The sequence below is a fragment of the Kitasatospora sp. NPDC003701 genome (assembly GCF_053587085.1).
The window spans coordinates 1-230,686 of record NZ_JBSFNM010000008.1 but is presented as its reverse complement, the minus strand read 5'-3'; the positions used below and the strand labels follow the sequence as shown (position 1 = coordinate 230,686).

The following is a 230,686-nucleotide window of genomic DNA, read 5'->3' as shown; positions in this document are numbered from 1 at the left end:
GATCTCCTGGACCAGGCCCTCGTGGCGGGGCCGGTCGAGGATGACCACGGTGACGTCCTCGACGGCGCTGCCCTTGGCCTTGGCGACCCGGCGGATGTTGACGGCCGCCGGCGCGGTGATGTCGACGAACTCGGCGGCCTCCGGGCCGGCCACGAGCTTGTCCATGTAGAACACGGCGCTCGGGTCGAACATGGTGCCCCGGTCGGCCACCGCCAGCACGGCCACGGCGTTGTTCATGCCCTTGGCGGTGAGGGTGGTCCCGTCGACCGGGTCCACCGCGACGTCGCACTCGGCGCCGGTGCCGTCGCCGACCCGCTCGCCGTTGTAGAGCATCGGCGCTTCGTCCTTCTCGCCCTCGCCGATGACGACGACACCGTTCATGGAGACGGTGGAGACGAGGGTGCGCATGGCCTTGACCGCGGCGCCGTCGGCGCCGTTCTTGTCGCCACGGCCGACCCAACGGCCGGCGGCCATCGCGGCCGCCTCGGTGACCCGGACGAGCTCGAGCGCGAGGTTCCGGTCGGGAGCCTCGGGAGCGACCTCAAGGGCGCTGGGGAGATTGTGCGGGTACTGCGTGGTCATCGTCGTTACCTCTCTGTACGCGACGGCCAGTAAGCGCCCGACTACTGCCAGGTCGAACGCCGTGGTGAGGGTCCTGCGATCGTATCTGCCCATGAGATGACTGTCTGTGGCGCGGGTCGCCACCCCCGGTCGGAATCAGCCTGTTCGCCCCGGATCACCCGGACGTGGGCACCCCCGGGTGCCGGTGTCCCGGGGTGGATGAGTCACCATGTGGGGGTGGCTGGAGAGAGCAAGGGCATGAGGAGCCGGCAGTCGGTACGGGACATGGTCCTGTCGATGCTGGCCGTCGGTTTGGTGGTCTGGGTCGGGTACCTGTTCCTGCCGCACGACGCCGGCGGCGACGGCGTGCGCACGGTCGAGTACAAGGTCGCCGCGGCCTCGGCGAAGCGCGCCGCGCCGTACCCGCTGCTCTCCCCCGAGGGCCTCTCCGACAAGTGGCGGGCCACCTCGGTCAAGTACGACCCGGCGGTGCTGGGCGGCGGCCGGGGCAACTCCTGGCACCTGGGCTTCGTCACCCCCTCCGGCCAGTACGCGGCGGTCGAGCAGAGCGACATCGCCCGGGACGCGCTGGTCGGCTCGCTGGTGGCCGGCGGCAAGCCGGACGGCAGCGCCGAGGTGGCCGGGCAGGCCTGGGAGCGGGTCCAGGGCGGCAAGTCCCGCGCGCTCACCCTGCAGAGCGGCGGCGGCACCACCGTGCTCACCGGCACCGCCTCGTACGAGGAGCTGGCCGAGCTGGCGCAGGCGCTCAAGTAGCGCCCGCCCCCCCGCAGCGGCGGGACACGCGGAAGGGCCCGCACCGTTCGAACGGTGCGGGCCCTTCCTGTGCCGCCGATCAGACGGTGGTGACGACCTCGTCGTAGGCCAGGCGCGGCGAACGCGGGAACCAGGCGTCCTCGCCCGGCTTGCCGATGTTCACCACGGCCAGCACCGAGTGCTCGCCGTCGGCGAAGAACTCCTTGTTGATGCCCTCGGCGTTGAAGCCGGTCATCGGGCCGGCCGCCAGGCCGGCGGCGCGCACGCCGATGATGAAGTAGCCGGCCTGCAGGGCGCCGTTCAGCACCGCGGAGGACTCGCGGACCGGACGCTCGGTGAAGAAGAGGTCCTTGGCCTGCGGGAAGTGCGGCAGCTGGGTCGGCAGCTCCTCGTGGAACTCGTTGTCCACGGCCAGGATGGCGACCAGCGGGGCGGCGGCGGTCTTCGCCTTGTTGCCGTCCGCCAGGTGCTGGACGAGGCGCTCGCGACCCTCGGCGGAGCGGACCAGGACAACGCGCAGCGGCTGCTGGTTGAAGGCGGTCGGGCCGAACTTGACCAGCTCGTAGATGGCCTGGATCTGCTCCTCGGAGACCGGCTCGTCGGTGAAGGTGTTCGCGGTGCGGGCGTCGCGGAACAGCAGGTCCTGAGCGGCGGCGTCGAGTACCAGGGCGTCGGTGGTCATGCTTGTCTGCACCTCATGCGGGACGGGGTTCGTCTGGTCGACCGGCGGCGCCGATCACTTGATCCCAACATAAGTGAAGATTCAACTGTTCCCCGGGGCGCTGTGACGCGCATCACTCCCGCCCGGGGTCGCCCTCCTCGGCGGCCAGCGCCGCGTCCAGCCGGGCCCGGGCGCCGTCCAGCCAGCGCTGGCAGACCTTCGCCAGCTGCTCGCCGCGCTCCCAGAGCGCCAGCGACTCCTCCAGCGACGTACCGCCGTTCTCCAGCTGCCGGACGACCTCCAGCAGCGCGTCCCGGGCGTGCTCGTACCCCAGCGCGTCGTCCGGCGTCCGGGGCGCCGCCTCCTCCACCTGCTCCTGCTCAGCCATGGGAGCCAGCGTAGGGGCTGGCGCCGACAGAACGGCCGCAGCCGTGCGAAACCGGATGCACCCGACCGGTCGCCGCGGCCGGCCTCCGCCGCATGACCGACGGACGTCCCGCCGTCCCGGGCCGGACCGACCTGCGCGCCGGCAGCGGCGGCGAGGCGCTCCACCGCGGCCTCGGCTTCGGCGAGCACTCCGTCCCGCTCTCCCGGCAGCGCTCCTACGGCTGAGGGCCGGCCGTCACGTCGAAGCCGCCGCCCGCCACCCGGGCGTGCAGGGCGTCGCCCGCCGAGACCTGCGCCGGATCGGTCACCACCGTGCCGTCCGCGCGCTGCAGCACCGCGTAGCCCCGCTCCAGGGTCGCGGCGGGGGAGAGCGCGACCACCCGGGCCAGGGTGTGCCCGAGGTCGCTCTGCGCGTGGTCCAGGCGGTGGCCGAGGGTGCGCCGGGCCCGCTCCAGCAGGGCCCCCACCTCCTGGCCGCGCCCGTCCAGCATCCGGTGCGGCGCGGCCAGCGCCGGGCGGCTGCGCACACCGTCCAGCCCGTGCTGCTCGCGGTCGACCCGGCCGAGCACCTGCCGCCGGGCCCGGTCGCGCAGGGTCAGGACCTTCGTCAGCTCCTCGCCGACGTCCGGCACCACCCGTTTGGCGGCATCGGTCGGGGTGGAGGCGCGCAGGTCGGCGACGAAGTCCAGCAGCGGCTGGTCCGGCTCGTGCCCGATCGCGCTGACCACCGGCGTCCGGGCGGCCGCGACCAGCCGCACCAGGGCCTCGTCCGAGAACGGCAGCAGGTCCTCCACGCTGCCGCCGCCCCGGGCCACGATGATCACGTCCACCTCGGGGTGCTCGTCCAGCTCGCGCACCGCCGCGCCGACCCGCTCCACCGCGTTGACGCCCTGCACCGGGACGTTGCGCACCTCGAAGCGCACGGCCGGCCAGCGTCGCCGGGCGTTCTCCAGGACGTCCCGCTCGGCGGCCGAACCGCGCCCGGTGACCAGGCCGATGCACTGCGGCAGGAACGGCAGCGGCCGCTTCCGCTCGGCCGCGAACAGGCCCTCCCCGGCGAGACGCCGCTTCAGCTGCTCCAGCCGGGCGAGCAGCTCGCCGAGCCCCACCAGCCGGATCTCGGCCGCCCGCAGCGAGAGCTGGCCGCGGGCCGCGTACCACTCCGGCTTGGCGTGCACGACGACCCGCGAGCCCTCCTGCACCACGTCGGCGACCTCGTCGAAGACCGAGCGGAAGCACGTCACCGTCAGCGACACGTCGGCCTGCGGGTCGCGCAGGGTCAGGAACACCACGCCCGCGCCCGGCCGCCGGCTGAGCTGGGTGATCTGGCCCTCCACCCAGACCGCGCCGAGCCGGTCGACCCAGCCGCCGATCAGCGCGGAGACCTTGCCGACCGGGAGCGGCGCTTCGGGGGAGCTGGTGTTGGCCATGCGTACGAGGCTAGCGGCGGATGCCGACAGCGGAGGGCCGGCGGCCGGCGCGACGGCCGGGCGTCAGCGGCGGATGCCGACGGCCGAGGCCCCCTGGACGAGCAGGACGACGAGCCCGACCCCCAGCCAGACCGCCCCCGTGAGCTGCGCGGTGCGCGAGGCCTCGTAGACCACCGCGCCGATCACCGCGATGCCCAGCAGCGGCACCACCAGGTGCCGCAGCCAGTCCCGCGAGCCGTGCTTCACCACGTACCAGCCGATCACGGAGGCGTGCAGCAGCGCGAAGGCCGTCAGCGCGCCGATGTTCACCACCGAGGTCAGCTGGTCCAGCCCGTCGTCCCGGTCCGCCGCCCAGACGGCCGCGCCCATCGTGATCACCGCCGCCACCAGCAGCGCCCGGCGCGGCACCGCCGAGCCCGGGTCCACCGCGGCCAGGAAGCGCGGCAGCCGCCCCTCCCGGCCCATCGCGTAGACCAGCCGCCCGGCCGCCGCCTGACCGGCCAGCGCCGCGAAGGCCGCGCCGATCGCCTTGCTCGCCGCCACCAGCACGTGCAGCCAGTGCCCGATCCCGCTCTCCACCGTGTCGTAGAAGGCCGAGCCCTGTGCGGCCGGATCCGCCGCCAGCTCCCGCGGGGTCAGCGGCTCCAGCAGCGCCGCCAGGTACGTCTGCACCACGAAGAGCACCCCGGCCAGCACCAGGCACCGGAGCACCGCCCGGGCCACCGCCGCCGAGGCGCCGACCGCCTCCTCCACGAAGGTGGCGATCGCGTCGAAGCCCAGGTACGACAGGACGGCCACCGAGACCGCCGAGATCACGGCCGTCAGCGAGAAGCCGCCGACGGCCGTGAACGGCGTGTCCCAGCCGCGCTGCGCCCCGTCGCGCACCAGCACCACCACGGCCGCCACCACGAAGACCGCCAGCACCGCGATCTCCAGCGCCAGCACCCCGAGGCCGACCACCGCCGCCGTCCGCACCCCGGCCAGGTTGAGCACGGTGGTGACCACCACCGCCAGCGCCGTCCACACCCAGCGCGACACGTCCGGCACCAGCGAGTTCAGGGCGATGCCCGAGAAGAGGTACGCCACCGCCGGGATCAGCAGGTAGTCCAGCATCGCCATCCAGCCGGCGATGAACCCGGGCCCCTCGCCCAGGCCGGCCCGCGCGTAGGCGAACACCGAGCCGGTCTGCGGCACCGCCCGCACCATTTGGGCGTACGAGAAGGCGGTGAAGCCCATCGCGACCGTCGCCGCCAGATAGACCGACGCGACGGCGCCGTGGCTCTTGGCGTCCAGCACGCCGAACACGCCGACGGGCGCCATCGGCGCGATGAACAGGAGCCCGTACACCATCAGATCGCGGACACTCAGGCTGCGCCGCAGGCCGCCGGCGTCGACTCGCTCGCTCATCACGTCCACATTTGAGCACCGGCGACCGGATACCGCCCGAAAGCGCCTTCCGTCGGCGCGGCCCGCCGCCACCCGTACGATGGAGCCATGTCCAACACCGCGCAGCGCCGTGTCCTGCTCGCCGCCCCCCGGGGCTACTGCGCGGGCGTCGACCGCGCCGTGATCGCCGTGGAGAAGGCCCTGGAGCAGTACGGGGCGCCGATCTACGTCCGCAAGCAGATCGTCCACAACAAGTACGTGGTGCAGACCCTGGAGAAGCAGGGCGCGATCTTCGTCGACGAGACGGAGGAGGTGCCCGAGGGTTCGATCGTGGTGTTCTCCGCGCACGGCGTCGCGCCGTCCGTCCACGACGAGGCCGAGGCCGGCCGGCTCGCCACCATCGACGCCACCTGCCCGCTGGTCACCAAGGTGCACAAGGAGGCCGTCCGGTTCGCCGACGAGGGCTTCGACATCCTGCTGGTGGGCCACGAGGGCCACGAGGAGGTCGTCGGCACGATGGGTGAGGCCCCGGACCGGATCCACCTGGTGGACGGTGCCGAGGACGTCGCCAACGTCGAGGTCCGCGACGAGTCCAAGGTCGTCTGGCTCTCCCAGACCACGCTCTCGGTGGACGAGACCATGGCCACCGTCGGCGAGCTGAAGAAGCGCTTCCCGCTGCTGGTCAGCCCGCCCAGCGACGACATCTGCTACGCCACCCAGAACCGCCAGGTCGCCGTCAAGCAGATGGCGCCCGAGACGGACCTGCTGATCGTGGTCGGCTCCAAGAACTCCTCCAACTCCGTCCGTCTGGTCGAGGTCGGCCTGGAGTACGGCGCCAAGGCCGCCCACCTGGTGGACTTCGCCGACGAGATCCAGGAGTCCTGGCTGGACGGCGTCACCACGGTCGGTCTGACCAGCGGCGCCTCGGTGCCGGAGATCCTGGTCGACGGCGTCCTGGAGTGGCTGGCCGCGCGCGGCTACGCCGACGTGTCGACCGTCAAGACCGCCGAGGAGCACCTGACCTTCTCGCTGCCCAAGGAACTCCGCCGCGACCTGCGCGCCGAGGCCGCGGGCAAGCTGTAGCAACCCCCGGAGAACCCGGCGTCCCCTCGGGGGTGCCGGGTTTTCCGCTGTGCGCGGCCGGGTGGGCTCTCGTAGTTTTGTGCACAGGTATGCACAGCCTGTGGACAACGGTTTCGGCGGAGGGCGGTCGTCATGACGGCGGTATTCGGTGTGGACATCGGCGGTTCGGGCATCAAGGGTGCCCCCGTCGACCTGGCCCGGGGCGTGCTCGCCCAGGAGCGGCACAAGGTCCTCACCCCGCAGCCCTCGGCACCGGAGGCCGTGGTCGACGCCGTCCGCGAGGTGGTCCGGCACTTCGACCACCGGGGACCGGTCGGGCTGACCTTCCCCGGTGTGGTGGTGAACGGACAGACCAGAACGGCCGCCAACGTCGACAAGGGCTGGATCGGCCTGGACGCCGCGGGCCTGTTCCGCGAGGCGCTCGACCTGCCGTCCGTGGTGCTCAACGACGCCGACGCGGCCGGGCTCGCCGAGACCGTCCACGGGGCCGGCCGGGAGCAGCGGGGCGTCGTCCTCGTCCTGACCTTCGGCACCGGCATCGGCAGCGCGCTCTTCGTGGACGGCACGCTGGTGCCCAACACCGAGCTGGGCCACCTGGAGCTGCGCGGCAAGGACGCCGAGCGGCGGGCCTCCTCGGCCGCCAAGGAGCGGCGCGGGCTGAGCTGGGAGCAGTGGTCGGTGCGGGTCGACGAGTACCTCGACCTGGTGGAGATGCTGTTCTCGCCGCAGCTGATCGTGATCGGCGGCGGGGTGAGCCGCAAGCACGAGAAGTTCCTGCCGCTGCTGCGCGCCCGCGAGGCGCGGATCGTCCCGGCCGAGCTGCGCAACGACGCCGGGATCGTCGGCGCCGCCATGGCGGCCGCCCGGGCCTCCTCCGGCTGAGCCGGCGGGCCTTCGCGCCGAGCAGCGGCTGCCGGGGCGGGGCTGCCGGGGCGCGGGACGTGATGCGTCGAGGAGTGGGAAGTCGGCCGGTCCGACGTCCCACTCCTCAGCGGACGCGGTGGATCCGCCGCTGGGCCACGAACCGGGCGGTCACGATGACCGCGGCCAGGCCGGTGCCCGAGAAGAGCCAGCCGGCCCGCATCGCCAGGCCGGTCGCCAGCGCCACCACCTGGGCCGTCACGCCGGAGGAGGTGACCGGGCCGAGCAGCAGCAGGGCGACGGCGAAGGCGATCGGCCCGCTGATCGGGGCCGCCAGCAGGTCGGCGAAGCGGACCCGGACGGCGAGCTGGAAGCAGATCACCAGGTAGCCGATGCCGAACAGCACCCCCAGGCCGCCGAAGAGCATCCGGTCCACGCCCGCCAGTGCGACGGTCGCGACCGTCGCGGCCACACCGGTGCCGACCGCGGTCAACCGGGTCGGCCGGCCGGTGCGCCGGCGCCCGTAGAGGCGGCCGTTCGGGCGGCCACCACCGCGTTCGCCGGTGCGTTCGCCACCGCGGTCGCCGCTGCGGGCGTCCTCGTGGGTGTCGTCGCGCTCACCGGGGCGCGGTCCGAACGGCAGACGCAGCCGGGGGCGGGCGGCGCCGGGGCGGCCGCGCTCGGGTACGCCGGCCACGGGGCGTAGCCGGGAGGCGGGCGCGGCGGAGGCCTCGGCGGTCTCGGGGGCCCGCCCGGGCCCGGGGACGGCGGCCCCGGCCGCGCCGTTCGGCGGTCGGCGTCTGGGCCCTGGCGGCTGGGTTCGGATGCGCTGCTCCACCCACCCAACGTACGGTCCGATCATCGCCACACTGTGTAATGGGCCTCGGGACCTTGCTCCGTGTCTCCGGACGGAGTACTGGTGTGATCGTCGCTCAAGTCCACCAGGGGGATACATGACCAGCGGGTTCGCCTTCGAACGGCTCCACCACGTCCAGCTCGACATCCCGGCCGGTGCGGAGGACGAGTGCCGCGCCTTCTGGCGCGACGTGCTCGGCATGACGGAGCTGGCCAAGCCCCCGGTGCTGGCGGCGCGCGGCGGCTGCTGGTTCCGGGGCGGCGGGGTCGAGGTGCACCTGGGCGTCGTGCCGGAGTTCCGGCCGGCCCGCAAGGGGCACCCGGGCATCCAGGTGAGGGCGCTGGACGCGCTCGCCGAGCGGCTCGCCGCACACGGTCATGAGGTCGTCCGGGACGACAATCTGCCCGGTCACCGCCGCTTCCACACCGCCGACAACCTCGGCAACCGCCTGGAGTTCCTGGAGCCGCTGCCGACAGCGGGGGCCTGACCCGCTGCCCGTAGACTGGGGGATCGGCCCGCACGGTGCCGAACCAACTCCTCCAAGCCCACGGGACTGCGCTTCATGTCGCTCACGATCGGAATCGTCGGCCTGCCGAACGTCGGCAAGTCGACCCTGTTCAACGCCCTGACCAAGAACGACGTGCTGGCGGCCAACTACCCGTTCGCCACCATCGAGCCGAACGTCGGCGTCGTCGGCGTCCCGGACGCCCGGCTGGCCAAGCTCGCCGAGATCTTCGGCTCGCAGCGCATCCTCCCGGCCACCGTCGACTTCGTCGACATCGCGGGCATCGTGCGCGGCGCCTCGGTCGGTGAGGGTCTGGGCAACAAGTTCCTGGCGAACATCCGTGAGTCGGACGCGATCTGCCAGGTCATCCGGGCCTTCGTCGACCCGGACGTGGTGCACGTCGACGGCAAGGTCTCGCCGAAGGACGACATCGAGACCATCAACACCGAGCTGATCCTCGCCGACCTCCAGTCGATCGAGAAGGTGCTGCCCCGGCTCCAGAAGGAGGCCCGCCTGAAGAAGGAGTCGGCCGCCACGCTGGCCGCCGCCGAGGCCGCCCAGAAGATCCTGGAGACCGGCAAGACCCTCTTCGAGGCGGGCTTCGACGCCTCCTCGGTGCGCGAGCTGCACCTGCTCACCACCAAGCCCTTCCTCTACGTCTTCAACGTCGACGAGGACGAGCTGGTCGACGAGGAGTTCAAGGAGGCCCAGCGCGCCCTGGTCGCCCCGGCCGAGGCGATCTTCCTGAACGCCAAGATCGAGTCCGAGCTGATCGGCATGGACGAGGACGAGGCGCTGGAGCTCCTCCAGTCCATGGGCCAGGAGGAGACCGGCATGGCCACCCTCGGCCGGGTCGGCTACGAGACCCTCGGCCTGCAGAGCTACCTCACCGCGGGCCCCAAGGAGACCAGGGCCTGGACCATCAAGAAGGGCGCCACCGCCCCCGAGGCCGCCGGTGTGATCCACACCGACTTCCAGAAGGGCTTCATCAAGGCGGAGATCATCTCCTTCGACGACCTGGTCGCCTGCGGCTCCATCGCCGAGGCCCGCAGCAAGGGCAAGGCCCGCATCGAGGGCAAGGAATACATCATGCAGGACGGCGACGTCGTGGAGTTCCGCTTCAACGTCTAGTCGATCTGCGGAAAGGCCGCCTGACCTGCGACGGAGCGGGTTGGGCGGCCTTTCGGTCCGCAGGGCGTCCGCAACCCTGCCGCCTCTGGCCAACGCAACCGGATTCGGCTACGCCACTTCGGCGTCCGGGAGGTTGCCGTGGTCCGCGCTGCCGGCGTCGGCGTACGCGCGGTCGACGGCGGCCCTGGTCCGCTCCTCGGAGTCGGGCCAGAGGTGGGTGTAGATGTTCAGCGTCATCGCGGCGTTGGTGTGCCCGAGCCGCTCGGAGACGGTCTTCACCGACTCGCCGTGCTTGATCAGCAGGCTCGCCTAGCGGTGCCGGAGTGCGTGCGGGCCGGTGCCCTTCGGTATGCCGGCCCGCTGGCAGGCAGACTGCCACGAGCCGTGCATGAAGTAGGTGTAGACGACCGGGCCGCTTGTGGGAGCGGTGAAGAGCCAGCCCTCAGGGGCGGCGACCGGGAAGTCCCGCAGGTGCGCCGTTATGACGCCGTGCTCGGCCGTCTGCTGGATCTGCTGCTCCACGGTGACGGTGGCGTGCAGCAGATCGACGTGCCGGAGCTGGAGCCCGAAGAGCCCGCTGGGCCGGAGCCCGTGGCGGCACCCAACAGGACGAGACCCCGGTAGCGGGCAGGCCCTGGCGGACCAGCGACTCGCGAACGGCCTCGCCGGAGATCAGCGAGGGGTCGCGTTCGCCGGACCGACTGCCGGTGACGAGGGCGATACGACGTTCAACAGCTGACCTGCTCATCTTCCTTTTGTCACAGTCTGGTTCGGAATGCGCGTGATGGCGGGCGCGATGTCGGGGAGCCGCTAGCGTCGAGGGCAGGCTGCCCTGAGGACGGGCGGGTGCGTCGATGGATCGGAGCCACCGTGGTCCCCATGACCCTGCAAGAGATCGCCGAGGCTGTCGGGGGCGCTCTGCACGACGTCTCTGATCCGGGCGCCGTGGTCGACCGGCCGGGGGTCATCGACTCGCGCCTGGTAGAGCCCGGGGCGCTGTTCATCGCGTTGCCGGGCGAGCACACCGATGGTCACCGGTTCGCCGAGGCCGCCGTGGCCGCGGGTGCGGCGGCGGTGCTGGCCGCGCGGCCGGTCGGGGTGCCGGCGATCGTGGTGGCGGATGTTCAGGACGCGATGGGCGCCCTGGCCCGCGCGGTGCTCGACCGCCTGAAGGCGCCGACCGTGATCGGGCTGACCGGCTCGGCGGGGAAGACCAGCACCAAGGACCTGCTGGCCCAGGTGCTGGAGACCATGGACACCACGGTGGCCACGCCGCTGTCGTTCAACGGCGAGATCGGTCTGCCGCTGACCGTCTTCCGGGCGGACGAGAGCACCCGCCTGCTGGTGCTGGAGATGGGCGCGCGTGGCGCCGGGCACATCAAGTACCTGACGGGGATCGTCCCGCCGAAGGTCGGCCTGGTGCTGAACGTCGGCACCGCGCACGTGGGCGAGTTCGGCGGTGGGAAGGAGTCGATCGCGGTCGCGAAGGGCGAACTCGTCGAGGCCCTTCCCGTCGACGGACTGGCGGTGTTGAATGCCGACGACCCGTACGTCATGTCGATGGCGCCGCGTACGGTCGCGCCGGTCCTGACCTTCGGGGTGCAGGCCGGGGACGTGCGGGCCGTCGATGTCGAGCTCGACACTGCGGGTCGGCCGTCGTTCACCCTCACGTACCGGGGCGAGAACGCCCCGGTGAAGCTGGGGCTGCACGGCGCCCACCACGTGTCCAACGCGACGGCCGCCGCTGCTGTGGCGATCGGCCTGGGCGCGAGCGTGCGGCAGGCGGCGGATGCGCTGACCGGTGCCAGGCAGCTGACGCCGGGCAGGATGGACGTCACCGAGCGGACGGACGGCGTGACGGTGATCAACGACGCGTTCAACGCGAACCCCGATTCGATGGCCGTGGCCTTGTCCGCGCTCACTGCCATGGCCGGCGGCGGACGTAGGACGGTGGCGGTGCTGGGCGAGATGCGGGAGCTGGGCGAGGAGTCCGAGGCCCACCACGCGGAGCTGGGCCGCATGGTGGCCCGGAACGGTGTCACGGACCTGATCGCGGTCGGCGGCGCGGAGGCCGCTCTGGTGCACGCGAGCGCGGTCGACGGCGGAGTGACGGCGACGCTGGTCCCGGACCGCGACGCCGCCCTCGACCTGCTGCTGACCTACCTCGAGCGCGGAGACGTGGTGCTGGTGAAGGGCTCCCACAGCGTCGGGCTGGAGGACACCGCGATGCGGCTCGCCAAGCCCGACGCCATGGGTCTCACCGGCTGACTACGCGACCCGGACCGTCGCCGGGGCCTCGGCCAGCCGCAGCAGGACCGCACTGCCGACGCGACTGGCGGTTCCGGTGCCCATCGTCATCACCAGGTCGCCGGGCTCGACCAGCTCAGCGACCACGTCCGCCACGTCGCGCCCGTCGCCCGCGGTGTGGGCCCGGCCGCCGCGGGCGACGACCTGCGCGGCCATCGGTGCGGTGCTGATCCCGGTGAGCGGGGACTCGACCGAGGCGTGCACGTCCAGGAGGACGACCTCGTCGGCCGCGGCGAGCCGACGGCCCATCTCCTCGCCGAGGGCGGCGGTGCGGGTCCAGCCGGTGGGCTCGAACACCGCGATCACCCGGCCCTCGGTGAGCATCCGGGCGGTGGCCAGGTCAGCCGTGATCTCGCTCGGGTGGTGGGCGTAGGAATCCAGCACCGTCACCCCGGCGTAGGTGCCGGTGGTGGTGAGCCTGCGCTTGATTCCCTGGAAGGCGTTGATGCCGGCCACCAGGTCGGCGGGCTCGGCCCCGAGCACCCGGCCGGCGGCGAACGCGGCGGCGGCGTTCAGCGCGTTGTGCCGCCCGGGCACGGCCAGGGTGAACTCGTGCCACGACCCGTCCGTGTCCTGGACGGTGACGTGGCTGGCAGCTCCGTTCCACAGCACGCGCAGCACCCGCACGTCGGCGTCCTTGGTCTCGCCGACCGTGACGACCCGCGGGCCGGGCGCCGTCTGGAGGCGCTCGATCAGCAGTCGGGCGCCCGGGTCGTCGGAGGAGACGACGAGCACTGAGCTGTTGCGGGCCAGGCGCTCGAAGACGTCCAGGACGTCGTTCAGGTCGACGTACTGCTCGGGGTGGTCGTCGTCCACGTTCAGGACGACGGCGACCTGCGGGTGGTAGCGGCCGGCGGTGCGGTCGCTCTCGTCCGCCTCGGCGACCAGGAGGCCGCCGAGGCCCTGGTGGACGTTGGGGCGGCCGACGGGGGTGCCGCCGATGGCGTACGAGGGGTCGAGGTGGGCGAGAGCGGCGCTGAGGGTGCCGGTGGTCATGGTCTTGCCGTGCGTGCCCGCCACGGCGACCGACTGCTCGGCGGTGGCGATCAAGTGCGCGAGCACGTCCGAGCGGTGCACTACCGGGATGCCGGCGCGGCGGGCGGCGGCGACCTCGGGGTTGCTCGGGGTCACCGCACTGGACCACACGAGGACCGTCGTGTCGGCGGGCACGTTGCTGGCGGTGTGGCCGATGGCGACCGAGGCGCCGGCGTCCTCCAGCTCACGCAGGGCGGCGGTGTCGCTGGTGTCGGAGCCGGAGACCCGGCTGCCGCTCTCCAGCAGGAGGCGGGCGACGGCCGACATGCCGGCGCCGCCGATGCCCACGAAGTGCGGGCGGGTGAGAATGATGGGGCCGTCGTGGACGGGGACGATCACGTTCCTGGTTTCCATGCTGTGCGCTCCAGTTCGGAGTCCAGCCCGTGATGGGCGATGGGTGGAAGGGCGCTACACGTAGGTGCCGTCCGGCGCCGAGCCGGCCGCCGGATGAGCACCGATTCGGGCCGAGTCGAAGTCGTCGTGCACGATGACGCCGAGCAGAGCGATCACCACGGCGTTGCCGACCGTCCACAGGGCACCGAAGAAGGCACCGACCGGATCGCGGTGCTGGCCTGGGCGGCTGGACGGGGAATCGTGCACGGCTAACTCCTCACGGCAGGAGGGGAGATGGGTTCTGGTGCTGACCGGGCGCTTGAAGTGCGTGCCCGATGGGGTAATGAGAGCCGGAGGCGGGACCGTGACGGGATGGTGAGCTAAGGTCACTCACGGTTCATTCATCACTCACTGGGGGCGGAGCGGATGGAGACAAGGGCCGACCACGACGCGGTCGACCAGGCCATGGAGGCGTTCGCCGCCGAAGTCGCCCACTGGCGGGAGGTGCGCGGACTCTCCAAGCGAGCGCTGGCCGGAAAGATGGGGTTCGACCCTTCGTACGTCAGCCACATGGAGTCCGGCCGCCACAAGCCGACCGAGGAGTTCGCCCGCCTCGCCGATGAGACCCTCAATGCCGGGAAGGCCATCTGGCGGCGGTGGCTCGACTACGACGCCGCCCGCTCCCGAAGCCGCACCCCGACCTCGCCGCCGGTGCCTCGCCGCGCCGAGCAGCCGTACGCCTCCGGGGCCGCGATCATCGTCGAACACGACGAAGCCGCGCTCCAATTCGACGGATCCACCTACCGGTTGGCCATGCGCCGCCGCCTACGCAACACCGGTGCCGAGCCCATCACGCGCTACCTCATCCGCATCGCCGTCGACCGCTACCCCGGCGAACCCGAGCGCTCCAACGCCCACTACCGTGAGCACCCACTGACCTGGGACGAGCTGGCACTCACCGCCTCGTGTCAGGGCGAGGACATGCGATGGCAGGCCAAGCACGACCGCGACGCGTTCAAGGAGGTCTGGCTCCTGTTCGACAACGAGCACGGCCGCTTCCCGCTCTACCCGGGCGACGCGACCTGGATCGAGTACGCCTACAGCGTCGGCGCCGACAAGTGGGGCCACTGGTTCCAGCGCGCCGTCCGCCTGCCCACCGAACACCTCGCCGTCCGACTCGACTTCCCCGCCGCCCTCGACCCGGTGGTGTGGGGCACCGAGACCTCGATGACGGCCGAGGCCATGCCCCTGCGCACCGCCGTCAGCCGCCGCGACGAGGGCGAGCGCCGGCACTTCGCCTGGGCCACCGACGATCCGCCGCTGCACGCCCGCTTCCGCCTCGAATGGCGCTTCCGCGCCGCCGCCAACAACCCGCAACGGACCAAGGAGACCAGGTGATCGAGGTGCGGCCCAGCCAGCAGATGCAGTCCCTCGGCGTGATCCAACAGGGCACCCCCATCCTCAACCGCCCAGCCGAGCCCTTCGACCTCCCGGCCGAACGCGCCGCCGCCCAGGCCGTGATCGACGAACTCTTCACCGCCGTCGACCGGATCGGCCGCGTCCACTCCTTCGCCAAGGGCATGGGCCTCGCCGCCCCACAGGTCGGCATCCCCCGCGCTGCCGCCCTCGTCCTGCCCCCGACCGCCGGCGCCGACCCGATCATCCTGCTCAACCCGAAGATCACCGCAGTCTCCGACGAGACCGACGAACACTACGAGGGCTGCCTCAGCTTCTTCGACGTCCGCGGCATGGTCCCCCGCCCCCTCCGCATGGACGTCACCGCCACCACCCTCGACGGCACCATCACCACCGTCACCTACGAGTTCGGCCTCGCCCGCCTCATCGCCCACGAGATCGACCACCTCGACGGCCTCCTCTACACCGACCGCATGCGCCCCGACGTCCACCCGATCCCGGTTGAGGAGTACCGCGGCACGGGCTCGACCTGGATGTATTGAGGAAGCCCGCTGCCCAATCGGCTGTCCAAACAAGCGATAATTTGGAGAACAACGCTGGCAGTCGCTGACGTCGCCGATGCGCTGGGGAATCTAGAGGATTTGGCGCTGACCCTGAACGAGCCGTAAGCCAGACTCTAACCGTTGCAGGACAGGTTTGCTGATACTCGCCGGTTCGGTGACTGCCAGACAGCAGTAGGCTTTGTTCCCTCTGACCAAGACCCGACAGGAGCTGGTAGGAATGTCTGAAACCCCGCCAGGGCTCACCACCCAGCCCACTGCCACAACCTACGAGCTCGGCGAGATTGTGCCGTGGGCATGGCAGGGGCGGATCAGGGTGCCGCACTTCCAGCGCGACTTTCGCTGGCAGTCCAAGGACGTGCTGAGGCTCTTCGACAGTATTGTTCGCGGTTACCCCATCGGGAACCTGCTGCTGTGGGTTCGGAGGTCACCTGCAGAGATGATCAAGCTGGGCAAGCTGATTATCGACGCTCCTGCACATGACGAGGCACTGTGGGTAGTCGACGGCCAGCAACGATTGACAAGCCTCGCCAACGCGCTGAGTCCGGAGGGAAACAAGCACGAGCCGTTCAACGTTGTCTATGACCTGGCGCTTGGGGAGTTCATCGAGTCGCCGAAGTTTAGTCTTGAACCACATCACATTGACGTTCCCACTCTCTTTGACGGTCGGCGTCTGCTCACTTGGTTTCGAACTCAAGGGCCGGATGTGGAGGACTACTACGACAAGGCCGAGGAGGTTTCGACCAAGCTCCGTCAGTACAAGGTTCCTGCCTATCTCGTTCGGCAAGACGACCTTGACATTCTGACCGACATTTTCGACCGCATGAACAACTATGGGCGTAGATTGAATCGAGCTGAAATCTTTACTGCCCTGAATGCTGGGGCCGAAGAAGGTAGCGAGACTCGCCTAAACTTTGCGCGCATTTCGGACAATGTGGCAGCTCGCACTCTATTTGGAACGATCGATGTAAATACGGTTCTCGCATCATTTCTCGCACGTCGAGGCCCGGACCCCACTAGGGATATTCGAACCGAGTTTTCCTCGGAGATGCGCCGTTCGGGGCTTGAGTTCCCAATGGAAGATGAGCAGACGGCCTATCGTGAGGCAGAGGAGGCGCTGGTACGTGCCGTCATTTTCCTCATCGAGGTGGCAGGCGTGCCGCATATCGCCCTCCTCCCCTATCGAGCCCAACTTGTTGTCCTCACGCGATTTTTTGCCCATTTTCCAGAGCCCGGCTCTAATACCTTGCGGCTGCTGCGTCGGCTCTTTTGGCGCCTGTCGATCGCTGGACCTTCGGTCTTTCGAGGTAGCTTCACTCAGTTCAGTCGAATTCTGAGCAATAAGATTCGCCGAGGTGATGAAGAGGGTTCTGTTCAAGCACTGCTGGAAACCATGAAAGATGCAGTGCATTCGCCTCCAAGTCCGGATAGGTTTCGCACGAATGAGGCCACTGCGAAAATCGTGCTCAGCGCGTGGTGGTCGCTCCGGCCTCGCTCTATTGCCTCCGGTCTTCCTGCGGACGTCCAGAGTCTGTCCAGTGTCCTTGGCGACGAGCAGACTCCCGTTAGTGCCACTCCCTATCTCTTCCCTCGCCTCAACGAGCCGGGAGAGAAGGATAAGCGGCTGTGGGCGGCGAACCGGATCTTCCTGCCGTTTGGTGAAGATCTTCCGTCTGAGGTCATTAGGATGCTTACTGAGCCTCGCATCGACCTGGATCAGACAATTCAGCAGGCCGTCCTGGAATCCCATCTCATTGATGACCGGGCACTCGAAGCCCTATCGCGAGGGGATCGAATTGGCTTCCTCCAGGCTCGCCAGCAGCGTATCCGGACCCAGCTTGAAGACTTCCTTGCTCGTATGACTGAGTGGAAGTACGAGGACACCCCATCGCTGGATGCTCTTGACCTCGATGAAGAAGAGCAGAGCGACTCGGAGATTGATTTCAGCAACGATCGGCTCCAATAGTTGTATCGTCAGAGTCGCACAGGTGGCATTGCGCGTTTCGAAGCGAGAGGGATGGTCATGGCGGACCGGTTGCCGGAGGTATTTCACGCCGTGCTGCTTCATGGGGTACGCGTGGGAACATTGTGTCAGCGGGGCGACCATACGCGTTTCGTGCTAAGCCGATCCTACGTGGATAGCCCGACCAGACCTGTTCTCGGTCTGCGGTTCGAGGAGAACTTGCAGAATTCCTATGCTTCAGCCCTGCGATTGCCCTGCTGGTTCTCCAATCTGCTCCCGGAAGGGCCACTGCGGGAGTGGATTGCCCAAGATCGTGGCGTTTCCCTGGATCGGGAAATGGAGCTCCTGGCCCAGGTGGGCCATGACCTCCCGGGCGCTGTGCAGGTGGTTCCAGCGGATGGACCTGATGACGATTGGGAATGGACGGATTCGGCCATGGCTGGTGGGCGAAGGGCTGCGGTCCGCCCCGAAACGTCATCGCCGTGGCGTTTTTCCCTGGCCGGCGTTGCACTAAAGTTCTCGATGTTGGCGAGAGGAGACCGACTAACGGTTCCGATCGGCGGGGAGTTGGGGGACTGGCTAGTTAAGTTTCCGGACTACCGGCATCCGCACGTCCCTCGCAATGAGTTTGCCATGATGTCGTTGGCTGCTTCGGTCGGCCTGGACGTTCCCGAAGTGAGGCTTGTGCATCGAGATGAGTTCGACGGGTTGCCTGATCGTATGTGGCCGAATAGCGAGGAGTGGGCGTACGCGGTAAGGCGTTTTGATCGATCGCCGGATCCAGGTCGGGGTCGGATTCACGTCGAGGACTTCGCGCAGCTGAAGGACACCTATCCGATTGATAAATATCAGTCCTCTTTCGAGACTGTGGCTTCTTATGCATATCGAGGACGTGACCTCGATTCGCTGCGAGAAGTGGCCAGAAGGATAGCTTTCTCGGTTGTCGTAGGGAACGGGGATGCGCATCTTAAGAATTGGTCGCTAATCTATCGCGACCGCATCACTCCGAGTCTCTCTCCCGCCTATGACTTGGTTTCCACTATTCCGTACACACCTACTGGGGAGACTGAGGATCTTGGCCTAAAGTTTGGGGGAAGCAGGCGGTTTGAGGTGGTGTCGCCGCGCACCTTCAGGGCTATGGAGAGTCGTCTTGACAACAGGTTTGGCAAGACGAATGTCGACCTCTCCGGCGTTGCTGCAGAGACGGCCCGCCGGGTGCGGGAGCAGTGGCCTGCCTGTGAGGAGGTGTTGGAGTCAACGCCTGATCTGAGCGGCTCCATCGGCGCTTGGATCGGTTCAATGACGGCCCGTCTTCTCGGAAGTTGAGGAGACCCGGCAGTCGGTCGCCAGCGGATCTGCGGCAGAGGATGTGAGCCGTGTGCGCAGGTTGGGCAGTCTGCGGACAGTTCGCAGGACCTCGATCGCGACCGTCGCGGGCCGTCGTTGGCCAACCGGGAAATGCCTCGGCATGGGCATGTGCGTTACTCCGTCGCAGGGCCAGATTCGGTCGGCATTGGTTCCGCTTCAACGTCTGGCGGACGGACCGGCACCGGACCGCCTGCCGTGAAAGGGGCCGACTCCTCCGGGAGTCGGCCCCTTTCGTTTGTGCGTGTCGGATCTTCCGGCGTGGGATCAGGTGTCGTGGACCGTGGAGCGATGGCCGACGTGCACGACCCACACCACCAGCTCTCCGTTGTCGATCGTGTAGACGACGCGGTAATCACCCACGCGCAGGCGACGGCGTTCGGGCTGGGAGACGAGGGCTGTTGTGTTGCAGCCCAAGGGGTCGCGTTCCAGCTCGGTCAGCTTGGCCAGTATGCGCAGCGCCATGTCACGGGGGATCTTCCGCAGCTCGGCCTGGGCCTCCGGTCGGAAGACGGTGCGGTACTCACTCACTGCGCGCCAGCGTCTCCCTCATGACGTCCTCGATCGGGATGCCGGCGGAGGGGTTCGCCATGCGCTCGTCGATGATCCGGTTGATCTCGCGCTCTTCCCACTGCTGGTACTTGCGGAGGACCTCGATGGAGACCACGGCGGCGACCTCCTTGCCCCGGCGCGTGATGACCGTGGGCACGTCGTCGCGGTCCGCACGCTCCACTACCTCTGCCAGGTGTGCGCGCACGTCGCGGATGGACTCTACGGGCAGCGGCTGTGTCATGCGCCCAAAGGTACCTGGCGTCCCATGTGTACACAAGGCTGCGCGGAAGGGGTCGACTCCTCCGGGGGATCGACCGCTTCGTCGTGGTCAAGTCGACCGAGGGCGAGTCCCCGGCCGGGTGCCGTCAGGCGATGTGGACGGTGAGGGTGCCGTCGCCGGCGGCGGTGACGGTGACCTGCTCCAGGGTGGGGGCGTGCGCGGCGGTGCGGTGGGCGGCGGCGCGGTGGCCGATGCCGAGGACGGGGATGCCGGCGGCCACGGCGGCGGCGATTCCGGCCGAGGAGTCCTCCAGGGCGAGGCAGTCGGCGGGCGCGAAGCCGAGCGCGGCGGCGCCCTTGAGGAAGCCCTCGGGGTCGGGCTTGCCGGCGTCGACGGACTCGGCGGTGACGAGGGCGGGCGGCAGCGGGAGGCCCGCGGCGGCCATCCGGACGCGGGCGAGCGGTTCGTCGGCGGAGGTGACCAGGGCGTGCGGCAGGCCGGCCAGCGAGGCGAGGAAGGCGGCGGCGCCGGGTACCGGCACGACGCCCTCGACGTCGGTCTTCTCCTCGGCGAGCATCCGCGCGTTGTCGGCGTGGTTGAGCTCGGCCGGGCGTCCGGGCAGCAGCGCGGCCATGGTGGCGTGACCCTGGCGGCCGTGGGCGAGCCGGAGCACCTCGGCGGGGTCGAGGTCGTGCGCCTCGGCCCAGCGGTGCCAGCAGCGCTCGACCACGGCGTCGGAGTTGACCAGGGTGCCGTCCATGTCCAGCAGGAGGGCGCGGGCGGTCAGGGTGACGGGGGTGGTCGCGGTGGTGGGGGCGGCGGGCATGGGGCGGCTCCTCGCGGGGCGGCGTGCGGGCGTATGAGTCAATTGTTCAATTAGGATACAAAAGATCAGCCCAAGAGGTGGACATTGACCGCGCGGGCCTCCTCGGCCAGCCCCGGCAGCTCCACCACCTCGACGCCGGCCGCCTCCAGCAGCGCCGTCCCCTGGCAGTCGGTGACGAACAGGTCCGGCTCGCGCCAGGCGACCACCACCCGGGGGACGCCCGCCGCGATCAGCAGCCGGGCGCACGGCAGCGGCCGGGAGGCCCGCTGGCCGCAGGGCTCCAGCGAGCTGTAGACGGTCGCGCCGCGCAGTCGCGGATCGCCCGCCGGGAGCTTGGCCAGGGCCGCCTCCTCGGCGTGGTCGTGTGGGTCCGTCTCCCGGCTCCAGCCCTCGGCGAGCACCTCGCCGTCCGCGCCGACGATCACCGCGCCGACCGAGAAGGCCGTCGTGGAGGGCGGGCAGCGGCGCGAGAGCTCGACGGCCCGCCGCAGGTGTGCGAGGTCGGACGGTGCGCTGGTCACGGGGCGGGCTCCTTCGGGGCGTACCTGAGCAGGACGACATCGCCCACGGTACGTGCCTCCAGCAGCCGCATCCGGCGGGCCGGCCCGCCGGGGAAGGCCGCCGGGTGGACGAAGCGCGGCGCGCCCGCCTGCCCGACCAGCAGCGGGGCGACGGCCAGCTGGAGCTCGTCGGCCAGGCCCTGGGCCAGGAACTGGGTGTGCACGCTGCCGCCGCCCTCGACCATCAGCCGCCGTACGCCGCGGGCCCCGAGGTCGTCCAGGACGGCGCCCAGCTCCACCGTCCCGCCGAGTGCCACTACCTCGGCCAGCCCGTCCAGTGCCGGGCGGAGCGTCGCCGCGCCGGCGTCCGAGGTGTAGGCGAGCCGGTCGCCGCCGGTGTGCCAGAACCGGAGCGCCCGGTCGAGCGCCCCGCTCGCGGTGAGGGTGACCTTCAGCGGGTACTCGGGGCGGCCGGCCGCGAGCCGGGCGGCCCGCCGGCCGGGGTCGTTGACCAGCAGCCGGGGGTTGTCCGCGCGCAGCGTGTTGCCGCCCACCAGAATCGCGTCGCTGGCCGCGCGCTCCTCGTCCACCCGGTCGAAGTCCGCCGGGTTGGAGAGCAGCAGGCGGTCGGGGGAGGCGTCGTCGAGGTGCCCGTCGAGGGACATCGCGGCGCTCAGCAGGACGAAGGGGCGGCGGCCGGGCATGGTGGAACCGTTCTGTCGGGAGCCCGTCCACGGTACGGGCCCGGCCGTGCGGGGCGCGCCGCACGGGGGCAGGTGTTCGTCCGGTGGCCCGCTGCCGGTGGGGCGGCGTTCGCCGTGGGGCCCCACCCTGGTCCGGACCTCGCACCGCCCCCCACCTCGAAGGGCTGTCACCGTGTCCCGTCTCTCCCGCGGCCTGCTGCCGCTGGCCGTCGCCGTCGCCGCACTGCCGGTGCTCGCGCTGCCCGCCGGGTCCGCCGCCGCCGTGACGTACGGAACTCCCACGATCACGCTCTCGGCCGGCTACCTCTCCGGCGCGGTCGGCGCCACCGGTGACCCGACGGTCGCCGTGACGGTCGCGCAGAGCGGTGCCGCCGTCTCCGCGCTGACGGTCGCCGCCTCGGCCACCAGCCGCAGCTCGGTGGCCCGCACCGGCGACGTCACCGTCACGGGCACCACCGGCAGCCGCACCCTCGCGGTCGCCGCGCAGGGCGTCGGCTACACCGACCTGACCATCAAGGTCACCGGCCTCGGTGGCAAGAGCGCCACGAAGACGCTGCACTACGCGGCCTCGCCGGCCGTCCAGCGCCCGGCCGACAGCCGGTACCTGACCGGCTCCAGCGACGCCTCGGCGGCCGTCGACGCGGGCGGCGGGTACGTCGTGGTGGCGGACGACGAGTCCAACGTGCTGCGGCTGTACGACCGCAACGCCTCGGGTGCACCGGTGCGCACCTGGGACTTCAGCAGCGCGCTCGGCGTCTCCAAGGAGATCGACATCGAGGGCGCCACCCGGATCGGCAACACCGTCTACTGGACCGGCTCGCTGGGCAACAACAAGGACGGCGAGATCAAGACCCCGCGGCACACGGTGTTCACCACCACCGTGACCGGCTCGGGCGCGGCGACGCAGCTGGCCCTCGGCGGCAAGTACACCGGTCTGCGCGACGATCTGATCGCCTGGGACAAGGCCAACGGCAACCGGTACGGCTTCGCGGCCGGCGCGGCCTCCGGTGAGGCGCCCAAGCAGATCGACGGCTTCAACGTGGAGGGCCTGGAGTTCGCGCCGGGCAGCTCCACGACCGCGTACGTGGGCTTCCGCGCGCCGCTCGCCCCGGCGGTCACCGGTGGCCGGGCGCTGATCGTGCCGGTCACCAACTTCTCCTCGCTGCCCGGCGGTTCGGCGCACGCGACGTTCGGCGCCCCGATCGAGCTGGACCTCGGCGGGCTCTCGGTCCGCGACCTGCGGCGCAACGCGCTCGGCCAGTACCTGATCGTGGCCGGCTCCTGGGCGGCGGACGACAACTCCGACCCGTACGCGCTCTACCGCTGGGACGGTCAGCCCGGTTCGCAGCCGGTCAAGGTGCTGGACCTGCCGACCAGTGACGCGGGCGGCTGGGAGGCCGTGCCGGACGTCCCGGACCTCACCGCCCCGGGTGCCCGGGTGCAGCTGATCACCGACGACGGTTCCGCCGACCTGTACGGCGACGGCACCGAGGCCAAGGACCTCACCCACCCGGAGTGGAAGAAGTCCCGCACCACCTGGTTCACCCTCAACTAGCCGTACCCACAAGGCAGAGGCCCCCGTCCGATCCTCGGCGGGGGCCTCTGCGCGAGCTGGGGTGATCGAAATATGAGACGAATCTTCTCGTCATGCGGGACGAGGAGTAGCGTCGGAGGCGTCGGGAGAGCCGACCGCAGGGAACGACCGAACCCCAGGGGGACCGCCATGACCGGACCGCAGCCCGCCTACACGCACGGCCACCGGGAGCCCGTGCTGCGCTCGCACCGCTCCCGCACGGTGGCCAACTCGGCCGCCTACCTGCGTCCCGAACTGCGGCCCGGGCAGGCCGTGCTGGACGTCGGCTGCGGCCCCGGCACGATCACCGCCGAGCTGGCCGAACTGGTCGGCCCCACCGGGCGGGTGGTGGCCGTGGACACTTCGGCCGAGGTGCTGGAGTCGGCCGCCCGGTACGCGGCGGAGCGCGGCGTGTCCAACGTGGTCTTCGAGGTCGCCGACGTGCACGGACTGCCCTACGCGGACGGGGAGTTCGACGTGGTGCACGCCCATCAGGTGCTGCAGCACGTGAGCGACCCGGTGGGGGCGCTGCGCGAGATGCGCCGGGTCACGGCGGCGGGCGGCGTGGTCGCGGCCCGGGACGTCGACTACGCGACCATGACCTGGTGGCCGCAGGCCCCCGAGCTGGACCGCTGGCTGGCGCTGTACCGGCGGATCGCCCGCGCCAACGGCGGCGAGCCGGACGCCGGCCGGCGGCTGCTGTCCTGGGCCCGGGAGGCCGGCTTCACCGACGTCACCGCCGGCTCCAGCACCTGGACGTACGCGACGCCCGAGCAGCGGGAGTGGTGGGGCGGGCTGTGGGCCGACCGGATCGTGGCGTCCGACATCGCCGACGCGGCGGTGGCCGACGGGTACGCGGACCGGGCGGAGCTGGAGCGGATCTCGGCCGGGTGGCGGGACTGGGCGGCCGCCGGGGACGGGTGGTTCGCGATGCTGCACGGCGAGGTGCTGGCACGCCGGTCGTGAGCGTCGGGCGGCCGGAAAAGGCGAGAGGGTGTTCTCCAAGATCGGGTAAAGTCGCGCGTCCGTTCCCATGGTCCGCCCGCTGGTCCGCCCGCCGGTCCGTCCACGGAACGTTCGAGTCGAAACTGCCGAGCTGACGCCCGTGACCGGGCCGGGGGAGTCCACGTGTCCAAGCCCGAGTCCGACGCGCCCGTTCCCGCGTCGGATGCCGCCCCGCCGGCCGACGCCGCGTCGACCGGCGAGGTGTCGGACGCCGTCGCGCCGCCGGCCGCCGCGCCGGACGGCCCGGCCGTGGACGCCCCGCCGGCCGACGCCGTGGCGGCGGGTGCCCCGGAGCCCGCGGACCGGGTGGAGCTGACCAAGCCGGCCACGGGCGCCTTCGGGCCCGCGGCCCCGGAGGCCCCCGCCGCGGACTCCTCCGCAGCGCCCACCCCCGCGGCGCCCGCCGACCCGTGGGCCGCCCCCGCAGCGCCCGGCACCCCCGCCCCCGCCGCCCCCGGCACCGCCGACCCGTGGGCCACGTCCGGCGGCCCGGTGCCGCCCGGACCGCCGCCCGCCTCCGGCTGGGCCGCCGTCCCGCCCGGCGCGCTCTCCGGCTTCCAGCCCGGCCACGCCTACCCGGCGGCCCCCGGGGCGACCAACGGCTTCTCGGTCGCCGCGCTGGTCACCGGCCTGTTCTGCATGTGGCCGCTCTCGCTCGCCTTCGGCATCGTCGCGCTGGTCCAGATCCCCAAGCGCAACGAGCGCGGCCGCGGCATGGCGGTGACCGGCGTGGTGCTGGGCATCCTCGGGGTGCTGGCCACCCTGCTGGCCTTCCTCGGCCTCGTCGCCGCCGGAGTCGACGCGACCAGCCGCGCCGACCGTCCCGCCCGGGCCCCGAAGGCGCCCCCGGGCTCCGTGCTCTGGTCCTCGCTCAAGTCCGGCGACTGCTACAACCCGCCCGGCGGCTCCGCCGACGCCGAGGACGGGGACGCGACGGTCCTCTGGGTGCTCAAGGCGTCCTGCTCGTCGCCGCACCACGGTGAGGTGGCCGGCACCGCCCGGATCCCGGAGGGCGACGGGCTCGCCTACCCGGGCGAGAGCCGGGTCCGCGAGAGCGCGGCGACCCTCTGCACCCCGGTGCTCACCGACTACGCGCTCGACTACTGGGCCGTGCCGGACGGCATGGACGAGGTCTACCTCTACCCGAGCCGCGCCAACTGGAAGTCCGGCGAGCGCTACGCCACCTGCGCCTACGAGGACCGCGACGCCGAGCACCTGGGCAGCGTCCGCACCGACCGGGGCAAGCTGTCCTCGGCCCAGCTGACCTACCTGGAGGCCGCCCGGGCCTACAACACCGTGAACTGGAGCGAGCCGGACGCCGAGATCGCCGACGCCCGGTCCGAGTACGCGTCCTGGGCGAGCCGGATGGCCGACGCCTCCCGCAAGGAGGCCGAGCAGCTGTCCAAGGCCACGGCGCTCTGGCCGGAGAGTGCCAAGCCGAAGGTGGCCGAGCTGGTGACCGCCCAGCGCGACGCCGCCACGGCCTGGGACACCGCCGCCAAGGCGGTCGACGCGGCCGTGCTCGAACGCGAGATCCGGCGGGCGAAGTCCGTGGTGGCCAAGTCGGCCAAGGTGACCGTGGAGATCCGCCGCGAGCTCGGCCTCTCGACGGGCGAGCAGGTCGGCGAGATCCGGGCCTGACGGCGGGCGGCGGCCCGGCCGCGCGTCTTACCGGGCGTTAACCGGGCCCGTACCTGCCGGTAGCGCGCCGGGCGTAGCGTCCCCGTGGGCGCGGTCCCGGCCCGACCCCCACGCGGGCCGGGACCGTACGCCCGGGGCGGCCGCGTGCGGCGCGGCCGCCCCGCCCCGGCCCGCCGGGGGAGCTCCCCTATGCTCACCGGTATGGACACCTGTCGGGTGATGCGCCAGGACGACAACGGCAACCGCTTCGTGGTCGCCAAGGGTCTGGACCGGGCCGAGGCCGAGCGGTTGGCGGCCGAGTTCGAGGCCCGTGGCCACAAGCAGCTGTACTGGGTGGAGGCCGAGGCCGCATAGGGTCGGGCCATGGAGAACCGGATCGTCGTCGGGGGCGCGCTCGTCCACCGGGGGCGGGTGCTGGCCGCCCGCCGCAGTGCCCCGGCCGAGGTGGCCGGGCGCTGGGAGTTCCCGGGCGGCAAGGTCGAGCCCGGCGAGACGCAGACCCAGGCGCTGGAGCGGGAGCTGCTGGAGGAGCTCGGGGTCCGGGCGAAGGCGCTGGAGCGGCTGCCCGGCGCGTGGCTGGTCCGCCCCGGCCTGGAGCTCCGGCTCTGGGTGGCCGAACTGCTCTCCGGCGATCCGCTGCCGCTCCAGGACCACGACGAGCTCCGCTGGCTGGGACCCGCCGAGCTCGACGGGCTGGACTGGCTCGATCACGACCGCGAGGTCCTCCCGCACCTCGCCCGCCTGCTGACCGAGGCCCGCCCCGAGCACCCCGCGCCCTGAGCACCCCGCCCCTGAGTACCCCGGGCCCCTGCCCACCCACCCCTGGCCACCCACCCCTGCCCTCTGAGCGCGCCGTACGCCGCCCCCGGCGGCCCGGCGGGCGCTCCCCGCGCGCCCCTCCCACGCGCCCCACGCCCCCCGGACACACCCCGCGCGCGGGAGCAGCTGCCCGCGCCACGCGCAATACGCCAGGTAGGTCAATCGGAAAAGACGACCCTTAAGCCGGGATAGCCTGGGTTCTGCTGGGTATGTCACTTTTCGGCACTATTCGTCACCATCGGTGAGCCGTCCCCAGCCGGCGAAGCCGATCCCGACCAGAGCCGGAGGCCCCGTCGGTGTCGAGTACCGGTCACGGTGGCGGGGGAGCGAGACGCACGGGCACCGGGGGGAGTGCCTCGGCCCGCGCCCGCCTGCGCCGTGGTGCGCGCCCGCAGCCGCCGCAGCCGCCGCCGTCCGGCCGCCGCCGGGGTGACGGCGGCGCCCCCGAGGCCCAGCCGTCGGACCGGCCCGCGCCGTCCCCGGTGGTGCCCGACGCGACCCCGTCGGCGGGCCCCCGCAGCCGTCCCGCCCGGCCCTTCCCGGGCGGCCCCGGGGCCGAACCGGGCGGTCCGGGCGGTCACCGCGAGGGCAAACTGCTCGACGTGGTGAAGGTGGCCATCGCGATCCTGGACACCGCCGGCCGGGTGGTGCTCTGGAGCCCGGCCGCCGAGGAACTGCTCGGCTGGCCGAACGAGCTGCTGGTCGGCCGCCGGATCGACGAGCTGATCCCGGACGCGGACCAGGTCGTCCGGATCCGCGCCGCGATCCAGGACACCCTGCGCCACGGCCGCTGGGCCGGCCTCGCCGAGCTGCGCGACCGCGACGGCGAGGCGGTCACCGTCGAGGCCCGGATCTCGCTGCTGGTGGACGGCGACGGCACGCCGTTCCTCCAGGTCAACCTGGCCGAGGCGGCGGCCGTCCGGGCGGTCGAGCGGGACCTCGCCGTCCGCGACGCGCTGTTCGAGCAGTCCCCGCTGGGCATCGCGATCCTCGACACCGACCTGCGCTACACCGCCGTCAACCAGACCCTGGCCGAGATGAACGGCATGGTCACCGAGGACCACGTCGGCCGGACCACCGGTGAGACCCTGCCTGAGCGGGCCGCCGACGAGATCACCGCCATCCAGCGCCAGGTGCTGGCCACCGGCGAGCCCGTCATCGACGTCACCCTCGCCTCGCCGGTCACCGCCCGCTCCGGCTACCGCTCGATCTCCTACAGCCGGATGACCGACCGGTCCGGCCGGGTGCTCGGCATCTCCGGCACCGTGATGGACGTGACCGAGCGCTACCGGGCGGTCGCCAAGGTCGAGCACGCCCGGCGCCGGCTCTCGCTGCTCAACGAGTTCGGCTCCCGGGTCGGTGACCTGCTGGACGCCTCGCGGATCGCCCAGGAGCTGGCCAGCGCCGTGGTGCCCCGGCTCACCGACCACTCCGCGGTGATCCTGCTCCAGGCCGTCGCGCACGGCGACGACCTGCCCCGGCACGGCCACGACCGCCGCACCTCGCTGCTGCAACTGGGCACCGCCTCCGTCCAGGACGGCCCCGAGGTGGAGGTCATGCTCCGGCGCGGGGCCCGGATCACCTTCGCCGAGGACTCCGCCTGCGGGCGGGTGCTGCGCACCGGCGTCCCCGAGCTGCTCTCCGGCGCCGACCAGCTGGGCGACGTCACCTACCCCGGCGACCCGAAGATGCAGGCCGCCCAGGACCTCGGCGTGCACTCGATGCTGGTGGTGCCGCTGCGCGCCCGGGGCATCGTGATCGGCCTGCTGCTGGTCAGCCGGGCCGGCTACCGCGAGGGGTTCGACCGCGACGACCTCGCCTTCACGGTCGAGCTGGCCGACCGGGCCGGCAGCTCCCTCGACAACGCCCGGCTCTACGCCCGCGAGCGCACCGCCGCGCTCACCCTGCAGCGCACCCTGCTGCCGCAGCAGGTCCCGCAGCCCACCGGTGTCGAGGTCGCCTACCGCTACGTTCCGGGCAGCATCGGCACCGAGGTCGGCGGCGACTGGTTCGACGTCATCCCGCTGCCCGGCGACCGCACCGCGCTGGTGGTCGGCGACGTGATGGGCCACGGGCTGCGGGCCGCCGCCACGATGGGCCGGCTGCGGACCGCCGTCCGCGTCCTGGCCGCCCTCGACCTGCCGCCGGACGTGCTGCTGCGACACGTCCACGAGCTGGCCGACGACCTCGCCCAGGGGCCCGACGAGGCCCTGCTGGCCACCTGCATCTACGCCGTGTTCGACCCGGCCACGGCCCGGCTGACGGTCTCCAAGGCCGGCCACATCCCGCCGGTGCTGGTCGTGCCGGGCGAGGACTCCGAGGAGGCGACCCGGAGCGGCGGCCCGCTGCTCGGTGGTGTCGGGCGGATCCTCGACCTGCCCTCCGGTGCGCCGCTCGGCGTCGGCGGCGTCCCGTTCGAGTCGGTCGAGCTCAAGATTCCCGAGGGCAGCCTGCTCGCCCTGTGCACCGACGGCCTGGTGGAGTCCCGGGACAAGGACCTCGACGTCGGCCTCGGCCGGCTGGTCACCGTGCTCCAGCAGCCGCACGCCTCCATCCAGGCGGCCTGCGAGGCGGTGCTGGACACCATGGAGCAGGGCCGCGAGCCGGACGACGTGGCGCTGCTGCTGGCCCGGCTCGGCCACGGCCAGGCCGGGACCCCGACGGCGGGCTGGACGCTGCCGGCCGAGCCCACCGCCGTCTCCCGGGCCCGCAGGCTGGTCCGCGCGGCCCTGGTCGAATGGGGGGTCGAGGAGCTCACCGACACCACCGAGCTGCTGGTCAGCGAGCTGGTCACCAACTCGGTCCGCTATGCGAGCGCTCCCATCGGAGTACGGTTGACGCTGGGCGAGACGCTGCTGGTCGAGATCTCCGACCCGCTGCCCGATCCGCCCCGCGAGCGCCACGCGGCCGAGGCCGACGAGGGTGGCCGGGGCCTGGAGCTCGTCCGCCGGCTCGCGCTGCGCTGGGGCGCCCGGGCGGAGGGCATGGGCAAGGTCGTCTGGTTCGAGCAGGCGCTGCCGGGTAATGAGCCCGACGAGCCGGGAGTCGAGTAGGACGCGAGTAGAACGGGACTGCATATGCCATCGGTCGGCCGGGGGGAGCGCGCACTCCGGAAGGGGGCGCGAGCGTGGCATTGTGGTTGCGCGGGCGGTAGGACAAAAACCTTCGCCCGATCTGATGTTGTGATGTTGAGGGCGTGTGAACGTACCCCTCGATGATGAATACTCGGTCTTCTCGGCATCCGGACGGTCGCGGGTTTGGAGGGGTCGGTCCGTTGAACAGCACCCCGGCGCGTAACGCGCCGAGCAGCAGCGGTCATGCCGCTGTGCCCGGGCAGGCCGGTTCACCACACCTGCCCGCCCCGTCCGCGGGGCAGAGCCGGGCCGCCCGCCCGGTGGTCGGCGCCCACCAGTGGGGCGCGGGGGACCCGGGGTCGATCTACGACTACATCCGGGTCGCCACCTTCGCGATCGGCCCCGACGGCCGGATCAGCCAGTGGAGCGAGCGCGCCGCCGAGTTCTTCGGCCTGCCCGCCGCCGAGGCGGTCGGCGCGGACCCGATCAGCACCTTCGTCCCGCGTGAGCTCTGGCAGCGCGGCCGCACCCGGCTGGAGCGCACGCTGGCCGGCGAGGAGTGGGTCGGCACCACGCCCTACCGCGACGCCACCGGCGGCGAGGGCCTCGCCGAGCTCTACCTGATGCCCGACAGCGCGCTGCCCACCGCCGGCGCCACCTGTCTCGCGGTCGACCTCGGCCGGCTGCGCCGGATCGAGACCGACCTCGCCGCCTCCGAGGCCGTCTTCGGCCAGACCCCGACCGGCTTCGTCCTCTTCGACGACCGGCTCCGGCTCCAGCGGGTCAACGACGCCTTCGCCTCCGGGATGGGCCTCGCCCCCAGCGACCTCGAAGGCCTGACCGCGCACGACCTCTTCCCGGCCTCCGAGGCCGACCGGCTGACCGCCGCGCTGCGCAAGGTCCTCGCCACCGGCGAGCCCGTCTTCGACCTGCGCTTCCACTCCGCCGTACCGACCCGCGAGGGCAACCGGCTCTGGGCCGTCTCGCTCTACCGCCTCAACGGTTCGGCCGGCCAGCCGATGGGCGTGGCCGGCCAGGTCTCCGACGTCACCAGCCGGCACGTCGCCGAGCGCGAGGCCGACGGCGTCCGCCGCAACCTCGCCCTGCTCAACGAGGCCAGCGCGCACATCGGCTCCACCCTGGACCTGGAGACCACCGCCAAGGAACTGCTGGACGTCGTCGTCCCGCCGTTCTGCGACCTCGCCACCGTGGACCTCTACACCGCCCTGCTCTCCGGCGAGACCGTCCCCAGCGCCGGCCGGTACGGCGACGGCGTCCTCACCGACGGCAGCGGCGAGCTGCGCCGGGTCGCCGTCTCCAGCGTGGTCGGCGGTGCCTCCTCGGTGCTCGGCTCGGTCACCGGCCTGCCGATCGCCGAGGCCGGCGGCACGCTCTGCTACCCGCGCCGCTCGCCGCACGCCCGGGCGCTGCGCACCGGCCGCAGCGTCGTCCCCGAGCCGGGGCCGGACCCCCTGCTGCGCTCCACGCTGATCGTGCCGCTGGTCGCCCGCGACCAGGTGCTCGGCCTGGTCCAGCTCTCCCGCGCGATCGGCAGCGAGCCGTTCGACGCCCGTGACGTCGCCATCGCCGAGGAGCTGGTGGCCCGCGCCGCCGTCTGCATCGACAACGCCCGGCTCTACCGCCGCGAGCACGAGCGCGCGCTGATCCTGCAGCGCAGCCTGCTGCCCCCGGGCAACCCGGCCGCCAGCGGCCTGGAGATCGCCTGCCGCTACCTGCCCAGCAACAACAACACCGAGGTCGGCGGCGACTGGTTCGACGTCATCCCGCTGCCGGGCAACCGCACCGCCCTGGTCATCGGCGACGTGATGGGCCGCGGCCTGCGCGCCGCCGTCGCGATGGGCCAGCTGCGCACCGCCGTCCGCACCCTGGCCATGCTCGACCTCGACCCCGCCGAGGTGCTCACCGCCCTCGACGAGATCGCCCGGGGCCTCGGCGACGACTCCGCGCCCGCCGGCTCACCCACCCCGTACGGCCGGCTCACCTCGACCGCCGACGAGGAGGCCCGCGAGGTCTACCTGGCCACCTGTGTCTACGCGGTCTACGACGCCGTCACCCGGCGCTGCGTCTTCGCCAACGCCGGCCACCTGCCGCCCGTCCTGCTCAGCCCCGACGAGCCCGCCCGGATGCTCGACGTACCGCCCGGCCTGCCGCTCGGCGTCGGCGGCGAGCCCTTCGAGGAGGTCGAGCTGACCCTGCCGGACGGCGCCGTGCTCGGCCTCTACACCGACGGGCTGGTGGAGAGCCGCAAGCACCAGCTGGACGAGGGCCTGCGCGCCTTCCGCACCGCGCTGTCGGCCGAGGGCAAGGGCCTGGAGGACCTCTGCGACCACGTCCTCGGCGAGCTCAACCCGCACCACGGCGAGGACGACATCGCCCTGCTGATGGCCAAGGTGCACGCCTTCCCCGACGACGCCGTCGGCAACTGGTTCCTGCCGCCCGAGCCGACCTCCGTCGCCAAGGCCCGCGAGCTGGCCTGCAGCTGGTTGCTGGCGCGCGGCCTGGACGAGCTGGTCGACACCACCGAGCTGCTGGTCAGCGAGCTGGTCACCAACGCGCTCCGGCACGGCCGGGGCGAGATCCGGCTCCGGCTGCTGCGCGACCGCAGCATGGTCTGCGAGGTCTGGGACGACGGCTACGCCCAGCCGCGCCAGCGGCGCGCGCAGGAGACCGACGAGGGCGGGCGCGGGCTCCAGCTGGTCAGCCTGCTGGCCGAGCGCTGGGGCAGCCGGCGGACGCCCAAGGGCAAGATCGTCTGGTTCGAGCTGTCGCTGTAGGCGGCGGCCCGACGCCGGGGGCCCAAGGGGCGCGCCGGAACCGCAAGGGAGACGGGCGGGCCGCCGGCACCGGGTCGGAGCGGACCGGGGGCGAGCGCGCGAGTCACCGTTCGGCTGTCCGGGTGCAGTCCCCGGGGGCCCGCCGTGTCGGTGCGGCCGCCCGCGCCCGGGCGGCGTTCGATGGCCGCCATGCGCGTCCGCCAGCTCACCGCCGCAGCCGCCGCGCTGCTGCTCGCCACCGGCTGCTCCGGCGGCCCGGCCCCGGCCCGCACCCCGGCGCCCGCCCCCGTGTCGGCCGCCCCCACCGCCGTCACGGGGGACGTCGGCCCGCCCGACCGGGACGCCGTCCGGGACGGCGGCACGCTGCGCTGGGCGGTGGACGCCGTCCCGGCCACGCTGAACGTCTACCAGCCGGCCGCGACCGCGGACAGCACCCTGCTCGCCCACGCGCTCTACCCCTCGCTGTTCCGGCCGGACGAGCACGGCCGGCCGGTCGCCGACCCGGACTACCTGGAGTCCGCCGAGTGCACCCCGCCCGGGCAGCGGCCGCAGGTGGTCACCTACCGGCTCAACCCGAACGCCGTCTGGAGCGACGGCACCCCGCTCTCGGCCGCCGACTTCACCGCCCAGCGGGCCGCCCTCTCCGGGCTCGACCCGGCCTACACCCCCAGCCGCCCGGCCGGGTACGACGCGATCGACTCGATCACGCCGGGCGCCGGCCCGCAGGAGGTGAAGGTGACCTTCCGGCAGCCGTACGCCGAGTGGCGCTCCCTGTTCGGGCCGCTCTACCCCGCGGCGGTGACCGGTTCCCCGGCGGCGTTCAACCGGCCGCTGACCGCGGGGCCGGAGCCGACGGCGGGCCCGTTCCTGCTCGCCGGGTACGACCCGGCGGGCGGGCGGGTGGGCCTGGTGCGCAGCCCGTCCTGGTGGGGCGAGCGGCCGAAGGCGGACCGGATCGACTTCCTGGCCACGCCGGCCGAGCGCCGGCTGGACGCGCTCGACCAGGACCGGCTGGACATCGCGCCGCTCACGGCCGCGGTCGACCGGGCCCAGGCGGCCCCCGGCAGCTCGGCCGATCTCGCCCGGGCCGCCGCCCAGGCGCTGCGGCGGGCGGAGGCACTGCCCGGCGTCACCGTGCACCGGGCCGCGGCCGCCGTGCTCACCCAGCTCACCCTGAACGCCGCCCGCGGCCCGCTCACCGACCCGGCCGTCCGGAACGCCCTCGCCCGGGCGGTCGACCGGCAGCGGATCGCCGACGCCGCGCTCACCCCGCTCGGCCTCGCCGCCGCCCCGCTCGGCAACCACCTGCTCGCCGGCGACCAGGACGGCTACCGGGACAACAGTTCCGCGCTCGGCCGGGCGGACCCGGGCCGGCTGCTGGACGCGGCCGGCTGGAAGCGCCCGGCGGGCGGCGGCATCCGCGCCCGGGGCGGGCACGAGCTGGCGCTCGCCCTGCTGGTCCCGGCCGGCTCCGCCACCGCCCGGCGCACCGCCGACGCGCTGACCGCCGACCTCGCCGCGGCCGGCATCGCGCTCCGGACGGTGGCGGTGCCCGCCGAGGCCTTCGTCCGGGACCACCTGGCCACCGGTGACTACGACCTCGCCCTGTTCTCCTGGCCGGCCGGGCCCCACCCGGCGGTCGAACAGCGCGCCGTCTACGCCAAGCCCCGGCCCGGCGCGGACGGCGCCCTGGAGGCCGGCAGCAACTACGGCCGCTCGGGGACGGAGGAGATCGACCGCCTCTTCGACCGGGCGGCCGCCGAGCTCGACCCGGCCGCCCACCTGGCCCTGCTCCAGGAGGCCGACACCCGGATCTGGCAGCTGGGCCACTCGGTGCCGCTCTACCAGCGGCCGGACCTGGTGGCCGTCCGGGAGGACGTGGCGGGTGCGGGCGCCTGGGGCTTCGGGGAGCCGCGCTTCCAGGACATCGGCTTCCGCGCCCCCTGACCGGGCCGGCCGTGCGGCAGGGCCGGGCGGAGCAGGGGCGGCAGGGCCGGGTGGAGTACCAGGACGGCACGCGGGCCCCGGACGGGGGCCGCTCCGGACCGGGCGGTGGCGGTCCGGCGGCGCGGTGTCCGCGGGCCCCGGGCACGGCGTCCGCCGGGTGAACAGTGGGTGATCCATCTGTGATCTTGATCCCGCCCGACCTGCCCGTTTCGGCCGACCTGGACGGTTCCCCGTACGATAGGAGGAAGCCGTGGCATGTCCTGCCCGGCGGGTGGACCGGTAGTAGCAGGCGGTACGGGCGGCGGCGATCAACAGGGATCGCCGGTCGGCGTCACGCAGCCGGGCGCCGTAACCCACGATTCCGGGAGAATCCGCTCCGCATGCCCACGCGCAATGACATCCGCAACGTTGCCATCGTCGCCCACGTCGACCACGGCAAGACCACGCTGGTCGACGCCATGCTGAAGCAGGCCGGCGCCTTCGCCGCCCACCAGCACCTCGACGACCGCATGATGGACTCCAACGACCTGGAGCGCGAGAAGGGCATCACCATTCTCGCGAAGAACACCGCCGTCAAGTACCACCCCAAGGAGGGTGGCGCGCCGATCACGATCAACATCATCGACACCCCCGGCCACGCCGACTTCGGTGGCGAGGTCGAGCGCGGCCTGTCGATGGTCGACGCGGTCGTGCTGCTGGTCGACGCCTCCGAGGGCCCGCTGCCGCAGACCCGCTTCGTGCTCCGCAAGGCGCTGACGGCCAAGCTGCCGGTCATCCTCTGCATCAACAAGACCGACCGCCCGGACTCCCGGATCGACGAGGTCATCAACGAGACCTACGACCTCTTCCTGGACCTCGACGCCACCGAGGACCAGATCGAGTTCCCGATCGTCTACGCCTGTGCGCGTGACGGCGTCGCCTCGATGACCAAGCCGGAGAACGGCACCGTGCCGGCCGACAGCGACTCGCTGGAGCCGTTCTTCTCCACCATCCTGGAGCACGTCCCGGCCCCGATCTACGACGAGGACGCCCCGCTCCAGGCGCACGTCACCAACCTGGACGCCGACAACTTCCTCGGCCGCATCGCGCTCTGCCGCGTCGAGCAGGGCGAGCTGCGCAAGGGCCAGCAGGTCGCGTGGATGAAGCGCGACGGCTCGGTCCAGCAGGTCAAGATCACCGAGCTGCTGATGACCGAGGCGCTCACCCGCAAGCCGGCCGAGGTGGCCGGCCCCGGCGACATCTGCGCCGTCGCGGGCATCCCGGACATCATGATCGGCGAGACCCTGGCCGACCTGGAGAACCCGGTCGCGCTGCCGCTCATCACGGTGGACGAGCCGGCCATCTCGATGGTCATCGGCACCAACACCTCGCCGCTGGTCGGCAAGGGCGGCAAGGGCCACAAGGTCACCGCCCGCATGGTGAAGGACCGCCTGGACCGCGAGCTGATCGGTAACGTCTCGCTCCGCGTGCTGCCGACCGAGCGTCCGGACGCCTGGGAGGTCCAGGGCCGTGGCGAGCTGGCGCTGGCCATCCTGGTCGAGACCATGCGCCGGGAGCTGTTCGAGCTGACCGTCGGCAAGCCGCAGGTCGTCACCAAGGTCATCAACGGCAAGACCCACGAGCCGGTCGAGCGGATGACCATCGACAGCCCCGAGGAGTACCTCGGCGCCATCACCCAGCTGATGGCGACCCGCAAGGGCCGCATGGAGACCATGACGAACCACGGCTCCGGCTGGGTCCGCATGGAGTTCATCGTCCCGTCGCGCGGTCTGATCGGCTTCCGGACCCAGTTCCTGACCGACACCCGCGGCACCGGCATCGCGCACAGCATCTTCGAGGGCCACGAGCCGTGGTTCGGCGAGCTGCGGATGCGCAACAACGGTTCGCTGGTGGCGGACCGCGCGGGCGTCGTGACGCCGTTCGCGATGATGGGCATCCAGGAGCGCGGCACGCTCTTCGTCGAGCCCACCACCGAGGTGTACGAGGGCATGATCGTCGGCGAGAACTCGCGCCAGGACGACATGGACATCAACATCACCAAGGAGAAGAAGCTCACCAACATGCGTGCCGCTTCCTCCGACACCACCGAGAACCTGGTGCCGCCGCGCAAGCTCTCGCTGGAGCAGTCCCTGGAGTTCTGCCGCGAGGACGAGTGCATCGAGGTCACCCCGGAGACCGTGCGCATCCGCAAGGTGGTTCTGGACCAGAAGGAGCGCGGCCGTTCGGCTTCGCGCGCCAAGAAGGCCTGACGCCCCGCTTTAAACGGGCTTTGGCCTGAATCGATCGCCCCCCTTTCCGATGGAGAGGGGGGCGATCGTTTTTCACTACTCCACGCTGTCGACGCGCGTATAAACGGAATAGCGCTTAACACAGCAAGGTGTCCGCTGAGCGAACGTGACAGTCCGTCATTCATGACGACTGTCCGTTTAATGCCTGTCTGAGTATGTCTCTTATGTCCGATTTTCGAAACTTACCGACCGTTCATGTGACCTAATTGAGATCGGCAGTGGTCACTTTCGTGTCCGTACGTGACACATAGTGGGTGCAGTCAGGCTCGGGTCAAGGGTTAACGCGCAGGGGTGCGCGCCGAAACCACGAGCGCGGACGGCACAACGGAAGCGGCATCAGTCGCCCGTAGTGCTCTCCTCGTTGGAAAGTCGATTTCAGGAGGCATCCCCCATGCGCGGTGCAACCCAGACCAAGTGGATCGTTGCGGCGACCGCTATCGCCCTTGCGGCGACCGCTTGCAGCACCAGCTCGAAGAGCAGTGACAAGGCCTCTTCCGGCGGCGGCAGCATCGCCGTCCAGCTCGGCGAGCCGCAGCACGGTCTGGTTCCCCAGAACACCGCGGAGTCCGAGGGCGCCGAGGTCCTCGGTGCGATCTTCGCCGGCCTGGTCGAGTACGACAACAAGACCAACGAGCCGAAGCTGCGCGTCGCCGAGTCGATCGAGAGCGCCGACAGCAAGCTCTGGACGATCAAGCTGAAGGACGGCTACACCTTCCACAACGGTGAGAAGGTGACCGCACAGTCCTTCGTCGACGCCTGGAACTGGGGCGCCAACCAGGACAACGCCGCCGAGGGCCTGCCGTTCTTCGCGAAGATCGAGGGCTCCGAGGACCTGGCCCCGGGCAAGGACAAGAAGCCGACCACCGACAAGCTCAAGGGCCTGACGGTCGTCGACGACAAGACCTTCACCGTCTCCCTGACGCAGCCGTTCTCCCAGTTCAAGACCATGCTGGGCTACAACGCGTTCTACCCGCTGCCCAAGGCGTTCTTCAGCGACCCGAAGACCTTCGCCGACAAGCCGATCGGCAACGGCCCGTTCGAGATGGACGGCGCCTGGGAGCACAACAAGCAGATCAAGGTCAAGCGCTACGAGAACTTCCCGGCCTCGGACGGCAAGGCGAAGCTCCAGGGCGTGACCTTCAAGATCTACGACAACCTGGACACCGCGTACAACGACCTGCGCGCCGACAACATCCAGGCCACCGACAAGCTGCCGATCTCGGCCCTGTCGAGCGTCAAGGGCGAGTTCGGCGACCGCTACATCTACAAGCCGGAGTCCGGCGTCGGCTACATCGGCTTCCCGATCGCCACCAACCCGGCCACCTACGGCAAGCCGGAGATCCGCAAGGCGATCTCGATGGCGATCGACCGCGAGGCGATCACCAAGACGATCTTCTCGGGCACCCGCGTCCCGGCCGACGACTTCATCAACCCGCTCATCCCGGGTTACCGCAAGGGCGCCATGGGCGACGCGGCGAAGTACGACCCGGCCAAGGCCAAGGCGCTCTACGACTCGGTCGGCGGCGTCCCCGGCAACACCATCGAGCTCGGCTACAACGCCGATGGTGGCCACAAGGAGTGGATCGAGGCCGTCGCCAACCAGCTGAAGAAGAACCTGGGCGTCGAGGTCACCACCAAGCCGTTCGAGAAGTTCGGCAAGATCCTGGACGCGCTGGGCGAGAAGCAGTACTCGGGCGCCTTCCGCATGGCGTGGTCGATGGACTACCCGTCGATCGAGAACTACCTGCGTCCGATCTTCTCCAAGGTCGCGATCGAGAACGGCTCGAACTACGGCGGTTACGTCAACGACAAGTTCGAGGACCTGCTGAACCAGGCCGACCAGGCGAAGACCCAGGACGAGGGCCAGAAGCTGTACCAGCAGGCCGACGACATCCTGGTGCAGGACCTGCCGTACATCCCGGTGTACACCTACATGTCCTCCGCCGCGTACAGCAAGAAGATCAAGAACTTCGACACCGACGCCCAGGGCCGTATGAACCTGGACGAGGTCGAGCTCGCCGGCTGATCCGGTTAATCAGACGAACGGGGGCGGGCGGATCGGACTACAGTCCGAGTCCTCCCGCCTCCCTTCCTTGTCCGAAAGTGTGGAGGTCTGATGGGCCGCTATGTCATCCGCCGACTGATACAGGCGATCCCTGTCCTGCTCGGTGCGACTCTGCTGATCTATGCGCTGGTTCACTACCTGCCCGGTGACCCGGTGCAGGCGCTGGCCGGCGAGAAGCGGGCCGACCCGCTCGTGGCGGAGATGATCCGCCAGAAGTACCACCTGAACGACCCCTTCCTGCTGCAGTACTGGAACTACATCTCAGGGGTCTTCCAGGGGAACCTCGGCGAGAGCCTGACCGGTCGCTCCGTGACCGACATGATCAGCGAGGCGTTCCCGTACACCGTCAACCTCGCCCTGGTCGCCTTCATCATCGAAGCGGTCATGGGTGTGCTGGCGGGTGTCATGGCGGCCCTGCGCAAGGGCAAGTTCATCGACCAGCTGGTCCTGATCAGCACCCTGTTCGTGATCTCGATCCCGGTCTTCGTCACCGGCTTCGTGCTCCAGCTGGTGCTGGGCGTGAAGCTCAAGACCGACTACGGCATCGACTTCTTCCCGGTCTCCTTCAACGAGGAGGACGGACTGCGGGCCTACCTGCTGCCGGCCTTCGTGCTGGCGTCGACCTCGCTCGCGTACGTCGCCCGACTGACCCGCACCAGCCTGATGGAGACCATGCGCGCGGACTACGTCCGCACCGCGGTCGCCAAGGGTCTGAAGCGTCGTCGGGTGATCGGCCGTCACGCCCTGCGCAACGCGCTGATCCCGATCGTCACCTTCCTCGGTGCCGACCTCGGCGGTCTGATGGGTGGCGCGGTCATCACCGAGAAGATCTTCAACATGCACGGCATCGGCGGCCTGCTGGCCCAGTCCGTGTACCAGAAGCAGGGCACGGTGATCGTCGGCATGGTCACCCTGCTGGTGATGATCTACCTGATCACCACCCTGCTCGTGGACCTGCTGTACGCCGTGCTCGACCCGAGGATCCGCTATGAGTGACACCATCACCGTGGGCAGCGAGGCGCCCGAGGACAAGACCCCGAAGGCCGCGCCGGAGAAGAAGCAGAAGCCCGAGCGGGTGGCCAGCCTCTGGTCCGACGCGCTGCGCGACCTGCGCCGCAACCCGGTCTTCATCATCGGTGCGGTGCTGGTCTCCGCGCTGCTGGTGATCGCCGCCGTGCCGCAGCTGTTCACCGACGGCAGCCCGCTCGCGGGCGGTGCGTGCGACCTGGCCAACTCCCTGAAGCGCCCGAGCGCCGAGCACTGGTTCGGCTTCGACGTGCAGGGCTGTGACGTCTACACCCGCACCATCTGGGGTGCCCGCAACTCGATCATCGTCGGTGTGCTCACCACCACCGTGGTGACCGTGATCGGCGCCCTGCTCGGTCTGCTGGCCGGCTGGGTCGGTGGCATCACCGACAGCATCCTGTCGCGCTTCACCGAGATCTTCTTCTCGATCCCGCTGCTGCTCGGCGGCATGCTGATCATGTCGATGCTCGGCAAGGGCAACGCCTACACCGTCTCCGTCGTGATGGCCGTGCTCGGCTGGCCGCAGATCTTCCGCATCATGCGCGCCTCCGTGCTGGCCAACAAGCACAACGACTACGTGATGGCGGCCCGCGCGCTCGGCGCCGGCAGCTTCCGGATCACCTTCCGGCACATCCTGCCGAACGCCATCGCGCCGGTGATCGTGGTCTCCGCGATCAGCCTGGGCGTGTACATCGGCGCCGAGGCGGCCCTGTCCTACCTGGGCATCGGTGTCCAGTCCCCGGAGATCTCCTGGGGCCTGATGATCAGCGACGCCCAGCCCCGCTTCCTGACCGCCCCGCACGTGCTGCTCTTCCCGTCCGCGGTGCTGAGCGTCACGGTGCTGGCGTTCATCATGCTCGGCGACGCGGTGCGCGACGCCCTCGACCCGAAGCTCCGCTGAGAGAAGAGGTGACGACCCGATGACCACCGTGATCGAGAAGAACCAGAAGAGCGGACGCCTCGAAATCGGCACCCCGCTGCTGGAGGTCCGTGACCTCCACGTGGAGTTCCACACCCGCGACGGCGTCGCCAAGGCCGTGAACGGCGTCAACTACTCCGTCTCCGCCGGTGAGACCCTGGCGGTGCTCGGCGAGTCCGGCTCCGGCAAGTCGGTGACCGCCCAGACCATCATGGGCATCCTGGACATGCCGCCCGGCAAGATCAGCCAGGGGCAGATCCTCTTCCGCGGCGAGGACATGCTCGCCATGAAGGAGGAGCAGCGCCGGCTGATCCGCGGCCAGAAGATCGCGATGATCTTCCAGGACGCGCTCTCCTCGCTGAACCCGGTGATGACCGTCGGCGACCAGCTCGGCGAGATGTTCCGGGTGCACCGGGGGATGTCCAAGAAGGACGCCCGGGCCAAGGCCGTCGAGCTGATGGAGCGCGTGCGCATCCCCGCCGCCAAGCAGCGCGTGGGCGACTACCCGCACCAGTTCTCCGGCGGCATGCGCCAGCGCATCATGATCGCGATGGCGCTCTCCATGGAGCCCGACCTGATCATCGCCGACGAGCCCACCACCGCCCTGGACGTCACCGTCCAGGCCCAGGTGATGGACCTGCTGGCGGAGCTGCAGGCCGAGTACAACATGGGCCTGATCCTGATCACCCACGACCTCGGCGTGGTCGCCGACGTCGCGGACAAGATCGCCGTGATGTACGCGGGCCGGATCGTCGAGACCGCCCCGGTGCACGAGCTGTACGCCAACCCCGCGCACCCGTACACCAAGGGCCTGCTCCGCTCCATCCCGCGCCTGGACCAGAAGGGCCAGGAGCTGTACGCGATCAAGGGCCTGCCCCCGAACCTGCTGAAGGTCCCGGCCGGCTGCGCGTTCAACCCCCGCTGTGACGTCGCCACCGACCAGTGCCGCTCGGAGGTCCCGAAGCTGCACCAGGTGACCGACAAGGACGGCACGGAGCTCACCGGCCGCCGCAGCGCGTGCCACCTCTGGAAGGAGACCCTCCATGGCTGAGCCCATCCTGGAGGTCAAGGACCTGGTCAAGCACTACCCGCTGACCCAGGGCATCCTCTTCAAGAAGCAGGTCGGCGCGGTCAAGGCGGTCGACGGCATCTCGTTCGACCTGATGAAGGGCGAGACGCTCGGCATCGTCGGCGAGTCCGGCTGTGGCAAGTCCACGCTGGCCAAGGTCCTGATGAACCTGGAGCGGGCGACCTCCGGCCAGGTGCTGTTCAAGGGCGAGGACATCTCCAAGCTGTCCGGCGCCGGCCTGAAGGCCGTCCGCCGCAACATCCAGATGGTGTTCCAGGACCCGTACACCTCGCTCAACCCGCGCATGACGGTCGGCGACATCATCGGCGAGCCCTTCGAGATCCACCCCGAGGTGGCTCCCAAGGGCGACCGCCGCAAGGCCGTCCAGGACCTCCTGGACGTCGTCGGGCTGAACCCGGAGTACATCAACCGGTACCCGCACCAGTTCTCCGGCGGCCAGCGCCAGCGCATCGGCATCGCCCGCGGCCTCGCGCTCAAGCCCGAGATCATCATCTGCGACGAGCCGGTCTCCGCGCTGGACGTCTCCGTCCAGGCGCAGGTGATCAACCTGCTGGACCAGCTGCAGAGCGAGTTCGAGCTCTCGTACATGTTCATCGCGCACGACCTCTCGATCGTCCGGCACATCTCCGACCGCGTCGGCGTGATGTACCTCGGCAAGATGGTCGAGATCGGCACCGACGAGGCGATCTACGAGAACGCCACGCACCCGTACACCCAGGCGCTGCTCTCCGCGGTGCCGGTGCCGGACCCGACCGCGCGCGAGTCCCGCGACCGGATCATCCTGACCGGCGACATCCCCTCGCCGGCCAACCCGCCGTCGGGCTGCCGCTTCCGCACCCGCTGCTGGAAGGCGGAGGAGCGCTGCTCCACCGAGGTCCCGCTGCTGGCGATCCCGACCACGCTGAGCGGCGCGGCCGCCCACGAGTCGGCCTGCCACTTCGCCGAGGTCCGGGAGACGGTCGCCGCCGTCTGATCCCCAGGCGTTTCCCGGAAGGGCCCGCGGCTCCGAGCCGCGGGCCCTTCCGGCGTTCCGTCAACTTCCGACCGGGCCCCCGCACCCGTCCGGGTGTACCCGACTCGCGCCGCCGGGCGGCCGCGCTTCTCATGGGGTGTGATGCGACACACACCTTGAGGAGGGACCTCCATGCCCGCAGCCACTCGCGCTCGATGGGTCCTCGCCGCTGCGACATCTGTGGCCCTGGTGGCCAGCGGGTGCAGCAGTAGCGGCGGAGGCAGTAGCTCGTCGGACAGCAGCAAGACCTTCAGCTACCAGAGCAGTGAGCCGCAGAACCCGCTCCAGCCCGCGAACGCGAACGAGACCGGTGGCGGTCGCATCCTGCAGAACCTCTTCAAGGGGCTGGTCGACTACGACCCCAGCAACGCCAAGATCCGGATGCAGGTCGCGGACTCGATCGACACCAGCGACTCGCAGACCTTCAACGTCACCCTGAAGAGCGGCTGGACGTTCCACGACGGCACCCCGGTCACCTCGAAGAACTTCGTCGACGCCTGGAACTGGGGCGCGACCACCAGCAACAACCAGATCAACAGCTCCTGGTTCTCCGACATCGAGGGCTACCAGGACGTCCACCCGGCGAGCGGCCAGCCGACCGCCACCGCGATGTCCGGCCTGACCGTCGTCGACGACACGCACTTCACCATCAAGCTGCGGAACAAGGTCTCGTACTTCGAGTACAAGCTGGGCTACATCGCCTTCTCCCCGCTGCCGACCGCCTTCTTCAACGACCCGGCCGGGTACGGGCAGAAGCCGGTGGGCAACGGCGCCTACCAGTTCGTCAGCTGGGACCACAACCAGCAGGTGGTGACCAAGGCCTACCCGAACTACCAGGGCGTGGACAAGCCGAAGAACGGCGGCATCGTCTTCAAGATGTACAACACCGCCGAGGCCGCCTACGCGGACCTGCAGTCCAACAACCTCGACGTGATGGACCAGGTGCCGCCGTCCGCGCTGGCCACGTACAAGGCCGACCTCGGGGACCGCGCGATCGACTCGCCGCAGGGCGCGATCCAGAACATCGGCTTCACGCTCTACCAGCCGGAGTGGGCCGGCCCCGAGAAGGCCAAGGTCCGCCAGGGCCTGTCGATGGCGATCGACCGCCCGACCATCACCAAGACGGTCCTCCAGGGCTCGCGCGCGCCCGCCTCCGCCTGGGTCGCCGAGGGCGTCGAGGGCTACAAGGCCGGCCAGTGCGGCGACTTCTGCAACTTCAACCCGACCCAGGCGAAGCAGCTGATCACCGAGGGCGGCGGTGTCCCCGGCAACAGGCTGACGATCACCTACAACGCGGACGGCGGCCACAAGGAGTGGGTCGACGCGGTCTGCAACTCGATCCGGCAGAGCACCGGCGTGGACTGTGTGGGTGACCCGAAGCCCGACTTCAAGACCGCCCGCGCGGCGATCACCGGGCACCAGATCAACGGCGCCTTCCGGACCGGCTGGGTGCAGGACTACCCGCTGAACGCCAACTTCATGGCCGACGTCTACCGCACCGGCGCGGCGTCCAACGACTTCGGCTACAGCAGCCCGCAGTTCGACCAGCTGGCCGACCAGGCCGACCGGGCCGCCAGCGTGAGCGACACGGTGACCGGCTACCAGGAGGCGGAGAAGGTGCTGGCGACCGACATGCCGGCCATCCCGCTCTGGTACTACCGCACCAACTCGGGCTACTCCAACAACGTCCAGAACGTGACGTTCGACTCCTTCGGCAACCCGGCCTGGACCCAGGTCGAGGTCAAGGGCTGATCCAGCCCCTCGCGCCGGCCCCGCCCTCCCCGCACGGAGGGCGGGGCCCGGGCGCTCGACCCCAACCGGCCCTCCGCACCCGGTCACGGGCCGACCAGTCACCTAGGAAGGAGGCTCGGATGGGAAGTTATGTGCTGCGGCGGGTGCTGCAGATGATCCCGGTGTTCTTCGGCTCCACATTCCTGATCTTCCTGATGGTCTACACGCTGCCGGGCGACCCGGTCGCGGCGCTGTTCGGGGACAAGGCCGCCGACCCGGCGGTGGTGGCCAACCTGAAGCACAAGTACTACCTCGACCAGCCGCTCTGGAAGCAGTACCTGCACTACATGGGGAACCTCTTCCAGGGCGACTTCGGGATGAGCTTCACCGGCCGCTCGGTCACCGACATCATGGCGGACGCCTTCCCGGTCACCATCCGGCTGGCGCTGATGGCCTTCGCCTTCGAGCTGATCGTCGGACTGACGCTCGGCCTGGTCTCCGGCCTCAAGCGCGGCAGCATCCAGGACACCCTGGTGCTGGTCCTGACCCTGGTGGTGATCTCGATCCCGGTCTTCGTGCTGGCCTACATCGCCCAGACGATCTTCGCGACCAATCTGGGCTGGGTCACCCCGACCGTGCAGGACTCCACGGACCTCTCCCAGCTGATCCTGCCCGCGATCGTGCTGGGTTCGCTCTCCCTCGCGTACGTCGCCCGGCTCACCCGGACGTCGATCGGGGAGAACCTGCGGGCGGACTACATGCGGACCGCGGTCGCCAAGGGCCTGCCCCGGCGCACCGTCATCACCCGCCACCTGCTGCGCAATTCGCTGATCCCGGTGGTCACCTTCCTCGGGACCGACCTCGGCGCGCTGATGGGCGGCGCGATCGTCACCGAGGGCATCTTCAACGTCCAGGGCATCGGCAACGTGCTGTACCGGGCGATCAACCAGAAGGAGGGCCCCACCGTGGTCGGCATCGTGACCGTCCTGGTGATCGTCTATCTGGTCGCCTCCCTGATCGTCGACCTGCTCTACGCGGTCCTGGACCCGAGGATCCGCTATGCCTGATCTGCATGACGAGGGCGAGTTCAAGCCGCATCCGGCCCCGGGCGTCGACCACCTCGACTACGCCGGCGAGCAGGGCATGGCGGTCGAGCAGGAGACCCTGGTCGAGGGCGACCCGACCAAGCGGGAAGAGGCCCGCAGCCTCTGGGGCGATGCCTGGCGGGACCTCCGGCGCCGGCCGATCTTCCTGATCTCGGCGCTGCTGATCGTGCTGCTGATCGTGATGTCGATCTTCCCCTGGGCTTTCACGGACGCCAATCCGCGCAAGGCCGACCTGGTCAACGACTTCCTCAAGCGCCCGGACTGGACGGACTTCTTCGGTGCCGGCTGGTTCGGCTACGACGGCCAGGGCCGGTCCATCTACGCCCGGGTGATCTACGGGGCGCGGGCGTCGATCACCGTCGGCATCTTCGTGACCCTGGGGGTCACCCTGCTCGGCGGGCTGACCGGCATGGTCGCCGGGTACTTCGGCGGCGCCGTGGACGCCGTGATCTCCCGCGTCGTCGACATCTTCTTCGGCATCCCGCTGCTGCTCGGCGCGCTGGTCCTGCTGGGCGCCTTCTCCGCCCGCACGGTGTGGAGCGTGGTCATCGCCCTCGCGGTGCTCGGCTGGACGCAGATCGCGCGCGTCATGCGCGGCGCCGTGCTGACCGTCAAACAGTCCGACTACGTGGTGGCCGGCCGCGCGCTCGGCGCGGGCACCGGGCGGTTGATGTTCCGGCACATCCTGCCGAACGCGCTGGCCCCGGTGATCGTCGTCGCCACCATCGCGCTGGGCGGCTACATCGCGACCGAGGCCACGCTGAGCTTCCTCGGCATCGGTCTGCAGGACCCGACCATCTCCTGGGGCATCGACATCGCCTCCGCCCAGAAGGTCATCCGGACGGCCCCGTACGTGCTGTTCTTCCCGGCCGCGGCACTGTCGATCACCGTGCTGGCCTTCATCATGCTGGGTGACGCGGTGCGCGACGCCCTCGACCCGAAGCTTCGCTGAGCGAGGGGACTCATCGTGACCACAGCTGTCGACACCGGCAAGCCCCAGCGGGAGGCGCCCTACGAGGGGCCGCTGCTGGACGTCCGGGACCTGCACGTCGAGTTCGTCACCCGGGACGGCGTGGCGAAGGCGGTCAACGGGGTCAACTACAGCGTCCGGGCGGGGGAGACCCTGGCGGTGCTGGGGGAGTCCGGTTCGGGCAAGTCGGTGACCGCGCAGGCGATCATGGGCATCCTGGACATGCCCCCGGCCCGCATCCCCCAGGGGGAGATCCGCTTCCGGGGCCAGGACATGCTGAAGATGGGCAAGGAGGAGCGGCGCAGGATCCGGGGCCAGAAGATCGCGATGATCTTCCAGGACGCGCTCTCCTCGCTCAACCCGGTGCTGAGCGTGGGGTTCCAGCTCGGGGAGATGTTCCGGGCCCACCACGGGACGTCGCGCAAGGAGGCCAAGGCCAAGGCCGTCGAGCTGATGGACCGGGTGCGCATCCCGGCGGCGAAGGACCGGGTCAACGACTACCCGCACCAGTTCTCCGGCGGTATGCGCCAGCGCATCATGATCGCCATGGCGCTGGCGCTGGAGCCGGACCTGATCATCGCGGACGAGCCGACCACCGCGCTGGACGTGACCGTCCAGGCCCAGGTGATGGACCTGCTGGCGGAGTTGCAGGCCGAGTTCCACATGGGTCTGATCCTGATCACCCACGACCTCGGCGTGGTCGCCGACGTCGCGGACAAGATCGCCGTGATGTACGCGGGCCGGATCGTCGAGACCGCCCCGGTGCACGAGCTGTACGCGCGGCCGGCGCACCCGTACACCCGGGGCCTGCTGGACTCGATCCCGCGGCTGGACCAGAAGGGCCAGGAGCTCTACGCGATCAAGGGGCTGCCGCCCAACCTGCTGCGGATCCCGCCGGGTTGCGCGTTCAACCCGCGCTGCCCGCGGGCCCAGGACATCTGCCGGGCCGAGGTGCCGAAGCTGTTCCAGGTCACCGCGGACGACGGCAGCGAGCTGGCCGGGCGGGGCAGCGCCTGCTTCTTCTGGAAGGAGACCCTCCATGGCTGACGGGGCCAGCCCGCTCGGGCCGCCGGTGCCGGAGGAGGTGGCGTTCGCGCAGCCGGTGCCGCGCGGCGAGCCGATCCTCGAAGTCCGGGATCTGATCAAGCACTTCCCGCTGACGAGGGGCGTCGTCTTCAAGAAGCAGGTCGGCGCGGTGAAGGCGGTCGACGGGGTCAGCTTCGACCTGATGCAGGGCGAGACGCTCGGCATCGTGGGGGAGTCCGGCTGCGGCAAGTCCACGCTGGCCAAGGTGCTGATGAACCTGGAGCCGGCCACCGGCGGATCGGTGCGCTACAAGGGGGAGGAGATCTCCCGGCTCTCCGGCGCGGGCCTGAAGGCGGTGCGCCGCAACATCCAGATGGTGTTCCAGGACCCGTACACCTCGCTCAACCCGCGCATGACGGTCGGTGACATCATCGGCGAGCCGTACGAGATCCACTCCGACGTGGCGCCGAAGGGGGACCGCCGCAGGGCCGTCCAGGACCTGCTGGACGTGGTCGGCCTGAACCCGGAGTACATCAACCGGTACCCGCACCAGTTCTCCGGCGGCCAGCGCCAGCGCATCGGCATCGCCCGGGGGCTGGCGCTCAAGCCGGAGGTGATCATCTGCGACGAGCCGGTCTCCGCGCTGGACGTGTCCGTCCAGGCGCAGGTGATCAACCTGCTGGAGCAGCTCCAGGGCGAGTTCAACCTCTCCTACATGTTCATCGCGCACGACCTCTCGATCGTGCGGCACATCTCCGACCGGGTCGGTGTGATGTACCTGGGCAGGATGGTCGAGATCGGCTCCGACCTGGAGATCTACGACCACGCGACCCACCCGTACACCCAGGCGCTGCTCTCGGCGGTGCCGGTGCCGGACCCGACGGCGCGCGAGTCGCGGGACCGGATCGTGCTCACCGGGGACGTGCCCTCACCGGCCAACCCGCCGTCCGGCTGCCGGTTCCGCACCCGCTGCTGGAAGGCGCAGGAGCGGTGCAGCGTGGAGGTCCCGCTGCTGGCCGCTCCCGCCTGGCTGGACGGGCTCGCCCGGCACGACTCGGCCTGCCACTTCGCGGCCGAGCGCGGGGGCCCGGGGGGCGAGCAGGCCGGCCCCGGCGTACCGGCGCCGCCACCGGAATCCAGTTGACACAGTAGTCCCGACCCCGCGGCAAGGGCGCGTCCTCCATCCGGAGGGCGCGCCCTTGCGTTGTCCTGCGGAAACGCCGGAATTCCCGGCCCGGGATTGATCATTACGCTCCGTAAAGCATCGAATACCGGAACTTATTGTTCGTTATCCGGAAACCGGAACGCGACATTCCAGGTGCGATATGCAGGAATTTGGCGAGCATTGTCACGACTTGGTCTGAGCATGTAATTGAAAAGAGATGTGACGCGGATTCCGCCGGAGGGGTCAAGTGATCGATAGTTGCTCTGCGCGTATCAGTGGTCACCTCGCCAACTGTGCGGATCGGCCCTGAGATGTCGACCCTCGCCATGCCCGGCACACCGACTGGCGGGGCGCCGTTCGTTCGTAAGCCCCTAAATCGAGAGGCAGTTGAATGAGGCTCACCAAGACCATGCGTTGGACCGCGCTCGCGGCGTGCACCGCGCTCGCGATCTCCGCCTGCAGCACCGGTGACAAGAAGTCCTCCAGCGAGGCGAGCGGCGCCGGGTCGGGCAAGACGGGTGGCTCGATCAGCGTCGAGCTGGGTGAGCCGCAGCACGGGCTGGTGCCCCAGAACACCTCCGAGTCCGAGGGCGCCGAGGTGCTCAACGCGATCTTCGCCGGCCTGGTCGACTACGACATCAAGGACAACTCGCCCAAGCTCCGGGTCGCCGAGTCGATCGAGAGCCAGGACGCCACCACCTGGACGATCAAGCTGAAGGACGGCTACACCTTCCACAACGGCGAGAAGGTCACCGCCCAGTCCTTCGTCGACGCCTGGAACTACGGCGCCAACCAGGACAACGCGCAGGAGGCGCTGCCGTTCTTCGACAAGATCCTCGGCTCCGACGAGCTGGCCCCGGGCAAGGACAAGAAGCCCACCGCCGACAAGCTCAAGGGCCTCGCGGTCGTCGACGACAAGACCTTCACCGTCACCCTCAAGGCGCCGTTCTCCCAGTTCAAGACCATGCTGGGCTACAACGCGTTCTTCCCGCTCCCGAAGGCGTTCTTCGCCGACCCGAAGGCGTTCGAGGACGCGCCGATCGGCAACGGCGCGTTCCAGATCGACGGGAAGTGGGAGCACAACAAGCAGATCAAGGTGAAGCGGTTCGAGAACTTCCCGGCGTCGGACGGAAAGGCCAAGCTGGATTCCGTCACCTTCAAGATTTACGACAAGCTGGACACCGCCTACAACGACCTGCGGGCAAACAACATCCAGATCACCGACAAGCTGCCTATCTCGGCGATGTCGACCGTCGCCCAGGAGTTCGGCGACCGCTACATCTACAAGCCCGATTCCGGTGTCGGGTACATCGGATTCCCGATCTCGACGAACCCGGCATTCGCCAAGCCGGACCTCCGTAAGGCGATCTCGATGGCGATCGACCGGGAATCGATCACCAAGACCATCTTCTCGGGCACCCGCAAGCCGGCCGACGACTTCATCAACCCGATCATTCCCGGGTACCGCCAGGGCGCGCTGGGCGACGTCGCCAAGTACAACCCGGCGAAGGCCAAGGAGCTCTTCACCCAGGCCGGGGGCCTGCCCGGCAACACGCTGGAGATCGGCTACAACGCCGACGGCGGCCACAAGGAGTGGATCGAGGCGGTCGGCAACCAGCTCAAGGCGAACCTCGGGATCGACGTCACCTTCAAGCCGTTCGAGAAGTTCGGCGCGATCCTCACCGCGCTGGGCGACCACAAGTACGCCGGGGCCTTCCGCATGGCCTGGTCGATGGACTACCCGTCGATCGAGAACTACCTGCGGCCGATCTTCTCCAAGGTCGCCATCGACAACGGCTCCAACTACGGCGGCTACGTCAACGAGGAGTTCGAGTCGCTGCTGGCCCGGGCGGACGCGGCCAAGACCGACGCCGAGGGCATCAAGCTCTACCAGCAGGCCGACGACGTCCTGATCAAGGACCTGCCGTACATCCCGGTCTACACCTACATGTCGTCCGCGGCCTACACCAAGGCCGTCAAGAACGTGAACGTCAACGCCCAGGGACAGATGGACCTGGCCAACGTCGAACTGGCCTGACCGACATCCATCTGACCGGCACGCCGGGACGGGCGGCGCGGGAAACCCCCGTGCCGCCCGGCACAGGCGTGCCCCGAACCACGAGGAGGCCGCATGGGCCGCTATGTGGTCCGCCGGATCATCCAGGCCATACCTGTGATCCTCGGCGCGACGTTCCTGATCTACGCACTGGTCTTCCTGCTGCCTGGCGACCCCATCACGGCACTGGCCGGTGAGAAGCGGCAGGACCCTGCCGTCGTCGCGGTCCTGCGCGACCGCTACCACCTGGACGACCCGTTCTTCGTCCAGTACTGGGACTACCTGGTCGGCCTGTTCAAGGGCGACTTCGGGGAGGACTACCGCGGCAACCAGGTCGTGGACGTCATGAAGACGGCCTTCCCGTACACCATCAACCTGGCGGTGACCGCACTGGTCATCGAGATGGTCGTCGGTGTCACCGCCGGTGTGATCGCCGCCCTGCGGCGCGGCAGGTTCATCGACAACGTGGTGCTGATCTCGACCCTGATGGTCATCTCGATCCCGGTCTTCGTGATCGGTTTCGTGCTGCAGCTGCTCCTCGGGGTGAAGCTCAACACCGACTACGGCATCGACTTCTTCCCGGTGTCGTTCAACGAGGACGCCGGCTTCCGGTCCTATCTGCTGCCGGCCTACGTCCTCGCCTCCACCTCGCTGGCGTACATCGCCCGGCTCACCCGGACCAGCCTGATCGAGGTGATGCGGGCGGACTACGTCCGGACGGCGGTCGCCAAGGGCCTGAGCCCGCTGCGGGTGGTCGTCCGGCACGGGCTGCGCAACGCGCTGATCCCGATCGTCACCTTCCTGGGCATGGACCTCGGCGGGCTGATGGGCGGCGCGGTCATCACCGAGGGCATCTTCAACATCCCCGGGGTCGGACACCAGCTCTTCCAGTCCGTCTACCTGCGGGAACGCACCATCGTGGTGGGCATCGTGAGCGCCCTGGTGCTCGTCTACCTGTTCGCCAACCTGGTGGTCGACCTGCTGTACGCCGTCCTGGACCCGAGGATCCGCTATGAGTGAGCCGACGAAGAGCGAGAACGCGAAGGTGGCGATCCCCGGGCAGCCCGGCGCCGGACCGGCCGCCGAGACCGGGGCGCTCACCAAGGGCGCCGCGGGCGGCAAGGCCGGCGGCGAGCGGGTGGCGAGCCTCTGGACCGACGCCTGGTACGACCTGCGGCGCAACCCGCTGTTCCTGATCGGCGGGTTCCTGGCGCTGTTCATGGTGGCGCTCGCCGTCGCCCCGCACCTGTTCACCGAGGGGGACCCGACCTCGGCGGGCTTCTGCAACCTGTCCGACTCGTTGAAGCGGCCCAGCGCCGACCACTGGTTCGGCTTCGACGTCCAGGGCTGCGACATCTACACCCGCACCGTCTGGGGCGCCCGCAACTCGATCATCGTCGGCATCCTGACCACCTCGCTGGTGGTCGCCGTCGGCGGTGTGCTGGGGCTCTGGGCCGGCTGGACCGGCGGGCTCTGGGACAGCCTGCTCTCCCGGGTGACCGAGATCTTCTTCGCCATCCCGCTGCTGCTCGGCGGCATGCTGATCATGTCCACCTGGGGCAAGGGCAACGCCTGGACGGTCTCCGCGGTGATGGCCGTCCTCGGCTGGCCGCAGATCTACCGGCTGATGCGCTCGGCGGTGCTCTCCAACAAGCACAACGACTACGTGGTCGCGGCCAAGGCGCTCGGCGCCGGCACCGGACGGATCGTCTCCCGGCACATCCTGCCGAACGCCGTCGCCCCGGTGATCGTGGTCTCGACCATCAACCTGGGCGTCTACATCGGCGCCGAGGCCGCGCTCTCGTACCTCGGCATCGGCATCCAGTCCCCGGCGATCTCCTGGGGCCTGATGATCAGCGACGCGCAGTCCCGCTTCCTGACCGCGCCCCACGTGCTGCTCTTCCCGGCCGTCGTGCTGAGCATCACCGTGCTGGCGTTCATCATGCTCGGCGACGCGGTGCGCGACGCCCTCGACCCCAAGCTGCGCTGAGGAGGGCTGCGGACGATGAGTGACGCGACGAGGCTGTCGAAGCAGTCGAAGAACGGCGCCCCGCGCGGGGGCGCGGTGGAGTTGATCGGCGGTGGCCGGGAGAGCCTGGTGCCCGGGACGCCGCTGCTGGAGGTCGACGACCTGCACATCGAGTTCCACACCCGGGACGGCGTGGCCAAGGCCGTCAACGGCGTGAGCTACTCGGTGTCGGCCGGGGAGACCCTGGCGGTGCTGGGGGAGTCCGGTTCGGGCAAGTCGGTGACCGCGCAGGCGATCATGGGCATCCTGGACATGCCGCCGGGGAAGATCACCGCCGGCTCGATCCGGTTCCGGGGCCAGGACCTGCTCACCATGAGCCCCAAGGCACGGCGGGCGGTACGCGGCCGGAAGATCGCGATGATCTTCCAGGACGCGCTCTCCTCGCTCAACCCGGTGCTGAGCGTGGGCTACCAGCTCGGCGAGATGTTCCGGGTGCACCAGGGAGCCTCCCGCAAGGAGGCCAAGGAGAAGGCCGTCGAGCTGATGGAGCGGGTCCGCATCCCCGCCGCCAGGCAGCGCGTGGGCGACTACCCGCACCAGTTCTCCGGCGGCATGCGCCAGCGCATCATGATCGCCATGGCGCTGGCGCTGGAGCCCGACCTGATCATCGCGGACGAGCCCACCACCGCGCTGGACGTCACCGTCCAGGCCCAGGTGATGGACCTGCTGGCGGAGCTGCAGGCCGAGTTCAACATGGGTCTGATCCTGATCACCCACGACCTCGGCGTGGTCGCCGACGTCGCGGACAAGATCGCCGTGATGTACGCGGGCCGGATCGTCGAAACCGCCCCGGTGCACGAGCTGTACGCGCGGCCGGCCCACCCCTACACCCAAGGGCTGCTCCGCTCGATCCCCCGGCTGGACCAGAAGGGCCAGAACCTCTACGCCATCCAGGGCCTGCCGCCGAGCCTGCTGCGGATCCCCGAGGGCTGCGCGTTCAACCCGCGCTGCGACCGGGCGACGGACCGCTGCCGCAGCGAACTCCCGCAGCTGGTGCCGGTGCTGGCCGCCGACGGGGCCGACCTGCCGGGCCGCCGCAGCGCCTGCCACTTCTGGAAGGAGACCCTCCATGGCTGAGCCCATCCTGGAGGTCAAGGACCTGGTCAAGTACTACCCGCTGACCCAGGGCATCGTCCTCAAGAAGCAGGTCGGCGCGGTGAAGGCGGTCGACGGCATCTCCTTCGAGCTGCGCAAGGGCGAGACGCTCGGGATCGTCGGCGAGTCCGGCTGCGGCAAGTCCACGCTGGCCAAGGTGCTGATGAACCTGGAGCGGGCCACCTCCGGCCAGGTGCTGTTCAAGGGCGAGGAGATCACCCGGCTGTCCGGCGCCGGCCTGAAGGCGGTGCGCCGCAACATCCAGATGGTGTTCCAGGACCCGTACACCTCGCTCAACCCGCGGATGACGGTCGGCGACATCATCGGCGAGCCCTTCGAGATCCACCCCGAGGTGGCTCCCAAGGGCGACCGCCGCAAGGCCGTCCAGGACCTGCTGGACGTCGTCGGGCTGAACCCGGAGTACATCAACCGGTACCCGCACCAGTTCTCGGGCGGCCAGCGCCAGCGCATCGGCATCGCCCGGGGGCTGGCGCTCAAGCCGGAGGTGATCATCTGCGACGAGCCGGTCTCCGCGCTGGACGTGTCCGTCCAGGCGCAGGTGATCAACCTGCTGGAGCAGCTGCAGAGCGAGTTCGAGCTCTCGTACATGTTCATCGCGCATGACCTCTCGATCGTGCGGCACATCTCCGACCGGGTCGGCGTGATGTACCTCGGCAAGATGGTCGAGATCGGTACGGAGGACGAGATCTACTCCCACCCGACCCACCCGTACACCCAGGCGCTGCTCTCCGCGGTGCCGGTGCCGGACCCGACCGGCCGGGAGCAGCGCGAACGCATCCTGCTCAGCGGCGACCTGCCCTCGCCGGCCAACCCGCCGTCCGGCTGCCGCTTCCGCACCCGCTGCTGGAAGGCGGAGGAGCGCTGCTCCACCGAGGTCCCGCTGCTGGCGATCCCGACCGCGCTGAGCGGTCCGGCCGCCCACGAGTCGGCCTGCCACTTCGCCGAGGTCCGGGACGTGATCGGCGCGGGCTGACCGCCCGGCGGGCCGGGCCCCGGGGTCGACACGACTCCGGGGCCCGGCGCGTCACCACCGCCGGGCCGGGCCCGGTCACTTCGGTCACCGCTGGAAGGCGACGTTCTCCCAGACGATGTCGGACAGACCCTGCGCGCCGATGTTGGCCAGGTCGGCGCGGGCGCCGTACAGCTGCGGGCGCTGGTAGAGCGGCAGCACCCCGGCCACCTTCCACAGCTCGCCGTCGGCCTGGTTGATGGCCTCGAAGGCGGTGGCCGCGTCGGTCGCGGCGGCGGCCCGGTCGAGGGCGGCGTCGGCGGCCGCACTGCCCGCCTGGGAGTGGTTGGTGCCGCCGTTCTGGACGAAGTTGGCCCGGTTGCCGCTGGCCGGGAAGGGCGTACCGAGCAGCGAGTAGGCGGCGATGTCGAAGTCGTGCCGGTTGACGTACTTGTCGAAGAACTCGTTGGCGGCGGCGGTCACGGTGGTGACCTTGACCCCGACGTCCTTGAGCATCCGGGTGGTGACGGCGGCCTCGGTCTGGGCCTGGGTGACGCCGGCCGGGATGACCATCCGCAGGTTCAGCTCCCGGCCGTCCTTGCGGCGGACGTCGCCGTCGAGCTTCCAGCCGGCCGCGTCCAGCTTGCGCACGGCGTCGGCGGGGTCGTAGCGGCTGAGGCCGAGGGAGTTGTCCCGGTAGGCGTTCTGGTTGGCCACCAGCAGGTGGTTGTTGAGGGTGACGGTGGGCCAGTCCAGGCCGCTGAGGTCGGCGCGGGTGATGGCGTCCCGGTTGATCGCCTGGAACAGGGCCTGCCGGACGGCCGGGTCGGTCAGGACGGGGCTCCTGCTGTTCAGCGTGAACTGGCGGAAGTCGGGCCCGCCGGCGCGGCGCACGGCGGCGCCCTTGGTGCCCCTGACGAGCTGGTAGCCGGCCACGTCGGGGCCGTTGTTGAAGAGGTCGACCTCGCCCTTGGCGAAGGCGGCGGCCATCGTGTTGGGCATCATGGCGCGGAAGACGATCCGGTCCAGCAGCGGCTTCTCGCCCCACCAGGCGGGGTCGGCGACCAGGGTGACGGTCTGCGCGGCCCGGTCCAGCTTCTCCACCTTGAACGGGCCCGCGGTGACCGGTATCGCGTCCAGGTAGGCGGTGTTGAACAGCTCCGGCGTGGCGATCCGGCTCGCGGGCAGCAGCGGGGCGTTGGCGGCGCCGTTGAACATCGACTGCCACTCGGAGAACGGCCGGTCGAAGGTCATCACGGCCTGGAACTCGTCCTTGCCCTTCTCGACCGAGGAGACCAGCTCGAAGCCGGTGCTGCTGGAGGCCTTGAAGGCCGGGTCCTTCCCGTTCAGCGCACGCCAGTTGGCCTCGATGTCGCGCCAGGTGACCGGGGTGCCGTCGGACCACTTGGCCTTCGGGTTGAGCGTCCAGGTGACGACCTGGTGGCCGTCCCTGACCTCGGCGCGGGCGTCCTGGAGGTAGGCCGGGTTGACGGTCTGCGTGCCGGCGGCGTCGGAGCGGAAGAAGGTCGGCAGCAGCGGCTTGGTGACGGTGATCGTGGAGGACTCGCTGCCGTCGGTGTGGATCGGCGACCACTGGGTGGAGTACTGGGCGACCGCGACCCGCAGGGTGCCGCCCTGGCGCAGCTCGGCGCGGTCGTGCGGGTTGATGTCGATCGCGGTGAGCTTGGGTGTTTCGAGCGGGGTCGGGAGCGCCCGGGCGCCGCCGGTGCCGGAGCCGCACGCGCAGAGGGTCAGCGAGAGCGAGACGGCGGTGAGGCCGGCGAGCAGGGCCGTACGGCGTGAGGTGAGGCGGCCCATGATGGTGCTCCCGGTGCGGATGTGAGGGATGTGACGGGTGGTACGGCGTCACATCTTGCTGACCGGGGTGGTGAATTGTCGAGGGGCGGGCCCGGATCCGGGCCCGCCCCTCGGTCGTTCGGTCACCCGCCGTCGCGCCCGGTGCCGCGGGGCGGCGCCGGGTGACGGGTGAACCTGCTCAGGCGACGGTGAACTTGAAGGTGCGGTCCTTGTCGCCGGTCTTGTCCAGCACCGAGGTGATGGCGTCGGCGACGTCCTGCGGGGTGATCGCGGCGGTCTGGCCGTTCTTCTTGGCCTTCACCTTGTCGAACACGCCGGCCAGCTGGGTGTTCAGCGCCTCCAGGTCCCACTTGGGCACGATCTTGCCGGCGGCGTCGGGCACCAGGGTGAGCGTCTTGGGGGCGGTCTTCGGGCCGAAGTCCCAGGTCTTGGCGCCGACCACGATGTGGATCTTGCCGTTGACCGCGGACTTGCCGAGGCTGTCCGCGGCGGCCTGCAGCGCCTGCGGGGAGACCTTGGGCTGGGCGGCCGTCACGGTGAGGGCGACGGGCTGCTCGGCCTTGCCCGCGGCGCGGTCGCGGTAGGCCTGCTCGACCTGGTCGACGGCGGACGCGGCGTCGACGGCCTGGCCGGCCTTGCCGGGCACCACGACCGGCTCGCCGGAGTCGCCGAACTTGACGTAGCCCTCCTGGAGGCCCTGCCCCGAACCGGTGGCCAGCGCCTCCAGGGCGGCCTTGAGCTTGGCCCGGTCCACCTTGACCTCCGGCGGCACGGCCTTCTCGTCGCCCTTCAGCGAGGTGATCACGTCGACCGGGCTGTACGAGTGCCGGGTGAGCCGGTCCACGGTGGCCGTGGTGTCGAAGCTCAGCCCGGCGACGGCCGGGTCGAGGTCCAGCGCCTGGTCGCCGATCTTCAGCTTGACCGGCTGCTGGCCGGCCTTGCCGACCGACTCGTCGAGCTGGTGGATCGCCTGGTCGCGGTTGCTGCCGCCGATGTCCGTACCGAGCACCACGGTGCCCTTGGGGATGTCGGACTGGTTCAGCATCAGGCCGGTGCCGTACGCGGCGGCACCGAGGAAGAGCACGGCGGCGACGCCGTAGACGCCGAGCTTGACGAGCTTCTTGCCGGCGCCGCCGCGCTTGGCCTTCCCACCGGCGGCCTTGGGGGCCTTCGGCTCGGCGGGCGCGGGCTGCTGCGGGGCGGGGGCCGGAGCCGGCACCGGGCCGGCCGGGGCCTCGGACTCCGGGCCGCCGGGGTACGGCCGGCCGGGGGCGGCGTTGCCGGGCCCCTCCTGCCAGCCGGCGTGCGGGTCGAGCGGGGCGGTCGGCTCGCCCTGGCGGCCGGGGGCGCCGGGGAAGAGGCCGCCCGGGGCGCCGGCGCCGTACGGCTCCGTGCCGGCCGGGGGGCGCTGGGCGGCGAACGAGTCGGCGCCGGCCGGGGCCGAGGCGAACAGGCCGGGCTGCGGCCGGCCGTTCTGCGGGGCGCCGTTCGGCGGGAGGCCGTGCTGGGCCGAGGCGCCGTTGGGCAGGCCGGATATGGCGGTGGGCGGCGGGCCGTCCTCGCGGATCGGCGCGAAGCCGTCGACCGAGGTGTCCTCCGGGTTCGCCGCGTCGGCCGGGTGGCCCATCGGGCGGCCCGGGCCCTGCTGCTGCGACCGGCCGGCGCCCGGGTTCGGGGCGAAGGGGTCGGCGCCGGGGCCGAACGGGTCCGCCGGGGCGTCCTCGTACACGCCGGCCTCGTCCGCCGGGGCGTCCGGTCCGGGGCCGGTGCCGAACGGGGAGGCGGGCGCGCCGGTCGGGCGCGGGGCGGGGGCCGGTGCGGCGGCCTGCGCCGGCACCGGGCGGCCGTTCGGACGGCTCGCACCCGGGCCGGCGGCCTGGGCGGGGCGGGCGGTCTTGGGCCGGGCGCCGTTGGGGCGGGCCTCGGTGCCGGAGCTCGGCGCGGGGCCCGGGGCGAACGGGTCGGCGGGCGCGCCCGGAGCGCCGGCCGGGACGGCGGCGGGGGCGGGCTCCGCGGCCGGGCCCTTCTTCTGGCGCGGCCGGAACCACGCACCGGTGGACTCGGACTCCGAGGTGGCGGGCGGGATCTCCCACTCCGGCGGCAGGTTCGGCGGGGTGGCCGTTCTCGCGCCGCCGTCCATCACCCCGAGGACGGGGGAGGCGGGTGCGGCGGAGCGGTGCCGGGGTCCGGCCGGCTCGGGGGCGGCCGGCGGGTTCTCCTCGCCCTGGCCGTCCTCGTTCTTGACGGTGCTGCGGACCACCACGGGCGGGATCGGGCGCGAGCCCGGGATGTTGATCCGGACCCGCGTGGTCAGCGTGGTCTCGGTCTTCGGGGCTTCGTCCTCGCCACCCGACGCGGAGCCCGGGGCGGCACCGGCACCCGCGCGGTCGCCGCCGGGGAAACCCGGTGTGCCGTAGGGCGGGGTGCCCGACGGGTAGGCGTCCGGACCCGTCCGCCGAGGCGTCGGGTGGGCGTTCTCAGATTCGCGGCTGCTCAATGCTGCTCTGCTCCGGGTTCGCGGGCGGGCCGTGCGGCGCGACCGCGGTTCGTGGTCGCCGGGCCTGGCGGGGCGGCGGTCGGGTACGGCGTTCTGCGGCACCACCATACTGGGAAGAACTGAGCGGTGAACCGGTTCGGATAGAACCTGATACGTCCGGTTCCTCCGGTATGAGAGTACGACCGTGTGGTCCTGACTGCGCGTCGTACGCGGTACCGTACGCGGCCCGCGGAGGCGGTCAGCGCGGCGGGCCGGGCACTCCGGGGAACCAGCTGGTCCGGGTCGGCAGGGTGGCGCAGATCACGCCCAGGATCGATCCGACGAACAGCCAGGAGAGCGACGTGGCATTGGTCCAGAGCACATTGTCGCCCTCGGGGCGGGGGACCATCACGAGCAGCAGTGCCAGGAACCAGCCGGCCGCGGGCAGTGCCGCGCCCAGCCGGGTGCCGGTCACCCGCAGACCCGCGTAGAAGGTGGCACCGGTGGCGGCGAGCGCCAGCAGGACTCCCACGGGCGGCCACAAGGCCTGCACAAATGCTCCGCAGACCGACACCGCGATGCCCAGCAGGAAGAACAGGACATAGGCCGCGATCCGCCCGATCCGCGGGGGTTGCGGCTCGGCCAGCCGCTCGGCGCGGGTGCCGAGGACGGTCGCCGGGATCGAGCGGCGACGGGCCTGCTGGGTGGCGGGCTCGGTCATCGGGCACTCTCCTCGAAGGTGCTGTCGAGGCCGGCGAAGAGGTCGTCCTCCGGCAGTCGCGGTCCGGCCTGGCCGCGTACCAGCTGGTAGTACTCGCTGGCGACCAGCGGCTGGCCGAGGTCGTTGGAGAGCGTGAACCAGTCGCCGTGCACGGTGATCTGGGTGGCGTGCGCGGCCATCGCGGCCGCCTTGCGGGCGGCGTACGCGGCGCCGTCCAGCACGGTGGTGATCGCGGCGTCGTCCACCACGCCGGGAACGTCCGAGGGCTCGGCGACGCCGGGCGACGGCGCCTTGCGGGCCGTCTCGGCCAGCCCCCGCTCGATCACCGAACGGGGCATCCGGTTCCAGTACACCTTGGCGATCCGCCAGGCCGGGCCCAGGTCGGGCCGGTACGCCGGGTCGGCGGCCAGCTCGTACGCGCGCATCGCCACCCGGTGCGCCTGGATGTGGTCCGGGTGCCCGTAGCCGCCGTCCTCGTCGTAGGTGACCAGGACCTGCGGCCGCACCTCGCGGACCACGGCGACCAGGTGGCCGGCCGCCTCGTCCACGTCCGCCTGCCAGAAGCAGCCGGGCACGTCGTTGTCGGGGACGCCCATCATCCCGGAGTCGCGGTAGCGGCCCGGGCCGCCGAGGAAGCGGAAATCGGCGACGCCGACCGCGCGCATGGCGTCGGTCAGCTCGCCGATCCGGTGGGGGCCGAGGGTGTCCTCCCGGTCCGCCGTCAGGTGGGCCAGCTCCGGCGGGATCACCTCGCCGCCCTCGCCGAGGGTGCAGGTCACCAGGGTGACCAGGGCGCCCTCGGCGGCGTACCTGGCCATCGTGGCGCCGTTGCCGATCGACTCGTCGTCGGGGTGGGCGTGCACCAGGAGCAGGCGGCGGCCGGTAGTCGCGGTCATGGGAGGAAGCCTAACGACCGCCCGCGAGGGGTCAGAGCTTCAGGCCATTGATCATTCCGGCGAGGTTGCTGGTGACCTGGCTGATCGACGGCGCGATGGAGCTGGACGCCAGGTAGAAGCCGAGCAGCGCGCAGATGATCGCGTGCGCGAGCTTCAGGCCGGAGCGGCGGATCAGCACCACCACGATGACCAGCATCAGCATGGCTGCGGAGATGGACAAAGCCATGTCGGCTCACACCCCTTCTCGGGTGCGCCACCCCCTCGGGGAGGGTGGCGGTCGGGACCGTGCGGGACTTGCGGTCGGGCGACCGGGGCCCGGGACGGGGCCTGACGATCACTCGTTGAACCAGTCATACCCGATGAGTGAGGGGCGCATTACGTTCAGTGAGTCTGCACACGCCGGGGCATGGTGGCACAAATGGGGCGCATGGGCCGGTCGGAAGGGGTGCGGACCCCCTCCGGGCGTCCTGGCGGACGATGCTCCGAACGAGTGATCACAAACCACCGGGTGGTGGCGCGGGAACGTCATAGGGTCTGGTGCCATGACCTCCCACACCCCTGCGGACACCTTCCCCCGGCAGTACGCGCGCACCCTGCGCTACACCGTCGGCGCCCCCCGGTCGTTCTCCGTCGCACCCGACGGCTCCCGGGTCGTCTTCCTGCGCTCCCTCCCCCGCCCCTCGGCCGGGCAGACCCCCGCGGGCGGGGACCGGGCCAACCGCCTCTGGACCCTCGACACCGCCACCGGCGAGGAGCGGATCGCCGCCGACCCGGTCGCCCTGCTCGGCGGCGGGGAGGAGGACCTCTCCCCGGCCGAGAAGGCCCGTCGCGAGCGCAGCCGCGAGGGCTCGGCCGGCATCGTCGGCTACTCCCTGGACGGCGCCGGCGCGCTGGCCGCCTTCGCCCTCTCCGGCCGGCTCTTCACGGCCGACCTGGTGACCGGCGGCACCGTCGAGCTGCCCGTCGAGGGCCCGGTGGTCGACCCGCGCCTCGCCCCGGACGGCTCCCACGTCGCGTACGCCAACACCGCCGGCGAGCTGCGGCTGACCCGCACCGACGGCAGCGGCGACCGGGCCCTCGCGCAGCCCGACGGGCCGGGGGTCACGTGGGGCCAGGCGGAGTTCATCGCCCAGGAGGAGATGAGCCGCGACCGCGGCTTCTGGTGGTCGCCGCAGAGCGACCGGCTGCTGGTCGAGCGGGCCGACGACACCCCGGTGCGCCGCTGGTGGATCGCCGACCCGGCCAACCCGGGCACCGAGCCCGCCGAGATCGCCTACCCCGCCGCCGGCACCGCCAACGCCGAGGTCGGGCTCTGGCTGTTCGGCCTGGACGGCGGCCGGACGCAGATCGTCTGGGACGACGCGGCCTTCCCGTACCTGGCCCGGGTGCACTGGTCGGGCGGCGGCGTGCCGCTGCTGCTCGTCCAGGCCCGGGACCAGCGCAGCCAGCAGATCCTCGGGGTGGACGTCGCCACCGGCGCCACCGAGGTGCTGGTCGAGGAGCGCGACGACGCCTGGCTGGAGCTCTTCCAGGGCGTCCCGGCCTGGACGCCGGACGGCAAGCTGGTCCGGATCTCCGACGAGGGGGAGCGCCGGGCACTGGTGATCGGCGACCGGACCGTCACCGGGGCCGACCTGCTGCTGCGCTCGGTGCTGGCGGTGACGGACGAGGAGGTCTTCTTCAGCGCCTCCGGCGGCGAGGACGAGACCGACCCCGAGCCGGGCTGGATCGCGGTCGGCCGGATCAGCCACGACGGCAAGCAGCTCTCCTGGGAGTCCTCCAACGACCGCCCGTTCACCTCGGTCACCACGGCGGTGCACGCGGCCGGCATCACCGTGCGGGCCACCGCGGAGCCCGACCTGCCCGGCACGCTGGTCCAGGTCGCCCGGGACCTCCCGGAGGGCGTGGTGGTCGACGTCGTCGCCACCGTCGCGTCCTACGCCGAGACCCCGGTCCTCACCGCCCGCCCGGTGTTCCGCTTCGCCGGCGAGCGCCGGATCCCCGCCGCCGTCTTCCTGCCCACCGGCTACGACCGCGAGCGGGACGGCCTGCTGCCCGTCCTGATGGACCCGTACGGCGGCCCGCACGGGCAGCGCGTCGTCCAGGCGCACAACCCGCACCTCAACTCGCAGTGGTTCGCCGACCAGGGCTTCGCGGTGGTCGTCGCCGACGGGCGCGGCACCCCCGGGCGCGGGCCGGGCTGGGAGAAGTCGATCGCCTTCGACTTCGCCGGCGCCACCCTGGACGACCAGGTGGACGCGGTGCGGGCGCTCGCCGAGGAGTTCCCGCTGGACCTCGGCCGGGTCGCCGTCCGCGGCTGGTCGTACGGCGGCTACCTCGCGGCGCTCGCCGTGCTGCGCCGCCCGGACGTCTTCCACGCGGCCGTGGCCGGCGCCCCGGTGACCGACTGGGAGCTGTACGACACCCACTACACCGAGCGCTACCTGGGCCACCCCGCCGAGCGGCCCGAGGTCTACGCGGCCAACTCGCTGACCGGCTACGCGGCCGGGCTGGAGCGCCCGCTGATGATCATTCACGGCCTGGCGGACGACAACGTGGTGGCCGCGCACACCCTGCGGCTCTCCTCGGCGCTGCTCGCGGCCGGCCGGCCGCACACCGTGCTGCCGCTCTCGGGCGTGACGCACATGACGCCGCAGGAGGAGGTCGCGGAGAACCTGCTGCTGCTCCAGGTCGACTTCCTGAAGAAGTCGCTCGGGATCTGAGGCACACCCGGGCCCGGGGGAGCCGGGGAGGGGGAGCGGGCCGTGGGCCGATGGGGCCGCTCCCCCCGGTGCCGCGCGTACCCGTACGGGTCGATCCGTCCGGCCGTCGCGGAGCGGCGTGGCACGCGCCGGTGACAGTCGCCCCGTGCTCCGGCGGCCGGTACCCGTGCTCCGGGTACCGGCCGCCGGCATGACATCCGTCATGCCGAAGGCACGACGGCGGGCACTGCCGCCCCACCCGCCCGGCGCGGGACTCTGAGCTGGTGCGAACGACACCAGCAGGGGAGAGGACCGGGACGATGGGTACGGAGGTGGCGGCCTTCCGGGGCGTCAGCAAGAGCTACGGACGGGTGCGGGCCGTGGACGGGCTCGACCTCGTGCTGCGGCCGGGCGAGACCGTCGCGCTGCTCGGCCCGAACGGCGCCGGCAAGTCCAGCAGCCTGGACCTGCTGCTCGGCCTGCGCGAGCCGGACCACGGCAGCGTCACGCTGTTCGGCGCGGCGCCCCGCGCGGCGATCGCGGCCGGCCGGGTCGGCGCGATGCTGCAGAGCGGCGGGCTGATGGCCGACGTCAAGGTCCGCGAGCTGGTCGGGCTGGTCTGCGACGTCCACCCGCGCGGCCGGGCCGTGCGGGAGGTGCTCGCCGACGCCGGGATCACCGACCTGGCCGAGCGCCGGGTCGACAAGCTGTCCGGCGGCCAGGAGCAGCGGGTGCGCTTCGCGCTGGCGATCGCGGGCGCCAACGACCTGATCGTGCTGGACGAGCCCACCACCGGCATGGACGTCTCCGTCCGCCGGTCCTTCTGGGCGAGCATGCGGGCGCAGGCCGACGCCGGGCGCACGGTGCTGTTCGCCACCCACTACCTGGAGGAGGCGGACTCGATCGCCGACCGCGTCCTGGTGCTGCACCGGGGCCGGCTGATCGCCGACGGCACCTCCGCCGAGATCAAGGCGAAGGCCGGGGCCCGCCGGATCACCTTCGAACTGCACGACGTGGACGGCCCGTTCGACGAGTCGGCGCTGCGCGGCCTGCCGGGGGTGCTGGCCCTGGACATCACCGCCCGGGTGCCGGGGGTGCGGACGGTCCGGATCCGGACGGCGGACGCCGACGCGGGGGTCGCCGGCCTCTACCGGGCGGGCCTGTACCCGCGCGGCCTGGAGGTCACCGGCCTGGGCCTGGAGCAGGCCTTCCTGACCATCACCGGCGAGCAGGACGCCGCCGGCAGCACCGAGTACGCGACGGAGGCCGCGCGATGACCACCCTGATCCGGCTGGAGATCATGCGCACCCTGCGCAACAAGCGGTACCTGCTCTTCACCGTGCTCTACCCGGCGCTGATGTACTTCTTCTTCATCAACGCCTACGGCACCGGCGAACTGGCCGGCGGCCTGCCGGTGAAGACCTACTTCATGGTCTCGATGGCCACCTTCGGCGCGGTCGGCGCGGTGCTCACCGGCAGCGCGCAGCGGATCTCCCTGGAGCGGGCGAGCGGCTGGGTGCGCCAGCTGCGGCTGACGGCGCTGCCCGGCCGGGCGTACACCCTCGCCAAGATCGCCGCCAGCGCGGTCACGACGCTGCCCGCGATCCTGGTGGTCTTCGCGGTCGGTGCCACCCAGGGCGTGCGGCTGGGTGCCGGGCAGTGGATCGGCCTGGCCGTCGCGCTCTGGCTGGGCAGCTTCGTCTTCGCGGCGCTCGGGGTGGCGCTCGGCTACGCGGCGGCGCCGGACTCGGTGCAGACCATCGTGATGATCACCTACATGGTGATGGCGCTGTTCGGCGGGACGTGGTTCCCGGTGACCGGCACGCTGCGGACGATCGCGCACGTCGACCCCGTCTACCTGTACAACAGCCTGGCCGGCTTCACCCGGCCCGGGCACTCGCTGGACCTGGTCGCGGTGGCCGGTCTGGCCGGCTTCCTGGTGGTCTTCGTCGCGGCCGCGGCCGCGCTGTACCGGCGGGACACCCGGCAGGCATGATGACCTCCATGTCCGACGCGCCCCGCACCCACCGAACCGACGAGCAGCGGGAGGAGGGGACGGGGCGCGTGTCGTTCATGAACGTCCCCGGCGCCCCGGTGGAGAACCGGCGACAGCTGCTGGTCAAGGTCAGCTGGATGCTGCTCTGGATGGTCTACCTGCTCTACCCGGTGGGCGACCTGCTGAAGGGCACCCACGCGTCGGCGGCGACGGTGGCCGGCTGGATCGCCCTGGTGGCCTTCGTCGGCTGCTACATCGGCCTGGTGGTGCTCCGCTCGACGGCGGGCATGCGGCCGCGGGCCTGCCGGGCGGTGGTCGCGGCGATGATCGTGACCGCGATCGTCACCTCCTTCGGCCTCGGTACCGCCTGGCTCACGCTGTTCACCTACGCCTCGGTCGCCGTCGGGATCATCGCGCCGGTGCGCTTCGCGATCGCCGGGGTCGGCGCGATGGCCGGGCTGACCGTCGTGGTCGGGCTGCTCAGCGGCGCCGACCGGGGCGACATCCCCACCATCGCGCTCACCGCCTTCCTCTCCGGCGTCGCCATGACCGGGCTGCAGCGGCTGGTCGCGACCATGAGGGAGCTGCGCGAGGCGCGGGCCGCCGTCGCCCACCTCGCCGCCTCGGAGGAGCGGTTGCGGATGGCCCGGGACCTGCACGACCTGCTCGGGCACTCGCTGTCGCTGATCACCCTGAAGAGCGAGCTGGCCGGGCGCTTCATGGACGGCGGCAAGGACGAGGCGGCGCGGGCGCAGGTCGCCGACATCGAGAAGGTGGCCCGGCAGTCGCTGATCGACGTCCGGGAGGCGGTGACCGGTTTCCGCCGGCCCACCCTGCCGGTCGAACTCGCCGCCGCCCGGACGGCGTTGGCCGCCGCGCAGGTCGCCCTGGAGGCCTCGCCGGAGCTGGTGGACGCCTGGCCGGGGCTGGCCAACGAGGAGGCGGGCGCGCTGGCCTGGGCGCTGCGCGAGGCGGTCACCAACATCGTCCGGCACGGCGAGGGGGCCACGGTCTGCACCGTGCGGGCGGACGAGGCGTGGGAGGGCGGCGGCGAGCGGTACGCCGTCCTGGAGATCGCCGACAACGGGGCCGGGCCCGGCAAGTCCGGGCCGGGCAACGGGCTCTCCGGTCTGGAGGAGCGGCTGGCGCTGGTCGGCGGCCGGCTGGAGACCGGGCCGGGCGACCGGGGCCGGGGCTTCCGGCTGCGCGCGCTGGTGCCGCTGCGGACGGTCTCGGTCGCCTAGGGCCGCTGCGGACGGTCTCGGTCGCCCAGGGCGGGTTCGCCAGGTACCGCGACCGGCCGGGGCCGTCCCCGTTCAGAGGCCGGGGAGCTCCAGGACGAAGCGGGCGCCGCGCGGGGAGTGGGCGACCCGCAGGGTGCCGCCGTGCCGGGTCGCGATGTCGGCCGCGATCGCCAGGCCGAGGCCGCTGCCGCCCGCGTCACGGCTGCGCGCCTCGTCGAGCCGGGTGAACGGTTCGAAGATCCGCTCGCGGTCCGCCACCGGTACGCCCGGGCCGTCGTCGCGGACCTCCACGACGCAGCCGTGCGCCGTCCCCCGGGCGACCAGCACGATCTCCGACGCCGCGTGCCGCCGGGCGTTGTCGAGCAGGTTCCGGACCAGCCGGTGCAGCCGGATCCGGCTGCCGCGCACCGGCACCGGGTCGGGCGCGTCCACCCGCAGCGCGAGCCGGCCGCCGACGGCCGGGCGGTACTGGTCGGCGAGCTCGCCCAGGACGGCGGCGAGGTCGACGACGGTGTCCTGCCCGGCCGCGGCCGGGTGGCCGCCGCGGGCCAGGAACAGCAGGTCCTCGGTGAGGTGCTGGAGCCGCTCGACCGAGGTCAGCGCCTCCTGGGTGGCCGCCGGCCAGTCGGTGCGCTCGGGGTGGGCCAGCGACACCTCCAGGTTGGTGCGCAGCGCCGCGATCGGGCTGCGCAGCTCGTGCGAGGCGTCCGCGACGAACCGCTGCTGCTGCACGGCTGAGCGCTCCAGCCGGTCCAGGGTGGCGTTGGTGGTGGTCGCCATCCGGGCGATCTCGTCGCCGGACCTCGGCACCGGCACCCGGCGGTCCAGCCGGTGCTCGCCGATCGCGGCCAGCTCGGCGCGGATCGCCTCGACCGGCCGCAGGGCGCGGCCGGTCGCCACCCAGGCGATCAGCGCGACCAGCAGCGCGGCGGCCGGCACGCCCGCCTGGAGCACCGGGTCGATGGTGCCGACGGCGGCCTCGGCGGCGAACGGTGTGACCGGCACGTACACGGTGACCGGGCCGAGCGGCGGGATGCTGGGGCCGGTGGTGTCGGACACCCGGAAGTACATGGTCCAGGCGCCCATGGCGGTGAAGGTGCGCCCCGAGAAGCGGTTGGCGGCGGCCGCGCTCGCCGGGCCGACGCTGAGCGGCCGCTCCGGGGGCACCCAGTCCTCGGCGGCGCGCCCCGGCGCCGGCGGCGGCAGCGGACCGGTCAGGTGCTGGGTGGTGAGCGGGCCGCCCAGGGCGAACACCTGGCCGTCCTTGTCGAGGGCGACGTACGGCACCAGGTCGCCGGCGGTCGGTGGCTGGCCGCGGACGATGCCGCGGCCGATCTCCCGCGCCTGGTACTGCGCCTCCGACCGGGCGACGGCGAACTGCGCCCGGTACATGTGGTCGCGCAGCCACCAGGCGCCGCTGCCGAGCAGCAGCGCCGCCGTGAGGCCGGCCGCGAGCGAGGTGCGGACCCGGACGGAGAGCCGGTCGAGCACGCTCACGGCTCCAGCCGGTAGCCCGCACCGCGCACGGTGGTGATGGAGCGCAGGCCGAACGGCGTGTCCACCTTGCGGCGCAGCATGCTGATGTACACCTCGACGATGGACTCCTCGCCGTCGAAGGCGATGTCCCAGACCTCGTCGACGATCCGGCGCTTGGACAGCACCTCGCCCGGGTGCTCGGCGAGGAACCGCAGGACGGCGAACTCGCGCTCGGTGAGGGTGATCTCGGCGTTGTCGCGGCCGCAGCGGCGGGCCGCCGGGTCCATCCAGAGCCCGCCGACCCGCAGCAGCGCGCCGGGGGTGGCGCTGCGGCGCAGCAGGGCGCGCAGCCGGGCGAGGAAGACCAGGTAGGAGAACGGCTTGGTGAGGTAGTCGTCCGCGCCGGTGTCCAGGCCCTCGGCCTCGTCGTACTCGCCGTCCTTGGCGGTGAGCATCAGGATCGGCGTGGTGCTGCCGCCCTCGCGCAGCGCCTCGCACACCTTGTAGCCGTTGAGGCCGGGCAACATGATGTCGAGCACGATCGCCCGGTACGCGTGCCGCCGCGCCAGCCGGAGGCCGGTGAGGCCGTCCGGGGCGAGGTCGACGGTGTAGCCCTCGGCCTCCAGCCCGCGCCGGACGGCCGCGGCCACCTGGGGGTCGTCCTCCACCACCAGAATCTCCATGCGGATCAGGATGCCACCGGGGCCCGAAAGGTTGCTTAAGCGGTCTTCAGCTTTCTCAGCCCCGCTTCAGGCGGGTGGGCGCATGCTCTCGCCGTTCGCCGGCGCTCCAGGCCGGCGCCCGACGCGAGAGGGGTTCGCCGATGACCGTCGTCGTCCCGGAGACCGAGGCCGCCGGCCGCGCGGACACCGGCCCGCTGCGGCTGGTGCCGATACCGGCGGCGGAGCACGCCGCCTGGGCCGCCGCCCACGGCGGCGTCAGCTTCCTGCAGTGCCCGTCCTGGGGCCGGGTGAAGGCGGGTTGGCGCTCCGAGAGCCTGGCCTGGACGGGCGCCGAGGGGCGGACGGTCGGGGCCGCGCTGGTGCTGTACCGGGAGCTCCCGGGGCTCGGGCGCAGCTTCGCGTACCTGCCCGAGGGGCCGGTGATCGACTGGGCCGCACCGGACCTCGGACGGTGGCTGGAGCCGTTGACCGCCGCGCTGCGCTCGCGCGGCGCCTTCACGGTCCGGATCGGGCCGCCGCCGGCCCTGCGGCACTGGGAGGCGGGGACGGTCCGGGCGGCGGTCCGCGGCGGCGCGGTCACGCACCTGCGGGACGTCCGGCCGGACGCCGTCGACCCGGTCGGCGTGCGGGCCGGGGAGCGGCTGCGGGCGCTCGGCTGGGAGCCGGCCGCGCGGGACACCCAGCCCCGGTTCACCTTCCGGCTGCCGCTCGCCGGGCGTGAACCCGACGCGCTCTGGGGCGGATTGAGCCCGCAGTGGCGGCGCAACATCCGCCGGGCGCGCGCCGCCGGGGTGGAGGTCGTCGAGGGCTCGGCCGAGGACCTGGAGCCCTTCTACGCGCTGGTGCAGGAGACCGAGCGGCGGGGCGGCTTCGACCTCGGGCGCGGACTCGCCTACTACCGGCGGCAGTTCGCCGAGCTGAATGCCGAACTGCCCGGCCGGATGCGGCTGTTCCTGGCCAGGCACCGGGGTGAGGTGCTGGCCGCGCACACCTTCGTCACGGTCGGCCGCGGCGCCTGGTACCTGACCGGCGGCTCGGCCTCGCAGGGGCGCGAGGTCCGCCCCGGCAACGCCCTGCAGTGGTCGATGATCCAGGCCGCGCACGGACTGGGCGCGCGCGAGTACGACCTGCGGGGCGTCCGGCCCTCGCTGGACCCGGCCGGCGCCGACTACGGGCTGCTGCGCTGGAAGCTCGGCACCGGCGGCCGGGTGGTGGAGGGCCTCGGGGAGTGGGAGCTGGCCCTGAACCGGCCGCTGCACCGGGCGTTCCGGCGCTATCTCGCGCGGCGGCAAGGGTGAGTCGTTTGAAGACAACTACCAGCGAGAACAAGGTTGTTGGTGCCTCGGTCCGGGGGAGGGCGCCGATGGAGCAGCCCAGTCACCGCCGGCCGCGCCGCCGGCCGCCCGCGAGCCTGGTGATGGCCGGCGGGACGATCGTGTCGCGCGCCACCGGCTTCGTCCGCGCCGCGCTCGTGGTCGCCGTCCTCGGTGCCGGGGTGTCGGCCGACGGCTACAACGTGGCCAACACCGTGCCCAACATCCTCTTCGTGCTGCTGATCGGCGGCGCGCTGAACACCGCCCTGGTGCCGCACCTGGTCCGGGCGGCCCGGGAGTCGGAGGACGGCGGGGCGGCGCACATCGACCGGCTGGTCACCCTGCTCGTGGTGGCGCTGGCCGTGATCGCCGCGGTGGTGGTGCCGGCGGCGCCGTTGATCGTCCGCGCCTACACCTCCTACGGCGGCGCGCAGTTGGACCGGACGGTGCTGCTGGCGTACCTCTGCCTGCCGCAGGTCTTCTTCTACGGCCTCTTCACCGTGCTCGGCCAGGTGCTCAACGCGCGGCAGCGGTTCGCGCCGATGGCGTGGGCGCCGGTGCTCAACAACCTGGTGGTGATCGCCGTCTTCGGGTCGATGGCGAGGAGCGGGTCGCCGACCGACGCGCAGCTGATGGTGCTGGGCGCCGGGACCACGCTCGGCGTGGTGGTGCAGAGCCTCGCCCTGTTGCCCTGCCTGCGGGCCGCCGGCGTCCGGCTGCGCCCCCGCTGGGACTGGCGCGAGGCCGGCCTCGGCGACCCGCTGCGCGCCGCCGGCTGGACGCTGCTGCTGGTGCTGACCGACCAGGCGGGCTACTGGGTGGTGACGCGGCTCTCCACGGCCGTCGGCGAGCAGGCCGCGGCGGCGGGCGTGCCGGGCGGCGCCGGCTACACCGCCTACAGCAGCGCCTACCTGCTCTGGATCGTGCCGCACGGGGTGATGACGGTGTCCCTGGTGACGGCCGTCCTGCCGGGCATGAGCGCGGCGGCGGCCGGGGGAGAGACGTCGGTGCTGCGCGGGACCGCCTCCCGGGCGGTGCGGACGGTGGCCGTGGTGACCGTGCCGGCCGCTTGCGGACTCGCCGTACTGGCGCCACAGTTGGCGGCGATCGCGTTCGGACACGGACGCGCCGGGGAGGCGGATGTGCGGGCCATCGGGTGGATGCTGACGGCCTTCGCGCCCGGGCTGGTGCTGTACTCGGCGGCGTACGCCCTCACCCGGGTCTTCTACGCGCTGCGGGACAGCCGGACGCCGTTCCTGCTGAACCTCCTGCCGGTCGCGGCGGCCGCCGCCGGCTCGCTGGCCTGCTACCACTGCCTGCCGCCGCGCTGGGCGGTGACCGGGATGGCCGCCTGCTACGGCGGGTCCTTCCTGCTGGCGGTGGCCGGGGCTGCGCTGCTCCTGCGCCGCCGGCTCGGCGGGCTGGACGGCCGGCGGGTCCTGGTGACGCACACCAAGCTGCTCGCCGCCGCCCTGCCGGCCGCGGCGGCCGCCTGGGCGGCGGCGCACGCGGTCGACCGGCCGTGGGCGGGGCTCGCACTGGGCGGCCTGGCGCTGGGCGTGGTGTTCCTGCTGCTCGGCCGGCTGCTGGGGGTGGCGGAGCTGTCCGTACTGACGGCCCGCCTGCGCCGTCGCTGAGCGCACGGGGTGGTCGTGACCGCCGGGCCGGGGCGCCGGTCGACTACCGCGCGTCGTGGTCCGGGCGGGACCGCCGCGGCGTCTCCCCGGGGGAGGCTCAGGGGTGACGCCCGCGGGCCCTAAGGTCGACGGCATGAGTGAGATGCGAAGCGACGGTGCCCCGTCCGTCCGCGTGCTGCTGGCGGAGGATCAGGGGATGGTCCGGGAGGCGCTGGCCGCGCTGCTCGGGCTGGAGGGGGACATCGACGTGGTGGCCCAGGTGGGGCGCGGCGACGAGGTGGTGGACGCGGCGGTCGCCCACGACGTGCAGGTCGCGGTGCTCGACATCGAGATGCCCGGCATGACCGGGATCGAGGCCGCGGCGGAGCTGCGCAGGCGCCGGCCGCAGACCAGGATCGTGATCGCGACCACCTTCGGCCGTCCCGGCTACCTGCGGCGGGCGATGGAGTCGGGCGCGGACGCCTTCCTGGTGAAGGACGCCCCGGCGGCCGAGCTGGCGGAGGCGATCCGCCGGGTGCTGCGCGGCGAGCGGGTGATCGACCCGGTGCTGGCCGCCGCCGCGCTCGCGGAGGGGGCGAACCCGCTGACGGCCCGCGAGCGCGACGTCCTGGCGGCCGCGGCGGACGGCGCGGTGAACGCCGACATCGCCCGCCGGCTGCACCTGTCCGAGGGGACGGTGCGCAACTACCTCTCGATGGCGATCCAGAAGACCGAGGCCCGCAACCGCACCGAGGCGGTCCGGATCGCCCGCGAGAAGGGCTGGCTGTAGGGCGCGGGGGCGGTGCCCGGCCCGGCGGCGCTCAGTTGAGCCGGTGCCGGGCCGCCCGTGCCTCCCGGCGGACCTTCGCCGCGGTGTCCGGGTCGAAGGTGTCCAGGATCTCCGCGTAGGCGTCCATCTCGGCCGAGCCGCCGAGGAAGTCGCCGGTCCGCACCAGCAGCTCCGCGCGCTCCAGCCGGAGCTGGGCCGGGTGCCGGGGCAGCAGCAGGGCGAGTTCGGTGGCCCAGAGCTGGGTGCGGGCGTGCTCGGGGCGCTCGGCGGCCCAGACGCGGATGTTGCCGAGGACCCGGTGCACGGTGTCCAGAGGCCCGGCCGGGGTGAGCAGTTCGGGCGAGAACGGGTGGCCGGCGGCCCGGACCAGGCCGGCCGCGTCCTCCAGGTCGAGCAGCCGCCCGCCGTGGAACGGGTCGGCCAGGACGTAGTCGTCACCGCCGCTCGGGCCGCCGACGGCGACGATGTAGTGGCCCGGCAGCGCGATCCCGTGCACCGGTACCCCGGCCCGCCGGCCGACCGCCGTCCAGACCAGCGAGAGCATGATCGGCAGCCCGCGCCGGCGCCGCAGCACGTCGGGCAGCAGCGAGGACTCCAGCCGCCGGTAGTCGGACTGCCGCCCGTGGAACCGCTCCCGCCCGCCGAGCACGGCGGCCAGCAGCGCGGCCGTCTCCTCCGGCCCGGCCGGGGCCCGCTCGGCGACGGCGAGCCGGACGGCGGCGGCGTGCCGCTCCAGCGCCGCCTCGCAGGCGGCCAGCAGGGCCTCCGGGGTGGGCGGGTCCCGGGGGTCGTCCGGGTCCGGGGCGGGGGTGTGTTCGGCGGCCGCGAGCAGGCAGAGCAGCACCGGATCGGGGTGCTCGGCCCGGGCCTCGGTCCGGAAGCGTGCTCTGCTCTGCTCGGTCACGGTGGCTGCGACGGCTTTCATGCGGGCGGACAGACAGGCGGGACTGACGGGTGGCACCGGCCGTCGCTGCCGACGGCCGGGACCGACGGGCGGAACCGGGGGCGGAGCCGACGGCCGGAGCCGGTGGATCGGACGGACGGACGGGCTGGCGGGCGTGGCGGTACGCGCGGGCTACCCCTGGGGCAGACGCGCGTAGTGGTAAGTGTGACTGGTCGTGAAGCCAAGTCCGTCATAGAGCGCGATCGCACCGTCGTTCTCGGCCTCGACCTGGAGGTAGGCGCCGGTCGCCCCCTCCTCGGCGGCCCGGGCGGCGAGCACCGCCATCAGCGTGGTGGCCAGCCCCGCGCGGCGGGCGTACGGGGCGACCTCGATCGCGCCGAAGCAGGCCCACGGCCCGTCGATGACGCAGCGTCCGATGGCCAGCGGCGGCTGCCCCGGGGCGCCCGGCACGGTGGCGAACCAGACCGACGGGCCGCCGTGGATCACCTGCCGTGCCGCCTCCTCGACCGCCGGGTCGTCGGTCACCCGCCGGTACAGCGACATCCACTCGGCGCCGGCCGTCCGGGCGAGCCGCACCCGCCGGTGGCCGGAGCCGAGCCGGGCGAGCGGCGCGAGCGCCGCGACCCGCACCAGCGTCGGCGAGTACGCCGCCCCCAGCCGGCTCAGCTCGTCGCGCAGGCCGTCCGGCGAGCCGGGCGTGCTGACCTCCACCCAGGCCGGCAGTCCGCGCGCCGCGTACCACCGACGCACCGCCGCGAGCGCCTCGGCCGGCGGCAGGCCGGGGTCGCCGAGCGCCTGGACCGAGTTGGCCCGCCGGGTGAAGCCGGCGGAGGCCCGCAGCGTCCACTCGCCGAGCGGCTCCTGCTCGACGGCGGGCCAGCCGAGCGCCGCGATCCGCTGGAGCTCCGGCGGCGAGGCGGCGGGCGGCGCCGCCCGCCGGGCCGGGAAGAGCGGCACCACCTTGCCCGCGACCAGCAGCTTCTCCGCGAAGGTGACCGGATCGCCGCTCCGGGGGACGACGGTCAGCTCAAGATCGTCCCAGGATGTGAGCACACCGATCACATCGCGGAACACCGGCCTGTCGTCCACGAACTCCGCGACACGCCGAACTGACACTCGTAGTCCCACGTCAGAGCGATCTATCCGGACCTCCGGACGGTTCTGGACCGGCCCGCCAGCCGCCATCTGGGCACCTCCTGTGCATTTGCGGTCTCCGACCCGCGATACTAGGGGCGGGCATCGACGACGCCGCGCTCACCCGCGCACGCGAGCAAACAGAATGGGCCGCCGAGCCCTTCCGAGGAGGAACGACAGCGTGACCTACGTCATCGCGCAGCCTTGTGTCGACGTCAAGGACAAGGCCTGCATCGAAGAGTGCCCGGTTGACTGCATCTACGAGGGCGAGCGATCGCTCTACATCCACCCGGATGAGTGTGTCGACTGCGGCGCTTGCGAGCCGGTCTGCCCGGTCGAGGCGATCTTCTACGAGGACGACACTCCGGAGGAGTGGAAGGACTACTACAAGGCGAACGTCGAGTTCTTCGACGACCTCGGTTCGCCCGGTGGTGCCTCGAAGCTCGGCCTGATCGAGCGGGACCACCCGTTCATCGCCGCCCTGCCGCCGCAGAACACCGACGAGCACTGAACGATCGGTGGCAACTGAGCTGTGAGTACCAAGAACAGCACGCTCGCGCCGTTCCCGGGGCACCCGGGGGCGGCGCGCCGCGTTTCCGATCTCCTGCCGGTCTTCCCCTGGGACAAGCTGGAGCCGTACAAGAAGACCGCGCTGGCCCACCCCGGCGGGCTCTGCGACTTCTCGGTGGGCACCCCGGTCGACCCGGTTCCCGAGGTGATCCAGAAGGCGCTGGCCGCGGCCACCGACACCCCCGGCTACCCGACCGTCTGGGGCCCGCTGGAGCTGCGCGAGGCGATCGCCGGGTGGCTGCGCCGCCGGGTCGGCGCCGAGGTCGGCCCGCAGGCCGTCCTGCCCACGGTCGGCTCCAAGGAGCTGGTGGCCTGGCTGCCGACCCAGCTCGGCCTCGGCCCCGGTGACCAGGTGGCCTACCCGCGGCTGGCCTACCCGACCTACGAGGTGGGCGCGCGGCTCTGCGGCGCGGAGCCGGTCGAGTACGACTCGGTGGACGAGCTGGACGGCTCGCGGGTGCGCCTGCTCTGGGTCAACTCGCCGTCCAACCCGACCGGGCGGGTGCTCGGCGCGGACGAGCTGCGCCGCGCGGTCGAGTGGGCCCGGGAGCACCGGGTGCTGCTGGTCAGCGACGAGTGCTACCTGGAGCTGGGCTGGGAGGCCGACCCGGTCTCCGTCCTGCACCCGGACGTCTGCGGGAGCGACCACGAGGGCCTGCTGGCCGTCCACTCGCTCTCCAAGCGCTCCAACCTGGCCGGCTACCGCGCCTCCTTCGTGGCGGGCGACCCGGTGGTGGTCAAGGAGCTGCTGGGGGTGCGCAAGCACAGCGGGATGATCGTCCCGGCCCCCGTCCAGGCGGCGGTCGTCGCCGCGCTCGCGGACGACGCGCACGTGGCCGAGCAGCGCGGGCGCTACGCCGCCCGGCGTGCGGCGCTGCGCGCGGCGCTGGAGGCGTACGGCCTCCGGGTGGAGCACTCGGAGGCGAGCCTGTACCTGTGGGCGACCCAGGACCGGCCGTGCTGGGAGACGGTGGCCGAGCTGGCCGCCCTGGGCATCCTGGTGGCGCCCGGCGACTTCTACGGGCCGGCCGGCGAGCGGTTCGTCCGGGTCGCGTTCACCGCGACCGACGAGCGGGTCGCGGCGGCCGTGGAGCGGCTGCGCGGCTGACCGGGCGGAGCCCGCGCACGGCGAAGGGGGCCGGTGTCCAGGACGGGACACCGGCCCCCTTCAGTGCTGTGCGGGTTCTTCGGCGCTGTGCGGGTTCGGTGCGGGGCGCACCGGGTGGAGCCGGATCAGAGCGGCAGGCCGCCGAGGCCGCCGCCGCCGATCCCGCCGAGCAGGCCGGTGATCGGGCTGAGGCCGGCCAGCGGGGAGTTCGGGCCGAGGTCGGCGCCGCCGAGGCGGTTGGCCGAGCCGTGCTCGGCCAGGCCGAGCACGTCCGTGCCGGGGACCTCGGCCGGCAGCGCGCGGCCCAGGGCGCCCAGCGGGAGCGCGTCGGTCACGGTGTTGGCACCGGGGACGGCGCCGGTGAGCGCGCCGGCGCCCGGCAGGCCCTGGGTCAGGCCGGCGGTCTGCGACAGCCCGCCGATCGGGTTGGCGCCGGCGCCCGCGCTGCGGCCGGTCGCGCCGCTGCCGCCGGTGACGGCATCGCCGAGCTTGCCGGCCAGGGCGGCGGCGACCTTCGGGGTGATGGCGGAGAGCTGGCCGGTGGTGGCGGCGGTCTTGTCGACCGGGGCGGTCAGCGAGCCGGCCTTCTCGTTCGCCTCGGGCAGCTGGTGGGCGACGATGTTGCCGGTGGCGTCGGCGGTGGCCGGCACGCCTGCGGCGACGGTGGCGGCGCCGGTGTCCCCGGCGGCCTGGCCCAGCTCGTGGGTGGTGTGCTGCAGGGTGGATCCCGCGTCGGTGTTGGTGAGCTGGCCCAACGGCGCGGCCAGGTCGGACTTGGGCAGCAGCGCGTCGGCGGCGGACGCGGAGCCGGCCGCGACAAGCGGGGTCGCGCCGGCCGCCACGAGCAGCGCGGCCTGGGCGATCCGGCGCGTGAGGGAGTGAGACATGGGGCTCCTCGAAAGGGTCTTGGGTCCGTCCTGTCCGCCGGGCGGACGACGTTCTTACCGCTTGAGAAGCCAGAAGGTTTCGGCCGGTGCAAGGAAACGGTCTTACCGATGATCGGATCGTAGGCCTGGTGCCGCGGGCCGGCGGCCGGTCCGGCCGGAGCCGCGAAGGCGGGGCGGGCCAAGGGGAGTGACGGTTCTGCGGCCGACCCCGGGGGCCGGTCGGACCGTCCACCGGGATTGACCGGAATCACTCCTTCGGCGGCAACCCGGACACCAGTGCGTCAGCCCGCCGGACGGGCCTCGCGGCCGCGCCCGCGTACGGCCGACCGGCGGGCGCCCCGCCGGGCTTCCGCGAGCCCCGGCGGCCCGTCCGGAGCCCGTCCGGAGCCCGTCCGGAGCCCGTCCGGACGCTTGCTCAGACCGTGCTCACGCCTTGCCGGGGGACGTGAGCGAGACCAGCACCAGCTTGGTCGAGGTGCCGGTCGGCTGGGGCTTCCAGCCGTCCTCCGACTTGGACTTGCGCCAGATCTTCCCGTCGTAGGCGATCGTCTCGATGCCCAGCTGCTGGGCCTGCGTCACCGCCCAGTGCGCCACCTCCCAGCCGTTCTGCCGCTCGGCGTCCGGGCCGGCGTCGGTGCTGGCCGCCGGGTCAGGGGTCAGCGAGACGGCGTTCTCGGCGCCCTTGACGGTCGAGGTGTAGCCGGCCGCCGGGGTCACCGTCCGGCCGAACTCGCGGCGCACCCGGTCGCTCAGCACCTGCACCCGGTCCGGCCGGGGGGCCGCGGCGGCCGAGGGCGCGGTGGAGCCGGTGGCGGCCGCGGTCTCGTCGTCGGTCTCCGCCTCCGGGGCGGCGAAGTCGTGCACCACGCAGTTCAGCGCCGCCGCCTCGCGGCCGGTCAGCGCCGAGGCGAGCAGCGTCGCCTTGGTCTCGTGCTTGGCGTACGCCTGCGGGTAGCCGCTCTTCTGCACCTGCTGCGCCGCGTCGGTCAGCGGCAGCCGGGTGTAGCCGGGGACCTTGACCAGGCCGTCGAGGAACTTGTTGGTCGCGTAGACCGGGTCCATGATCTGCTGCACGGTGCCCCAGCCCTGCGAGGGGCGCTGCTGGAACAGGCCGACCGAGTCCCGGTCGCCGCCCGCCAGGTTGCGGATCTTGGACTCCTGCATCGCCGTCGCCAGCGAGATGGTCACCGCCCGGTCCGGCAGCCCGCGCGAGTGCGCCACGGCGGCGATCGTCGCGGCGTTGGCCGCCTGCGGGATCTCCAGCGTGCCCTCGCCCGACGAGGTCTTCACCGCGCAGCCCTCGGGGGTCAGCTTCTGGTCGCGCAGCCAGTACAGGCCCACCGCGACCACCACGAGCGCCAGCAGGACGATCAGCACCGCACGCAGCGGCCCGCGCCGCCGCCGGGGCGCCTTGTCGCCGCCCTGCTCGCCGCTCTTCTTCCTGGCCACCGCCGCCCCTCTCCACCCAGCTCCTGATCGGACACCGTACCCACTCGGACGGATGTGCGGCGCCACCGGTTGCGATCGGCGGCGTGGGACGGCCGGCCGCGCGAGACTAGGCTGAAGGACCATGAGCAGCTCTGAGACGCCCCTGGACCTCACCCTCGACGGCGGTGCGCTGACCGCCCGGCTCGTCGACTTCCCGTCGGTCAGCGGCGACGAGCAGGCGCTCGCCGACGCCGTGGAGGCGGCCCTGCGGGCCTACCCGCACCTGACCGTGGACCGGTACGGCAACAACGTGGTCGCCCGCACCGGCCTGGGCCGCGCCGAGCGCGTGCTGCTCGCCGGCCACCTGGACACCGTGCCGATCGCCGACAACGTGCCGTCCTACGTCGAGGGCGACCTGCTCTACGGGTGCGGCACCTCCGACATGAAGTCCGGCGTGGCCGTCCAGCTCCGGCTGGCCGCCACCCTGGCCGAGCCCAACCGCGACCTCACCTACGTCTTCTACGACTGCGAGGAGGTGGAGGCCCACCGCAACGGCCTCGGCCACCTCGCCGCCGAGCACCCCGACTGGCTGGCCGCCGACTTCGCCGTGCTGATGGAGCCCAGCGGGGCCACCGTGGAGGGCGGCTGCCAGGGCACCATGCGGGTGCAGATCCGGCTGACCGGCGTGCGCGCCCACTCGGCCCGCGGCTGGCTCGGCGACAACGCCATCCACCACGCCGCCGAGGTGCTCGGCCGGCTCGCCGCGTACCGCCCGCGCCGGGTCGAGATCGACGGTCTGGAGTACCGCGAGGGCCTCAACGCCGTCCGGATCGACGGCGGGGTGGCCGGCAACGTCATCCCCGACGAGTGCGTGGTGACGGTCAACTTCCGCTTCGCGCCGGACCGCAGCGAGGCGGAGGCCGAGAAGCACCTGCGCGAGGTCTTCGACGGCTTCGAGGTGACCGTCACCGACTCCGCCCCCGGCGCCCTCCCCGGCCTCGACCAGCCGGCCGCCCGGGCCTTCCTGGCCGCCACCGGCGGCGCCCCCCGGGCCAAGTTCGGCTGGACGGACGTCGCCCGGTTCAGCGCGTTCGGCATTCCCGCGGTCAACTACGGCCCGGGCGACCCGAACATGGCGCACAAGCGGGACGAGCACTGCTCGCTCAGCGCCATCGCCGAGACCGAGGAGCGGCTGCGCGCCTGGCTGACCGACTGAGCCGCCCCGGCAGGTCCGGCCGGCCCCGCGGCCGGCCGGACCTGCCGGCCGGCGGTCGAACGCCATCTTCCGGTTGCCCAACCGACCTTTCACCGTTGCCTGAAAACCGGGATCGGCGGGCGTAGGGTTTCGTCATGACAGGCACTGGAGACGAAAAGCACTACGGACACGGACCCGAGCAGGTGGGCGAGCCGCGCCCGAAGAAGGCGTGGCCCGAGAAGCAGAAGGGCCCGGTGCTGGTGCGCCGGGACCAGGTCGGCACCAGCACGACGGACCAGCGCCTGCTGGACACCACCGGCCCCACGGACTGGCTGCACACCGACCCGTGGCGGGTGCTGCGGATCACCTCGGAGTTCGTCGAGGGCTTCGGTGCGCTGGCCGAACTCCCGGCCGCGATCAGCGTCTTCGGCTCCGCCCGGACGTCGGTCGACTCCCCCGAGTACGCGGCCGGCGTGGCCATCGGCCGGGCGCTGGCGGAGGCCGGCTACGCGGTGATCACCGGCGGCGGCCCGGGCGCGATGGAGGCCGCCAACCGCGGTGCCTCGGACGCCGGCGGCCTGAGCGTCGGCCTCGGCATCGAGCTGCCCTTCGAGCAGGGGCTCAACGAGTTCGTCGACCTCGGGCTGAACTTCCGCTACTTCTTCGTCCGCAAGACGATGTTCGTGAAGTACGCGCAGGGCTTCGTGGTGCTGCCCGGCGGCCTCGGCACGCTGGACGAGCTGTTCGAGGCGCTGACCCTGGTGCAGACGAAGAAGGTCACCCGGTTCCCGGTGATCCTGTTCGGCAGCGAGTACTGGGGCGGCCTCTACGAGTGGCTGAAGAACACCCTCGTCGCGCAGGGCAAGGCGGCCCCGCACGACCTGGAGCTGTTCCACATCACCGACGACATCGACGAGGTCATGAAGATCCTCGCCGACGCCCGCCGCCCGGCGAACGAGATCTAGCGCCGGCGAGCCCCGGGGGCCCGGCGCGAGCCGAGCGCCTCGAGCGGTGTCACGCCAGCCCTCGGCGGGCGACCGCCGGGGGCCGGGTGCCCCGGATCGAGGCGACCATGTCCAGCACCTGCCGGGTCTCGGCGACCTGGTGCACCCGGTAGACCCGGGCGCCCAGCCAGGCCGAGACCGCCGTGGTCGCCAGCGTCCCGAGCAGCCGCTCGTCCACCGGCTTGTCCAGCGTCTCGCCGACGAAGTCCTTGTTGGAGAGCGAGACCAGCACCGGGAACCCGGTCGCGGTCATCTCGGGCAGCCGGCGGGTCGCCTCCAGCGAGTGCCGGGTGTTCTTGCCGAAGTCGTGCCCCGGGTCGATGATCACCGCGTCCCGCCGCACGCCCAGCTCCACCGCCCGCTCGGCCAGCCCGACGGTCACCCGCAGGATGTCCGCCATCACGTCCGCGTAGCCGGCCCGGTGCGGCCGGGTCCGCGGCTCGGCGCCGCCGGCGTGGGTGCAGACCAGGCCGACGTCGTGCCGGGCGGCCACCTCGGCCAGCTTCGGGTCGACCCCGCCCCAGGCGTCGTTCAGCAGGTCCGCGCCCACCGCGCAGACCGCCTCGCCGACCTCGTGGCGCCAGGTGTCCACGCTGATCACGGCCTCCGGGTGGCGCTTGCGCAGCTCCGCCACGAAGGGCACGGTGCGCCGCAGCTCCTCCTCGACGGTGACCTCGTCGCCCGGTCCGGCCTTCACCCCGCCGATGTCCAGGATCGCGGCGCCCTCGGCCATCGCGCGGTCGGCGGCGGCGAACGCGGCCTCGTCCGCGAAGGTGGCGCCCTTGTCGAAGAACGAGTCCGGGGTGCGGTTGACGATGGCCATGATCACCAGCTCGTCGTCACCGAATTCCCGTGGTCCCAGGCGCAGTGCCACCGATGTCTCCTCCACAGCTGCTGCGGGTGCGATGATGGCCCCCGGCCTATCGGGAACCATGCTGTCATGATCGTGAGCCGGGCACTGTTGTCAGCGCCGGCAGGGAAGTCGGGAGGACCGCTCGTGTTCTGGGTGATCGTGGTGGCGATGGCCGTCGTGGTCGGAGGCGCCGCGCTGGTGGCGCTCGGCGGGGGCGGCTCACTGCCGGAGGCGGTGCAGGACCGGATCGCCGCACGGCTGCCGCAGGACCGTCCGCTGAGCCGGGACGACGTGGACGGCATCCGCCTGCCGATGGCCGTGCGCGGCTACCGGATGGACGAGGTGGACGACGTCCTGGACCGCCTCGGCGCGGAACTCGCCTACCGGGACTCGCGGATCGCCGAGCTGGAGGCCGCCACCACGCTGCGCGGCGCCGTCGAGGCCACCACCGGCCCGGACGCCGGTGCCGAACCGCTGCCCGGTCTGGAGGAGTTCGCCCAGGTCGTCGAGCCCGTCGTGACGCTGACCAAGGGCTCCGAGGGCGCGCAGCAGGCGGCCGAGCAGTGACCGACGCCGGTGCGGTGCTCGGCGCGGACGGCCTGCGCCGTTGCGGCTGGGGCGACTCGACCGACGACTACCGGGTCTACCACGACACCGAGTGGGGCCGCCCGGTCCACGGTGACGACGCGCTGTTCGAGCGGGTCTGCCTGGAGGCCTTCCAGTCCGGCCTCTCCTGGATCACCATCCTGCGTCGCCGCGAGGGCTTCCGGGCCGCGTTCGCGGGCTTCGCGATCGACAAGGTGGCGGAGTTCGGACCGGCCGACGTCGAGCGGCTGCTCGGCGACGCCGGCATCATCCGCAACCGGGCCAAGATCGAGGCGTCCATCGCCAACGCGAAGGTCGCCCGCGACCTCGACGGCGGCCTGGACGCGCTGATCTGGCAGTACGCCGGGGACCCGGACCGGCCGGCCCCGCGCACCCTGGCGGAGGTACCGGCCGTCACGCCCGAGTCGACGGCGCTGGCGAAGGCGCTCAAGAAGGCGGGCCTGCGCTTCGTCGGCCCGACCACCGCGTACGCGCTGATGCAGGCCTGCGGGCTGGTCGACGACCACCTGGCGGACTGCCACGTCCGGAGCGCCCTGCGGGCCGCCCAGGCCCCGTCGTAGCCCCTGCGGGTGCCACCCGGGCCCGGGAGGCCCGGGCGGCACCCGCGGCGGGCGTCAGCGGCCCAGGTACGCCGGCTTCTCCTTGGCGATGAACGCGCGGACCGCGATCCGGTGGTCCTCGCTGTCGCCGGCCAGCGTCTGCAGCTCGTCCTCCTTGTCGAGCAGCTCGTCCAGCGAGTGCGAGGCGCCGTACGCCAGCGACTCCTTGATGGCGCCGTAGGCCACCGTCGGGCCCTCGGCCAGCTCCTTGGCGAAGACCCGCGCGGTGGCGGCCAGCTCGGCGGCCGGGACGACCTTGGTGGCCAGGCCCAGCTCCATCGCCTCGGTGGCCTTCACCGTGCGTGGCAGCATCAGCAGTTCGGTGGCCTTGGCGTGCCCGACCAGTCGGGGCAGCGTCCAGGAGGCGCCCGAGTCGGCGGTCAGCGCGATACCGGCGAAGGCCGTGTTGAACCCGGCCGTGTCGGCGACGATCCGGAAGTCGCAGGCGAAGGCCAGCGAGGCGCCCGCGCCCGCGGCGACGCCGCCGACCGCCGCCACCGTCGGCTTGCGCATCCCGGCCAGCGCCCGGACCAGCGGGTTGTAGTGCTCGGCGACCGTCTTGAGCGCGCCCTCGCCGGTCTCCTCGGCCAGCTTGAGCAGGCCCAGGTGCTCCTTGAGGTCCTGCCCGACGCAGAACGCCCGCTCGCCGGCGCCGGTGAGCAGCACCGCCCGCACCGCCGGGTCCCCGGCCGCGGCGGTCACGGTGTCCCGCAGCGCCACCTTGGTGGCGGTGTCCAGCGCGTTCATCGCCTCGGGGCGGTTGATGGTGATGACGGCCAGGCCGCCGTCCAGCTCGTACAGCACGGAATCGGACATGGGCGAGGGGCTCCCTTGGATCGTCACAGCTCGGTCGTGTGTCAGGATGCCGGAGCACGCGGCCGGGTGGGGAGTGTGAGGTATCGCACCTTTCGGCGGCGCGCCGACCGCCGCCGCGCCGGGGCTTATGGCGGGAAATGTGGCGCTTGAAGCCGGTCCGGCCGTGGTTGCACCGAGAGTGATGTTGGTCATCAGGCCGTGGCATGCGGGATAATGGCTTCCGATCAATGCGTTCGATACCGGCGGTGGACGGACTGCCGGTGCGTAGCTGAGCGGTTGCAGGAAGGGGAACGAGCATGGCGGCCATGAAGCCGCGGACGGGTGACGGCCCGCTCGAAGTCACCAAAGAGGGGCGGGGCATCATCATGCGCGTTCCGCTCGAAGGCGGCGGACGCCTTGTGGTGGAGCTCACGCCTGACGAGGCCGACGCCCTGGGCGAGGCCCTGAAGAAGGCCTGCGGCTGACCGCAGCGGGCGCTCCCCATCTCCTGAGAGATGTGCCGCCGGGCCCGGGTACGACACCACGTCGGCCCGGGCTCTGTGGTTTCCGCGGGCCCGTGGGTGACCCCCGGCGCGTGACCCCCGGCCCGTGGTCCCCGGCCCCCGCGGGTGCCGGGCCGCGCCGCCGCCCCGGGTCAGCGCTTCACGGCGCAGAGCAGCCCGTCCGACACCGGCAGCAGCGCCGGCAGCAGGGACTCGCTCTCCCGGACGTCCCGGACCAGGTCGCGCACCGCGTGCGTCTGCGGGTCCTGCTGCTCGGGCTCGGCCAGCCGGCCCTCCTGGAAGACGCCCTCGAAGCAGACCATCCCGCCCGGCCGCAGCAGCCGCAGCGACTCCGCCAGGTACTCCCGGGACTCCGCCGGGTCCCCGTCGCAGAACACCAGGTCGTACTGCCCGTCCGCGAGCCGCGGCAGCACGTCCAGGGCCCGGCCCGGTATGAAGCGGGACCGGTTCGCCGCGAACCCGGCCGCGTGGTACGCCTCGCGGGCCAGCTGCTGGCGCACCGGTTCGGTGTCCACGGTGGTGAGCACGCCGTCCGGGCGCATCCCGCGCAGCAGGTAGACCCCGGAGACGCCCGTCCCGGTGCCGATCTCGGCCACCGCCTTGGCGTCCAGCGCGGCCGCCAGCAGCCGAAGACAGGCCCCGCCGCCCGGTCCGATCGCCCTGATCCCGGTACGCGCGGACTGTGCCCGGGCGTAGGTCAGCACCGCGTCCTCGCCGACGAAGGTGTCGGAGAGGGCCACGCGCGCGGGCCCGAACTCGCTGATGGCTGCCTCTTTCGGAGCCCCGGGCAGTGGCCCGGTGCCGAGCGGAAGTCGATATTTCCTGGCACAGATTACTGGCCGACCGGGAACCGCGTACGGCGGCGGGCCGTTGCTGAGGAAGGGACCGGGTAACGGATACCCCCGGGATACCCCCCGGGCACTTTTATCCGGGCTTGACGGGTGAGGTGGATATGGTGGTGGCCCTGCTGGGCAGAAGAGCCAACCGAGGAGGTGTGGCCGAGGGCGACGTCCCTGTGCGGCGGCACTCCCGCGGCACCGCGTCAGCCCGTACGCCGAAGCCCGTGATGAACCAGCCTGCGCACTCCACCCTGGACCAGCCGGCCGCCGCGACGCCGGCCGCCGGTACCACCGAGGCACCCGCCGCCCTCGCGAGCTTCGCCGAGGGGCCCGACGCGCAGACCTGGACTCCGCCCTCCTGGGAGGAGATCGTCGAGGCGCACAGCGCCCGCGTCTACCGCCTCGCCTACCGCCTGACGGGCAACCAGCACGACGCCGAGGACCTCACCCAGGAGGTCTTCGTCCGGGTGTTCCGTTCGTTGTCGACCTACACCCCCGGCACGTTCGAGGGCTGGCTGCACCGGATCACCACCAACCTGTTCCTGGACATGGTCCGCCGACGCCAGCGGATCCGCTTCGACGCGCTCGGCGACGACGCGGCCGAGCGCCTGGCCAGCCGCGAGCCCAGCCCGGCCCAGCACTTCAGCGACACCCACTTCGACGCCGACGTCCAGCAGGCGCTGGACACCCTCGCCCCGGAGTTCCGCGCCGCCGTGGTGCTCTGCGACATCGAGGGCCTCTCCTACGAGGAGATCGCGGCGACGCTCGGCGTCAAGCTCGGCACCGTCCGCAGCCGCATCCACCGCGGCCGCTCGCACCTGCGCGCCGCGCTGAAGCACCGCGCCCCCGGCGCGGCCCCCGGCCGCGAGCGCCGGGGCGGCTCCGAGGAGCCGGTGCCGGTACCGGTCGGCGCCGTCGCGGGTGAGGCCCCGGTCGCGCCGGGCGGGCGCGGACGGAGGCGATCGTGAGCGGAACCGGCCGGTCGGGGCCGGGCCGGCCGGACGCTCCCGGCAAGGGCGCCGCCTGGCGCGCCGGCTGGCCCCAGCTGGGCCGGCGCGGCCACGAGGACGGGGCCGACGAGCCGGTGCCGCCCGCCGCGGCCCTGCCGGGCGAGGCGTCGCTGCGCGCGGTCGCCGTCAAGCCCACCGAGCCCGCCGCCGAGGAGCACCACCTCGGGGAGCGGCTCTCCGCCTTCGTGGACGGCGAACTCGGCCACGACTCCCGCGACCGCGTCCAGGCCCACCTGGCGACCTGCCCGCAGTGCCTCGCCGAGGCCGACGAGGGCCGCGCCGTGAAGCACCTGCTGACCCGTACCGGCACCCCCGGCCCGTCCTCGGCGCTGATGTCCCGGCTGATGGCCGTCGGTGCCCTCCAGGACGAGGAGACCCCCGCCGCCGACCGGCCGCGCCGGGACGACGACGACCTGCCCGGCGGCGGCCTGCCCGCCGCCTGGGGAGCCGCCCGGCCGGAGGCCAGGGGCGGCACGCTCGGCGGCAGCCGGCTGAACGGCGGCTCCTTCGGCCGTGGCGCGGGCGCCTTCGGCGGGGGCGCGCTCGGCGCCGACACACCGGTACCGGGGATCGACCCCAGGGCGTTCGGGCGCGGAGGCTCGGTGCTTCGCCCCCTGATGGGCCGGCGCTCCGGCCGTCCCGAGGCCGCCGCGCCGCAGCCGGCCGCGGCCGCCGGGCCGGCGGTGGTCCGCCAGGCGCCGCCGCGCGGGCGCCGGTTCGTCTTCGCCGCCGCCGGGGCCTTCTCGGTCGCCGCGGTGACGCTCGGCGGGGTCGGCGGCTTCGCCGCGCAGAGCGACGACCAGCACGGCACCTCGGTGAGCCCGGCCGGCAACACCGACCGCAGCGGTGGGTACGCGCCGATGAAGGCGCAGGTCCCGGTGGACTTCCCGGTCCGCCCGGTGGCGGCCACCCGCAGCGCGACCCCGCCGCACATCGTGCCGGACCGCACCCCGAGCTCGGGTCTCGCCGGTCTGCACCAGGAGAACCGTTAGCGCACGCCGGTCACCACGGCCATGGCCATCGGCGGGTCTTCACCACGGCTTCATCACACTGTGGGGTCCGGACCCGACGGTGGCCATTACGCTGTAGGAACCGTTGTCCGACGAGCTGAGGGAGCTTAGGTGTTCAGCGACGTAGGCGGACTGGAGATCCTGACTCTGGTCATCATGGCCATCGTGATCTTCGGACCGGACAAGCTGCCGAAGCTGATCCAGGACACCATGGGCTTCATCAAGAAGGTCCGCTCCTTCGCCGACACGGCGAAGGAGGACATCCGCAGCGAGCTGGGCCCGGAGTTCAAGGACTTCGAGTTCGAGGACCTCCACCCCAAGACCTTCGTCCGCAAGCAGCTCATGGGCGGCCAGGAGGACCCGCTGGGCCTCAAGGAGATCCGGGACAGCCTGGACATCCGCTCGGTGCTGGACGACAAGCCCGCCGTCGCCGTGAACGGCCACGGCCGCACCGGCACGGTCAGCATGGACAAGTCCGGCGCCGCGGGCGCGACCGGCGCGGCCTCCTCCGGCCCCGCGCTCCAGCCCGGCGAGCGCCCCCCGTTCGACCCCGACGCGACGTAACTCGCCCGCTCGCCTCCGGGTGCTCGCGGCCGTACGACGACACCACCGCCCCGCCCGGCCGCACGGCTGAGCGGGGCGGTGGCGTGTGCGCCGCTATTGTGCTGATTGTTCCCGCTGTGCCGTCGGTCACTTCCGGTCGCTTCCGGACCGAAGGCACCCGGCGGAGACGCCGCGGTACGCCACGATGGGAGCGCGCCACGGCAGGCAATCTGCGTTGAGGAGGTCCGGGGATGGACGCGACGAGTCATGCGGCGGGGACGGCGACGGCCGACGGCCCGACGGTCGGCGGACAGGCCGGTCCGGCGGACCCACTGGTCCCCTACCTGTCGGCGGACTTCCCCTGGTACGGACTGGACGACGGCTGGACCGGCCGCCGCTACCTGATGCAGGCCGGTGCCGGCGGCCCGCGCGCCGGGGCGGCCGGCAGCGTCGACTACGGCACCCTCGGCCACGGCGAGGAGCCGGCCCGGCAGTACGAGCCGCGCGACATGCGCAAGTTCGCCGTCGTCGTCACGGTGGCCCGCCGGGGCAGCCGCCGCAGCGCCGACAACACCGGCACGCTGGAGGCGACGTCGGCCTCCTCCGCCGCCTGGCTGGCCGGCTCCGGCCTGCTCGCGTCCACCTGGCCGGGCCAGCTGGACCGCGCGCTGCGCCAGGACTGGCTGGACCAGCAGAGCACCCTCGCCTGGGACCTCGCCGACGACCTGGCCGGGCCCGGCTGGTCCACCCTCAGCCTCCCGGTGAACGGCCTGCCGCAGCCCTTCCGCTACCGCGAGTCCGAGTACGGCTGGGTGCTCGCCGGTGAGGCCCCCGGCGTCCTCCTCGGCGCCTACGGCCGCGGCGTCAGCGCCTACGGCACCGGCTTCTCCACCGTCCCCGACCTGACGGCCTACACCCGCCCCTAGGCCCGCCCGGCGGCCCGGAGGGCCCGGTCCGACCCGAAGCGCCGGGACAGCACGAAGGGCCGGGCAGCTGCCCGGCCCTTCGCGGCGATCAGAACGTGTGCCCCGATCAGAACTGTCGTGACGGTTGCCTGAGCGAAGAGCGCGGGAACTTTGCCGACCCGATGTAGCTACAAGAACCTGTCAGGAGCTGTGGGAAGAAGGCAGAAGCTGAAGCTATAGTTGGTGTTGCGTGGTTGCTAGCAAGCAACAACGTATTGCCGCAGGCAAATAGGTTACACATTTACTGTGGAAGAAAAGATTCGTGGCACTAGCTACTAAGTTCGAGATACTTAGTTCAGTGCCTGGAAGAGTTTCTCGAACAGGAGAGCCCGAGCTGGCGGCTACCAGACTCGGGCTCCTGTAGAGAGATCGAGTGAGTCCGGCCGACTATGAAGCGGCCGGGCTTACTTTTTGCCCAGCTGTCCGTCCGGCGCTCGTTCTCGATCAAGGGTGCGAACCTAGCGCACCAGCTGCTCTACGCATCCTGCTACTGCGGCCACCGCTGTCAGTGCAGCCAGAGTGATCTCTCGCCAGCTGGGGCGAAGAGGTTTCTGACTTCTGGCGCGAGGCCACTGCTTTCCCATCGCGTTATCCTCCTGTCGTTGAAGTTCCTGCACATGGCAGGTCCCCGATCTGTCTCGAGGCGTATCGGAACGACAAGACTTGAACGACCGTCAGCATACCCGCTCTAAGGGCTGGATCGCGCGTTCCCAGGTGTTCTCAAATGAGAACGGAGCGGACCTATTCGAGAAGATCGTCTTGCCCAAGAGGGCGCCCCGAGGGCTCGCTGCGGGCCTCGACGGACAGAATCGGCTCCCATTTAGGAAGGGGCTGCGTGGACGTGCATCCGTTGGGGCCGTCGCTGGGCCGTGCGAGGTCTAGCAAGGCCGACCAGCGTCGACAACTGGTGACAGCAAACAGGCTGGTCAGCGGGGTGGGCGAGGGCCCAACCGCTGACCAGCCCGGTGCTTGATCAGAACTTGTTCTTCGGGGTGAGCCCGAGGGAGAGGCCCGAGAGGCCGCGCTGGCGGCCGCCGAGCTTGCCCGCGACGGCGCGCAGGGCGGCGCCGGCCGGGGAGTCGGGGGCGGCGAGCACGACCGGGCGGCCGTCGTCGCCGCCCTCGCGCAGCCGGACGTCGATCGGGATCGAGCCGAGCACCGGCACGTTGGCGCCGACGGTCCGGGTGAGCGCGTCCGCGACGATCTGCCCGCCGCCGGTGCCGAACACGTCGATCATCTCGTCGCAGTGCGGGCAGGGCATGCCGGACATGTTCTCGATCACGCCGACGATCTTCTGGTGCGTCTGCACCGCGATGGTGCCGGCCCGCTCGGCCACCTCGGCGGCGGCCATCTGCGGGGTGGTGACGATCAGGATCTCCGCGTTCGGGACGAGCTGCGCGACCGAGATCGCGATGTCGCCGGTGCCGGGCGGCAGGTCCAGCAGCAGGACGTCGAGGTCGCCCCAGTACACGTCGGCCAGGAACTGCTGGAGCGCGCGGTGCAGCATCGGGCCGCGCCAGACCACCGGGGCGTTGCCGGGGGTGAACATGCCGATCGAGATGACCTTCACGCCGTTCGCCTGCGGCGGCATGATCATGTCCTGGACCTGCGTCGGCCGGCCCTCGACACCCAGCATGCGCGGCACGCTGTGGCCGTAGATGTCGGCGTCGACCACGGCGACCTTCAGGCCGTCCGCGGCCATCGCGGCCGCCAGGTTCACCGTCACGGAGGACTTGCCCACGCCGCCCTTGCCGGACGCGACCGCGTAGACGCGGGTCAGCGTGCCGGGCTTGGCGAACGGGATCTCCCGCTCGGGGGCGCCGCCGCGCAGCAGCTGGGAGAGCTCCTTGCGCTGCTCGTCGCTCATCACGTCGAGCTCGACCTCGACACCGGTCACGCCGGGGACCTTGCCGACCGCTTCGCGCACCCGGGTGACGATGGTGTCGCGCATCGGGCAGCCGGAGACGGTGAGGTAGACCGCGACGCGGACCTCGCCGCCCTCGGCGATCTCGACCGATTTCACCATGCCGATCTCGGTGATCGGGCGGTTGATCTCCGGGTCGTTCACGGTCGCCAGCGCCTGGCGTACGGACTCCTCCGTGACGCCGGCCGCGACCTCTGTCTCGTTGGCCATGCCTTGATGGTACGGCGCCGCGCGGACCGCTTAACCCGTCGGTAGCGTGCTGCCGGTCACAGGATCTCGGAGCCCTGCCGGCGCTCGTCGATCTCCTTGAGCAGGGACTGCAGTTCGGAGCGGACGCTGCCCAGCTCGGAGGCGATGAAGGCCCGGGTGGCGACCTCGCCGAGGCCCTGGCGCAGCGCCGCGACCTCCCGGGTCAGGTACTCGGTGTCGGCGATGTTCCGGTCGCTGCGGGCGCGGTCCTGCTCCATGTTGACGCGGTCCCGGTCGTCCTGGCGGTTCTGTGCCAGCAGGATCAGCGGCGCCGCGTACGAGGCCTGCAGCGAGAGCATCAGGGTGAGGAAGATGAACGGGTAGTCGTCGAAGTGGACCGCGTCCGGCAGCACGGTGTTCCAGCCGACCCAGACGACCACCACGACCGTCATCCAGACGATGAACCGCCCGGTGCCGAGGAAGCGCGCGATCCGCTCGGAGAGCTTGCCGAAGGCCTCCGGGTCGTACGTCGGCAGGGTGATCAGGCCGGGCCGGGTGGTCCGCGGCTGGTCGAGCCGGGAGCGGGCGGGGCCGCTGGCCGAGGGCTCGCTGCGCCGGTCGCGGGCGCCCTCGCGGGCCCGCAGTTCGCGCAGCTGCCGCAGTTGGCGCAGTTCGCCCTGCAGGCGCTGGCGGGGGCTGTCGTCCCGTCGGCCCTTGCGGTCAGCGTCCACCGGTCACCTCTCGCTCGTCGTCCAGTCCGTGCAGCGCGGCCTCGCGCCAGTCCTCCGGCAGCAGGTGGTCGAGCACGTCGTCGACGGTCACCGCGCCGACCAGGTGGTCCGCCTCGTCCACCACGGGTGCGGCGACCATGTTGTAGGTCGCCAGGTAGCTGGTGATCAGGGGCAGCGGGGTGTCCGGCGGCAGCGGGTCGAGGTCGTCGTCCACCAGCGAGCCGACCAGGGTGTACGGGGGTTCGCGCAGCAGCCGCTGGAAGTGCACGGTGCCCAGGTACTTGCCGGTCGGCGTCTCGTTCGGCGGGCGGCAGACGAAGACCTGCGCGGCCAGCGCCGGCTTGTTGTCGGAGACCCGGACGCGGGCCAGCGCCTCGGCCACGGTGGCGTCCGGCTCCAGGACGATCGGCTCGGTGGTCATCAGGCCGCCGGCGGTGTTCTCCTCGTACTTCAGCAGGCGGCGGACCGGCTCGGCCTCGTCCGGTTCCATCAGCTGGAGCAGCCGCTCGGCCTCGTCGCCGGGCAGTTCGGAGAGCAGGTCGGCGGCGTCGTCCGGGTCCATCGCCTCCAGGACGTCGGCGGCGCGCTCGTCCTTCAGCTTGCCGATGATCTCGACCTGGTCGTCCTCGGGCAGCTCCTCCAGGACGTCGGCGAGCCGCTCGTCGTCGAGCGCGGCGGCCACCTCGGCGCGGCGCTTGGCGGAGAGGTGGTGCATGACGTTGGCGAGGTCGGCGGGGCGCAGCTGGTCGAAGGTGGCGAGCAGGTTGGCGGCGCCCTGGCCCTCCTCGGGGAGGGTGAAGCCGGTGACGTCCTTCCAGTCCAGGGTGAGCGACTCGCCCTTGGCCTTGCGCAGCCGGCCGACCCGGCCGACCTGGACGAAGACCTTGCTGATCTCCCACTCGCGCAGCCGGGTCTGCACCATCGCGACGTCCAGGACGGTGACGTCCTGGTCGGTCTTGGTCCAGGTGACGGTGCGGTCCAGCAGTTCGCCGAGGACGAGGGTCTCGGACGGGCGCTGCTCGAAGCGCCGCATGTTGATCACGCCGGTGGTGAGCACCTGGCCGGACTCCAGGCTGGTCACCCGGGTCATCGGCAGGAAGATCCGGCGGCGGCCGATCACCTCGACCACCAGCCCGAGCACCCGGGGCGGCCGGCCGCCGAGGCGGAGCGTGACCACCACGTCGCGGACCCGGCCGGTCTGGTCGCCGTTCGGATCGAAGACGGCGACGCCGGAGAGGTGCGAGATGAAGACCCGGCTGCCTGCTCCTGCCATGGACTCCCTCGCCTCGCTCGACGCCCGGAGGGGCGCGCGGGCACGCCCCGCGGCCAAGGCTACCCGCGCCCCCCGCACCCGGCCCGACGAGCCACGACGCCGCTCCGCGCCCGGTTGCGAACCGGCGCCCGCCCGGGCGGGGCCCTGCGGGATCAGCCCTTGCGGCGCTTGAACAGCAGCTTCGGGAGGCCGGCCGGAATCGGCTTGCGGGTGGTGGCGGAGGTGGGCATCGGGGCGGTGGCGTGGGAGTCGTCGGGCATGGCGCCCGGGTGCTCGTCGAGCAGGCCCGCGCCGGTGCCGGCCGGCTCCAGCCGGAGCACCCGGCACTCGCGGGCCCAGCGGTCGGCGATGGTGTCGGTGTCGGGCGCGTTCAGCCGCTTGCCCTTGAGCTCCTCGACGGCGCCGAGCCAGGCCTCGCTCCCCGGCGCCGGTTCGGCGACGCGGGCCGTCCAGCCGGTCAGCCGGCCGCCCTTGTCCTTGCTGCGGACCGTCACCACCGCGCCCGATCCGGCGGTCAGGCCGTGCAGGGGCTGCTCGGCGCCGTCGCCGACCACGACCACCGCGCCGTCGTGCCAGGCGTGCCAGAGCGGCCGGCTCTGCTCCTGGCCGTCCGCGCGCACCCAGAGCAGGCCGGACTTCTTCGCGGCCTCCTCCAGCAGGGCCCGGTCGAGGAAGTCGTCGGCGGTGGTGGCGGCGGGCGTACGGTCCATGGCGGACAGCGTACGGCCTGCGGCGTCCACGGGGTGTCTCACCCGTCGGGCGACAGTTCCATGACGGCCGCACGGGCCTTACCTTAGGAGCCGCCCCACTCCCACCCCGAGCCCGAGGAGCGCCGTGCCCGCCCGGCCCGAGACCGCAGCCCCCTCCATCGCGTCCGGCTCCGCCGCAGCGGCGCCGACCCAGCCGCTCCCCAGGATCGACCTGCTGCTGCTCGCCGTCTCGGTCTCCGGCATCTCGCTCTCCGCGCCGCTGATCAGCGCCACCGCGGCCCCCGCCCTGGCGATCGCGTTCTGGCGCAACGTCATGTCGGTCGGCGTGCTGGGCCCGTACGCGCTGCTGCGCCACCGGGCCGAGCTGCGCGGGATCGGCCGCCGGGCGCTGCTGCTGGCGGTGGCGGCCGGCGCGCTGCTCGCCGTGCACTTCGCGCTCTGGATGCCGAGCCTGCGGATGACCTCGGTGGCCTCGGCGACCGCGCTGGTGACCACCACCCCGCTCTGGACCATCCTGCTGATGCGGTTGCGCGGGGTGCGGGCGCCCCGCGCGGTCTGGATCGGCATGACGGTGGCCTTCGCCGGCGTGCTGGTGCTCACCGGGGTCGACCTCACGCTCTCGCCGCGCGCCCTGCTGGGCGACGCGCTGGCGCTCGGCGCGGGCCTCGCCGCGGCCGGCTACATGCTGCTGGGGGCCGAGGTCCGCCGCACCGTCAGCACCACCGCCTACACCCTGGTCTGCTACGCCACCACGGCGGTGGTCCTGCTGGCGGTCTGCCTGGCGGCCGGGACGTCGATGTCCGGCTGGCCGGCCGGCGTCTGGTGGCAGATCGTGCTGCTGATGGTCACCGCGCAGCTGCTCGGCCACTCGCTCAGCAACCGGGTGGTGCGCACCCTCGGCCCGTCCCTCACCTCCACCGCGATCCTGCTGGAGACCCCGGGCGCCGCGCTGATCGCGGCGCTCTGGCTCGGCCAGTGGCCCCCGGTGGCCGCCTACCCGGCGGTGGTGCTGATCCTGCTGGGCCTGGTGCTGGTGGCCCGGGGCGGCCGGAGGTGACGGCCGGCTACAGCCAGCCGTTGCGGCGGAAGCCGCGGTACATCCCGACGCAGATCAGGATGACGCTGCCGAGCACCATCGGGTAGCCGTACTTGTGGTGCAGCTCCGGCATGTAGTCGAAGTTCATGCCGTAGACGCCGGTGATCATGGTGGGCACGGCGAAGATCGCCGCCCAGGCGGTGATCTTGCGCATGTCCTCGTTCTGCGCGACCGAGACCTGTGCCAGGTTGGCCTGGAGCAGCGAGTTCAGCAGTTCGTCGAAGCCGTGCACCTGCTCGGTGACCCGGGCGAGGTGGTCGGCGACGTCCCGGAAGTACTTCTGGATGTCCGGGTCGACCAGCCGCTGGAGCGGCTCGGAGAGCTGCTGCATGGGCCGCAGCAGCGGCGTCACCGCCCGCTTGAACTCCAGCACCTCGCGCTTGAGCTGGTAGACCCGGCCGACGTCGGTGCCCCGGCCGCCCTTGTTGGAGAAGACGTCGAACTCGATCTCGTCGACGTCCGTCTGCAGCCGGTCGGCGACCAGCAGGTAGTTGTCCACCACGTGGTCGGCGATGGCGTGCAGGACCGCCGAGGGGCCCTTGGCCAGCAGCCCGGAGCCGTCCGCGTCGGCCTCCAGCCGGTGCCGCAGCTCCTGCAGCGAACTGTGCCCGCCGTGCCGGACGGTGATGACGAAGTCCCGCCCGGCGAAGACCATCAGCTCGCCGGTCTCGACCACCTCGCTGGTCGGGGTGAGCTGGTCGTGCTCGACGTAGCGGATCGTCTTGAAGACGGCGAACAGCACGTCGTCGTAGCGCTCGACCTTGGGCCGCTGGTGCGCGTGGACGGCGTCCTCGACCGCCAGCGGGTGCAGGCCGAAGCGCTGCGCGATGCCCTCGAACTCGGCCTCGGTCGGCTCGTGCAGCCCGATCCAGCTGAACGATCCTGCACCGTCCGGCAGTTGCCGCGAGGCCTTCACCCGGCGGGCCGCCTCGCGCGGGCTGCAGCTCTCGCCGTGCCGCTTGCCGGACTGGTAGACCGCGCAGTCCACCACCGCGGAGGCGGACTGGCCCGGGTGGATCGAGTCGAACAGGCCGGCCGCGGAGCGACGGCGGTTGGTGCGGACGGCTGCGCGCAGGCTGTTGATCATCGACATGGCAGGCTCCCTGGGCAGGAACCGCCGCACGGCGGCGCGGTGACGGGTGGCCGTGGTGCGACGGCATGGAACACCGGTGGAATGACGCCTGCGGTCGGTCCTCGGCCTTGCTGGGGCTCGCGCTGGAACGACCGGACGCCGGTGAGGGTGCTCTCCCGGCCGGGCCGACACCGCCTCGATCGTCTCGGTGGACGCGGCTGCTGTTCCAGCTAGTGGTGCTGCTGTTTCAGCCTGCGAGGCGAGGGGTACGGGGAAGGCGTCCGGGCCGGGTAGAGCTGCCGGTACTGCATGGTCGGCTGGTATCCACCGCAACCACCTCCTTCACGCCGCTGCCCCGGAGAGAGGATCCCCGGTGGCCAGTCGCTCACACTAACATCTGACCGGGCATCGTCGCTGCGACGTTCTCCTGGTGGCCGTGCCGGCCCCGCGGACGCACCGGTTACGCTCACCGGCATGGCGCACGACTTTCCGCTCTTCGGTGACCCCTCCGGCGGCTCCCACGACCCCGCCGGCCTCTCCCGCGAGGCGGTGCTGGCCGCCGTCGAGGCCCGGCTGCTGACCACCTTCGGCGAGCCGAGCGGCCGGGCCGCGGTCACCTTCCTCGGCGCGGACCGGATCGAGGTGCTGCGCTTCGGCCCGGACGCCGAGGGCCTGGTCCGCTACGCCACGCTCGGGATGGCCGCCGCGCCGATGGCGGACCCGACCGCGCCGGTCGCCGACCAGCTCCGCGGCCCGCGCGCGGAACTGGTGCTGACGGTCCGTGGGGCCCGGGACAGCGTGCTCCGCACCCTGGCCACCTTCGCCGCGACGCCGCAGGTGGAGGGCCTGGTGCTGGCCCCCGGCGGCTCGCTGGACCTCGGCGCCCCGCTCTGGGACGGTGCCCCGTTCACCTCGGTGCTGGCCGCCGAGCCGGGCGGTCTGGTGGCCGATCTGGAGCTGGACGAGCCGGCCGACCCGGTGCGCTTCCTGCCGCTGCTGCCGATGACGCCCAACGAGGCGGGCTGGAAGCGGGTGCACGGCGCGGCCGCGCTGGAGGAGCGCTGGCTGAAGCACGGCACCGATCTGCGCGACGCCGACCGCCGCGGCGTGCCGCTGGACTGACGCCCGGTCACCCGGGGGTCTCCGGGCCGGCGTCCACCGCCGGCGCCACGGGGGCGCGCGCCGCGGCCGCACCCGGCCGCACGCTCCCGCACGCCCGCGTGCCCGGCCGGGAGGGCTCAGCCCCCGATCGGCTTCGCGCCGGTGGCCTGGGCCAGCAGCGCCTCGTAGACGCCGGGGTCGGTGGTGTGCTCGCCGAGCCGGACGGTCTTGCGGCTGCCGTGGTAGTCGCTGGAGCCGGTGGTCAGCAGGCCGAGGTCGGCCGCCAGGGCGCGCAGCCGGGCCCGGGTGGGCTCGTCGTGGTCGGTGTGGTCGACCTCCAGCGCCGCGAGCCCGGCCGCCGCGAGGTCCGCGATCACCTGGTCGGAGACGGTCCGCCCGCGCTTGACCGCGCCCGGGTGGGCGAAGACCGGCACCCCGCCCGCCGCCCGGACCAGCCGGACGGCCTCGGCCGGGTCGGTCTCGTGCTTGCGGACGTCCGCCCGCCCGCCGTTGGCCAGCCAGTCCGGGGTGAAGGCGTCGGAGACGGTGGCCACCACCCCCGCCTCGACCAGGGCGCTGGCGATGTGCGGCCGGCCGACCGAACCGGCCCCCGCGATCCGCTGCACCTGCTCCCAGCTGATGTCGGCGCCCAGCGCGCGGCAGCGTTCGACGACCGCCCGCCCGCGCCGGAACCGGTCGGTGCGCACCAGCTCGCGCTCGCGCGCGAACTCCGGCTCGGCCGGGTCGAAGAGGTAGGCCAGCAGGTGCAGGCTGATGCCGTCCACCGCGCAGGACAGCTCGGCGCCGGGGACGAGGGCCAGCCGGCTGCCGGCCGGCAGCGCGCGCACCGCCTCGGCGGCCTCGGCGTGGCCGGCGACGGTGTCGTGGTCGGTGAGCGCCACCACGTCCAGGCCCGCGGCGGCGGCCGCCGCGACCAGCTCGGCCGGGCTGTCGGTGCCGTCGGACGCGTTGCTGTGGGCGTGCAGGTCGATGCGCACGGAGTCGGCTCCTGGGCTGGGCGGCGGGTGTCGCCCAGGATAGTGCGGGCACCCGCGGGGCCGTCAGCCGAGCAGTTGGGGGGAGAGCGCGCCGCAGGGCAGCAGGTCCAGCTCGGCGCCGGCCTCGCGCAGGTCGGTGAGGACCAGCTCGTCGTACATCACCAGCGCCGACTGCTCCGGCCAGGCCACCGCCCAGAGCCAGAGGCCGCGGGCCTCGCCGACGAACACCGCGCGGTCGGCCGGTGCGTCCGGGACGTGGAACATCGGGGTGGGCCGCCCGGCCGCCATCAGCTTGGCGTCGGCGGGCTTGTAGAGGGAGACCGACTCGCCCGGGTCGGGACCGGACAGGCCCGCGTACCGGGCGCCGAGCCCGACCCCGAGCTCCTCCGCGACCAGTACCAGCTCGCCGAAGCCGCCCAGCGGAGCCGGGCCGGAGCAGGCGACGGCGGTGGCCCGGGCGCCCGAGACGTCGTCGCCGACGTGTGCGATGCCGGTGTAGAGCCAGCCGACCGGCAGCGGCCAGGGCAGCCAGACCGGGACCTGGGAACGGGCGACGGCCACGCCGAGCGCCTCCACACTCGGGGGCAGCACCGGCTGCATCGGGTGCACCGCTCCGTGCCGGTCACACTGCCAGGTGTCTGAGAACAGACCGGGGGCGCGGACCCGACCGGCGCACCTCGGGCAGCTTGGCTCGCCCCTCATAGCGGACAACGCTCCTCCCTCCGGACCGCCGCGTCAAGGACGATCACCCGTACGGAGGGCGCGGCGGCACCTGTCGGTGCGGACACCCGTTCGCGCCGGGTGGGCGCGCTGCGGGCGGTTCCCGCTAGGGGATGTCCAGCGGCGGGCGGCGGCAAACGTCGGTGCCACCGCGCGGGGAGCGGGTCCGGACGCACTGACGCCCCGTCATCGGCGATCGCGGTGACAGGGCGTCAGTCGGGTATCGGAACGTCGGGATCGGACGCTCCCGGCTCTTCGGCGGCGGGTGAGGGCTCCCGGTCGGAGGCGCCGCGCCGGATCAGACGGTCGGGCACGGACGGATGAGCAGGCGCTCGCCGGTGCGGGCGGCGGCCTGGACGAGTTCGCGGACGGTTTCGGCGTCGGCGATCACGCGGTCGGTGGCGGTGCCGTGGGTGTCGTCCAGGCGGAGGATCTCGAAGCGCATGGGCCTCTCCTTCTCTTGCCCCGTCGGGCGGGGCGGTCGTGGCTGAGTGGGTATCAGCCCTTTCGCGGTCTGTCGGCTCGAACGGTCGACGATCTGCTGAGGCAAAGGGGCTCCCCCTGTTTGCCAAGTGCGTCTGGTACCTCGTGAACCACTGTGTCGTGGCGCTGCTACCGGGCCGTTGCCCGTCCGTGAAGTCCAGGTTTCGGCGGATTCTCGCCAGCGTCGCCAGCGACGATGATTCCCGGACAGAATCAAATATTACCGCAACTAACGACTTTTGTCCTGTGGGATTCGCCACCGCGGGGCGCGACCGCCCGGTCGCGGTGCGGGCCCCGCGGTGGCGCGGGGTCGTGGCGGGACGGTCGCGGGCGCGGGTCGGACGGTGCGCGGGGCGGTCCGGGCTCAGCCCCAGAAGTCCCGCAGGGCCGCGGCGGTGGCGGCCGGCCGCTCGGCGTTGGGGGAGTGGCCGGCGTCCTCGATCACCACGCGCCGGGCGCCCAGGCGCTCGGCCATCCGCGACTGCTCCGGCACCGGCCAGGCGTAGTCCCGGACCCCGGAGAGCACCAGGGCGGGCAGCGCGCTCGCGGTCGCGGCCAGCTCGTCCACCCGGTCGGGAGCGGCGATCAGATGGGCGCCGGTGGTGGCGAGCGCCTGCGGCACGTTGGCCACCCAGCGGCGGTGCAGGAAGTCCGCGACCTCGGGGGACGGGCGGCGCGCCCGGTCACCGCCCTGCTCCTGCTCCTGCTGCTCCATCTGCTGGAGCACCTGCCAGATCTCCTCCAGGCTCATCGACGGCAGCACGTCGATCAGCAGCTTGGTCCGCTCCGCCTCGCCGGGCTCGATCGAGGCGGGCCCGGTGGACATCAGCGTCAGCGAACTCCACGGCAGCGGGCCGTCGGCGGTGGCGGCGAGGACGGCCTCCCGGACCACCTGGCCGCCGAAGGAGTGGCCGAGCAGGTGCAGCGGTGCGGCGCCCTCGGCGAGCACCTCGGAGAGCGCCCGGACGTCCGCCCCCAGGGCGTCGACGGCGTAGGCGGCCGGGTCGTCGGGGCCGCCGCTCTCGTACTGGCCGCGCTGGTCGATCGCGGTCACCCGGTAGCCGGCCTCGGCCAGCGGCTCCAGCAGCGCGATGAAGTCCTCCTTGCTGCCGGTGAACCCGGGGACGAGCAGGGCCGTCCCGCGGACCGCACCCGCCGGCTCGGCCCGCAGCGCGGCGAACTCCCCGCGCGCGGTGGCCACCCGCAGGGCGCGCGCACAGCGGGGGAGGGTGAGGAACGGCGGCGTGCTCATGGGCGATCTCCTGCGGTGCGGCGGGGCGACTGGCCGGTAACCCCCGAGCGTAGCCGGGCGGACACGCCGGAGGGGGCGGCCCCGTCCTGTGCTGGACGGGGCCGCCCCCTCCGGGTGGCGCTGCGGCGGGATCAGCCCTCCGGCGTCGCCTCGGGGGCCGCGGCGGCCGGGCGGCGGGTGCGGGCCCGGCGGCGCGGGGCCGGGGCCTCGGCCGGGGCGTCCGCGCCGGCCTCGGGCGCCGGGGCGGCCTCGGCGGCGGGCTCGGTCTTCGCCTTGGCCCGCGAGCGGGTCCGCTTGACGGCCGGCTTCTCCTCGGACTGCTCCGAGGCCTTCTCCGGGGTCTTCGCCGGAGCCTTCTCGGCGGCGGCCGGAGCAGCGGCCTCGGCGACCGCGGCGGGCGCCTCGGCCACCGCGGCGGCGGCGGTCTCGCCGGCGGCGGTGCTGCGCGGACGGCGGCGGCGACGGCGCGGGGCCTCGCCCTCGGCACCCTCGACGGCCGGAGCCGCCGGGGCGTCGACCGCGGCGACGGCCTCGGCGGGCGCGTCGAGCACCGCGTCGGCGGCGACGGTGGAACCACCGCGGGTGCGGCGGCGCTCACGGGTGCGGCGGGCCGGCTTCTCCTCGACCGCCTCGGCGGCGGGCGCGGCGGCGCGGCCGTTGCCGGCCCGGCCGCCCCGGGGGGCGCGACCGGGGGTGGAGCGCGCACCGCGACCGCCGGTCTCGCCGAGGTCCTCGACCTCCTCCGCGCCGAGCCCGGCCCGGGTCCGCTCAGAACGCGGCAGCACACCGGTGGTGCCCTTGGCGATCTTCAGCAGCTCGTACAGGTGCGGCGAGGTGGAGTAGGTCTCCTCCGGCTCGTTGAACTTGAGGTCCAGCGCCTTGTTGATCAGCTGCCAGCGCGGGATGTCGTCCCAGTCCACCAGGGTGACGGCGGTGCCGGAGGCCCCGGCGCGGCCGGTGCGGCCGATCCGGTGGAGGTACGTCTTCTCGTCCTCGGGGCACTGGTAGTTGATGACGTGGGTGACGCCCTCGACGTCGATGCCGCGGGCCGCGACGTCGGTGCAGACCAGCACGTCGACCTTGCCGCCGCGGAAGGCCCGCAGCGCCTGCTCGCGGGCGCCCTGGCCGAGGTCGCCGTGCACCGCGCCGGCCGCGAAGCCGCGCTGGGTGAGCTGGTCGGAGACGTCGGCGGCGGTGCGCTTGGTCCGGCAGAAGATCATCGCCAGGCCGCGGCCGTCGGCCTGCAGGATGCGCGAGACCATCTCCACCTTGTCGAGCGAGTGCGCCCGGAAGATGTGCTGGGTGGTGTTGGCCACGGTGTGGCCGGTGTCGTCCGGCGCGGCGGCCCGGATGTGGGTCGGCTGGCTCATGTACCGGCGGGCGAGGCTGATGACCTGGCCCGGCATGGTCGCCGAGAACAGCAGGGTCTGCCGCTTGGCGGGCAGCATGGTGATGATCTTCTCGACGTCGGGCAGGAAGCCCAGGTCGAGCATCTCGTCGGCCTCGTCGAGGACCAGCGCGCGGACCTTCGACAGGTCCAGCTTGCGCTGCCCCGCGAGGTCGAGCAGGCGGCCCGGGGTGCCGACGATGATGTCGACGCCCTTCTTGAGCGCCTCGACCTGCGGCTCGTACGCGCGGCCGCCGTAGATCGCGAGCACGCGGACGTCGCGGACCTTGCCGGCCGTCTGCAGGTCGTTGGTGACCTGGGTGCACAGCTCGCGGGTCGGGACGACGATCAGCGCCTGCGGGCCGTCGGAGAGCTGGTCCTCGGTGGCCCGGCCGGCGTCGATGTCGGCCCGGACGACGACGCGCTCGATCAGCGGGAGGCCGAAACCGAGGGTCTTGCCGGTGCCGGTCTTGGCCTGGCCGATGACGTCGTGGCCGGTCAGCGCGACCGGGAGGGTCATCTCCTGGATGGGGAAGGGGTGGATGATGCCGACGGCCTCAAGGGCCTCGGCGGTCTCCGGGAGGATCCCCAGGTCCCGGAAAGTGGTCTTGGTGGGTTCAGCGGTGGTGGACAGGGTGCTGCCTCTTCCGTGTGGAGGGGCCGAGAGCGAGAGAGCGGCGGGCAGCCGCGCGGCTGCGTACGGGCCGTTGGGCCCTGAATACAGCTGCGCGGACGCACAACCGCGCTGGTCCCTGCGGCCGGCCGGTGCGCGCGGCCCGGTCAAGGGGCGCGTCTCCGGCGGCGTGGGGGATGAATCCCGTGAGGGACCTGCGCGGGACCTTGCGCCGGGCGGCGCGGTCCGCGGCGGCCCTCGCTCGGCCACTGATGCGGTGCCAAGGCTTGAAGTCCAAGCCATGGTCGGAGCCGATCGGCTCTCCGACCGGGCATCCGCGTACGTGAGTACCCGGCTTCCAGTGCGGACACGTCCTGGTGGACGGTGCCGCTACGGAGCGGGCTTGCCCGGCGCACCGAGACGGCGGTGACACCGTGCGAGCACTACGGACCTCGCTACCACCATACAGTCACGCGACGACTCGAACACGTGACGCGTCTGACATCGTTCGCGCCGTCCCGGCGCGGGGGCGCCGGAGCGGCCTCCCCGTGGTCCGCCCGGGGAGCGGCGTCCGACCGGCACCAGGCGTGTGCGGGGGGCCGCGCCGGACTAAGGTGGCAGGTCATGGAGACCCATGGTGAGACGCAGGACGACGCGGCCGGCTCGATCGGCGACTGGGCGAGCTGCTCGGCCGATCCGGGCTACCGGGCGGCCGTGCTGGACCTGCTCGGCGCCCTCGCCTACGGCGAGCTGAGCGCCTTCGAGCGGCTCGCCGAGGACGCCAAGCTCGCGCCGGGCCTCGCCGACAAGGCCGCGCTGGCCCGGATGGCCTCCGCGGAGTTCCAGCACTACCAGCGGCTGCACGACCGGCTCGCCGAGGTGGGCGCGGACCCGCAGGAGGCGATGCAGCCCTTCGTCGAGCCGCTGGAGCTGTTCCACCGGATGACCGCGCCCTCGGACTGGCTGGAGGGCCTGGTCAAGGCCTACGTCGGCGACGCGATCGCGACCGACTTCTACCGCGAGGTGGCCGTCCGGCTGGACGACGACACCCGTGACCTGGTCCTCGGCGTGATGTCGGACACCGGGCACGCGCAGTTCGCCGTCGACAAGGTGCGGCAGGCCATCGAGGCCGACCCGCGCTCGGGCGGCCGGCTGGCGCTCTGGGGCCGGCGGCTGATGGGCGAGGCGCTGAGCCAGGCCCAGCGGGTGGTCGCCGAGCGGGACGCGCTCTCCAACCTGCTGGTCGGCGGCGTGCAGGTGCAGGGCTTCGACCTGGTCGAGGTCGGCAAGATGTTCAACCGGATCACCGAGGCGCACACCAAGCGGATGGCCGCGCTGGGGCTCGCCTCCTGACGGGCGTTCCCGGGCCGGCGCGGCTCAGGCGTGCCGCTGCCGGCGGTGTGCGCCCGCCCGGTGCGGGCGGTGCACGTGCGCGGGCTGGCGCCCGGCCGCGAGGTCCGGCCGGGCCAGGACCGAGGTGAGCAGCGCCGAGGCGACCGCCGCGACGCCGATGCTGACCGCCGGGAACCGGCCGTCCAGGGTGAAGTGCGTGATCACCCCGCTGAGCAGGGCCGACACCAGTGCCGTGCCGAGCGTCAGCCCCCGGCCGGCCGGGAAGTACGCCGGCAGGGCCAACAGCGCGGCCGCCCCGACGATCAGGCCGACGAGGGCGAAGGCGATCGACTCGACCAGCAAGGGTGCCTCCCCGGTACGCGGGTGCGCGGCCTTCGGACGGCCGCACACTTGCGCCGTACCCCGGTCCTCCCGGCCGTACACGCAGCGGTGCCCCGTTCCCTCGGGGAGGGAACGGGGCACCGCGAAGCAGCTCAGAGCGTGCCGAACCCGACCTTGCGGGCGGCCTGCTCGCCGATCTCCACGTACGCCAGGCGCTCGGCCGGGACGATGACGCGGCGGCCGTGCTCGTCGGTCAGCGAGAAGAGCTTCGTGGTGCCCTCCAGCGCCTTCGCGATCGCGCTCTCGACCTCATCGGCAGTCTGCGAGCTCTCGATCACGATCTCGCGCGGCGCGTTCTGCACGCCGATCTTGACCTCCACGACTTCCGTCCCTCCGGGGTTGCAGCCAGCCACGCGCGGACACCGGACCGCCTGGGACAAGCGTTCGCGGTGATCGCGCCGTACGGCTTCACCTTAGAGCACCGGATCAGTGCCGAGGCGAAGGTCGGCGGATCACTGGTCGGCGGCCTGCGCCTCGCCGGACTCGTTGGTGGGGTGCATCGGGAAGCCCTTCAGACCGCGCCAGGCCAGGCTGGCGACCAGCCGGACGGCCTCGTCGCGGGGGATCTCCAGGCCCTGGGACAGCCAGTAGCGGGCGGTGATCTGGGCCAGGCCGCAGACGCCGGCGGCGAGCAGCTTGGACTCCGCCTCGGGGAGGTCGGTGTCCTCCTGGATCACCTTGCTGACCAGGGTCGCGCTGGCGTCCGAGGCCCGCTCCACGCGCTCGCGCACGGCCGGCTCGTTGGTCAGGTCCGACTCGAAGACCAGCCGGAACGCACCGGACTCGCTGGAGACGTAGTTGAAGTACGCCTCCATCGTCGCCGCCACCCGCTGCTTGTTGTCGGTGGTCGCGGCGAGCGCCTCGCGGGTCGACTCGACCAGGGCGTCGCAGTGCTTGTCCAGCAGCGCCAGGTAGAGCTCCAGCTTCCCGGGGAAGTGCTGGTACAGCACCGGCTTGCTGACCCCGGCGCGATCGGCGATGTCGTCCATGGCGGCCGCGTGGTAGCCCTGCGCGACAAACACCTCCTGGGCGGCACCGAGCAGTTGTTCACGGCGGGCGCTTCGCGGCAGGCGGGCACCGCGCGGGCGCTCCTGCGCCTCCTGGATGGCCGTCACGGCGCTCCTCACTTCACGGGTTGTTCGGGGCTGGCAAGATGACCGATTCTACTTTTCGGTAACCGCGTTCGCGCCTGGCGAGCGTGAGAAAAGCACCGAGCCCCCTTGTCAGGAGCCCACAATACGGCGCTGACCACCGGCAACGGCAGTGGTGTGACAGCAGCCGAGACGGTCCCGGTGCACCGGTGGCTCACTACCATCGTCCACCATGAGCAGCGCTGAGCAGCAGATACGTCCGGAGGCGGGGGAACCCGAGGCGTTCCGCACGGTCGAGATCCCGGGTGCGGCACTGGCCGTGCACCGGCCCGCGACCGGGGCGGCAGGGGGCCGCGAACCGGCCCTGTTCGTCCACGGACTCGGTGGTTCGGCGGCCAACTGGACGGCGCTGATGGACCGGCTGGCCGGCCTGGTCGACGGCGAGGCCCTGGACCTGCCGGGCTTCGGGCACTCGGCCCCGCCCGCCGACGGCGACCTCTCCCTCTCCGGGCACGTGCGCGCGGTGATCGGCTACCTGGAGGCGACCGGCCGCGGCCCGGTGCACCTGTTCGGCAACTCGCTCGGCGGCGCCGTCTCCGTCCGGCTCGCCGCGCTCCGCCCCGACCTGGTGCGCAGCCTCACGCTGATCTCGCCCGCGCTGCCCGAGCTGCCGCCGCAGCGCACCGCCTGGTCGACCGGGCTGCTCGCGGTGCCCGGCCTGCCCGCGCTGCTGCGCCGGCTGCCGTCGAACGGCCGCAGCCCGGAGGACGCCACCGAGGGCCTGCTGCGGCTGGTCTACGGCGACCCGCGGAGCCTGTCGCCGGCCGCCCGGGCGGAGGCGGTGGCCGAGTACCGGCGGCGCAGCGAGGTGCCGCACGCGCTGGAGGCGCTGGCCGGTTCGGCGCGCGGGATCGTCTCGGCCTACACCGAGCGCGGCGACCAGGCGCTCTGGCGGCAGGCGGAGCAGGTGAAGGCGCCCACGCTGCTGGTGTACGGGCTTCGCGACAAGCTGGTCTCGTACCGCTCGGCGCGGCGGGCCTGCACGGCCTTCGGGGACGCCCGGCTGCTGGTGCTGCCGGAGTCCGGGCACGTGGCGATGATGGAGCACCCGGAGCAGGTGGCCCGGGCGGTGCGGGAGCTGCTGGCGCGGGCCTGAGCGGGCCCGAGCGGGGTGCGGGCGCGAGCCGGCGGTAACGCCCCGCTCCGGGGCGAGGTCACGCCGGTTCACTCGTTCAGGTGGCAACCAGGCATGTGACCGATGGATTGCCGGAGCCCGGTCCTACCTTTCTGCTGTCGGACCGAACAGGTGTGGGGGAGTGGCGGCCGCCGGAGAACCGGAGAAGCCGGCGGGCGGCCGCAAGCAGGGGGCCGGCGGTCGGTGCGACCGCCGGTCCGGGCCGCGGTGCTTCCGGCCGACCGGACTCCTCCGCCCCGGGCCCGTTCCCGCGCCTGCGGGGGCGCCCGGGTGCCGACCAAGCCGCTCCAGCCATCCGTCGATCCGCTCTGCTCTGGAGGTCTCCCGTGCGCGTTGCACTGCTCACCGAGGGTGCCCGTCCGCACCCGCGGCGTGGCGCCGGCGGCTGGTGCGCCCGGCTGGTCGACGGTCTGGCCGAGCACGACTTCGAGCTGTACGTGCTGGCCGGGGCGGCCGGTTCGGGCATCGCCGAGAGCCCGCGGGGCCGCTGGCTCGGGGTGCACGAGCTGGCCCTGTGGGGGCGTCGCCCGGCCGGCCGGCTGCCCGGGGCGCTGCGCGGACGGCAGTACGCCCGGGCGTACGAGGGACTGGTCCGGGCGCTGGTGATGCCGGGCGAACGGGCCTCGTTCGGGGCCGGGCTGTACCGGCTGGCGGCGCTCGCCCGGGAGGACGGCGCGCTGCCCGCGTTCCTGGCCTCCGCACATGCCCGGCGCTCGCTGGAGCGGGTCTGGCGCTCGCCCGGGGCGGACACCTCGGCCGGGCAGCCGCTGGTCCGCGACGTGCTGGTCGCGGCGGACCTGCTGGAGCAGTGCCTGCGCCCGCTCTCCGCACCCTGGTACGGCACCGGGCCGGGCGGACTCGGCTCGGCGGACCTCTGCCACGTGGTGGGCGGCGGCCCGGCGGCGCTGCCGGCGCTGGCGGCCAAGCAGCTGCACGGGGTGCCGTTCGTGGTCACCGAGCACGGCCTGCACCTGCGCGAGCAGTACCTCGGGTACCGCGAGGCACCGTACCGGTGGCCGGTCCGGGCGCTGCTGCTCTCCTTCTTCCGGGCGCTCACCGAGGAGACGTACCGGCAGGCCGCGATACTGACCCCCGGCAGCGCCCACGACCAGCAGTGGCAGCGCCGCTGCGGGGCCGATCCGGCGCGGACCAGGGTGGTGCACGAGGGCACCCCGGCGGTGGCCCGGGCGGCGGCCGGGCCGGAGCCGGCCGCGCCGACCCTGGCTTGGGCGGGCGCGTTGGAGCCGGGCCGGGACACCGAGCTGATGCTGCACGCCTTCGCGCGGGTCCGGTCCGGGCTGCCGGCGGCCCGGTTGGTGATCCACGGCGAGGAGGCCGTCCCGGGCTACCGGGCGCACTGCGAGGCGGTGGCCGACCGGTTGGGGGTGGCCGCGGCGGTGGAGTTCGCCGGCCGGCCCGGCTCGGTCGCGGCGGCCTGGGAGAGCGGCACCGTGGTCGTCTTCTCGGCGCTCGCGCAGCGCGGCCCCCGGCTGCTGGCCGACGCGATGCTGAGCGGCCGGGCGGTGGTCTCGACGGATGTCGGGGTGGCCCGGGAGGTGGTGGGGCCGACCGGGCTGCTCGTCCCGCCGCGCGACCCGCAGGCGCTGGCGGGCGCCTGCCTCGCACTGCTGCGCGACCCGGAGCGGCGGGCCCGGCTCGGGCTGGCGGGCCGGCTACGGGCGCAGGAACGCTTCGCCGTGGAGCCGGTGACCGGCGCGTTCCGGGAGATCTACCTGGAGCTGGTCTCCCAGTGGCCGGCCTACCCGGCCGCCGGGGCCGGCGGCGCGGCCGGCGAGCAGCCGCGCCCGTTCGCCCGGCCCGCCGAGTACTGGCTGGCCGACCGCCGGGGCGGCGGGAACGCGGAGCGGCCGGCCGGTGGGGGCGAGGACGAGGACGAAGTGTCCGAGCGGTCCGGCGCCCTCGCGGAGGCGGTCTGATGGCCGGCGGCGTACCGGCCACCGGCGGCGGGCCGGTCACCGGGGGCGCCCTGGTCACCGGCGGCGCCCCGGCCGGCGGGAGCGCTCCGGCGGCCGGTCCGGCCGGGGTCTGCGGTGATCCGGTCCGGGAGGTGATGGCGGAGCACCGGGAGCTCTGCGAGCGGGCCGTCGATCCGCTGGAGATCGCCGCCGGGCTGGAGGAGGCCGGGTGCGGGCCGGAGACGGCCGCGCGCTGCCGGCACGCCGACCTGTTCTCGCTCGCCGAGGAGCTGTACGCCCGGGTGCCGCGCCGGCCGCCGCCGGCCCCGGCGGACGGGCCGGACGGGCACCGGCCGCGGCGCGGCGGTGCGGCGCTGCGGACGGCGGCACTGGCGGTGCTGCCGGTCGCGGCGGCCGCCGGGTGGGCCGGCCGGTGGCCGGTGCTGCTGCCGGCCGCCGTCCCGCTCGCGCTGCTGCCGGCGCTGTCCGCCCCCGATCCGGCCGCCGGGACCGGGCGGCCGGTCCGGACACCCGGGGGCCGGGCCGGGGCCGGACCGGAGTCGGAGCTCGGGCCGCCCGCCGCGGAGCGGCCGGACGCCGCGCCCCGCGCCGGGTGGCGCCGACCGGCCGTGCTGGGCCACGGGTGCGGGGTGGCCGCCCTGCTGCTGCTCCCGCTGGCCGGGGTCGGCGCCGGGTTCGGCGCGTCCGAGGGCGCCGGTGACGGCCGGGTGACGGCCGCGCTGGTGCTGGCCGCGGCGCTGTCGGCCGGCTCGGCCGAGTGGGCGGCGCAGTGGTTCCGGCACATCGCCCGCGGCCATCTGAGGGTGGCGGGCACCCTCGCCGAGTTCCGGGCCCGGATGCGGCCGGTGCTGCCGGTGGCCGTCGCCCTGCACCTGGCCGTCCTGGCGGTGCTGACCTTCGCCGCCCTCGCGGTGCTGACCGCCGTGGCGCCCCGCCCCGGGCCGGACCGCGGCGGCGGCCTGCTGCACCTGGTGGCCGAGCGGGCCGAGCCCGCCCAGTGGGCGGCGCAGGGCGTGCTGGGGCTGCTGCTGGTGCTGCCCGCGCTGCTGGCCCGGTCGGGCCGCGGCGGCGCCGCGGCGCTGGGCGCGCTCGCCGGGCCGGCCGCCGTCGCGGCGCCGCTCGTGCTGGGCCGGTCCGCGCCGACGGCCTGGCTGCTCGGCGGCGGCGCCGTCGCGCTCGCCCTGCTGGCGTACGCCTGGCCGGTGCTCGGCCGGGCCGGCGCGCACCGCTGAGGCCGCCGGGCCCGGGCCGCCGGCCGCACGCGGGCCCGTGCCCCACCGAACCGTTCGACCTCCCCGTTGTTCACTCTGTCCGCCAGGTCGAATCCGACCTCGCTTCGTGGAAGGACACCCCCGATGAGGGTGCTGCTGCTGGGCGCCGACGGCTTTATCGGCCGTCGGGTCACCGATCGTCTGCTCGTGGACCAGGAGTTGCAGGTGACGGTGCTCGGCCGGCGTGACTCGGCCGACATCCGCTTCGACCTGACCACCGGCAGTCCGGGCGCGCTCGCCCGGTTCCTGGACGCCGTCGCGCCCCAGGTGGTGATCAACTGCGCGGGTGCCACCTACGGCAGCTCGCGGACGCTGATCCGGGCGAACACGCTGGCCGTCGCCACGGTCTGCGAGGCGATCCGGCGCAGCCGGGAGCCGGCCCGGCTGGTGCACGTCGGTTCGGCGGCCGAGTACGGGCCGGTGCCCGGCGGGGTGCCGGTGTCGGAGGGCGCCGAGCCGCGCCCGGTCGGCCCGTACGGGGTGTCCAAGCTCGCCGGGACGGAGCTGGTGCTGGCCTCCGGGCTGGACGCGGCGGTGCTGCGGGTGTTCGACGTGGTGGGGCCGGGGGCGCCGACGGCCTCGCTGTTCGGGCGGCTCGCCGAGGGGCTGCGCCGGGCGCTGGAGCGCGAGGAGTCGCAGGTGCGGATGCCGGACCTGTCCGGATACCGGGATTTCGTGGACGTCCGGGACGTCGCCCGGGCGATCCAGGCGGCGGCGGTGTCGGCGGCCACCGGCGTGATCAACATCGGCAGCGGGCACGCCGTCCGGGCCCGTGAGGCGGCCCAGCTGCTGGTCCGGGCCTCGGGCTTCGAGGGGGCGATCGTGGAGGAGAACCGGCCCGTGCTGCTGCCCGCGCAGGCCGGCGGGCCGGTCGAGCACCTCGACCGGCACGGGGATCGCCACGGCGACCGGCACGGGGCCCCGCACCACCCGGGCCACCGGCCGGAGTCGCGCCCCGCGGAGGGGCGGGGGCCGTCGGGCGAGCCGGTGCCGTGGCGGCAGGCGGACGTGCGGACCGCCCGGGACCGTCTCGGCTGGCGGACGCAGGTGCCGCTGGAGGAGTCGCTGGGCGACGTCTGGCTGGAGACGGCCTGCCGGGTCTGACCCCCGCGGGCCCGGCCGCCCGGGTGCGCGACGGGCCCGGTAGGGCGGGCCGCAGGGCCCTCGACCGCCCGCCGGACGGCCCCGGCGGGCGGTCCCAGCATCCGATGTCGGCTGTCTCGCCAGTCGGACGAGCTGTCTCGGAATACCGGGGCGGCATGACACTGTTGGCGTAGCAGAGCCACCTCGGTGGCAGAGCAGAAGCCACAAGAGGTTGGCCCTGGCCACCTGAACTGACGACCATCGGAGTCCCCGTGTCGCTGCCACCCCTGGTCGAGCCGGCCGCCGAGCTCACCGTCGACGAGGTCCGCAGGTACTCCCGCCACCTGATCATCCCCGACGTGGGCATGGCCGGGCAGAAGCGGCTGAAGAACGCCAAGGTGCTGTGCGTCGGCGCCGGCGGCCTGGGCTCGCCCGCGCTGATGTACCTCGCCGCGGCCGGCGTGGGCACGCTCGGCATCGTCGAGTTCGACGTGGTGGACGAGTCCAACCTGCAGCGGCAGATCATCCACGGCCAGTCGGACATCGGCCGTTCCAAGGGCGAGTCGGCACGGGAGTCGGTCAAGGAGATCAACCCCTACGTCGACGTGATCCTCCACGAGGAGCGCCTCGACAACGACAACGTGATGGAGATCTTCTCCGGCTACGACCTGATCGTCGACGGCACCGACAACTTCGCCACCCGCTACCTGGTGAACGACGCCGCGGTGCTGCTCGGCAAGCCCTACGTGTGGGGCTCGATCTACCGCTTCGACGGCCAGGCCAGCGTGTTCTGGGCCGAGCACGGCCCGTGCTACCGCTGCCTCTACCCCGAGGCCCCGCCGGCGGGCATGGTCCCGTCCTGCGCCGAGGGCGGCGTGCTGGGCGTGCTCTGCGCGTCCATCGGCTCGATCCAGGTCACCGAGGCGATCAAGCTGCTGGCCGGTGTCGGCGAGCCGCTGGTCGGCCGGCTGATGATCTACGACGCCCTGGAGATGAACTACCGCCAGGTGAAGGTCCGCAAGGACCCGAACTGCGCGCTCTGCGGCGAGAACCCGACGGTCACCGAGCTGATCGACTACGAGGCCTTCTGCGGCGTCGTGTCGGAGGAGGCGCAGGCCGCCGCCGCCGGTTCGACGATCACCTCGAAGCAGCTCAAGCAGTGGCAGGACGACAAGGAGGACATCTTCCTGATCGACGTCCGCGAGCCCGGTGAGTACGAGATCGTCAACATCCCCGGCGCGGTGCTGATCCCGAAGAACGAGTTCCTGATGGGCAACGCGCTGGAGTCGCTGCCGCAGGACAAGAAGATCGTGCTGCACTGCAAGTCGGGCGTCCGCTCGGCCGAGGTGCTGGCCGTGGTGAAGGCGGCGGGCTTCGCCAATGCCGTCCACCTCGGCGGCGGCGTGCTCGGCTGGGTGAACCAGGTCGAGCCGCACAAGCCGGTCTACTAGCAGACGCCGAAAGGGCCCGCCGGATCGCTCCGGCGGGCCCTTTCCGCGTCCGCGGGGCCCGGGGCGTGTCCGCGAAGTCGCGTCGGACCCGGCGGGACTTAGCGGACACGCCCTACAGCGCGCCCTTGCGCTGGAGCACGTTGTAGGAGATCCAGCCGGGCAGCACCGGCAGCCAGAAGGTGAGCGCCCGGTAGAGGAAGACCGCCGGGGTGGCGATCGTCGGGGGCACGTCGGCGACGGTGAGCGCACCGATCAGGGCGACCTCGACCGGGCCGATGCCGCCGGGGGTGGGGATGGCCGAGCCGGCCGCGTTGGCGGTCAGGAAGACCACCGCGACCGCCGAGAAGCTGATGCTGCCGCCGAAGGCCTGCACCGAGGCGTCCAGGCACGCGGTGAAGGAGAGCGTCAGCAGCAGGATCCCGCCGAAGCCGGTGACGAGCTTGCTGGGCGTCTGCATCAGGTCGAGCATCCGGGGCACCACGCCGAAGAACAGCGATCGCAGCCGGTTCAGCACGAACCGCCGCAGCGGGGAGACGGCCGCGACCACCAGGGCGAGCACGGCGGCGGTCAGCACGCCGATGATCACCGCGCGGGAGGCGGAGAGGTCCCCGTTGGTCTGGCTGCCGGTGATCAGGCCGAAGCTGAACAGCAGCAGCAGGTGCCCGGCCAGACCCGCCAGCTGGGAGGCGCCGACCGAGGCGACCGCCTGCCCGGACCGGATGCCGGCCTTCTGCAGGTAGCGGGTGTTGAGCGCGATGCCGCCGATCGCGGCCGGCGCGACCAGCTTGACGAAGGAGCCGGCCAGCTGGGCCGCCACCGTGCGCCGGAAGGGCAGCTTCTCCGGGACGAAGCCGGTCAGGCTCATCGAGGCGGCGACGTAGCTGAAGGCGGCGGCCGCGAGCGCCACGGCCGCCCAGGCCCAGTCCATCTGGGAGAGCTTGAGCTGGGCCGGCTTGATGGTGGTCAGCGCGAGGTAGGCGGCGAAGGTGAGCGCGATCACCATGATCAGGCTCTTCGGCTTCAGCCGCTCCAGCTTGGCCGTCTCGGTCGGCGCCTCGGGGGCGATCTGGAGGATCTGGCCGCGGATCCGGCTGAGCAGGTCCTCGCCGGCCACCGCGATGTCCTCCTCGGCCTGCTGCTGGGTGCGCTCGCCGGCGGCGACCTGTTCCAGTGCCTGGGCCCGGGCGGCGGTCTTCCGCTCCTTGGTGAGCTTCTTCAGGTCGACCCTGGTGGAGCGGCTCATCCCGACCGGCTGCAGCAGCGGCAGCGCCTGCGCGACCCGGTCGGCACCGAGGACGGCGTTGGCGGTGGCGACCGCCCGCTCCGGGCCGATCCGCAGGGCGAAGGTGGTCAGCAGTTGGGCGACGTCGATGCGCAGCGTCAGGTCGGTGGCGGCGATGTCACCGCCGGAGAGGTTGACCAGGCAGGCCGCCTTCTCGTCGACGACCAGCAGCGATTCGCCGGTGAGCCGGCGGTGGGCGATCCGGCGCTCGTGCAGGGCGCCGACGGACTCCCAGAGCGAGGCCATCACCCGGTCGGTGATCTCCGCGTCGGTGAGGTCGTCCAGGATCCGGCCCTCGACGTTCTCGTAGACCAGGATCGCGGCGTCGGGGCCCAGCTCGGAGGTGGCCACCAGCTGCGGGGAGTGGGCGCCCGAGGCGGCGGCCGCGTAGGCGATCAGCGCCTCCTGCTCCAGCGCCTGGCGCAGCGACTGCGGGCTGCGGCGGACGGCCACCGAGCGCAGCCGCAGCCGCCGCCAGGCGCGGTAGAAGAAGCCGGAGGCCTGCTGCTCGCGGTCGATGATGTGGACGTCCAGCGGCGGGCCGCTCTGCTGGGCGACGTAGTAGCGGCGGGTGCCGCCGGGGGCGTCGGGGGCGCGGTGGGCGCTGGCCGGGGTGAAGCCGACCTTGCGCAGGCCGATCATCAGGTGCTGGCCGGTGGGCCGGATGTTGGGCGAGCCGATCGCGTACAGCGTGCCGTACGCGACGGACCAGCCGATCAGCACGGTGAGCAGCAGCGACAGCGGGGTGGTGTAGCCGCCGAGCAGCTCGGTGAGCCCGCTGAAGACCACCACCACCCAGAGGGCGACCCGCCAGCGCGGCCGGCTCGACATGCCGACCGCGGTCATGTAGGCGATCACCGGTGCCAGATAGCCGTGCACCGGATCGGTGAGGGTGCCGTTGCTGTCCAGCGGCAGCCGGGTGAGGGCGTCCCGGATGTGCTCGGAGGCGCCCTCGGCGACCCACCAGTCGATGCCCAGCGAGACGCCGTAGGCGAGCACCGAGGCGAGGACGCCGTCGGCGACCCGCAGGCCGTCGCGTTTGATCAGCCGCTCGACCGCGAAGGCGAGCGGGACGGCGAGCACCGCGACGCTGGAGACCAGGCCGGTGATGGTGGCGAGCACCGGGGAGAAGCGCGGGGCGTTGGAGGCGATGTCCAGCTCGATGCCGGTGGTGGTCGAGGTCGCCACGCCGGCCAGGACGAACACGGAGACTATGCCGAGCACGCCGGCCAGGAAGCGGATCAGGTCCGACGGGCGGTGCGCGCGGGCGGCGAGCAGCGGCTCGTCGACGTCCAGGTGCGGGGTGTCGTCCAGCGACTCGTGGACCTCGTGGACCTCGTGGACCTCGTGTCCTTCGGGTACCAGGAACGGCTCGTCCACCGGCTCGGGTGCGGGGGCCGGCTCGGGCTGCTGCGCCGGGACGCCGGTCGGGGCCAGCCCGGTCGCGGGCCCGGGTGCCCCGGCCTCGGGGTCGGCCTCGGGTTCGGTCTCGGGGGCGGCGCCGGGGTCGGTCGGCTGCGGGGTCTTGATCGTCCGGTCCTTGATCAGGGAGACTTCCGGTGACGGCGTGGCGGCGGGCGCGCCGCCGGGGCCTGCGGGCATGGTGTCGGAGGACTCGTCGGAGTCCTCGTCCACGCCCACGTCAGCCGTCCCGGTCATCTGGTCTTGTCCTCGTATCACCACTCACCGCCCCGAAGATGGTGGCATGCCGCGGCGCCCCGTGCTGGACAGGGGCCGGATCGGGCGCGGCGGGTCGTTCGTACAGGGCCCCGGGTCGGGCCCCGTGAGGAAGGATGCCGCAGGTGACGGACGCTACCGACGACGTCGGCCCGGGCGGGTTGCCGCCCTTCGCCGAACTGGTGCTCGACCTGACCGAGCGGATTCCACCCGGCCGGGTGATGACCTACGGGGACGTTGCCGAGTACCTCGGCCAGGGCGGCCCCCGGCAGGTCGGCCGGGTGATGGCCCTCTACGGCGGCTCGGTGCCCTGGTGGCGGGTGATCCGCGCGGACGGCCGGTTCCTGCCCGGGCACGAGCAGCGCGCCCTCGCCCGGTACGGCGAGGAGGGCACCCCGCTGCGCGAGCTCGCCGACCCGCCCCGGGTCGACCTGAAGCGGGCCCGCTGGGACGGCCGGTAACGCCGAACCGGGTGCGAGGACGGGAATGACGGGGCAGGATCGTAGGCTCGATGTGGACGGGCCCCGCCGCGGGCCCGTCCGCCGTTGCCCGAAGCACGACCCCCAGGACGTCCGTGAGCTCCCCCTACCGTCTGGTGCGCAGCCCCCTCGCGCTCCCCGCCCCGCCCGTGCTGGACGAGTACCAGCGGGCCGTGGTGGAGCACGCGGGCGGCCCGCTGCTGGTGCTCGCCGGGCCCGGGACGGGCAAGACCACCACGCTGGTGGAGGCCGTCGCCCGGCGGATCGAGCGCGGCACCGACCCCGAGCGGATCCTGGTGCTGACCTTCAGCCGCAAGGCCGCGATGGAGCTGCGCGACCGGATGTCCGGCCGGCTCGGCGCCTCGGCCCCGGCCCCGCAGGCCACCACCTTCCACTCCTTCTGCTACGCCCTGCTCCGGGCCCACCAGGACCCGCAGGACTACGCCGAGCCGCTGCGGCTGCTGTCCGGCCCCGAGCAGGACGTCATGGTCCGCGAGCTGCTGGCCGGCGGCGCCGAGGACGCCCGCCGGGGCCGGGGCCGGATCGGCTGGCCGCTGGACCTGCGGGCCTGCCTAACCACCCGCGGCTTCGCCGACGAAGTCCGCGCCGTGCTCGCCCGCAGCCGGGAGCTGGGCCTCGGCGAGGCCGAGCTGCGGCGCTTCGCCGAGGGGGTGCAGCGCCCGGACTGGGCGGCCGCCGCCCACTTCCTGGCCGACTACCTGGACGTCCTGGACCTGCGCGGGGTGCTCGACTACGCCGAGCTGGTCCACCGCGCGGTGCTGCTCGCCGAGCGCCCCGAGGTGGGCGAGCGGCTGCGGCAGCGCTACGAGGTGGTCTTCGTCGACGAGTACCAGGACACCGACCCCTCGCAGGTGCGGCTGCTGCGCCAGCTGGCCGGCGGCGGGCGGGAGCTGGTCGCCGTCGGCGACCCGGACCAGTCGATCTACGCGTTCCGCGGCGCCGACATCAACGGCATCCTGGAGTTCCCGCAGACCTTCCGGCAGGCCGACGGCGCACCGGCCGAGGTCAAGGTGCTGCGGGTCTCCCGCCGCTCCGGCGCCCTGCTGCTCGCCGCCTCCCGCGAGCTGGCCCGGCGGATGCCGATGGGCCGGCTGCCGGCCGACAAGCTCGCCCAGCACCGTGCTCTGCTGCCCTCCCGCGAGGGCGGCCGGGTCGAGGTGTACACCTACCCGACCCCCGGCACCGAGCTGGACTCGATCGCCGACCTGCTGCGCCGCGCCCACCTGGAGGACGGCGTGCCGTGGGGCGAGATGGCCGTGCTCGTCCGGGCCGGCGGCCGGTCCATCCCCGGCGTGCGGCGGGCGCTCGGCGCGGCCGGCGTCCCGTTGGAGATCGACGGCGACGACCTGCCGCTGCGCGAGGAGCCCGCCGTCGCCCAGCTGCTGCTCGCCCTGCGGGTCTGCGCCGAGCAGGCCGCCCGGGACCGGCACGACCGCGAGTCGGCCCCCGACCCGCTCACCACCGAGCTCGCCCACACCCTGCTCACCGGCCCGCTCGGCGGCCTGGACGGCTCCGACCTGCGCCGCCTCGGCCGCGCCCTGCGCGAGGAGGAGCGCGCCGCGCTGCGCGCCGACGGGCGCGGCGGCGCGGTGCCCCGCCCGGCCGAGGAGCTGATCCGCGAGGCGCTCGCCGAGCCCGAGCGGCTGATCGCCCTCGACCCCTCCCACGCCCGGCGCGCCCGCGACCTCGGCACCCTGCTGCGCAAGGTCCGCGAGCGCCTCGCCGGCGGCTGCACCGCGGAGGACGCGCTCTGGGAGCTCTGGGACGGCAGCCGGCGCTGGCGCGAGCGGCTGGAGCGGGCCGCGCTGCGCGGCGGCGCCGCCGGCCGCAACGCCGACCGGGACCTCGACGCGCTCTGCGCCCTGTTCGAGACCGCCGCCCGCGCCGAGGAGCAGGTCACCGGCCACCGCAGCGCCCTGGACCTGCTCGCCGAGCTGGAGGCCCAGGACATCGCCGCGGACACCCTCACCGTGCGGGCCGTCCGCCCCGACGCCGTCCGGCTGATGACCGCGCACCGCTCCAAGGGCCTGGAATGGCGGGTGGTCGTGGTGGCCGGCGTCCAGGACGGCCTCTGGCCGGATCTGCGCCGCCGCGGCTCGCTGCTGGAGGCCGACCGGATCGGCCGCGACGGCCTGGCCGAGCCGCTCTCCCCGGGCGCCCTGCTCGGCGAGGAGCGCCGGCTCTTCTACGTCGCCGCCACCCGGGCCAAGGAGCGGCTGATCGTCACCGCCGTCAAGGCGCCCGCCGACGACGGCGACGAGCCGTCCCGCTTCCTGCGCGAGCTCTACCGCGAGGACGTCGACCCGCGGACCGGCAAGGTGGTGCGCCGCACCCCGCCGGTCACCGTCGAGGACGTCACCCACCGCCCGCGCCGCCCGCTGTCCGTGCCCGCGCTGGTCGCCGAGCTGCGCGCGGTCACCGTCGACCCGGCCCGCTCGCCCGAGCTGCGCCGCGCCGCCGCCGAGCGGCTGGCCACCCTGGCGCTGGCCGCCGACGAGGACGGCCTGCCGCTGGTGCCGGCCGCCCACCCCGACCGCTGGTGGGGCCTGGACGACGCCACCGCCGCCCCGGAGCCGCTGCGCAGCGCCGACCTGCCGGTCCGGCTCTCCGGCAGCGGCCTGGAGCAGCTGGAGAACTGCTCGTTGCAGTGGTTCCTGGACAAGGAGGTCAAGGCGCGCGGCGCCGGCTCGGCCGCCCAGGGCTTCGGCAACGTGGTGCACGCGCTGGCCGACGAGGTCGGCTCCGGCCGCACCCCCGCCGACCTCGCCGTGCTGATGGAGCGCCTGGACACGGTCTGGGACGCGCTGGCCTTCGACGCGCCCTGGAAGTCCCAGCAGGAGAAGACCGAGGCCCGGGCCGCCCTGGAGCGCTTCCTCAACTGGCACGTCCTGCAGCGCGGCCGCGACGTGGTCGCCACCGAGCACGGCTTCGACGTCACGCTGGACGTCGGCGGCGTCTCGGTGCGGATCCGCGGCTCGATGGACCGGGTGGAGAAGGACGCGGCCGGGCGGGCCTACGTGGTGGACTTCAAGACCGGCAAGGAGGCGCCGACCGACAAGTCGCTGCCCGAGCACAAGCAGCTCGCGGTCTACCAGCTCGCCGTCCGGGCCGGGGCGCTCAACGAGCTGCCCGGCTTCGACGGTCACGCCCCCGACCCGGGCGGCGCCGAGCTGGTGCAGCTGCGCAAGCCCGACAAGGCCGCCCCGGACGCGCCCAAGGTGCAGCGACAGGATCCGCCGGACGGCGAGCCGTGGATCGAGAACCTGCTGGCCGACGCCGCCGGGCGGGTGCTCGCCGAGCGCTTCGTGCCGCAGACCGGCGGCGGCTGCGACCGCTGCTCGTTCCGCCGCAGCTGCTCGGCCCAGCGCGACGGCGCGCAGGTGGTGGAGTGAGCGCGGGCGTGTGGGGGTTCCCACAGCGGGCCGGGCGAGGGGCCCGGACTGTCGGCGGTGCCCGTTAACGTTGCGGGGTGACCGCCGCGCTCAGCCACCCCGACCAGCTCAAGGAGCTGCTGGGCATCCCGTTCAACCGGGAGCAGATGGCGGCCGTCGGCGCCCCGCTGGAGCCGGCCGTGATCGTGGCCGGGGCGGGTTCCGGCAAGACCACGGTGATGGCGGCCCGGGTGGTCTGGCTGGTCGGGTCCGGCGCCGTCCGGCCGGAGGAGGTGCTCGGCCTCACCTTCACCAACAAGGCCGCCGGGGAGCTCGCCGAACGCGTCCGCGCGGCGCTGCGCCTCGCCGGCGTGGGAGTGCCCGCGGCCGACGGCCGGGGGAGCGCCGGCGAAGCGGCCGGGGAGCCGCTCGGCGAGCCGGAGATCTCCACCTACCACGCCTTCGCCGGCCGCCTGCTCAAGGAGCACGGTCTGCGGATCGGCATCGAGCCGGACGTCCGGCTGCTCGCCGACGCCACCCGCTTCCAGCTCGCCGCCAAGGTGCTGCGCACCGCGCGCGGCCCCTTCCCGGCCCTCACCGGCACCTTCGCCAACCTGGTCGCCGACCTGATCGCGCTGGACGGCGAGCTCGCCGAGCACCTGGTCGAGCCGGACGCGCTGCGCGCCTTCGACGAGGAGCTGCTCGACACCCTCGCCACCGTCAGGCTCGGCAACGACGACCTGCGGGCCGTCCCGGTCACCGCCCGGGCCCGGCTGGAGCTGCTGCGCCTGGTGGAGGAGTACCGCCGGCGCAAGGCGGCCGCCGGGCTGATGGACTTCGGCGACCAGATAGCCGCCGCCGCCCGGCTCGCGCAGCAGCGCCCCGAGGTCGGCGAACTGCTCCGCGGCCAGTTCCGGGTGGTGCTGCTCGACGAGTACCAGGACACCTCGGTCGCCCAGCGGCTGATGCTGGCCGGCCTGTACGGCGCGGGCCCCGGGCGGCCGGGCGCCGGCCACCCCGTCACCGCCGTCGGCGACCCCTGCCAGGCGATCTACGGCTGGCGCGGCGCCTCGGTCGCCAACCTGGACGACTTCCCCCGGCACTTCCCGAAGGCCGACGGCTCCGGGGCGGCCCGCTACTCGCTCAGCGAGAACCGCCGCAGCGGCGGCCGGCTGCTCGCCTTCGCCAACGAGCTGGCCCAGCCGCTGCGCGCGATGCACGAGGGCGTCGAGGCGCTGCGCCCCGCCCCCGGCGCCGAGCAGGAGGGCTACGTCCGGGCCGCGCTGCTGCCCACCCATGCCGAGGAGATCGACTGGCTGGCCGACTCGATCGCCCACCTGGTCCGCACCGGCACCGCCCCCGGCCGGATCGCCGTGCTCTGCCGGGGCGGCGCGGCCTTCCCAGACATCCACGCGGCACTGGTCGCCCGGGAGGTGCCGGTCGAGGTGGTCGGCCTCGGCGGCCTGCTGCAACTGCCCGAGGTGGCCGACCTGGTGGCGACCTGCGAGGTGCTCCAGGACCCGACCGCCAACGCGGCGCTGGTCCGGCTGCTGATCGGCCCGCGCTGGCGGATCGGCCCGCGCGACCTCGCCCTGCTCGGCCGGCGCGCCGCCGAACTGGTCCGCACCGCCCGGCCCGAGGGCGTCGAGGCGCTGGCCGCCGCCGTCGCCGAGGCCGATCCGACCGAGGTGGTCTCGCTGGCCGACGCGCTGGAGACCTTCCTGGACCCGGCGTTCGGCGGCGAGGGCGACCAGCCCGACGAACTGCCGTTCTCCGCGGCGGCCCGGCCGCGCTTCGCCCGGCTCGCCCGGGAACTGCGCGAGCTGCGCCGCTCGCTCGCCGAGCCGTTGATGGACGTGCTGCACCGGGTGCTCGCCGTCACCGGCCTGGAGGTCGAACTCGCCGCCTCCCCGCAGGCGCTGGCCGCCCGCCGCCGGGAGACCCTGCACGCCTTCCTGGACGTCGCGGCCGGCTTCGCCGACCTGGACGGCGACCCGGGCCTGTCGGCCTTCCTCGGCTTCCTGCGCGCCGCCCAGGAGTACGAGCGCGGTCTGGACAGCAGCCTGCCCGGCGGGGAGGACACCGTGAAGGTGCTCACCGCGCACAAGTCCAAGGGCCTGGAGTGGGACGTCGTCGCGGTGCCCGGCCTGGTCAAGGGCGCCTTCCCGTCCTCGTCCGCGCGCGAGCGCTGGACCAGCACCAAGCGGGTGCTCCCGCACGCCCTGCGCGGCGACGCGGCCACCCTGCCCGATGTGCGCGGGGGGTGGACCAGCAAGTCGATGGCCGCCTTCAAGGCGGCGCTCGCCGAGCACTCGGCCACCGAGGAGCTGCGCCTCGGCTATGTCGCCTTCACCCGGCCGCGTTCGCTGCTGCTGGCCTCCGGGCACTGGTGGGGCCCGAGCCAGAAGACCGTGCGCGGCCCGTCCGCCTTCCTGGAGGCGCTGCGCGAGCACGGCGAGCAGCCGGGCGCGGGCGAGATCGAGCACTGGGCCGAGCAGCCGCCGAAGGGCGCCGAGAACCCGGCGCTGGCCTCGCCCGTGGAGCGGCCCTGGCCGCTGCCGCTGGATCCGGCGGCCCAGCACGCCCGCCGCCGGGTCGCCGAGGTGGTGCACCGCCGCCTCGCCGGACAGCCGGCTCCCGAGCCGGAGCCGATGGCCGCCGAGGACCGTCGCCAGGTCGAGTCCTGGGACCGTGATCTCACCGCGCTGGTCGGCGAGTTGGAGCGGTCCCGGCGCAGCGTGCGGGAGGTGCCGCTGCCCGCCGCGCTCTCCGCCACCCAGCTGCAGCGGCTGGCCGCCGATCCGGACGGCTTCGCGCACGACCTGGCCCGCCCGATGCCGCGCCCCCCGCAGCCCGCCGCCCGCCGGGGCACCCGCTTCCACGCCTGGGTGCAGTCCCGGATCGAGCCGCTGCTGCTGATCGAGCCGGGCGCACTGCCGGGCGCGGACGACGACGGCATCGAGGACGAGCAGGATCTGGAGCGGCTCAAGGAGGCGTTCCTGCGCACGCCGTACGCGCACCGGACGCCGCTGCGGGTCGAGGCGCCGTTCCAGCTGGTGCTGGCGGGCCGGGTGGTGCGCGGCCGGATCGATGCGGTCTACCGTGAGGGTGACGACGGGTCGAAAACGGGCGGCGCGTCACGCTATGAAGTGGTGGACTGGAAGACGCACCGCGAGGAGACCGCGGATCCGCTCCAGCTCGCCGTCTACCGGGTCGCCTGGGCCGAACAGTTGGGCGTTCCACTGGAGCAGGTCACGGCGTCGTTCCTGTACGTCCGCAGCGGTCGGATCGAACAACCCGCAGGACTTCCCGACCGAAAAGAGTTGGAACGGCTCCTGATCGGGAACAGTGAAGAATGAGTCACGGAGAGCATTCAAGTCATCACGGCAGCGGGCGAAACCTGTGCGTAGTGCACGTTTCGTGCCTATTGTGGGGTCGGTAACCGGTCAACCCCCGTGCTCCGGCCGCCAGCGAGGCCCGCATTCCCCAACCCTCAGTCATCACCGCAGGTGCCCACGGGCATCGGCGTCTTCTGCTGGAGAGACCGAAGTTGAGCGCGACCGGATGGATCAGAGAGCGGTTCGCCGGGCCGACCCCGGGGGCCGCTCCGGGCACGACCGGCACCTGGCCGAGGACGGCGCTCGCGCTGCCGTTCATCGGCATGGCGCTGGTCGTCGCCCTCGACTACGTCAGCAACACCGAGGTGACGGTCGAGCCGGCCCTCACCGCCGTCCCCGCGCTGGCCGCCGTGGTCAGCCGCCGCACCTGGTACCCGCTCGCCATCGGCCTCTGCACCGAGGCCGTGGCCTTCCTGATGGCCGCCTACAGCGACTCGCTCGGCGAGTCCGTGCACAGTGCCACCGTCTTCGCCGTCGTGCTGGTCGCCGCGATCGGCTGGGTCAGTGCCACCCTTCGACTGCGCCAGGAGAAGGCGCTCGCCGACGCCCAGCTGGTCGCCTCGATCGCCCGCCGGGTGCTGCTGCGACCCGTCCCCGAGCGGGTCGGCACCGTCCGGGCCGCCGTCCACTACGAGGCCGCCGCCGCGCACGCCCGGATCGGCGGCGACCTCTACGAGGTGGTCAACACCCGGCACGGGGTCCGGGCCGTGGTCGGCGACGTCCGGGGCAAGGGGCTCGGCGCGGTGGAGACCGCCGCCGCCGTGCTCGGCGCCTTCCGCGAGGCCGCCCACCAGGAGCCCGCGCTGGACCGGGTGGCCGGCTGGCTCGCGGTCAGCCTCGACCGGGCCCTGCACGAGAACGACCACCCCGGTGTGGAGGAGGAGTTCGTCACCCTGGTGCTGATCGGGGTCCGGCCCGACGGCACCGCCGAGATCGTCAACTGCGGCCACCCCTCGCCGCTGCTGCTGCGGGGCACCGAGCCGGTCCGGCCGCTGGAGCTCGCCGAGACGGTGCCCCCGCTCGGGGTCCTCGACCCGGTCGACGTCCGGCCGCCCGTGCACAAGGTCCCGCTGCGGCAGGGGGACCGCGTGCTGCTCTTCACCGACGGCGTGATCGAGGCCCGCGACCGGGCCGGCGTCTTCTACCCGCTCGCCGAGCGGCTGCCGCACTGCGCGGACGGCCGCCCGGAGGACGTCCTGCGGCGCCTGCACGAGGACGTGGTCCGCCACGTCGGCCGCCAGCTCGGCGACGACGCGGCGATGCTGCTGCTCCAGTACGACCCGCTCGGGCCGGGGGCGCACGTACCGCACCAGAACGGGCTGCTGGCGCACCCCAGGAGCTGACCGCCCGGCCGCCGCCCCGCCGTCAGAGGCCGACCTCCACCACCAGCGGGCGGTGGTCGGAGACCCCGGTCCGCGGGGCGGCCGCCGGGCCGACGGCGCTGCGCGGCACGCCCACCGCCAGCACGTGGTCGAACTGCACGGCCGGCCGGTGCGAGGGGTAGGTGGGTGTGCGCGCCAGGTCGTACCAGCCCTGGAGCCGCGCCCGGGGCTCCCGCACCCGCCGCCGGCGCGGTTCGATCAGGGCCGGCCGGGCCCGCCGGGCCGCCCGCAGTTCGCGCACCCGCGCCCGGGGCGCGGTCCGGTCCAGTGCGGTGGCCCCGCCCAGCACCGTCCGGGGCACCGCGCCGATCAGGTTGAAGTCCCCCAGGACCAGGTACGGCTGCGGCAGGTCGGCGATCCAGCGCCGGATCCCCGCCAGCTGCGCCATGTTCCAGCCCGGCACGAAGGACAGGTGCGCCGCCACCACGGTGAACGGCCCGTGCTCGCCCTCCAGCACGGCCGCCAGCGCCGCCCGCGGCTCGTCCGGGACGGGCGTGAGCCCGCGCCGCCCGGCCACCCGCAGCGGCAGTCCGAACGGCGCCGGGGCGAACCGCCGGGCCCGCCAGTGCCGCACCGGCAGCCGGGTCAGCAGCGCGGTGCCGTACGAGGGCGGTGCGTCGTCGCCGACCTCGTTCGGCCCGTACACCCGGAGCCCGGCGGGCACCGAGGGCTCCGGCACCCAGCCGGCCACCGGCGCGGGGCGGCCGTGCAGCGCGGCGGCGAACCGCCAGTCCGCGGCGCCCATCGCCTTGGCGGCGACGGCGGCCTGGTCGGTGCCGCCGGAGCGGGCCTGGTAGCGGTCCACCTCCTGGATCGCGAGCACGTCGGCGTCCAGCGCGGCCACCGCCTCCGCCAACGGCCCGCCGGCATCGGCGGGGTAGGGCCGCGGCGCGCCGTCCGGGGCGAGCGGCTGACCGTGCAACAGATTAAAGGTGGCGATGCGCAACTGGCTCACACCGCACGACGGTACCCGCTCGCCGGCGGAGGGGGCGCCGCTTGAGCCTGCCGGGCATACCGGGTATACATACTCGGTATGTCCATCCGTCACGGTCTGCTCGCCCTGCTCGACCAGGGCCCGCGCTACGGCTACCAGCTGCGCACCGAGTTCGAGGCACGCACCGGCGCCACCTGGCCGCTCAACGTCGGCCAGGTCTACACCACCCTGTCCCGCCTGGAGCGTGACGGCCTGGTCGAGCCCGCGGGGGAGGACGACGAGGGGCACCAGTTCTACGCCGTCACCGAGGCCGGCCGGACGGAACTGCGGGCCTGGTTCGACACCCCGGTGCCCCGGACCAACCCGCCCCGCGACGAGCTGGCGATCAAGCTGGCCATGGCGGTCACCGTCCCCGGGGTGGACGTGCCCGCGGTCGTCCAGGGCCAGCGCCGCCACAGCGTCAAGGCGCTCCAGGACTACACCCGGCTCAAGGCCCGCGCCCTGACCGGCGAGGCCCGCCCCGGCGGCTCCGGCCAGTCGGCCGGCCCCGGCGCCGACCTCGCCTGGCTGCTCGTCCTCGAACAGCTGATCTTCCAGACCGAGGCCGAGATCCGCTGGCTCGACCACTGCGAGACCCGGCTCGCCAAGCACGCCGAGATCGAACAGGCCCGGGCCGCCGAGGCCGAACGGGCCGAGCCCGGGGCCAAGCGGCTCGGGCGGCGCCGCACCAAGGCCTGAACCCCGTACGGACCTCATGAACCACGGCCCGGCCGCCGACCGCGACCCCGGGCCCAGAACAGCAGGGGGAAGCGTGTCCCAATCCGATCCCAGCAGGCGCGGCACCGAACCGGTGCTGCACCTGGACAACGTCACCCGGGTGCACGGCCAGGGCGCGGCCGAGGTGCAGGCGCTGCGCGGGGTGGACCTCAAGGTGCACCCCGGCGAGTTCGTCGCCGTGATGGGCCCGTCCGGCTCCGGGAAGTCGACCCTGCTCACGCTCGCCGGCGGCCTGGACACCCCGAGCACCGGCCAGGTCCTGGTCGAGGGCGTCGCGCTCGGCGGCCTCAGCCGCAAGAAGCTCGCCGAGGTCCGCCGCCGTTCGGTCGGCTACGTGTTCCAGGACTACAACCTGATACCGGCCCTCACCGCCGCCGAGAACATCTCGCTGCCGCGCGAACTCGACGGCTGCTCCGGCCGCGCCGCCCGCCGCGAGGCGCTGACCGCGCTGGAGGAGCTCGGCATCCCCGAACTCGCCGACCGCTTCCCCGACGACATGTCCGGTGGCCAGCAGCAGCGCGTCGCCATCGCCCGCGCGCTGATCGGCAACCGCCGCCTCGTCCTCGCCGACGAGCCCACCGGCGCCCTCGACTCCACCACCGGGGAGTCCGTCCTCGCCGTCCTGCGCGCCCGCTGCGACGCCGGCGCCGCCGCGATGATGGTCACCCACGAACCCCGGCACGCCGCCTGGGCCGACCGCGTGGTCTTCCTCCGCGACGGCCGCATGGTCGACGAGAGCGTCAGCCAGGACGCCGGCAGCCTGCTCGTCTCCGCGGCCACCAACGCGAAGGGCCCGGTGGCGCAGTGAGGTTCAGCGCCTGGCGGGTCGCCCTGCGCATCGCCCGCCGAGACGCCCTGCGTGCCAAGGGCCGCAGCGCCCTCGTCGTCGCGATGGTCGCGCTGCCCGTCCTCGGTGTCACCGGCGCCGACGTGGTCTTCCGCAGCGCCGAACTCGACCCCGTCGAGCGGGTCGTCCGCACCATGGGCCAGGCCGACGCCGAGGTCCGGCTGCTCGAACGCGGCTCGGTCGTCCTGCAGGCACCGGACCCCGCCGAGTCCTTCGACATGACCGGCGCCGGTGAGGCCAAGCCGGAGAACGGTCAGCCGAAGTACACGCCCGAGCAGCGCCGCAGCCTCGACACCGCGCCCGCCGACCTCGTCGGGCAGCTGCTCCCGGCCGGCACCAGGCTCGTCCCGCTGCGCCAGGGCCCGTACACCCCCACCAGCACCGCCGAGGGCCTGCTCAGCGTGCAGACCGTCGAGGCCGACCTCAACGACCCGGTCTGGAAGGGCCGGATCAACGTGGTCGAGGGCCGCGCCCCGAGCGCCGGCCACGAGGTCGCCGTCACCCGGGACTTCCTCGACCGCTCCGGTCTCAAGCTCGGCGACCGCACCTCGCTGCGCGGTCTGGAGGCCACCCCCTTCACCCTCACCGCCGTCGCCGAGTACCCCGGTGAGCTGCGCACCACCGGGCTGATCGGCCGCCCCGGCACGCTGGTCGACCCGCTGATGAAGCTGCCCGGCGCCGACCACGGCATGGGCCGTTCCACGCTGGGGGAGGAGACCGACTGGCTGGTCAAGCTCCCCGCCGGGGCCGCGATCGACTGGCCCAAGGTGATGGAGTTCAACAAGCACGGCTTCACCGTCGCCGCCCGCGCCGTCCTGCTCGACCCGCCGGCCCGCTCCGAGGTGCCGCTCTACGCCAAGCAGAGCCAGGACAGCGGCGGCACCCGGTACTTGGACCGGACCTCGATCGTCATCCTCGCCACCGTCATGGGCATGGCGCTGCTGGAGATCGTGCTGCTCGCGGGCCCCGCCTTCGCCGTCGGAGCCCGGCGCTCACGGCGGCAGCTCGGCCTGCTCGCCGCCGGCGGTGGTAACCGGGCCGACGTCCGTGCGGTCGTCCTCGGTGGCGGCATCGTCCTCGGAGTGACCGGCGCGGCCCTCGGCCTGGCCCTCGGCGTCGGCCTGGTCGCGCTGCTGCGCACCCGGGCCGAGAACTACTCCGGAGAGCGCTTCGGCCACTTCGACCTCCAGCCGGTCGACCTGCTCGGCGTCCTCGGCATCGGCCTGGTCACCGGCCTGCTCGCGGCCGTCGTCCCGGCCGTCCAGGCCTCCCGGCAGGACGTCGTCGCCGCGCTCACCGGCCGCGACTCGCTCAAGCCGCCGAGCCGCAAGCTCGCCCTGCTCGGCCTGCTGATGCTGGCCGGAGGCGCCGCCCTCGCGCTGTTCGGCGCGACCAGCGGCTTCGGCAACCGCAGCACGGCCGTGCTCGGCGGCTCGATGATCGCCGAACTCGGCATGGTCGCCCTGACGCCCTACCTGGTCGGACTGTTCGGCCGGATCGGCCGCTGGCTGCCGCTCGGACCGCGCCTCGCGCTGCGCGACTCGGTCCGCCACCGCGGGCGCACCGCCCCCGCCGTCGCCGCGGTGATGGCCGCCGTCGCCGGCTCCGTCGCCGTCGGCATCTACACCGCCAGCAGCGACGAGCAGAGCCGGCGGGAGTACGTCGCCGCCGCCCCGGCCAACGCGGTCACGCTGAGCAGCGGCTGGGGAGCGGCCGCCGACGGCAAGCTGCTGCCCCAGCTGCGCAGCGCCGTCGAGACCAACGTCCCCGACCTCGGCCCCCGCGCCGACGTGCAGACGGTCCGCCTGAGCGGCGACTGCGACACCGGCCGAGGCAACTGCGGCTACGTGACCGCCAAGCTGCCGCCGGAACGGCGCTGCCCGCTGTTCGAGAAGGACAGCGACTCCATCCCCTACGAGGAGTCCGTCCGGCTCCGCAAGGACGACGCGCGCTGCAAGGGGGAGAGCTCCTACTGGGTCAACCCGTTCAGCGCCGTGACCGCGGGGGACGCCACCCTGCTGCACAACCTGTTCGGCGTGACCGACCCGGCGGCCGGCCAGGCGCTGGCCGCGGGCAAGGTCGTCGTGTTCGACCCCCGGTACATCAAGGACGGCAAGGTCATCGTGAGCGTGACCGAGCCGCAGGCCCCGGACAGCCCGCAGTCGGGGCCGGCCCACGAGGCGCCCAGCCGTGAGCTCGCGGTCGACGCCGTGCTGGCCACCACGGTGACCCCGACCGCCGGTCAGGTCGTGATGAGCCCGGACGCCGCCCGCCGGCTCGGGCTGGGCACGAGCGACGTCGGCTCGGTCTGGCTGCCGGCCAAGGCGCCGTCCGACGGCGCCGAGCAGAAGGCGGCGGGGGCGATCGAGAAGCTCGCCGACGGCACCCGGTTCGACGTCGAGCGCGGCTTCAAGGCCGACCACGACCTGATCAGCCTCGGCCTGACCGCCTTCGCCGCCCTGGTCGCGCTCGGCGCCGCCGGCATCGCCACCGGCCTCGCCGCCGCCGACTCGCAGCGCGACCTGACCACCCTGGCGGCGGTCGGCGCCGCACCGCGGATCCGCCGCAGCCTCTCCGGCTTCCAGTGCGGGGTGATCGCTGCGATGGGCACGCTGCTCGGCGTCGTCGCCGGGGTGGTGCCGGCGGTGGCCCTGCGCAAGGTGGAGGGCGTGGCGGTCTCCTACCCGGGGATGACCCCGGAGGAGGCGGTCGACCGCAGCGTCATCGTCTTCCCGTGGCTCAACGTCGGCGCCACCGTGGTCCTGCTGCCGCTGCTCGCGGTGGCGCTGGCCACGCTGCTCACCCGCTCGCGGATCTCGCTGCTGCGCCGCTCCGGCTGACAGCGCTCCCCGTGTCCCCGTCACCCCCGGCCGTCGCCCCCGTGCGGCCGGGGGTGACGGACGTTACAGGCCCTGCGGCGCCCGGTGGCCGGACGGCCGGGGCGGGCACCCGCACGGGCGAACTAAAGTCGTCCGTATGACGAGAACCCCGGACAGCGTCGTCCGCTCCTTCATCGACCGGCACCAGGCCGCGTTCCTGGCCGACCTCTCCGACTGGCTCGGCATCCCCTCGGTCTCCGCCGACCCCGAGCGGGCCGGCGACGTCCGCCGCTCCGCCGAGTGGCTGGCCGCGAACCTGCGGGAGACCGGGTTCCCGGTGGTGGAGGTCTGGGAGACGGACGGCCTGCCGGCGGTGTTCGCCGAGTGGCCGTCCGGGGACTCGTCCGCGCCGACCGTGCTGGTCTACGGCCACCACGACGTGCAGCCCGCCGCCAAGGAGGACGGCTGGGCGACGGAGCCGTTCGAGCCGACCGTGGTCGGCCGGCAGCTGTTCGCGCGCGGGGCCGCCGACGACAAGGGGCAGGTGTTCTTCCACACCCTCGGGGTCCGCGCCCACCTGGCCGCCACCGGGCGGACCGCGCCGGCCGTCAACCTCAAGCTGCTGATCGAGGGGGAGGAGGAGTCCGGCTCGCCGCACTTCCCCGCCCTGGTCCGCCGCGAGGCCGGGCGGCTGGCCGCCGATGTGGTGATCATCTCGGACACCGGGATGTGGTCCGAGACCACGCCGACGGTCTGCACCGGCATGCGGGGCCTGGCCGACGCCCAGATCGACCTCTACGGCCCGGACAGCGACATCCACTCCGGCTCCTTCGGCGGCGCCGTCCCCAACCCGGCGGCGGTCGCGGCCGAGCTGGCCGCCGCGCTGCACGACGAGGACCGCCGGGTGGCCGTCCCGGGCTTCTACGACGGCGTGATCGAGCTGACCGCGCGCGAGCGCGAACTCTTCGCCGAGCTGCCCTTCGACGAGGGGCAGTGGCTGAAGGTCGCCAAGTCGCACGGCACCCTCGGCGAGGCCGGCTACTCGACCCTGGAGCGGGTCTGGGCCCGGCCGACCGCCGAGGTGAACGGCATCTGGGGCGGCTACACCGGCCCCGGCGGCAAGACCATCGTGCCGTCCTCGGCGCACCTCAAGCTCTCCTTCCGGCTGGTGGCCGGCCAGGAGGTGGAGCAGGTCCAGGAGGCCGTGCGGTCCTGGGTGGCGGCGCGGGTGCCCGAGGGCATCCGGTACGAGCTGGAGTTCCCCGGCGCCACCCGGCCGTGCCTGACCCCGCTGGACCACCCGGCGCTGCAGTCCACCGTCCGGGCGATGGAACGGGCCTTCGGGCAGCGGATCCTCTTCACCCGGGAGGGCGGCTCGGGCCCGGCCGCCGAGCTCCAGGACGTGCTCGGCGCGCCGGTGCTCTTCCTCGGCATCTCGGTGCCCTCGGACGGCTGGCACTCGGTCGACGAGAAGGTCGAACTCGACCTGCTGGCCAAGGGCGTGGAGACGACCGCCTACCTCTGGGCCGACCTGGCCGAGAACTGGCGGTCCGGCGGCGAGGCAGTGTGAAGGCCGTGGGGCGCCTCCCGCGGCCCGTTCCGGCAGACAGACCACTCATCCGGATGATTCATCACATGGGGATGGAACGAAGTGAGCACCGTGCCTGAGACCGAACGCCCGCTGCACCTGGCACTGGCCCGGGCCGGGGTGGACCGGGCGGCCCAGCACCGGTTCGACGAGCCCTGGCTGGCGGCCGCCTGGAGCCACCCGACCACCAAGGTGCTGCCGATCGCCGGCGGCGAGGCGTTCGTGGTGGACACCGGGCAGGGCACCGAACTGGTCCTGATGCCCTCGTTCGAGGCGCCGCAGACCGGGGACCGCTACTTCCTCGGCACCGACGAGGACGGGGTGTCGTACTTCGCGCTGGCCGGCGAGAGCCTGCCCGGGCGCCTCGACGGCGACGCCCGCCCGGCCGGGCTGCGCGAGGTCGGGGCGATGCTCTCCGACCGGGACGCCGGGCTGCTGGTGCACGCCGTCGCGCTGGAGCACTGGCACCGGCTGCACAGCTTCTGCTCGCGCTGCGGGCACCCGACCGAGAAGGCCGGCGCCGGCCACGTCCGGCGCTGCACCTCCTGCGCGGCCGAGCACTACCCGCGCACCGACCCGGCGGTGATCATGATGATCACCGACGAGCAGGACCGCTGCCTGCTCGGCCGGCAGGCGCTCTGGCCGGAGGGCCGCTGGTCGACCCTGGCCGGTTTCGTCGAGCCGGGGGAGTCGATCGAGCAGGCGGTGGTCCGCGAGGTCTTCGAGGAGGCCGGGGTGCGGGTCGCCGAGGTCGGCTACGTGGCCAGCCAGCCGTGGCCGTTCCCGTCCAGCCTGATGCTGGGCTTCATGGGCAAGGCGGACCCGGAGGGGACGACCATCACCGTGGACGGCGAGGAGCTGGCCGAGGCGCGCTGGTTCTCCCGGGAGGAGCTGCGGGCCGGCATGGCGGCGGGCGAGATCCTGCCGCCGTCCGGGATTTCGATCGCCCGTCACCTGGTCGAACTCTGGTACGGAGAGCCGCTGCCCTCGGCGGCGCGCTGGTAATTCCGACAATCGGGGGCGTGCGGCTTATTGCCGTGCGCCCCCGATTTCGTTTCGTGCCCTCCGTCGCGCTGGCCATCCGCGGGCCCGGAGCGGCCGAACGGGTGAGCCGAGCCGATTTCGCGCCGGTCGGACGCGCTGATGTTCGTATCCGGAGGGGCCGCTTCCTGCCGCTCCCGGCCCGGGGCGGGCGCCCGTTCCCGGCCCGCCGTCGCCGATCCGGGTCGACATTGTCGGAATCGCCTGAAACCGGGTCACCGCTCTCGCTACATTCACTCGGGTGACAATCCCACGGGGCACCGCCCAATCCCCCAAATACCAACGGCTCGCCGCCGATCTGCGCCGCCGGATCGCCGAGGGCGAGTTCACCGCCCAGGCGGCCCTCCCGGTCGAGAGCGAACTGGAGCGCCAGTACGGGGTCGCGCGCAACACCGTCCGGCTGGCCGTCGACGTCCTGGTCAACGAGGGCCGGCTGGTCCGCCTCCAGGGCAAGGGCACCTACCTCCGGGAGCACCCCGTCCTGGACCACCGCGCCTACGGCCCGACCCCGGCGGCACCCGCGCCGCGCGACCCGCTGGTCGGGCCGCGGGACTGCCTGGCGGTGCCCACCGCCGTCTACCTCGGCGAGGCCGCCGACGCCGGCCGGGAGCTCACCGTCGACTTCGAGATGATGATCGTCCGGGCCCGGGTCGACATCGCCGAGCGGCTCGGACTGCGGCCCGGTGAGGCCATCGTGGTCCGCCGGCAGCTGCGGCTGCTGGACCGCGAGCCGTACTCGATCGAGGAGAGCCACTACCGGGCCGGCCTCGCGGCGGGCACCCCGCTGATGGAGCCCGACCAGATCGACGGCGGCGACGAGGCGGTGCTCGGACTGCTCGGCCGCACCGAGATCGGTGCCGTGGACCACCTGGTGGCCCGGATGCCCGGCCCCGAGGAGGCGCAGTGGTTCCAGGGCGGCCCCGGGGTGCCGCTGATGGTGCAGACCAGGGTGACGTACGACCGGCGCGGTCCCGTCCGGGTCATCGAGACCAGGTACTCGGCCGACCGCAGCCGGCTGGTCTACGGCGTCGGCGACCTCGCCGCCCGGGCCCTGCTGCCCGCACCCGCCGCCCCCGTCGACCCGGCCCGGGCCGACGCCCCCTGAGGCGCGCCGGCCCGGGCCCGCGGCGTACCGCCGGTCAGGCCGCCAGGGCCTTCTTGACCTGCATCAGGCTCGGGTTGGTCATCACGATCTGCTCGCCGCCGCGCTCCGGCGTCACCAGGACGGTCGGCACGATCTGGTTGCCGTCGTTGACGGACTCGACGAAGGACGCCGAGTTCGGGTCCTCCTCGATGTTGATCTCGGTGTAGCCGATGCCTTCACGGGTCAGCTGGCTCTTGAGTCGGTTGCAGTACCCACACCAGGTCGTGCTGTACATCGTCACGCTGCCGGACATCGAGGGGCTCCTTCGGGGAAGAGGGCGTGCGGTCTCAGAGAGGAACGTCCGTCACGCATCGGTCATTCCGCGTGCGCCCGGCGTGAGATCGACCTCGCACGCCCGAGCGCGCACCGTTCATCCTGCGATCGCACCGGGCCTGTGGACAAGCCCGCCCCGGTTGTCCCACCGGGCTGAGAGGATGGAACGCATGCAGGAAGACCTCTTGAGCGGCAGCCCGTTCGACGACTACCGCGCCGCGTCCGGCCCCGACGCGGTGCTCGCCGGGCTCGACCCCGAGCAGCGGGCCGTCGCCACCGCCCTGCAGGGGCCCGTCTGCGTGCTCGCCGGCGCCGGCACCGGCAAGACGCGCGCCATCACCCACCGGATCGCCTACGGCGTGCGCAGCGGCGTCTACCAGCCCGCGCAGGTCCTCGCCGTCACCTTCACCGCCCGCGCGGCCGGCGAGATGCGCGGCCGGCTGCGCCAGCTCGGCGCCGAGGGCGTCCAGGCCCGCACCTTCCACGCCGCCGCGCTGCGCCAGCTCCAGTACTTCTGGCCGCGCGCCGTGGGCGGCCCGGTGCCGCAGCTGGTGGAGCGCAAGGTCCAGCTGGTCGCCGAGTCCGCCGCGCGCTGCGGGCTGCGGGTCCAGCGCACCGAGCTGCGCGACCTCACCGCCGAGATCGAGTGGGCCAAGGTCTCCCAGATCGGCCCCGACGACTACCCGGCCGCGGTGCAGAAGTCGGCCCGCGAGGCCCCGCGCGACCCGGCCGAGACGGCCCAGGTCTACCGGGTGTACGAGGAGACCAAGAGCCGCCGCGGCGTCATCGACTTCGAGGACGTCCTGCTGCTGACCGCCGCGATCCTGGAGGACCGCCCGGACATCGCCGACCAGGTCCGCTCCCAGTACCGGCACTTCACCGTCGACGAGTACCAGGACGTCTCCCCGCTCCAGCAGCGGCTGCTCGACCAGTGGACCGGCCCCGCCGCCGGCAGCCTGTGCGTGGTCGGCGACGCCAGCCAGACCATCTACTCGTTCACCGGCGCCACCCCCGACTACCTGTTGAACTTCCGCACCCGCCACCCCGAGGCGACGGTGGTCAAGCTGGTCCGCGACTACCGCTCCACCCCGCAGGTCGTCCACCTCGCCAACGGGCTGCTCGCCCAGGCCCGCGGCCAGGCCGCCCGGCACCGGCTGGAGCTGATCTCGCAGCGCGAGGCCGGCCCCGAGCCCGTCTACACCGAGTACGAGGACGAGCCGACCGAGGCCGAGACCACCGCCCGCCGGATCAAGGAGCTGCTGGCGACCGGCGTGCGGGCCAGCGAGGTCGCGGTGCTGTTCCGCACCAACGGCCAGTCCGAGGTCTACGAGCAGGCGCTCGCCGACCTCGGGGTCTCCTACCAGCTCAAGGGCGCCGAGCGGTTCTTCGAGCGGCCCGAGGTCCGGGACGCCGGCGTGCTGCTGCGCGGCGCCGCCCGGGCCGCCTCCGACCCGCTCACCGACGGCACCCCCGGTCTCGCCGCGCAGGTGCGCGCGGTGCTCGCGACCCGGGGCTTCACCGCCGAGCCGCCGGCCGGCTCCGGCGCGGTGCGCGAGCGCTGGGAGTCGCTGGCCGCGCTGGTCCGGCTCGCCGAGGACTTCGAGCGCACCCGCACGGCGGCCGGGGAGCCGGCCGACCTGGCCGCGTACGTCGCCGAGCTGGACGGCCGGGCCGCGGCCCAGCACGCGCCCGCCGTCGAGGGCGTCACGCTGGCCTCGCTGCACGCCGCCAAGGGCCTGGAGTGGGACGCCGTCTTCCTGGTCGGCCTCACCGAGGGCACCATGCCGATCATCTACGCCAAGACGGACGAGCAGATCGAGGAGGAGCGCCGGCTGCTCTACGTCGGCGTCACCCGGGCCCGCAAGCACCTCTCGCTCTCCTGGTCGCTCTCCCGCTCCCCGGGGGGCCGGGCGAGCCGCAAGCCGACCCGGTTCCTGGACGGGCTGCGGCCGAACTCCGGCGCGCCGGGCGCGCGCGCCGGGGGCCGGGGCGGGCGCGGTGGCGTCGAGCCCGGCGAGCGCTCCGCCGGGCGCCGGGCCCGCGGACCGGTCCGTTGCCGGGTCTGCGAGCGGGTGCTCACCGAGGCGGTCGAGCGCAAGCTGCGCCGCTGCGAGAGCTGCCCCTCCACGATGGACGAGGCGCTGTACGAGCGGCTGCGCGAGTGGCGGGCCGGGCAGGCGAAGAAGCAGGGCGCCCCGGCCTACGTCGTGTTCACCGACGCGACGCTGATGGCGATCGCCGAGGACGTCCCGGCGACCACCCAGGAGCTGGCGGTGATCTCGGGGGTCGGTGCGATGAAGCTGGACAAGTACGGGGCCGCCGTGCTCTCGTTGTGTGCGGGGGAGGAGCTCACGGAGGATCCGGTCGACGTCGAGGACGGCGATCCGGACGAACCGGCCTGAGCCGGTCCGGGGCGTTCTCCGGGGCGGTCGGAGCCGATGCCCCGGAGCACTTCGGAACCCGTCGGGAAACTCGCCGGAAAAATAGTTTGCGCGCCGTACCGAGAGCGCAATAGCCTGCCGGAGCGGTCAAGGGGACGCGAACGCACGGGGTGACGCCTGTGCCATGTCCTCCTGTACCCGACAGCTTCTCCGCTCCACCAGCACCACGCTTCACCTGCACCACCGAGACAGACATCCGAACAGTTCGGAGCCCGGGAGACCAGGCCCCGCGAGACGCCGAGAGGAGGCGAAGACAGTGGAAACCATCATGATCACCAAACTGACTGGCCAGACCGTCGTCGCTGCCTCCCTGCGTGCCGCCCGCCTGCGGGCTCTCGCCGAGCTGGGTGGAACCGGTCTGGGTCTCGAAGCCACGGGTGCCTCCGTCGCTTCCGCCGTCTCCGTCGTCCCCGTTGTCAGTGGTCTTGGACACACTGGCCTCTGCGGCGCGGATATCGCGGGCGGTATTGACGGCACCTCTGTCGAGACCGGTCTGTCCCGTGGCTGGGCGTCCGTGAGCACGTCGCGCTCCCCGCGCGACGAGCGACCGACCCAGGCACCGAAGGCAGCCGTAGCCGCCATGCATGGCGGCTATGAGCAGGTCATCGGTGCCGGAAACGCCCAGAAGCAGAACGAGCAGCAGATCAACAAGCAGGCCATGGCCGCCTTTACCGGCGCCACGGCCATCCGGATGCGGGCCTTCCGCGGGCCTGAACCCTGGAGAGAACGAACCTGAGGAAGTCTCAGGTCGGCACCTCCAGGGCCGCGGAACCCGTCACACCGGGATCCGCGGCCCTTCTGTTTTGTCCGGTACGCAAGACCACCCAGGCCCTCCGGGGCCTCCGGCCCAGCCCCACCAGTCAGCTGAGCCGGACCCACTGAAAAGACGAGGAAGACGCCCACAGTGTCCACGGTCATCACACCGCCCATCCCGTCCGTACCGCAGACAAGCCAGATCACCCCGGCCGACCAGGCCGACCCTCCGGAGGTTTCCCTGATGCAGATCACCACCATCGACCAGGCCGAGGCGCTCGGTCTCCCCATCCCGTGCCGCGCCTTCGACCCGGAGGTCTTCTTCGCCGAGACGCCCGCCGACGTCGAGTACGCGAAGTCCCTCTGCGGCACCTGCCCGGTCAAGGACGCCTGTCTGACCGGTGCGCTGGAGCGGCGCGAGCCGTGGGGCGTCTGGGGTGGCGAGCTCTTCGTCCAGGGTGTCGTCGTGGCCCGCAAGCGGCCGCGTGGCCGCCCGCGCAAGACCGAGGTCGCAGCGTGAACCCCGCGCTCGGAGCCAAGGCCGTCCGCCGGGGAGAGCAGCCCCCGCTGGACAGCGCCCTTCGTCGCTCCGTGCGAATCGCCGCCGCCAAGGCCGACGCGGCCCGCACCGTCCACTTCCCTACGTCGCACCACGAGCAGGACCACGACATGACCGCCGCCGCCATTGATCCCACCGTCCGCGCCGAGCAGACCACCGAACTTCAGATCCAGAACAGGACCCTCGAAATGCAACTCCTCCACGAATCCCTGGCCCGTGCCCATATGCAAGACCGCTTGCAAGAGGCCGAGCACGAACGGCTCGTCACCCGGGTCGCCCGGGCCCGCCGGCTCAAGCTGAGGGCCGAACGGGCCTCGCTGCGGGCCCGCAAGGCCCTCGCCGTCGCGCTGATGTAGGCGCGCCGGTCCGGAAACACCCCCGTCGTGCCGCAGGCCGCCCCCCGTACCGGGGAGCGGCCTGCGGCCGTTGCTGCCGGGCCCGTCAGGGCTTCTTCGCGGCCGCGCGCTTCTTCGACCCGGTGGTGGGACGCTCCTCGAACTCCGGGAGCCACCGCTGCATCTCCGCCCGGAACGGGGCGTTGGCACCCAGCTGGCAGAGCACCCCGATGGTGCTCAGCGTGACCCGGTGGATCAGCAGGTACGCCGGGGGCAGGTTGAGCTGCTTGCCCAGGTTGTAGGCGGGCGAGCGCGGATCGGCGATCCGCGCGGCCTGGGCCCGCATCCAGGCCCGGGTGAAGTGGAAGGTGTCCACCGCGGCCGGCTCGATGATCGGCACCAGGTAGTCCAGCACCGCGTCCGGGTCCAGCTCGATCGAGGGCTTGACGAAGCCCTCCTCGCGCAGCATGTCCAGCACGCCCGCGGCGTCACCGGCCAGCGCCATCCGCAGCGAGGCGCCGATCGGTGCGGGCAGCCCGCCCGGCAGCCGGTCGACGGTGCCGAAGTCCAGCACCCCGAGCCGCCAGCCGGCCACCGGCCCGTCGTCCTTGAGCAGCCGGAAGTTGCCCGGGTGCGGGTCGGCGTGCAGCAGACCGGTCCGGGACGGGCCGGCGAACAGGAACCGGGCCAGCAGGTGCCCGGCCCGGTCGCGCTCCTCCTGGGTGCCGCCCGTGATCACCTCGGCCAGCGGGGTGCCGTCCATCCACTCGGTGATCAGCACCTGGTCGGCCTGCGCGACCACGCCGGGGACCCGGATGTCCGGATCGCCCGCGAACTCCTCGGCGTGCCGGCGCTGCGCCTGCGCCTCCAGCTCGTAGTCCAGCTCCTCCGCGACCCGCTCGCGCAGCTCGGTGATCAGCGGCTTGATGTCGAGACCGGGGATGAGCGGGCCGAGCAGCCAGGCCACCCGGCTCAGCTGCGAGAGGTCCGCCAGCAGCGCGTCGCCCGCGCCCGGGTACTGGACCTTGACGGCCACCTCGCGGCCGTCGTGCCAGACGGCCCGGTGCACCTGGCCGATCGAGGCGGCGGCGGCCGGCCGGTCGTCGAACTCCAGGAACAGCTTCCGCCAGCCGTCGCCGAGCCGCTGGGTGAGTGCGGTGTGGACGGTGGCGGCGGGCATCGGCGGAGCGGCGTCCTGCAGTTTGGTCAGTGCCGCCCGGTAGGGCCCGGCGACCTCCTCGGGCAGCGCGGCCTCGAAGACGGACAGCACCTGCCCGAACTTCATCGCCCCGCCCTTGAGCTCGCCCAGGACCTTGAAGAGCTGGTCGGCGGTGGCCTGTTGCAGCTCGGCCGTCACCACCTCGGCCGACCGCCCGCCGATCCGCTTCCCCAGCCCGAGGGTGGCCCGGCCGGCTATCCCCAACGGCAGGGCGGCGAGCCGTGCCGTGCGGGTCATTGCCTTGCGCGGAAGATCGCTCACCCGGGCCTCCAATCCACACGCCCCCGGCACCCCACGACCGGGGGCCGACCATCACTACGCCATTGTGCCCGCTCCCCGCCCCGGCCCCGGCACCCTTTTCCGACCTGTCGCGCGACGGCCCCCTCCGGCGTCGTCCGCCGTCCACCGGGCGGTCAGCCCGGCGGCTGCGGTTGCCAGAGGCAGCCGCAGTCGGGGTGGCCCTTCAGCCGCAGCCGCCGGGGCATGCCGTCGACGGCGGAGAGCTCGCACCAGCCGTCGAGGCTCGGCGGGCGGCCGCCGTCCAGGTAGACCTGGGCGTGGAGGGCGGCGAGGCCCGCCACCGCCGTGGCCAGACCGGTGTCGCAGGCGGGGGTGCGGGCCCGGCCGGGGCCGTCGTCGGCGAGCTGGGCCAGGATCCGCGGCCAGGCCGGGTCCTCGTCCTCGCGGGCCAGGACCAGGCAGTGGCCGCAGGCCGAGACCCCCGGGACGACGAGCGGCCCGACCACGCCGAACTCCTCCACCACCCCGACGTAGAGGTGCGGCACCCCGGCCCGGAGCAGCTCCCTGGCCTCGGCCGCGCCGCCGGCGAAGGCACCGCTGCCGTCCCGGGGCGCCAGCACCACGAGGTCGGGGTGCCGCTCGGACCGGCGGCGGGTGTCCGGGGTGGTGCGGCGGGCCGAGGCCCGCTGGACGGCCTCGCGGGCGGCGGTGGACCGCAGCCGCCCGACGTCGCCGGGGGGCAGGCCGGCGGGGGAGCAGTCCCCGGGCCGGACCCGGCCGGTGTCGGTCACCGTGACCGCCCCCGTGCCGCCGGCCGCCAGGACGGCGGCGAGCGCGGCGCCGACCCGGCCGGCGCCGCGCACCTCGACCCTGCGGTCGGCGCGGCGGGCGAGGACGGCGGGGGCGGCGCCGGGGCCGGAGTGGACCAGCGAGAGCGAGGCGAGATCCGGGCCGAGCAGCTCCCGGTGCGGCTGCGGGAAGCGGGCCAGTGCGCTGCCCGCCGCTTCGGCGTCGTCGAGCAGCCCGGCCTGCTCCAGCTCGTCCAGCAGGGCGCCGGTCGGTTCCCGCCCGAGGCCGGCCCGCTCGCCGGCGGCCAGCAGCGCGGGCCGGTCCCGCGTCCCGTCGAGGAGTCCGAGGAAGTCGCAGCGGGCCCGGTCCGCGCGTTCGAGCACCCCGGCGTACTGGCGGACGGTGCCGAACTGCAGGGTCTCGGAGTCCCGCCAGCTGCGGGAGAGGGCGGGCTTCAGCAGGAGGCGCACGGCGGTCTTCCTTCCGATCGTTTCCGGACGGCCGACGCCAGCCTGCCCGATCGGCACGACCGCGTGCTCACCGTTGTCCACAGGCACGAGCACATGATCGAATGATCCGTTCGCACACCCTGTGGATAACCTGTCGTCCGATCCGGGGTCGGATTCCGGACACCCTCCGGCGGCCTTTCGTTCCCGATCACTCCACGAAAGATTTCGGCCATGGCAGCGGACTTCTGTCAGCGGTACCGGGTAACGTCGTGTGCCATGGCAGCCGAACGGGACTCCCATCCCCCGGCGTCGCGTCGGCGTGCCCGTGCAGCGTCCGGGTCCCAGGTCGCGACGCCGAGCACGCGCGGGCGCCCGGACCAACAGCCGACCTCGGCCCCGCCGCAGCCCCCTCCTCCGCCGGAGAAACACGTCGAGCTGCCGTTCGACCGCTCCCGGGTGGAGGTCCGGCGCAGTGCCCGGCGCAGCCGCACCGTCTCGGCGTACCGCGAGGGCGACCGCACGATCGTGCTGATCCCGGCCCGGATGTCGCACGCCGAGGAGCAGCGCTGGGTCGCGCAGATGCTGGAGAAGCTGGCCGCCCAGGAGAGCCGGCGGGTGCTCGGCGACGACGCGCTGGCGGTCCGGGCGCGCGAGCTGTCCGCCGCCTACCTGGGCAACCGCGCCCAGCCCGTCCAGGTCCGCTGGGTCACCAACCAGAACTCGCGCTGGGGGTCCTGCACACCCAGCGAGCGGACCATCCGGCTGTCGCACCGGCTGCAGGGCATGCCGGAGTACGTCGTCGACTACGTGCTGCTGCACGAGCTCGCCCACCTGCTGGTGCCGGACCACGGGCCCTCGTTCTGGGCGCTGCTGGAGGCCTACCCGCGGACGGAGCGGGCGCGCGGCTATCTGGAGGGCGTCGTCTCGGCGGCCCGGCTGCCGCACATCCCGGGCGCCCGGCACGCGGGCCCGCCGGAGGCCGACCCGGCCGGATCCTGCGGCTGACCGCGGTCGCGTCCGGCCGACCGCGGCGGCGGCCGCGGGGCGGCAGTGATGCGGGGAACAGGCGGACGTGCGGAACGGGAGGGCGCGGGCCACAGCGGCCCGCGCCCTCCCGTTCCGTCGCGCCTCAGCCGGTCAGTACCCGGGCGCGCGCCACCAGGTCGCGCACCGAGTGGTCGGTCAGCTCGGGCAGCCGGTCGAAGTCGAACCAGCGCAGGTCCAGCGACTCCTCGCTGATCAGGGCCTGTGCGCCGGGCGGGGCCACCGCGATGTACTGGACGTCCAGGTGGGTGTTCTCCGGCCGGTCCTTGCCGGTGCAGCGCACCTGGTGCCGGTCGAGCTTGGCCGGCACCGGCACGCCGTCGGTGGCCAGCAGGACGAGGTCCGGGATGCCCGACTCCTCGGTGGCCTCGCGCAGCGCGGCGGCGGCCAGGTCGCGGTCGCCCGGCTCGCAGTGGCCGCCCATCTGCAGCCAGAGGCCGACCTTGGGGTGCAGGGTGAGCAGCACCCGCCCGGCGGCCGGGTCGACCACGGCCGCGCTGGCGGTGATGTGGGCGGGCAGGCAGGAGCGGAACAGGCCCTCGGGCTGCTCGGCCAGGTGGTCCAGGTAGTCGCGGCGCAACTGCTCCTGGTCCGGGTCGGCGGGACGCCAGCCGCCCAGGGCGCGGACGGCGTCCGCGTGCAGCGCGGACGCGCCCGTCTCGGTGAGCGTCATGCGGTGGGCTCGCCCTTCCCGTCCTCGTCCTTCTGCTCCGGGCCGGGCTGCTCCGGGCCGGGCTTCTCCAGGTCGGGCCCGGCGGGGTCGGCGGGCTTCGAGGCCGCCGACGGCCCGCCCGCGGCGGCCTCGCCGAGCAGCTTGTCGATCGCGTCGAAGTCCAGGCCGCCCTCCTGATCACCGGCGGTGTCCCGGTGCACGAAGGCGTCCGGGTCGTCCAGGTCGGCGGCGGTGGGGAGCATGTCGGGGTGCTGCCAGAGGTCGTCGCGGCCCTCGATGCCCCGGGCGTCGGCGAGCAGCGCCCAGAGCCGGGCGGCGTCGCGCAGCCGGCGCGGGCGCAGCTCCAGGCCGACCAGGGTGGCGAAGGTCTGCTCGGCGGGGCCGCCGGCCGCGCGGCGGCGGCGGACGGTCTCGCGCAGCGCGCCGGCCTGCGGCAGGTGCGGCTCGGCGGCGGCGTGCACGACGGCGTCGACCCAGCCCTCGACCAGCGCCAGCGCCGTCTCCAGACGGGCGAGCGCGGCCTTCTGCTCGGGGGTGTCCTCGGGTTGGAGCAGACCGCCGGCCAGCGCCTCCTGGAGCGCCTCGGGGTTGCTCGGGTCGAGCTGGCCGACGAGCTCCTCCATCCGGGAGGAGTCGACCTTGATGCCGCGCGCATAGGCCTCGACGGCGCCGAACAGGTGGGCGCGCAGCCACGGCACATGGGCGAAGAGGCGCTGGTGGGCGGCCTCGCGCAGGGCGAGGTAGAGCCGGACCTCGTCGGCGGGCACGTTCAGGCCCTCGCCGAACTCGGCGATGTTCTGCGGCAGCAGCGCGGCCTTGCCGGCCGGGGCGAGCGGCAGGCCGACGTCGGTGGAGCCGACCACCTCGGCGGCGAGCGCACCGAGCGCCTGGCCGATCTGGCTGCCGAACATGGCGCCGCCCATCGAGCGCATCATGCCCATCAGCGGGCCGGCCATGGCCTGCATCTCCTCGGGCAGGACGCCGCCCATGGCGGTGCCGACCCGCTCGGCGACCGGGTCGACGAGGTCCTTCCAGACCGGCAGGGTGGCTTCGATCCACTCGGCCCGGCTCCAGGCGACGGCGGTGCCGGCCCCGGAGGGGAACTCGGTGACGCCGTCCAGCCAGAGGTCGGCGAGCCGGACGGCCTCGGCGACGGCGGAGCGCTCGGAGGCGCCGACCGACCGGTCCTTGGACTTGCCCTCGACGGGCTCGGCGACGACGGTCTGGCGGGCGATGTCCTTGGCGAGGTCCCAGTTCACCGGGCCGCCCTCGAAGGACAGCATCTGGCCGAGCTGCTGGAAGGCGGCGCCGAGGTCGTTGGGGTTGAGGCCGCCGAACATCGCGGCGAACGGGTTGTCACCGCCGCCGGGTCCACCGGGGGTGCCGGGCGCACCGGGCGCACCGGGCATCCCCATGCCGAAGAGCGCGCCGAACGGGTTCCCGCCGAAGCCGAACGGCTGGGGGCTGCCCTCCTCGCCGCCCTGGTCCTTCTTCTTCTGCTCGTCGCCGGGCCGGCCCTTGCCGTCCTCGGGCTTGGCCTTGCCGTCCTCGGGCTCCTCTGGCGGAACGCCGAATCCGAAGGGAAGGTCGCTCACGGGGTCCTCGATCCGGTCGGCCGTCATGCGGGTGGTGGCGGGATTTCGACCCGCCCGGGACGGTCGGCGGAGTGGGGGAACTCGCCGCCGGTGGGCGGCTCCCGTGCGGCTGGCCCGCGCCGGGTGCACCGCCGGGCCTTCGCCTCGGGCAGGATGGACGTACGTGACACACGTACGTACGCACATAAGCTAACCGTGGAGGATGGCCGGTGAGTTCCCCGCCTTCGGACGTTCGCTCTGGGCTGACCGGAGGAGAGGACGCCCCGGACATCACGGCGTCGCCGCCTCCAGCCTACGGCGGAAGGCCACTGACCGTGGCCGTCACCGGCGCCGCCGGTGTACTCGGCGAGCGTGTCGCCGCCCGCCTCGTCGCCTCGCCGGGGGTGAAGAAGGTCCTCGCCGTGGACGACCGGCGGGGCGAGGTGCCGGGCGTGCAGTGGCGCGTCCTGGACGTGCGCGACCCGGCGGTGGCCGAGCGGCTGGCCGGCGTGGACGTGGTCGTCCACCTGGCGATGGACCTCGGCATGGAGTCCGACCCGCGGGCCCGCAGCGCCTACAACGTGCGCGGCGCGCAGACCGTGCTGACCGCCGCCGCGGCGGCCGGGGTGCACCGGGTGGTGCTCTGCACCTCCGCGATGGTCTACGGCGCGCTCGCCGACAACGAGGTGCCGCTGGCCGAGGACTCCGAGCTGCGGGCCACCGAGGAGGCCTCGCTGGTCGGGGACCTGCTGGAGATCGAACGGCTGGCCCGGCGGGCCCCGCGGGCCCACCCGGGGCTGCAGGTGACCGTGCTGCGTCCGGCCGTGGTGGTCGGGCCGGGCGTCGACACCGTGCTGACCCGGCACTTCGAGGCGCCCCGGCTGCTGGTGGTGGCCGGGTCCCGGCCGTGCTGGCAGTTCTGTCATGTGGATGACCTGGCGGCGGCGCTGGAGTACGCGGCGCTCGGGCTGGTCGAGGGCGAGGTCACGGTCGGCTGCGACGGCTGGCTGGAGCAGGAGGACGTGGAGCGGCTGTCGGGCATCCGGCGGATGGAGCTGCCGGCCTCGCTGGCGCTGGGCACCGCCGCCCGGCTGCACCGGCTCGGGCTGACCCCGGCCCCGGCGGGGGACCTCGCGTACACGATGTACCCGTGGGTGGTCTCCGGCAGCCGGCTGCACGAGGCGGGCTGGCGTCCGGCGTACACCAACGAGCAGGTGCTGGCGGAGCTGCTGGCGCAGGTCTCCGGCAAGCACGCGGTGGCCGGGCGGCGGCTCGGCGGCAAGGAGGCCGCCACCAGCCTGGGCGCGGCCGGGGCGACGGTGGCGCTGGTCGGTACGGCCGCGCTGGTCCGGCGCGCGCGCAAGCGGCGCCGCTTCTGACCCTTCGAGGGCCACGGACGGCGGGCCTCCCCTCGCCGCCCGCAGCGCCTGCCGGTCGCGGTCCGGGCCGCCGGTCGGCGACCCCTTTCTCACGATGCGAAATTCTCCAATCGTGATACGGAACCCCCTTGCCCGAAGGCGGCCGGGATGGGGAATCATGGAGTCATGTCCGAGAACCACGACCCCATCCGTCTGCTCGCCGTCCGCGACACCCCGCTCTCGCTCGACGAGGTGTACGAGGCGGTCGGCGACGACGCCGCCGGCGGTACGACCGTCTTCGTCGGGACGGTCCGGGACCACGACGGCGGCAAGTCGGTCGCCGCGCTGGAGTACAGCTGCCACCCCTCGGCCGAGCAGGAGATGCGCCGGATCGCCGAGAAGGTCGTCGCGGAGTTCCCGGTCCGGGCGCTCGCCGCGGTGCACCGGGTCGGCCGGCTGGAGATCACCGACAAGGCCGTGATCGTCGCCGTCTCCTGCGCCCACCGGGGCGAGGCGTTCGCCGCCGCCCGCCGGCTGATCGACGACCTCAAGCACGAGGTGCCGATCTGGAAGCACCAGGTGTTCTCCGACGGCGAGGAGGAGTGGGTCGGCGCCGGCGGCTGCTGACCCACCCGGACACCGTCACCGCGCAGGCGCGCCGGACCGTCACTCGAACGGGTCCGGGGCGCTGCGCCGAATACTCCCTGGCAGTGAGCCGATCGGCCGTGCCGTAACCCGGACGGCGCCACCCGCGTTGTCCGCCGGGGTGGTTAATCTGCTCATAGACACGACGAGCTGGGAGTACTGACATGGCTGCGCTCGCCTGGTTGATCATTCCGGTTGTCGCCGCACTGCTCGCCGCCGTGTGGGCGGGCTGGGCCCAGCGGGCCCCCAGAGCCACCGGTGACCCCGCCTCCCTCGCCGAGCACCGGCGCTTCATGGCCGCGATGGAACGCACCACCGCCACCGCCGCCCCGGGCGAGGACTCCGGGCGGTAGCCCGGCGGGCGTACCGTCAGCCGCGTCCCGTACTGTCGAGGCATGCCACGCCGCTCTGCGACGATGCTCGCCGCCACCCTGCTGCTCATAGCGCTGCTCTGCGCGTCGGTGCTGATGAAGGTGCCGTACACCGAGATGAGCCCGGGGCCGACGTACAACACGCTCGGGGTGCAGGAGAAGACGGGCACGCCGGTGATCACCATCACCGGCCACGAGTCGTACCCGGTGAGCGGGCACCTCAACATGACCACCGTCCAGGTCACCGGCGCCAAGTACGAGCCGAGCCTGGTCAACGCGGTGGTCGGCTGGCTCCGTGACGACGTGCTGGTGGTACCGCACGACAACGTCTACCCGAAGGGCCAGACGGACGCCGACGCCAAGCGGCAGAACGCCGAGGAGTTCGCGCTCTCCGAGGACCACGCGCGGACGGCGGCGCTGACCCAGCTGGGCATCCCGGTCGGTAACGAGCTGATCGTCCAGTCGGTCACGGCCGGCGCTCCGGCGGAGGGCAAGCTGCACGCCGGCGACCGGATCATCGCGGTCGACGGCACTCCGGTCGCGGACGCGGACGCGGTGGCCAAGGCCGTCACCAAGCACCAGCCCGGCGAGACGACCGTCTTCACCGTGGTGCCGATGGTCAAGGACGCCGGCAAGGCCGACCCGGCGGCGGCCCGCACCGACATCGCAGTGCCGACCGTGAAGTCCCCCGACACCGGCGCCGCGATGGTCGGCATCCGGCCCGGGGTCCGGCACACCTACCCGTTCCAGATCGACATCGGCCTCCAGGACGTCGGCGGTCCGAGCGCGGGCCTGATGTTCTCGCTGGGCATCATCGACAAGCTGACGCCCGAGGACCTCACCGGCGGCAAGTTCGTCGCGGGCACCGGCACCATCGACGACGGCGGCGCGGTCGGCCCGATCGGCGGGATATCGATGAAGCTGATCGCGGCCCGGGACGCGGGCGCCCAGTACTTCTTCACCCCGGCCGCCAACTGCGCGGAGGCCGGCAAGAACACCCCGTCCGGGCTGACCCTGATCAAGGCCGAGACGCTGGACGGCGCACTGAAGTCGCTGGAGCAGGTCCGCAGCGGGCAGACCGCCGCGCTGCCGTCCTGCGCGAACTAGCCGAGGACCGCGACCGAGGACCGCGACCGCCGACCGGCGGGCGGGCCCGGGCGACGGGCCCCGGACGGGACCGCCCGGAGCCCGCCGCGCGGACGGCTAGCTGAAGGTGGCGAGCAGCGCCTCGGTCAGGCCCGGGACGAGGTCGGGGCCGGTCAGGACCTCGCGCGCGACGTCCTTGGAGCGCAGCCGCAGGGCGATCTCCTTCTTGCCGTCGCGCAGCACGGCGGCGGTGATCCGCACCTCCTCGCGTGCGGGGTGGTTGGCCACCCAGTCGGCGAGCTGGGCGTCGGAGGCGTTGCGCGGGCGGGACTGCTCGGCGCCCGGCGGCAGCATCAGCCGCTCGACCACCAGGGCGCAGCCGGCCACCGCGTCGGGCCAGGCGATGGTGGCGAGGAACTTGTCGAGCTCCATGCCGGCCGGCAGTTCGTCCTGCTCGACCGGGGTGAGGCCGGCCTCCGGGTTGTCGGAGAGGCCGAGCTGCTCGGCGATCCGGGGGTCGGCCTTGCGCAGCATCGCGCTGTCCACCAGGGCGAACAGCCGGGCCGGGAGGTCCCAGCCGAGGGTGGCGGCGTACTCGTCGATCTCCAGTGCGGCCCGGGTCAGCGGGGTCGCGGCCGGGAGCTTGGAGACGTCGTCGGGGGAAGGGGAGACATCGGACATGCCTCAATCCTCACACGGCGGGCGGTCCGGGCGGTGCCACCCGCGGTCCGGCGGGGGCGGGCGCGGCGCGGGCGGCCGGGGCGGCCGGGGCGGCCGGTGCCGGGGCGGGTGCGCCCGCCCGGTGTCCCGACCGGCGTCGCGACGGGTGCCGCGTCCGGTGCCGCGTCCGCCGTGCGGACGGCCGGACGGCTGCGGCCGGGGAACGTCGGAGTAACCGTCTGCTAACGGTGGGAACTCGGCTAAAGCCTGGTTAAGTTGCACTGACGACCGATCGATTCCAGACGACACAGCTGAGGTGCCCCGTGGTATTCCAGATGCCGGAACGCTCAGGGCCGGGATTCCGGCGCCGGGTAGGCCCGCCCTCCCGGCGGGCGCGGGTGGCCCTGCTGACCCTGGGCGTACTCGCGGTGCTCTTCCTGCTGTTCGTCATGTTCGCCGGGTTCTGGACCGACTGGCTCTGGTTCAAGTCGGTCCACTACTCCTCGGTGTTCACCACCCAGCTCTGGACGAAGGTCGGCCTGTTCGCCGTCTTCGGCCTGCTGATGGCGCTGATCGTGGGCGCCAACATCTGGCTGGCGCACCGGCTCCGGCCGCCGCTGTCGGCGATGTCGGTGGAGCAGCAGAGCCTGGACCGCTACCGGGCCGGCCTGGCCCCGTTCAAGCGCTGGGCGCTGATCGGGATCTCGCTGGTGATCGGCCTGGTGGCCGGGGCCGCGGCCTCGGGCCAGTGGCGGACGTGGCTGCTGTGGACCAACGGGACGTCGTTCGGCGTCAAGGACCAGCAGTTCGGCATGGACGTCTCGTTCTACGCCTTCGAGCTGCCGTTCTACGAGTTCCTGCTCGGCTTCGCGTTCAGCGCGGTGATCGTCTCGCTGCTGACCTCGGCGCTGGTGCACTACCTCTACGGGGGCCTGCGGCTGCAGGGCCCCGGCCGTCGGGCCAGTGCCGGCGCGCAGGGCCACCTCGCGGTGCTGCTCGGTGTGTTCGTGCTGCTGAAGGCGGTCGCGTACTGGCTGGACCGGTACGCGCTGGCGGTGAAGACCGGCTCGTACAAGAGCGTCACCGGCTGGACCGGCCTGCGCTACGTGGACGCCAACGCGTTCCTGCCGGCCAAGACCATCCTGTTCTTCGTCGCGATCATCTGCGCGGTGCTGTTCTTCCTGACCCCGATCCGCCGCACCTGGGCGCCGGCCCTGATCGGCCTCGGGCTGATGGTGCTGTCGGCGGTGCTGATCGGCGGGGTGTACCCGGCGATCGTGCAGCAGTTCCAGGTCAAGCCGAACGAGCAGGCCAAGGAGACGCCGTACATCCAGAAGAACATCGACGCGACGCGGCAGGCGTACGGGATCGCGGACAGCCAGACCACCCAGTACACCCCGCAGGGTTCGACCACGGCCGAGGCGCTCAAGCCGGACGCGCAGACCATCGCGGACATCCGCCTGCTGGACCCGAACGTGGTCTCGCCGACCTTCCAGTCGATCGAGCAGCAGCGCTCGTACTACGCCTTCCCGTCCACGCTGGACGTGGACCGCTACGGCAAGGGCGAGGGCGCCCAGGACACCGTGATCGGCCTGCGCGAGCTGGACCTCAACGGGGTGCAGCGCAACTGGATCAACGACCACTTCAAGTACACCCACGGCTACGGCGCCGTGGTGGCCAAGGGCAACCAGGTCAACGACAAGGGCCAGCCGGTCTTCACCGAGTCCGGCCTGCCGGCCACCGGTTCGCTGGGCGACTACCAGCAGCGGGTCTACTACGGCGAGAAGACCGGCACGTACTCGATCGTCGGCGGTGCCAACCAGGAGATCGACTACACCACCGACTCCGGTGAGAACAAGCAGTACCAGTACACCGGTGGCAGCGGCGTCTCGCTGGACAACCCGATCACCCGGGCCGCGTACGCGGTGAAGTTCGCCGAGCCGCAGATCCTCTACGCGGGGGCGATCACCGACGGCGCCAAGGTCATCTACGACCGGACGCCCAAGGAGCGGGTGGAGAAGGTCGCGCCCTGGCTGTCGATCGACGCCGACCCGTACCCGGTCGTGCAGCCCGGCCCCGACGGGCAGCCCGGCCGGGTGGTCTGGGTGCTGGACGGCTACACCACCTCCGACGGCTACCCGTTCTCCTCCAAGACGACGCTCGGCACGGCCACCAAGGACTCGCTGACCAACCAGCGCGGTGAGCTGCTGACCGCCGCCAACCAGGTCAACTACATCCGCAACTCGGTCAAGGCCACCGTGGACGCGTACACCGGCGAGGTGACGCTCTACCAGTGGGACGAGAACGACCCGGTGCTGAAGACCTGGATGAAGGCGTTCCCGGACACCGTCAAGGCCAAGGCCGACATCCCGGGCACGCTGATGCCGCACCTGCGGTACCCGCAGGACATGTTCAAGGTGCAGCGCGACCTGCTCGGCCAGTACCACGTGACGGACGCCAACTCGTTCTTCAACGGCAGCGACATCTGGCAGATCCCGGTCGACCCGACCAGCGACACCAAGCAGCCGCAGCCGCCGTACTACCTGACGGTGCGGATGCCGGACCCGGCGGTCACCTCCGCCAGCTTCTCGCTCACCAGCACCTTCGTGCCGAGCGGCCGGGAGAACCTGGCGGCCTTCATGGCGGTCAGTGCCGACCCCGGGCCGGACTACGGGAAGATCCGGCTGCTCAAGGTGCCGGGGGACAGCAAGACGCTCGGCCCCAACCTGGTGCAGTCGCAGTTCAACTCGCGCCAGGAAGTGGCCCAGCAGATCACCCTGCTGAAGAGCGGCGGTGACTCCGAGCTGGAGTACGGCAACCTGCTGACCCTGCCGGTCGGCGGCGGCCTGCTCAACGTCGAACCGGTGTACGTGCGCGGCCGCGGTGCCAAGTACCCGACGCTGCAGAAGGTGCTCGCGGTCTACGGCAACGACAACGTGGCCTTCGAGAACACCCTGGAGGAGGCGCTGAAGAAGGTCTTCGCGGGCGCCGCCCCGGCGACCACGCCGACCGCGCCGTCCTCCCCGGGGACGCCGGCCAACCCGAGCACGCCGACGCCCACCCCCGGTACGCCGACGCCCGCGCCGGGCACCGGCGGGACCACCCCGGAGCTGCAGAAGGCCTGGGCGGACGTCGAGAAGGCGTACAACGACAGCCAGAACGCCTTCAAGAGCGGGGACTGGGCGGCCTACGGCCAGGCCCAGAAGGCGCTCGGCGATGCGATCAAGGCGGCCCAGGCGGCGCAGCAGAAGGCCGGCGGCACCCCCGCCGCCACGCCTTCGGGCACGCCGTCCGCCACGGCGACGAACGGCACCCCGCCGAGCCCCTCGGCGGGAGCCAGCCCCTGAGCTGGGAGAACCGATTGATGTTCCACCCCGCGCCCGTGCTATGGTTTGTCCACCGACGCGGGGTGGAGCAGCTCGGTAGCTCGCTGGGCTCATAACCCAGAGGTCGCAGGTTCAAATCCTGTCCCCGCTACTCAGTAGCACGGAAGCCCGGAGGATCATCCTCCGGGCTTCTGGCGTTTTCCCTCGGAGGCGCCGCGGGCCCCTCCGGTACTATCGACCGTCGCCACCGACGCCGGCATCGGGGTTTGTGGGGCCCGAGTGTCGGGAAATCGACAAAGCGCCGAAGCAATTTCGTCGGCTTCGGTTCCGCGCCGCCGAATTCGGCCGGGGCAGGTGTACGCGGGTTGCGGGTGATGCGACGATGGGACACGTGGGGGACGCTGCGCGGCTGCTGACCAGCCGTCGGCTCCGGCGCGCCCCGTGGGGACCCCTTCGGTCGGAGGCCGGGAGCGGGTCCGTCCGGCCGCAGGCCGGGGGAGGATGCCGCGACACTCTGGGGGAGCGGGAGTCGGCATGAGGCTGATCGGCAAGAACGGGCCAGGAGCCAAGTCCGCGGCGACCACCGAAGCGGACACCGAGGGCTGGGCCGAGAGTTCCGAGAACCACCCCGGCGCCCTGCCCGCCCAGCGCACCGGCGGACCGATCGAGCGTCGGCCGGGCGGCGGCTACGGCCCCGACAGCCTGGTGCACGTCTCCGCCCGTCAGTTCGCCGCCGCCATCGGCCCGTACGGGGCCGGCACCGAGGACGAGGAGGGCGAGGAGGGCCGCGACCGGGCCGGGCTCGACTCCGCCGGCTTCGACTCCGCCAGCTTCGAGAGTGCGCTGGCCGCGCGCGAGCAGGCCGCCCTGGAGGCCCGGCACCGCCAGGCCGCCGACGACGGGGACCCGGAGGCCGCCAGCCGGCTCGGCACCCTGCTGCTGCGCCGCGGGGACCTGGAGGACGCCGAGCCGTACCTGCGCGGCGCCGCCGCCGCCGGGCTGCGCGCGGCCGCCAACAACCTCGGCGTGCTGCTGCACCAGCAGGGCCACCGCTCGGAGGCCGCCCAGTGGTGGCGCCAGGCCGCGGTGGCCGGCAGCGCGCCCGCGGCGCACGCGCTCGGGCTCCAACTGCGGGACCAGGGCGAGGAGGAGGCCGCCGAGTACTGGCTGCACTTCGCCGCCGACCACGGCCACCCGCTCGGCGCCTACGCGCTGGGCGACCTGATGGAGCACCGGCGCGACGTGCGCGCCGAGCGCTGGTTCAAGGTCTCCGCCGACGCCGGCCACCGCGAGGCCGCCTACCGGCTGGCCCGGATGCGGGAGGCCGCGGGGGACAAGGAGACCGCCGAGACCTGGTACCGCACCGCCGCCGCCCGCAGCCACGCCCGCGCCGCGCTGCGGCTCGGCGTGCTGCTGGAGGAGCGCTCCCGCGTCGACCACGCGCTGCTGGACGAGGCCGCCCGCTGGTACCGGCAGTCGGCGCAGAACGGCGAGCCGCGGGCGGCCTGCGCGCTGGGCTTCCTGCTGCGCGACTCCGGGGACCTCACCGCCGCCGCCGAGTGGTGGCAGGAGGCCGCCGAGGCCGGGGACGGCAACGCGGCCAACGCCCTGGGCGCCCTGCACGCCTCGCGCGGCGAGGCGGCCGAGGCCGAACGCTGGTACCGCAGCGCACTGGACGCCGGCGACCAGAACGGCGCCTTCAACCTCGGGCTGCTCTGCGCCGCGGCCGGCCGCGACCAGCAGGCCGAACAGTGGTACCGCCGCGCCGCCTACGCCGGGCACCGGGAGGCCTGCAACGCGCTGGCCGTGGTGCTGCTCCAGCGCGGCGACGAGTCGGGCGCCGAGCCGTGGTTCTCCAAGGCCGCCGAGGCCGGCAGCGTGGACGGCGCCTTCAACCTGGGCGTCCTGCACGCCGGGCGCGGGGACCACCGGCAGGCGCAGGAGTGGTACGCGCGCGCCGCGGCCGAGGGCCACGGCGAGGCGGCCCTCCAGCTGGCGGTGGTCCAGGAGCAGCGCGGCAACCTGGCCGGTGCGCTGGAGCGCTACCGGCAGGCGGCGGCCGGCGGCTCGGCCGAGGGCGCGTTCCGGCTGGCCTCGGTGCTCGACCGGCGCGGTGACGCGGACGCCGAGGCCGAGCACTGGTACGCGGTCGCGGCCGACGCCGGCCACCGGCGGGCACAGGTGCGGATGGGCGTGCGGGCCGCCGAGCGCGGGGCGCTGGAGATCGCGGAGAGCTGGTACCGGCGGGCGGCCGAGGCGGGCAGCCGCAGCGCGGCCTTCAACCTGGGCCTGCTGCTGGCCCGGCAGGACTGCGAGGCGGAGGCGATGCTCTGGTACACCCGGGCCGCCGACGCCGGGCACGGCCGGGCGGCGCTGCGGCTCGCCCTGCTGGCGCTGCGCCGCGGGGAGCCGGTGCAGGCGGAGAACTGGTGCCGGCGGGCCGCCGACTACGGCCCGGCCGAGGTCGCGGAGCGGGCCGGTCGTCTGCTGGGCGCGCTGCACGCGGAGTTGAGCGCGTAGCGCTCGCTCGGGGGCCGTTCGTCGCTCAGGGGCCGTTCGTACAGTCCGGACAGAGCCCCCGGTAGGTGATCTCGGCACCGGAGACGGTGAAGCCGAACCGCTCGCTGCGGGGCAGGGTGGCCAGCGGGTCGCCCTGCGGGTGGACGTCCCGGATGGCGCCGCAGCCCGAGCAGACCAGGTGCTGGTGGGGCCGGTGCGCGTTGGGGTCGTACCGCTTGGCCCGGCCGTCGGTGGCCACCTCCAGCACCTCGCCCAGGCAGACCAGCTCGCCGAGCGTGTTGTAGACCGTGGCGCGGCTGATCTCGGGCAGGCGCTCCGCGGCACGGGCGTGCACCTCGTCCGCCGTGAGGTGGACGTGCTCGCCGTCGAGGACCTCGGCCACGACCCGGCGCTGCGAGGTCAGCCGCCATCCACGTCCGCGAAGTCGTTCCAGCAGGTCACTCATGTGTACAGGATAAGTGAAGCTCCGACTTTGGTTCCAGTGTTGACTTAGACAAAGTCCAAGTTAGGATCGAGTTGTTGTCACGACCGGACCACGCGGAGGCACCCCCTTATGAGCACCCAGGACGAACTGCGCCCCATCCTCACCACGGAGGCGGGTGCCCCCGTCGCCGACAACCAGAACACCGAGACCGCCGGCATCGGCGGCCCGGCGCTGATCCAGGACCAGCAACTGTTCGAGAAGCTGGCGCACTTCAACCGCGAGCGCATCCCGGAGCGCGTGGTCCACGCCCGCGGCGCGGCGGCGTACGGCACCTTCACGGTGACCGCCGACGTCACCGCCTACACCCGGGCGAGCTTCCTCGCCGAGGTGGGCAAGCAGACCGAGACCTTCCTGCGGTTCTCCACCGTGGCCGGCAACCTCGGCTCGGCCGACGCCGTCCGCGACCCGCGCGGCTTCGCGCTGAAGTTCTACACCGAGGACGGCAACTACGACCTCGTCGGCAACAACACCCCGGTGTTCTTCATCAAGGACGCCACCAAGTTCCCGGACTTCATCCACACCCAGAAGCGCGACCCGTACACCGGCTCCCAGGAGGCGGACAACGTCTGGGACTTCTGGGGCCTGTCGCCCGAGTCGACCCACCAGGTGACCTGGCTCTTCGGTGACCGCGGCATCCCGGCCAGCTACCGCCACCTCGACGGCTTCGGCTCGCACACCTACCAGTGGCAGAACGAGGCCGGCGAGCACTTCTGGGTCAAGTACCACTTCAAGACCGACCAGGGCATCAAGAACCTGACGGCCCAGGAGGCGGCCCTCCTCGCGGGCGAGGACCCGGACAGCCACCAGCGCGACCTGCGCGAGTCCATCGAGCGCGGCGAGTTCCCGAGCTGGACGGTCAGCGTCCAGATCATGCCGGCGGCCGACGCGGCCCAGTACCGCTTCAACCCGTTCGACCTGACCAAGGTCTGGCCGCACGCCGACTACCCGCTGGTCGAGTTCGGCAAGCTGGAGCTCAACCGCAACCCCGACAACGTCTTCGCCGAGGTCGAGCAGTCGATCTTCTCGCCGTCGCACTTCGTGCCCGGCATCGGCCCCTCCCCGGACAAGATGCTCCAGGGCCGGCTGTTCGCCTACGCGGACGCCCACCGCTACCGCGTCGGCATCAACGCCGACCACCTGCCGGTGAACCGCCCGCACGCCACCGAGGCGCGCACCAACAGCCGGGACGGCTACCTCTACGACGGCCGCCACGGCCGCCGCAAGAACTACGAGCCCAACAGCTTCGGCGGCCCGGTGCAGACCGGCCGCCCGCTCTGGGCCGCCACCGCGGTCACCGGTGCCACCGGCACCCACGAGGCGCCGCTGCACGCCGAGGACAACGACTTCGTGCAGGCGGGCAACCTGTACCGGCTGATGGGCGAGGACGAGAAGCAGCGGCTGGTCGCCAACCTGGCCGGCTTCATCGCCAAGGTCTCGGCCGACCGCGAGGACATCGTCGAGCGGGCGATCGAGAACTTCCGCCAGGCCGACGAGGACTACGGCCGCCGGCTGGAGACGGCGGTCCGGGAGCTGCGCAAGCAGCGCTGACACCCCATGAGCCGCGGGCCCGTTCCGACCGGAAAGCCGGTCGGAACGGGCCCGCACCAGTGTGGTCGCCCGCTCGCCTCCGGGCCGCTCGGCCCGGTGCTTCGGCCCGGTGCTTCGACCCGGTGCTTCGACCCGGTGCCTCGGCTCGGGGCGGGTTCGGCGCGGGGCAGAGCTTCAGACCCGGGGGCCGGGGGCGTCCGCTTGCGTTCGGGCGCTCGCGTCCGGCGTCGGTCAGACGCTGAGGCGGCGCAGGGCCTCCGCGTGGAGGAGGCCGTTGGAGGCGACCGCGTCCGCGCCGCCCGGGCCGGGGACGCCGTCCAGACCGGTGAACCGGCCGCCGGCCTCCTCGACGATGATCGCGTTCGCGGCCATGTCCCAGAGCGACAGCTCGGGTTCGGCGGCGATGTCCACCGCTCCCTCGGCGACCATCATGTACGACCAGAAGTCCCCGTAGGCGCGGGTGCGCCAGCAGGCCCGGGTGAGGTCCAGGAACGAGTCGAGCCGGCCGCGCTCCTCCCAGCCGGAGAGCGAGGAGTAGGAGAACGAGGCGTCCTCCAGCCGGGAGACGCCGGAGACGTGGATCCGAGCGGCCTTGGTCAGACTGCGGCCGGCGAAGGCGCCCAGGTCCTTGGCCGCCCACCAGCGGCGGTTCAGCGCGGGGGCGGAGACGATGCCGACCACCGGACGCTCCACGCCGTCCGGGCCGTCCTCCAGCAGCGCGATCAGGGTCGCCCAGACCGGTACGCCGCGGATGTAGTTCTTGGTGCCGTCGATCGGGTCGATCACCCAGCGGCGCGGGCCGGTGCCCTGCAGGCCGAACTCCTCGCCGAGCACCGCGTCGCGCGGGCGGGCGCGCTGGAGCACGCTGCGCACCAGCTCCTCGGCGGCCTTGTCGGCGTCGCTGACGGGGGTGAGGTCGGGCTTGGTCTCGACCTTCAGATCGAGGGCGCGGAAGCGCTCCAGGGTGACCGAGTCGGCCGAGTCGGCGAGGACATGGGCGAGTCGGAGATCGTCGTGGTAATCGGCCATGGTCGAAACCCTAGCGAGCCCCACCCGATCGGGACAGTCGGGCTCGCGGAGCGGACGCCGGCCGTCCGGCCGCGGTGGAACACCCCCGGAGCCCCGGCCGCGGGACCGGACCCCAGCCCCGCGAACCCGCCCCGGGCCGAAGGGCCGCGCCGGTGCCGGAAGGGGGAGCGGCGTGGGAGCGCCGACCGTCGGCACCGGGTCGAGCGGCCCGGCGGCGAGTGGGTGGCGACACGGCTCAGTGCGCCGTGCCGCTCAGTTGGAGCCCGATCACACCGGCGATCACCAGCGAGATCGAGACCAGCTTGAGCACCGAGCTGGTCTCGTCCAGGAAGAGCATGCCGTAGATCGCGGTGCCGGCCGCGCCGATGCCGGTCCAGACCGCGTAGGCCGGACCGACCGGCAGGCTCTTCAGGGAGAGGGTGAGCAGGCCGAAGCTGCTGAGGGCGAAGACGCAGAAGCTGATGGTGGGCCAGAGCTTGGTGAAACCTTCACTGAGCTTGAGGTTGATCGCGAAGCCGGTCTCCAGGAGGCCGGCCAGGATCACCAGGGCCCATGCCATCGCGTGCTCTCCCTGTCGATCGACGGGCCGGGCCGTGATCCGGCCCGACTTTCCTATGATCACCAGGCTGGCCCGCTCCGACACCTCGAACGCGCGAAAACGGCCGGGGCCGCGCCGTCAGTCGCCCTCGCGGGTCTCCTTGCTCGCCAGCAGACGGCGCAGCGAGTACAGCCGGGCCTGCTCCGCGTGGCCGTCCGCGACCCAGGCGTCCAGCGCGCAGTCCGGCTCGTCGTGGCTGCACGCGCGCGGGCAGTCGACGGTACCGGGCTCCAGGTCGGGGAAGGCGTGGATGACCCGGGACGGGTCGATGTGCGAGAGGCCGAAGGAGCGGAAGCCCGGGGTGTCGATCACCCAGCCCGGGTCGAGCGCCTTCTTCGAGCCCGGCTTGGCGCCCGGGGGCGGCGGCAGCCGCAGCGCCAGCGCCGAGACGGTGGTGTGCCGGCCGCGGCCGGTCACCGCGTTGACCACCCCGGTGGTCCGCTGGTGCAGCGGCACGAGGGCGTTGACCAGGGTCGTCTTCCCGACGCCGGAGTGTCCGATGAACACCGTCGAGCGGCCGCGCAGGTGCGCCCGGACGGCCTCGGCGCCCTCGGTGGCCAGCTCGTCCCGGCGGGTCACCACGTAGTTGATGCCCAGCGGGGCGTAGGCCTCCAGCAGCGGCTCGGCCGGGGCCAGGTCGGACTTGGTGAGCACCAGCAGCGGCTCCATGCCGGCGTCGTACGCGGCCACCAGGCAGCGGTCGATCAGCCGGGGCCGGGGCTCCGGGTCGGCCAGCGCGGTGACGATGGCCAGCTGGTGGGCGTTGGCGACGACGATCCGCTCGAACGGGTCGTCGTCGTCCGCGGTCCGGCGCAGCACCGAGGTGCGCTCCTCGACCCGGACGATCCGGGCCAGGGTGTCGGCGTCCCCCGAGAGGTCGCCGACGATATTGACGATGTCGCCGACGACGACGCCCTTGCGGCCCAGCTCACGGGCCTTCATGGCGACGATCTCGCGCTCCTGCTTCGTCCCGGCGTCCAGCAGGCAGGTCAGCCGGCCCCGGTCGACGGTGAGCACCATCGCCTCGGCCGCGTCCTCGTGCTTGGGCCGGATCCTGGTCCGCGGCCGGGAGCCCCGGCGTGCGGGGCGGTTGCGGATGTCGTCCTCGTCGGCGTCCTTGCCGTAACGGCGCATGTGCCCAGTCTCCCGCTCAGCCGCCCACCACTGCCCCGCCGAGGAGCTCGTCCCACATCTTCGGGAAGTCCGGCAGGGTCTTGGCGGTGGTGGCCACGTTCTCCACCTGGACGCCGTCGACGGCCAGGCCGATCACCGCGGCGGCGGTGGCCAGGCGGTGGTCCTCGTAGGTGTGGAAGACGCCGCCGTGCAGCTTGCGCGGGCGGATCCGCAGGCCGTCCTCGGTCTCGGTGACCTCGCCGCCCAGGTCGTTGATCTCCTTGGCCAGCGCGGCCAGCCGGTCCGTCTCGTGCATCCGCAGGTGGGCGATGCCGTACAGGTGGGACTCGGAGTCGGCGAGCGCGGCGACGGCGGCGATCACCGGGGTCAGCTCGCCGACGTCGTGCAGGTCCGCCTCGATGCCGTGGATCCGGCCGGTGCCGGTGAACTGCAGGCCCTCGTCGGTGAACTCGCAGACGCCGCCCATCTGCGTGTAGATGTCACGGAGCTGGTCGCCGGGCTGGGTGGTGTGCTTCGGCCAGTCGCGGACGGTCACCCGGCCGCCGGTGACCAGGGCGGCGGCGAAGAACGGCGCCGCGTTGGAGAGGTCCGGCTCGACCACCATGTCGCGGCCGAGCAGGGCGCCGGGGGTGACCCGCCAGACGTCCTTCTCGCCGCCGTCCTCCGGGGCGTCCACCTGGGCGCCGGCCAGCCGCAGCATCTCGACCGTCATCCGGATGTGCGGCAGCGAGGGGACCGGCCCGCCGACGTGGCGGACCTCGACGCCCTGGTTGTACCGGGCGCCGGAGAGCAGCAGGGCGGAGACGAACTGCGAGGACGAGGAGGCGTCCAGCTCCACCACGCCGCCGTCCAGCGCGCCGGTGCCGTGCACGGTGAGCGGGAAGGCGCCGCGGCCGCCGTCGTCGATCCGGGCGCCGAGCGCGCGCAGGGCGTTGATCACGCCGTGCTGGGGGCGCTCGTAGCTGCGCGGGTCGCCGTCGAAGTGGACCGGGCCGTCGGCGAGGACGGCGAGCGGGGGGAGGAAGCGCATGACCGTGCCGGCGTTGCCGACGTCGACGGAGGCCGGGCCGCGCAGCGCGGGCGCGGGGATGACCCGCCAGGCCTCGCCGCCGCCGATGCCACCGGAGTCGTTGTTGACCTGCTCCTCGATGCCGACGCCGAGCGCGCGCAGGCCGTCGGCCATCAGCTGGGAGTCGCGGCTGCGCAGCGGGCGCCGCACCCAGCCGGGTTCGGTGGAGAGGGCGGCCAGCACCAGAGCCCGGTTGGTGACCGACTTGGAGCCGGGGATGGTGACGGTGGCGTCAACGGGGGTGGTCGCGACGGGGGCGGGCCACAGGGTCTCGGTCATGGGGCAAGTTTAGGGGCCGTACGGGAACTGTCCGCTCCGTGGGACGGCTGCTCGCCCGCTCGCCTCCGGGCTGTTTCTTCGCCCGCTCGCCTCCGGGCCGCTCGACCCGGTTCTCCGGGGCGGGCGGTCACAGGGGCGACAGCAGCCAGCTCGCGCCGAGGGCCAGGCAGGCCAGGGCGGTGATCAGGAAGAGGGCGACCCAGGCCAGGCCGGGGACGCCGGTGAGCCGGGCCAGCTGGTCGGCGTCGGAGTCCCGGGCCTGGCCGCGCCGGCGCTGCTGCTGCAGCTCCAGCACCGGGCGGACGGCGCCGAGCAGCAGGAACCAGCTGCCGAGGCAGGCGAAGCCGGCCTGGACGTCGGTGCTGCCGAACCAGGAGACCAGGAAGAAGGCGGCGCCGGCGAGCAGGACGGTGAGGAAGCCGAAGGCGTTGCGGATCCGGACCAGCAGCGCCAGCAGCAGGGCGATCGCCAGCCAGAGCAGCAGGGTGATCCGGTCGGCCGCGAGCAGCGCGGCGCAGCCGAGGCCGAGCAGCGCGGGGGCGGTGTAGCCGGCGGCGGCGGTGAGCACCATGCCCGGGCCGGTCGGGCGCCCGTAGGAGAGGGTGAGGCCGGAGGTGTCCGAGTGCAGCCGGATGCCCGCGAGCTTGCGGTTCGTGGCGACGGCGGCCAGGCCGTGCCCGCCCTCGTGGGCGATGGTGATCGCGTTGCGGGCGAACCGCCACAGGGGGCGGGCGGCCACCACGAGCAGTGCGACGGCGCCGGTGGCGAGGGTGAGCCAGCCGGGCGGGGCGGGCTGGGTGCCGGTCACGCGGTCCCACACCTCACCGATGCTCTGTGCGTCCATGCCTGCTCCCCGCTCTCGTCCGGCCCTGCCCGGGTGACCGTGCCGGCCCCGTCCGGGGTGGCAGCCTCCCATGCGGGGACGACCGGGCGGGAGGCCGTGGTTCGCACTTCGGGATGAGGAAGTGCTGAGAGCGGCGGTCGTGGCAAGCTGACGGCATGTGCGGTCGCTTCGCCTCCAGCATCCAGCCCGAGGACATCGTCGAGCTCTTCGGCGTCCAGCAGTGGGACCCGGCCGAGACCCTGGCCCCCAGTTGGAACGTCGCACCGACCGAGCGCGCCTTCGTGGTGCTGGAGCGGCAGCGCAAGGGGGAGCCGGCGCCGCTCCGGCAGCTGCGGGTGCTGCGCTGGGGCCTGGTGCCGCAGTGGGCGAAGTCCCCCGAGACCGCGGTGAAGATGATCAACGCCCGCTCGGACACGGTGCACGAGAAGCCCTCGTACCGGCAGGCCTTCGCCTCCCGGCGGTGCATCCTGCCGGTCGACGGCTACTACGAGTGGCAGACCCTGCCGGGCGAGCGCGGCAAGCCCCGGAAGAAGCCGTTCTTCGTCTCCCGGGCGGACGGCGCCCCGTTGGCGCTCGCCGGGCTGTACGAGTTCTGGCGCAACCGGGCGGTGCCGGCCGACCACCCGGAGGCGTGGCTGGTGACCTTCACCGTCGTCACCACCGAGGCGGAGGAGCTGCTGGCCCCGATCCACGAGCGGATGCCGCTCTTCCTGGACCGGGAGTCCTTCGACGACTGGCTGGACCCGGGGCTGGACGAACCGGAGGAGATACGCCGGCTGCTCGTCCCCCCGCCGCCCGGCGGGCTGCTGGCCACGCCCGTCTCGCCGGCCGTCGGCAGCATCCGCAACAACGGTCCCGAGCTGACCCGGCCGTGGGCCGAGGTCGAGCACGAGACGACCCTCTTCTGAGCACCGGCCGCTTCGAGCCGCACCTTTCGATCCGCACCTTCCGAGCAGCGCCCTTCCGAGTACTGGAGCCCACGCCGTGACGCAGGAACTCGTCCCCACGCCCGCCGGGGACGCCCGGATCAGCTACCACCGGGCGGCCGACCCGAAGGCGGTGCTGGCGCTCGGCCACGGCGCCGGCGGCGGGATCGGGGCGCGTGACCTGGTGGCACTGGCCGGCGCACTGCCGGAGCGGGGCATCACGGTGGCGCTGGTCGAGCAGCCCTGGCGGGTGGCCGGGAAGCGGCTGGGGCCGGCGCCCAAGGCCCTGGACACCGGGTGGACGCCGGTCGCCGAGCGGCTCGTCGGGCAGGGGGTGCCGCTGGTGGTCGGCGGGCGCAGCGCCGGGGCCCGGGTGGCCTGCCGGACGGGCGCCGCCACCGGCGCGGTCGGGGTGGTGGCGCTGGCCTTCCCGCTGCACCCGCCGGGCAGGCCGGAGAAGAGCCGGGCCGAGGAGCTGCTGGAGTCGGGGCTGCCGACGCTGGTGGTGCAGAGCGCGGCGGATCCGTTCGGCGGGCCGGCGGAGTTCCCGGAGCTGCCGGCCGGGCACGAGCTGGTGCCGGTGCCGTACGGCAGCCACGGCTTCGAGGTGCCCAAGCGGGCGCCGATCGGGCAGGACGAGGTGCTGGAGCTGATCACCGGGGCGGTCGGCGACTGGCTGCTCGGCCTGCTCTGACCGGCCCCGGGAACGGGCTGTCGCGGCCCGCTCACCCGTGCGAGTGAAAACCCGCCGGCGCCGGGAATGCGGGCGCCCCCGGCATGGTTGACATGCTCGTCAGCTTGAGTCCCGGGTGGAAGGCAGCACAGATGGGTTCGATCGCGTGCCCCGAGCGGCCCGAGGAGCGCGAGGCCGCCTCGGCATTCGCCCCCTCTTGGTCGGACTGGCTTGTCGCGGGCGAGAAGCCCGTCAGCCCGATATCCTCCATTTCGGGGCGGCCCGCGGTGGGCAGCCATGCCGAGGAGGTGGGTCCGGTCGTCGGGACCGAGCACGAGGCCGAGCCGGGCCGGGGCCCGGAGGAGAGCCTGCCTGCGGGCGAGGCGCTCACCGGTGAGGAGCTGGCCGAGGCGATCGGTGAGGACACCTTCCGCGTGTCCGCGCAGGAGAGCGAGGAGGCCCGGCGGGAGCGCTTCGAGCGCGACGCCCTGGGCTACCTGGATCCGATGTACTCGGCCGCGCTGCGGATGACCCGCAACCCGGCCGACGCGGAGGACCTGCTGCAGGAGGCGTTCGCCAAGGCGTACGCGTCGTTCCACCAGTTCCGTGAGGGCACCAACCTCAAGGCCTGGCTGTACCGCATCCTCACCAACACGTTCATCAACTCGTACCGCAAGAAGCAGCGGGAGCCCCAGCGGACCGCCGCCGAGGAGATCGAGGACTGGCAGCTGGCCCGGGCCGAGTCGCACATGTCGACCGGTCTGCGTTCGGCCGAGACCCAGGCGCTCGACCACCTGCCGGACAGCGACGTGAAGGACGCCCTCCAGGCCATCCCGGAGGAATTCCGAATCGCCGTCTATCTCGCGGACGTAGAGGGCTTTGCGTACAAGGAGATCGCGGACATCATGGGTACTCCCATCGGTACGGTGATGTCCCGGCTGCACCGTGGCCGCCGTCAGCTGCGCGGCATGCTGGAGGACTACGCCCGTGAGCGCGGGCTGGTTCCGGCCGGCAGCGGGGCAGGGCAGGAAGCGAAGGGCTCGGGCTCATGAGCTGCGGCGATCCGCACGACACCGAGTGTGGCGAGGTCCTCGACCACCTCTACGAATTCCTCGACAACGAGATGGCCGAGGGCGACTACGCCAAGTTGCGGGTGCACTTCGAGGAGTGCTCGCCGTGCCTGGAGAAGTACGGCCTGGAGCAGGCCATCAAGGCCCTGATCAAGCGCTGCTGCGGGTGCGACGACACCCCGGCCGACCTGCGGGGCAAGGTGCTGGCCAGGATCGACTCGATCCGGGCCGGGCAGCGCTCCGGCGAGGCGGTGGTGGTCGCCGTCGACGCCACGGTCGAGGCGCACGGCGACGTCTCCGACCAGGGCCGGCCGTCGGCGAAGGCCTCCGCCGAGGCGGCGGCCAGGCCCGGTACGCCGGTCGAGGCGGGTGCGCCGGCGGAGTGAGCGTGCCGCCCCACGGCGGACCGTCCACCTGAGGACTCGGCGGCCCCCGGAGCGTGTGCTCCGGGGGCCGCTCCCTTTCTGCTTGCGTGCGCCGTCACTCGTTCGAGTGAGTTGGTGGTGCGCCAACTGCGGCATTCCGCGATCATGCGTCCCCACGCGGGAACGGCGGCCTATCCTCCTGACGGACACTCACCGCCGGTAGCCCGGCGCGCTGAGCGCGGAGCGGGCCAGGACGGCGGGGAGGTCGAGATCGCTACCGACAGTGGAGACACGGACCTGCCGACGGGCGCGGCGTGCTACCTGGTGGCCGTCCCGGTGGCGGCGTTCTGCTGTCTGCTGCCACTGCTGCCCGTGCCGACCCCGGCGGGCGTGCCGCGCTGGCTCGGCGCACCCGTGGACTGGCCCAAGGTCGGCCTGCTGGCCTTCCTGCACGGCTGCTGGGAGTCGCTCGCGCAGGGCCAGCCCACCCCCTGCCGCCGCTTGCTGCGCGCCCTGCTGCGCCGCCCGTCGCTGCCCGCCCGGCCGCCGGCCCGGCCGCTGGCCAACGCCTTCTTCCCGGTGCTGTTCGCCGGGGTGCTGATGCTGGCGCCGGCCGCCGCCGCGCTGGTCGCGGTGCCGATCGCCCTGCTGGGAGACACCCAGCCGGAGTGCCGCCGGCGGCAGGTGTGGAACGGCGCGCAGCTCGCCCTCTCGGCCTTCGCCGCCTCGGTGGTCTTCCACCTGCTCGCCGGGCCACAACTGCTGCTCGGCTCCCGCTTCCCGGCCGCCCTGCTGCCGGGGTTCGCCGCCCTGGCCGCGTTCTGCCTGGCCAACGGGGTGCTGGTGGGCGCCATGCTGGTGCTGGCCGAGGGCCGGCGGGCGACCGTCCTGCTGCGCGGCCCGGCCGCCGCGCTCGGGTTGCCGGTGCTGGTGCACGCGGCCGGCGGGCTGATGGTCGCGGTGCTCTGGCAGGGCCCGTACGGGGCCTTCGCGGCGCTGCTGGCGCTGCTGCCGCTCTCCATCTCGGCCTGGGTCTTCGCCCAGGGCCACCGCGAGCGGGACGCCCATCAGGCCACCGTCCAGGCGCTGGTGCAGGCCGTCGAGATCAAGGACTCCTACACCCGCGGGCACAGTGAACGGGTCGGCAAGGCGGCGGTGCTGATCGCCGGTCAGCTGGGCATGGAGGCGGAGCGGCTGCGCACCCTGCGGTTCGCGGGGATCCTGCACGACGTCGGCAAGCTCGGCGTCGCGACCGAACTGCTGCGCAGAAACGGTCCCCTCGACGAGGCCGAGCGGCGGGCCGTCGAGGTGCACCCGGTGCACGGGTACGAGCTGGTGCGGGAGATCGCCTTCCTCGGTGAGGCGCACGCCGGGATCCTGCACCACCACGAGCGGATGGACGGCCGGGGCTATCCGAGCGGGCTGGCGGGCGAGCAGATCCCGGAGTTCGCGCGGATCATCTCGGTCGCCGACGCCTTCGACTCGATGACCTCCACCCGGTCCTACCGGCGCGGGCGGCCGGTCACGGAGGCGGTGGCGGAGCTGGAGCGCTGCTCGGGCAGCCAGTTCGACCCGGTGATGGTCCGGGCGCTGGTCGACGCGCTCGTCGTGCACGACTGGCAGCCGGTGCTGCCGTCGTCCGACGACTGCATCCGGGCGGTGCCCGACATTCCGCTCGGCGTGCCCGAACCGGTGCGGTCGGGCCCGCGCCGGGTGCCCGCCCAGGGCGGCACCGTGCCGTCGGCCGGACCGTCGTGAGCGGCGGCCCGCCGCTGGGCGGGGTGGCCGCGGTGCACGCCGCGGCCGTCGTCCTGCTGGCGTTCGCGTTCGGCGCGGTGGCGGTCCGCGGGATGGCCGAACCCGGGGTGGCGCTGGCCTTCACCGTGCTGATCGCGCTCGGCGAGTGCGTCCGGATCACTCTTCCGGGCGATCGCGAGCAGGCGCCGATCGGTGCCGCCGGTGCGCTGGCGTACGCCCTGCTGGGGCCGCTGCGCGGGCTGCCCACCGCGCACGGCGTGCTCCAGGCGGTCGCGGTGACCGGGGCGGGCCTGCTGCTCGCGCTGCTGCCGGCGGTGGCGCTGCCCCGCGGCGTCCGGTGCCGGCGGCCGGCACCATGGCGGGACCCGGCCCGGCTCGACGGCGCCGCCCGGCGGCTGCTCGGGGCGGGGTTCGCGGCGGCGATCTTCCAGCCGCTCTACAACAGCGGACTGATCGACCGGTTCTCGGCCGACGGTCCCGCGTACGGGGTGTTCCTCACGGTGGTGGCGGCGCTGGCCGCGCTGTGCGACGCCACCCTGGCGGCGGTGCTGCGGCGGGCCCGGAGCGGGCTGCGGTTCCCGGCGGCGCTGGAGGACGAGCTGCGGTCGCTGTTCGGGATCGGCTCGGCGATCGCCGCCACCGGGATGCTGGTCAGCCTCGCGGCGGGCGAGGTCGGGCTCTGGGCGCTGCCGCTGTTCTGCGCGCCGCTGCTGCTGGCGCAGGTGTCGTTCCGGCGGGCCGCCGCCGTCCGGGCCACCACCGGGCAGACCATCGCCAGCCTGGCCAAGGCCACCGAGGTGGCCGGCTACACCCCGCGCGGCCACGCCCGCCGGGTCGCCGACACGGCGTGCGCGGTCGGGCGTGAGCTGGGGCTGAGCACCCGCGAGCTCGCCCTGCTGGAGTACGCGGCGCTGATGCACGACGTCGGACAGCTGTCACTGGTCGAACCGGTGCCGGACGGGGCGACGGCGCTGCTCCCGGAGGAGGAGCAGCAGCGGATCGCCCGGCTGGGCAGCGAGGTGATCCGGCGGACGGGGGTGCCGCGGCAGGTGGCCGAGCAGGTCGCCCGGCTGGCGGATCCCTGGCACGGGCGGCCGGACGCGGACGGGCCGGCGGTGCCGCTCGCGGCCCGGATCATCCGGGTGGCGAACGCGCACGACGACCTGTTGACGGCGGCGCGGGGGCGCGGGGTGGGGGAGGCGGTGGGGCGGTTGGAGGTGCTGGAGGTACTGCGGTTGGGGCGGGGGCGGGTTTATGACGGGCGGGTGGTGGACGCGCTGGTGAGGGTGCGGGGGTAGGGCTCTCCGGGGTGCGGCAGTGGGGGCCATGGGGAGGGAGGGGCGTTGCGGGTGGGGGCACCCGGGGGTTGGGGTTGAGGTGGGGCGTCGGGGCGGGCAGGCTGGGTAGGGGTGGGGGCCGGGAGCGGGCGGAAGCGTGCTTGTGGGGAGCGCGGGCGGCGGCGGGCGTGGTTGGATGCGGTCGTAGCGTGGAACACCGACCCGGGGCACCGGGCCCGTGACGCGGGAGCGGACACGGGACTTGAGCGGACGACGACGGCAGGGACGAACGTGAGGATCTTCCACCGGGCACGGCACCGGCCGTCCGCCACCTGGCGGCAGACGACCGATCGGGCTTTCACGCTGATCGGCGACGGCCGGTACGAGGACGCGGGCGCCCTGCTGGTGATGGCGGCCGATCTGGAGCCCTGGCTGTCGGACTCGTGGTTCAACCTCGCGCTGCTGCACAAGTTCCGGCGCGACTGGGAGCAGGCGCGGGCGGCCGGGCTGCGCGCGGTGGCGCTGCTGGACCGGGAGCAGGGCGCTCCCGACTGGTGGAACCTGGGGATCACGGCGACGGCCCTGCAGGACTGGGCGCTGGCGCGGCGGGCCTGGCAGGCCTACGGACTGCGGCTGCCGGGCGGGGCCGGGGCCCAGCCGGACGGCCCGGTCAGCCTGGACCTGGGGACGACGCCGGTGCGGCTGTCGCCGGACGGGGAGTCCGAGGTGGTGTGGGGGCGGCGGCTGGATCCCGCGCGGATCGAGGTGCTGTCCATCCCGCTGCCGTCGTCCGGCCGCCGCTGGGGCGAGGTGGTGCTGCACGACGGCGCCCCGCACGGCGAGCGGGTGACCGACGGGGTGGCGTACCCGGTGTTCGACGAGATCGAGCTGTGGGCGCCGTCCCCGGTGCCGACCTACGTGGTGCTGCTGCAGGCCGCCACGGCGGGGGACCGGGACGCCCTGGAGCGGCTGGTCGCCGACGCGGGGTACGCGGCGGAGGACTGGACGTCGTCGGTGCGGCTGCTCTGCCGGGCGTGTTCGGAGAGCCGGATGGCCTCCGACGACGGGCACACCGCGCACCACGACCCGCACGACGACGGGGACGCGGCCCACCCGGGGCACCTGAGCCATCTGAGCCAGGGCGCGGGCGGGATGTCCTGGCTGGTGGAGCGGGAGTGCGGGATCGCGGCTCCGGCGGTGCTGGTGCGGACGCTGCTGGACCGCTGGGTGGCGGCGGCCCCGGGTACGCGGGCATATCGGGATCTCGAAGAGGTCTGCTGAGCGGGCGGCTTACCCTTGATCGGTACGGCCAGACAGTCCCAGGGAAGCGGAAGACAAGCAGCGATGGCGGAGCAGCACGACCACCAGCACGACCACGACCACGACCACGAGCCGGAGCAGGGCGAGGCCCAGCCGGTGAAGGTGGTCGGTGAGGAGCCGGACCTCTCGAAGGGCACCGCGCGTCCGATCACCGTGTACGGCAACCCGGTGCTGCACCGGGAGGTCAAGACCGTCACGGCCTTCGACGGCGAGCTGTCGGCGCTGATCGACGACATGTTCCAGTCGATGTACGCGGCCGAGGGCGTGGGCCTGGCCGCCAACCAGATCGGTGTGGACCTCAAGGTCTTCGTCTACGACTGCCCGGACGACGAGGGCGTGCGCCACATCGGCCACGTCGTCAACCCGGTGCTGGAGGAGCTGCCGGCCGGCAGCAAGCGGGTGCTGGACGACGGCAACGAGGGCTGCCTGTCGGTGCCGACCGCGTACGCCGAGCTGCCCCGGCCGGACTACGCCGCGGTGACCGGGCAGGACAAGGACGGCAACCCGATCCGGGTCGAGGGCACCGGCTTCTTCGCGCGCTGCCTGCAGCACGAGACGGACCACCTGTTCGGGTTCCTCTACATCGACAAGCTGTCGAAGCGGGACCGCAAGGACGCGCTGCGGCAGATGGCCGAGGGCACGCCGCGCTACGCGACGGTGTCGAACGACTGACGGGTCCACCCGCGGGAGGGGCCGGGACGCCACGGGCGTCCCGGCCCCCGCCGCGTCGCCGGTCGGCTACCCGGTGACGAAGAGGTACTCCGGGCCGTAGGTGAAGCGGGGGGAGGCGGGCAGCCGGACGTCCATGATCTGCCGGGCGCTCTCCCGCATCCTGCGCATGTGGCCGATCGCCGCGCCGACGCTCGCACCGGACTCCCAGGCCGCCTGGAGGGCGTTGAGCATCGCGGTGTAGTGCTCGTTGAAGGTGTGCAGGAGCGCGGCGGTGGCCGCGTCGGGCGCGTTGGCGGGGTCGTTGGCCCAGCCGCCGGCGGGGACCTCCGCGGAGGCGGCGGTGTCGGGCAGCGGTACCGGGTCGCCGTTGAAGTCCCAGCGCTTCGTGGTGGGGTCCTGGACGAGCCGGCGGCCCTCGGCGATCTCCTTGAAGGCGTAGTAGTGGGCGAGTTCGCCCTCGCTGCCGGGGAACGGGTTCTCGGGGGAGACGTCGGTGCCCTCGCCCTGGGACTTGATGATCTCGATGGCCCGCAGGACGTCGTCGATGGTGCGCATCGGGACGATGTCGTTGCCGGTGCCGTGGCTGCTGAGCGGGAAACTCACCTGCCGCTGCCCGGTGATCAGGCCCGCGAAGGTCGGGAAGACATTGGCGATCCGCTGGTAGAAGGCACCGATCGACGTCCCGTCGCCCGCGTAGGCGAGCGGGTTCTCGGGCTGCTCGATGGCGGCGAAGAGGGCCGCCGACTCCCTGGTGAGGCCGCCCAGGCGGACGGTGAGCTTCGGGTTCACCCCGCCGGGGAGCGGCCCCGGGTACTTCGGGACGGTGGCCGGGTCGGTGAGCACGACGTGGCCGCCGATGGTGGTGAGCATGTTGCAGACCAGCCCGAAGTGCGACATCTCGTCGAAGACGATCTCGCGGACGGTGTGGCCGACCGGCTCGCTGTCGTCCTCGTCGGTGATCGACCAGAGCGCACTGGCGTACGGCGGGATGGTCGAGAGCTCCAGCATGATCGCGCGCTGCAGCGCGTCCTTGAGCTCCTGCTCGGTCCAGTCCTCCTCCGGCATGCTCATGAGCTGGACGATGGCGTCGCTCCGGTAGTCCAGAACCGTGGTCACGGCGGGCCCCTTTCCGTTCGGCTGTGGCCGGAACGTACTGGGGCCGACGTCGTCCGTGTGCGTGCCGTTCCGCTGCGGCCCGGCCGGTTCATTCGGACGAGCCAACGACGACGCCCCGCCCGGTGCGAACACCGGGCGGGGCGGCGGATGTCGGTCCGGCCTGCGGAGGGGCCTAGAAGTCGTCGTCGAAGGAGACCGAGCCCTCGACGGCGACCTGGTACGCGGAGACCCGGCGCTCGAAGAAGTTGGTCAGCTCCTGGACGTTCTGCAGCTCCATGAACCCGAAGGGGTTGGTGGAGCCGTAGCGGATCGGCAGGCCGAGCCGGGCGAGCCGCTGGTCGGCCACGGCCTGCAGGTACTCGCGCATCGACTCGGTGTTCATGCCCGGCAGGCCCTCGCCGCAGAGGTCACGGGCGAACTGGAGCTCGGCCTCGACGGCCTCCTCCAGCATCTCGGTGACCTGCTGGGCCATCTTGTCGTCGAAGAGGTCGGGCTCCTCCTCGCGGACGGTGTCCACGACCGACATCGCGAAGTCCATGTGCATGGACTCGTCCCGGAACACCCAGTTGGTGCCGGTGGCCAGGCCGTGCAGCAGGCCCCGGCTGCGGAACCAGTACACGTACGCGAAGGCGCCGTAGAAGAACAGGCCCTCGACGCAGGCCGCGAAGCAGATCAGGTTCAGGAGGAACGCGCGGCGGTCGTCCTTGGTCTGCAGCGAGTCGATGTGGTCGACCGCGTTCATGTACTTGAAGCAGAACTGGGCCTTCTGGTGGATGGAGGGGATGTTCTCCACCGCGGCGAAGGCCGCGTTGCGGTCCTCGGGGTCGGGCAGGTAGGTGTCGAGCAGCGTCAGGTAGAACTGGACGTGCACGGCCTCCTCGAACAGCTGCCGGGACAGGTAGAGCCGGGCCTCGGGGGAGTTGATGTGCTTGTAGAGGCTCAGCACCACGTTGTTGGAGACGATCGAGTCACCGGTGGCGAAGAAGGCGACCAGCCGGCCGATCATGTGCCGCTCGCCGTCGCTCAGCTTGGCGAGGTCGGCGACGTCGGAGTGCAGGTCCACCTCCTCGACGGTCCAGGTGTTCTTGATCGCGTCGCGGTAGCGGTCGTAGAACGACGGGTAGCGCATCGGACGCAGGGTCAGCTCGAAGCCGGGGTCGAGCAGCATCTTCTCGCGGCCGGGCTGGTTGTCGGGGGTGGTGCTCACTGGCAGGCCTCGCAGGACTCGGGGTTCTCCAGGGAGCAGGCCAGCGCGGCCTCCTCCTCCGGGCTGAGGGTCGGGGACGGCACCGACACCGGCGCGGCGGCACGGGCGGTGCCCGAGGCGGCCTGGGCGATCCGGGTCGCCGGCCGGGACCGCAGGTAGTAGGTGGTCTTCAGCCCGACCTTCCAGGCGTACGCGTACATCGAGCTGAGCTTGCCGATGGTGGGCGCGGCCATGAAGAGGTTCAGCGACTGGCTCTGGTCGATGTACGGCATGCGGGCGGCGGCCAGGTCGATCAGCGCGCGCTGGGGCAGCTCCCAGGCCGTGCGGTAGAGCGAGCGGACCTCGGCGGGCAGCCAGTTGAGGTCCTGGACGGAGCCGTTGGCGTCGCGCAGCGCGTCCCGGGTCTGCTGGTCCCAGACGCCCAGCTCCTTCAGCTCGCGCACCAGGTACGGGTTGACCTGGAGGAACTCGCCGGAGAGGGTCTCGCGCTTGAACAGGTTGGAGACCTGCGGCTCGATGCACTCGTAGACACCGGCGATCGAGGCGATCGTGGCGGTGGGGGCGATGGCGAGCAGCAGCGAGTTGCGCAGACCGGTCTCGGCGATCCGGGCGCGCAGCGCCTCCCAGCGGCCGGCCCACTGCGGGGCGGCCGAGCCGAAGTGGTCGATGTGCAGCTCGCCGCGGGCGGCGCGGGTCTCGCCGTAGGCCTCGTGGCGGCCCAGCTGCTCGGCCAGGTCGGCGGAGCGCTCGTACGCGGTGAGCATGATGCGCTCGGCGATGAGGGTGGAGAGGGTCTTCGCCTCGGCGGAGTCGAAGTTCAGGCGGAGCTGGAAGAAGACGTCCTGCAGGCCCATCACGCCGAGGCCGACCGGGCGCCAGCGGGAGTTGGAGGCACCGGCCTCGGGGGTCGGGTAGAAGTTGATGTCCACCACGCGGTCGAGGAAGGTGACGGCGGTGCGGACGGTGGCGTCCAGGCGGTCCCAGTCCATCGCGTTCAGCAGGTCGGCGGCGGTGGCACCGGGCGCGACGTGGGCGCCGAGGTTGACCGAGCCGAGGTTGCAGACGGCGGTCTCGGAGTCGTCCGTGACCTCCAGGATCTCGGTGCAGAGGTTGGAGCTGTGCACCGTGCGGCCGGGCAGCGCGGTCTGGTTGGCGGCGCGGTTGGAGGCGTCCTTGAAGGTCATCCAGCCGTTGCCGGTCTGCGCCAGGGTGCGCATCATCCGGGAGTAGAGGGTCTGCGCGGGGATGGTGCGGACGGCCTTGCCGGCCTGCTCGGCCTTCAGGTACGCCTCGTCGAAGTCGGCACCCCAGAGGTCGACCAGCTCGGGCACGTCGGCGGGGGAGAACAGCGACCAGTCGGCGTCGGCGTTGACCCGGCGCATGAACTCGTCCGGGATCCAGTGCGCCAGGTTCAGGTTGTGGGTGCGGCGCGCCTCCTCACCGGTGTTGTCGCGCAGCTCCAGGAACTCCTCGATGTCCGCGTGCCAGGTCTCCAGGTAGACGCAGGCCGCGCCCTTGCGACGGCCGCCCTGGTTGACCGCGGCGACCGAGGAGTCGAGGGTGCGCAGGAACGGGACGATGCCGTTGGACTTGCCGTTGGTGCCCCGGATCAGGCTGCCGCGCGAGCGGATCCGCGAGTAGGACAGGCCGATGCCGCCGGCGTGCTTGGAGAGGCGGGCGATCTGGGCGTACCGGGAGTAGATCGAGTCCAGGTTGTCCAGCGGCGAGTCCAGCAGGTAGCAGCTCGACATCTGCGGGTGCTTGGTGCCGGAGTTGAAGAGGGTCGGCGAGGAGGTCAGGTACTCCAGCCGGCTCATCAGGCCGTACAGCTCGGAGACCTCGCGCACCGACTGCTCGCTGTCGCCGACCGCCAGGCCGCAGGCGACGCGGAGCAGGAACTGCTGCGGGGTCTCGACGACCTTGCGGGTGATCGGGTGGCGCAGCAGGTAGCGGGACTGCACGGTGCGCAGGCCGAAGTACTCGAAGCGGTCGTCGCCCTCGGGGTCGATCAGCGCGTTCAGGGCGGTGGCGTGCTTGCCCACGAAGTCGGCGGTGCCGTCGCCGATCAGGCCCTCGGCGTGGCCGACCGCGATCGAGTCCGAGAAGGTGACCGAGCCCTGGCCGACCGCCTCGTCGACGATCTCCAGCGCCAGCAGGCGCGCGGCCAGCTTCGAGTACTGCGGGTCCTCGGCGATCATCGACGCTGCGGCGTCCACGGCCAGCCCGCGCAGCTCGGCGAAGTCCGAACCGGCGTGGCGGCCGCGCAGCGCGGCGGCGGCGACATGGCCGGGGTCCACCTGGGGGAGGTCGGCGCTGCGGTCGGTCAGCAGCCGGAGCAGCGCGCCACCGGGGTCGGACACCGTCGGGTCGACGGGGGCGGAGCTGGAACCCTGGGCGGGCAGGGTGACTGAGGCAGCGGTGGTCAAGGCGCTCTCTCCTGGCGGCGATCGGCGTCGGTGGCTCGGGGCCGGGCCGTTCGGGGCAGGGGAGCACGGCGCGACGGCCGGACGGCGTCGCGCGACGGTGACATCCCCGGCCCGCCCGCGAGGCCCGGAAGTAGTACTGGTGCGAAAGGCCTCTGCGGGGAGGCCAGGCAGCACGCCATCGGCAGGTATTCGGACTCGCGGGCTCTGTCGGAGCCGCCCGCACACCGCTGCGGGGCAGTCCCGGACTCGCACCGGGTTCCCCTGCGTCGACAGCAGGGTCGAGCATACATCTAGTGGTGTCCGCTCGATGCGACACCACATGTTGTGCGGCATCGCGTGTCGGCATGATGACCGGCGGTACTGGCAAGGGGCCGTTCCCGGGCTGTTCCGGGGCCGTGTCGGGGCTTTCGCGGGCCCCGGCGGCGGGCTGTCGCCGGAGGGCGTCGCGGGGCTGTTCGGGGGCCTTCACGGGCTCCTGCGGCGGTCGTCGCCGGGCACTTCACGTGCGCTGTGACGGTCGTCGCAGGGCGGCCGGGATCCCGACGGGTGTTCGGATTCGGAAACGGAATGGTCACCGGGCGGACCGGCCGTCAGGGGCATGCCCTACGATCTCGGCTCATGAGCGAGCGGAGCGAGCGAATCATCAACACCAGCGGGATTCGCGGAGCGACCGCCGAGTGCAGTGAGGTGGGGGCATGAGCGACGGAACGGGCACGCCCGGGGAGTGGGCCGACCGGCCCGCCCCGCCGGGGCAGCAGCCGTCCCCTCCGGCCGGGCCGGGGGGCGCACAGAACCAGCAGCAGCCGGGCACACCCGGACCGGCACCGCAGGGCCCGCCGCCCGTCGGCGGCGCCGCCGTGCCGCCGGCTCCCGCTCCGTACCCCGGCGCGCCGCAGCCGGTGCCGCCGGCTCCGGGCGGGTTCGGCCCGCCGCCGGCCTCGTACGGGCCGCCGGTGCCCGCCCCGCAGCCGGCCGTCCCGCCGGTGCCCACCGTGCCGCAGCCGCCGCAGCAGGGCCGGCCGCCCGTGCCGCCGCCACCGGCGCACGTCCAGCCGCCCGCGCCGCAGCCGGTCCAGCACCAGTACCCGCCGGTGCAGCCGCAGCCCGTCCAGCCGCAGCCCGTGCAGCCCCAGCCCGTCCAGCCGCAGCCGCCGCAGCACCAGTGGCAGCAGCAGCCCCCGCAGCCCCAGCCCCCGGCGCAGCACGCCGAGCCGGACTGGGCCGCCCTCGCGGACCGCAACGAGGCGGAGGCCAGGCGCAAGGGCCGGACGCGGATCATCGGCGCGGCCGTCGCCCTCCTGGTGGTCGGCGGCCTGGTCGCCGGCGGCCTGCTGTTCATGAACAAGGGCGACGACAAGAAGCCGGTCGCCGAGCCCACCGCCACCGGCACGGCCGCCACCCAGCCGCCGGCGCCCGCGCCCACCGGCAAGGCGTCCCCGACGGCCACCGCGAGCGCCACGCCCGAGGACCCGTCGAAGCCGCTCTGGGAGGCCACCACCGACCCGGCGCCGCAGGACGCGGCGGCGCTGTTCTCCGCGCTCACCGTGACGGTCAACGGCGCCACCTGGAACCGCACCGTGGTCTCGCTCGACTCGCCCTGCTGGGACGGCAACTCCACGGTCGGCGGCCTCGGCAAGATCCTCGGTGACCAGGGCTGCCGCCAGGTGCTCCGGGCCACCTACGTCTCCGGCGACAGCGCGGTGACGGTCGGCGTCGCGGTCTTCGACCACAAGCAGCAGGCCGAGACCGCGGTGAAGAACTACGTCGGCCACCTCAAGGGCGCCGCCGCCCCGGGCTCCCCGGCGTTCTGCACCACCCCGGGCTGCACCAACACCAAGGGCACCCTGGGCCGGTACGGCTTCTTCACCGTCGAGGGCTCCGCCAAGGGCGGCAACACCGCGGACGCCGCCGCCACGGCCGCCGCCGCGGGCTTCGACGACCACGTGAAGAACCAGCTGCTCCAGCGCACCAAGGCGGCGGGCGGCGCACCGGCCGCCACCCCGGCGGGCTGACGGCCCGCCCGAGCCCGCCCGAGCCCGCGGGAGACACGCCCCGGCCCCACGGCCGGGGCGTGTCCGCTCGCCCGGGCACGGCGGAGTGTGGCAGGCTCACCGCCTGTCAGTCGTACATGTGTTCCGGTTGTGACGGCGCAGGCCGGTGCCGGTGAGCATCCGGAGGAGTGTCCGTGGCCCTGCCCCGAGTGCTGCGCGCCAAGCCGGCCGTGCTGGCCGCGGCCGGTGCGGTGCTCGCCGCCGGCGCGGTGGTGCTGGCGGGCCAGGCCGGCCGGGCCGACGGCGACCGCCCGGTCGGGCCGTCCACCCGCAGCGTGCTCACCCTGGGCGGCGCCGGGCGCACCCTGCCGCCGGACGTCGGCCGCGAGCTGCTCGCCCGCGATCCCCAGGCCTCGCCCAACGCGCGGGCCGTCCAGCAGCTGCTCGCCGACCTGGAGAGCGAGGCCCGCTCCGGCCGCTCCGGCGGGACGGTGATCGGCCAGCACGTCGAGGCGCACAACGAGCTCTACAACCCCGAGTACGGGGACTACCGCGGGACCAAGCCGGTCGGTTACTACTACAAGAAGGCCGCGGACATCACCGGCAAGCTGCCCGGCTTCGTCGAGACCGACCTCGGCCCCGGTTACGGCCAGAGCGGCTGGGGGGTCGGGAACCCGCGCTCCTACTCGGCGGGCCGGTGGCCGGCCTGCGCGGTCGGCTGGCAGTACACCGACGACGCCGTCGACCTGATGACCGCCGTCTGGTCCGGCCACCCGCGCCCGGACGACGGCACCTACGGGGCGTCGGGCGTCCGGAAGAACTGCGACGGCACCACCACCGAGCTGCCCGACAACGGCGGCGGGCCGGCCGGGCTGGTCGGGATGTCCTTCCACCAGCCGTACCCGGGGTCGGACGTCAAGTCCTTCGACCGGGTGCTCTGCTCGGCCTCGCCCGGTGCGAAGGACCCGGGCTGGTTCGGCCGGGTCGTCGACAGCGCCGGCAACACCCCCGAGTACCGCGCGCTGCTGAAGGACCTCTCCTTCCTGGCCGACCACCTGGAGTACCTCGCGGCCCACGACGTGCCCGTGCTGCTGCGCCCGTACCACGAGATGAACGCGGCCGACTGTTCCCGCGGCTTCTGGTGGTCGGGCCGAAAGCCCGCCGACTACCAGGCGCTCTGGCGGATCACCTACCACTACCTGGTGGAGACCAGGGGCCTGCACAACCTGCTGTTCGCCTGGACCCCGGTCTCCTGGGACGGCGCCCCGGGCGTCGACCCCTGGGACTACTACCCGGGCGCGCAGTACGTCGACGTGGTCGGGGTGGACGACTACAGCGGCAGCCCCGCGCACCCGATCGGCACCGGCGAGGTGTGGACCAAGCGCTACTACGACGGCCTGGCCGGCTACGGCAAGCCGCGGATCCTGGCCGAGTCCTTCGCCGTCCCGGTCAACTCCCGCCAGCCGGACACCCTGCGGCGGACCCCGTGGACGATCTGGACGGTCTGGGGGCAGTCGCTGACGGCGGACAACCTGACCCCGGACCAGCCCCGCAACTCCAATGCCGACGTCAAGGCCACCTACGACAACGGCCTCGCGCTCACCGGCGGCTCCGGCCCGTTCGGCGCGGACGTCGACTGGAGCGGACTGCACGTCCGTTGAGCCGGCCGGCGCTCCCCGGTGACATTCGCAACACGTCCGCACCCCCCTGAACCTGCGGAATTCCGGGTCCGTTCGCGCGTGTGGCATCCTGTGCCCCGGAATCGAACGGGTTGAAGCCGGGTGCGCCCGGCAGGGGCGGGGGTACGGGAGATGACACAGGCGCGTCCTGACCGTCCGGCCGGTGGCCTCGCGGTGGCCTGGGGGGCCGTGCTGCTCGGGTGGGCGGTCTACAACTGCTTCTGGCAGGCCGGCTTCGCCACCTTCGCCAAGGGCATCTTCTACTACGGCGGCTCCTCGGTGGCCGCCGAGACCGGCAGCCTCAACTTCGGCGTGCTGTACCTGGCTTCCGGCATCCTGCTGCTGCGCGGGCGGGACTGGGCGCGCGGCGTGGTGGTCGGGGTGGCGCTGGTCGAGGGCTACAACCGGGTGCGCAGCCTGACCGGCGCGCTGCTGGACGCGCCGCAGCGCCGCTGGTTCACCGGCACCACCGAGGGGTGGCTGAAGCTGGTGACCTTCGGGCTCGGGGTGGCCGTGACCGCGACGCTGGCGGTGCTGCTGATCGTCTCACTGCGCCGGTCCGGGTCGCGCTGGGCGCCGGCACCGGGCCCGTGGGCGGCCGGCGGCCAGCCGTCGCCGTTCCAGCCGCTGCCGGTCCAGCAGCCCGGCCAGCTGCACTGGTCGCTGCTGCAGACGCTCCCGCAGGACCAGGCGCCCGGACCGGCCCAGCCTCCGCAGGCCCAGCCCCCGCAGACCTGGCCGCAGCAACAGCAGCCGCCGCAGCACGCCCGGACGCAGCCGGGCTGGGCCCCGCCGCAGCCCCAGGCGGCCCCGCCGCAGCCGACCCCGCAGCAGCCGCAGTACCCCCAGCAGCCCTGGCCGGCCCCGCCGGTGACGCCCGGACCGGTTCCGCCGGCCCCGGGGACGCCTCCCCACCAGGGCTAGCGGGCAGGCCCCGCCGGCCCGGCCGGACGGGGTGAACGGACAGACGCAACAGACGAGGAACGACTTTCGCCATGACAGCACCAGCACCCGCGCGGACGGTACTCACCACGTCCCGCGAGGCCGCTCGGCTCGCCGACCGGCAGATGTCGTGGAAGCCGCGCATCGTCCCGTTCTACCTCTCCTTCCTGATCATCTTCTCCTTCTCGCTCTGGGCGTACGTGCCCAACCCGACCCCGCTCGGCTGGGCGATCACGATCCTCTGGGGCATGCCGGTCTTCGGCGTGCTGATCGGCTTCCAGGGCGTGCTGATGGTCCGCCGCCGGCTGCGCAAGGCCGACCGGATGACCCCGGCGGCGCCGGCCGACGACGACTACCTGATCGTGCTGGTGCCGACCATCGGCCGGCACGACACCTACCCGGCGCTGGAGCGCTCGGTGCTGTCGTACGTCGACCACCTGCCGGCCTACTTCCCGTGGATGCGGGTCGACATCCTCACCGAGGAGGGCTGCGCGGCCGGCGAGAAGATCGACGAGCTGGCCGCCCGCAACCCGCTGATCCGCGTGGTGACCGTCCCGAAGGCGTACCAGACGCCCAACGGCACCAAGTTCAAGGCCCGGGCCAACCACTACTCGCACGAGCTGCGGATCGAGGAGGGCGAGGCCGAGGACGACGTCTGGGTGCTGCACATGGACGACGACACCGGTGTCGGGCCCGACACCGCCGCCGCGGTGGCCCAGTTCATCAACCGGCAGCGCCGGGCCGGGGACGACGCCAAGCACATGGCGCAGGGCATCCTGACGTACCCCCGGGAGAACGCCGTCTCCACCTTCACCTGGCTCGCCGACGCGATCCGCCCGGCCGACGACATCGCCCGGTTCCGCGCGATGACCGGCACCGGGACGCCGATCGCCGGGGTGCACGGCGAGCTGCTGCTGGTCCGCTCCTCGGTGGAGGCCACCATCGGGTGGGACTTCGGCCCCGACACGATCGTCGAGGACGCCCAGATGGCGCTCAACTTCTGCGTGCGCTACCCGGGGCGCAGCGACTGGTTCAACGGCCGCTGCTACGGCGCCTCGCCGGCCGGCCTCAAGGACTTCCTCAAGCAGCGCGAGCGCTGGGCCTGGGGCCTGGTGGCGCTCTGCTTCAACAAGAGCATCCCGCTGCGGTTCCGGCTGTTCATCGGGATGGGCATGGTCAGCTGGGTGCTCGGACCGCTCCAGCACGTCGGCCTGGTGCTGCTGATCGCCTGGTTCACCGGGACGATGAACACCTCGCCGGTGACCCAGTCGGTGGTGCTGATCTGGTCGATCAACTTCGCCTACGTGATCTGGACGTACTGGGAGGGGCTGCGCCTGAACGTGGTGGGCTCGGCCGACCACCGGCGCAAGTGGTGGGAACCGATGGCGGTGGTCGCGGCCATCCCGCTGTTCTCCCTGCTGGAGGGCTGGGGCGGTCTGCGGGGGCTGATCAAGTTCCTGCGCCGCGAGGAGAACAAGTTCGTCGTCATCGCCAAGCCGGCCTGACCGGCGCTCAGGGACTGAAGCCAGAACCATGAAACGTTTCGTCATCTTCATCCTGCCGACCGCCGTGCTCGGCCTCACCGTGGGTGTGCCGATCATCTGGGGCGACCACCCGATCAAGTTCGACCACAAGCGCCCGACCGAGGTGCACTGGGCCGGTGCCGCCAACGAGCAGGGCCGGGTCTGGGGCTTCGGCAAGGACGCGCCGCCGGAGGGCACCGGTCCCAAGGTGGCCCAGCCGTGGGTCAAGGGCAGCCCGGAGTGGGGCGTCCAGGTGTACTGGCTGGACGACCCGGCCGACCCGGAGAGCTTCGTCCAGGGCAAGGCGGACCGCATCGTCAAGTACGTGGTCGGCCTGAACGCCAACGCGCTCTCGGTGTCGTTCCCGTTCTACACGGTGGGCAGCAAGTCCAACGCGGTCGCCGCCCGGCCGACCACGCCGAGCCCGGACCGGCTGGCGATCCTGCTGGACACCGCGCACCGGGCGGGCCTGCGCACGACCGTCCGGCCGATCCTGGACGAGGAGTCGCTGAAGCCGGCCAACAACGGTTGGCGCGGGAACATCGCCCCCACCGACCGGGAGGCCTGGTTCACCAGCTACTCGGCCTTCCTGGCGCCCTACCTGAAGGCCGCCCAGGAGCACGACGCGACCGAGTTCACCATCGGCACCGAGTTCAACTCGCTGGAGGGCGACCCGCACTGGGCCCCGCTGGTGGAGCAGGCGGGGAAGACCTTCCACGGCGAGGTCGCGTACGACGCCAACTGGGACAACTGGTCCAAGGGCGCCGTCGCGGTGCCGACCGGGCGCACCGGCGTCGACGCCTACTTCCCGGCCAAGTCGGCCGGCGACGAGGCCTCACCGGCCGACCTGGCGGCCAGCTGGAACTCCTGGCTGGACAAGCGCGGCAAGGGCCCGCAGCCGACCACCAAGCTGACCGAGGTGGGCATCCCGGCGCAGAAGGGCGCGTACAAGACGCCCGGCGACTTCTACACCAAGCGCGAGCTCAACGAGGCCGTGCAGGCCACCTGGTTCACCGCGGTCTGCCAGGTCGCGCAGGAGCGGAAGCTGGCCGGCGTGTACTTCTGGTCGCTCTACTTCGGCATCGACCCGACCCTGCCCACCAACCAGGACACCCCCCGGATGGACTTCGCCGGGCGCCCGGCCTCCGAGCAGGCGATCCGCGGCTGCTTCGCGCAGACCTACGCCGTCCCGGAGGTCACGGGCGGCTGACCGCCCGGCTGAGCGGCCGGCTGGGTCGCCGCCCGGCTCGGGCTCGTCGTGGGCTTGCGGGGCGGCGTGGTGGTGGGCTTGCGGCTCGGGGTGGCGGAGTGGCTCGGGGACGGCTGCTCGGTCGGGGCGGCCTGCTCGGTGGGCGGTGCGGTCGGCGTCGCCGGTGCGGTCGGGCTCGGCTGGGGGGCCGGACCGGCGTCCGCGGGCCGGACCCCGGCCAGGGCGTCCGCGATCTGCCGCTCCAGCCAGGGCGTCACCAGCCGCATGCCGGCCGGCGTGAGGTGCACGCCGTCGGTGGCGGGGGAGACCAGGTGGCCGTCGCGGTCCTTCCAGAGGCAGCTGCCGTCGGGGCAGTAGAAGGCGTTCAGGTCGACCAGCTGGACGGCGCCGGCGGAGGCCTTCACGAAGTCGCCGACCTGCTGGTTGTAGCAGGTGCCCCAGGTCTTGTTGATCGCGCCGTTCTGCACCCGCTCGTTCATCAGCAGCACCCGGGCGCCGTGCGCGCGCTCCCGGACCAGGTCCATCGCCTGGGTGAGCTGGGCGGTGTACCGGGAGCGGTAGTCCTCGTCGCAGGGGTTGAGCCAGCTGCCGTCCAGGTACTGCTCGGCGGCGTCCCAGCCGAGGTGCAGGACGACCGCCTGGGCCTGCACGCCGTCCAGGCGCTTCGCCCAGAGCGCGGTGCGGTCGCGGCAGTCGGCGGTGGTGTCGAACTCCACCCCGGAGGTGCCGCGGACCTTCTCGGAGCCGAACACGCCGCAGCCGCTGATGCCGCCGTCGACCACCCGGAAGCGGTCGCCGTGCCGGTACAGGCCGGTGGCCAGGTCCTCGGAGAAGGAGTCGCCGAGCGCGAGCACCAGCGGCTTGTCGGCGGAGCCGGAGCGCATGTCGTGCTCGACCCAGGCGGGCAGGTACCAGGCGCCGGCGGTGGCCGTCAGCGCGGCGGCGGCCAGCAGCGGGATGGTCGGGAACGGCCGCCAGCGCAGCACCCGCAGCCGCTCGGTGCCGGTGTGCAGCAGCCAGGCCAGCACCCAGGAGACGGGCGCGCCGATGGCCAGCAGCAGCGCCGGCGAGATGTCGTCGACGAACCGCTGGAGCAGCCAGTAGACCGGCAGGTGCAGCAGGTACAGGCTGTACGAGATGGTGCCGGTGAGCCGCAGCGGGGGCAGCGAGAGCAGCCGGACCAGCGGGCCGCGGTCGTGGCAGAGCGAGGCGGCGAGGACGGCCGAGAGCACCGCGACGCCGGCCAGCCCGCCCTGGTAGAGCCAGGGCTGGTGGTAGTTGTCCACGCTGAGGCTGGCCCAGACCAGCCCGCCCAGGGCGAGGGTGCCGAGCACGGTGAGCACCACCGTGCTCGCCGGGCCCGAGCGGGCCGGCGAGCGCCGCTGGGAGCGGGGGCCCGCGTCCGCGCCGTCCTGGACCTTGCGGCGCAGCCGCAGGTAGACCACGAAGGCGGCGGCGGCGCCGGCCGCGAAGCCGACCGCGCGGGACTCGGTGCCCAGGTAGAGCCGGTCACTGTTGGAGCCGTTCCACATCAGCGGGGCGACGGCGGCGGCGCCGGCGAACAGCACCCCGGTCACGATCCCGGCGGCGGTGAGCGAGCGGCGGCAGGCGGCGTAGATGAGCAGCAGGAGCAGCGGCCAGACCACGTAGAACTGCTCGGTGATGCTGAGCGACCACATCGCGGCCAGCGGGTCGATGCCGGCGAAGTGCTGCCAGTAGGCGTCACCGCGCTCCAGCTGGGCCCAGTTGGCGACCTGGGCCAGTGCGGCCAGGGCCTGCGGGCGCAGCTCCTTCACGTCCTTGAGCGGGCTGAGCAGCGCCGAGACGAGGACCACCAGGAGCACGGTGACCAGCAGGCCGGGCAGCAGCCGCTTGGCCCGGCGGCGGTAGAAGACGCCGAGGGCGATGCCGTCGGTGCGGTCCAGCTCGCGGATCAGGACGAGCGTGACCAGGAAGCCGGAGAGGACGAAGAAGGCGTCGACGCCGAACAGGCCGTTCTGGAACCAGTTGGTGTGGTAGAGCAGGACGGACGCGATGGCGAGGCCGCGGAGTCCGTCCACCGCCTTGAAGCGCACCGACGGCGGCAGCGCGCGCGGGGGCGGCGGCGGCTCCGCGGGTATCGCGTACCGGCTGCCGCGGGGGGCGGGGATCCCGCGTGCCTCGCGCATGTCCTGAAGGGTGGGTCCGCTCGCCGCGGAGGGCGCGCCGATGCCGGGCCCGTCGTACATGAGGTGCTGCTCCCCGAATCGATGGGCTACCACAAGGTGTCTCGATCAGAGGTTTATATCAAAAGAGCGCTTTGATCGTCCGTCGGCCACCGGAGCAGCCGTCCGACCCGGCCCCTGACCGGTCCTTCCGTCCGTGGGCCGACCGGCTCCCGGGCCGGCCGACCTCCCGTCAGAAGGCCATGCTGTAGACCATCAGGTCCATCCCCGGGTACGGCGCCCAGTCGCGTTCCGGCGTCCGGCGGAAGCCGACGCGCTCGTAGATGCGGTGGGCGGCCTTCATGTCGGGGCGGGTGGAGAAGGCCATCCCGGCCAGGCCGAGCCCGCGGCTGCGGGCGACGGCGGCGCGGACCAGGGCCTCGCCGACGCCCCGTCCGCGGGCGGCCGCGGCGGTGGCGAGCATCCGGATCTCGCCCTCGTCCGGGGTGGCGATGTCGGCCCACGCGGTGCCGCCCACCGCGAAGGTCACGCAGCCGAGGACCCGCCCTTCGGCCGCGTCGACCGCGACGAGGAGTTCGGCCTCCCGGGACCGGCGGCCGGCGTCGCGCAGGAGGTCGACGTACTGGCTCTCGGGCGAGGTGAAACCGTCGCCGACGAAAGCCTCGACGGTGACGCGGCCGGCTGCTTCGAGGTCCGCCTCGCGGGCCGGGCGGATGACGATGTCCATGCGGTCAGTGTGCCGGAGCCGCCCTCGGCGCCCGGCGCCGGGGCGGGGTCGTGGAGGTCGGCGGCGGCCGCCGCGGGGCGGGCGGTGGCCGGGTCGGCGTCGGGGCGGAGCGAGGCGGCCGGCATGGTGCCGTAGAGGCGGTCGGGCAGGGCCGGGTCGACGGGGTAGCCGCCGGGCCGGTGCCAGTTGTCGCGGCCGTTGGCGGTGTTGTCGGCCACCTCGCGCCCGATCAGGGTGCCGAGCAGGCCGAAGCCGCCGACGGCCCCGACCAGGGCGAGTGCGCTTGCGAGCGTGTCGGAGTCCATGGCTCCACTCTCGCGCCGCCGCCGGCCGGCCACGAGTGGCAGGAATGCCTGATCACATCGAAATCCTGCCACCCGGGCTCTTCCCCGCGGGCACCCCGGGGAGGCATCCTGGGCGGCATGCTGAAGAACGTGGTCGCGGTGGTGCTGGAGGAGCTCCACCCCTTCGAACTCGGGGTGGCCTGCGAGGTCTTCGGCCTGGACCGCAGCGAGGACGGCCTGCCCCGGTACGACTTCGCCATCGCGGGTGCCCGCCCCGGCCCGCACCGCACCCACGCCGGCTTCTCCGTCGACGTCCCGCACGGCCCGGAGCGGCTCGCCGAGGCCGACCTGGTCGTCGTCACGGCCACCGGGGTGCGCCCGCAGTACCCGGAGCCGCTGGTGGACGCCCTGCGGGCCGCGGTGGACGGCGGCGCCAAGGTCCTCTCCATCTGCAGCGGCGCCTTCGTGCTCGGCGCCGCCGGGCTGCTGGACGGCCGCCGCTCGACCACGCACTGGCGGCACACCGCGGAGCTGGCCGCCCGCTTCCCGCTCACCACCGTCGAGCCGGACGTGCTCTACGTGGACGACGACCCGGTGATCACCTCGGCCGGCACGGCGGCGGGCATCGACGCCTGCCTGCACCTGGTCCGCAAGTTCCAGGGGGCCGAGGTGGCCCGGGGGATCGCCCGCCGGATGGTGGTGGCCCCGCACCGGGAGGGCGGGCAGGCGCAGTTCGTCGCCCGGCCGCTGCCCGAGGGGGACGGCGAGTCGCTCGCGCCGCTGCTCGACTGGATGCGCCACCACCTGGACGAGGAGTCCACCGTCGAGCAGCTGGCGGCCCGGGTCCACCTGTCCCCGCGCACCTTCGCCCGCCGTTTCCAGCAGGAGACCGGCACCACGCCGCACCGCTGGCTCACCGGGCAGCGGCTGCTGCTCGCCCAGCGGTTGCTGGAGTCCACCGCCGAGCCGGTCGACGCGATCGCGGCCCGCTGCGGCTTCGGGAACGCCGCCACCCTGCGGCACCACTTCGGCCGCCGCCTCGGGACGACGCCGCTGGCCTACCGCCGCTGCTTCGCCGAACCGGCCGTCGGCTGACGGGCGGCCCGCCCGCCCGGGAGACGCGGTGGGCCGCCCCGGCCGTCAGTGGTGGGCCAGGTGCCCGGTGTCGTTCCAGTGCGCCGGGCGCAGCCGCCCGCCCTCGGCGCGCCAGAGGCTGGTGGAGCAGTTGCGGACCGGCTCCAGGGCCGTCAACTGCGCCTCGGTGAGCCGGTCCAGCGCGTAGCGGAGCATCAGCACCGTACAGTCGTGCGCGACCAGCAGGACCGGTCGCCCGGCCTCCTCCGCGCAGATGTCGCGCAGCACGCTGCGCACCCGCAGGGCCACGTCCGCCCAGGACTCGCCGCCGGGCGGGCGGTAGTACAGCTCGCCCATCTTGCGGCGTCTCGCGGCCTCCTCCGGGTGCTTGGCCTCGATCGCGGCCTTGGGCAGCATCTCCAGGACGCCCAGCTCGCGGTCGCGCAGCCGTTCGTCGTAGCGGACGGCGAGCGAGACCGGCACCGCGCCCAGCCCGGCGGCCTGGGCCAGTGCGATCCGGGCGGTCTCGGCGGTGCGTTCGTAGGGCGAGCACCAGACGCTGCGCGGGCGGTCGGCGCTGGGCAGGCCGGCCCACCAGCGGCCGAGCGCCTGGGCCTGCTGCCGGCCGTGCAGCGAGAGCGGGATGTCCGCGTCCCGGCAGCTGATCGGCACGCTCAGGGCACCGGCCGCCTCGGCCAGCTGGAACTCGACGTTGGCGGTGGACTCGCCGTGCCGGGTGGCGATCAGCACGGACGGCAGCGGGCCGGGCGCCGCCGCCGGCGCGGTGTGCGGGGCGGGCGACGCCGGGTAGGGCGCCGTGGTGGCCGGCGGGCCGGGCCGGTGGGTGGACTGGTGCTGACCGTTGAGCGTGGTGCCGAGATCTGCCATCGCCGCTGCTCCCCGTGGGTCGATCGGGTGCCGGCCGGACGCCGGTCCGGTCCGGTGGTGCCCTGTGTGTGCGGCCGTTCATACATATGATCGCGCCGCCTCCTCCAGTGTTCACGGAGGAGGCGGCGCGGTCACAGGGCGCGCGCGGGGCGAATCAGTGCGCCGCCACGGGCTCCGGCGCGTTCTTCAGCTCTTCGTCGCCCGCTTCGGCGCTGTAGTCGCCGGGCCGGGTCTCGTCCGGGCTCTCCGGCGCCTTGAACGCCTTCAGCGCCAGGGTGAGCACCACCGAGACCACCAGGTTGAGCACGAAGGCGGTCAGGCCGATGTAGCCGAGCTCGCCGATGCCGGGGATCTCGGCGGCGTTCCCGCCGAAGTGCTTGGTGGCGGGGCTGGCGATGTCGTAGGCCTCCCAGGTGCCGTAGATCATGCCCACCGCCCAGCCGGCGAACAGCGCCCAGTGGTGGAACCACCGGGTGAACAGGCCGCCGACGATCGAGACGAAGGTCTGCAGGATCCAGAGGCCGCCGAGCAGCTGCAGGTTGATCGCCGCCTGCTTGTCCATGGTGAGCACGAAGGCCAGCGCGCCGACCTTCACCAGCAGCGAGGCCAGCTTGGCGACCCTGGTCTCGTCGGCGGGGGTCGCGGCCGGCTTCAGGAACTCCTTGTAGACGTTGCGGGTGAAGAGGTTGGCCGCCGCGATCGACATGATGGCGGCCGGCACCAGCGCGCCGATCCCGATCGCCGCGAAGGCCACGCCGGTGAACCAGTCCGGGAACATGTTCTCGAACAGCTGCGGCACCGAGAGCTGGGCGTTGAACTTCTTGTCGCCCTTGCCGATGCCGGCCGCGATCGCCATGAAGCCGAGCAGTGCCAGCAGGCCCAGCATCAGCGAGTACGCGGGCATGATCGCCATGTTGCGGCGGACGGTGTTGCGGGACTTGGAGGCCAGCACGCCGGTCACCGAGTGCGGGTACATGAAGAGCGCCATCGCCGAGCCGAGCGCCAGCGTGGCGTACGTCCACTGCTTGTTCTCCGGCACGGTGAGCGAGCCGGCCGACTTGGGGGCGCTGAACTTCTCGCCGACCGCGTCGAAGATGTGCCCGTAGCCGCCGAGCCGCAGCGGGATGTAGATCACCGCGACGATGATCACGATGTAGATCAGGGTGTCCTTGACGAAGGCGATCAGCGCCGGCGCCCGCAGCCCGGAGGAGTAGGTGTAGGCCGCCAGCACGCCGAAGGCGAGGAAGAGCGGCAGGTCCTTGACGAACCAGTTGGCGTTCTCCCCGCCGCCCACGCCCAGCACGTCCAGCACCGCCTGGATGCCGACCAGCTGCAGCGCGATGTAGGGCATCGTGGCCAGGATGCCGGTCAGCGCGACCACCAGGGAGAGCGGCTTGGAGCCGTACCGCCCGCGCACGAAGTCGGCCGGGGTGACGTACCCGTGCACCCGGGAGACCGACCAGAGCCGGGGCAGGAAGAGGAAGACCAGCGGGTACGCGATGATCGTGTACGGCACCGCGAAGAAGCCGGCCGCGCCGGTCGCGTACACCGCCGCCGGGACGGCGACGAAGGTGTAGGCGGTGTAGAGGTCCCCGCCGAGCAGGAACCAGGTGACCCAGGTGCCGAAGCTGCGGCCGCCCAGGCCCCACTCGTCGAGGTGCAGGGCGTTGTCCGCCCGGCGCCAGCGCGAGGCGAGGAAGCCCATCACGGTGACCAGGACGAAGAAGAGGACGAAGACGGTCAGGGCCGGGACGTTGACGCCGTTCATCGTGCGCCACCCGCCTTCCGCGCGGCCTTGCGGGCCTTCTCGTCCCGGTTGATCAGCAGGTACGCGGCCACCGTGAAGACGGCCGAGACCGGCACCCAGAGCAGCTGGTACCAGTAGAAGAACGGCACCCCGCCCGCCTCGGGGCTGGTCTTGTCGTACGAGGACACCCAGAGCATCGCGACGATCGGCACGAGCAGGGCGAGCCCGGCCAGCACCCGTTCCGGCGTCACCGCCGGAACGGCCGCCGGGCCTGGTGGCTCGGGCATGACAGGTTCAGTGGCAGCAGCGTCTGACGACATGGTTCGGCTCCGCTCCAGAGGGCTCACCCCGACGGCGCCGCAGCCCGGAGGGCCCGCACGGCCCCCAGAGCCCGCCGAGCAGCACCACTGGTGATCGGCAGTCAATACGGCTGCGAAATCTAGAGCATGGCGTGATCTGTGTCACCGGGAACGACAGAACTTCCCGCATTCCGGACGCGTCGCGCGCCGGGGCGGCCCACCGCGCGCCGTCCCACGCACGAGGGCGCCGGCGTACGCGTGCGTACGCCGGCGCCCTCGGGGCTGTTTCCCCGCCCGCTCGCCTCCGGGGGAGCGGCCGGACTCCTACTCCGGGCGCTTGAGCCTGGTGATGAACTTGTACCGGTCGCCGCGGTAGATGGACCGCACCCACTCGACCGGGTCGCCGTCCGCGTCGAAGGAGTGCCGGGCGAGCTGGAGCATCGGCAGGCCGAGGTCGGAGCCGAGCAGTCCGGCTTCGCGCGGGGTGGCCAGCGTGGTCTCGATGGTCTCCTCGGCCTCGGCCACCGTGACGCCGTACACCTCGCGCAGGGCCGTGTACAGCGAGTTGTGCTTGGCCAGGTTGCGGCGCAGGGCCGGGAAGCGCTTGGCGGAGAGGTGGGCGACCTCGATGGCCATCGGGTCGCCGTTGGCCAGTCGCAGGCGCTCGATCCGCAGCACCCGGCCGCCGGGCTTGATGTCCAGCAGCGGGGCCAGCCGGTCGTCGGCGGTGATGTAGCCGATCTCGATCAGCCGGGAGGTGGGCTCCAGGCCCTGGGCGCGCATGTCCTCCGTATAGGAGGTCAGCTGGAGGGCCTGGGCGACCTTGGGCTTGGCGACGAAGGTGCCCTTGCCCTGGATGCGCTCCAGCCGCCCCTCGACCACCAGCTCCTGGAGGGCCTGGCGGACGGTGGTGCGCGAGGTGTCGAACTGGGCGGCGAGTGCCCTCTCGGGCGGGACGGGGGTGCCGGCCGGCTGGGTCTCGGTGAGCTGCAGCAGGTGGCGCTTGAGTCCGTAGTACTTGGGCACCCGCGCGGTGGCGTCCGCGCCGGTCTGCGCCGGGAGGTTCTTCACCTGGGGGTCGTTGACCTGGGCCGTGCTGCCCCCGTCGCTGCTCATCGGACCTGTCTCCCGCTTCTCGCGGGGCCTTTGAGGGCCCCGCCGCATCGTTAACAACTCACATCGTTGCATGTATGGCTACGGAACGAATACCTCATCACGCGATGAACGATGTGCGGTGTCGGCTTGATAACGGGTGGTCCTGATCGGTCGAAGAGCCGTTGACAGGCCCATTGGTCTAGGCCAAGCTCCAGGCATCTGGTCTACACCACTAGATCGGTAACTATGAATCCCCCCACCCGTTCGATGGGGTCCGCGGCACCATTCCTCCCGCTTTACGTGGGTCTGCCGCAGCCACCCGACGGGGGTAACTCAGGCATCCCTCAGGAGGATGGCGTGAAGCGTCAGCTCATCGCGGCGGTCGGCGTCGCAGCAATGGTCGTCGGCCTGGCGGCTTGTGGTTCGGACGCCAAGAGCGACGGCGACAAGGCCGGCTCGTCCTCGTCCGCCGCCAAGAACTACAGCGGCAAGACGCTCAAGGTGTGGCTGATGTCCGGCTCCGCCCCCAAGGGCTGGGACGACGCGGTCAAGACCGAGTTCGAGACCACCTACCCGGGCTCCAAGATCGAGTACCAGATCCAGGAGTGGACCGGCATCGGCCCCAAGGTCACCGCCGCGCTGTCCGAGGGCTCGGTCGACGTGCTCGAGGTCGGCAACACCCAGACCGCGGGTTACGCGGCCACCGGTGGTCTCCTCGACATCACCAAGGACAAGGCCGCCATCGGCGGTGCCGACTGGAACGCCAACCAGAGCGAGTCCGCGATCCTGGACGGCAAGCAGTACGCCGCCCCGTGGTTCGTGACCAACCGCGTGGTCGCCTACAACAAGGAGATCTGGGGCAAGGCCGGCATCACCGCGCCGCCGAAGACCCTGGACGAGTTCTACGCCGACCTGGACAAGGTCAAGGCCGTCCCCGGCGTCTCCGACGCGATCTACATGCCGGGCCAGGAGTGGTACGTCTACTTCGGTCTCCTCACCAGCGAGGGCGGCAAGCTCGCGAAGAAGGACGGCGACAAGTGGGTCGGCGGTCTGTCGACCCCCGAGGCGCAGAAGGCCTTCGACACCTACAAGGCGCTGCAGAGCCACTCGGTCACCGCCCCCAAGGACGGCGACGAGGCCAAGCCGCAGCAGAAGGACGTCTTCGCCAAGGGCGACATCGGCTCGATCATCGGCCTCGGCTGGGAGATCCCGACCGAGAAGGAGATGCCGAAGGAGAAGATCGGCTACTTCCCGCTCCCGGGCAAGACCGCCGACAAGGCCTCCGGCGTGTTCCTGGGCGGCTCCAACCTGGCGATCGCCCAGGCGAGCAAGAACAGCGACATGGCGAAGGACTTCCTCAAGATCGCCCTGAACGACAAGAACGAGGGCCTGGTCGCCGCCGCCGGCAGCATCCCGAACAAGAAGTCGCTGGACGACAAGGTGGTCGGCGACTTCGCCGCCGCCGCCAAGCTCGGTGCCGCCTCCGGCGGGATCACCCCGACCACGCCGAACTGGGCGAGCGTCGAGAACAACCCGAACCCGATCAAGGAGTTCCTGACCGGCGCCCTGACCGGTGACTACGCCGCCGCCGCCAAGAAGGCCGACGACGAGATCGCCAAGCGTCTGAACGCCAAGCAGTAAGTAGTCGAGCGGCGTCGCTCACCGGCCCCCGGCGGGGGGCCGGTGGGCGGCGCCTGTCCGTCGTGGTCAGGTTGTCAGGAAGAGAGAACGATGGCTGTGCATTCGGAGCGGGTGCAGACACAGTCCCCGGACACAGGGAAGGCTGCTGTGGCCACTATTGAGACGAGCGTCGCCGCCGGCGGCGCCAAGGGCACTCCGAAGAAGAGCACCAGAACGGCGGGCGGACCGGGCTTCGGCACGCGGTTCGCCCCGTACCTGCTGCTGCTGCCGGCCACCGTGGTCACCCTCGGCCTGCTGGGCTGGCCCCTGCTGAAGACCGTGCTGGTCTCGTTCCAGAACCTGAACGCGCGCCAGCTGGTCCAGCACCTGACCGAGTGGAACGGCTTCGAGAACTACACCGAGCAGCTGACCAACTCCGAGTTCTGGGCGGTCACCGGCCGGACGGTCGCGTTCACCCTGGTCAACGTCGTCCTGATCATGATCGGCGGCTCGCTGGTCGGGCTGCTGCTCAACCGCCTCGGCAAGAAGATGCGGCTGGTGCTCTCGGTCGGCCTGCTCCTGGCCTGGGCGATGCCGGTGGTCGCCGCGACCACCGTCTACACCTGGCTGTTCGACACCCGCTTCGGTGTCGTCAACTGGTTCCTGGACCAGCTGGGGTGGCACTCGATGGCCGCCTACAACTGGACCGGCAGCCAGTACTCCACCTTCTTCGTGATCATCCTGCTGATCGTCTGGGGCTCGATCCCCTTCGTGGCGTTCAACATGTACGCCGGTCTGACCACCATCCCGAAGGAGCTCTACGAAGCGGCCCGGATGGACGGCGCCGGCCCCACGAAGATCTTCACCTCGGTGATCTTCCCCAGCCTGAAGCCGTTCTTCCTGGCCACGACCTTCCTCGAGGTCATCTGGGTCTTCAAGGCCTTCACCCAGGTCTACGCGATCAAGGCGGGCGGCCCCGACTCGCTCACCCGGACGCTGCCCGTGCACGCCTTCCTGGAGGGCTCCGGCGCCCAGCACTACGGGACCGGCGCCGCGATCGCGGTGCTCACCATCCTGATGCTCGGCGTGCTGATGGCGTACTACTTCCGGATCATTCTGAAGCAGGAGGACGAGCTGTGAGGCGCTCTCTCATCGGACGTACCTGGCCGAACGTGATCGCGCTCGTCCTCTTCGTCTTCTTCATCTTCCCCGTCTACTGGATGGTCATCACCGCCTTCAAGGAACAGAAGGACATCGTCAGCCGGACGCCGGTCTTCCTGCCCCTCGACGCGACCCTCGACCACTTCACGACGGCGATCAACGCCCCCAAGTTCTGGACGTACGTCACCAACAGCTTCACGGTCACGATCGTCGCCGTGCTGATCTCGCTGGTGATCGCGACCCTGGCGTCCTTCGCCATCGCCCGGATGCGCTTCCGCGGCCGCAAGGCCTTCGTCCTGGTCGTGATGGCGGCGCAGATGGCGCCCTGGGAGGTCATGACCATCGCGGTCTACCTGATCTCCCGCGACAGCGAGATGCTGAACAGCCTCGTCCCGCTGACCGCCTTCTACATGATGATGGTCCTCCCCTTCACCATCTGGACGCTGCGCAGCTTCATCGCCGCCGTCCCGAAGGAGCTGGAGGAGTCCGCGATGGTGGACGGCTGCACCCGCACCCAGGCCTTCGTGAAGGTGATCTTCCCGCTGCTCGCCCCGGGCCTGATGTCGACCTCGCTGTTCGGCTTCATCACCGCGTGGAACGAGTTCCCCCTGGTCCTGATCCTGAACAAGACCGAGGGGCAGACCCTGCCGCTCTGGCTCTCCTCGTTCCAGACCAACTTCGGTACCGACTGGGGTGCCACCATGGCGGCCTCGACGCTGTTCGCCCTCCCGGTGCTGATCCTCTTCGTATTCCTCCAGCGCAAGGCCGTCGGTGGCTTGACCGACGGTGCAGTGAAGGGCTGACGCGACGTGAGCATCCTTGTCCCCACCCTCCCGGCCAGCGACCAGCTGCACCGCGACGCGCTGACCGTCCTCCAGCCCGGCTTCGTCGGCACCGAGCCGCCGGAGTGGGTCCGCCGCCACCTCGCGGCCGGCCTCGGGTCGGTCGCGCTCTTCGACCGCAACGTCACCGGGCTCGACCAGCTGTCGGCGCTCACCAAGGCGCTGCGCGAGGAGAACCCCGACCTCCTGATCGCGATCGACGAGGAGAGCGGCGACGTCACCCGCCTGGAGGCCGGCTCCGGCTCCTCCTGGCCGGGCAACTTCGCCCTCGGCGCGATCGACGACCCGGCGCTCACCCGCGACGTCGCCCGCGAGCTGGGCCGCGCGCTGGCGGCGGCCGGCGTCAACTACAACTGGGCGCCCACCGCGGACGTCAACTCCAACCCGCGCAACCCGGTGATCGGCGTCCGCTCCTTCGGCGCCGACCCGGAGCTGTGCGCCCGGCACACCGCCGCCTGGGTCGAGGGCCTGCAGTCGGCCGGCGTGGCCGCCTGCTCGAAGCACTTCCCCGGCCACGGCGACACGGCGGTCGACTCGCACCACGGCCTGCCGGTGATCGACGTCGACCTGGACGTGCTGCGCGCCCGCGACCTGATCCCGTTCCAGGCCGCGATCGCGGCCGGGACCAAGGCCGTGATGACCGCCCACATCATGATCCCGGCGCTCGACCCGAAGCTGCCGGCCACCCTCAGCCCCCGCGTCCTGCGCGACCTGCTGCGCGCGGCCCCGGCCGACGGCGGCCTCGGCTACCAGGGCCTGATCGTCAGCGACGCGATCGAGATGGGCGCCATCGCCGACACCTTCGGCATGGGCGAGGGCACCGTGCTGGCCCTGGCGGCCGGCGCGGACGCGATCTGCGTCGGCGGCGGTCTGGCCGACGAGGAGACCGTGCTGCTGCTGCGCGACGCCATCGTGGCGGGCGTGCGGGCCGGCAAGCTCCCCGAGGAGCGGCTGGCCGACGCCGCCGACCGGGTGCGCGCGCTCGGCAGCTGGGGCCGGATCGCGGCCCAGGGCGAGCGGCTGGAGCCCGACCTGGCGGTCGGCCTGCGGGCCGCCCGCCGCGCGCTGCGCGTGGTCCGGGCGCCGGGCCGGGAGGCCCTGCCGGTGACCGAGCGCCCGTACGTGGCCTCGTTCTCCGACGAGCCGAACATCGCCGTGGGCGCGGTGACCCCGTGGGGCGTGGCCGACATGCTGGCCGACCGCTTCCCCGGCACCCGCACCCGGGAGGTCGGCCCGAAGGACGCCGCCCCGGAGCAGCTGGACGCGCTGGTCGCCGAGGTGGTGGCCGGCGCCGAGGGCCGCCGCCTGGTGCTGGTGGTCCGGGACGCCCACCGCTACGCGTGGATGTCCGCCGCGCTGTCCCGTCTGGTGGCGGCCCGCCCGGACGCCGCGGTGGTCGAGATGGGCCTGCCGCAGTCCGAGCCGGTCGGCGCGCTCCACATCGCCACCCACGGTGCCGCCCGGGTCTGCGGCCTGGCGGCCGTCGAGGTGCTCACCGGCCAGTCGGGAGCGATCGGCTGAGGTTCTGTCGGACCGTGACCCAGGGTGCCGGGAAGGCATCCGCGAACGGGCCCGTCATGCGCATGGCGCATGGCGGGCCCGTTCCGTTCTCCCCGCGTTGACCTGCGGAGTCGTCACCTGTCGGTGTTCCCTCAAATCGCCCTTAAGGCAGCCTTAAGTTCTACTTAGGGTGATGGTGCCGCAACTGATCGCCACGGGGTACAACAGGTCTGCAACGTCCTTGGCAGCCTGGCGATTTGGCGTTGACACCGCCAGTGGTCTAGGCCAGGCTCCAGTCCATCCGGTTCGAACTTCAACCTCACCGGATGTGGTATAGGCCCTTCCTGAAGCACTTCGCCGTCCCCGCCCGGAACTCTCCCGGCGGACGCGCCATCACGCTGCCGGCGGGCACAGGCTCTAGCACCCTCGGAGGATGGCGTGAAGAAGCGTCAGCTCATGGCGACGTTCGGGATCATGGCGCTCGCCGCCGGATTGACGGCCTGTTCCTCGGGCGGCTCGCCGTCGGGGGACGGCAAGGCCGCCACGGTCGACCCGAAGTCCGCCACCGGCACGGTCACCGTCTGGCTGATGGACGACGCCCAGAAGAACTGGCCGGACCTCGTGCAGCGGGTGAACGACGAGTTCGCGGCGAAGTACCCGAACGTCACCCTGAGGCTCGCCTACCAGGGTTGGGCCGACAAGGTCGGCAAGCTCGACAAGGCGCTCGCCGAGGGCAGCGCCCCCGACGTGGTGGAGCTCGGCAACACCGAGACCATGAAGTACGTGCTCGCCGGCGCGCTCGCCCCGGTGGAGCGCTCCACCTTCGACAACTCCGACGCCTGGATCAAGGCGCTCGCCAACACCTGCACCTACCAGGACAAGCTCTGGTGCGTGCCGTACTACGCGGGCGCCCGGGTCGCCATCTACAACTCGGCGGCCTTCCAGACGGCCACCGGCAGCGCGGACTTCCCCAAGACCGAGGACGAGCTGCGGGCGGCGCTGGACAAGGTCGCGGACAAGAACAAGGCCGACAAGAGCTACTCCGCGCTCTACCTGCCGGGCCCGTACTGGTACGCCGCGATGAGCTACGTCTCCGCGTACGGCGGCGCCATCGCCCGCTTCGACAGCGCCGGCAACTGGCACGGCACGCTGAGCGACCCGAAGTCCCAGCAGGGGCTGAACCACTTCGTCGAGCTGGTGCGCAAGTACAACAAGGGCGACCTGGCGGTCAACGAGCAGAACCAGTTCGAGTCGATGGCCCGCGGGCACGCCGGGGCCTTCTACGGCAACGGCTACGAGGCCTCCAGCGTGACCGCGCCGGTCACCGGCGACCCGACCCTCAAGGACGCCGTCAAGCTGGCCACCATGCCCGGCCCGGGCGGCAAGCCGCTGCCGACCTTCATCGGCGGCTCGGACCTCGCCGTCACCGCCAAGTCGCCGTCGGCCGCGCTGGCCACCGACTGGGTCCGGATGTTCACCAGCACCAAGTCCCAGCAGGCGCTGGCGGACAAGGACATCCTGCCGAACAACCTCACCCAGCTGAACCCGCTGAAGAGCAAGCCGGCCACCGCCGCCGCGGCCAACGCCGTGCCGGACGCCTGGTTCACCCCGCTCGCACCGGGCTGGGGCGCGATCGAGAAGCAGAAGATCCTGCCGGACATGCTCACCGCGATCCTCAAGGGCAACAAGCCGGTGGACCAGGCCGCCAAGGAGGCGGACGCCGCGATCGACCAGCTGATCAACAAGCAGGGCTGAGCCGCTCGGGCGGGGCCCGTGTCATGACGGGAGCCCCTTCCGGACCGCCGGGAGGGGCTCTCGAATGTGCTGCACGGGGGCGGCCCCCGTAGGATTGCCGCAGGAATCACCGCAGCGAGTGTGCGGACTCGCCGCCGTAGAGGTCCCCGCCGGGCATCCCCGCCCGGGCGGGGTCGAACCATCTCATCGGAGGCACATCCAGATGTCCGACACGCAGACTGTCCCCGTCCCCGGCCGGATCATGGCGGCGGAGATGGCCGAGCAGCCGGCCGTCCTCCAGCGCATCCTCGACGAGGGCGCCCCGAAGATCTTCGAGATCGCGGCCCAGATCGCCGCCCGCAACCCGCGCTTCGTCCTGCTCACCGCGCGCGGCACGTCCGACAACGCGGCGCTCTACGCCAAGTACCTGATCGAGATCCTGCTCGGCAAGCCGGCCGGCCTGACCTCGATGTCCACCACCACCGCGTACGGCGCCAAGCCGGACCTCACGGACGTGCTGGTCGTCACCGTCAGCCAGTCCGGCGGCTCGCCGGACCTGGTCGCCTCCACCAAGGCGGCCCGCGAGGCCGGTGCCATCACCCTGGCGGTCACCAACAACGCCTCCTCGCCGCTGGCCGAGGTCTCCGAGTTCCACATCGACGTGCTGGCCGGCCCGGAGAAGGCGCTGCCCGCCACCAAGACCTACACCGCCGAGCTGCTGGCGCTCTACCTGCTGGTCGAGGGCCTGCGCGGCGGCGACGGCGCGGCCGCCAAGGAGCTGCCGTCGCTGGCCGCCGGCATCCTGGCCCGCCAGGCCGAGGTGAAGGCGCTGGCCGAGCGCTACCGGTTCGCCCAGCGCCTGGTCATCACCTCGCGCGGCTACGGCTACCCGACCGCCCGCGAGGCGGCGCTGAAGCTCATGGAGACCACCTACATCCCGGCCTCCCCGTTCTCCGGCGCCGACCTGCTGCACGGCCCGCTGGCCATGGTCGACAACGTCTCCCCGGTCATCGCGATCGTCCCGGACGGCAAGGGCGGCGAGGCCCTGCAGCCGGTCCTGGACCGCCTGCGCGGCCGCGGTGCGGACCTGGTGGTCATCGGCCAGCAGGAGCAGGTGGACGCCGCCTCGGCGGGCTTCGCGCTGCCGGCCGGCGTGCCCGAGGAGGTCCAGACGATCCTGGAGATCCTGCCGCTGCAGCAGCTGGCCTACGAGGTCACCATCGCCCGCGGCCAGGACCCGGACGCCCCCCGCGCCCTGGCGAAGGTCACCGAGACGCACTGAGACGTGTTGTCGCCCGCTCGCCTCCGGGCCGCTTGACCCGGTGCCGACGGTCGGCGCTCCGACGCCCCGCTCCCCCCACCTTCGGCCGGGGGAGCGGGGCGTCCTCGCTTCTCCCTTACGGCACCGGCGCGGCCCTTCGGCTCGGGGCGGGCGCCCGATCGCCTCGAGGATGTCCGGGCCGGCGCCCGTAACGGCCGAAAGCCGAACCCCCGTCCACAGCCTGTGGACGGGGGTTCGGCTTTTGAGCGGCCGGAAACGGATGCGGGCACCCCGCGGAGGCGGAAAGCACTACGGGCCACGGCGCCGACACGGGACCCTCAACCCATGCGGCACCGCAGCCCGGAGCTGTCGTCGGGCGCCGGGGCGATCGAGAACTGTGCGGGGTCCTCGTTCGGCGGCGTCCGACCGAGGAGCGGCCTCGCGCGGTCAGGGCAGTTGCGCGGGGGGCCTCTCCTTGGTGCCCTTTCATTGTGGACTAGACCAATCTGGGTTGTCCAGGGCTCCCCGAAAATTGGTCTGGACAACTTGGGGCCACCCCCGCGCGGGCGGGTGCGGCAGGGCCGCGCCCCGGGCCTGGAGCTACGCTCGCCATGTGCCCTCGCTGAACGAACTCGTCCGCCGCCACACCACCCTGACCGGTGCCGATGTGGAGTGGCTCCACATGCTGGTCTCGGAGTGGCAGCTGCTCTCCGACCTCTCCTTCGCCGACCTGGTCCTGTGGATCCCCACCTGGGACGGCATCCGGTACGTCTCGGTGGCCCAGATGCGGCCCAACACCGGGCCGACCTCCTACCAGGACGACATGGTCGGCCACCTCGTCCCACGCGGCCGCCGGCCGCTGCTGGACGCCGCCTTCGACGAGGGCCGGATCGTGCGCGAGGGCGACCCGGAGTGGCGCGAGGAGGTGCCCGTCCGGGTCGAGTCGATCCCGGTGCGGCGCGAGGGCAAGGTGCTCGGCGTGATCGCCCGCAACACCAACCTGCTGACCGTCCGCACCCCCAGCCGGCTCGAACTCACCTACCTGCAGAGCGCCTCGGACCTGGCCCAGATGATCGCCGCCGGGACGTTCCCGTACCACGGCGTCGAGCAGACCGACATGGACGCCGCCCCCCGGGTCGGCGACGGCCTGATCCGGCTCGACGCCGACGGCATCGTCACCTACGCCAGCCCCAACGCGCTCTCCGCCTACCACCGCCTCGGCCTCACCACCGACCTGGTCGGCAGCCACCTCGGCCGGGCCACCGCCGAGCTGGTCCCGCCCTCGCGGTCGGCGGTGCACGAGGCGCTGGTGAAGCTGGCGAGCGGCTGGGCACCCCGCCAGACCGAGGTCGAGGTGCAGGGCGGGGTGGTGACCCTGCGGGCGATCCCGCTCAAGCCCAAGGGCACCCTGACCGGCTCCCTGGTGCTCTGCCGGGACGTCACCGAGCTGCGGCGGCGCGACCGCGAGCTGATGACCAAGGACGCCACCATCCGGGAGATCCACCACCGGGTGAAGAACAACCTCCAGACGGTGGCGGCCCTCCTGCGCCTGCAGTCGCGCCGGATGGACTCGGACGCCGGCCGGGCCGCGCTGGACGAGGCGGTCCGCCGGGTCGGTTCGATCGCGATCGTGCACGAGACGCTCTCCCAGGCGCTGGACGAGCAGGTCGCCTTCGACGAGATCGCCGACCGGGTGCTGGCCATGGTGATGGAGCTGTCCCAGGACGGCCGGGTGGCGACCCGCCGCAGCGGCAGCTTCGGCATCCTCTCCGCCGAGGTGGCCACGCCGCTGGCGATGGTGCTGACCGAGCTGCTGCAGAACGCGCTGGAGCACGCCTTCGGGCCGTCCGCCTCCGGCAACCTGGAGGTCAGCGCGCTGCGCGGCCGGGCGCCGGCCACCGGGATGGGCTGGTCGGACAGCTGGAACGGCGGCGCGCGGCCGGAGGAGTACCTGCTGATCACCGTGCAGGACGACGGCCGGGGCATGCCGGAGGGCTTCGACCCGCAGCAGGCGGGCAACCTCGGGCTGCAGATCGTCCGGACCCTGGCCACCGGGGAGCTGGGCGGCACCTTCGACATGGTGGCGGGGCCGAACGGCGGCACCAAGGTGATCCTGGAGATCCCGGTGCCCTGAGCCGCTGCGGCGGCCGGCGGGGTGCGGCGGTTGAGGTGCGGTGGAGTGTGACGGGGGCGTGCGGTCGGCGGGAGCGCCGGGTGCGCACCCCCGCACCACCGCACCACCGCGCGCGGCCGCGTGAAACGCACGCGGCGGCTGCGGGGGAACGGGCGCGGAAACAGAAACGAGGCCCTGTCGACCGGGGGGGGGTGGGTCGACAGGGCCTCTCAACCCGTTCCGGCCGTCGGGGGGAGTCGGCCGGAACGGGGGCTCTGGGTAGTGCGACACCTCACCGGTGCGTTGCACACGGTGAGCGCCTCAGCTCCACAATATTGCTCTAAGTGAACAGTATCAAGTGCCTGGGCGGCCCGGTGTCGCGGGACATTGCCGAGCAAGGTCCTTTGTACGGAAGGCTTCGCCAGGAAGTGCAGGGAAGCCCTTGATCATGTGTTGATCGGTCCTGCGGTCACTACTGGTGTTACGGCGTGTGATCAGGCGGTGCGGGCGCGGTTGCGGGCAGCGCGGCGCTTCATTGCGCGACGCTCGTCCTCGCTCATACCGCCCCAGACGCCGGCGTCCTGGCCGGTCTCGAGCGCCCACTGCAGGCACTGCTCCATGACCGGACAGCGGCGGCACACGGCCTTGGCTTCCTCGATCTGCAGCAGAGCAGGACCGGTGTTCCCGATCGGGAAGAAAAGCTCCGGGTCCTCTTCGCGGCAGACAGCGCGGTGGCGCCAGTCCATGGTCGTCCAACTCCTCCTGCCGGCGGGGGTGGCCCGGTCGGCATAATCGATGGCTTGTGAATGTGAACGCTTTCACGAATCCCGCAACAACAAAAGAGACCAAAGGCCCATCGGGCCCGGGTGGTCTGTGCTGGGGAGGGATTCGGCGATTCGAGGGACACCCCGCGGTCGGCACCCGCCAGGGTCTGTGGTTGCCGTCGCTGCGATGTGTCCCGATCGCCATGTAGAGGTTCGCAAACCTCGGGCCCGGATACAACCCCCTTCAGGGAGGAATTTTTGATTCTTCGGTGTCGCCTAGCTCACAGCCAGTACTTCTATGGAGTGAAGGGGGCTTGTGCGTTCGAGAAGAAGGGCGAACCCCCCTTCCGGTCACACAATCACACGCAGTGCCCGCCGTACGCCTGTGAAACTGACGCGACTCCTGTCTCCAAGGTGGTCCCCGTCGACCTGGAATGGGGCCGGTTCCTGCGAAACCAAGGTGAAGTGCCGGGCGTCGTGATAGGAGACGACGTGCTTTCCGGACGGGCCCGCAGGGGTGGCGCCATCGCTCGAAGGCGTGTGCGACCGCAGGATCTGACGGACCGTTCGAGCGGTGCCGAACGCGGTCATCCGGGTGATGCCGAAGACGTCGAGGTCCGTGTCGAAGGAGGCGAGCGGGGAGGGATAGACCGGGCGGTTGCCCAGGAACGTCCACGGCGAGGTGTTGCTGACTATCGCCAGCACCAGGCCCGGCACCGGCTCCCGGCCCGGCAGTTGCAGGGTGACCGGGCCCGATCGGCGCTGCTCACGCTGGGTGACGTAGTGCCGGAGCGCCTGGCCGACGTAGAGCGCGTGGGTGGACTTGCGCCCCGCCCTGCGCTGCTCCTCCACCCGGCCCACCACGCCCGCGTCGAAGCCGAGGCCGGCGGTGAAGGTGAACCAGCGGTCCGGCAGTCCCTCGGTCATCGCCTTGCCCAGGCCGATCGGCCGCTCCCGGCGGTGCTCCAGGGCGTTCAGCAGGGCCCCGGTGGCCTCCACGGGGTCGTTGGGCAGCCCCAGCGCGCGGGCGAACACATTGGTCGACCCGCCGGGCACCACGGCCAGCCGGGGGACCTTCTCGCCCGGGCCGTGCGCCAGCAGTCCGTTGACCACCTCGTTGACGGTGCCGTCGCCGCCCAGGGCCACCACCAGGTCGACGGTGCCGTCCTCGGTCGCCTCGCGGGCCAGGTCGCGCGCGTGGCCCCGGTACTCGGTCTGCGCCACCTCCAGCTTGAGGTCGCTGCGCAGGGCGTGGATCAGGACATCCCTGGTGCGGCCACTGGTGGTGGTCGCCTTCGGGTTGACGACCAGGAGAGCGCGCATGTGCTCAGCCTACGGGTCGGTACGGACCGACCGGCGGCTACCCTGCTGGAGTGACCGCAGAATCCTCCGCACCCGTACCCGTGCCCGGCACCGAGCGGCCGGCGGCCCTGACCGCGGGCGCCGCCATCACCGCCCTGGAGGGCGCCGCACTCGTCGTCGTCGGCGTCTGGGACATGGTGTCCGCCCTGTCCGGCGACTCCAAGCAGCTCGCGCTGAACGAGTTCGGCGGCCTCGTGATCGTGCTGCTCGGCGTGCTGCCGCTGCTGGCCGCCCGGGCGCTGCTCAAGGGCCGCCGCTGGGGCCGCAGCCCGGCCGTGCTGACCAACTCGATCTGCCTGCCGGTGGCGTACTACATGTGCCAGAGCGGCGGCACCATGGTGGCCGTCGGGGCGGCGATCGGCCTGTTCGGGCTGGTCGGCATCGGCGCCCTGCTCACCCCGAAATCGACGGCGGCCCTCTACGCTCCGCACGAGGGCTGAGCGCAGAGGGCCGGAGCCGGCGGCCGCCGAGCGGCCGTCAGTTCTACTCCTCGACCAGGAGCTTCTCCCGGAGCTGGGCCAGGGTCCGGGCCAGCAGCCGGGAGACGTGCATCTGTGAGATGCCCACCTCGGCGGCGATCTGCGACTGGGTCATGTTGCGGAAGAACCGCAGCACCAGGATCTTCTGCTCCCGGGGCGGCAGTTGGGCCAGCAGCGGCTTGAGGGACTCGCGGTACTCGACGCCCTCCAGCGCCTCGTCGGTGGCGCCCAGGGTGTCCGCCACGGCCGGCGACTCGTCGTCGCTGTCGGGGACGTCCAGCGAGAGCGTGGAGTACGCGTTGGCGGACTCCAGGCCCTCCAGCACGTCCTCCTCGGAGATCCCCAGGTGCTCGGCCAGCTCGTGCACGGTGGGGGAGCGGCCGTGCCGCTGGGAGAGCTCGCTGGTCGCCGTGGTCAGCGACAGCCGCAGCTCCTGGAGCCGGCGCGGTACCCGGACCGCCCAGCCCTTGTCCCGGAAGTGCCGCTTGATCTCGCCGACGATGGTCGGCGTCGCGTAGGTGGAGAACTCGACCCCGCGTTCGTGGTCGAAGCGGTCCACCGACTTGATCAGCCCGATGGTGGCGACCTGGGTGAGGTCGTCCAGCGGCTCGCCCCGGTTGCGGAACCGCCGGGCCAGGTGCTCCACCAGCGGGATGTGCATCCGCACCAGCTGGTTGCGCAGCTCGACGCGCTCCGGGGAGCCCTCGGGCAGCGCGGACAGCCGGACGAACAGGGCCCGGGCCGCCTCCCGGTCCGGCGCACCCGAACGGTGCGGGGCCTGTGAGGGCACCGCACCGCGCAGCGCCTCGGCCGCGTCGTCGCGGGGCGCCGGGGACTCCGGGGCCTCGGACGGGGGCGAGGGCGTGGGCGACGGATCAGACGTCGGCTCGGTCGGCTGGCTCATCCGGTGGGCGTCCTTCGGGTGCGCTTCGTCGTTGGCGGCGAGGCCGGGAACGCTCGCCTGGGTCGGTACGGCAGGGCCCGCCGTCGCGAGGCCGGTACGGTCCAGATCACTCACGGCCATTCCCCCGTTCCGTTCCGGGAGCACCGGGACCTGGGGCGGTCCCGGATTCGTCTCGTTGGTCGTACCGCGTGGTGGGCGGTACCGGGAGCCGTCCGCCGGCCCGGGTGGCGCCGGGCGGACGGCTCTTGTTCGGTGCTGCTGGTGGCGGCTCTAATGGGCGGCGGAGCCGCCGCGCTTCTTGTGCAGGCTGATGGAGACGGTGTTGTCCTCGGCGACCGAGGACTCCACCTCGCCGGCCAGGGCGGAGAGCACCGTCCAGGCGAAGGTGTCCCGTTCCGGGGCCCGGCCGTCCGTGGTCGGGGCCGAGACGATGACCTTCAGCGAGTCGCCCACCAGCCGGAACTCGCAGGAGAGGACCGAGCCGGGCACCGCCTGCTGGAGCAGGATGGCGCAGGCCTCGTCCACCGCGATCCGGAGGTCCTCGATCTCGTCCAGCGTGAAGTCCAGCCGGGCCGCCAGGCCCGCCGTCGCTGTTCGCAGGACCGAGAGGTAGGCCCCCGCCGCGGGCAGCCGGACCTCCACGAAGTCCTGTACTCCGGGCTCGCCGTCGATCTGGGACACCCTCACCTCCTGGGTGACGCGCTGTGCTTCCGGGCCGGTGGCCGCGGCACTGTCTGTTGCTTGGCTCAACTGCTTCGCCCCAACTGTCCAGAGGGGTGGTGCGGTACGTACCGGTCATACCCCGGCAGGGGTGGTCGGACGCCGCGCATCCGCCCGAGACGTTACCGCTATCGGCGGGCGGATGTCGCGATCCGGTCCCGCCTTCACGGGAACGAGCGACACCGGGTGCGAGGGTCACTCATGGTAGGCCCTCGCGACGCAGGGTGGCAGCCCCCGGACGGGACTTCCCCCGGAGGTCCGGCCCGTCAGCGGGTGCCGGCGTCGGCGAGCGCCCGGTCGGTGAGCCGGTGGACGGTCCAGTCGTCCATCTGCACCGCGCCGAGCGACTTGTAGAAGTTGATCGAGGGCTCGTTCCAGTCGAGCACCGACCACTCCACCCGCGAGTAGCCGCGCTCCACGGCGATCCCGGCCAGCTCCAGCAGCAGGGCCTTGCCGTGGCCGCCGCCGCGGGACTGCGGGCGGACGTAGAGGTCCTCCAGGTAGATCCCGTGCGTCCCGCGCCAGGTCGAGAAGTTGAGGAACCAGACCGCGAAGCCGACCGGCTCGCCGGTGGTGTCGTCCTCGGCGATCAGACCGAACACCGCCGGGGCGGCGCCGAACAGCGCCTCGCGCAGCTGCTCCTCGGTGGCGACCGCCTCGTGCGGCGCCTTCTCGTACTCCGCGAGTTCGCGGATCATGGTGTGGATGACCGGGACATCGGTGACTACGGCGGTGCGGATCATGCCACGAGCCTACTTGGCCCGCTCGTCCTCGTCCCAGGCCTGGATCGAGGTCTGGTCGACGATCCGGCCGTCCCGCAGGTCGGCGACCGAGGTGACCAGCACCTGGACCCCGTCGGGATAGCGGCAGGACTCCATGAACGCGAGGCGGTCGCCGTCGAGGACCACCCGCTCCAGCCGGTGGCTGAGCTCCCGGCTGTAGACGTCGCTCAGCATGGCGCCGATCTCGTCCCGGCCGTGCATCACCAGCGGGTGGCTGGGCTGGGTCTTGCGGTCGACCATGCGCAGTTCGGCGTCGTCCGCGTACAGCGCCAGCAGCGCGTCGGCGTCGCTGCGCTCGATGCCCTCGCGCAGCGCGCGGGTGTCGAAGGCGGACGGCGCGGCCATGATGGTCATGTTCTCGCTCCTCCGGTCGGTTCCGTCGGCTCGTACCTCCGAGCGTACGCCCGCCGCGCCGCGGCTCAGCCGGTCGTCACGGTGCGCAGGTGGGCCGCGAGCGCGGTGATCGCGGCCGGGTTGCGCGGGCTCTCCACCAGGTCGACGTAGTCCAGTACGAAGATCCGGTTGTTGCGGACGGCGGAGACGCCCGCCAGCGGCGGGAAGGACGTGAGGAACTTCCGCTTGGCCTCGGCGTCGGGGGAGCCGTAGTTGTTGATGACGATCACCTCGGGATCGCGCTGCACCACGCTCTCCCAGCCGACGGTGGTCCAGGAGTCGGCGAGGTCGCCCATCACGTTCTCCCCGCCGGCCTTGGCGATGATCTCCTCGGGCGCGGCGAACTTCCCCGCGGTGTAGGGCTTGTCCTCGCCGCTGTCGTACAGGAAGACGCGCGGCCGGCGCTCGGGCTGCGGCACGGCGGCGACCTGCGCCCGGAACTCGGCGATCAGCCGGTCGGCCCGGTCCCGGACGTCGAAGATCTCGCCGAGGTTGGCCAGGTCGGTGTACAGCGCGTCCAGCGGGGACATCACACCGCGCTCGGGGCCCTTGCCGCTGCGGCAGGACTCGCTGAGCACGTAGGAGCCGATGCCGAGGCCGGCCAGCGCCTGCGGGGTGAAGCCGCCGGCCTCGTCGAACCCGTAGTGCCAGCCGGCGAAGACCAGGTCGGCCCCGGCCTCCAGGGCGATCTCCTTGGTGATCTGCTGCTTGGAGAGCCACTTGGTCTGCTGGTAGCCGTCCTTCCAGGCCACCTTGTCGACCTGGCCCTTGTCGTCGGGCATCACGTAGCCGGCCATCCGGTCGGCGAGGCCGAGCGCGAGCATCAGCTCGGTGATGCCGACGTCGTTGGTCACCGTCCGGGCCGGCTTCCGCTCGAAGGTGACCTTGGTGCCGCAGTTGTCGACGGTCACCGGGTAGTGGGCGGAGCCGGTGGCGACGTCCCCGGCGGGGGCGATCTCGGCGCCGCAGGCGGTCAGCGCGAGGGTGAGCAGGGCGGTGGTGGCAACGGCCTTGGTGCGCATGGGGTTTCCTCAGCGGGGGGAGTCGGCGGAGTCGGGGGAGGGCCGGTCGAGCCGGTCGAAGAGCAGTTGGACGGCGCCGGTCTCCGGGTGCTCCACGGGGGTGGCGCGGACGCCGAACACCTCGGCCAGCAGGGCGGGGCGCAGGACGTCGGCGGGCGTCCCGGAGGCGACGATCCGGCCGGCCGCGATGACGTACAGCAGGTCGCAGTGGCCGGCCGCCAGATTGAGGTCGTGCAGTGCCGTGAGCACCGTCGGCCCGGCCTCCCGGACCAGCGCCAGCACCTCCAACTGGTGGGCGATGTCCAGGTGGTTGGTGGGCTCGTCGAGCACCAGCACCCGGGGCTCCTGGACCAGCGCGCGGGCGATCAGCACCCGCTGCTTCTCGCCCCCGGACAGGCTCAGGAAGCCGCGCCCGGCCAGGTGGTCCGCGCCCACCCGGGCCAGCGCGCCGGTGCACCGCTCGGCGTCCCCGGCGGTCGGCCGGGCGAACCCGCCGCGGTGCGGCAGCCGGCCCATGCCGACCACCTCGGCCACCGTGAAGTCGAACTCGGCGGAGTGCTCCTGCGGCAGCGCGGCCACCCGCCGGGCGGCCTCGCGCGCGGCGAGCGCGTGCAGGTCCTCGCCGTCCAGCCGGACGGCGCCCGCGGCGGGCCGCAGCGCCCGGTAGACGCAGCGCAGCAGGGTCGACTTGCCGCTGCCGTTCGGCCCGACCAGACCGACCACCTGCCCGGCGGCGGCCCCGAGCGTGACGTCGTGGACCAGCCGGGTGCCGGCCAGGTCGACCGAGACGGCGTCGAGGGCGAGATCCATCAGCGACCTCCGAAGGTGTAGCCGCGACGGCGCATCAGCAGCAGGAAGCAGGGCACTCCGAGGACGGCGGTGACCACCCCGACCGGCAGCTCGGCCGGCGCCAGCAGGGTGCGCGAGACGATGTCCACCCAGACCAGCAGCAGCGCCCCGGCGAGCGGCGCGACCAGCAGCACCCGGCGGTGCCCGGCGCCGACCAGCATCCGGGTCAGGTGCGGCACCATCAGGCCGACGAAGCCGATCGCCCCGCTGACCGCGACCACGGTGCCGGTGACGGCCGCCGTCACCACGAACAGCTCGCGGCGCAGCCGGTCGCCGTCCACCCCGAGCGAGGCCGCCGTCTCGTCGCCCATGGCGAGCGCGTCCAGCCGCCCGGCGGCGCAGGCCAGGTAGGCCAGGCCGGCCAGCACGGTGGCGGCGGCGATCGGGACGGACCCCCAGGTGGCCCCGCCGAGGCTGCCGAGCAGCCACATCATGGCGCTGCGGGCGGCCTCGCCGCGCGCGGCGCCGAACACCATCAGCGCCGTCACCGCCGAGAAGCCGTAGGACATCGCGGTGCCGGTCAGCACCAGCCGCAGCGGGGTGAGCCCGTACGCCGTCCGGGCGGCGGCGTACACCAGGACCATCGCCAGCAGCGCGGCGGCGAACGCGGAGACCGAGATCGCCCAGACCCCGAGCGAGGCGAAGGCGCCCAGCAGCAGGACGGCGTTGGCGCCGACCGAGGCGCCGGAGGAGATGCCCAGGACGAACGGGTCGGCCAGCGCGTTGCGGACCATCGCCTGCACCGCGACCCCGGTGGCCGCGAGCCCGGCGCCGACCACGGCGGCCAGTACGGTGCGCGGCAGCCGGATCTCCCAGACGATCGCGTAGGCGGCGGCCTCCCCGGCCTCCAGCCGACCGCCCGTCAGCCCGGCGCCCAGCAGCCGCAGGACGCGCGCCCAGCCGAGCCCGGAGGAGCCCAGGGCCACGCCGCAGACCAGGGAGAGCAGCAGCGCCCCGACCAGGCCGGCGGTCAGTGGCACGACGGGTATTCGGCGGGCCGTCCGTTCGGGGGCCGGGGCGGTCACTGCGGTGCTCACGGGCGGCGCGCCTTCGCCTCGGGCCGCGGGCGGCAGCGAGGCGGCGCACCCGGGCGGCGGGGCTGCCGGGGCGCCATCCCCTCGCAGTCCACGGCGAGTTGTCGGGAGATCGGCGTCCCGGGGCGATCGGGCTCGCGGGCACAGGGCTCCGCCCACCGTTGCGGGTCAGCGCCGGATTCACACCGGACTTCTCCCCAGGACGCCCTGGCAGCATAACAAGCGCTCGGGTCGATCAACCCTTACCGGGGCTGCTGCGTGCGGAAACGCACGACCGCCCCCGTCCGGCGGTCCGGACGGGGGCGGTCGGCGGTGCCTGATCGGGGATCAGGCCTGCTTGGTCTCCCAGAAGATCTTGTCGACCTCGGCGATCAGGTCGAGCAGGGCCTGGCCGGTGGCCGGGTCCGTCGACGCCTTGGCGGCCGAGGCGGCCTTCAGGGTGTCGTTGATCAGCTGGTGCAGCTGCGGGTACTTCTCGAAGTGCGGAGCCTTGAAGTAGTCGCTCCACAGCACCGAGATGTGGTGCTTGACGGCCTCGGCGCGCTGCTCCTTGATGATCAGGGCACGGGTGCGGAACGCCGGGTCCTCGTTGGCCTGGTACTTCTCCTGGGTGCCCTTCACCGACTCGGCCTCGATCCGGGCCTGGGCGGGGTCGTACACGCCGCAGGGCAGGTCGCAGTGGGCGTGGACGGTGGCGCGCGGTGCAAACAGACGAGAGAACATGGGAGTCCTTCCTTAGATCGTCTTCCCGCGCCCGAGATTACCCTTCCGGCCACCGGGTTTCGCGGCCGGGCGGCGGGCCTAGGGCAAAAGACGGAGCCTGAACCGGGCCAATTCGGGCATCGGCCGATGACGGTCCGTACGGCAGACTGGAACGCGGCGAGCCGGGAGGAGCAGGCGTGGCGCGGATGGCGGAACCGGAGGGCGGCACCCCGGGGGGTGGCGCGCCGTTCGGGCTGATCGACGTGGCGGGGCCCTCGATGGTGCCGACCCTGCGCGAGGGCGACCAGTTGCTGGTCCGCTACGGCGCGCGGATCAGACCGGGGGCGGTGGTGGTGTTCCGGCACCCCTTCCAGCAGGACCTGCTGGTGGTGAAGCGGGCCGTCGAGCGGCGCGCGAAGGGCTGGTGGCTGCTCTCCGACAACCGGCCGGTCGACAGCGACAGCCGCAGCTACGGCGCCGTCCCGGACGAGCTGGTGCTCGGCCGGGTGCTGCTGCGGCTGCGCCCGCGCCCGGCCTGGCTGGCGCCGGGCCGCCGGCTGGAGCGGCTGTTGCTGGCCGGTCGGCCGGCCCGGGTCCCGGGCCTGGCCCGCCGGCTGGGGGTCTGGGCCGACCCCGACGGGCTCTAGGGCCGGCCCCGACGACCCCTAGGGCCGGCCGTGGCCGACCGGGGTGGAGGACTCCTGGGCCTCCTGCCGCTTGCGGGCCCGGTACGCGGCGACGTTGGCGCGGGTGGCGCACCGGTCGGAGCAGTACCGCCGGGAGCGGTTGGTGGAGGTGTCCAGGTAGGCGTTGCGGCAGGGGGAGGCCTGGCAGATGCCGAGCCGGTCGGCGCCGAGCTCGGTCAGGTGGACGGCCAGCCCCATGCAGGCGACGGCGCTGAAGTGCGCGGTGGCGGTCGCCGAGTTGTCGGCGAGGTGCAGGTGCCAGCGCGGCCGCCCGGCGTCGTCCAGGTAGTCGTGCCCGGAGACCAGCGGGCTGACGGGGTACTCCATCAGCAGGCTGTTCAGCAGGTCGACGCCGCGGATCTCGTCCCCCTCGGCGGCGGCCTCGAACACTCCGCGCAGCCTGGTCCGGACGGCCCGCAGCCGCGGCAGGTCCGACTCGTCGGCGAGCGCGGCGGCCCGGGAGGATTCGGTGAACAGTGACCGCACCGCGTCCACCGAGGTCAGCGAGTCGGTGCCGCGCTCGGGCTCCTCGGTGTTCACCAGCCGAACGGCCCTTTCGGCGTACGAGGCGAGCTCCACGGTGGTCCTTCCAGATTCGGTAACGGGCTGATTGCCTCCAGCCTATTACCCGGGCGGGGAAAACGTCGGCGCCCGGCAGGACCGGCCTGCCGGGCGCCGTACGGACGGGCTCAGAGCACCTTGGACAGGAAGGCCCGGGTGCGCTCGTGCTGGGGGTTGGTGAGGACGTCGCGCGGGTTGCCGGACTCGACCACCACACCGCCGTCCATGAAGACCAGCGCGTCGCCGACCTCGCGGGCGAAGCCCATCTCGTGGGTCACCACGACCATGGTCATGCCCTCCTCGGCCAGGCCGCGCATGACGTCCAGGACGTCGCCGACCAGCTCCGGGTCGAGTGCCGAGGTGGGCTCGTCGAAGAGCATCAGCTTGGGCTTCATGGCGAGCGCCCGGGCGATCGCCACCCGCTGCTGCTGGCCGCCGGAGAGCTGCGAGGGGTAGTTCTTCGCCTTGTCGGCCAGGCCGACCCGCTCCAGCAGGGCCATCCCGCGGGTGCGGGCGTCCGTCTTGGACTCGCCCTTGACCTGCACCGGCGCCTCGATGACGTTCTCCAGGGCGGTCATGTGCGGGAACAGGTTGAAGCGCTGGAACACCATGCCGATGTCGCGCCGCTTGAGCGCGACCTCGCTCTCCTTGAGCTCGTAGAGCCGGTCGCCCTTCTGCCGGTAGCCGACCAGCTCGCCGTCGACCCAGAGCCGGCCGGCGTTGACCTTCTCCAGGTGGTTGATGCACCGCAGGAAGGTCGACTTGCCGGAGCCGGAGGGGCCGATCAGGCAGAACACCTCGCCCTGCTTGACCTCCAGGTCGATGCCCTTGAGCACCTGGACCGTGCCGTAGGACTTGTGGACGTCCTCGGCCCGGACCATCGGACCGCCGTTGCCGGCGTCCGCGGGGGTCTTGGTCAGATCGGTCATACGTGACCACCTCCCTCGAGCCCCGGGACCACGTCGGCGGTGGTCTTCGGGGTGGGCTTCCCGGCGAACAGCCTCCGCAGCCGCTGGATCGGCGTGGGCGGGAGCGTCCGGTTGGAGCCGCGGGCGTAGTGCCGCTCGATGTAGTACTGGCCGATGGTCAGCAGCGACGTGAAGAACAGGTACCAGAGGCTGACCACGATCAGCAGCGGGATGTTCTGGTAGTTCCGAGAGTAGATCACCTGGCCGGCCCGGAAGATCTCCTCCAGGGAGATCACGCTGACCAGCGAGGTGGTCTTGAGCATCGAGATGGTCTCGTTGCCGGTCGGCGGGATGATCACCCGCATGGCCTGCGGCAGCACGATCCGCCGCATGGTCTGGAAGCGGCTCATGCCGAGCGCGTGCGAGGCCTCGCTCTGGCCCTCGTCGACCGACTGGATGCCGCCGCGGACGATCTCCGCCATGTAGGCGGCCTCGTTCAGGCCCAGGCCGAGCAGGGCGGCGACGAAGGTCGGGATCAGGACGTTGGTGGACTCGGACCAGAACTCCGGTCCCCACGGCACGCCGATCGAGAGCTTGGCCCAGATCAGGCCGAGGAAGTTCCAGAACACCAGCTGCACCAGGACGGGCGTGCCGCGGAAGATCCAGATGTAGATCCACGCGGTGCCGGAGAGCAGCGGGTTGGGGGAGAGCCGCATCACCGCGAGGATGATGCCGCCGACCACGCCCATGATCATGGCGAGCGCGGTCAGCTCCAGCGTGACGAGCATGCCGTGCACGATGCTGTCGTGGAAGAGGTACTTCCCGACGATGTCCCACTTGAAGGCGGGATTGGTGAAGAGGGCGCTCAGCAGCATCGCCGCGAGCAGGGCGATGACGACGGCGCCCGCCCAGCGTCCGGGGTGGCGGACGGGGACGGCCTTGATGGTCTCAGGCCGTCCCTTCGTCGCCTTCCCCTTGTCCAGAGAGTTCACGGTGTGGCCTCGGGGGAGAGAGAGTCAGGCGGAGGGTCAGCTGACGGCGCCGTTGACGGTCGACTTGTCGATCGCCCCGGCCTCGACGCCCCACTTGGAGAGGATCTGCTTGTAGGTGCCGTCGTCGATCAGCGACTGGACGGCGCCCTGGACCGCGGGGGTGAGCGCGGAGCCCTTGGCCAGCGCGATGCCGTAGGGGGCGGCGTCGTAGGTGGCGCCGAGCTTCTCCAGCTGGCCGCCGGACTGCTTGATCGCGTAGTCGACGACCGGGGAGTCGGCCATCATGAGCTGGTCGCGACCGGAGACCACCGCGTTGGTGACGTCGGTCTGCAGGTCGAACTTGTCACCGTCGTTGACGATGCCCGGCTTGCCGGCCTTGGCGCAGGCGGGGTTGCGGGTGTCGGTGATCTCCTGCGCCTGCGTGGTGCCGGTCTGGACGGCGACCTTCTTGCCGCACAGGTCGTCGGCGTTGATCTTGTCCGGGTTGCCCTTCTTCACCGCGATGGCGCTGCCCGCGTTGAAGTAGGTGACCATGTCGACGGTCTGCTCGCGCTCCTTGTTGTCGGTGAGCGACGACATGCCGATCTGGAACTTGTTCGACTGGATGCCGGGGATGATCGCGGTGAAGCCGGAGTCCTGAACGTCGACCTTGAGGCCGAGCTTGGCCGCGACGGCCGTGATCAGGTCGACGTCCATGCCCTCGATCTTGCCGTTGTCGGCCTTGAACTCGTTGGGCGCGTACGAGGCGTCCGAGCCGACCGCGAGCTTGCCGGCGGACTTGACGTCGGCGGGGACGAGGGCGGCCAGCTTGTCGTCGGCCTTCACCTCGTTGACGGTCGCGCTGGCGTTGGGGGCGCCGGTGCTCTCGTCCTTGCTGCTGCTACAGGCGGTGAGGGCGAGGGAGACGGACGCGAGTACCGCGCCGGCGGCGAGGAGGCGGGTGCGCTGGGTACGGGCGGTCATGAGGGGGATCTCCTCCTGAGGGAGAGGTCGGGCGGAGCGCGCCGCGGGGAGCGGCACACCGGGGCAGCAGGCCGTACGGCGCTGTACGGGTGTATGTCGCTGTACGTCGTCGAACGGGCGGTGCCGGTCGTGCTGAGCCTGGGCAGGGTTCGCGCAGGGTGGTGCGTGGAGCGTCTTCCGCCACCCTCCGCCGAGGTGGACGTTGATCGAACCGCCTCGACCAGTGGCCGGCCCGATCGGAGATGGGGGGAATCCTGCCATCTGATGACGGTCGGATGGCCCTCATTCAGATCAAAATCGGATAACGGGGGGTCACACTGTCCGCTATTCGGACCAATAACGTGCCCCTGTCACCCTGCGTATAAGTATGCAGATCCCCCTGCGCTCCGCCCGGAGGCCCGCCCGTGGGCCCGCCGGATGGAGCCGCCGGGGTTGGGCCGCCCGCGCGGCCCGCTCAGATCCCGCCGTTGACCACCGCGTTCTGGGCCGCGCCCGCGGCGACGTTCCACTTGGCGAGGATCTTGTCGTACTCGCCGCTGCGGATCAGCTGGTCCACCGCCTTGGCCAGCACGTCGCGCAGTTCGGTGTCCTCCTTGCGCACCGCGATCCCGTACGGGTTGGACTTGGACTGCGCGCCGGTCACCTCGAAGCGGTTGCCGCCGTCGGTGGTCTTCGCCGCGTAGGCGGCCACCGGGAAGTCGTTCAGGCCGGCCGCCGCGGCGCCGGAGGCGACCTCGGCCAGCGCCTTGGCGTCGCTGTCGAACTTGTGCACGGTCAGCGGCTTGCCGCTGCGGCCGCAGGCCAGCACCTGGCGGCCGACGATCTCGTCCTGGGTGGTGTTCTGCTGCACCGCGACGATCCGGCCGCACAGGTCGTCCAGGGTGCGGACGCCCTTGGGGTTGCCCTTCTGCACCACGATCGAGGTGCCGGCGATGAAGTAGTCCACGAAGTCCACGCCCGGGGCGACCTGCTTGCCCGCGTCGTCGAGACCGTCGCGGCGCTGGCGGATGTCGCTCAGGCCGGACATCGCCACGTCGAACTGCTTGGCGTGCAGGTTCGGTATCAGCTTCTCGAACGGGGTGTCGACGGTCTCGATCCGCAGGCCGAGGATCTTGCCGACGGCGTTGGCGATGTCCGGGTCGATGCCGTCCGGCTTGCCGTCGGCGCCGCGGAAGTCCACCGGCGCGTAGTTGAGGTCCGAGCCGATCCGGAGCACTCCGGCACTGTGCTGGGCCTTGGGGATCCTGCCGCGGATCTCCTGGACCGGGTCCTTCGCGGCGGCCTGCTCGTCGCCCCCGCAGCCGGTCATCAGCAGGGCTCCCGCCGTGGTCAGGGAGAGGGCCGCGGCGGCCGGTCGGCGGGGGTGGGCACGGTGGTGCATGAGGGTGCTCCTGTGGGAGGTACGTGGTGTCGCCGCGCCGTCGCGGAGATGTACGCAAGACGGCGGAACAAGGGATCCTCCCATCCCGACCTGCCGGTCCCGGCGGCGGGTGTGTCAGAATTCGGTACCGGGTGACCCCCGAAGCTCGAACCGGACCACCGAGTCGCGACAGGCTCGGGGTGCGCAGGAACGGAAGTCCACGACGCCGACTCCGTATCCGGGGCACCGCCTCCCCGTCGTGTCCGGGTTCACTCCTGCGAGTGCGCGTGCCTGTTCGCCGTTGCCGCGACCGGAGCCCGGCGTCCCCGACGCCAGGCCCCGACTTTTGGCCGTGGTGCGGATGAAGAGCGCGCGACGAGGACGAAAAGGCATAGGTGCGATGCCGTCGTCCGACCTACGCTCGGCCCGGAAGAAGAAGCAGCACAGCGCAGGTTCAACAGTTACAAAAACCCTCATCCGAGGGCGCGGCCCCGACGGCGGCGCCCCGATCCAGCCCATCCCGGGTCCGCCTCGGCGTACCCGGTTTCACGTCTCCGGCCGGGTCGTCCGCCCGTCGGCCACGCGTTCTCGCTGATCAATGACGAAGAGGTCATCGTGGCAGCGGAGATCATCCACAGCAGCACCCAGGACACCGACGATCCGGTCGACGCCGTTTTCGCGCTCCACCGCGGCGGCAAGATGGAGGTCCGGGCGACCGTTCCGGTGCGCGACGCGGACGACCTGTCCCTCGCCTACACCCCCGGCGTCGCGCGCGTGTGCACGGCCATCGCCGAGCAGCCCGAGCTGGTGAACGACTACACCTGGAAGGCCAACACGGTCGCCGTCGTCACCGACGGCACCGCCGTGCTGGGCCTCGGCGACATCGGCCCGGAGGCCTCGCTGCCCGTCATGGAGGGCAAGGCCATCCTGTTCAAGCAGTTCGGCGGCGTGGACGCCGTCCCGATCGCGCTCGCCTGCACCGAGGTGGACGAGATCGTCGAGACCGTCGTCCGGCTGGCGCCCTCCTTCGGCGGCGTCAACCTGGAGGACATCTCCGCGCCCCGCTGCTTCGAGATCGAGCGCCGCCTCCAGGAGGCGCTGGACATCCCGATCTTCCACGACGACCAGCACGGCACCGCGATCGTCACCACCGCGGCGCTCTGGAACGCCGCCCGGGTGACCGGCCGGGAGATCGGCACGCTGCGTGCCGTCATCTCCGGCGCCGGCGCGGCCGGGATCGCCATCGCCAAGATGCTGGTGGCCGCCGGCATCGGCGACGTGGCGGTCTGCGACCGCCGGGGCGTGGTGTACGAGGGCCGCGGCGACCTGACGGACGTCAAGGCCGAGATCGCCGCGCAGACCAACCGGACCGGTCTCAAGGGCTCGCTGGCCGACGCGATGGCCGGCGCCGACGTCTTCATCGGCGTCTCCGGCGGCACCGTGCCGGAGGAGGTCGTGGCCACCATGGCCGAGGGCGCGTTCGTCTTCGCGATGGCCAACCCGACCCCGGAGATCCACCCCGAGGTCGCGCACAAGTACGCGGCGGTCGTCGCCACCGGGCGCAGCGACTTCCCGAACCAGATCAACAACGTGCTGGCCTTCCCCGGCATCTTCGCCGGCGCGCTGCAGGTCCGGGCCACCCGGATCACCGAGGGCATGAAGCTGGCCGCCGCCAAGGCGCTGGCCGGCGTGGTCGCCGACGAGCTGACGCCGCAGAAGGTGATCCCCTCGCCGTTCGACGAGCGGGTCGCCCCGGCCGTCACCAAGGCCGTCGCCGAGGCCGCCCGGGCCGAGGGCGTCGCCCGGCGCTGATCAGTACCGCCACGGCCGGGGCCCGGGACGCGCGTCACAGTCACGTGTGGTTCCGGGCCCCGGCCGTCGCGGCTATCGTCCGGACCATGTTTGCTGCCTACGCCGCACGAATCGACGCCGACGACCCGCTGAGCGGGCTGGAACTGGGCGAACTCCCCGAACCGCAGGCGCGCCCCGGGTGGAGCGTGGTCACGGTCAAGGCCGCCAGCCTCAACCACCACGACCTCTGGTCGCTGCGCGGGGTCGGTCTGCCCGCCGAGCGGCTGCCGATGATCCTCGGCTGTGACGCCGCCGGCATCGACGAGCACGGCAACGAGGTCGTCCTCCACTCGGTGATCGGCCAGAGCGGCCACGGGGTGGGCCCGGACGAGCCCCGCTCGATCCTCACCGAGCGCTACCAGGGCACCTTCGCCCAGCGGGTGGCGGTCCCCACCTGGAACCTGCTGCCCAAGCCGGCCGGGCTCAGCTTCGAGCAGGCCGCCTGCCTGCCCACCGCCTGGCTGACGGCCTACCGGATGCTGTTCACCAACGCCGGGGTGAAGCCCGGCGACACCGTGCTGGTGCAGGGTGCCGGCGGCGGCGTGGCGACCGCCCTGATCGTCCTCGGCAAGGCCGCCGGCCTGCGGGTCTGGGTGACCGGCCGGGACGAGGCCAAGCGGGCCCGGGCCCTCGAACTCGGCGCCGACGCCGCCTTCGAGAGCGGTGCCCGGCTGCCCGAGCGGGTGGACGCGGTGATGGAGACGGTCGGCGCCGCCACCTGGGCGCACTCGGTGAAGTCGCTGCGCCCGGGCGGCACCGTCGTCATCTCGGGGGCCACCTCCGGCCCCAACCCGAAGACCGCCGAGCTGAACCGGATCTTCTTCCTGGAGCTCAGGGTGGTCGGCTCGACCATGGGCACCAAGGAGGAGCTGGCCGGGCTGCTCTCGCTCTGCGCCACCACCGGGGTCCGGCCGGTGATCGACTCCGTCCTGCCGCTCTCCGAGGCCCGGGAGGGCTTCGCCCGGCTCGCCAAGGGCGACGTCTTCGGGAAGATCGTGCTCACCCCCTGAACGCCGCGGGCCGGCGCTCCCGAAGGAGCGCCGGCCCGCGGCGGTCCAGCGGGTGCTCAGCCGAGCAGTCGTCGCAGCCGCTCGCCGGCGGTGCCCAGCACCGTGCGGGCCTCGGCCAGCCGCTCGGCCGTCACCCCGCCGTCCCGGGCCGCGTCGCGGACCTGGTCCCGGAAGCGGTCGAGCAGCCGCTCCAGCTCCCGGGCCGGATCGCCGGCCGGGTCGGTCGCCGCCCACGGCGGCAGGTCGGCCGGGGCGTCGCCGGCCCGCTCGTCCTTGTCCAGGTCGATCCGGGTGACGGTGACTTTCTCGGCGGGTGCCTCGGCGTCCTGCGCCGAGTGGCCCCACCGGGCCGCGTCGGCCAGTCCGGCCAGGCCCTTGGTCAGTTCGGAGAGGCCCTCGGCCAGCCCGGTCGGCCAGTCGCCCCGGGCCGCGTGGTCGCGGACCTGCTGCTCGACCCGGCGCTTGATCCGCAGCGCCTCCTGCTGGGCCGCCGTCCGTGCCGCCCGGGACTGCTCGCGCAGCTTGCGGGCCTCCTCCTCGGCGGCCTTCGCCTTGGCCTTGGCCGCCTTCTCCTGGTCCTTGGCGCGCTTGGCCTGCTCCTTGGCCTGCTTCTTGAACTGGGCGAACTCCTCCTTGGCGCGCTGCCAGGCGTCCTTGTCCCCCCACGGGCCGGCCCAGGGGTCCCCGCCGTTCTCGGCGCCCTCCGGCCGGGGCGCCTGCTTCGCCGCGCCCCACAGCTCCTCGCGCAGGTTCTTGGCGCCGTCCCGGACGTCCTCGCGGATCGCCCCGGCGAGCTGGGCCACCGAGTCGCGGATCTCCAGCTCCAGCTCGTCCAGCTCGCCCTGGCGGCTCGCCAGCTCGCTGCGGCCGGCCTCGGTGAGCCGGTAGACCTTGCGGCCGCCCTCGGTGCTCTGCGTCACCAGGCCCTCCTGCTCCAGCTTGGCGAGCCGCGGGTAGACGGTGCCGGCCGAGGGCGCGTACAGGCCCTCGAAGCGCTCCTCCAGGAGGCGGATGACCTCGTAGCCGTGCCGCGGCGACTCGTCGAGCAGCTTCAGCAGGTACAGGCGGAGCCGGCCGTGACCGAAGACGGGGGTCATCTCAGGCCTCCTTGGTGAGGTCGGGGCCCTTGCCGAGGTCGGGGCCGGCCGGGAGTTCCTTGACGATCACCGGGCCGTCGTCCTCGGTGTCCGGGCGGCGGAGCACGGTGACCGCGCCGGAGACGGTGGTCACGACCAGGTTGCCCTGGCCGGAGCCGAGCTTGCCGGAGAGCTTCTTGGCCCCCCAGGAGCCGCCGACCTTGAGCTGCTCGAAGGTGCTGGTGACGTCCCCGCTGTTGGTGCCGGCCTCGACCTTGGTGTCGACGAGCGAGGGCAGCCGGATGCCGACCGAGCCGCTCACCGTGGTGACCTTGATCTCCGACGGGGTGGCCACGTCGAGGTCGAGGGTGACGTCCCCGTTGACCGAGTGGACCTGCACGTTGTCGGAGGTGCCGGCCAGCAGGGTGACCCGCCCGGAGGCGGTGTTGACCTTGAGGTCGCCGGAGACCGACTGGGCGTCGACGTCCCCGGAGACGGTGTTGGCGTCCGTCCGGCCGGCGAGCCCGACCAGGGTGGCGTCACCGCCGGCGCTGTGCACCGAGACCGGCGCGCTGATGCCGGAGACGGTGGCGTCGGCCGAGACGGTGCCCGCCCTGACCTTGGCGCCGGCCGGCACGGCCAGCGAGACCACGGCCCGGCGGGTGCGCCGCAGGCCGCCGAAGAACGACTTGATCGACTGCACCGACTTGACCGACTCGCCGAACTCGCTCCAGCTGAGGTCCTTGTAGGTGACCGTCAGCACCCCGTCGGCGAGCGTGACGTGCAGCGGCTCGCCCTCCAGCTCGGTGACCTCCAGCCGGGCCGGGCCCTCGGTGGCCACCACGTTCACGGCGCCTCCGACGATCCGGACGTGCAGGGTGTCGACCTCCCCGTCGATGGTGATCCTGTCGGGGCCCTCGACCGTCCACTGGCTCATGTCTGCCGCCTCCCGTTACGACTCGCGATGTATCGCGTCCTCTTCCAAAGACGATATATCGCGTGACGGCGAAGTCAAGGGATCCGGCCCGGAGCCCGACCCGGAGCGGACCCCGAGACGTCCCCTACGGGGAGGAGCACGCGTAGGGCCCGGGAGGCATCGCCTCCCGGGCCCTACGCTCACGGCCTACCGCGTCACTCGTCGTCCTCGTCGTCGAGCCGCGCCAGCCAGGTGGCCAGCCGCTCGACCGGGATCTCGAAGTCCGGGTTGAGGTCGACGAACTCGCGCAGGCGCTCGGCCAGCCACTCGTAGGTGACCTCCTCGTCGCCGCGCCGGTTCGCCAGCTCCTCGATGCCGCGGTCGGTGAAGTACACGGTTCGCTCCGGTCAGGTGGGGATTTCGACCCGGTCAGGATAGTCCGGGCGGTGCCGGGTCAGCTGGCCCGCCAGGTGCTCAGGGTGATCTTGACGGTTCCGGTGGTGACGTCGGCGACCTCGACCACGGCGATCCCGATGTTGCGGGTGATCCGGTCGCGGATGCAGAGCAGGCGCCCGGGCGAGACCCGGTTGAACGACAGGTCGGTGTCGGGCCGCGAGTCGATCGCGACGGCGCACTGGTCGGGCGTCACGCTCGACTCGGTGATCACCGCGAAGTCCGACTTGCTGTCACCGGCGGTGACGAAGGCGTTGGCCTTGCTGCTGCTGCCGGTGGCGGTCACGCCCAGACCCCACTTGAGGTCGTTGCCGCGCGGCACGACCGTCCCGCCGTCCAGGTCGATCCGGTAGGAGTCGTAGTAGGCCTCGGTGCCGGGGATGGTCAGGGCCTTCTTGTCGAGCAGCACCGCGTACCCGGCGGGCCGGGACGGCGCGACCACTCCGCCGGCCGACGCCGACGGGGCGGCGGTCACCTTGCCCGTGGTCGCGCCGGGCGAGCTGCTCCCCGGGCCGGCCGGGACGTCGGCCGCCGTGCTCGGGGCGGTCGGAACGGGCGTGGTCGGGGCGGGGGCCGGGCCCCCGGTCGAGGCGCTGCTGGCCTTGTCGTTCTTCTTGTCCAGCTGCTTGACCAGCACGATGCCGCCCGCGGTGCCGCCGAGGGCCATCACCAGGGCGACCACCAGCAGGGCCTTCCAGGAGACGCCCTTGCGCCGGGGCTCCGGCGCGGACGCCGGGGTGTCCGTCACCACCGGGCCGGGCGGCGGGGTGTCGTAGGACGGCGGCTCCTGGCGCAGCTGCACGGTCGGCGGCGAGGCGGGCACCGGCGCGGTCGGGGCCTCGTAGCCGGGCTGCGGGGGGCCGTACGCGCCGAGCGGCGGCGGGGTGAAGCCGGGTGGCGGGGTGACCGGCTGCGGCCGGGGGGTGCCGAAGTCGGGCACGCCGAAGGAGGGCGCGGTGGCCGGGTGGGTCGGCTGCGCGAAGGGCGGCGGCGGGATGGTGGGCGGGCTGCTCGGGGGCGGGGTCGGCGCCGTGGCCGGCGCGGCCGGCAGCGGGGTCGGCGGGGTCTTCGGCAGGTCCGAGCGGCGGGTGATCTCGGTGTTGACCTGCCGGGGCAGCCAGTCGTCGGAGAACCGCAGCTGCCCGCCGACCGACGGGTGGTTGCGGGCGATCTCGATGATCTCGGCGGGCTTCGGCCGGTCCTCGGGGGACTTCGCCAGGCAGCGCATGATCAGCTCGCGCAGGTCGGCCGGGACGGCGTCCAGGTCGGCCTGCTCGTGCACCACCCGGTAGAGCACGGCGGTGTCCGGGCCGTCGCCGAACGGCGCGGTGCCGCCGGCCACGTACGCGGCCAGCGCACCGAGCGCGAAGACGTCGGTGGCCGGGGTGACCGGGCGGCCCTGGGCCTGCTCCGGGGACATGAAGGCGGGCGAGCCGATCCGGTAGCCGGTCCCGGTCAGCGCGGTGGCGTCGGCGGCCCGGGCGATGCCGAAGTCGATCACGCGCGGGCCGTCGCCGGCCACCAGCACGTTGGCGGGCTTGAGGTCGCGGTGCACCACCTCGACGCTGTGGATGGCCTGCAGCGCCTCGGCGATGCCGCCCATCAGCAGCAGCACGGTGCGCACCGGCAGCGCGCCGTTCTCGCGGACCACCTGCTGCAGCGACGGGCCCGGCACGTACGCGGTGACCAGCCAGGGGGCGTCCGAGTCCAGGCCGCCCGAGTCGATCACCTGGGCCGTGTAGAGCCCGTGGATCCGCTGGGCGTTGCTGACCTCCTGGGCGAAGCGGCGGCGGAACTCGCCGTCCTCGGCGAACTCCGGGCGGACCACCTTGAGCGCCACCGGGCGGCCGCCCGGCGTGTACGACAGGTAGACCCGGCCCATGCCGCCGGCGCCGAGGCGGGCGAAGAGCCGGTAGCCGCCGACCTCGCGCGGGTCGTCCGGGTGCAGCGGCTGGAAGACCGGCGGGAGCGGCGCGGCCGTGGCATCCCGTGGTGTGTCGGCGGTCATGTGGTGGTCCCCCTGGGAGAGCGGTGAGGTCATCCGGCCGCCGGCGGGCGCGGTGAGGGGCGCCCGGGCGTCGGTCCGGCGAGGCATAACCTACCGACCCGTCAGCTGTGCTCGCAGGTCGGTGGCCGTTTGGTTGCAGAGCTGGGACCTTGGCACGGCGTCACCGCGCGGCCCCGGCCCGCCACGACGACGGCCCCGGCCCCCGCGCGGTGTGCGCGGGGGCCGGGGCCGTTCGAGCCCGACCGGAGTCGGAGCGGGCTCAGATGGTGAAGATCTCCTCCAGCAGCGCCTGCTGCTCGGCGGCGTGACGCTTGGCCGAGCCGACCGCGGGGGCCGAGGAGGCCGTGCGGGCGACGCGGCGCAGCCGCGAGCCGTTGGCGCTGCGGCCGATGACGACCTGCAGGTGGTCGACCAGGTTCATCGCGATGAACGGCCAGGCACCCTGGTTGGCCGGCTCCTCCTGCGCCCAGACGAACTGGACGTTGTCGCCGTAGCGGGCCAGCTCCTCCTGGAGCTCGGCCACCGGCAGCGGGTAGAGCCGCTCGACCCGGACGATCGCGGTGTCGGTGACCCCGCGCTCGGTGCGGGCCGCCTCGACGTCGTAGTAGAACTTGCCCGCCGTGATGACGACCTTGCGGACGTTCGCCGGGTCGACGGTGGTGTCACCGATGACCGGGCGGAACGAGCCGGACAGGAACTCCTCGGTGGCACTCGCCGCGGCCTTCAGGCGCAGCATCGACTTCGGGGTGAAGACGACGAGCGGCTTGTGGTGCGGGTTGTGCGCCTGCCAGCGCAGCAGGTGGAAGTAGTTCGACGGCAGGGTCGGCATGGCGACCGTCATGTTGTTCTGCGCGCACAGCTGGAGGAAGCGCTCCGGGCGGGCGGACGAGTGGTCCGGGCCCTGGCCCTCGTAGCCGTGCGGCAGCAGCAGGGTGACGCCGGAGTGCTGGCCCCACTTCTGCTCGGCGGAGGCGATGTACTCGTCCACCACGGTCTGCGCGCCGTTGACGAAGTCGCCGAACTGCGCCTCCCACATGACCAGCGAGTTCGGGCGGGTCAGCGAGTAGCCGTACTCGAAGCCCATGGCCGCGTACTCGGACAGCAGGCTGTCGTACACGGTGTAGCGGGCCTGGTCCTCGGTCAGGTACAGCAGCGGGGTGTAGTCCTCGCCGGAGACCCGGTCGATCAGCACCGCGTGGCGCTGGCCGAAGGTGCCGCGGCGGCTGTCCTGGCCGGCCAGCCGGACCGGGTGGCCCTCCATCAGCAGCGAGCCGATGGCGAGGGTCTCGCCCATCGCCCAGTCGATGGTGTTGTCCTCGACTGAGGAGGCGCGGCGCTGCAGCTGCGGCAGCAGACGCGGGTGGACGGTCAGCCAGTCCGGCAGGTTGACCTGCGAGGCGGCGATCCGCTTGACCATCTCCTCGGAGATGCCGGTCTGGATGTTGACCGGGAAGTCCGCCTGCGGCTTGCCGTTGGCGGCCGGGGCCGGCGTCTGGGCGGCGTCGCGGACCTCGGCGAAGACCTTCTCCAGCTGGCCCTGGAAGTCCTGGAGCGCCTGCTCCGCCTCTTCCATGGTGATGTCGCCGCGACCGATCAGGCCCTCGGTGTACAGCTTGCGCACCGAGCGCTTCTTGTCGATCAGGTCGTACATCAGCGGCTGGGTGAACGACGGGTTGTCGGCCTCGTTGTGACCGCGGCGGCGGTAGCAGATGAGGTCGATCACGACGTCCTTGTGGAACGCCTGGCGGAACTCGAAGGCGAGCCGCGCGACGCGGACCACGGCCTCCGGGTCGTCGCCGTTCACGTGGAAGATCGGCGCCTCGATCATGCGGGCCACGTCGGTGCAGTACATCGACGAGCGGCTGCTCGCGGGCGCGGCGGTGAAGCCGACCTGGTTGTTCACCACGACGTGCACGGTGCCGCCGGTGCGGTAGCCGCGCAGCTGCGACATGTTCAGGGTCTCCGCGACGACGCCCTGGCCGGCGAAGGCCGCGTCGCCGTGGATCTGGATCGGCAGCACCGGGAAGGTGGTGCCGCCCTGGTCCAGGATGTCCTGCTTGGCGCGGGCGATGCCCTCGACGACCGGGTCCACGGCCTCCAGGTGGGAGGGGTTCGCGGCGAGCGAGACCTTGATGGTCTCGCCGTCCAGGCCGGTGAAGGTGCCCTCGGAGCCGAGGTGGTACTTCACGTCGCCGGAGCCGTGCATCGACTTCGGGTCGAGGTTGCCCTCGAACTCGCCGAAGATCTTGCCGTACGGCTTGCCGACGATGTTGGCCAGCACGTTCAGGCGGCCGCGGTGGGCCATGCCGATGACGGCCTCGTCCAGGCGGTGCTCGGCCGCCGAGTCGATGGTCGCGTCCAGCAGCGGGATGAGCGACTCGCCGCCCTCCAGCGAGAAACGCTTCTGCCCGACGTACTTGGTCTGCAGGAAGGTCTCGAAGGCCTCGGCCGAGTTCAGCCGGCGCAGGATGCGCAGCTGCTCCTCGCGCTCCGGCTTGGTGTACGGCTTCTCCAGGCGGTCCTGCAGCCACTTGCGCTGCGTCGGGTCCTGGATGTGCATGTACTCGATGCCGACCGTGCGGCAGTAGGTGTTGCGCAGCAGGCCGAGGATGTCGCGCAGCTTCATCATCCGCTGGCCGCCGAAGCCGCCGACCGCGAACTCGCGCTCCAGGTCCCACAGGGTGAGGCCGTGCGTGGTGACGTCCAGGTCGGGGTGCTTGCGCTGCTTGTACTCCAGCGGGTCGGTGTCGGCCATGAGGTGGCCGCGGACCCGGTAGGAGTGGATCAGCTCGATGACGCGGGCGGTCTTGTTGACCTCGTCGTCGTGCGTGGTGGCCACGTCGGTGGCCCAGCGGACCGGCTCGTACGGGATCCGCAGCGACTCGAAGATCTCGTCGTAGAAGCCGTTCTCGCCCAGCAGCAGCCGGTGGATCTCGCGCAGGAACTCGCCGGACGCCGCGCCCTGGATGACGCGGTGGTCGTAGGTCGAGGTCAGCGTCATGATCTTGGAGACACCGAGGCGGGACAGGGTCTCCGGGGCGGAGCCCTGGAACTCGGCCGGGTACTCCATGGCGCCGACGCCGACGATGGTGCCCTGGTTCTGCATCAGGCGCGGCACGGAGTGCACGGTGCCGATGCCGCCGGGGTTGGTCAGCGAGACCGTGACGCCGGTGAAGTCGTCCATGGTCAGCTTGTTGGCGCGGGCCCGGCGGACGATGTCCTCGTAGGCCTGCCAGAAGCCGAAGAAGTCGAGGGTCTCGGCCTTCTTGATCGCCGCGACCACGAGCTGGCGGTCGCCGTTCGGCTTCACCAGGTCGATGGCCAGGCCCAGGTTCACGTGCTCGGGCTTGACCAGGTACGACTTGCCGTCCTTCACCTGGTAGCTGTGGTTCATGCCCGGCGAGGCCTTGATGGCCTGGACCAGGGCGTAGCCGATCAGGTGGGTGAAGGAGACCTTGCCACCGCGGGCGCGCTGCAGGTGGTTGTTGATGACGATGCGGTTGTCGATCAACAGCTTGGCCGGCACGGCGCGCACGGAGGTCGCCGTCGGCACCTCCAGCGAGGCGTCCATGTTGGTCGCCACGGCCTTCGACGGGCCGCGGAGCTGGACCAGCTCGGGGCCGGTCTCGGCGGGCGCGGCCGGCGCCGGAGCGGCGGCCTTCGGGGCCGGGGGCGCGGCAGGAGCTGCGGCGAGGGGCGCGGGTGCCGCGGCCGCAGGGGCCGGCGCGGGCGCGGCCGGTGCGGCGGGGGCGGGTGCGGCCGGAGCAGCAGCGGCGGGCGCGGGGGCGGCAACGGGGGTCGGCGTGGGGCCGACCTGGGTCGCGGCCTGGGTCACTGGGGTCACCTCGGTACCGGGCTTGTAGTCGGCGAAAAAGTCCCACCAGGCTCGGTCGACCGAGTTCGGGTCCTGGAGGTACTGCTGGTAGATCTCGTCGACGAGCCACTCATTGGGGCCGAAGCCAGTGGAGCTTGCCGAGCTGTTGGGGGTTTCTTGGGACTGTGGCGACACGGCGGCAACCGCCCTCTTCCGCTTCCTTTTGGGATGTTTGGACAGCGGGGATTAAGGCTACGCCCCTGACCAGTGATCGCGCAGTCCCCAGGGCTCAGGCGTCGCCCAGATCACAGTCCTGACCTGCAGGTTGGCTGAAAATGTGCGTTAGAAAGCCGCCTCGGAGGGGAAGCGATCACTTCCGATCAGCCACCATATGGGGATGAAACCGGACAAATCAGTGTCCGGGGTCTCCTGGATCGTCCGTCCACGTCTGTGTCGCTTCTGTGACATGCGGGCGAAGTCCGTTCGCCGCGGACCGGGTGCGGGTCCGGTCACCGGACCCGCACCCGGCGCCCCGGGCGGGCGCTACCGCGGGCCGGGCAGGCGGACCTCGATCCGGCAGCCGGGCGCGGCCTCGGCGACCTCGATCCGCCCGCCGTGCAGGTCCACCGCCCAGCGGGCGATGGCCAGCCCCAGGCCGGTGCCGCCGTCGGAGCCGGGCCCCTGCGCGGTGGCGGTGCCACTGCGGCTGAACCGCTCGAAGACCCGGGTGCGGTCGGCCGCCGGGATGCCCGGCCCCTCGTCCTCGACCTCCAGCAGCAGTGCGCCGGGCTCGCCGCCGGGCCGGGCCCGGACCGTCACGGTGCCGCCGGGCGGGGAGTGCTTGCAGGCGTTGTCGACCAGGTTGGCGACCACCTGGTGGAGCCGCTCCGGGTCCGCCACACCGGTCAGGCCGGCCGGGCTGACCTCCAGGGCCAGCCGGACGTCGCCGCGCCGGGAGAAGGCCCCGCCGGCCGTCGCGCCGTCCACGGTGACCCCGCGCAGCACGCCGTCCAGGAACTCGCGCACCTCGAAGGGGCGGGCGTCCAGGTCGACCACCCCGTCGTCGATCTTGGACAGGTCGAGCAGGTGGGTGACCAGCCGGCCGAGCCGCTCGGTCTGCACCAGTGCGGCGCCCAGGGTCGCCGGATTCGGCTGGACCACGCCGTCGACCACGTTCTCCAGCACGGCGCGCAGCGCGGCGATGGGCGTGCGCAGTTCGTGGGAGACGTTGGCGACCAGCTCGCGGCGGTGCCGGTCGGCGGCCTCCAGGTCGGCCGCCATCTGGTTGAAGGTGGCCGCCAGCTCGCCGATCTCGTCGCGGGAGCTCACCTCGACCCGGCGGCTGTAGTCGCCCGAGGCCATCGCGCGGGCGGCGGCGGTCATGTCGCGCAGCGGCGCGGTCAGCCCGTGCGCGAGGAACTGCATGAAGAGCAGTGAGGCGATCATGGAGAAGACCATGATGATCCGGATCTGCGTCTCGGAGCGGATCGCCACCACGACCATGCCGGTGGCGAGGAAGACCGAGACGATCACCAGGAGGGCGAGTTTGCCCTTGATCGAGCGGACCGGGTCGAGCGGCCGGATGTCGGCCCAGACCCGGTGGGCGGCGCGGGCGGCCAGTGTGGGCCGGCGGGCGCCGTCGGTGTCCCCGTTGCGTTGCTGTGGAAAGGTCATTGGTCCCCTGTGATCCCCGCGTGCTGTGATTCCCCGCGTGGGCACGGCGGTTCGGGACACGGGCCCCCCGGAGGCCCGTCGCCCGAGGCGCCGCTATGAGAGCGGAGCTTCCAGCGCGTAGCCGACCCCGTGGACGGTACGGATCCAGCTGGCGCCGATCTTCCGGCGCAGCGCCTTGACGTGGCTGTCCACGGTGCGGGTGCCGGACGCGTCCGTCCAGTCCCAGACCTCGGCCAGCAGTTGCTCGCGGGTGAGGACCGCGCGCGGCTGTGCGGCCAGGCAGGCGAGCAGGTCGAACTCGGTCGGCGTCAGGTGGACGTCGCCCGAGGCCAGCCGGACCCGGCGCTGCACGTGGTCGATCTCCAACTCGCCGAAGCGCAGCGAGCCCAGCGCCGGCGTGCGGGCCGCCTGCTGGGCGCGCTCGACGCGGCGCAGCAGGACGTTGACCCGGGCCGCCAGCTCCCGCATGGAGAACGGCTTGGTCATGTAGTCGTCGGCACCGACGCCGAGGCCGACCAGGAGGTCCGTCTCGTCGTCGCGCGCGGTCAGCATCAGGACCGGTACCGGGCGTTGGGCCTGGATCCGGCGGCACACCTCCAGGCCGTCGAAGCCGGGCAGCATGATGTCGAGCACGACCAGGTCGGGCTGCCAGGTGTGGAAGCCGTCGACCGCGCCCGGGCCGTCGTGGGCCACGGCGACCTTGAAGCCCTCCGCGCCCAGCCGGGCCGCGATCGACTCCGCGATCGTGGGCTCGTCCTCCACCACCAGCACTCTGCGCTGGCTGCTCACCGTGCCGCCGCTGTTCTGGTTGTCCTGCTGAATTTCTGTCACGGTCACGCCACCGCCCCCAGGGCTGCGGGCCGGCCACCTGTGGGGATGGCGAGGCTCCGCTCGTAGTCTTGTTCCGTCGTGGACTGTGCCGGGTCCGCCGTCCCGTAGCGCGTGCGGAGTCGGAGGACAGGTGTGGACTGCCCACCGCTTCCGCACACTTCGCAGCGTACGGACAACGAGTGCTTCCCGGCAGGTGGACCGGACGTTTCCGGCCCGTGGGCCGGCCCTCGGGCCGCCCGTCGGACCCACTCGGAAGTGGGCACGGGCCAGTACCTTACCCGGCGATTTTTCACTCCGTAACGGTACGTATGCACTCCAGTTGACACCAAGCCGCCGGTCAGAGCCGCTACTCGTGCGTAGACGGAGTGTTGGTCTGTACCAATTCCGGATCTTCGCGCCACTCGATGTTCACGGGGTATTCCCAGCTGGCTCCCAGGAGCCGGACGTACCGTGGTCACGACAAGTCGTAGCGGTGGGATTTCCGGCGTGCGCCGGTACGTTGAGCAGCGGACGGGGGGCCGGAGGCGGCGGGTCTGGAGCGGAGGCGGCATGGCGGAGCTGCGAGGGAGCGCTGCGCAGAGCGGGCCGCGCCCGGGGCCGCCGTACGGGATGCTGCGGTACGGCCTGCGGGTCGCGGTGGCCGAGTGGGTGCTGGCCCGGGTGCCGACGCCCCGGCGCAACCCCTTCGCGCTCGGCTACCTCGCCGTGGTCGTGGCCACCACCACCTTCGCCGAGCTGGCCGACCCGGGGCTGGTGCTCCGCCTCCAGGAGGCTTCCAGCTCGGACGGGCACAATCTGGTGCACCACCCGCTGCGCGCGCTGCTGTTCAGCGGCTTCTGGGTGGCCGGGACGATCTGGATGCCGTACCTCTGGGCCTTCGCCTTCACCGTCGCGCCGCTGGAGCGCCGGGTGGGCGCCGCGCGGGCGGCGGCGGTCTTCGCGATCGGCCACATCACGGCGACGGTGCTCTCCCAGTCGGTGGTGATCACCGCGGTGGCGACCGGCCGGCTGGAGTCCGGGGCGCTGGACTCCCTGGACATCGGTGTCAGCTACGGCGTGCTGGTCAGTCTCGGCGCACTGGCCGGGCTGCTGTCGCCGCGCGGGCGGCTGCTGGCGCTCGGCCTCGCCGCCGTGCTGCTCGCCGACCAGATCTCCGAGGACCGGGACCTGGTGACCGGGGTCGGCCACCCGGTGGCGCTGCTGACCGGGGTGGCGCTCTGGCGCTGGCTGCGGCGCGGGTCCGGCCGCCGGTGGCGCCGCCCGGAGCCGGGCCCGGCGGGCGCGCCGGGTGCGGCGCAGGCCTCCGGCGCGGCCGCGGTGCTGGATCGCGCCTAGCGCCTAGGGCCTGTCCGGTCGCACGGGGTTCCGGGGCGTTTTTGACAGGCCCGCCCGAGGCCTTCCCTGTTCGCTCATGGCGAACACGTCGGGGGGAACATTCGGTCGCCGCAAAACCTTAGTCAGGTCAACTCAACTTCGCTGACTGGGGAGAGATCATGGCATCGACGTCCACACCGCTCACCCTGCCCGTGCTGCCGCTCGACGACGAGGTCGTGCTCCCGGGCATGGTCGTCCCGTTGGACCTGAAGGACACCGAGGTGCGGGCCGCGGTCGAGGCCGCGCGGGCCGCGGCCACCGGTTCCGCGAAGCCCCAGGTGCTGCTGGTTCCACGGGTGGACGGCTCGTACGCGGCGGTCGGCACCCTCGCCACCGTCGAGCAGGTCGGCCGGCTGGCCGACGGGGAGCCGGCCGCACTGGTCCGTGCCGTGCGCCGGGTCCGGATCGGCGTCGGCACCACCGGGCCCGGCGCCGCGCTCTGGGTGGAGACCACACCGTTCCGGGAGTCCTCGCTCGACACCCCGGTGGCCGGCCGCGCCGCCGAGCTGGTCAAGGAGTACAAGGCGCTCTCCACCCAGTGGCTGCGCAAGCGCGGCGCCTGGCAGATCGTCGACCGGGTGGCCCAGATCGAGGGCGTCGGCGAGCTGGCCGACAACATCGGCTACGCCTCCTTCGCCACCGCCGAGCAGAAGCTCAAGGTGCTGCTGGAGGCCGACCAGGTGGCCCGCCTGGAGTACGCCCTGACGCTGCTGCGCGACCACCTCGCCGAGGAGGAGGTCAACGACACCATCCGCAAGGACGTCGAGGAGGGCGTGGCCAAGCAGCAGAAGGAGTTCCTGCTCCGCCGCCAGCTGGAGGCCGTCCGCAAGGAGCTGGCCGAGCTCAACGGCGACCCGGCCGACGAGGAGGGCGACTACCGCGCCCGGGTCGAGGCCGCCGACCTGCCCGAGAAGGTCCGCGAGGCCGCCCTCAAGGAGGTCGACAAGCTGGAGCGGGCGTCCGACCAGTCGCCCGAGGGCTCCTGGATCCGCACCTGGCTGGACACCGTCCTGGAGCTGCCCTGGAACGAGCGCACCGAGGACGCCTACGACATCGCGGGCGCCCGCGCCGTGCTGGACGCGGACCACGCCGGTCTCGCGGACGTCAAGGACCGCATCGTCGAGTACCTCGCCGTCCGCAAGCGCCGGGCCGACCAGGGGCTCGGGCAGGTCGCTGGCCGGCGGGGCGGCGCGGTGCTGGCGCTGGTCGGGCCGCCCGGGGTCGGCAAGACCTCGCTGGGCGAGTCGGTGGCCCGCGCCATGGGCCGCACGTTCGTCCGGGTGGCGCTCGGCGGCGTCCGGGACGAGGCGGAGATCCGCGGCCACCGCCGCACCTACGTCGGCGCGCTGCCCGGCCGTCTGGTCCGCGCGATCAAGGAGGCCGGCTCGATGAACCCGGTCGTCCTGCTCGACGAGATCGACAAGGTCGGCTCGGACTACCGGGGCGACCCGGCGGCCGCCCTGCTGGAGGTGCTGGACCCGGCGCAGAACCACACCTTCCGGGACCACTACCTGGAGGTCGAGCTGGACCTCTCGGACGTGGTCTTCCTCGCCACCGCCAACGTGCTGGAGGCCATCCCCGAGCCGCTGCTCGACCGGATGGAGCTGGTCCGGCTGGACGGCTACACCGAGGACGAGAAGGTCGTCATCGCCCGGGACCACCTGCTCCCGCGCCAGCTGGAGAGGGCCGGGCTGACGGGCGAGGAGGTCGCGGTCGAGGAGGAGGCGCTGCGCAGGCTGGCCGGCGAGTACACCCGCGAGGCCGGCGTCCGCAACCTCGAACGCTCGATCGCCCGGGTGCTGCGCAAGGTCGCCGCGCAGTCCGAGCTGGGCGAGCGCGAGCTGCCCGCCGCGATCGGCGCGGGGGACCTCCGCGCGCTGATCGGCCGGCCGCACCACGTCCCCGAGGCGGCCCAGGAGCCGGCCGAGCGGCGCACCGCCGTCCCCGGCGTGGCGACCGGTCTGGCGGTGACGGGCGCCGGCGGCGACGTCCTGTTCATCGAGGCCTCGCTGGCGGACGCCGAGACGGGCGGCACCGGGCTCACCCTCACCGGGCAGCTGGGCGACGTGATGAAGGAGTCCGCGCACATCGCGCTCTCCTACCTGCGCTCGCGCGGCGCCGAGCTGGAGCTGCCGGTCACCTCGCTGCGCGACCGGGGCGTGCACCTGCACGTCCCCGCCGGGGCCGTCCCCAAGGACGGGCCGAGCGCCGGCATCACCATGACCACCGCGCTGGCCTCGCTGCTCTCCGGCCGCCGGGTGCGGACCGACGTGGCGATGACGGGCGAGGTGTCGCTGACCGGGCGGGTGCTGCCGATCGGCGGGGTGAAGCAGAAGCTGCTTGCCGCCGACCGGGCCGGGGTCAGCACGGTGATCATCCCCAAGCGCAACGAGGCCGACCTGGACGACGTCCCGGCCGAGGTGCTGGAGCGGCTCACCGTCCACCCGGTCGCGGACGTGCGGGAGGTGCTGAAGCTGGCCCTGGAGCCGGCCGAGGTGCTGGTCGCCGCCTGAGGGCGGTGCGGGAGCGGGCGGCGGCCCGGTGGAGTCGACGCCATCGCGTTCACGGCCGGCGTCGGCGAGAATGCGGCTCCGGTGCGGGCCGCGGCCACGGCCGGGCTGGAGGAGCTGGGCATCGCG

General features: G+C 72.8%; 195 protein-coding genes, 1 tRNA gene, 2 pseudogenes and 1 riboswitch (1 of these 199 cut by a window edge). Of the genes and pseudogenes, 112 read left to right on the top strand and 86 right to left on the bottom strand.

What is annotated here, in order from left to right; translation table 11 throughout:
- Positions 1-582 carry the 5' portion of a class II fructose-bisphosphatase gene (gene glpX / locus ACWDRR_RS10910; RefSeq protein ID WP_352289981.1) on the bottom strand. Its footprint begins 459 nt before the window's first position, so 582 of the gene's 1,041 nt are visible here — the first part of the coding sequence; it begins with the start codon at positions 580-582; its stop codon lies beyond the left edge, outside the window.
- 216 nt (positions 583-798) lie between these two features.
- Between glpX and ACWDRR_RS10905 the strand changes: the two genes are divergently transcribed.
- A complete protein-coding gene (locus ACWDRR_RS10905; RefSeq protein WP_449771850.1) occupies positions 799-1,335 on the top strand; it encodes a DUF4245 domain-containing protein in 537 nt (178 codons plus the stop codon).
- Between the two features lie 79 nt (positions 1,336-1,414).
- Here ACWDRR_RS10905 and ACWDRR_RS10900 read toward each other — a convergent pair whose 3' ends face one another.
- Positions 1,415-2,017, bottom strand: coding sequence for a malonic semialdehyde reductase (locus tag ACWDRR_RS10900; RefSeq protein ID WP_329489419.1), 603 nt, complete (start codon positions 2,015-2,017; stop codon positions 1,415-1,417).
- 112 nt (positions 2,018-2,129) lie between these two features.
- Positions 2,130-2,384 (bottom strand): exodeoxyribonuclease VII small subunit, encoded by a 255-nt coding sequence (locus tag ACWDRR_RS10895; protein WP_449771849.1) that lies wholly within the window; start codon positions 2,382-2,384, stop codon positions 2,130-2,132.
- Positions 2,385-2,476: 92 nt separating this feature from the next.
- On the opposite strand from ACWDRR_RS10895, the gene ACWDRR_RS10890 reads away from it, so the two are divergent.
- Positions 2,477-2,608, top strand: coding sequence for a hypothetical protein (locus ACWDRR_RS10890; protein WP_449771848.1), 132 nt, complete (start codon positions 2,477-2,479; stop codon positions 2,606-2,608).
- On the opposite strand, the gene xseA is transcribed toward ACWDRR_RS10890, so the two are convergent.
- Complete coding sequence (gene xseA / locus ACWDRR_RS10885; protein ID WP_449771847.1) at positions 2,599-3,813, bottom strand: exodeoxyribonuclease VII large subunit; 1,215 nt, start codon at positions 3,811-3,813, stop codon at positions 2,599-2,601. The two genes, ACWDRR_RS10890 and xseA, sit on opposite strands and share 10 nt — an antisense overlap.
- A 63-nt stretch (positions 3,814-3,876) precedes the next feature.
- Positions 3,877-5,220, bottom strand: coding sequence for an APC family permease (locus tag ACWDRR_RS10880; protein ID WP_449771846.1), 1,344 nt, complete (start codon positions 5,218-5,220; stop codon positions 3,877-3,879).
- Between the two features lie 87 nt (positions 5,221-5,307).
- Between ACWDRR_RS10880 and ACWDRR_RS10875 the strand changes: the two genes are divergently transcribed.
- On the top strand, positions 5,308-6,282 hold the full coding sequence (locus ACWDRR_RS10875) for a 4-hydroxy-3-methylbut-2-enyl diphosphate reductase (RefSeq protein ID WP_449771845.1): 975 nt from the start codon (positions 5,308-5,310) through the stop codon (positions 6,280-6,282).
- A gap of 132 nt (positions 6,283-6,414) precedes the next feature.
- Complete coding sequence (gene ppgK / locus ACWDRR_RS10870) at positions 6,415-7,164, top strand: polyphosphate--glucose phosphotransferase (protein ID WP_449771844.1); 750 nt, start codon at positions 6,415-6,417, stop codon at positions 7,162-7,164.
- Between the two features lie 106 nt (positions 7,165-7,270).
- Here ppgK and ACWDRR_RS10865 read toward each other — a convergent pair whose 3' ends face one another.
- The gene (locus tag ACWDRR_RS10865; RefSeq protein WP_449771843.1) at positions 7,271-7,981 is read right to left on the bottom strand and encodes a DUF6542 domain-containing protein; all 711 of its coding nucleotides are present in this window, start codon (positions 7,979-7,981) and stop codon (positions 7,271-7,273) included.
- 115 nt (positions 7,982-8,096) lie between these two features.
- Between ACWDRR_RS10865 and ACWDRR_RS10860 the strand changes: the two genes are divergently transcribed.
- Both ACWDRR_RS10860 and ychF read left to right on the top strand, forming a co-directional pair.
- Complete coding sequence (locus ACWDRR_RS10860) at positions 8,097-8,486, top strand: VOC family protein (protein ID WP_449771842.1); 390 nt, start codon at positions 8,097-8,099, stop codon at positions 8,484-8,486.
- A 75-nt stretch (positions 8,487-8,561) separates the two neighbouring features.
- Complete coding sequence (gene ychF / locus ACWDRR_RS10855; RefSeq protein WP_449771841.1) at positions 8,562-9,635, top strand: redox-regulated ATPase YchF; 1,074 nt, start codon at positions 8,562-8,564, stop codon at positions 9,633-9,635.
- 108 nt (positions 9,636-9,743) lie between these two features.
- On the opposite strand, the gene ACWDRR_RS10850 is transcribed toward ychF, so the two are convergent.
- Both ACWDRR_RS10850 and ACWDRR_RS10845 read right to left on the bottom strand, forming a co-directional pair.
- The gene (locus ACWDRR_RS10850) at positions 9,744-9,914 is read right to left on the bottom strand and encodes a hypothetical protein (RefSeq protein WP_449771840.1); all 171 of its coding nucleotides are present in this window, start codon (positions 9,912-9,914) and stop codon (positions 9,744-9,746) included.
- Between the two features lie 30 nt (positions 9,915-9,944).
- Positions 9,945-10,157 (bottom strand): hypothetical protein, encoded by a 213-nt coding sequence (locus tag ACWDRR_RS10845; protein ID WP_449771839.1) that lies wholly within the window; start codon positions 10,155-10,157, stop codon positions 9,945-9,947.
- 348 nt (positions 10,158-10,505) lie between these two features.
- Between ACWDRR_RS10845 and ACWDRR_RS10840 the strand changes: the two genes are divergently transcribed.
- Positions 10,506-11,903 (top strand): UDP-N-acetylmuramoyl-tripeptide--D-alanyl-D-alanine ligase, encoded by a 1,398-nt coding sequence (locus ACWDRR_RS10840; RefSeq protein WP_449771838.1) that lies wholly within the window; start codon positions 10,506-10,508, stop codon positions 11,901-11,903.
- Here ACWDRR_RS10840 and murC read toward each other — a convergent pair whose 3' ends face one another.
- Positions 11,904-13,331 carry a UDP-N-acetylmuramate--L-alanine ligase gene (murC, locus tag ACWDRR_RS10835; protein ID WP_449771837.1) on the bottom strand — a complete coding sequence of 476 codons (1,428 nt, stop codon included), beginning with the start codon at positions 13,329-13,331 and terminating at the stop codon, positions 11,904-11,906.
- Between the two features lie 54 nt (positions 13,332-13,385).
- Positions 13,386-13,577: a hypothetical protein gene (locus tag ACWDRR_RS10830; protein WP_449771836.1), complete on the bottom strand. Its 192-nt coding sequence runs from the start codon at positions 13,575-13,577 to the stop codon at positions 13,386-13,388.
- Between the two features lie 159 nt (positions 13,578-13,736).
- Here ACWDRR_RS10830 and ACWDRR_RS10825 point away from each other — a divergent pair, with 159 nt between their 5' ends.
- The 4 genes from ACWDRR_RS10825 to ACWDRR_RS10810 all read left to right on the top strand — a co-directional run bounded on the left by ACWDRR_RS10825 (position 13,737) and on the right by ACWDRR_RS10810 (position 18,575).
- Positions 13,737-14,708: a helix-turn-helix domain-containing protein gene (locus tag ACWDRR_RS10825; RefSeq protein ID WP_449771835.1), complete on the top strand. Its 972-nt coding sequence runs from the start codon at positions 13,737-13,739 to the stop codon at positions 14,706-14,708.
- Positions 14,705-15,268 carry a peptide deformylase gene (locus tag ACWDRR_RS10820; protein WP_449771834.1) on the top strand — a complete coding sequence of 188 codons (564 nt, stop codon included), beginning with the start codon at positions 14,705-14,707 and terminating at the stop codon, positions 15,266-15,268. Before ACWDRR_RS10825 ends, ACWDRR_RS10820 begins: the two co-directional genes overlap by 4 nt.
- A gap of 238 nt (positions 15,269-15,506) precedes the next feature.
- A complete protein-coding gene (locus ACWDRR_RS10815; RefSeq protein WP_449771833.1) occupies positions 15,507-17,252 on the top strand; it encodes a DUF262 domain-containing protein in 1,746 nt (581 codons plus the stop codon).
- Between the two features lie 51 nt (positions 17,253-17,303).
- Positions 17,304-18,575 (top strand): type II toxin-antitoxin system HipA family toxin, encoded by a 1,272-nt coding sequence (locus tag ACWDRR_RS10810; protein WP_449771832.1) that lies wholly within the window; start codon positions 17,304-17,306, stop codon positions 18,573-18,575.
- A gap of 306 nt (positions 18,576-18,881) precedes the next feature.
- Here the strand turns inward: ACWDRR_RS10810 and ACWDRR_RS10805 are convergent, their stop codons facing one another.
- The 4 genes and pseudogenes from ACWDRR_RS10805 to ACWDRR_RS10790 all read right to left on the bottom strand — a co-directional run bounded on the left by ACWDRR_RS10805 (position 18,882) and on the right by ACWDRR_RS10790 (position 21,416).
- Complete coding sequence (locus ACWDRR_RS10805; RefSeq protein WP_449771831.1) at positions 18,882-19,145, bottom strand: type II toxin-antitoxin system RelE family toxin; 264 nt, start codon at positions 19,143-19,145, stop codon at positions 18,882-18,884.
- A complete protein-coding gene (locus ACWDRR_RS10800) occupies positions 19,138-19,407 on the bottom strand; it encodes a type II toxin-antitoxin system Phd/YefM family antitoxin (RefSeq protein WP_449771830.1) in 270 nt (89 codons plus the stop codon). Before ACWDRR_RS10800 ends, ACWDRR_RS10805 begins: the two co-directional genes overlap by 8 nt.
- 124 nt (positions 19,408-19,531) lie before the next feature.
- Positions 19,532-20,212, bottom strand: a complete 681-nt coding sequence (locus ACWDRR_RS10795) for an HAD-IA family hydrolase (RefSeq protein WP_449771829.1) — start codon at positions 20,210-20,212, stop codon at positions 19,532-19,534.
- 65 nt (positions 20,213-20,277) lie between these two features.
- Positions 20,278-21,416, bottom strand: a pseudogene (locus tag ACWDRR_RS10790) (dihydrofolate reductase family protein).
- 172 nt (positions 21,417-21,588) lie between these two features.
- Here ACWDRR_RS10790 and ACWDRR_RS10785 point away from each other — a divergent pair.
- The 24 genes from ACWDRR_RS10785 to ACWDRR_RS10670 all read left to right on the top strand — a co-directional run bounded on the left by ACWDRR_RS10785 (position 21,589) and on the right by ACWDRR_RS10670 (position 54,842).
- Positions 21,589-22,971, top strand: a complete 1,383-nt coding sequence (locus ACWDRR_RS10785; RefSeq protein ID WP_449771828.1) for a hypothetical protein — start codon at positions 21,589-21,591, stop codon at positions 22,969-22,971.
- A gap of 168 nt (positions 22,972-23,139) precedes the next feature.
- On the top strand, positions 23,140-23,955 hold the full coding sequence (locus tag ACWDRR_RS10780; protein ID WP_449771827.1) for a methyltransferase domain-containing protein: 816 nt from the start codon (positions 23,140-23,142) through the stop codon (positions 23,953-23,955).
- 162 nt (positions 23,956-24,117) lie between these two features.
- The gene (locus ACWDRR_RS10775; RefSeq protein WP_449771826.1) at positions 24,118-25,635 is read left to right on the top strand and encodes a DUF4190 domain-containing protein; all 1,518 of its coding nucleotides are present in this window, start codon (positions 24,118-24,120) and stop codon (positions 25,633-25,635) included.
- 189 nt (positions 25,636-25,824) lie between these two features.
- Positions 25,825-25,989 carry an SPOR domain-containing protein gene (locus ACWDRR_RS10770; RefSeq protein WP_449771825.1) on the top strand — a complete coding sequence of 55 codons (165 nt, stop codon included), beginning with the start codon at positions 25,825-25,827 and terminating at the stop codon, positions 25,987-25,989.
- Between the two features lie 9 nt (positions 25,990-25,998).
- A complete protein-coding gene (locus ACWDRR_RS10765) occupies positions 25,999-26,415 on the top strand; it encodes an NUDIX domain-containing protein (RefSeq protein WP_449771824.1) in 417 nt (138 codons plus the stop codon).
- Between the two features lie 641 nt (positions 26,416-27,056).
- Complete coding sequence (locus ACWDRR_RS10760) at positions 27,057-29,507, top strand: SpoIIE family protein phosphatase (protein WP_449771823.1); 2,451 nt, start codon at positions 27,057-27,059, stop codon at positions 29,505-29,507.
- Between the two features lie 221 nt (positions 29,508-29,728).
- A complete protein-coding gene (locus tag ACWDRR_RS10755; protein ID WP_449771822.1) occupies positions 29,729-32,323 on the top strand; it encodes a SpoIIE family protein phosphatase in 2,595 nt (864 codons plus the stop codon).
- A gap of 189 nt (positions 32,324-32,512) precedes the next feature.
- Positions 32,513-34,270, top strand: a complete 1,758-nt coding sequence (locus ACWDRR_RS10750; RefSeq protein WP_449771821.1) for an ABC transporter family substrate-binding protein — start codon at positions 32,513-32,515, stop codon at positions 34,268-34,270.
- A 380-nt stretch (positions 34,271-34,650) separates the two neighbouring features.
- Positions 34,651-36,519 (top strand): translational GTPase TypA, encoded by a 1,869-nt coding sequence (gene typA, locus ACWDRR_RS10745; protein WP_449771820.1) that lies wholly within the window; start codon positions 34,651-34,653, stop codon positions 36,517-36,519.
- Positions 36,520-36,949: 430 nt separating this feature from the next.
- The gene (locus ACWDRR_RS10740; RefSeq protein WP_449771819.1) at positions 36,950-38,584 is read left to right on the top strand and encodes a peptide ABC transporter substrate-binding protein; all 1,635 of its coding nucleotides are present in this window, start codon (positions 36,950-36,952) and stop codon (positions 38,582-38,584) included.
- A 90-nt stretch (positions 38,585-38,674) separates the two neighbouring features.
- Positions 38,675-39,619 carry an ABC transporter permease gene (locus ACWDRR_RS10735; RefSeq protein ID WP_449771818.1) on the top strand — a complete coding sequence of 315 codons (945 nt, stop codon included), beginning with the start codon at positions 38,675-38,677 and terminating at the stop codon, positions 39,617-39,619.
- Positions 39,612-40,550, top strand: coding sequence for an ABC transporter permease (locus ACWDRR_RS10730; RefSeq protein ID WP_449771817.1), 939 nt, complete (start codon positions 39,612-39,614; stop codon positions 40,548-40,550). The genes ACWDRR_RS10735 and ACWDRR_RS10730 overlap by 8 nt, the downstream gene beginning before the upstream one ends.
- Before the next feature lie 19 nt (positions 40,551-40,569).
- Positions 40,570-41,619 (top strand): ABC transporter ATP-binding protein, encoded by a 1,050-nt coding sequence (locus ACWDRR_RS10725; protein WP_449771816.1) that lies wholly within the window; start codon positions 40,570-40,572, stop codon positions 41,617-41,619.
- Positions 41,612-42,631, top strand: a complete 1,020-nt coding sequence (locus tag ACWDRR_RS10720; protein ID WP_449771815.1) for an ABC transporter ATP-binding protein — start codon at positions 41,612-41,614, stop codon at positions 42,629-42,631. The genes ACWDRR_RS10725 and ACWDRR_RS10720 overlap by 8 nt, the downstream gene beginning before the upstream one ends.
- A 171-nt stretch (positions 42,632-42,802) precedes the next feature.
- On the top strand, positions 42,803-44,422 hold the full coding sequence (locus ACWDRR_RS10715; protein WP_449771814.1) for a peptide ABC transporter substrate-binding protein: 1,620 nt from the start codon (positions 42,803-42,805) through the stop codon (positions 44,420-44,422).
- A gap of 119 nt (positions 44,423-44,541) precedes the next feature.
- A complete protein-coding gene (locus ACWDRR_RS10710; RefSeq protein ID WP_402384493.1) occupies positions 44,542-45,468 on the top strand; it encodes an ABC transporter permease in 927 nt (308 codons plus the stop codon).
- A gap of 76 nt (positions 45,469-45,544) precedes the next feature.
- Complete coding sequence (locus ACWDRR_RS10705; RefSeq protein WP_449771875.1) at positions 45,545-46,459, top strand: ABC transporter permease; 915 nt, start codon at positions 45,545-45,547, stop codon at positions 46,457-46,459.
- A gap of 15 nt (positions 46,460-46,474) precedes the next feature.
- On the top strand, positions 46,475-47,524 hold the full coding sequence (locus ACWDRR_RS10700; RefSeq protein WP_449771813.1) for an ABC transporter ATP-binding protein: 1,050 nt from the start codon (positions 46,475-46,477) through the stop codon (positions 47,522-47,524).
- Positions 47,517-48,647: an ABC transporter ATP-binding protein gene (locus tag ACWDRR_RS10695; protein WP_449771812.1), complete on the top strand. Its 1,131-nt coding sequence runs from the start codon at positions 47,517-47,519 to the stop codon at positions 48,645-48,647. The genes ACWDRR_RS10700 and ACWDRR_RS10695 overlap by 8 nt, the downstream gene beginning before the upstream one ends.
- Before the next feature lie 412 nt (positions 48,648-49,059).
- A complete protein-coding gene (locus ACWDRR_RS10690; protein WP_449771811.1) occupies positions 49,060-50,706 on the top strand; it encodes a peptide ABC transporter substrate-binding protein in 1,647 nt (548 codons plus the stop codon).
- A 93-nt stretch (positions 50,707-50,799) separates the two neighbouring features.
- Entirely contained in the window at positions 50,800-51,744 is a 945-nt protein-coding gene (locus ACWDRR_RS10685) for an ABC transporter permease (RefSeq protein ID WP_449771810.1), read from the top strand.
- On the top strand, positions 51,737-52,714 hold the full coding sequence (locus ACWDRR_RS10680) for an ABC transporter permease (RefSeq protein WP_449771809.1): 978 nt from the start codon (positions 51,737-51,739) through the stop codon (positions 52,712-52,714). The genes ACWDRR_RS10685 and ACWDRR_RS10680 overlap by 8 nt, the downstream gene beginning before the upstream one ends.
- A gap of 15 nt (positions 52,715-52,729) precedes the next feature.
- The gene (locus ACWDRR_RS10675; RefSeq protein WP_449771808.1) at positions 52,730-53,830 is read left to right on the top strand and encodes an ABC transporter ATP-binding protein; all 1,101 of its coding nucleotides are present in this window, start codon (positions 52,730-52,732) and stop codon (positions 53,828-53,830) included.
- Positions 53,823-54,842, top strand: coding sequence for an ABC transporter ATP-binding protein (locus tag ACWDRR_RS10670; protein ID WP_449771807.1), 1,020 nt, complete (start codon positions 53,823-53,825; stop codon positions 54,840-54,842). Before ACWDRR_RS10675 ends, ACWDRR_RS10670 begins: the two co-directional genes overlap by 8 nt.
- Before the next feature lie 84 nt (positions 54,843-54,926).
- Here the strand turns inward: ACWDRR_RS10670 and ACWDRR_RS10665 are convergent, their stop codons facing one another.
- From ACWDRR_RS10665 to ACWDRR_RS10645, 5 genes are all read right to left on the bottom strand, one after another.
- Complete coding sequence (locus tag ACWDRR_RS10665) at positions 54,927-56,636, bottom strand: ABC transporter family substrate-binding protein (protein WP_449771806.1); 1,710 nt, start codon at positions 56,634-56,636, stop codon at positions 54,927-54,929.
- Positions 56,637-56,814: 178 nt separating this feature from the next.
- Positions 56,815-59,133 (bottom strand): hypothetical protein, encoded by a 2,319-nt coding sequence (locus tag ACWDRR_RS10660; protein WP_449771805.1) that lies wholly within the window; start codon positions 59,131-59,133, stop codon positions 56,815-56,817.
- Positions 59,134-59,371: 238 nt separating this feature from the next.
- A complete protein-coding gene (locus ACWDRR_RS10655) occupies positions 59,372-59,833 on the bottom strand; it encodes a DUF6113 family protein (RefSeq protein WP_449771804.1) in 462 nt (153 codons plus the stop codon).
- Positions 59,830-60,729 carry an N-acetyl-1-D-myo-inositol-2-amino-2-deoxy-alpha-D-glucopyranoside deacetylase gene (mshB, locus tag ACWDRR_RS10650; RefSeq protein ID WP_449771803.1) on the bottom strand — a complete coding sequence of 300 codons (900 nt, stop codon included), beginning with the start codon at positions 60,727-60,729 and terminating at the stop codon, positions 59,830-59,832. The genes ACWDRR_RS10655 and mshB overlap by 4 nt, the downstream gene beginning before the upstream one ends.
- A gap of 31 nt (positions 60,730-60,760) precedes the next feature.
- Positions 60,761-60,955: a DUF2304 family protein gene (locus ACWDRR_RS10645; protein WP_363610822.1), complete on the bottom strand. Its 195-nt coding sequence runs from the start codon at positions 60,953-60,955 to the stop codon at positions 60,761-60,763.
- A gap of 316 nt (positions 60,956-61,271) precedes the next feature.
- On the opposite strand from ACWDRR_RS10645, the gene ACWDRR_RS10640 reads away from it, so the two are divergent.
- The 4 genes from ACWDRR_RS10640 to ACWDRR_RS10625 all read left to right on the top strand — a co-directional run bounded on the left by ACWDRR_RS10640 (position 61,272) and on the right by ACWDRR_RS10625 (position 66,671).
- On the top strand, positions 61,272-63,452 hold the full coding sequence (locus ACWDRR_RS10640; protein ID WP_449771802.1) for a prolyl oligopeptidase family serine peptidase: 2,181 nt from the start codon (positions 61,272-61,274) through the stop codon (positions 63,450-63,452).
- A gap of 299 nt (positions 63,453-63,751) precedes the next feature.
- On the top strand, positions 63,752-64,708 hold the full coding sequence (locus ACWDRR_RS10635; RefSeq protein WP_449771801.1) for an ABC transporter ATP-binding protein: 957 nt from the start codon (positions 63,752-63,754) through the stop codon (positions 64,706-64,708).
- Positions 64,705-65,427 (top strand): ABC transporter permease, encoded by a 723-nt coding sequence (locus tag ACWDRR_RS10630; RefSeq protein WP_449771800.1) that lies wholly within the window; start codon positions 64,705-64,707, stop codon positions 65,425-65,427. The genes ACWDRR_RS10635 and ACWDRR_RS10630 overlap by 4 nt, the downstream gene beginning before the upstream one ends.
- Positions 65,428-65,435: 8 nt before the next feature.
- On the top strand, positions 65,436-66,671 hold the full coding sequence (locus tag ACWDRR_RS10625) for a sensor histidine kinase (RefSeq protein ID WP_449771799.1): 1,236 nt from the start codon (positions 65,436-65,438) through the stop codon (positions 66,669-66,671).
- A 72-nt stretch (positions 66,672-66,743) separates the two neighbouring features.
- Here the strand turns inward: ACWDRR_RS10625 and ACWDRR_RS10620 are convergent, their stop codons facing one another.
- Positions 66,744-68,168: a sensor histidine kinase gene (locus tag ACWDRR_RS10620; protein WP_449771798.1), complete on the bottom strand. Its 1,425-nt coding sequence runs from the start codon at positions 68,166-68,168 to the stop codon at positions 66,744-66,746.
- Positions 68,165-68,830, bottom strand: coding sequence for a response regulator transcription factor (locus ACWDRR_RS10615; protein WP_449771797.1), 666 nt, complete (start codon positions 68,828-68,830; stop codon positions 68,165-68,167). The genes ACWDRR_RS10620 and ACWDRR_RS10615 overlap by 4 nt, the downstream gene beginning before the upstream one ends.
- 140 nt (positions 68,831-68,970) lie before the next feature.
- Here ACWDRR_RS10615 and ACWDRR_RS10610 point away from each other — a divergent pair, with 140 nt between their 5' ends.
- The 3 genes from ACWDRR_RS10610 (at position 68,971) to ACWDRR_RS10600 (ending at position 72,549) form a co-directional block, all read left to right on the top strand.
- Positions 68,971-70,128 (top strand): lipid II:glycine glycyltransferase FemX, encoded by a 1,158-nt coding sequence (locus ACWDRR_RS10610; protein WP_449771796.1) that lies wholly within the window; start codon positions 68,971-68,973, stop codon positions 70,126-70,128.
- A gap of 65 nt (positions 70,129-70,193) precedes the next feature.
- Positions 70,194-71,780, top strand: coding sequence for a murein biosynthesis integral membrane protein MurJ (murJ, locus tag ACWDRR_RS10605; protein ID WP_449771795.1), 1,587 nt, complete (start codon positions 70,194-70,196; stop codon positions 71,778-71,780).
- A 142-nt stretch (positions 71,781-71,922) separates the two neighbouring features.
- Positions 71,923-72,549 carry a response regulator gene (locus ACWDRR_RS10600; RefSeq protein ID WP_449771874.1) on the top strand — a complete coding sequence of 209 codons (627 nt, stop codon included), beginning with the start codon at positions 71,923-71,925 and terminating at the stop codon, positions 72,547-72,549.
- Positions 72,550-72,580: 31 nt separating this feature from the next.
- Here ACWDRR_RS10600 and ACWDRR_RS10595 read toward each other — a convergent pair whose 3' ends face one another.
- Both ACWDRR_RS10595 and ACWDRR_RS10590 read right to left on the bottom strand, forming a co-directional pair.
- On the bottom strand, positions 72,581-73,474 hold the full coding sequence (locus tag ACWDRR_RS10595; protein WP_449771794.1) for a transglutaminase family protein: 894 nt from the start codon (positions 73,472-73,474) through the stop codon (positions 72,581-72,583).
- A 150-nt stretch (positions 73,475-73,624) separates the two neighbouring features.
- On the bottom strand, positions 73,625-74,638 hold the full coding sequence (locus ACWDRR_RS10590) for a GNAT family N-acetyltransferase (protein ID WP_449771793.1): 1,014 nt from the start codon (positions 74,636-74,638) through the stop codon (positions 73,625-73,627).
- Positions 74,639-74,768: 130 nt separating this feature from the next.
- On the opposite strand from ACWDRR_RS10590, the gene fdxA reads away from it, so the two are divergent.
- Both fdxA and dapC read left to right on the top strand, forming a co-directional pair.
- Entirely contained in the window at positions 74,769-75,098 is a 330-nt protein-coding gene (fdxA, locus tag ACWDRR_RS10585; RefSeq protein WP_329489462.1) for a ferredoxin, read from the top strand.
- Between the two features lie 21 nt (positions 75,099-75,119).
- Positions 75,120-76,265, top strand: a complete 1,146-nt coding sequence (dapC, locus tag ACWDRR_RS10580; RefSeq protein WP_449771792.1) for a succinyldiaminopimelate transaminase — start codon at positions 75,120-75,122, stop codon at positions 76,263-76,265.
- Between the two features lie 125 nt (positions 76,266-76,390).
- Here dapC and ACWDRR_RS10575 read toward each other — a convergent pair whose 3' ends face one another.
- Positions 76,391-77,152: a hypothetical protein gene (locus ACWDRR_RS10575; protein WP_449771791.1), complete on the bottom strand. Its 762-nt coding sequence runs from the start codon at positions 77,150-77,152 to the stop codon at positions 76,391-76,393.
- Between the two features lie 426 nt (positions 77,153-77,578).
- Positions 77,579-78,601 carry a hypothetical protein gene (locus ACWDRR_RS10570; RefSeq protein ID WP_449771790.1) on the bottom strand — a complete coding sequence of 341 codons (1,023 nt, stop codon included), beginning with the start codon at positions 78,599-78,601 and terminating at the stop codon, positions 77,579-77,581.
- Between the two features lie 121 nt (positions 78,602-78,722).
- Here ACWDRR_RS10570 and dapE point away from each other — a divergent pair, with 121 nt between their 5' ends.
- Complete coding sequence (dapE, locus tag ACWDRR_RS10565) at positions 78,723-79,796, top strand: succinyl-diaminopimelate desuccinylase (protein ID WP_449771789.1); 1,074 nt, start codon at positions 78,723-78,725, stop codon at positions 79,794-79,796.
- A 134-nt stretch (positions 79,797-79,930) separates the two neighbouring features.
- Positions 79,931-80,740 carry an LOG family protein gene (locus ACWDRR_RS10560; RefSeq protein ID WP_402384564.1) on the top strand — a complete coding sequence of 270 codons (810 nt, stop codon included), beginning with the start codon at positions 79,931-79,933 and terminating at the stop codon, positions 80,738-80,740.
- A 49-nt stretch (positions 80,741-80,789) separates the two neighbouring features.
- On the opposite strand, the gene folP is transcribed toward ACWDRR_RS10560, so the two are convergent.
- The gene (gene folP, locus ACWDRR_RS10555) at positions 80,790-81,602 is read right to left on the bottom strand and encodes a dihydropteroate synthase (RefSeq protein ID WP_449771873.1); all 813 of its coding nucleotides are present in this window, start codon (positions 81,600-81,602) and stop codon (positions 80,790-80,792) included.
- Positions 81,603-81,776: 174 nt separating this feature from the next.
- Here folP and ACWDRR_RS10550 point away from each other — a divergent pair, with 174 nt between their 5' ends.
- Entirely contained in the window at positions 81,777-82,199 is a 423-nt protein-coding gene (locus ACWDRR_RS10550; protein ID WP_449771788.1) for a DivIVA domain-containing protein, read from the top strand.
- A complete protein-coding gene (locus ACWDRR_RS10545) occupies positions 82,196-82,798 on the top strand; it encodes a DNA-3-methyladenine glycosylase I (protein WP_449771787.1) in 603 nt (200 codons plus the stop codon). The genes ACWDRR_RS10550 and ACWDRR_RS10545 overlap by 4 nt, the downstream gene beginning before the upstream one ends.
- A 54-nt stretch (positions 82,799-82,852) precedes the next feature.
- Here the strand turns inward: ACWDRR_RS10545 and ACWDRR_RS10540 are convergent, their stop codons facing one another.
- Positions 82,853-83,653, bottom strand: coding sequence for an enoyl-CoA hydratase-related protein (locus ACWDRR_RS10540; RefSeq protein WP_449771786.1), 801 nt, complete (start codon positions 83,651-83,653; stop codon positions 82,853-82,855).
- Between the two features lie 296 nt (positions 83,654-83,949).
- Between ACWDRR_RS10540 and ACWDRR_RS10535 the strand changes: the two genes are divergently transcribed.
- The gene (locus tag ACWDRR_RS10535; protein WP_014137929.1) at positions 83,950-84,117 is read left to right on the top strand and encodes a DUF3117 domain-containing protein; all 168 of its coding nucleotides are present in this window, start codon (positions 83,950-83,952) and stop codon (positions 84,115-84,117) included.
- 170 nt (positions 84,118-84,287) lie between these two features.
- On the opposite strand, the gene ACWDRR_RS10530 is transcribed toward ACWDRR_RS10535, so the two are convergent.
- Positions 84,288-84,896 carry an O-methyltransferase gene (locus tag ACWDRR_RS10530; RefSeq protein ID WP_449771785.1) on the bottom strand — a complete coding sequence of 203 codons (609 nt, stop codon included), beginning with the start codon at positions 84,894-84,896 and terminating at the stop codon, positions 84,288-84,290.
- Positions 84,897-85,222: 326 nt separating this feature from the next.
- Between ACWDRR_RS10530 and sigE the strand changes: the two genes are divergently transcribed.
- From sigE to ACWDRR_RS10510, 4 genes are all read left to right on the top strand, one after another.
- Positions 85,223-85,963 carry an RNA polymerase sigma factor SigE gene (gene sigE / locus ACWDRR_RS10525; protein WP_449771872.1) on the top strand — a complete coding sequence of 247 codons (741 nt, stop codon included), beginning with the start codon at positions 85,223-85,225 and terminating at the stop codon, positions 85,961-85,963.
- Positions 85,960-86,997: a zf-HC2 domain-containing protein gene (locus ACWDRR_RS10520; protein ID WP_449771784.1), complete on the top strand. Its 1,038-nt coding sequence runs from the start codon at positions 85,960-85,962 to the stop codon at positions 86,995-86,997. Before sigE ends, ACWDRR_RS10520 begins: the two co-directional genes overlap by 4 nt.
- 129 nt (positions 86,998-87,126) lie before the next feature.
- Entirely contained in the window at positions 87,127-87,579 is a 453-nt protein-coding gene (locus ACWDRR_RS10515; protein ID WP_449771783.1) for a sec-independent translocase, read from the top strand.
- Positions 87,580-87,809: 230 nt separating this feature from the next.
- The gene (locus ACWDRR_RS10510; protein ID WP_449771782.1) at positions 87,810-88,484 is read left to right on the top strand and encodes a hypothetical protein; all 675 of its coding nucleotides are present in this window, start codon (positions 87,810-87,812) and stop codon (positions 88,482-88,484) included.
- Positions 88,485-89,496: 1,012 nt separating this feature from the next.
- Here the strand turns inward: ACWDRR_RS10510 and ACWDRR_RS10505 are convergent.
- The 4 genes from ACWDRR_RS10505 to ACWDRR_RS10490 form a co-directional block, all read right to left on the bottom strand.
- Complete coding sequence (locus ACWDRR_RS10505; RefSeq protein WP_449771781.1) at positions 89,497-90,657, bottom strand: Mrp/NBP35 family ATP-binding protein; 1,161 nt, start codon at positions 90,655-90,657, stop codon at positions 89,497-89,499.
- A 56-nt stretch (positions 90,658-90,713) separates the two neighbouring features.
- Positions 90,714-91,307: a DUF1003 domain-containing protein gene (locus tag ACWDRR_RS10500; RefSeq protein ID WP_449771871.1), complete on the bottom strand. Its 594-nt coding sequence runs from the start codon at positions 91,305-91,307 to the stop codon at positions 90,714-90,716.
- 49 nt (positions 91,308-91,356) lie between these two features.
- Positions 91,357-92,640 (bottom strand): magnesium transporter MgtE N-terminal domain-containing protein, encoded by a 1,284-nt coding sequence (locus ACWDRR_RS10495; RefSeq protein WP_449771780.1) that lies wholly within the window; start codon positions 92,638-92,640, stop codon positions 91,357-91,359.
- A gap of 152 nt (positions 92,641-92,792) precedes the next feature.
- Positions 92,793-93,350, bottom strand: coding sequence for a hypothetical protein (locus ACWDRR_RS10490; RefSeq protein ID WP_449771779.1), 558 nt, complete (start codon positions 93,348-93,350; stop codon positions 92,793-92,795).
- Positions 93,351-93,474: 124 nt separating this feature from the next.
- Between ACWDRR_RS10490 and ACWDRR_RS10485 the strand changes: the two genes are divergently transcribed.
- Positions 93,475-94,407: a DMT family transporter gene (locus tag ACWDRR_RS10485; protein WP_449771778.1), complete on the top strand. Its 933-nt coding sequence runs from the start codon at positions 93,475-93,477 to the stop codon at positions 94,405-94,407.
- A gap of 7 nt (positions 94,408-94,414) precedes the next feature.
- On the opposite strand, the gene corA is transcribed toward ACWDRR_RS10485, so the two are convergent.
- Complete coding sequence (corA, locus tag ACWDRR_RS10480) at positions 94,415-95,539, bottom strand: magnesium/cobalt transporter CorA (protein WP_449771777.1); 1,125 nt, start codon at positions 95,537-95,539, stop codon at positions 94,415-94,417.
- Between the two features lie 453 nt (positions 95,540-95,992).
- Here corA and ACWDRR_RS10475 point away from each other — a divergent pair, with 453 nt between their 5' ends.
- Positions 95,993-96,640 carry a suppressor of fused domain protein gene (locus tag ACWDRR_RS10475; protein WP_449771776.1) on the top strand — a complete coding sequence of 216 codons (648 nt, stop codon included), beginning with the start codon at positions 95,993-95,995 and terminating at the stop codon, positions 96,638-96,640.
- Between the two features lie 116 nt (positions 96,641-96,756).
- On the opposite strand, the gene ACWDRR_RS10470 is transcribed toward ACWDRR_RS10475, so the two are convergent.
- The 5 genes from ACWDRR_RS10470 to ACWDRR_RS10450 form a co-directional block, all read right to left on the bottom strand.
- On the bottom strand, positions 96,757-97,617 hold the full coding sequence (locus ACWDRR_RS10470; protein ID WP_449771775.1) for a PHP domain-containing protein: 861 nt from the start codon (positions 97,615-97,617) through the stop codon (positions 96,757-96,759).
- Between the two features lie 63 nt (positions 97,618-97,680).
- Entirely contained in the window at positions 97,681-98,319 is a 639-nt protein-coding gene (locus tag ACWDRR_RS10465; protein WP_387885107.1) for a DUF6758 family protein, read from the bottom strand.
- Between the two features lie 316 nt (positions 98,320-98,635).
- On the bottom strand, positions 98,636-98,782 hold the full coding sequence (locus ACWDRR_RS10460) for a hypothetical protein (protein WP_380576703.1): 147 nt from the start codon (positions 98,780-98,782) through the stop codon (positions 98,636-98,638).
- Between the two features lie 402 nt (positions 98,783-99,184).
- On the bottom strand, positions 99,185-100,072 hold the full coding sequence (locus ACWDRR_RS10455; RefSeq protein WP_449771774.1) for an alpha/beta fold hydrolase: 888 nt from the start codon (positions 100,070-100,072) through the stop codon (positions 99,185-99,187).
- Positions 100,073-100,203: 131 nt separating this feature from the next.
- Positions 100,204-102,183 (bottom strand): DEAD/DEAH box helicase, encoded by a 1,980-nt coding sequence (locus ACWDRR_RS10450; RefSeq protein WP_449771870.1) that lies wholly within the window; start codon positions 102,181-102,183, stop codon positions 100,204-100,206.
- A gap of 513 nt (positions 102,184-102,696) precedes the next feature.
- Between ACWDRR_RS10450 and ACWDRR_RS10445 the strand changes: the two genes are divergently transcribed.
- Positions 102,697-103,425 carry a ferritin-like fold-containing protein gene (locus tag ACWDRR_RS10445; RefSeq protein ID WP_387895197.1) on the top strand — a complete coding sequence of 243 codons (729 nt, stop codon included), beginning with the start codon at positions 102,697-102,699 and terminating at the stop codon, positions 103,423-103,425.
- 24 nt (positions 103,426-103,449) lie between these two features.
- Here the strand turns inward: ACWDRR_RS10445 and ACWDRR_RS10440 are convergent, their stop codons facing one another.
- From ACWDRR_RS10440 to ACWDRR_RS10430, 3 genes are all read right to left on the bottom strand, one after another.
- Entirely contained in the window at positions 103,450-103,767 is a 318-nt protein-coding gene (locus ACWDRR_RS10440) for a hypothetical protein (protein ID WP_449771773.1), read from the bottom strand.
- A 131-nt stretch (positions 103,768-103,898) separates the two neighbouring features.
- Entirely contained in the window at positions 103,899-104,126 is a 228-nt protein-coding gene (locus tag ACWDRR_RS10435; protein ID WP_360632871.1) for a DUF3107 domain-containing protein, read from the bottom strand.
- A gap of 132 nt (positions 104,127-104,258) precedes the next feature.
- Positions 104,259-104,921, bottom strand: a complete 663-nt coding sequence (locus ACWDRR_RS10430; RefSeq protein WP_449771772.1) for a TetR/AcrR family transcriptional regulator — start codon at positions 104,919-104,921, stop codon at positions 104,259-104,261.
- 208 nt (positions 104,922-105,129) lie between these two features.
- Between ACWDRR_RS10430 and ACWDRR_RS10425 the strand changes: the two genes are divergently transcribed.
- From ACWDRR_RS10425 to moeZ, 5 genes are all read left to right on the top strand, one after another.
- Positions 105,130-106,053, top strand: coding sequence for an alpha/beta fold hydrolase (locus ACWDRR_RS10425; RefSeq protein WP_449771771.1), 924 nt, complete (start codon positions 105,130-105,132; stop codon positions 106,051-106,053).
- A gap of 365 nt (positions 106,054-106,418) precedes the next feature.
- Complete coding sequence (locus tag ACWDRR_RS10420; RefSeq protein WP_449771770.1) at positions 106,419-108,029, top strand: DUF3492 domain-containing protein; 1,611 nt, start codon at positions 106,419-106,421, stop codon at positions 108,027-108,029.
- On the top strand, positions 108,029-109,261 hold the full coding sequence (locus ACWDRR_RS10415) for a hypothetical protein (protein WP_449771769.1): 1,233 nt from the start codon (positions 108,029-108,031) through the stop codon (positions 109,259-109,261). The genes ACWDRR_RS10420 and ACWDRR_RS10415 overlap by 1 nt, the downstream gene beginning before the upstream one ends.
- 123 nt (positions 109,262-109,384) lie before the next feature.
- Entirely contained in the window at positions 109,385-110,404 is a 1,020-nt protein-coding gene (locus ACWDRR_RS10410) for an NAD-dependent epimerase/dehydratase family protein (protein WP_449771768.1), read from the top strand.
- A gap of 251 nt (positions 110,405-110,655) precedes the next feature.
- Positions 110,656-111,834: an adenylyltransferase/sulfurtransferase MoeZ gene (gene moeZ, locus ACWDRR_RS10405; protein WP_449771767.1), complete on the top strand. Its 1,179-nt coding sequence runs from the start codon at positions 110,656-110,658 to the stop codon at positions 111,832-111,834.
- Between the two features lie 112 nt (positions 111,835-111,946).
- Here the strand turns inward: moeZ and ACWDRR_RS10400 are convergent, their stop codons facing one another.
- On the bottom strand, positions 111,947-114,775 hold the full coding sequence (locus ACWDRR_RS10400; RefSeq protein WP_449771766.1) for a flippase-like domain-containing protein: 2,829 nt from the start codon (positions 114,773-114,775) through the stop codon (positions 111,947-111,949).
- Between the two features lie 134 nt (positions 114,776-114,909).
- Here ACWDRR_RS10400 and ACWDRR_RS10395 point away from each other — a divergent pair, with 134 nt between their 5' ends.
- The 4 genes from ACWDRR_RS10395 to ACWDRR_RS10380 all read left to right on the top strand — a co-directional run bounded on the left by ACWDRR_RS10395 (position 114,910) and on the right by ACWDRR_RS10380 (position 123,405).
- A complete protein-coding gene (locus ACWDRR_RS10395) occupies positions 114,910-115,254 on the top strand; it encodes an MGMT family protein (protein WP_449771765.1) in 345 nt (114 codons plus the stop codon).
- Positions 115,255-115,304: 50 nt separating this feature from the next.
- Positions 115,305-118,685, top strand: coding sequence for an ATP-dependent helicase (locus ACWDRR_RS10390; RefSeq protein ID WP_449771764.1), 3,381 nt, complete (start codon positions 115,305-115,307; stop codon positions 118,683-118,685).
- Positions 118,686-118,762: 77 nt separating this feature from the next.
- On the top strand, positions 118,763-122,023 hold the full coding sequence (locus tag ACWDRR_RS10385) for a UvrD-helicase domain-containing protein (RefSeq protein ID WP_449771763.1): 3,261 nt from the start codon (positions 118,763-118,765) through the stop codon (positions 122,021-122,023).
- A 191-nt stretch (positions 122,024-122,214) separates the two neighbouring features.
- Entirely contained in the window at positions 122,215-123,405 is a 1,191-nt protein-coding gene (locus tag ACWDRR_RS10380; RefSeq protein ID WP_449771762.1) for a PP2C family protein-serine/threonine phosphatase, read from the top strand.
- Positions 123,406-123,427: 22 nt separating this feature from the next.
- Here the strand turns inward: ACWDRR_RS10380 and ACWDRR_RS10375 are convergent, their stop codons facing one another.
- On the bottom strand, positions 123,428-124,399 hold the full coding sequence (locus ACWDRR_RS10375) for an endonuclease/exonuclease/phosphatase family protein (protein WP_449771761.1): 972 nt from the start codon (positions 124,397-124,399) through the stop codon (positions 123,428-123,430).
- Positions 124,400-124,477: 78 nt separating this feature from the next.
- On the opposite strand from ACWDRR_RS10375, the gene ACWDRR_RS10370 reads away from it, so the two are divergent.
- From ACWDRR_RS10370 to ACWDRR_RS10345, 6 genes are all read left to right on the top strand, one after another.
- Positions 124,478-125,116, top strand: a complete 639-nt coding sequence (locus tag ACWDRR_RS10370) for a PadR family transcriptional regulator (RefSeq protein ID WP_449771760.1) — start codon at positions 124,478-124,480, stop codon at positions 125,114-125,116.
- 16 nt (positions 125,117-125,132) lie between these two features.
- Positions 125,133-125,963, top strand: a complete 831-nt coding sequence (locus ACWDRR_RS10365; RefSeq protein ID WP_449771759.1) for an ABC transporter ATP-binding protein — start codon at positions 125,133-125,135, stop codon at positions 125,961-125,963.
- The gene (locus ACWDRR_RS10360; protein WP_449771758.1) at positions 125,960-128,842 is read left to right on the top strand and encodes an ABC transporter permease; all 2,883 of its coding nucleotides are present in this window, start codon (positions 125,960-125,962) and stop codon (positions 128,840-128,842) included. The genes ACWDRR_RS10365 and ACWDRR_RS10360 overlap by 4 nt, the downstream gene beginning before the upstream one ends.
- Before the next feature lie 136 nt (positions 128,843-128,978).
- Positions 128,979-130,391, top strand: coding sequence for a dipeptidase (locus ACWDRR_RS10355; protein ID WP_449771757.1), 1,413 nt, complete (start codon positions 128,979-128,981; stop codon positions 130,389-130,391).
- A gap of 81 nt (positions 130,392-130,472) precedes the next feature.
- Positions 130,473-131,414 (top strand): NAD(+) diphosphatase, encoded by a 942-nt coding sequence (gene nudC / locus ACWDRR_RS10350; RefSeq protein WP_449771756.1) that lies wholly within the window; start codon positions 130,473-130,475, stop codon positions 131,412-131,414.
- Positions 131,415-131,691: 277 nt separating this feature from the next.
- Positions 131,692-132,555 carry a GntR family transcriptional regulator gene (locus ACWDRR_RS10345; RefSeq protein ID WP_449771755.1) on the top strand — a complete coding sequence of 288 codons (864 nt, stop codon included), beginning with the start codon at positions 131,692-131,694 and terminating at the stop codon, positions 132,553-132,555.
- A 34-nt stretch (positions 132,556-132,589) separates the two neighbouring features.
- On the opposite strand, the gene ACWDRR_RS10340 is transcribed toward ACWDRR_RS10345, so the two are convergent.
- Positions 132,590-132,847 carry a mycoredoxin gene (locus tag ACWDRR_RS10340; RefSeq protein WP_360632813.1) on the bottom strand — a complete coding sequence of 86 codons (258 nt, stop codon included), beginning with the start codon at positions 132,845-132,847 and terminating at the stop codon, positions 132,590-132,592.
- Between the two features lie 190 nt (positions 132,848-133,037).
- Between ACWDRR_RS10340 and ACWDRR_RS10335 the strand changes: the two genes are divergently transcribed.
- From ACWDRR_RS10335 to ACWDRR_RS10320, 4 genes are all read left to right on the top strand, one after another.
- Complete coding sequence (locus ACWDRR_RS10335) at positions 133,038-135,269, top strand: ATP-dependent DNA helicase UvrD2 (protein ID WP_449771754.1); 2,232 nt, start codon at positions 133,038-133,040, stop codon at positions 135,267-135,269.
- A gap of 295 nt (positions 135,270-135,564) precedes the next feature.
- Entirely contained in the window at positions 135,565-136,044 is a 480-nt protein-coding gene (locus ACWDRR_RS10330; RefSeq protein ID WP_449771753.1) for a hypothetical protein, read from the top strand.
- A 219-nt stretch (positions 136,045-136,263) separates the two neighbouring features.
- On the top strand, positions 136,264-136,581 hold the full coding sequence (locus tag ACWDRR_RS10325; RefSeq protein ID WP_360633045.1) for a WhiB family transcriptional regulator: 318 nt from the start codon (positions 136,264-136,266) through the stop codon (positions 136,579-136,581).
- Positions 136,578-136,976: a hypothetical protein gene (locus ACWDRR_RS10320; protein ID WP_449771752.1), complete on the top strand. Its 399-nt coding sequence runs from the start codon at positions 136,578-136,580 to the stop codon at positions 136,974-136,976. Before ACWDRR_RS10325 ends, ACWDRR_RS10320 begins: the two co-directional genes overlap by 4 nt.
- Before the next feature lie 85 nt (positions 136,977-137,061).
- Here ACWDRR_RS10320 and ACWDRR_RS10315 read toward each other — a convergent pair whose 3' ends face one another.
- Both ACWDRR_RS10315 and ACWDRR_RS10310 read right to left on the bottom strand, forming a co-directional pair.
- Positions 137,062-138,435, bottom strand: coding sequence for an ABC1 kinase family protein (locus ACWDRR_RS10315; protein ID WP_449771751.1), 1,374 nt, complete (start codon positions 138,433-138,435; stop codon positions 137,062-137,064).
- A 152-nt stretch (positions 138,436-138,587) separates the two neighbouring features.
- Positions 138,588-139,673: a ThiF family adenylyltransferase gene (locus tag ACWDRR_RS10310; protein WP_449771750.1), complete on the bottom strand. Its 1,086-nt coding sequence runs from the start codon at positions 139,671-139,673 to the stop codon at positions 138,588-138,590.
- Between the two features lie 435 nt (positions 139,674-140,108).
- On the opposite strand from ACWDRR_RS10310, the gene ACWDRR_RS10305 reads away from it, so the two are divergent.
- Entirely contained in the window at positions 140,109-140,657 is a 549-nt protein-coding gene (locus tag ACWDRR_RS10305; RefSeq protein ID WP_449771749.1) for a M48 metallopeptidase family protein, read from the top strand.
- Between the two features lie 124 nt (positions 140,658-140,781).
- Here ACWDRR_RS10305 and ACWDRR_RS10300 read toward each other — a convergent pair whose 3' ends face one another.
- The gene (locus tag ACWDRR_RS10300) at positions 140,782-141,369 is read right to left on the bottom strand and encodes an NUDIX hydrolase (RefSeq protein WP_449771748.1); all 588 of its coding nucleotides are present in this window, start codon (positions 141,367-141,369) and stop codon (positions 140,782-140,784) included.
- Entirely contained in the window at positions 141,366-142,964 is a 1,599-nt protein-coding gene (locus ACWDRR_RS10295) for a zinc-dependent metalloprotease (RefSeq protein ID WP_449771747.1), read from the bottom strand. The genes ACWDRR_RS10300 and ACWDRR_RS10295 overlap by 4 nt, the downstream gene beginning before the upstream one ends.
- Positions 142,965-143,173: 209 nt before the next feature.
- On the opposite strand from ACWDRR_RS10295, the gene ACWDRR_RS10290 reads away from it, so the two are divergent.
- The 4 genes from ACWDRR_RS10290 to ACWDRR_RS10275 all read left to right on the top strand — a co-directional run bounded on the left by ACWDRR_RS10290 (position 143,174) and on the right by ACWDRR_RS10275 (position 146,424).
- The gene (locus tag ACWDRR_RS10290; RefSeq protein WP_380321756.1) at positions 143,174-144,322 is read left to right on the top strand and encodes an NAD-dependent epimerase/dehydratase family protein; all 1,149 of its coding nucleotides are present in this window, start codon (positions 143,174-143,176) and stop codon (positions 144,320-144,322) included.
- Positions 144,323-144,487: 165 nt separating this feature from the next.
- The gene (locus ACWDRR_RS10285; protein WP_449771746.1) at positions 144,488-144,928 is read left to right on the top strand and encodes a molybdenum cofactor biosynthesis protein MoaE; all 441 of its coding nucleotides are present in this window, start codon (positions 144,488-144,490) and stop codon (positions 144,926-144,928) included.
- A gap of 182 nt (positions 144,929-145,110) precedes the next feature.
- Positions 145,111-145,299 (top strand): hypothetical protein, encoded by a 189-nt coding sequence (locus tag ACWDRR_RS10280; protein ID WP_449771745.1) that lies wholly within the window; start codon positions 145,111-145,113, stop codon positions 145,297-145,299.
- 42 nt (positions 145,300-145,341) lie between these two features.
- Entirely contained in the window at positions 145,342-146,424 is a 1,083-nt protein-coding gene (locus tag ACWDRR_RS10275; protein ID WP_449771744.1) for a YlbL family protein, read from the top strand.
- Positions 146,425-146,520: 96 nt separating this feature from the next.
- Here the strand turns inward: ACWDRR_RS10275 and ACWDRR_RS10270 are convergent, their stop codons facing one another.
- On the bottom strand, positions 146,521-147,084 hold the full coding sequence (locus ACWDRR_RS10270) for a PPA1309 family protein (protein WP_449771743.1): 564 nt from the start codon (positions 147,082-147,084) through the stop codon (positions 146,521-146,523).
- A 314-nt stretch (positions 147,085-147,398) separates the two neighbouring features.
- On the opposite strand from ACWDRR_RS10270, the gene ACWDRR_RS10265 reads away from it, so the two are divergent.
- The 3 genes from ACWDRR_RS10265 to ACWDRR_RS10255 all read left to right on the top strand — a co-directional run bounded on the left by ACWDRR_RS10265 (position 147,399) and on the right by ACWDRR_RS10255 (position 152,909).
- On the top strand, positions 147,399-150,410 hold the full coding sequence (locus tag ACWDRR_RS10265; protein ID WP_449771742.1) for a UPF0182 family membrane protein: 3,012 nt from the start codon (positions 147,399-147,401) through the stop codon (positions 150,408-150,410).
- Positions 150,411-150,466: 56 nt separating this feature from the next.
- A tRNA-Met gene (locus ACWDRR_RS10260) sits at positions 150,467-150,540 on the top strand.
- A gap of 383 nt (positions 150,541-150,923) precedes the next feature.
- Complete coding sequence (locus ACWDRR_RS10255; RefSeq protein WP_449771741.1) at positions 150,924-152,909, top strand: tetratricopeptide repeat protein; 1,986 nt, start codon at positions 150,924-150,926, stop codon at positions 152,907-152,909.
- A gap of 25 nt (positions 152,910-152,934) precedes the next feature.
- Here ACWDRR_RS10255 and ACWDRR_RS10250 read toward each other — a convergent pair whose 3' ends face one another.
- Positions 152,935-153,354 (bottom strand): Fur family transcriptional regulator, encoded by a 420-nt coding sequence (locus tag ACWDRR_RS10250; RefSeq protein WP_449771740.1) that lies wholly within the window; start codon positions 153,352-153,354, stop codon positions 152,935-152,937.
- A 108-nt stretch (positions 153,355-153,462) separates the two neighbouring features.
- Between ACWDRR_RS10250 and ACWDRR_RS10245 the strand changes: the two genes are divergently transcribed.
- Positions 153,463-154,941: a catalase gene (locus ACWDRR_RS10245; RefSeq protein WP_449771739.1), complete on the top strand. Its 1,479-nt coding sequence runs from the start codon at positions 153,463-153,465 to the stop codon at positions 154,939-154,941.
- A gap of 231 nt (positions 154,942-155,172) precedes the next feature.
- Here the strand turns inward: ACWDRR_RS10245 and hisN are convergent, their stop codons facing one another.
- From hisN to ACWDRR_RS10220, 5 genes are all read right to left on the bottom strand, one after another.
- Positions 155,173-155,970 (bottom strand): histidinol-phosphatase, encoded by a 798-nt coding sequence (gene hisN, locus ACWDRR_RS10240; protein WP_449771738.1) that lies wholly within the window; start codon positions 155,968-155,970, stop codon positions 155,173-155,175.
- Positions 155,971-156,205: 235 nt separating this feature from the next.
- Positions 156,206-156,529, bottom strand: a complete 324-nt coding sequence (locus tag ACWDRR_RS10235) for a DMT family transporter (RefSeq protein WP_449771737.1) — start codon at positions 156,527-156,529, stop codon at positions 156,206-156,208.
- A 117-nt stretch (positions 156,530-156,646) separates the two neighbouring features.
- On the bottom strand, positions 156,647-157,702 hold the full coding sequence (rsgA, locus tag ACWDRR_RS10230) for a ribosome small subunit-dependent GTPase A (RefSeq protein ID WP_449771736.1): 1,056 nt from the start codon (positions 157,700-157,702) through the stop codon (positions 156,647-156,649).
- A gap of 16 nt (positions 157,703-157,718) precedes the next feature.
- Positions 157,719-159,050 carry a 3-phosphoshikimate 1-carboxyvinyltransferase gene (aroA, locus tag ACWDRR_RS10225; protein ID WP_449771735.1) on the bottom strand — a complete coding sequence of 444 codons (1,332 nt, stop codon included), beginning with the start codon at positions 159,048-159,050 and terminating at the stop codon, positions 157,719-157,721.
- Between the two features lie 127 nt (positions 159,051-159,177).
- Positions 159,178-159,894 (bottom strand): M50 family metallopeptidase, encoded by a 717-nt coding sequence (locus tag ACWDRR_RS10220; RefSeq protein ID WP_449771734.1) that lies wholly within the window; start codon positions 159,892-159,894, stop codon positions 159,178-159,180.
- Positions 159,895-160,049: 155 nt separating this feature from the next.
- Here ACWDRR_RS10220 and ACWDRR_RS10215 point away from each other — a divergent pair, with 155 nt between their 5' ends.
- The 8 genes from ACWDRR_RS10215 to def all read left to right on the top strand — a co-directional run bounded on the left by ACWDRR_RS10215 (position 160,050) and on the right by def (position 167,955).
- Positions 160,050-160,802: an SOS response-associated peptidase gene (locus tag ACWDRR_RS10215; protein WP_449771733.1), complete on the top strand. Its 753-nt coding sequence runs from the start codon at positions 160,050-160,052 to the stop codon at positions 160,800-160,802.
- Between the two features lie 76 nt (positions 160,803-160,878).
- A complete protein-coding gene (locus ACWDRR_RS10210) occupies positions 160,879-161,514 on the top strand; it encodes an alpha/beta hydrolase family protein (protein WP_449771732.1) in 636 nt (211 codons plus the stop codon).
- A gap of 287 nt (positions 161,515-161,801) precedes the next feature.
- Complete coding sequence (locus tag ACWDRR_RS10205; RefSeq protein ID WP_387886437.1) at positions 161,802-162,545, top strand: sigma-70 family RNA polymerase sigma factor; 744 nt, start codon at positions 161,802-161,804, stop codon at positions 162,543-162,545.
- Positions 162,542-162,949 carry a mycothiol system anti-sigma-R factor gene (rsrA, locus tag ACWDRR_RS10200; protein ID WP_449771731.1) on the top strand — a complete coding sequence of 136 codons (408 nt, stop codon included), beginning with the start codon at positions 162,542-162,544 and terminating at the stop codon, positions 162,947-162,949. Before ACWDRR_RS10205 ends, rsrA begins: the two co-directional genes overlap by 4 nt.
- 303 nt (positions 162,950-163,252) lie before the next feature.
- Complete coding sequence (locus ACWDRR_RS10195; protein WP_449771730.1) at positions 163,253-164,686, top strand: HD-GYP domain-containing protein; 1,434 nt, start codon at positions 163,253-163,255, stop codon at positions 164,684-164,686.
- Positions 164,683-165,984, top strand: coding sequence for an HD-GYP domain-containing protein (locus tag ACWDRR_RS10190; protein WP_449771729.1), 1,302 nt, complete (start codon positions 164,683-164,685; stop codon positions 165,982-165,984). The genes ACWDRR_RS10195 and ACWDRR_RS10190 overlap by 4 nt, the downstream gene beginning before the upstream one ends.
- A gap of 270 nt (positions 165,985-166,254) precedes the next feature.
- Entirely contained in the window at positions 166,255-167,244 is a 990-nt protein-coding gene (locus ACWDRR_RS10185; RefSeq protein ID WP_449771728.1) for a tetratricopeptide repeat protein, read from the top strand.
- A gap of 63 nt (positions 167,245-167,307) precedes the next feature.
- A complete protein-coding gene (gene def / locus ACWDRR_RS10180; protein WP_449771727.1) occupies positions 167,308-167,955 on the top strand; it encodes a peptide deformylase in 648 nt (215 codons plus the stop codon).
- Between the two features lie 66 nt (positions 167,956-168,021).
- Here the strand turns inward: def and ACWDRR_RS10175 are convergent, their stop codons facing one another.
- From ACWDRR_RS10175 to ACWDRR_RS10165, 3 genes are all read right to left on the bottom strand, one after another.
- Positions 168,022-169,071, bottom strand: a complete 1,050-nt coding sequence (locus ACWDRR_RS10175) for a ferritin-like domain-containing protein (RefSeq protein WP_449771726.1) — start codon at positions 169,069-169,071, stop codon at positions 168,022-168,024.
- Between the two features lie 172 nt (positions 169,072-169,243).
- Complete coding sequence (locus tag ACWDRR_RS10170; protein WP_449771869.1) at positions 169,244-170,239, bottom strand: ribonucleotide-diphosphate reductase subunit beta; 996 nt, start codon at positions 170,237-170,239, stop codon at positions 169,244-169,246.
- Positions 170,240-170,274: 35 nt separating this feature from the next.
- Positions 170,275-172,680 (bottom strand): ribonucleoside-diphosphate reductase subunit alpha, encoded by a 2,406-nt coding sequence (locus ACWDRR_RS10165; RefSeq protein ID WP_449771868.1) that lies wholly within the window; start codon positions 172,678-172,680, stop codon positions 170,275-170,277.
- 187 nt (positions 172,681-172,867) lie between these two features.
- A riboswitch (cobalamin riboswitch) is annotated at positions 172,868-172,994 on the bottom strand.
- 405 nt (positions 172,995-173,399) lie between these two features.
- On the opposite strand from ACWDRR_RS10165, the gene ACWDRR_RS10160 reads away from it, so the two are divergent.
- From ACWDRR_RS10160 to ACWDRR_RS10140, 5 genes are all read left to right on the top strand, one after another.
- A complete protein-coding gene (locus ACWDRR_RS10160) occupies positions 173,400-174,716 on the top strand; it encodes a hypothetical protein (protein ID WP_449771725.1) in 1,317 nt (438 codons plus the stop codon).
- A 173-nt stretch (positions 174,717-174,889) separates the two neighbouring features.
- Positions 174,890-176,356, top strand: coding sequence for a glycoside hydrolase family 26 protein (locus tag ACWDRR_RS10155; RefSeq protein ID WP_449771724.1), 1,467 nt, complete (start codon positions 174,890-174,892; stop codon positions 176,354-176,356).
- Between the two features lie 150 nt (positions 176,357-176,506).
- A complete protein-coding gene (locus ACWDRR_RS10150; RefSeq protein WP_449771723.1) occupies positions 176,507-177,298 on the top strand; it encodes a hypothetical protein in 792 nt (263 codons plus the stop codon).
- A gap of 71 nt (positions 177,299-177,369) precedes the next feature.
- Complete coding sequence (locus ACWDRR_RS10145; protein WP_449771722.1) at positions 177,370-178,821, top strand: glycosyltransferase family 2 protein; 1,452 nt, start codon at positions 177,370-177,372, stop codon at positions 178,819-178,821.
- 28 nt (positions 178,822-178,849) lie between these two features.
- Positions 178,850-180,049 (top strand): glycoside hydrolase family 113, encoded by a 1,200-nt coding sequence (locus ACWDRR_RS10140; RefSeq protein ID WP_449771721.1) that lies wholly within the window; start codon positions 178,850-178,852, stop codon positions 180,047-180,049.
- Here ACWDRR_RS10140 and ACWDRR_RS10135 read toward each other — a convergent pair.
- Both ACWDRR_RS10135 and ACWDRR_RS10130 read right to left on the bottom strand, forming a co-directional pair.
- Positions 180,019-182,217, bottom strand: coding sequence for an acyltransferase family protein (locus ACWDRR_RS10135; RefSeq protein ID WP_449771720.1), 2,199 nt, complete (start codon positions 182,215-182,217; stop codon positions 180,019-180,021). The genes ACWDRR_RS10140 and ACWDRR_RS10135 overlap by 31 nt on opposite strands.
- A 229-nt stretch (positions 182,218-182,446) precedes the next feature.
- Complete coding sequence (locus ACWDRR_RS10130; protein ID WP_449771719.1) at positions 182,447-182,941, bottom strand: GNAT family N-acetyltransferase; 495 nt, start codon at positions 182,939-182,941, stop codon at positions 182,447-182,449.
- A gap of 422 nt (positions 182,942-183,363) precedes the next feature.
- Between ACWDRR_RS10130 and ACWDRR_RS10125 the strand changes: the two genes are divergently transcribed.
- Positions 183,364-184,320 (top strand): helix-turn-helix domain-containing protein, encoded by a 957-nt coding sequence (locus ACWDRR_RS10125; protein ID WP_449771718.1) that lies wholly within the window; start codon positions 183,364-183,366, stop codon positions 184,318-184,320.
- Positions 184,321-184,365: 45 nt separating this feature from the next.
- On the opposite strand, the gene ACWDRR_RS10120 is transcribed toward ACWDRR_RS10125, so the two are convergent.
- The 4 genes from ACWDRR_RS10120 to ACWDRR_RS10105 form a co-directional block, all read right to left on the bottom strand.
- Positions 184,366-185,187, bottom strand: coding sequence for a histidine phosphatase family protein (locus ACWDRR_RS10120; RefSeq protein WP_449771717.1), 822 nt, complete (start codon positions 185,185-185,187; stop codon positions 184,366-184,368).
- A gap of 154 nt (positions 185,188-185,341) precedes the next feature.
- Positions 185,342-186,955 (bottom strand): monocarboxylate uptake permease MctP, encoded by a 1,614-nt coding sequence (gene mctP / locus ACWDRR_RS10115; RefSeq protein ID WP_449771716.1) that lies wholly within the window; start codon positions 186,953-186,955, stop codon positions 185,342-185,344.
- The gene (locus ACWDRR_RS10110) at positions 186,952-187,221 is read right to left on the bottom strand and encodes a DUF3311 domain-containing protein (protein WP_449771715.1); all 270 of its coding nucleotides are present in this window, start codon (positions 187,219-187,221) and stop codon (positions 186,952-186,954) included. The genes mctP and ACWDRR_RS10110 overlap by 4 nt, the downstream gene beginning before the upstream one ends.
- 336 nt (positions 187,222-187,557) lie before the next feature.
- Positions 187,558-188,349: a GntR family transcriptional regulator gene (locus tag ACWDRR_RS10105; protein WP_329489546.1), complete on the bottom strand. Its 792-nt coding sequence runs from the start codon at positions 188,347-188,349 to the stop codon at positions 187,558-187,560.
- Positions 188,350-188,685: 336 nt separating this feature from the next.
- Between ACWDRR_RS10105 and ACWDRR_RS10100 the strand changes: the two genes are divergently transcribed.
- From ACWDRR_RS10100 to ACWDRR_RS10070, 7 genes are all read left to right on the top strand, one after another.
- Positions 188,686-189,969: an extracellular solute-binding protein gene (locus ACWDRR_RS10100; RefSeq protein ID WP_449771714.1), complete on the top strand. Its 1,284-nt coding sequence runs from the start codon at positions 188,686-188,688 to the stop codon at positions 189,967-189,969.
- Between the two features lie 90 nt (positions 189,970-190,059).
- Positions 190,060-191,088, top strand: a complete 1,029-nt coding sequence (locus ACWDRR_RS10095; RefSeq protein ID WP_449771713.1) for a carbohydrate ABC transporter permease — start codon at positions 190,060-190,062, stop codon at positions 191,086-191,088.
- Positions 191,085-191,912 carry a carbohydrate ABC transporter permease gene (locus ACWDRR_RS10090; RefSeq protein WP_449771712.1) on the top strand — a complete coding sequence of 276 codons (828 nt, stop codon included), beginning with the start codon at positions 191,085-191,087 and terminating at the stop codon, positions 191,910-191,912. Before ACWDRR_RS10095 ends, ACWDRR_RS10090 begins: the two co-directional genes overlap by 4 nt.
- A gap of 6 nt (positions 191,913-191,918) precedes the next feature.
- Positions 191,919-193,472, top strand: coding sequence for a glycoside hydrolase family 3 protein (locus ACWDRR_RS10085; RefSeq protein WP_449771711.1), 1,554 nt, complete (start codon positions 191,919-191,921; stop codon positions 193,470-193,472).
- A 435-nt stretch (positions 193,473-193,907) separates the two neighbouring features.
- Positions 193,908-195,206 carry an extracellular solute-binding protein gene (locus tag ACWDRR_RS10080; protein WP_449771867.1) on the top strand — a complete coding sequence of 433 codons (1,299 nt, stop codon included), beginning with the start codon at positions 193,908-193,910 and terminating at the stop codon, positions 195,204-195,206.
- 202 nt (positions 195,207-195,408) lie between these two features.
- On the top strand, positions 195,409-196,467 hold the full coding sequence (locus ACWDRR_RS10075; RefSeq protein WP_449771710.1) for an SIS domain-containing protein: 1,059 nt from the start codon (positions 195,409-195,411) through the stop codon (positions 196,465-196,467).
- Between the two features lie 592 nt (positions 196,468-197,059).
- Positions 197,060-198,580 carry a sensor histidine kinase gene (locus tag ACWDRR_RS10070; protein ID WP_387886310.1) on the top strand — a complete coding sequence of 507 codons (1,521 nt, stop codon included), beginning with the start codon at positions 197,060-197,062 and terminating at the stop codon, positions 198,578-198,580.
- 473 nt (positions 198,581-199,053) lie between these two features.
- Here ACWDRR_RS10070 and ACWDRR_RS10065 read toward each other — a convergent pair whose 3' ends face one another.
- Both ACWDRR_RS10065 and ACWDRR_RS10060 read right to left on the bottom strand, forming a co-directional pair.
- The gene (locus ACWDRR_RS10065) at positions 199,054-199,305 is read right to left on the bottom strand and encodes a WhiB family transcriptional regulator (RefSeq protein WP_014138019.1); all 252 of its coding nucleotides are present in this window, start codon (positions 199,303-199,305) and stop codon (positions 199,054-199,056) included.
- Between the two features lie 369 nt (positions 199,306-199,674).
- On the bottom strand, positions 199,675-200,646 hold the full coding sequence (locus ACWDRR_RS10060) for a diacylglycerol/lipid kinase family protein (protein WP_449771709.1): 972 nt from the start codon (positions 200,644-200,646) through the stop codon (positions 199,675-199,677).
- Positions 200,647-200,696: 50 nt separating this feature from the next.
- Here ACWDRR_RS10060 and ACWDRR_RS10055 point away from each other — a divergent pair, with 50 nt between their 5' ends.
- On the top strand, positions 200,697-201,125 hold the full coding sequence (locus ACWDRR_RS10055; RefSeq protein ID WP_449771708.1) for a hypothetical protein: 429 nt from the start codon (positions 200,697-200,699) through the stop codon (positions 201,123-201,125).
- 43 nt (positions 201,126-201,168) lie between these two features.
- Here ACWDRR_RS10055 and ACWDRR_RS10050 read toward each other — a convergent pair whose 3' ends face one another.
- From ACWDRR_RS10050 to sodN, 8 genes are all read right to left on the bottom strand, one after another.
- Positions 201,169-202,182, bottom strand: a complete 1,014-nt coding sequence (locus ACWDRR_RS10050; protein ID WP_449771707.1) for an RNA polymerase sigma factor SigF — start codon at positions 202,180-202,182, stop codon at positions 201,169-201,171.
- A gap of 156 nt (positions 202,183-202,338) precedes the next feature.
- Positions 202,339-202,749 carry an ATP-binding protein gene (locus tag ACWDRR_RS10045; protein WP_093860582.1) on the bottom strand — a complete coding sequence of 137 codons (411 nt, stop codon included), beginning with the start codon at positions 202,747-202,749 and terminating at the stop codon, positions 202,339-202,341.
- 305 nt (positions 202,750-203,054) lie between these two features.
- Entirely contained in the window at positions 203,055-203,531 is a 477-nt protein-coding gene (locus tag ACWDRR_RS10040) for an N-acetyltransferase family protein (RefSeq protein WP_449771706.1), read from the bottom strand.
- Positions 203,532-203,540: 9 nt separating this feature from the next.
- Positions 203,541-203,924 (bottom strand): nuclear transport factor 2 family protein, encoded by a 384-nt coding sequence (locus tag ACWDRR_RS10035; RefSeq protein ID WP_449771705.1) that lies wholly within the window; start codon positions 203,922-203,924, stop codon positions 203,541-203,543.
- 65 nt (positions 203,925-203,989) lie between these two features.
- Positions 203,990-204,985: an ABC transporter substrate-binding protein gene (locus tag ACWDRR_RS10030; protein ID WP_449771704.1), complete on the bottom strand. Its 996-nt coding sequence runs from the start codon at positions 204,983-204,985 to the stop codon at positions 203,990-203,992.
- A gap of 9 nt (positions 204,986-204,994) precedes the next feature.
- Entirely contained in the window at positions 204,995-205,795 is an 801-nt protein-coding gene (locus ACWDRR_RS10025) for an ABC transporter ATP-binding protein (RefSeq protein WP_449771703.1), read from the bottom strand.
- Entirely contained in the window at positions 205,795-206,871 is a 1,077-nt protein-coding gene (locus ACWDRR_RS10020) for a FecCD family ABC transporter permease (protein WP_449771702.1), read from the bottom strand. Before ACWDRR_RS10020 ends, ACWDRR_RS10025 begins: the two co-directional genes overlap by 1 nt.
- A gap of 324 nt (positions 206,872-207,195) precedes the next feature.
- Positions 207,196-207,591 (bottom strand): superoxide dismutase, Ni, encoded by a 396-nt coding sequence (gene sodN, locus ACWDRR_RS10015; RefSeq protein WP_449771701.1) that lies wholly within the window; start codon positions 207,589-207,591, stop codon positions 207,196-207,198.
- A 185-nt stretch (positions 207,592-207,776) separates the two neighbouring features.
- Here sodN and sodX point away from each other — a divergent pair, with 185 nt between their 5' ends.
- On the top strand, positions 207,777-208,217 hold the full coding sequence (gene sodX / locus ACWDRR_RS10010; protein ID WP_449771700.1) for a nickel-type superoxide dismutase maturation protease: 441 nt from the start codon (positions 207,777-207,779) through the stop codon (positions 208,215-208,217).
- Between the two features lie 18 nt (positions 208,218-208,235).
- Here sodX and ACWDRR_RS10005 read toward each other — a convergent pair whose 3' ends face one another.
- The 5 genes from ACWDRR_RS10005 to ACWDRR_RS09985 all read right to left on the bottom strand — a co-directional run bounded on the left by ACWDRR_RS10005 (position 208,236) and on the right by ACWDRR_RS09985 (position 213,061).
- Positions 208,236-208,835, bottom strand: coding sequence for a CGNR zinc finger domain-containing protein (locus ACWDRR_RS10005; RefSeq protein ID WP_449771699.1), 600 nt, complete (start codon positions 208,833-208,835; stop codon positions 208,236-208,238).
- A 110-nt stretch (positions 208,836-208,945) separates the two neighbouring features.
- Entirely contained in the window at positions 208,946-209,698 is a 753-nt protein-coding gene (locus ACWDRR_RS10000; protein ID WP_449771866.1) for an amino acid ABC transporter ATP-binding protein, read from the bottom strand.
- 44 nt (positions 209,699-209,742) lie between these two features.
- Complete coding sequence (locus ACWDRR_RS09995; RefSeq protein WP_449771698.1) at positions 209,743-210,717, bottom strand: amino acid ABC transporter permease; 975 nt, start codon at positions 210,715-210,717, stop codon at positions 209,743-209,745.
- Between the two features lie 36 nt (positions 210,718-210,753).
- The gene (locus tag ACWDRR_RS09990) at positions 210,754-211,680 is read right to left on the bottom strand and encodes an ABC transporter substrate-binding protein (RefSeq protein WP_449771697.1); all 927 of its coding nucleotides are present in this window, start codon (positions 211,678-211,680) and stop codon (positions 210,754-210,756) included.
- A gap of 454 nt (positions 211,681-212,134) precedes the next feature.
- On the bottom strand, positions 212,135-213,061 hold the full coding sequence (locus tag ACWDRR_RS09985; RefSeq protein WP_449771696.1) for an ABC transporter substrate-binding protein: 927 nt from the start codon (positions 213,059-213,061) through the stop codon (positions 212,135-212,137).
- A 594-nt stretch (positions 213,062-213,655) separates the two neighbouring features.
- On the opposite strand from ACWDRR_RS09985, the gene ACWDRR_RS09980 reads away from it, so the two are divergent.
- Positions 213,656-214,852: an NAD(P)-dependent malic enzyme gene (locus ACWDRR_RS09980; protein WP_449771695.1), complete on the top strand. Its 1,197-nt coding sequence runs from the start codon at positions 213,656-213,658 to the stop codon at positions 214,850-214,852.
- Between the two features lie 86 nt (positions 214,853-214,938).
- Positions 214,939-215,901, top strand: a complete 963-nt coding sequence (locus tag ACWDRR_RS09975) for a zinc-binding dehydrogenase (protein WP_449771694.1) — start codon at positions 214,939-214,941, stop codon at positions 215,899-215,901.
- A 56-nt stretch (positions 215,902-215,957) separates the two neighbouring features.
- Here ACWDRR_RS09975 and ACWDRR_RS09970 read toward each other — a convergent pair whose 3' ends face one another.
- The 7 genes from ACWDRR_RS09970 to ACWDRR_RS09940 all read right to left on the bottom strand — a co-directional run bounded on the left by ACWDRR_RS09970 (position 215,958) and on the right by ACWDRR_RS09940 (position 226,673).
- Positions 215,958-216,998 (bottom strand): helix-turn-helix transcriptional regulator, encoded by a 1,041-nt coding sequence (locus tag ACWDRR_RS09970; protein ID WP_449771693.1) that lies wholly within the window; start codon positions 216,996-216,998, stop codon positions 215,958-215,960.
- Between the two features lies 1 nt (position 216,999).
- Positions 217,000-217,914 carry a DUF4097 family beta strand repeat-containing protein gene (locus ACWDRR_RS09965; RefSeq protein ID WP_449771692.1) on the bottom strand — a complete coding sequence of 305 codons (915 nt, stop codon included), beginning with the start codon at positions 217,912-217,914 and terminating at the stop codon, positions 217,000-217,002.
- A 194-nt stretch (positions 217,915-218,108) separates the two neighbouring features.
- A complete protein-coding gene (locus ACWDRR_RS09960; protein WP_449771691.1) occupies positions 218,109-218,288 on the bottom strand; it encodes a DUF6104 family protein in 180 nt (59 codons plus the stop codon).
- 59 nt (positions 218,289-218,347) lie between these two features.
- Entirely contained in the window at positions 218,348-220,354 is a 2,007-nt protein-coding gene (locus tag ACWDRR_RS09955) for a protein kinase domain-containing protein (RefSeq protein ID WP_449771690.1), read from the bottom strand.
- A gap of 259 nt (positions 220,355-220,613) precedes the next feature.
- Positions 220,614-224,363, bottom strand: a complete 3,750-nt coding sequence (locus ACWDRR_RS09950) for a multifunctional oxoglutarate decarboxylase/oxoglutarate dehydrogenase thiamine pyrophosphate-binding subunit/dihydrolipoyllysine-residue succinyltransferase subunit (protein ID WP_449771689.1) — start codon at positions 224,361-224,363, stop codon at positions 220,614-220,616.
- 348 nt (positions 224,364-224,711) lie between these two features.
- Positions 224,712-225,842 carry a sensor histidine kinase gene (locus ACWDRR_RS09945; protein WP_449771688.1) on the bottom strand — a complete coding sequence of 377 codons (1,131 nt, stop codon included), beginning with the start codon at positions 225,840-225,842 and terminating at the stop codon, positions 224,712-224,714.
- Between the two features lie 93 nt (positions 225,843-225,935).
- Positions 225,936-226,673: a response regulator transcription factor gene (locus ACWDRR_RS09940; protein ID WP_209411241.1), complete on the bottom strand. Its 738-nt coding sequence runs from the start codon at positions 226,671-226,673 to the stop codon at positions 225,936-225,938.
- A gap of 549 nt (positions 226,674-227,222) precedes the next feature.
- Between ACWDRR_RS09940 and ACWDRR_RS09935 the strand changes: the two genes are divergently transcribed.
- The 3 genes and pseudogenes from ACWDRR_RS09935 to ACWDRR_RS09925 form a co-directional block, all read left to right on the top strand.
- Complete coding sequence (locus ACWDRR_RS09935) at positions 227,223-228,008, top strand: rhomboid-like protein (protein ID WP_449771687.1); 786 nt, start codon at positions 227,223-227,225, stop codon at positions 228,006-228,008.
- A 158-nt stretch (positions 228,009-228,166) separates the two neighbouring features.
- Positions 228,167-230,560, top strand: a complete 2,394-nt coding sequence (gene lon / locus ACWDRR_RS09930) for an endopeptidase La (RefSeq protein WP_449771686.1) — start codon at positions 228,167-228,169, stop codon at positions 230,558-230,560.
- 27 nt (positions 230,561-230,587) lie between these two features.
- Positions 230,588-230,686: pseudogene (locus tag ACWDRR_RS09925) on the top strand (hypothetical protein); the annotation flags it as partial.

Coding starts and splice junctions, on each gene's coding strand:
- ACWDRR_RS10900 (WP_329489419.1), bottom strand. CDS start 2,017: ATGACCACCGACGCCCTGGTACTCGACGCCGCCGCTCAGGACCTGCTG.
- ACWDRR_RS10895 (WP_449771849.1), bottom strand. CDS start 2,384: ATGGCTGAGCAGGAGCAGGTGGAGGAGGCGGCGCCCCGGACGCCGGAC.
- ACWDRR_RS10890 (WP_449771848.1), top strand. CDS start 2,477: ATGACCGACGGACGTCCCGCCGTCCCGGGCCGGACCGACCTGCGCGCC.
- xseA (WP_449771847.1), bottom strand. CDS start 3,813: ATGGCCAACACCAGCTCCCCCGAAGCGCCGCTCCCGGTCGGCAAGGTC.
- ACWDRR_RS10880 (WP_449771846.1), bottom strand. CDS start 5,220: ATGAGCGAGCGAGTCGACGCCGGCGGCCTGCGGCGCAGCCTGAGTGTC.
- ACWDRR_RS10875 (WP_449771845.1), top strand. CDS start 5,308: ATGTCCAACACCGCGCAGCGCCGTGTCCTGCTCGCCGCCCCCCGGGGC.
- ppgK (WP_449771844.1), top strand. CDS start 6,415: ATGACGGCGGTATTCGGTGTGGACATCGGCGGTTCGGGCATCAAGGGT.
- ACWDRR_RS10860 (WP_449771842.1), top strand. CDS start 8,097: ATGACCAGCGGGTTCGCCTTCGAACGGCTCCACCACGTCCAGCTCGAC.
- ychF (WP_449771841.1), top strand. CDS start 8,562: ATGTCGCTCACGATCGGAATCGTCGGCCTGCCGAACGTCGGCAAGTCG.
- murC (WP_449771837.1), bottom strand. CDS start 13,331: ATGGAAACCAGGAACGTGATCGTCCCCGTCCACGACGGCCCCATCATT.
- ACWDRR_RS10825 (WP_449771835.1), top strand. CDS start 13,737: ATGGAGACAAGGGCCGACCACGACGCGGTCGACCAGGCCATGGAGGCG.
- ACWDRR_RS10815 (WP_449771833.1), top strand. CDS start 15,507: ATGTCTGAAACCCCGCCAGGGCTCACCACCCAGCCCACTGCCACAACC.
- ACWDRR_RS10810 (WP_449771832.1), top strand. CDS start 17,304: ATGGTCATGGCGGACCGGTTGCCGGAGGTATTTCACGCCGTGCTGCTT.
- ACWDRR_RS10800 (WP_449771830.1), bottom strand. CDS start 19,407: ATGACACAGCCGCTGCCCGTAGAGTCCATCCGCGACGTGCGCGCACAC.
- ACWDRR_RS10795 (WP_449771829.1), bottom strand. CDS start 20,212: ATGCCCGCCGCCCCCACCACCGCGACCACCCCCGTCACCCTGACCGCC.
- ACWDRR_RS10780 (WP_449771827.1), top strand. CDS start 23,140: ATGACCGGACCGCAGCCCGCCTACACGCACGGCCACCGGGAGCCCGTG.
- ACWDRR_RS10770 (WP_449771825.1), top strand. CDS start 25,825: ATGCTCACCGGTATGGACACCTGTCGGGTGATGCGCCAGGACGACAAC.
- ACWDRR_RS10765 (WP_449771824.1), top strand. CDS start 25,999: ATGGAGAACCGGATCGTCGTCGGGGGCGCGCTCGTCCACCGGGGGCGG.
- ACWDRR_RS10750 (WP_449771821.1), top strand. CDS start 32,513: ATGCGCGTCCGCCAGCTCACCGCCGCAGCCGCCGCGCTGCTGCTCGCC.
- typA (WP_449771820.1), top strand. CDS start 34,651: ATGCCCACGCGCAATGACATCCGCAACGTTGCCATCGTCGCCCACGTC.
- ACWDRR_RS10740 (WP_449771819.1), top strand. CDS start 36,950: ATGCGCGGTGCAACCCAGACCAAGTGGATCGTTGCGGCGACCGCTATC.
- ACWDRR_RS10735 (WP_449771818.1), top strand. CDS start 38,675: ATGGGCCGCTATGTCATCCGCCGACTGATACAGGCGATCCCTGTCCTG.
- ACWDRR_RS10730 (WP_449771817.1), top strand. CDS start 39,612: ATGAGTGACACCATCACCGTGGGCAGCGAGGCGCCCGAGGACAAGACC.
- ACWDRR_RS10725 (WP_449771816.1), top strand. CDS start 40,570: ATGACCACCGTGATCGAGAAGAACCAGAAGAGCGGACGCCTCGAAATC.
- ACWDRR_RS10720 (WP_449771815.1), top strand. CDS start 41,612: ATGGCTGAGCCCATCCTGGAGGTCAAGGACCTGGTCAAGCACTACCCG.
- ACWDRR_RS10715 (WP_449771814.1), top strand. CDS start 42,803: ATGCCCGCAGCCACTCGCGCTCGATGGGTCCTCGCCGCTGCGACATCT.
- ACWDRR_RS10710 (WP_402384493.1), top strand. CDS start 44,542: ATGGGAAGTTATGTGCTGCGGCGGGTGCTGCAGATGATCCCGGTGTTC.
- ACWDRR_RS10705 (WP_449771875.1), top strand. CDS start 45,545: ATGGCGGTCGAGCAGGAGACCCTGGTCGAGGGCGACCCGACCAAGCGG.
- ACWDRR_RS10695 (WP_449771812.1), top strand. CDS start 47,517: ATGGCTGACGGGGCCAGCCCGCTCGGGCCGCCGGTGCCGGAGGAGGTG.
- ACWDRR_RS10690 (WP_449771811.1), top strand. CDS start 49,060: ATGAGGCTCACCAAGACCATGCGTTGGACCGCGCTCGCGGCGTGCACC.
- ACWDRR_RS10685 (WP_449771810.1), top strand. CDS start 50,800: ATGGGCCGCTATGTGGTCCGCCGGATCATCCAGGCCATACCTGTGATC.
- ACWDRR_RS10680 (WP_449771809.1), top strand. CDS start 51,737: ATGAGTGAGCCGACGAAGAGCGAGAACGCGAAGGTGGCGATCCCCGGG.
- ACWDRR_RS10675 (WP_449771808.1), top strand. CDS start 52,730: ATGAGTGACGCGACGAGGCTGTCGAAGCAGTCGAAGAACGGCGCCCCG.
- ACWDRR_RS10670 (WP_449771807.1), top strand. CDS start 53,823: ATGGCTGAGCCCATCCTGGAGGTCAAGGACCTGGTCAAGTACTACCCG.
- ACWDRR_RS10665 (WP_449771806.1), bottom strand. CDS start 56,636: ATGGGCCGCCTCACCTCACGCCGTACGGCCCTGCTCGCCGGCCTCACC.
- ACWDRR_RS10655 (WP_449771804.1), bottom strand. CDS start 59,833: ATGACCGAGCCCGCCACCCAGCAGGCCCGTCGCCGCTCGATCCCGGCG.
- mshB (WP_449771803.1), bottom strand. CDS start 60,729: ATGACCGCGACTACCGGCCGCCGCCTGCTCCTGGTGCACGCCCACCCC.
- ACWDRR_RS10645 (WP_363610822.1), bottom strand. CDS start 60,955: ATGGCTTTGTCCATCTCCGCAGCCATGCTGATGCTGGTCATCGTGGTG.
- ACWDRR_RS10640 (WP_449771802.1), top strand. CDS start 61,272: ATGACCTCCCACACCCCTGCGGACACCTTCCCCCGGCAGTACGCGCGC.
- ACWDRR_RS10635 (WP_449771801.1), top strand. CDS start 63,752: ATGGGTACGGAGGTGGCGGCCTTCCGGGGCGTCAGCAAGAGCTACGGA.
- ACWDRR_RS10630 (WP_449771800.1), top strand. CDS start 64,705: ATGACCACCCTGATCCGGCTGGAGATCATGCGCACCCTGCGCAACAAG.
- ACWDRR_RS10625 (WP_449771799.1), top strand. CDS start 65,436: ATGTCCGACGCGCCCCGCACCCACCGAACCGACGAGCAGCGGGAGGAG.
- ACWDRR_RS10615 (WP_449771797.1), bottom strand. CDS start 68,830: ATGGAGATTCTGGTGGTGGAGGACGACCCCCAGGTGGCCGCGGCCGTC.
- ACWDRR_RS10610 (WP_449771796.1), top strand. CDS start 68,971: ATGACCGTCGTCGTCCCGGAGACCGAGGCCGCCGGCCGCGCGGACACC.
- murJ (WP_449771795.1), top strand. CDS start 70,194: ATGGAGCAGCCCAGTCACCGCCGGCCGCGCCGCCGGCCGCCCGCGAGC.
- ACWDRR_RS10600 (WP_449771874.1), top strand. CDS start 71,923: ATGCGAAGCGACGGTGCCCCGTCCGTCCGCGTGCTGCTGGCGGAGGAT.
- ACWDRR_RS10595 (WP_449771794.1), bottom strand. CDS start 73,474: ATGAAAGCCGTCGCAGCCACCGTGACCGAGCAGAGCAGAGCACGCTTC.
- ACWDRR_RS10590 (WP_449771793.1), bottom strand. CDS start 74,638: ATGGCGGCTGGCGGGCCGGTCCAGAACCGTCCGGAGGTCCGGATAGAT.
- ACWDRR_RS10575 (WP_449771791.1), bottom strand. CDS start 77,152: ATGTCTCACTCCCTCACGCGCCGGATCGCCCAGGCCGCGCTGCTCGTG.
- dapE (WP_449771789.1), top strand. CDS start 78,723: ATGAGCAGCTCTGAGACGCCCCTGGACCTCACCCTCGACGGCGGTGCG.
- ACWDRR_RS10560 (WP_402384564.1), top strand. CDS start 79,931: ATGACAGGCACTGGAGACGAAAAGCACTACGGACACGGACCCGAGCAG.
- folP (WP_449771873.1), bottom strand. CDS start 81,602: ATGGCCATCGTCAACCGCACCCCGGACTCGTTCTTCGACAAGGGCGCC.
- ACWDRR_RS10540 (WP_449771786.1), bottom strand. CDS start 83,653: ATGTCCGATTCCGTGCTGTACGAGCTGGACGGCGGCCTGGCCGTCATC.
- ACWDRR_RS10535 (WP_014137929.1), top strand. CDS start 83,950: ATGGCGGCCATGAAGCCGCGGACGGGTGACGGCCCGCTCGAAGTCACC.
- sigE (WP_449771872.1), top strand. CDS start 85,223: ATGAACCAGCCTGCGCACTCCACCCTGGACCAGCCGGCCGCCGCGACG.
- ACWDRR_RS10510 (WP_449771782.1), top strand. CDS start 87,810: ATGGACGCGACGAGTCATGCGGCGGGGACGGCGACGGCCGACGGCCCG.
- ACWDRR_RS10505 (WP_449771781.1), bottom strand. CDS start 90,657: ATGGCCAACGAGACAGAGGTCGCGGCCGGCGTCACGGAGGAGTCCGTA.
- ACWDRR_RS10495 (WP_449771780.1), bottom strand. CDS start 92,640: ATGGCAGGAGCAGGCAGCCGGGTCTTCATCTCGCACCTCTCCGGCGTC.
- ACWDRR_RS10490 (WP_449771779.1), bottom strand. CDS start 93,350: ATGGACCGTACGCCCGCCGCCACCACCGCCGACGACTTCCTCGACCGG.
- corA (WP_449771777.1), bottom strand. CDS start 95,539: ATGTCGATGATCAACAGCCTGCGCGCAGCCGTCCGCACCAACCGCCGT.
- ACWDRR_RS10475 (WP_449771776.1), top strand. CDS start 95,993: ATGGCGCACGACTTTCCGCTCTTCGGTGACCCCTCCGGCGGCTCCCAC.
- ACWDRR_RS10465 (WP_387885107.1), bottom strand. CDS start 98,319: ATGAGGGGCGAGCCAAGCTGCCCGAGGTGCGCCGGTCGGGTCCGCGCC.
- ACWDRR_RS10460 (WP_380576703.1), bottom strand. CDS start 98,782: ATGCGCTTCGAGATCCTCCGCCTGGACGACACCCACGGCACCGCCACC.
- ACWDRR_RS10455 (WP_449771774.1), bottom strand. CDS start 100,072: ATGAGCACGCCGCCGTTCCTCACCCTCCCCCGCTGTGCGCGCGCCCTG.
- ACWDRR_RS10445 (WP_387895197.1), top strand. CDS start 102,697: ATGGAGACCCATGGTGAGACGCAGGACGACGCGGCCGGCTCGATCGGC.
- ACWDRR_RS10425 (WP_449771771.1), top strand. CDS start 105,130: ATGAGCAGCGCTGAGCAGCAGATACGTCCGGAGGCGGGGGAACCCGAG.
- ACWDRR_RS10415 (WP_449771769.1), top strand. CDS start 108,029: ATGGCCGGCGGCGTACCGGCCACCGGCGGCGGGCCGGTCACCGGGGGC.
- ACWDRR_RS10410 (WP_449771768.1), top strand. CDS start 109,385: ATGAGGGTGCTGCTGCTGGGCGCCGACGGCTTTATCGGCCGTCGGGTC.
- ACWDRR_RS10400 (WP_449771766.1), bottom strand. CDS start 114,775: ATGACCGGGACGGCTGACGTGGGCGTGGACGAGGACTCCGACGAGTCC.
- ACWDRR_RS10395 (WP_449771765.1), top strand. CDS start 114,910: ATGCCGCAGGTGACGGACGCTACCGACGACGTCGGCCCGGGCGGGTTG.
- ACWDRR_RS10390 (WP_449771764.1), top strand. CDS start 115,305: ATGTGGACGGGCCCCGCCGCGGGCCCGTCCGCCGTTGCCCGAAGCACG.
- ACWDRR_RS10370 (WP_449771760.1), top strand. CDS start 124,478: ATGTCCATCCGTCACGGTCTGCTCGCCCTGCTCGACCAGGGCCCGCGC.
- ACWDRR_RS10365 (WP_449771759.1), top strand. CDS start 125,133: ATGAACCACGGCCCGGCCGCCGACCGCGACCCCGGGCCCAGAACAGCA.
- ACWDRR_RS10355 (WP_449771757.1), top strand. CDS start 128,979: ATGACGAGAACCCCGGACAGCGTCGTCCGCTCCTTCATCGACCGGCAC.
- ACWDRR_RS10340 (WP_360632813.1), bottom strand. CDS start 132,847: ATGTCCGGCAGCGTGACGATGTACAGCACGACCTGGTGTGGGTACTGC.
- ACWDRR_RS10335 (WP_449771754.1), top strand. CDS start 133,038: ATGCAGGAAGACCTCTTGAGCGGCAGCCCGTTCGACGACTACCGCGCC.
- ACWDRR_RS10300 (WP_449771748.1), bottom strand. CDS start 141,369: ATGACGCTCACCGAGACGGGCGCGTCCGCGCTGCACGCGGACGCCGTC.
- ACWDRR_RS10285 (WP_449771746.1), top strand. CDS start 144,488: ATGTCCGAGAACCACGACCCCATCCGTCTGCTCGCCGTCCGCGACACC.
- ACWDRR_RS10280 (WP_449771745.1), top strand. CDS start 145,111: ATGGCTGCGCTCGCCTGGTTGATCATTCCGGTTGTCGCCGCACTGCTC.
- ACWDRR_RS10275 (WP_449771744.1), top strand. CDS start 145,342: ATGCCACGCCGCTCTGCGACGATGCTCGCCGCCACCCTGCTGCTCATA.
- ACWDRR_RS10270 (WP_449771743.1), bottom strand. CDS start 147,084: ATGTCCGATGTCTCCCCTTCCCCCGACGACGTCTCCAAGCTCCCGGCC.
- ACWDRR_RS10265 (WP_449771742.1), top strand. CDS start 147,399: ATGCCGGAACGCTCAGGGCCGGGATTCCGGCGCCGGGTAGGCCCGCCC.
- ACWDRR_RS10255 (WP_449771741.1), top strand. CDS start 150,924: ATGAGGCTGATCGGCAAGAACGGGCCAGGAGCCAAGTCCGCGGCGACC.
- ACWDRR_RS10250 (WP_449771740.1), bottom strand. CDS start 153,354: ATGAGTGACCTGCTGGAACGACTTCGCGGACGTGGATGGCGGCTGACC.
- ACWDRR_RS10245 (WP_449771739.1), top strand. CDS start 153,463: ATGAGCACCCAGGACGAACTGCGCCCCATCCTCACCACGGAGGCGGGT.
- hisN (WP_449771738.1), bottom strand. CDS start 155,970: ATGGCCGATTACCACGACGATCTCCGACTCGCCCATGTCCTCGCCGAC.
- ACWDRR_RS10235 (WP_449771737.1), bottom strand. CDS start 156,529: ATGGCATGGGCCCTGGTGATCCTGGCCGGCCTCCTGGAGACCGGCTTC.
- rsgA (WP_449771736.1), bottom strand. CDS start 157,702: ATGCGCCGTTACGGCAAGGACGCCGACGAGGACGACATCCGCAACCGC.
- aroA (WP_449771735.1), bottom strand. CDS start 159,050: ATGACCGAGACCCTGTGGCCCGCCCCCGTCGCGACCACCCCCGTTGAC.
- ACWDRR_RS10220 (WP_449771734.1), bottom strand. CDS start 159,894: ATGGACGCACAGAGCATCGGTGAGGTGTGGGACCGCGTGACCGGCACC.
- ACWDRR_RS10215 (WP_449771733.1), top strand. CDS start 160,050: ATGTGCGGTCGCTTCGCCTCCAGCATCCAGCCCGAGGACATCGTCGAG.
- rsrA (WP_449771731.1), top strand. CDS start 162,542: ATGAGCTGCGGCGATCCGCACGACACCGAGTGTGGCGAGGTCCTCGAC.
- def (WP_449771727.1), top strand. CDS start 167,308: ATGGCGGAGCAGCACGACCACCAGCACGACCACGACCACGACCACGAG.
- ACWDRR_RS10170 (WP_449771869.1), bottom strand. CDS start 170,239: ATGCTGCTCGACCCCGGCTTCGAGCTGACCCTGCGTCCGATGCGCTAC.
- ACWDRR_RS10160 (WP_449771725.1), top strand. CDS start 173,400: ATGAGCGACGGAACGGGCACGCCCGGGGAGTGGGCCGACCGGCCCGCC.
- ACWDRR_RS10150 (WP_449771723.1), top strand. CDS start 176,507: ATGACACAGGCGCGTCCTGACCGTCCGGCCGGTGGCCTCGCGGTGGCC.
- ACWDRR_RS10145 (WP_449771722.1), top strand. CDS start 177,370: ATGACAGCACCAGCACCCGCGCGGACGGTACTCACCACGTCCCGCGAG.
- ACWDRR_RS10140 (WP_449771721.1), top strand. CDS start 178,850: ATGAAACGTTTCGTCATCTTCATCCTGCCGACCGCCGTGCTCGGCCTC.
- ACWDRR_RS10135 (WP_449771720.1), bottom strand. CDS start 182,217: ATGCGCGAGGCACGCGGGATCCCCGCCCCCCGCGGCAGCCGGTACGCG.
- ACWDRR_RS10130 (WP_449771719.1), bottom strand. CDS start 182,941: ATGGACATCGTCATCCGCCCGGCCCGCGAGGCGGACCTCGAAGCAGCC.
- ACWDRR_RS10125 (WP_449771718.1), top strand. CDS start 183,364: ATGCTGAAGAACGTGGTCGCGGTGGTGCTGGAGGAGCTCCACCCCTTC.
- ACWDRR_RS10120 (WP_449771717.1), bottom strand. CDS start 185,187: ATGGCAGATCTCGGCACCACGCTCAACGGTCAGCACCAGTCCACCCAC.
- mctP (WP_449771716.1), bottom strand. CDS start 186,955: ATGAACGGCGTCAACGTCCCGGCCCTGACCGTCTTCGTCCTCTTCTTC.
- ACWDRR_RS10110 (WP_449771715.1), bottom strand. CDS start 187,221: ATGCCCGAGCCACCAGGCCCGGCGGCCGTTCCGGCGGTGACGCCGGAA.
- ACWDRR_RS10105 (WP_329489546.1), bottom strand. CDS start 188,349: ATGAGCAGCGACGGGGGCAGCACGGCCCAGGTCAACGACCCCCAGGTG.
- ACWDRR_RS10095 (WP_449771713.1), top strand. CDS start 190,060: ATGGCTGTGCATTCGGAGCGGGTGCAGACACAGTCCCCGGACACAGGG.
- ACWDRR_RS10080 (WP_449771867.1), top strand. CDS start 193,908: ATGGCGACGTTCGGGATCATGGCGCTCGCCGCCGGATTGACGGCCTGT.
- ACWDRR_RS10075 (WP_449771710.1), top strand. CDS start 195,409: ATGTCCGACACGCAGACTGTCCCCGTCCCCGGCCGGATCATGGCGGCG.
- ACWDRR_RS10065 (WP_014138019.1), bottom strand. CDS start 199,305: ATGGACTGGCGCCACCGCGCTGTCTGCCGCGAAGAGGACCCGGAGCTT.
- ACWDRR_RS10060 (WP_449771709.1), bottom strand. CDS start 200,646: ATGCGCGCTCTCCTGGTCGTCAACCCGAAGGCGACCACCACCAGTGGC.
- ACWDRR_RS10040 (WP_449771706.1), bottom strand. CDS start 203,531: ATGATCCGCACCGCCGTAGTCACCGATGTCCCGGTCATCCACACCATG.
- ACWDRR_RS10035 (WP_449771705.1), bottom strand. CDS start 203,924: ATGACCATCATGGCCGCGCCGTCCGCCTTCGACACCCGCGCGCTGCGC.
- ACWDRR_RS10030 (WP_449771704.1), bottom strand. CDS start 204,985: ATGCGCACCAAGGCCGTTGCCACCACCGCCCTGCTCACCCTCGCGCTG.
- ACWDRR_RS10025 (WP_449771703.1), bottom strand. CDS start 205,795: ATGGATCTCGCCCTCGACGCCGTCTCGGTCGACCTGGCCGGCACCCGG.
- sodN (WP_449771701.1), bottom strand. CDS start 207,591: ATGTTCTCTCGTCTGTTTGCACCGCGCGCCACCGTCCACGCCCACTGC.
- sodX (WP_449771700.1), top strand. CDS start 207,777: ATGGCGGAACCGGAGGGCGGCACCCCGGGGGGTGGCGCGCCGTTCGGG.
- ACWDRR_RS10000 (WP_449771866.1), bottom strand. CDS start 209,698: ATGGTCCGGGCCGAGGACGTCCACAAGTCCTACGGCACGGTCCAGGTG.
- ACWDRR_RS09990 (WP_449771697.1), bottom strand. CDS start 211,680: ATGACCGCCCGTACCCAGCGCACCCGCCTCCTCGCCGCCGGCGCGGTA.
- ACWDRR_RS09985 (WP_449771696.1), bottom strand. CDS start 213,061: ATGCACCACCGTGCCCACCCCCGCCGACCGGCCGCCGCGGCCCTCTCC.
- ACWDRR_RS09975 (WP_449771694.1), top strand. CDS start 214,939: ATGTTTGCTGCCTACGCCGCACGAATCGACGCCGACGACCCGCTGAGC.
- ACWDRR_RS09970 (WP_449771693.1), bottom strand. CDS start 216,998: ATGACCCCCGTCTTCGGTCACGGCCGGCTCCGCCTGTACCTGCTGAAG.
- ACWDRR_RS09965 (WP_449771692.1), bottom strand. CDS start 217,914: ATGAGCCAGTGGACGGTCGAGGGCCCCGACAGGATCACCATCGACGGG.
- ACWDRR_RS09955 (WP_449771690.1), bottom strand. CDS start 220,354: ATGACCGCCGACACACCACGGGATGCCACGGCCGCGCCGCTCCCGCCG.
- ACWDRR_RS09945 (WP_449771688.1), bottom strand. CDS start 225,842: ATGACCTTTCCACAGCAACGCAACGGGGACACCGACGGCGCCCGCCGG.
- ACWDRR_RS09935 (WP_449771687.1), top strand. CDS start 227,223: ATGGCGGAGCTGCGAGGGAGCGCTGCGCAGAGCGGGCCGCGCCCGGGG.
- lon (WP_449771686.1), top strand. CDS start 228,167: ATGGCATCGACGTCCACACCGCTCACCCTGCCCGTGCTGCCGCTCGAC.